202 protein-coding genes (1 of these 202 running past the window's edge) are annotated in these 230,686 nt (G+C 50.0%); 94 read left to right on the top strand and 108 right to left on the bottom strand.

All coding sequences use genetic code 11. From position 1 onward, the window contains the following. Positions 1–1,326: a cytochrome P450 gene (locus AC2YIT_RS13220; protein ID WP_487279462.1), complete on the top strand. Its 1,326-nt coding sequence runs from the start codon at positions 1–3 to the stop codon at positions 1,324–1,326. Between the two features lie 20 nt (positions 1,327–1,346). Then, positions 1,347–2,960 carry a Na+/H+ antiporter gene (locus AC2YIT_RS13225; protein WP_487279463.1) on the top strand — a complete coding sequence of 538 codons (1,614 nt, stop codon included), beginning with the start codon at positions 1,347–1,349 and terminating at the stop codon, positions 2,958–2,960. A 197-nt stretch (positions 2,961–3,157) separates the two neighbouring features. Here the strand turns inward: AC2YIT_RS13225 and AC2YIT_RS13230 are convergent, their stop codons facing one another. Genes AC2YIT_RS13230 through AC2YIT_RS13245 form a run of 4 tightly spaced genes read right to left on the bottom strand, consistent with a single transcriptional unit; the run spans position 3,158 to position 10,015 of the window. Next, positions 3,158–4,102 (bottom strand): bifunctional metallophosphatase/5'-nucleotidase, encoded by a 945-nt coding sequence (locus AC2YIT_RS13230; RefSeq protein WP_487279464.1) that lies wholly within the window; start codon positions 4,100–4,102, stop codon positions 3,158–3,160. Then, the gene (locus tag AC2YIT_RS13235) at positions 4,077–4,829 is read right to left on the bottom strand and encodes a 5'-nucleotidase C-terminal domain-containing protein (protein ID WP_487279465.1); all 753 of its coding nucleotides are present in this window, start codon (positions 4,827–4,829) and stop codon (positions 4,077–4,079) included. Before AC2YIT_RS13235 ends, AC2YIT_RS13230 begins: the two co-directional genes overlap by 26 nt. Positions 4,830–4,877: 48 nt before the next feature. After that, positions 4,878–6,467, bottom strand: a complete 1,590-nt coding sequence (locus AC2YIT_RS13240) for a RagB/SusD family nutrient uptake outer membrane protein (RefSeq protein WP_430845922.1) — start codon at positions 6,465–6,467, stop codon at positions 4,878–4,880. 23 nt (positions 6,468–6,490) lie between these two features. Next, positions 6,491–10,015: a SusC/RagA family TonB-linked outer membrane protein gene (locus AC2YIT_RS13245; RefSeq protein WP_487279466.1), complete on the bottom strand. Its 3,525-nt coding sequence runs from the start codon at positions 10,013–10,015 to the stop codon at positions 6,491–6,493. 364 nt (positions 10,016–10,379) lie between these two features. Here AC2YIT_RS13245 and AC2YIT_RS13250 point away from each other — a divergent pair, with 364 nt between their 5' ends. Continuing rightward, complete coding sequence (locus AC2YIT_RS13250; RefSeq protein WP_291202302.1) at positions 10,380–10,775, top strand: hypothetical protein; 396 nt, start codon at positions 10,380–10,382, stop codon at positions 10,773–10,775. An 84-nt stretch (positions 10,776–10,859) separates the two neighbouring features. Here AC2YIT_RS13250 and AC2YIT_RS13255 read toward each other — a convergent pair whose 3' ends face one another. Beyond that, a complete protein-coding gene (locus AC2YIT_RS13255) occupies positions 10,860–12,965 on the bottom strand; it encodes a M43 family zinc metalloprotease (RefSeq protein WP_487279467.1) in 2,106 nt (701 codons plus the stop codon). Positions 12,966–13,167: 202 nt separating this feature from the next. Between AC2YIT_RS13255 and dinB the strand changes: the two genes are divergently transcribed. Then, positions 13,168–14,286, top strand: coding sequence for a DNA polymerase IV (dinB, locus tag AC2YIT_RS13260; RefSeq protein ID WP_487279468.1), 1,119 nt, complete (start codon positions 13,168–13,170; stop codon positions 14,284–14,286). Here dinB and AC2YIT_RS13265 read toward each other — a convergent pair. Further along, entirely contained in the window at positions 14,281–15,465 is a 1,185-nt protein-coding gene (locus AC2YIT_RS13265; protein ID WP_430845918.1) for a putative sensor domain DACNV-containing protein, read from the bottom strand. The two genes, dinB and AC2YIT_RS13265, sit on opposite strands and share 6 nt — an antisense overlap. A gap of 252 nt (positions 15,466–15,717) precedes the next feature. On the opposite strand from AC2YIT_RS13265, the gene AC2YIT_RS13270 reads away from it, so the two are divergent. From AC2YIT_RS13270 to AC2YIT_RS13280, 3 genes are read left to right on the top strand one after another with little or no spacing between them, the layout of a single operon-like run. Beyond that, complete coding sequence (locus AC2YIT_RS13270; protein ID WP_487279469.1) at positions 15,718–17,541, top strand: ABC transporter ATP-binding protein; 1,824 nt, start codon at positions 15,718–15,720, stop codon at positions 17,539–17,541. Next, positions 17,542–18,468, top strand: coding sequence for a glycosyltransferase family 2 protein (locus tag AC2YIT_RS13275; protein WP_487279470.1), 927 nt, complete (start codon positions 17,542–17,544; stop codon positions 18,466–18,468). A 7-nt stretch (positions 18,469–18,475) separates the two neighbouring features. After that, on the top strand, positions 18,476–19,522 hold the full coding sequence (locus tag AC2YIT_RS13280) for a glycosyltransferase family 2 protein (RefSeq protein WP_430845914.1): 1,047 nt from the start codon (positions 18,476–18,478) through the stop codon (positions 19,520–19,522). Here AC2YIT_RS13280 and AC2YIT_RS13285 read toward each other — a convergent pair. Further along, positions 19,437–20,366, bottom strand: coding sequence for a glycosyltransferase (locus AC2YIT_RS13285; protein WP_487279471.1), 930 nt, complete (start codon positions 20,364–20,366; stop codon positions 19,437–19,439). The genes AC2YIT_RS13280 and AC2YIT_RS13285 overlap by 86 nt on opposite strands. A gap of 128 nt (positions 20,367–20,494) precedes the next feature. On the opposite strand from AC2YIT_RS13285, the gene AC2YIT_RS13290 reads away from it, so the two are divergent. Continuing rightward, positions 20,495–22,450 carry a sialate O-acetylesterase gene (locus AC2YIT_RS13290; RefSeq protein ID WP_430845912.1) on the top strand — a complete coding sequence of 652 codons (1,956 nt, stop codon included), beginning with the start codon at positions 20,495–20,497 and terminating at the stop codon, positions 22,448–22,450. Between the two features lie 32 nt (positions 22,451–22,482). Further along, the gene (locus AC2YIT_RS13295; protein ID WP_487279472.1) at positions 22,483–24,612 is read left to right on the top strand and encodes an outer membrane protein assembly factor BamB family protein; all 2,130 of its coding nucleotides are present in this window, start codon (positions 22,483–22,485) and stop codon (positions 24,610–24,612) included. On the opposite strand, the gene AC2YIT_RS13300 is transcribed toward AC2YIT_RS13295, so the two are convergent. Next, a complete protein-coding gene (locus AC2YIT_RS13300; protein WP_487279473.1) occupies positions 24,613–25,545 on the bottom strand; it encodes an aldo/keto reductase in 933 nt (310 codons plus the stop codon). 136 nt (positions 25,546–25,681) lie between these two features. Further along, positions 25,682–26,104: a hypothetical protein gene (locus AC2YIT_RS13305; RefSeq protein WP_487279474.1), complete on the bottom strand. Its 423-nt coding sequence runs from the start codon at positions 26,102–26,104 to the stop codon at positions 25,682–25,684. 222 nt (positions 26,105–26,326) lie between these two features. Here AC2YIT_RS13305 and AC2YIT_RS13310 point away from each other — a divergent pair, with 222 nt between their 5' ends. Together AC2YIT_RS13310 and AC2YIT_RS13315 are read left to right on the top strand one after the other, a co-directional pair. Next, positions 26,327–26,944 carry a GDSL-type esterase/lipase family protein gene (locus tag AC2YIT_RS13310; protein ID WP_487279475.1) on the top strand — a complete coding sequence of 206 codons (618 nt, stop codon included), beginning with the start codon at positions 26,327–26,329 and terminating at the stop codon, positions 26,942–26,944. A gap of 15 nt (positions 26,945–26,959) precedes the next feature. After that, positions 26,960–27,685, top strand: coding sequence for an esterase family protein (locus tag AC2YIT_RS13315; protein ID WP_487279476.1), 726 nt, complete (start codon positions 26,960–26,962; stop codon positions 27,683–27,685). A 6-nt stretch (positions 27,686–27,691) separates the two neighbouring features. On the opposite strand, the gene AC2YIT_RS13320 is transcribed toward AC2YIT_RS13315, so the two are convergent. The 10 genes from AC2YIT_RS13320 to AC2YIT_RS13365 form a co-directional block, all read right to left on the bottom strand. Further along, positions 27,692–28,594 (bottom strand): hypothetical protein, encoded by a 903-nt coding sequence (locus tag AC2YIT_RS13320; protein ID WP_487279477.1) that lies wholly within the window; start codon positions 28,592–28,594, stop codon positions 27,692–27,694. Between the two features lie 13 nt (positions 28,595–28,607). Further along, a complete protein-coding gene (locus tag AC2YIT_RS13325; protein WP_430845905.1) occupies positions 28,608–29,312 on the bottom strand; it encodes a hypothetical protein in 705 nt (234 codons plus the stop codon). Positions 29,313–29,347: 35 nt separating this feature from the next. Beyond that, positions 29,348–29,710, bottom strand: a complete 363-nt coding sequence (locus AC2YIT_RS13330) for a hypothetical protein (RefSeq protein WP_487279478.1) — start codon at positions 29,708–29,710, stop codon at positions 29,348–29,350. 107 nt (positions 29,711–29,817) lie between these two features. Next, positions 29,818–31,536 carry a PQQ-dependent sugar dehydrogenase gene (locus AC2YIT_RS13335; RefSeq protein WP_487279479.1) on the bottom strand — a complete coding sequence of 573 codons (1,719 nt, stop codon included), beginning with the start codon at positions 31,534–31,536 and terminating at the stop codon, positions 29,818–29,820. 113 nt (positions 31,537–31,649) lie between these two features. After that, complete coding sequence (locus AC2YIT_RS13340) at positions 31,650–31,994, bottom strand: hypothetical protein (RefSeq protein ID WP_430845902.1); 345 nt, start codon at positions 31,992–31,994, stop codon at positions 31,650–31,652. A gap of 250 nt (positions 31,995–32,244) precedes the next feature. Beyond that, positions 32,245–34,125: a RagB/SusD family nutrient uptake outer membrane protein gene (locus tag AC2YIT_RS13345; protein WP_487279480.1), complete on the bottom strand. Its 1,881-nt coding sequence runs from the start codon at positions 34,123–34,125 to the stop codon at positions 32,245–32,247. A gap of 10 nt (positions 34,126–34,135) precedes the next feature. Further along, a complete protein-coding gene (locus tag AC2YIT_RS13350; protein WP_430845900.1) occupies positions 34,136–37,366 on the bottom strand; it encodes a SusC/RagA family TonB-linked outer membrane protein in 3,231 nt (1,076 codons plus the stop codon). A 568-nt stretch (positions 37,367–37,934) separates the two neighbouring features. Beyond that, a complete protein-coding gene (locus tag AC2YIT_RS13355; RefSeq protein WP_487279481.1) occupies positions 37,935–38,720 on the bottom strand; it encodes an SDR family NAD(P)-dependent oxidoreductase in 786 nt (261 codons plus the stop codon). 5 nt (positions 38,721–38,725) lie between these two features. Next, entirely contained in the window at positions 38,726–39,586 is an 861-nt protein-coding gene (locus AC2YIT_RS13360) for an alpha/beta hydrolase (RefSeq protein ID WP_487279482.1), read from the bottom strand. A 76-nt stretch (positions 39,587–39,662) separates the two neighbouring features. Next, entirely contained in the window at positions 39,663–41,042 is a 1,380-nt protein-coding gene (locus AC2YIT_RS13365; protein ID WP_487279483.1) for a Gfo/Idh/MocA family protein, read from the bottom strand. A gap of 127 nt (positions 41,043–41,169) precedes the next feature. On the opposite strand from AC2YIT_RS13365, the gene AC2YIT_RS13370 reads away from it, so the two are divergent. Then, positions 41,170–41,652 carry a DinB family protein gene (locus tag AC2YIT_RS13370; RefSeq protein WP_430845896.1) on the top strand — a complete coding sequence of 161 codons (483 nt, stop codon included), beginning with the start codon at positions 41,170–41,172 and terminating at the stop codon, positions 41,650–41,652. A gap of 45 nt (positions 41,653–41,697) precedes the next feature. On the opposite strand, the gene AC2YIT_RS13375 is transcribed toward AC2YIT_RS13370, so the two are convergent. Further along, on the bottom strand, positions 41,698–42,339 hold the full coding sequence (locus tag AC2YIT_RS13375; RefSeq protein ID WP_487279484.1) for a 3-keto-disaccharide hydrolase: 642 nt from the start codon (positions 42,337–42,339) through the stop codon (positions 41,698–41,700). A 181-nt stretch (positions 42,340–42,520) separates the two neighbouring features. Between AC2YIT_RS13375 and AC2YIT_RS13380 the strand changes: the two genes are divergently transcribed. After that, positions 42,521–44,923: a PAS domain-containing sensor histidine kinase gene (locus tag AC2YIT_RS13380; RefSeq protein ID WP_487279485.1), complete on the top strand. Its 2,403-nt coding sequence runs from the start codon at positions 42,521–42,523 to the stop codon at positions 44,921–44,923. Between the two features lie 11 nt (positions 44,924–44,934). Here the strand turns inward: AC2YIT_RS13380 and AC2YIT_RS13385 are convergent, their stop codons facing one another. Then, complete coding sequence (locus AC2YIT_RS13385; protein WP_487279486.1) at positions 44,935–45,228, bottom strand: GNAT family N-acetyltransferase; 294 nt, start codon at positions 45,226–45,228, stop codon at positions 44,935–44,937. Positions 45,229–45,301: 73 nt separating this feature from the next. Between AC2YIT_RS13385 and AC2YIT_RS13390 the strand changes: the two genes are divergently transcribed. Continuing rightward, positions 45,302–46,303: a phosphotransferase gene (locus AC2YIT_RS13390; RefSeq protein ID WP_487279487.1), complete on the top strand. Its 1,002-nt coding sequence runs from the start codon at positions 45,302–45,304 to the stop codon at positions 46,301–46,303. 29 nt (positions 46,304–46,332) lie between these two features. On the opposite strand, the gene AC2YIT_RS13395 is transcribed toward AC2YIT_RS13390, so the two are convergent. After that, positions 46,333–47,250: a sugar phosphate isomerase/epimerase family protein gene (locus AC2YIT_RS13395; RefSeq protein ID WP_487279488.1), complete on the bottom strand. Its 918-nt coding sequence runs from the start codon at positions 47,248–47,250 to the stop codon at positions 46,333–46,335. Positions 47,251–47,357: 107 nt separating this feature from the next. Between AC2YIT_RS13395 and AC2YIT_RS13400 the strand changes: the two genes are divergently transcribed. Next, entirely contained in the window at positions 47,358–47,855 is a 498-nt protein-coding gene (locus AC2YIT_RS13400; RefSeq protein WP_487279489.1) for a VOC family protein, read from the top strand. Between the two features lie 4 nt (positions 47,856–47,859). Here the strand turns inward: AC2YIT_RS13400 and AC2YIT_RS13405 are convergent, their stop codons facing one another. The 5 genes from AC2YIT_RS13405 to AC2YIT_RS13425 form a co-directional block, all read right to left on the bottom strand. Next, on the bottom strand, positions 47,860–48,195 hold the full coding sequence (locus tag AC2YIT_RS13405) for a type II toxin-antitoxin system PemK/MazF family toxin (RefSeq protein WP_487279490.1): 336 nt from the start codon (positions 48,193–48,195) through the stop codon (positions 47,860–47,862). Continuing rightward, complete coding sequence (locus AC2YIT_RS13410; protein WP_430845888.1) at positions 48,195–48,416, bottom strand: hypothetical protein; 222 nt, start codon at positions 48,414–48,416, stop codon at positions 48,195–48,197. Before AC2YIT_RS13410 ends, AC2YIT_RS13405 begins: the two co-directional genes overlap by 1 nt. A gap of 63 nt (positions 48,417–48,479) precedes the next feature. Next, positions 48,480–49,661, bottom strand: coding sequence for a glycoside hydrolase family 5 protein (locus tag AC2YIT_RS13415; RefSeq protein WP_487279491.1), 1,182 nt, complete (start codon positions 49,659–49,661; stop codon positions 48,480–48,482). A gap of 79 nt (positions 49,662–49,740) precedes the next feature. Beyond that, entirely contained in the window at positions 49,741–51,810 is a 2,070-nt protein-coding gene (locus tag AC2YIT_RS13420) for a M56 family metallopeptidase (RefSeq protein ID WP_487279492.1), read from the bottom strand. A 26-nt stretch (positions 51,811–51,836) separates the two neighbouring features. Continuing rightward, the gene (locus tag AC2YIT_RS13425; RefSeq protein ID WP_291202201.1) at positions 51,837–52,202 is read right to left on the bottom strand and encodes a BlaI/MecI/CopY family transcriptional regulator; all 366 of its coding nucleotides are present in this window, start codon (positions 52,200–52,202) and stop codon (positions 51,837–51,839) included. A gap of 100 nt (positions 52,203–52,302) precedes the next feature. Between AC2YIT_RS13425 and AC2YIT_RS13430 the strand changes: the two genes are divergently transcribed. The 4 genes from AC2YIT_RS13430 to AC2YIT_RS13445 all read left to right on the top strand — a co-directional run bounded on the left by AC2YIT_RS13430 (position 52,303) and on the right by AC2YIT_RS13445 (position 54,916). Next, complete coding sequence (locus AC2YIT_RS13430; RefSeq protein WP_487279493.1) at positions 52,303–52,524, top strand: hypothetical protein; 222 nt, start codon at positions 52,303–52,305, stop codon at positions 52,522–52,524. Then, a complete protein-coding gene (locus AC2YIT_RS13435; protein ID WP_487279494.1) occupies positions 52,511–52,849 on the top strand; it encodes a PIN domain-containing protein in 339 nt (112 codons plus the stop codon). Before AC2YIT_RS13430 ends, AC2YIT_RS13435 begins: the two co-directional genes overlap by 14 nt. Before the next feature lie 179 nt (positions 52,850–53,028). Next, positions 53,029–53,895, top strand: a complete 867-nt coding sequence (locus tag AC2YIT_RS13440; RefSeq protein ID WP_487279495.1) for an oxidoreductase — start codon at positions 53,029–53,031, stop codon at positions 53,893–53,895. 79 nt (positions 53,896–53,974) lie between these two features. Then, entirely contained in the window at positions 53,975–54,916 is a 942-nt protein-coding gene (locus AC2YIT_RS13445; protein ID WP_487279496.1) for an AraC family transcriptional regulator, read from the top strand. 52 nt (positions 54,917–54,968) lie between these two features. Here the strand turns inward: AC2YIT_RS13445 and AC2YIT_RS13450 are convergent, their stop codons facing one another. Together AC2YIT_RS13450 and AC2YIT_RS13455 are read right to left on the bottom strand one after the other, a co-directional pair. Next, a complete protein-coding gene (locus tag AC2YIT_RS13450; RefSeq protein ID WP_430845881.1) occupies positions 54,969–55,976 on the bottom strand; it encodes a sugar phosphate isomerase/epimerase family protein in 1,008 nt (335 codons plus the stop codon). A gap of 28 nt (positions 55,977–56,004) precedes the next feature. Further along, the gene (locus AC2YIT_RS13455) at positions 56,005–57,129 is read right to left on the bottom strand and encodes a redoxin domain-containing protein (protein ID WP_487279497.1); all 1,125 of its coding nucleotides are present in this window, start codon (positions 57,127–57,129) and stop codon (positions 56,005–56,007) included. A 285-nt stretch (positions 57,130–57,414) separates the two neighbouring features. On the opposite strand from AC2YIT_RS13455, the gene AC2YIT_RS13460 reads away from it, so the two are divergent. The 3 genes from AC2YIT_RS13460 to AC2YIT_RS13470 all read left to right on the top strand — a co-directional run bounded on the left by AC2YIT_RS13460 (position 57,415) and on the right by AC2YIT_RS13470 (position 58,726). After that, a complete protein-coding gene (locus tag AC2YIT_RS13460; protein WP_487279498.1) occupies positions 57,415–57,852 on the top strand; it encodes a VOC family protein in 438 nt (145 codons plus the stop codon). Next, complete coding sequence (locus tag AC2YIT_RS13465) at positions 57,842–58,426, top strand: YdeI/OmpD-associated family protein (protein ID WP_487279499.1); 585 nt, start codon at positions 57,842–57,844, stop codon at positions 58,424–58,426. Before AC2YIT_RS13460 ends, AC2YIT_RS13465 begins: the two co-directional genes overlap by 11 nt. 72 nt (positions 58,427–58,498) lie before the next feature. Beyond that, the gene (locus AC2YIT_RS13470; RefSeq protein ID WP_487279500.1) at positions 58,499–58,726 is read left to right on the top strand and encodes a hypothetical protein; all 228 of its coding nucleotides are present in this window, start codon (positions 58,499–58,501) and stop codon (positions 58,724–58,726) included. A gap of 241 nt (positions 58,727–58,967) precedes the next feature. Here the strand turns inward: AC2YIT_RS13470 and AC2YIT_RS13475 are convergent, their stop codons facing one another. Continuing rightward, positions 58,968–62,825, bottom strand: a complete 3,858-nt coding sequence (locus AC2YIT_RS13475; RefSeq protein WP_487279501.1) for a PVC-type heme-binding CxxCH protein — start codon at positions 62,823–62,825, stop codon at positions 58,968–58,970. Between the two features lie 180 nt (positions 62,826–63,005). Here AC2YIT_RS13475 and AC2YIT_RS13480 point away from each other — a divergent pair, with 180 nt between their 5' ends. Further along, on the top strand, positions 63,006–63,893 hold the full coding sequence (locus tag AC2YIT_RS13480) for a hypothetical protein (RefSeq protein ID WP_487279502.1): 888 nt from the start codon (positions 63,006–63,008) through the stop codon (positions 63,891–63,893). 49 nt (positions 63,894–63,942) lie between these two features. Here AC2YIT_RS13480 and AC2YIT_RS13485 read toward each other — a convergent pair whose 3' ends face one another. The 4 genes from AC2YIT_RS13485 to AC2YIT_RS13500 all read right to left on the bottom strand — a co-directional run bounded on the left by AC2YIT_RS13485 (position 63,943) and on the right by AC2YIT_RS13500 (position 67,553). Further along, positions 63,943–64,851: a bestrophin family protein gene (locus tag AC2YIT_RS13485; protein ID WP_430845874.1), complete on the bottom strand. Its 909-nt coding sequence runs from the start codon at positions 64,849–64,851 to the stop codon at positions 63,943–63,945. 53 nt (positions 64,852–64,904) lie between these two features. After that, positions 64,905–65,357 carry a hypothetical protein gene (locus tag AC2YIT_RS13490; protein ID WP_487279503.1) on the bottom strand — a complete coding sequence of 151 codons (453 nt, stop codon included), beginning with the start codon at positions 65,355–65,357 and terminating at the stop codon, positions 64,905–64,907. A 152-nt stretch (positions 65,358–65,509) separates the two neighbouring features. Further along, positions 65,510–66,871, bottom strand: a complete 1,362-nt coding sequence (locus tag AC2YIT_RS13495) for a HAMP domain-containing sensor histidine kinase (protein ID WP_430845872.1) — start codon at positions 66,869–66,871, stop codon at positions 65,510–65,512. After that, positions 66,855–67,553 (bottom strand): response regulator transcription factor, encoded by a 699-nt coding sequence (locus tag AC2YIT_RS13500; RefSeq protein ID WP_430846412.1) that lies wholly within the window; start codon positions 67,551–67,553, stop codon positions 66,855–66,857. Before AC2YIT_RS13500 ends, AC2YIT_RS13495 begins: the two co-directional genes overlap by 17 nt. Before the next feature lie 162 nt (positions 67,554–67,715). On the opposite strand from AC2YIT_RS13500, the gene AC2YIT_RS13505 reads away from it, so the two are divergent. Then, on the top strand, positions 67,716–71,399 hold the full coding sequence (locus tag AC2YIT_RS13505) for a BamA/TamA family outer membrane protein (RefSeq protein WP_487279504.1): 3,684 nt from the start codon (positions 67,716–67,718) through the stop codon (positions 71,397–71,399). A 98-nt stretch (positions 71,400–71,497) separates the two neighbouring features. On the opposite strand, the gene AC2YIT_RS13510 is transcribed toward AC2YIT_RS13505, so the two are convergent. Both AC2YIT_RS13510 and AC2YIT_RS13515 read right to left on the bottom strand, forming a co-directional pair. Continuing rightward, complete coding sequence (locus AC2YIT_RS13510) at positions 71,498–72,451, bottom strand: Fic family protein (RefSeq protein WP_487279505.1); 954 nt, start codon at positions 72,449–72,451, stop codon at positions 71,498–71,500. 130 nt (positions 72,452–72,581) lie between these two features. Continuing rightward, positions 72,582–72,836, bottom strand: a complete 255-nt coding sequence (locus AC2YIT_RS13515; protein WP_430845869.1) for a hypothetical protein — start codon at positions 72,834–72,836, stop codon at positions 72,582–72,584. Between the two features lie 589 nt (positions 72,837–73,425). On the opposite strand from AC2YIT_RS13515, the gene AC2YIT_RS13520 reads away from it, so the two are divergent. Further along, entirely contained in the window at positions 73,426–75,552 is a 2,127-nt protein-coding gene (locus AC2YIT_RS13520; RefSeq protein ID WP_487279506.1) for a type IA DNA topoisomerase, read from the top strand. Positions 75,553–75,554: 2 nt separating this feature from the next. Here AC2YIT_RS13520 and AC2YIT_RS13525 read toward each other — a convergent pair whose 3' ends face one another. Continuing rightward, complete coding sequence (locus tag AC2YIT_RS13525; protein ID WP_430845867.1) at positions 75,555–75,797, bottom strand: transcriptional regulator; 243 nt, start codon at positions 75,795–75,797, stop codon at positions 75,555–75,557. A gap of 190 nt (positions 75,798–75,987) precedes the next feature. Here AC2YIT_RS13525 and AC2YIT_RS13530 point away from each other — a divergent pair, with 190 nt between their 5' ends. Then, positions 75,988–76,833 carry an aldo/keto reductase gene (locus AC2YIT_RS13530; RefSeq protein ID WP_430845866.1) on the top strand — a complete coding sequence of 282 codons (846 nt, stop codon included), beginning with the start codon at positions 75,988–75,990 and terminating at the stop codon, positions 76,831–76,833. A 2-nt stretch (positions 76,834–76,835) separates the two neighbouring features. Then, complete coding sequence (locus tag AC2YIT_RS13535) at positions 76,836–77,585, top strand: SDR family NAD(P)-dependent oxidoreductase (RefSeq protein ID WP_487279507.1); 750 nt, start codon at positions 76,836–76,838, stop codon at positions 77,583–77,585. A 3-nt stretch (positions 77,586–77,588) separates the two neighbouring features. Here the strand turns inward: AC2YIT_RS13535 and AC2YIT_RS13540 are convergent, their stop codons facing one another. From AC2YIT_RS13540 to AC2YIT_RS13550, 3 genes are all read right to left on the bottom strand, one after another. Beyond that, positions 77,589–78,944, bottom strand: coding sequence for an amidohydrolase family protein (locus tag AC2YIT_RS13540; protein ID WP_487279508.1), 1,356 nt, complete (start codon positions 78,942–78,944; stop codon positions 77,589–77,591). 44 nt (positions 78,945–78,988) lie between these two features. After that, positions 78,989–80,152 (bottom strand): Gfo/Idh/MocA family protein, encoded by a 1,164-nt coding sequence (locus AC2YIT_RS13545; RefSeq protein ID WP_487279509.1) that lies wholly within the window; start codon positions 80,150–80,152, stop codon positions 78,989–78,991. A gap of 118 nt (positions 80,153–80,270) precedes the next feature. Continuing rightward, complete coding sequence (locus AC2YIT_RS13550) at positions 80,271–81,098, bottom strand: DUF481 domain-containing protein (protein WP_430845862.1); 828 nt, start codon at positions 81,096–81,098, stop codon at positions 80,271–80,273. 58 nt (positions 81,099–81,156) lie between these two features. Between AC2YIT_RS13550 and AC2YIT_RS13555 the strand changes: the two genes are divergently transcribed. Then, complete coding sequence (locus AC2YIT_RS13555; protein WP_487279510.1) at positions 81,157–84,558, top strand: DEAD/DEAH box helicase; 3,402 nt, start codon at positions 81,157–81,159, stop codon at positions 84,556–84,558. Here the strand turns inward: AC2YIT_RS13555 and AC2YIT_RS13560 are convergent. From AC2YIT_RS13560 to AC2YIT_RS13575, 4 genes are read right to left on the bottom strand one after another with little or no spacing between them, the layout of a single operon-like run. Continuing rightward, positions 84,555–85,697: a glycoside hydrolase family 18 protein gene (locus tag AC2YIT_RS13560; RefSeq protein WP_487279511.1), complete on the bottom strand. Its 1,143-nt coding sequence runs from the start codon at positions 85,695–85,697 to the stop codon at positions 84,555–84,557. The genes AC2YIT_RS13555 and AC2YIT_RS13560 overlap by 4 nt on opposite strands. 30 nt (positions 85,698–85,727) lie before the next feature. Then, a complete protein-coding gene (locus AC2YIT_RS13565; RefSeq protein ID WP_487279512.1) occupies positions 85,728–87,185 on the bottom strand; it encodes a fibronectin type III domain-containing protein in 1,458 nt (485 codons plus the stop codon). Between the two features lie 55 nt (positions 87,186–87,240). Next, positions 87,241–88,143 (bottom strand): magnesium transporter CorA family protein, encoded by a 903-nt coding sequence (locus AC2YIT_RS13570; protein ID WP_487279513.1) that lies wholly within the window; start codon positions 88,141–88,143, stop codon positions 87,241–87,243. 45 nt (positions 88,144–88,188) lie between these two features. After that, the gene (locus tag AC2YIT_RS13575; protein ID WP_487279514.1) at positions 88,189–89,460 is read right to left on the bottom strand and encodes an NAD(P)/FAD-dependent oxidoreductase; all 1,272 of its coding nucleotides are present in this window, start codon (positions 89,458–89,460) and stop codon (positions 88,189–88,191) included. A 231-nt stretch (positions 89,461–89,691) separates the two neighbouring features. Here AC2YIT_RS13575 and AC2YIT_RS13580 point away from each other — a divergent pair, with 231 nt between their 5' ends. Further along, a complete protein-coding gene (locus AC2YIT_RS13580) occupies positions 89,692–90,549 on the top strand; it encodes an SDR family oxidoreductase (protein WP_487279515.1) in 858 nt (285 codons plus the stop codon). On the opposite strand, the gene AC2YIT_RS13585 is transcribed toward AC2YIT_RS13580, so the two are convergent. Together AC2YIT_RS13585 and AC2YIT_RS13590 are read right to left on the bottom strand one after the other, a co-directional pair. After that, entirely contained in the window at positions 90,546–94,424 is a 3,879-nt protein-coding gene (locus AC2YIT_RS13585) for a PAS domain S-box protein (RefSeq protein WP_487279516.1), read from the bottom strand. The two genes, AC2YIT_RS13580 and AC2YIT_RS13585, sit on opposite strands and share 4 nt — an antisense overlap. Before the next feature lie 205 nt (positions 94,425–94,629). Beyond that, on the bottom strand, positions 94,630–94,806 hold the full coding sequence (locus AC2YIT_RS13590; protein ID WP_012779878.1) for a DUF6496 domain-containing protein: 177 nt from the start codon (positions 94,804–94,806) through the stop codon (positions 94,630–94,632). A 119-nt stretch (positions 94,807–94,925) separates the two neighbouring features. Between AC2YIT_RS13590 and AC2YIT_RS13595 the strand changes: the two genes are divergently transcribed. From AC2YIT_RS13595 to AC2YIT_RS13610, 4 genes are all read left to right on the top strand, one after another. Further along, positions 94,926–96,266 carry an amidohydrolase family protein gene (locus AC2YIT_RS13595; protein ID WP_487279517.1) on the top strand — a complete coding sequence of 447 codons (1,341 nt, stop codon included), beginning with the start codon at positions 94,926–94,928 and terminating at the stop codon, positions 96,264–96,266. A 7-nt stretch (positions 96,267–96,273) separates the two neighbouring features. Beyond that, positions 96,274–96,582, top strand: coding sequence for a DUF6922 domain-containing protein (locus tag AC2YIT_RS13600; RefSeq protein WP_487279518.1), 309 nt, complete (start codon positions 96,274–96,276; stop codon positions 96,580–96,582). A 148-nt stretch (positions 96,583–96,730) separates the two neighbouring features. Further along, a complete protein-coding gene (locus AC2YIT_RS13605) occupies positions 96,731–97,240 on the top strand; it encodes a cupin (protein ID WP_487279519.1) in 510 nt (169 codons plus the stop codon). Positions 97,241–97,266: 26 nt separating this feature from the next. Next, complete coding sequence (locus tag AC2YIT_RS13610; RefSeq protein ID WP_487279520.1) at positions 97,267–97,635, top strand: VOC family protein; 369 nt, start codon at positions 97,267–97,269, stop codon at positions 97,633–97,635. 54 nt (positions 97,636–97,689) lie between these two features. Here AC2YIT_RS13610 and AC2YIT_RS13615 read toward each other — a convergent pair whose 3' ends face one another. Further along, on the bottom strand, positions 97,690–98,568 hold the full coding sequence (locus tag AC2YIT_RS13615; protein WP_487279521.1) for an alpha/beta fold hydrolase: 879 nt from the start codon (positions 98,566–98,568) through the stop codon (positions 97,690–97,692). A 283-nt stretch (positions 98,569–98,851) separates the two neighbouring features. On the opposite strand from AC2YIT_RS13615, the gene AC2YIT_RS13620 reads away from it, so the two are divergent. The 8 genes from AC2YIT_RS13620 (at position 98,852) to AC2YIT_RS13655 (ending at position 108,224) form a co-directional block, all read left to right on the top strand. After that, positions 98,852–99,895 (top strand): SGNH/GDSL hydrolase family protein, encoded by a 1,044-nt coding sequence (locus tag AC2YIT_RS13620; protein ID WP_487279522.1) that lies wholly within the window; start codon positions 98,852–98,854, stop codon positions 99,893–99,895. Next, positions 99,892–101,058 (top strand): glycosyltransferase, encoded by a 1,167-nt coding sequence (locus tag AC2YIT_RS13625; RefSeq protein WP_487279523.1) that lies wholly within the window; start codon positions 99,892–99,894, stop codon positions 101,056–101,058. Before AC2YIT_RS13620 ends, AC2YIT_RS13625 begins: the two co-directional genes overlap by 4 nt. A gap of 29 nt (positions 101,059–101,087) precedes the next feature. Further along, positions 101,088–102,242 carry a glycosyltransferase gene (locus tag AC2YIT_RS13630; protein WP_487279524.1) on the top strand — a complete coding sequence of 385 codons (1,155 nt, stop codon included), beginning with the start codon at positions 101,088–101,090 and terminating at the stop codon, positions 102,240–102,242. A gap of 64 nt (positions 102,243–102,306) precedes the next feature. Then, the gene (locus AC2YIT_RS13635; RefSeq protein ID WP_430845846.1) at positions 102,307–103,233 is read left to right on the top strand and encodes a glycosyltransferase family 2 protein; all 927 of its coding nucleotides are present in this window, start codon (positions 102,307–102,309) and stop codon (positions 103,231–103,233) included. After that, a complete protein-coding gene (locus AC2YIT_RS13640) occupies positions 103,190–103,756 on the top strand; it encodes a putative colanic acid biosynthesis acetyltransferase (protein WP_430845845.1) in 567 nt (188 codons plus the stop codon). The genes AC2YIT_RS13635 and AC2YIT_RS13640 overlap by 44 nt, the downstream gene beginning before the upstream one ends. After that, complete coding sequence (locus AC2YIT_RS13645) at positions 103,753–104,496, top strand: glycosyltransferase family 2 protein (protein WP_430845844.1); 744 nt, start codon at positions 103,753–103,755, stop codon at positions 104,494–104,496. The genes AC2YIT_RS13640 and AC2YIT_RS13645 overlap by 4 nt, the downstream gene beginning before the upstream one ends. 148 nt (positions 104,497–104,644) lie before the next feature. Further along, positions 104,645–105,835 (top strand): MraY family glycosyltransferase, encoded by a 1,191-nt coding sequence (locus AC2YIT_RS13650; protein WP_430845843.1) that lies wholly within the window; start codon positions 104,645–104,647, stop codon positions 105,833–105,835. Between the two features lie 115 nt (positions 105,836–105,950). Beyond that, entirely contained in the window at positions 105,951–108,224 is a 2,274-nt protein-coding gene (locus AC2YIT_RS13655; RefSeq protein WP_487279525.1) for an NADP-dependent malic enzyme, read from the top strand. Between the two features lie 74 nt (positions 108,225–108,298). On the opposite strand, the gene AC2YIT_RS13660 is transcribed toward AC2YIT_RS13655, so the two are convergent. After that, positions 108,299–110,161 (bottom strand): glycoside hydrolase family 2 protein, encoded by a 1,863-nt coding sequence (locus tag AC2YIT_RS13660; protein ID WP_487279526.1) that lies wholly within the window; start codon positions 110,159–110,161, stop codon positions 108,299–108,301. A 179-nt stretch (positions 110,162–110,340) separates the two neighbouring features. Here AC2YIT_RS13660 and AC2YIT_RS13665 point away from each other — a divergent pair, with 179 nt between their 5' ends. Both AC2YIT_RS13665 and AC2YIT_RS13670 read left to right on the top strand, forming a co-directional pair. Beyond that, on the top strand, positions 110,341–111,423 hold the full coding sequence (locus AC2YIT_RS13665) for an isoaspartyl peptidase/L-asparaginase family protein (protein WP_487279527.1): 1,083 nt from the start codon (positions 110,341–110,343) through the stop codon (positions 111,421–111,423). Between the two features lie 89 nt (positions 111,424–111,512). Next, positions 111,513–112,619 carry a T9SS type A sorting domain-containing protein gene (locus AC2YIT_RS13670; RefSeq protein ID WP_487279528.1) on the top strand — a complete coding sequence of 369 codons (1,107 nt, stop codon included), beginning with the start codon at positions 111,513–111,515 and terminating at the stop codon, positions 112,617–112,619. 160 nt (positions 112,620–112,779) lie between these two features. Here AC2YIT_RS13670 and AC2YIT_RS13675 read toward each other — a convergent pair whose 3' ends face one another. After that, positions 112,780–113,691, bottom strand: coding sequence for an alpha/beta fold hydrolase (locus AC2YIT_RS13675; protein ID WP_430845838.1), 912 nt, complete (start codon positions 113,689–113,691; stop codon positions 112,780–112,782). Between the two features lie 196 nt (positions 113,692–113,887). On the opposite strand from AC2YIT_RS13675, the gene epsC reads away from it, so the two are divergent. Continuing rightward, positions 113,888–114,721 carry a serine O-acetyltransferase EpsC gene (gene epsC / locus AC2YIT_RS13680; protein ID WP_487279529.1) on the top strand — a complete coding sequence of 278 codons (834 nt, stop codon included), beginning with the start codon at positions 113,888–113,890 and terminating at the stop codon, positions 114,719–114,721. On the opposite strand, the gene AC2YIT_RS13685 is transcribed toward epsC, so the two are convergent. Together AC2YIT_RS13685 and ppk1 are read right to left on the bottom strand one after the other, a co-directional pair. After that, complete coding sequence (locus tag AC2YIT_RS13685) at positions 114,714–115,307, bottom strand: TetR/AcrR family transcriptional regulator (RefSeq protein WP_430845836.1); 594 nt, start codon at positions 115,305–115,307, stop codon at positions 114,714–114,716. The genes epsC and AC2YIT_RS13685 overlap by 8 nt on opposite strands. Positions 115,308–115,513: 206 nt before the next feature. Beyond that, positions 115,514–117,613: a polyphosphate kinase 1 gene (gene ppk1, locus AC2YIT_RS13690; RefSeq protein ID WP_487279530.1), complete on the bottom strand. Its 2,100-nt coding sequence runs from the start codon at positions 117,611–117,613 to the stop codon at positions 115,514–115,516. Positions 117,614–117,755: 142 nt separating this feature from the next. Between ppk1 and AC2YIT_RS13695 the strand changes: the two genes are divergently transcribed. Next, complete coding sequence (locus AC2YIT_RS13695) at positions 117,756–118,778, top strand: aldo/keto reductase (protein WP_487279531.1); 1,023 nt, start codon at positions 117,756–117,758, stop codon at positions 118,776–118,778. A 71-nt stretch (positions 118,779–118,849) separates the two neighbouring features. Here AC2YIT_RS13695 and pyrE read toward each other — a convergent pair whose 3' ends face one another. Both pyrE and AC2YIT_RS13705 read right to left on the bottom strand, forming a co-directional pair. After that, positions 118,850–119,491, bottom strand: a complete 642-nt coding sequence (gene pyrE / locus AC2YIT_RS13700) for an orotate phosphoribosyltransferase (RefSeq protein ID WP_487279532.1) — start codon at positions 119,489–119,491, stop codon at positions 118,850–118,852. 2 nt (positions 119,492–119,493) lie between these two features. Continuing rightward, positions 119,494–120,798 (bottom strand): hemolysin family protein, encoded by a 1,305-nt coding sequence (locus tag AC2YIT_RS13705; protein ID WP_487279533.1) that lies wholly within the window; start codon positions 120,796–120,798, stop codon positions 119,494–119,496. A gap of 101 nt (positions 120,799–120,899) precedes the next feature. On the opposite strand from AC2YIT_RS13705, the gene AC2YIT_RS13710 reads away from it, so the two are divergent. Next, a complete protein-coding gene (locus AC2YIT_RS13710; protein WP_430845831.1) occupies positions 120,900–121,589 on the top strand; it encodes an NUDIX hydrolase in 690 nt (229 codons plus the stop codon). A gap of 19 nt (positions 121,590–121,608) precedes the next feature. Here AC2YIT_RS13710 and coaD read toward each other — a convergent pair whose 3' ends face one another. From coaD to AC2YIT_RS13730, 4 genes are all read right to left on the bottom strand, one after another. Next, the gene (gene coaD, locus AC2YIT_RS13715) at positions 121,609–122,091 is read right to left on the bottom strand and encodes a pantetheine-phosphate adenylyltransferase (RefSeq protein WP_430845830.1); all 483 of its coding nucleotides are present in this window, start codon (positions 122,089–122,091) and stop codon (positions 121,609–121,611) included. Between the two features lie 10 nt (positions 122,092–122,101). Continuing rightward, on the bottom strand, positions 122,102–123,007 hold the full coding sequence (locus AC2YIT_RS13720) for a DUF3822 family protein (RefSeq protein ID WP_430845829.1): 906 nt from the start codon (positions 123,005–123,007) through the stop codon (positions 122,102–122,104). 36 nt (positions 123,008–123,043) lie between these two features. After that, positions 123,044–123,589 (bottom strand): NUDIX domain-containing protein, encoded by a 546-nt coding sequence (locus AC2YIT_RS13725; RefSeq protein ID WP_487279534.1) that lies wholly within the window; start codon positions 123,587–123,589, stop codon positions 123,044–123,046. Between the two features lie 75 nt (positions 123,590–123,664). Next, entirely contained in the window at positions 123,665–124,087 is a 423-nt protein-coding gene (locus tag AC2YIT_RS13730; RefSeq protein WP_409012754.1) for a CBS domain-containing protein, read from the bottom strand. A gap of 155 nt (positions 124,088–124,242) precedes the next feature. Between AC2YIT_RS13730 and AC2YIT_RS13735 the strand changes: the two genes are divergently transcribed. Further along, complete coding sequence (locus tag AC2YIT_RS13735; protein ID WP_487279535.1) at positions 124,243–125,670, top strand: ATP-dependent DNA helicase; 1,428 nt, start codon at positions 124,243–124,245, stop codon at positions 125,668–125,670. A 6-nt stretch (positions 125,671–125,676) separates the two neighbouring features. Here AC2YIT_RS13735 and AC2YIT_RS13740 read toward each other — a convergent pair whose 3' ends face one another. Then, positions 125,677–126,630, bottom strand: coding sequence for an L-threonylcarbamoyladenylate synthase (locus AC2YIT_RS13740; RefSeq protein WP_430845826.1), 954 nt, complete (start codon positions 126,628–126,630; stop codon positions 125,677–125,679). A gap of 170 nt (positions 126,631–126,800) precedes the next feature. On the opposite strand from AC2YIT_RS13740, the gene AC2YIT_RS13745 reads away from it, so the two are divergent. From AC2YIT_RS13745 to AC2YIT_RS13760, 4 genes are all read left to right on the top strand, one after another. Continuing rightward, the gene (locus AC2YIT_RS13745; protein WP_430845825.1) at positions 126,801–128,540 is read left to right on the top strand and encodes a GMC family oxidoreductase; all 1,740 of its coding nucleotides are present in this window, start codon (positions 126,801–126,803) and stop codon (positions 128,538–128,540) included. 29 nt (positions 128,541–128,569) lie between these two features. After that, positions 128,570–129,205: a gluconate 2-dehydrogenase subunit 3 family protein gene (locus tag AC2YIT_RS13750; RefSeq protein WP_430845824.1), complete on the top strand. Its 636-nt coding sequence runs from the start codon at positions 128,570–128,572 to the stop codon at positions 129,203–129,205. A gap of 167 nt (positions 129,206–129,372) precedes the next feature. Further along, the gene (locus AC2YIT_RS13755) at positions 129,373–130,815 is read left to right on the top strand and encodes a T9SS type A sorting domain-containing protein (protein WP_487279536.1); all 1,443 of its coding nucleotides are present in this window, start codon (positions 129,373–129,375) and stop codon (positions 130,813–130,815) included. A gap of 61 nt (positions 130,816–130,876) precedes the next feature. Continuing rightward, positions 130,877–131,608 carry a class I SAM-dependent methyltransferase gene (locus tag AC2YIT_RS13760; RefSeq protein ID WP_487279537.1) on the top strand — a complete coding sequence of 244 codons (732 nt, stop codon included), beginning with the start codon at positions 130,877–130,879 and terminating at the stop codon, positions 131,606–131,608. Positions 131,609–131,689: 81 nt separating this feature from the next. Here the strand turns inward: AC2YIT_RS13760 and AC2YIT_RS13765 are convergent, their stop codons facing one another. From AC2YIT_RS13765 to folP, 5 genes are all read right to left on the bottom strand, one after another. Next, a complete protein-coding gene (locus tag AC2YIT_RS13765; protein ID WP_430845821.1) occupies positions 131,690–133,303 on the bottom strand; it encodes an ABC-F family ATP-binding cassette domain-containing protein in 1,614 nt (537 codons plus the stop codon). A gap of 138 nt (positions 133,304–133,441) precedes the next feature. Then, positions 133,442–134,716, bottom strand: coding sequence for a lactonase family protein (locus tag AC2YIT_RS13770; protein WP_430845820.1), 1,275 nt, complete (start codon positions 134,714–134,716; stop codon positions 133,442–133,444). Between the two features lie 169 nt (positions 134,717–134,885). Next, on the bottom strand, positions 134,886–135,149 hold the full coding sequence (gene rpsT / locus AC2YIT_RS13775) for a 30S ribosomal protein S20 (RefSeq protein WP_019944067.1): 264 nt from the start codon (positions 135,147–135,149) through the stop codon (positions 134,886–134,888). Between the two features lie 103 nt (positions 135,150–135,252). After that, positions 135,253–136,056 (bottom strand): diadenylate cyclase CdaA, encoded by an 804-nt coding sequence (gene cdaA, locus AC2YIT_RS13780; RefSeq protein ID WP_430845819.1) that lies wholly within the window; start codon positions 136,054–136,056, stop codon positions 135,253–135,255. Positions 136,057–136,093: 37 nt separating this feature from the next. Beyond that, positions 136,094–136,945: a dihydropteroate synthase gene (gene folP, locus AC2YIT_RS13785; protein ID WP_430845818.1), complete on the bottom strand. Its 852-nt coding sequence runs from the start codon at positions 136,943–136,945 to the stop codon at positions 136,094–136,096. 27 nt (positions 136,946–136,972) lie between these two features. Here folP and AC2YIT_RS13790 point away from each other — a divergent pair, with 27 nt between their 5' ends. From AC2YIT_RS13790 to AC2YIT_RS13800, 3 genes are read left to right on the top strand one after another with little or no spacing between them, the layout of a single operon-like run. Next, positions 136,973–137,575 carry a DUF1599 domain-containing protein gene (locus tag AC2YIT_RS13790; protein WP_487279538.1) on the top strand — a complete coding sequence of 201 codons (603 nt, stop codon included), beginning with the start codon at positions 136,973–136,975 and terminating at the stop codon, positions 137,573–137,575. A gap of 33 nt (positions 137,576–137,608) precedes the next feature. Further along, the gene (locus tag AC2YIT_RS13795) at positions 137,609–138,700 is read left to right on the top strand and encodes a BT_3928 family protein (RefSeq protein WP_487279539.1); all 1,092 of its coding nucleotides are present in this window, start codon (positions 137,609–137,611) and stop codon (positions 138,698–138,700) included. Positions 138,701–138,711: 11 nt separating this feature from the next. Next, a complete protein-coding gene (locus tag AC2YIT_RS13800) occupies positions 138,712–139,215 on the top strand; it encodes a shikimate kinase (protein WP_487279540.1) in 504 nt (167 codons plus the stop codon). Between the two features lie 55 nt (positions 139,216–139,270). Here the strand turns inward: AC2YIT_RS13800 and AC2YIT_RS13805 are convergent, their stop codons facing one another. Both AC2YIT_RS13805 and AC2YIT_RS13810 read right to left on the bottom strand, forming a co-directional pair. After that, positions 139,271–140,824, bottom strand: coding sequence for an OmpP1/FadL family transporter (locus AC2YIT_RS13805; RefSeq protein WP_487279541.1), 1,554 nt, complete (start codon positions 140,822–140,824; stop codon positions 139,271–139,273). A 103-nt stretch (positions 140,825–140,927) separates the two neighbouring features. Further along, the gene (locus tag AC2YIT_RS13810) at positions 140,928–142,205 is read right to left on the bottom strand and encodes a hypothetical protein (RefSeq protein ID WP_430845813.1); all 1,278 of its coding nucleotides are present in this window, start codon (positions 142,203–142,205) and stop codon (positions 140,928–140,930) included. A 189-nt stretch (positions 142,206–142,394) separates the two neighbouring features. Between AC2YIT_RS13810 and proS the strand changes: the two genes are divergently transcribed. Together proS and AC2YIT_RS13820 are read left to right on the top strand one after the other, a co-directional pair. Then, positions 142,395–143,870, top strand: a complete 1,476-nt coding sequence (gene proS / locus AC2YIT_RS13815) for a proline--tRNA ligase (protein ID WP_487279542.1) — start codon at positions 142,395–142,397, stop codon at positions 143,868–143,870. 69 nt (positions 143,871–143,939) lie between these two features. Beyond that, positions 143,940–144,368, top strand: a complete 429-nt coding sequence (locus AC2YIT_RS13820) for an FKBP-type peptidyl-prolyl cis-trans isomerase (RefSeq protein WP_430845811.1) — start codon at positions 143,940–143,942, stop codon at positions 144,366–144,368. A 57-nt stretch (positions 144,369–144,425) separates the two neighbouring features. Here the strand turns inward: AC2YIT_RS13820 and AC2YIT_RS13825 are convergent, their stop codons facing one another. Together AC2YIT_RS13825 and dprA are read right to left on the bottom strand one after the other, a co-directional pair. Continuing rightward, on the bottom strand, positions 144,426–145,055 hold the full coding sequence (locus AC2YIT_RS13825) for an AlbA family DNA-binding domain-containing protein (RefSeq protein ID WP_487279543.1): 630 nt from the start codon (positions 145,053–145,055) through the stop codon (positions 144,426–144,428). Positions 145,056–145,059: 4 nt separating this feature from the next. After that, positions 145,060–146,187, bottom strand: a complete 1,128-nt coding sequence (gene dprA, locus AC2YIT_RS13830; protein WP_487279544.1) for a DNA-processing protein DprA — start codon at positions 146,185–146,187, stop codon at positions 145,060–145,062. Between the two features lie 107 nt (positions 146,188–146,294). Between dprA and AC2YIT_RS13835 the strand changes: the two genes are divergently transcribed. After that, a complete protein-coding gene (locus AC2YIT_RS13835; RefSeq protein WP_487279545.1) occupies positions 146,295–148,118 on the top strand; it encodes an alpha-amylase family glycosyl hydrolase in 1,824 nt (607 codons plus the stop codon). A gap of 125 nt (positions 148,119–148,243) precedes the next feature. Here AC2YIT_RS13835 and lepB (AC2YIT_RS13840) read toward each other — a convergent pair whose 3' ends face one another. The 8 genes from lepB (AC2YIT_RS13840) to AC2YIT_RS13875 form a co-directional block, all read right to left on the bottom strand. After that, positions 148,244–149,422 (bottom strand): signal peptidase I, encoded by a 1,179-nt coding sequence (gene lepB / locus AC2YIT_RS13840; protein WP_487279546.1) that lies wholly within the window; start codon positions 149,420–149,422, stop codon positions 148,244–148,246. A 152-nt stretch (positions 149,423–149,574) separates the two neighbouring features. Next, positions 149,575–150,711 (bottom strand): signal peptidase I, encoded by a 1,137-nt coding sequence (lepB, locus tag AC2YIT_RS13845; protein WP_487279547.1) that lies wholly within the window; start codon positions 150,709–150,711, stop codon positions 149,575–149,577. Positions 150,712–150,735: 24 nt separating this feature from the next. Next, a complete protein-coding gene (dapB, locus tag AC2YIT_RS13850) occupies positions 150,736–151,449 on the bottom strand; it encodes a 4-hydroxy-tetrahydrodipicolinate reductase (protein ID WP_430845805.1) in 714 nt (237 codons plus the stop codon). A gap of 33 nt (positions 151,450–151,482) precedes the next feature. After that, positions 151,483–152,178: a DUF5683 domain-containing protein gene (locus AC2YIT_RS13855; RefSeq protein WP_487279548.1), complete on the bottom strand. Its 696-nt coding sequence runs from the start codon at positions 152,176–152,178 to the stop codon at positions 151,483–151,485. A gap of 3 nt (positions 152,179–152,181) precedes the next feature. Further along, entirely contained in the window at positions 152,182–153,099 is a 918-nt protein-coding gene (locus AC2YIT_RS13860) for a ParB/RepB/Spo0J family partition protein (protein WP_430845803.1), read from the bottom strand. Positions 153,100–153,120: 21 nt separating this feature from the next. Then, the gene (locus AC2YIT_RS13865) at positions 153,121–153,906 is read right to left on the bottom strand and encodes a ParA family protein (protein WP_430845802.1); all 786 of its coding nucleotides are present in this window, start codon (positions 153,904–153,906) and stop codon (positions 153,121–153,123) included. A 165-nt stretch (positions 153,907–154,071) separates the two neighbouring features. Beyond that, positions 154,072–155,094 carry an SPASM domain-containing protein gene (locus AC2YIT_RS13870; protein ID WP_430845801.1) on the bottom strand — a complete coding sequence of 341 codons (1,023 nt, stop codon included), beginning with the start codon at positions 155,092–155,094 and terminating at the stop codon, positions 154,072–154,074. Positions 155,095–155,160: 66 nt separating this feature from the next. After that, the gene (locus tag AC2YIT_RS13875) at positions 155,161–155,622 is read right to left on the bottom strand and encodes an Lrp/AsnC family transcriptional regulator (protein ID WP_430845800.1); all 462 of its coding nucleotides are present in this window, start codon (positions 155,620–155,622) and stop codon (positions 155,161–155,163) included. Positions 155,623–155,795: 173 nt separating this feature from the next. Between AC2YIT_RS13875 and ald the strand changes: the two genes are divergently transcribed. From ald to AC2YIT_RS13890, 3 genes are all read left to right on the top strand, one after another. Further along, complete coding sequence (ald, locus tag AC2YIT_RS13880) at positions 155,796–156,908, top strand: alanine dehydrogenase (protein ID WP_487279549.1); 1,113 nt, start codon at positions 155,796–155,798, stop codon at positions 156,906–156,908. 440 nt (positions 156,909–157,348) lie between these two features. Beyond that, positions 157,349–159,109 carry a DEAD/DEAH box helicase gene (locus AC2YIT_RS13885; RefSeq protein WP_430845798.1) on the top strand — a complete coding sequence of 587 codons (1,761 nt, stop codon included), beginning with the start codon at positions 157,349–157,351 and terminating at the stop codon, positions 159,107–159,109. A gap of 69 nt (positions 159,110–159,178) precedes the next feature. Beyond that, positions 159,179–159,703 carry a DinB family protein gene (locus AC2YIT_RS13890; RefSeq protein WP_487279550.1) on the top strand — a complete coding sequence of 175 codons (525 nt, stop codon included), beginning with the start codon at positions 159,179–159,181 and terminating at the stop codon, positions 159,701–159,703. A gap of 35 nt (positions 159,704–159,738) precedes the next feature. Here AC2YIT_RS13890 and AC2YIT_RS13895 read toward each other — a convergent pair whose 3' ends face one another. Further along, positions 159,739–160,587, bottom strand: a complete 849-nt coding sequence (locus AC2YIT_RS13895) for a zinc dependent phospholipase C family protein (RefSeq protein WP_487279551.1) — start codon at positions 160,585–160,587, stop codon at positions 159,739–159,741. A 527-nt stretch (positions 160,588–161,114) separates the two neighbouring features. On the opposite strand from AC2YIT_RS13895, the gene AC2YIT_RS13900 reads away from it, so the two are divergent. Next, the gene (locus AC2YIT_RS13900) at positions 161,115–161,519 is read left to right on the top strand and encodes a Dabb family protein (protein WP_430845795.1); all 405 of its coding nucleotides are present in this window, start codon (positions 161,115–161,117) and stop codon (positions 161,517–161,519) included. Between the two features lie 70 nt (positions 161,520–161,589). Here AC2YIT_RS13900 and ung read toward each other — a convergent pair whose 3' ends face one another. Next, positions 161,590–162,255: a uracil-DNA glycosylase gene (gene ung / locus AC2YIT_RS13905; protein WP_487279552.1), complete on the bottom strand. Its 666-nt coding sequence runs from the start codon at positions 162,253–162,255 to the stop codon at positions 161,590–161,592. 105 nt (positions 162,256–162,360) lie between these two features. Between ung and apaG the strand changes: the two genes are divergently transcribed. From apaG to AC2YIT_RS13960, 11 genes are all read left to right on the top strand, one after another. Then, positions 162,361–162,747, top strand: a complete 387-nt coding sequence (gene apaG, locus AC2YIT_RS13910; RefSeq protein ID WP_090386807.1) for a Co2+/Mg2+ efflux protein ApaG — start codon at positions 162,361–162,363, stop codon at positions 162,745–162,747. A 41-nt stretch (positions 162,748–162,788) separates the two neighbouring features. After that, positions 162,789–163,565, top strand: coding sequence for an O-methyltransferase (locus AC2YIT_RS13915; RefSeq protein WP_487279553.1), 777 nt, complete (start codon positions 162,789–162,791; stop codon positions 163,563–163,565). Between the two features lie 108 nt (positions 163,566–163,673). Next, complete coding sequence (locus AC2YIT_RS13920; protein WP_487279554.1) at positions 163,674–164,654, top strand: DUF2157 domain-containing protein; 981 nt, start codon at positions 163,674–163,676, stop codon at positions 164,652–164,654. After that, positions 164,651–165,793: a hypothetical protein gene (locus AC2YIT_RS13925; RefSeq protein WP_430845791.1), complete on the top strand. Its 1,143-nt coding sequence runs from the start codon at positions 164,651–164,653 to the stop codon at positions 165,791–165,793. The genes AC2YIT_RS13920 and AC2YIT_RS13925 overlap by 4 nt, the downstream gene beginning before the upstream one ends. A gap of 57 nt (positions 165,794–165,850) precedes the next feature. Continuing rightward, on the top strand, positions 165,851–166,846 hold the full coding sequence (locus AC2YIT_RS13930; RefSeq protein WP_487279555.1) for a glycoside hydrolase family 43 protein: 996 nt from the start codon (positions 165,851–165,853) through the stop codon (positions 166,844–166,846). Between the two features lie 99 nt (positions 166,847–166,945). Further along, positions 166,946–168,898 (top strand): sialate O-acetylesterase, encoded by a 1,953-nt coding sequence (locus AC2YIT_RS13935; RefSeq protein WP_487279556.1) that lies wholly within the window; start codon positions 166,946–166,948, stop codon positions 168,896–168,898. A 190-nt stretch (positions 168,899–169,088) separates the two neighbouring features. Further along, positions 169,089–169,868 carry an EcsC family protein gene (locus AC2YIT_RS13940; protein ID WP_487279557.1) on the top strand — a complete coding sequence of 260 codons (780 nt, stop codon included), beginning with the start codon at positions 169,089–169,091 and terminating at the stop codon, positions 169,866–169,868. An 18-nt stretch (positions 169,869–169,886) separates the two neighbouring features. After that, a complete protein-coding gene (locus tag AC2YIT_RS13945; RefSeq protein ID WP_430845787.1) occupies positions 169,887–170,675 on the top strand; it encodes an MlaE family ABC transporter permease in 789 nt (262 codons plus the stop codon). 1 nt (position 170,676) lies between these two features. After that, a complete protein-coding gene (locus AC2YIT_RS13950) occupies positions 170,677–171,441 on the top strand; it encodes an ABC transporter ATP-binding protein (protein WP_430845786.1) in 765 nt (254 codons plus the stop codon). Positions 171,442–171,443: 2 nt separating this feature from the next. Beyond that, positions 171,444–172,493, top strand: coding sequence for an MlaD family protein (locus AC2YIT_RS13955; protein WP_430845785.1), 1,050 nt, complete (start codon positions 171,444–171,446; stop codon positions 172,491–172,493). A 104-nt stretch (positions 172,494–172,597) separates the two neighbouring features. Next, a complete protein-coding gene (locus AC2YIT_RS13960; protein ID WP_430845784.1) occupies positions 172,598–172,966 on the top strand; it encodes an Hpt domain-containing protein in 369 nt (122 codons plus the stop codon). A 36-nt stretch (positions 172,967–173,002) separates the two neighbouring features. On the opposite strand, the gene AC2YIT_RS13965 is transcribed toward AC2YIT_RS13960, so the two are convergent. Continuing rightward, positions 173,003–174,175: a glycosyltransferase family 2 protein gene (locus tag AC2YIT_RS13965; RefSeq protein WP_487279558.1), complete on the bottom strand. Its 1,173-nt coding sequence runs from the start codon at positions 174,173–174,175 to the stop codon at positions 173,003–173,005. A 2-nt stretch (positions 174,176–174,177) separates the two neighbouring features. Beyond that, on the bottom strand, positions 174,178–175,128 hold the full coding sequence (locus AC2YIT_RS13970; protein ID WP_487279559.1) for a glycosyltransferase family 2 protein: 951 nt from the start codon (positions 175,126–175,128) through the stop codon (positions 174,178–174,180). Positions 175,129–175,277: 149 nt separating this feature from the next. Here AC2YIT_RS13970 and AC2YIT_RS13975 point away from each other — a divergent pair, with 149 nt between their 5' ends. Genes AC2YIT_RS13975 through AC2YIT_RS13995 form a run of 5 tightly spaced genes read left to right on the top strand, consistent with a single transcriptional unit; the run spans position 175,278 to position 179,007 of the window. After that, positions 175,278–175,817: a hypothetical protein gene (locus AC2YIT_RS13975; RefSeq protein ID WP_487279560.1), complete on the top strand. Its 540-nt coding sequence runs from the start codon at positions 175,278–175,280 to the stop codon at positions 175,815–175,817. Continuing rightward, a complete protein-coding gene (locus AC2YIT_RS13980) occupies positions 175,814–176,971 on the top strand; it encodes a SpoIIE family protein phosphatase (protein ID WP_430845780.1) in 1,158 nt (385 codons plus the stop codon). The genes AC2YIT_RS13975 and AC2YIT_RS13980 overlap by 4 nt, the downstream gene beginning before the upstream one ends. A 6-nt stretch (positions 176,972–176,977) precedes the next feature. After that, complete coding sequence (locus AC2YIT_RS13985) at positions 176,978–177,316, top strand: STAS domain-containing protein (protein WP_430845779.1); 339 nt, start codon at positions 176,978–176,980, stop codon at positions 177,314–177,316. A gap of 3 nt (positions 177,317–177,319) precedes the next feature. Next, entirely contained in the window at positions 177,320–177,895 is a 576-nt protein-coding gene (locus tag AC2YIT_RS13990; protein ID WP_430845778.1) for an ATP-binding protein, read from the top strand. Next, positions 177,892–179,007 carry an acyltransferase family protein gene (locus tag AC2YIT_RS13995; protein WP_487279561.1) on the top strand — a complete coding sequence of 372 codons (1,116 nt, stop codon included), beginning with the start codon at positions 177,892–177,894 and terminating at the stop codon, positions 179,005–179,007. The genes AC2YIT_RS13990 and AC2YIT_RS13995 overlap by 4 nt, the downstream gene beginning before the upstream one ends. A 29-nt stretch (positions 179,008–179,036) precedes the next feature. Here the strand turns inward: AC2YIT_RS13995 and AC2YIT_RS14000 are convergent, their stop codons facing one another. Both AC2YIT_RS14000 and AC2YIT_RS14005 read right to left on the bottom strand, forming a co-directional pair. Further along, entirely contained in the window at positions 179,037–180,251 is a 1,215-nt protein-coding gene (locus AC2YIT_RS14000; RefSeq protein ID WP_487279562.1) for a glycosyltransferase, read from the bottom strand. A gap of 86 nt (positions 180,252–180,337) precedes the next feature. Next, entirely contained in the window at positions 180,338–181,687 is a 1,350-nt protein-coding gene (locus tag AC2YIT_RS14005) for a lipopolysaccharide biosynthesis protein (RefSeq protein WP_430845775.1), read from the bottom strand. Positions 181,688–181,845: 158 nt separating this feature from the next. Here AC2YIT_RS14005 and AC2YIT_RS14010 point away from each other — a divergent pair, with 158 nt between their 5' ends. The 4 genes from AC2YIT_RS14010 (at position 181,846) to AC2YIT_RS14025 (ending at position 186,941) form a co-directional block, all read left to right on the top strand. Next, positions 181,846–182,712: a glycosyltransferase family 2 protein gene (locus AC2YIT_RS14010; protein ID WP_430845774.1), complete on the top strand. Its 867-nt coding sequence runs from the start codon at positions 181,846–181,848 to the stop codon at positions 182,710–182,712. A 1-nt stretch (position 182,713) separates the two neighbouring features. Continuing rightward, positions 182,714–183,493, top strand: coding sequence for a glycosyltransferase family 2 protein (locus AC2YIT_RS14015; RefSeq protein WP_487279563.1), 780 nt, complete (start codon positions 182,714–182,716; stop codon positions 183,491–183,493). A gap of 9 nt (positions 183,494–183,502) precedes the next feature. Continuing rightward, a complete protein-coding gene (locus AC2YIT_RS14020) occupies positions 183,503–184,270 on the top strand; it encodes a glycosyltransferase (RefSeq protein ID WP_487279564.1) in 768 nt (255 codons plus the stop codon). A 61-nt stretch (positions 184,271–184,331) separates the two neighbouring features. Then, a complete protein-coding gene (locus AC2YIT_RS14025) occupies positions 184,332–186,941 on the top strand; it encodes an ATP-binding protein (RefSeq protein WP_487279565.1) in 2,610 nt (869 codons plus the stop codon). Here the strand turns inward: AC2YIT_RS14025 and AC2YIT_RS14030 are convergent. Genes AC2YIT_RS14030 through AC2YIT_RS14060 form a run of 7 tightly spaced genes read right to left on the bottom strand, consistent with a single transcriptional unit; the run spans position 186,928 to position 194,677 of the window. Beyond that, on the bottom strand, positions 186,928–188,100 hold the full coding sequence (locus AC2YIT_RS14030; RefSeq protein ID WP_487279566.1) for a glycosyltransferase: 1,173 nt from the start codon (positions 188,098–188,100) through the stop codon (positions 186,928–186,930). The genes AC2YIT_RS14025 and AC2YIT_RS14030 overlap by 14 nt on opposite strands. Positions 188,101–188,153: 53 nt before the next feature. Further along, positions 188,154–189,011: a beta-1,6-N-acetylglucosaminyltransferase gene (locus AC2YIT_RS14035; protein ID WP_487279567.1), complete on the bottom strand. Its 858-nt coding sequence runs from the start codon at positions 189,009–189,011 to the stop codon at positions 188,154–188,156. After that, a complete protein-coding gene (locus AC2YIT_RS14040; protein ID WP_487279568.1) occupies positions 189,008–190,495 on the bottom strand; it encodes an O-antigen ligase family protein in 1,488 nt (495 codons plus the stop codon). The genes AC2YIT_RS14035 and AC2YIT_RS14040 overlap by 4 nt, the downstream gene beginning before the upstream one ends. Further along, positions 190,495–190,641 carry a hypothetical protein gene (locus AC2YIT_RS14045; RefSeq protein WP_430845767.1) on the bottom strand — a complete coding sequence of 49 codons (147 nt, stop codon included), beginning with the start codon at positions 190,639–190,641 and terminating at the stop codon, positions 190,495–190,497. The genes AC2YIT_RS14040 and AC2YIT_RS14045 overlap by 1 nt, the downstream gene beginning before the upstream one ends. Positions 190,642–190,653: 12 nt before the next feature. Next, positions 190,654–191,826, bottom strand: a complete 1,173-nt coding sequence (locus tag AC2YIT_RS14050) for a glycosyltransferase (protein WP_487279569.1) — start codon at positions 191,824–191,826, stop codon at positions 190,654–190,656. After that, on the bottom strand, positions 191,823–194,003 hold the full coding sequence (locus AC2YIT_RS14055) for an exopolysaccharide transport family protein (protein WP_430845765.1): 2,181 nt from the start codon (positions 194,001–194,003) through the stop codon (positions 191,823–191,825). The genes AC2YIT_RS14050 and AC2YIT_RS14055 overlap by 4 nt, the downstream gene beginning before the upstream one ends. Beyond that, positions 194,000–194,677, bottom strand: coding sequence for a TolC family protein (locus tag AC2YIT_RS14060; RefSeq protein WP_430845764.1), 678 nt, complete (start codon positions 194,675–194,677; stop codon positions 194,000–194,002). Before AC2YIT_RS14060 ends, AC2YIT_RS14055 begins: the two co-directional genes overlap by 4 nt. A 158-nt stretch (positions 194,678–194,835) precedes the next feature. Here AC2YIT_RS14060 and AC2YIT_RS14065 point away from each other — a divergent pair, with 158 nt between their 5' ends. Continuing rightward, positions 194,836–195,396 carry an acyltransferase gene (locus tag AC2YIT_RS14065; protein WP_487279570.1) on the top strand — a complete coding sequence of 187 codons (561 nt, stop codon included), beginning with the start codon at positions 194,836–194,838 and terminating at the stop codon, positions 195,394–195,396. A 16-nt stretch (positions 195,397–195,412) separates the two neighbouring features. Here the strand turns inward: AC2YIT_RS14065 and AC2YIT_RS14070 are convergent, their stop codons facing one another. The 4 genes from AC2YIT_RS14070 to AC2YIT_RS14085 form a co-directional block, all read right to left on the bottom strand. After that, the gene (locus AC2YIT_RS14070; protein ID WP_487279571.1) at positions 195,413–196,624 is read right to left on the bottom strand and encodes a sugar transferase; all 1,212 of its coding nucleotides are present in this window, start codon (positions 196,622–196,624) and stop codon (positions 195,413–195,415) included. A 14-nt stretch (positions 196,625–196,638) separates the two neighbouring features. Next, on the bottom strand, positions 196,639–197,028 hold the full coding sequence (locus AC2YIT_RS14075) for a response regulator transcription factor (protein ID WP_106595073.1): 390 nt from the start codon (positions 197,026–197,028) through the stop codon (positions 196,639–196,641). Positions 197,029–197,368: 340 nt separating this feature from the next. After that, entirely contained in the window at positions 197,369–198,505 is a 1,137-nt protein-coding gene (locus AC2YIT_RS14080) for a hypothetical protein (protein ID WP_487279572.1), read from the bottom strand. After that, positions 198,492–199,082, bottom strand: a complete 591-nt coding sequence (locus tag AC2YIT_RS14085; protein WP_487279573.1) for an RNA polymerase sigma factor — start codon at positions 199,080–199,082, stop codon at positions 198,492–198,494. The genes AC2YIT_RS14080 and AC2YIT_RS14085 overlap by 14 nt, the downstream gene beginning before the upstream one ends. A 137-nt stretch (positions 199,083–199,219) precedes the next feature. Between AC2YIT_RS14085 and AC2YIT_RS14090 the strand changes: the two genes are divergently transcribed. Further along, positions 199,220–201,064, top strand: a complete 1,845-nt coding sequence (locus AC2YIT_RS14090) for a vWA domain-containing protein (protein ID WP_487279574.1) — start codon at positions 199,220–199,222, stop codon at positions 201,062–201,064. A gap of 88 nt (positions 201,065–201,152) precedes the next feature. On the opposite strand, the gene AC2YIT_RS14095 is transcribed toward AC2YIT_RS14090, so the two are convergent. The 7 genes from AC2YIT_RS14095 to AC2YIT_RS14125 form a co-directional block, all read right to left on the bottom strand. After that, complete coding sequence (locus AC2YIT_RS14095; RefSeq protein WP_430845758.1) at positions 201,153–201,737, bottom strand: DUF4202 domain-containing protein; 585 nt, start codon at positions 201,735–201,737, stop codon at positions 201,153–201,155. Between the two features lie 22 nt (positions 201,738–201,759). Next, entirely contained in the window at positions 201,760–202,230 is a 471-nt protein-coding gene (locus AC2YIT_RS14100) for a hypothetical protein (RefSeq protein ID WP_430845757.1), read from the bottom strand. Between the two features lie 174 nt (positions 202,231–202,404). Next, entirely contained in the window at positions 202,405–202,782 is a 378-nt protein-coding gene (locus tag AC2YIT_RS14105; RefSeq protein WP_430845756.1) for a response regulator, read from the bottom strand. 816 nt (positions 202,783–203,598) lie between these two features. Next, positions 203,599–203,976: a hypothetical protein gene (locus AC2YIT_RS14110; protein WP_487279575.1), complete on the bottom strand. Its 378-nt coding sequence runs from the start codon at positions 203,974–203,976 to the stop codon at positions 203,599–203,601. Between the two features lie 113 nt (positions 203,977–204,089). Next, positions 204,090–205,190, bottom strand: a complete 1,101-nt coding sequence (locus tag AC2YIT_RS14115; protein ID WP_487279576.1) for a T9SS type A sorting domain-containing protein — start codon at positions 205,188–205,190, stop codon at positions 204,090–204,092. Positions 205,191–205,201: 11 nt separating this feature from the next. Continuing rightward, positions 205,202–207,964: a hypothetical protein gene (locus AC2YIT_RS14120; RefSeq protein ID WP_487279577.1), complete on the bottom strand. Its 2,763-nt coding sequence runs from the start codon at positions 207,962–207,964 to the stop codon at positions 205,202–205,204. A 325-nt stretch (positions 207,965–208,289) separates the two neighbouring features. Continuing rightward, positions 208,290–208,574 (bottom strand): hypothetical protein, encoded by a 285-nt coding sequence (locus AC2YIT_RS14125; protein ID WP_430845752.1) that lies wholly within the window; start codon positions 208,572–208,574, stop codon positions 208,290–208,292. A gap of 274 nt (positions 208,575–208,848) precedes the next feature. Between AC2YIT_RS14125 and AC2YIT_RS14130 the strand changes: the two genes are divergently transcribed. Continuing rightward, on the top strand, positions 208,849–212,427 hold the full coding sequence (locus tag AC2YIT_RS14130; RefSeq protein WP_487279578.1) for a sensor histidine kinase: 3,579 nt from the start codon (positions 208,849–208,851) through the stop codon (positions 212,425–212,427). A 45-nt stretch (positions 212,428–212,472) separates the two neighbouring features. Continuing rightward, on the top strand, positions 212,473–213,228 hold the full coding sequence (locus AC2YIT_RS14135) for a LytR/AlgR family response regulator transcription factor (RefSeq protein ID WP_487279579.1): 756 nt from the start codon (positions 212,473–212,475) through the stop codon (positions 213,226–213,228). Positions 213,229–213,232: 4 nt separating this feature from the next. Here AC2YIT_RS14135 and AC2YIT_RS14140 read toward each other — a convergent pair whose 3' ends face one another. Further along, on the bottom strand, positions 213,233–213,619 hold the full coding sequence (locus AC2YIT_RS14140) for a DUF3037 domain-containing protein (RefSeq protein WP_487279580.1): 387 nt from the start codon (positions 213,617–213,619) through the stop codon (positions 213,233–213,235). Continuing rightward, positions 213,609–214,391: a HipA family kinase gene (locus AC2YIT_RS14145; RefSeq protein WP_487279581.1), complete on the bottom strand. Its 783-nt coding sequence runs from the start codon at positions 214,389–214,391 to the stop codon at positions 213,609–213,611. Before AC2YIT_RS14145 ends, AC2YIT_RS14140 begins: the two co-directional genes overlap by 11 nt. A 191-nt stretch (positions 214,392–214,582) precedes the next feature. Between AC2YIT_RS14145 and AC2YIT_RS14150 the strand changes: the two genes are divergently transcribed. Genes AC2YIT_RS14150 through AC2YIT_RS14160 form a run of 3 tightly spaced genes read left to right on the top strand, consistent with a single transcriptional unit; the run spans position 214,583 to position 217,857 of the window. Beyond that, a complete protein-coding gene (locus tag AC2YIT_RS14150; protein ID WP_487279582.1) occupies positions 214,583–216,001 on the top strand; it encodes an immunoglobulin domain-containing protein in 1,419 nt (472 codons plus the stop codon). Positions 216,002–216,053: 52 nt separating this feature from the next. Further along, positions 216,054–216,731 (top strand): hypothetical protein, encoded by a 678-nt coding sequence (locus AC2YIT_RS14155; protein ID WP_487279583.1) that lies wholly within the window; start codon positions 216,054–216,056, stop codon positions 216,729–216,731. A gap of 34 nt (positions 216,732–216,765) precedes the next feature. Further along, positions 216,766–217,857, top strand: a complete 1,092-nt coding sequence (locus AC2YIT_RS14160) for an Ig-like domain-containing protein (RefSeq protein WP_487279584.1) — start codon at positions 216,766–216,768, stop codon at positions 217,855–217,857. 33 nt (positions 217,858–217,890) lie between these two features. On the opposite strand, the gene AC2YIT_RS14165 is transcribed toward AC2YIT_RS14160, so the two are convergent. Then, entirely contained in the window at positions 217,891–219,156 is a 1,266-nt protein-coding gene (locus AC2YIT_RS14165) for a hypothetical protein (protein WP_430845744.1), read from the bottom strand. Positions 219,157–219,295: 139 nt separating this feature from the next. On the opposite strand from AC2YIT_RS14165, the gene AC2YIT_RS14170 reads away from it, so the two are divergent. After that, positions 219,296–220,312: a right-handed parallel beta-helix repeat-containing protein gene (locus AC2YIT_RS14170; RefSeq protein WP_487279585.1), complete on the top strand. Its 1,017-nt coding sequence runs from the start codon at positions 219,296–219,298 to the stop codon at positions 220,310–220,312. A gap of 30 nt (positions 220,313–220,342) precedes the next feature. Further along, the gene (locus AC2YIT_RS14175) at positions 220,343–221,476 is read left to right on the top strand and encodes a LamG domain-containing protein (RefSeq protein ID WP_487279586.1); all 1,134 of its coding nucleotides are present in this window, start codon (positions 220,343–220,345) and stop codon (positions 221,474–221,476) included. Positions 221,477–221,559: 83 nt separating this feature from the next. Here AC2YIT_RS14175 and AC2YIT_RS14180 read toward each other — a convergent pair whose 3' ends face one another. Continuing rightward, on the bottom strand, positions 221,560–222,561 hold the full coding sequence (locus AC2YIT_RS14180; RefSeq protein WP_487279587.1) for a quinone oxidoreductase family protein: 1,002 nt from the start codon (positions 222,559–222,561) through the stop codon (positions 221,560–221,562). A gap of 99 nt (positions 222,562–222,660) precedes the next feature. On the opposite strand from AC2YIT_RS14180, the gene AC2YIT_RS14185 reads away from it, so the two are divergent. Next, positions 222,661–223,527, top strand: a complete 867-nt coding sequence (locus AC2YIT_RS14185; RefSeq protein ID WP_487279588.1) for an AraC family transcriptional regulator — start codon at positions 222,661–222,663, stop codon at positions 223,525–223,527. A gap of 66 nt (positions 223,528–223,593) precedes the next feature. Continuing rightward, a complete protein-coding gene (locus tag AC2YIT_RS14190) occupies positions 223,594–223,929 on the top strand; it encodes a hypothetical protein (protein WP_430845739.1) in 336 nt (111 codons plus the stop codon). Positions 223,930–223,938: 9 nt separating this feature from the next. Here AC2YIT_RS14190 and AC2YIT_RS14195 read toward each other — a convergent pair whose 3' ends face one another. From AC2YIT_RS14195 to AC2YIT_RS14215, 5 genes are all read right to left on the bottom strand, one after another. Then, positions 223,939–224,295 (bottom strand): nuclear transport factor 2 family protein, encoded by a 357-nt coding sequence (locus tag AC2YIT_RS14195; RefSeq protein ID WP_430845738.1) that lies wholly within the window; start codon positions 224,293–224,295, stop codon positions 223,939–223,941. Positions 224,296–224,355: 60 nt separating this feature from the next. Then, on the bottom strand, positions 224,356–224,979 hold the full coding sequence (locus AC2YIT_RS14200; protein WP_430845737.1) for a HEAT repeat domain-containing protein: 624 nt from the start codon (positions 224,977–224,979) through the stop codon (positions 224,356–224,358). Positions 224,980–224,990: 11 nt separating this feature from the next. Then, entirely contained in the window at positions 224,991–225,782 is a 792-nt protein-coding gene (locus AC2YIT_RS14205) for a HEAT repeat domain-containing protein (RefSeq protein WP_487279589.1), read from the bottom strand. A 323-nt stretch (positions 225,783–226,105) separates the two neighbouring features. Further along, a complete protein-coding gene (locus AC2YIT_RS14210) occupies positions 226,106–228,748 on the bottom strand; it encodes a DUF7133 domain-containing protein (RefSeq protein WP_487279590.1) in 2,643 nt (880 codons plus the stop codon). Positions 228,749–228,864: 116 nt separating this feature from the next. Next, positions 228,865–229,758 (bottom strand): LysR substrate-binding domain-containing protein, encoded by an 894-nt coding sequence (locus AC2YIT_RS14215; RefSeq protein WP_487279591.1) that lies wholly within the window; start codon positions 229,756–229,758, stop codon positions 228,865–228,867. A 199-nt stretch (positions 229,759–229,957) separates the two neighbouring features. On the opposite strand from AC2YIT_RS14215, the gene AC2YIT_RS14220 reads away from it, so the two are divergent. Further along, positions 229,958–230,278, top strand: coding sequence for a PadR family transcriptional regulator (locus tag AC2YIT_RS14220; protein ID WP_430845733.1), 321 nt, complete (start codon positions 229,958–229,960; stop codon positions 230,276–230,278). A 3-nt stretch (positions 230,279–230,281) separates the two neighbouring features. Beyond that, positions 230,282–230,686, top strand: the beginning of a protein-coding gene (locus AC2YIT_RS14225) for an ABC transporter permease (protein ID WP_487279592.1). The gene runs 2,220 nt beyond the window's last position; 405 of the gene's 2,625 nt are visible here — the first part of the coding sequence; its start codon is at positions 230,282–230,284; its stop codon lies off the right edge, out of view.

Below are 230,686 nucleotides of genomic sequence, written 5' to 3' on the forward strand. Positions count from 1 at the left end.
ATGCGTCCCATTCCCGAATTCAAGATCGGCCCGTTTCCGTTGTTCTCCGCGATCCGCTTTGCGCGCGATCCGCTGCGTTTTTTACGACAAGGCTTCGACGAATGCGGGGATACTTTCAAGATCCGGTTGTTCAGGGAATTCATTGTTACCCGCGACCCTGCCTTTTTCCGGCACGTACTGCAACAGCACCATAAAAATTTCAGAAAGGGAAATTCGGTCAAAATGCTCAGGCCTGTACTCGGGAACGGCCTGGTGATCAGCGATGGGGACTTCTGGTTAAGGCAAAGGAGGCTCGTGCAGCCCGCATTCCACCGCGAGCGCTTGCAGGAACTGTTTCTCACCATGGGTGAACTGGCGGCTGCATTCATCGAAGAACTGGAACAATTCCGGGATAAAGAGGCCGTCGATATCGATGCCAAAATGATGGGCATTACCTCCGATATCGCGCTCAAAACCTTGTTCGGGAATATGAATACCGAAGACAAGGAGCAGATTTACAGGCAGGTAAGCCGCACGCAGACGTACCTGGTCACGCGTGTGCGCAAGCCTTACCGCCTGCCGTTGATGGCCATTAACGGTGAGGACCGGCGCTTCAAATCCGACCTGGCGTATTTCAACAGCCTGGTTTACGACTTTATCCGGAAACGACGCCTGTCCGGCGAGACGCCCAACGACCTGCTCCAACTGCTGCTCGACAGCACCGACGAAGAAACCGGCGAGCAAATGAACGACGAACAAATCCGCGACGAAGCTATTACCATGTTTGCAGCCGGCCACGAAACCTCGGCGACGGGACTCAGCTGGCTGCTTTGGGAGCTCTCGGCCCAGCCGGAGATTGTGGCGAGGATCCGGAAGGAAAGCGAAATTTTCGACAAGGTTCCCGGCTTCGAGCAGCTCATTCAAATGCCCTACACCCGACAAGTTGTAGAGGAAGGGCTTCGCCTATACCCGCCCGCGTGGACCATGACGCGCGAGAGCACGGTCGATCAGGAAATCGAAGGTTATGGTATTCCAAAGGGAAGTTCCGTATTCATGTCGATCTTCGAGCTGCACCGCAATCCTGATCTCTGGGAAAATCCAACTGCATTCAACCCGGAAAACTTTCAGGCCGAAACCGTCAAAAACCGGGCAAAATTCAACTACCTGCCATTTGGCGCCGGGCCACGGATTTGCATCGGACAGCAGTTTGCCCTGATGGAAATGCAGCTGGTACTGGCGGCCCTTATAAAACGCTTTGATTTTGTGCGCGAGCCGGGTTTCAGTGTAGGAATGCATCCGCAGATTGTTTTAAAATCGACCAACGGTATTAAATTGTACATCCGATAAGCCGACTCTGAACGAATTTTATGCACGAATCCATTATTCTCTACCTTTCGCTGGTGGTAGTGATCATGTTCCTGGTCATGCTGGCGCAAAGGATCAAAATCGCTTACCCGATTGTGCTCGTTCTCGGCGGGCTTGTGCTGAGCGTCATCCCTGGCCTGCCGTCGGTAGAGATCGATCCCCAACTGATATTTCTTATTTTCCTGCCACCGCTGCTCTACGAAGCAGCCTGGCAGACGTCCTGGAAGGATTTCTGGAAATGGCGGCGCGTGATCGGCTCGTTTGCTTTTATTATTGTGATACTCACCTCGTGCGTGATCGCGTACGTATCGCAGGCGGTCATACCCGGGTTCACGCTCGCGCTGGGCTTCCTGCTCGGCGGCATCATTTCGCCGCCCGACGCAGTAGCTACCACCTCTATTCTGCAGAACGTGAAAGTCCCCAAGCGCCTCATTACCATTGCCGAAGGCGAAAGTCTGCTGAATGACGCCTCTTCCCTGATCGTCTTCCGGTTCGCATTGGTAGCGGTCGCTTCGGGCAGTTTCGTCCTTACCGAAGCGATAGGCAGCTTTTTCCTGGTCATCGGAATGGGTTTTGCGATCGGTCTCGGCATTGCGCTCATCTTCTATGCCATCCTCCGCTGGCTCCCCACCACGCCGAGTATCGACACAATCCTGACATTCGTAGCACCTTATGCCATGTATATCGCTGCGGAGGAATTCCATTTTTCAGGCGTCATTGCCGTCGTCACCGGGGGGCTGTTTCTGTCCCGCAACCAGCACAGCATTCTGAGCCATTTGAGCCGCATTCAGGGCATAAATGTATGGTCGACCGTCGGCTTTGTGCTGAACGGCATCGTCTTCATGCTCATCGGGCTGGAACTGCCCGTGATTATCCAGGGCTTTGGCGAAGCGTCACTCGGCGAGGCGATCAAGTATGGGCTGATCATTTCCGCAGTTGTAATAGTTACCCGCATTGCGAGCACGCTGGGCGCATCCATTTTCACGGTGTTCATCAGTCGATTTATCAAAACCGCTGACAGTAGCCCGGGGTACAGGATGCCTATAATTTTTGGTTGGGCCGGTATGCGCGGGGTAGTTTCACTTGCTTCGGCATTGTCGATTCCACTACTGCTCGACAACGGTCAGCCATTTCCTCAACGGAACATGATTCTCTTTATCACTTTTGTGGTGATTTTGGTAACGCTGGTTTTTCAGGGGCTTACCTTACCGGCCGTAGCCCGGTGGATGCAGGCAGAAGACCGCGATTACGAAATCCCAGCGCAAGAACAGGATGTGATCATCCGCCGCAAACTCGCGAAAGCCTCGCTGGATTTGATCAACGAGAAATACGCCGATGAAATCGACAGCCACGAACTCCTGCGGGGACTAAAATTCAAACTGGAAAGCGACCTCGGTTTTTTAGATCACGTAAGGGAATTTGAAGAAGGAGAAGCCGGCCATGCGTATATCACACGCTACCAGGATATTAACAAGGAATTACTGGCATACAAAAGACAAATCCTGCACGAGTTCAACAAAAAAGAGACTTACGAAGAAGAAATCATCCGCCAGCACCTCGCCCAAATCGATTTGGAAGAAGAGAAGGTACGGCAGCAGTTTTTGCATATTGAATGAGTTGCGTTGGAAAGGGGAATGTTTGTCATTGATGGTCAGGAATAGTCAGGTGTGGTCAGGAATAGCCATGCGTGGTCAGGAATAGTCAGGTGTTGTTTTACCTATTGCAATTATGAGTGACTACGCGTGATAATACCTGACCATTAATGACTACTCCTGACGATACCCGCCAACACCTGACCATTCCTGACCATACATTACCCCAACACAAACTCGTGTACCGGCAGCACCCCCGATACCATCTTCTGCTCACCGCGTTCGCGATCAAAGAAATAATCCAGCCGCCCGAGGTTAATACCCGCAAAACCGACCTGATTGATGGTTGTTACCTTACCGTCCAGGTTAAGGATATTCTCTGGCTCTTTCATAAACGTATGCGTGTGGCCACCGATGATAAGATCGATATTACGTGTGGATTTGGCCAAAACCTGGTCTGATACTTTATTTTCTTTGTATTTGTATCCCAAGTGCGAGAGGCAGATCACGAAATCGCAACGCTGTTCATTTTTAAGCAGCAAAGCCATTTCGTTAGCCTTCGCGATCGGGTCGAGATAAATGGTTTCCAGGTAGTTCTTCTTGTTTACCAACCCTTCCAGCTCAATGCAAACCCCGAAAACGCCGATTTTCAGCCCCTGCTTTTTAAATACCTTGTAAGGCTGCGTCTTGCCTTTCAACTCAGTGTTATTGAAATCATAATTACTGACCAGGAAGGGAAAGTTCGCGTGTGGGAGCTGCTTTGCGAAGCCGGCAATGCTGTTGTCAAAATCGTGGTTACCCATTGTTGCAGCGTCGTAACCCATCTGGCTCATGATCGTCAGTTCCAGCTCTCCGCCATACAAATTGAAATACGGCGTTCCCTGAAAAACATCTCCTGCGTCCAGCAAAAGCACATTGGACTGTTCAGCACGGATTTGCTTCACCAGTGCAGCCCGCCTTGCCACGCCACCGAGTCCCTGGTTGCGCGAACCATCCATCGGGAACGGATCGATGCGGCTGTGTACATCGTTGGTATGGAGAATGGTAAGCTGCACGACCGAATCGCGCCTGGCGAAAGCCGGCACGGAACCCAAACCCAATGCAGCGGCAGCCAGGCCGCCCTTTTTGAGGAAATCCCTCCTATTTATCTGATACAATTCTTCCATCGAGTTGAGTGGTTATTTTCTTACCCTGACGCGTCAGGTCACTGATATTTTCAAACAATGCTTCTCTTACCTTCTGATTGATCTCCCGGCGTTCGAGCGGGTTGCGGAGGCATTCCAGGTCGTCGCCACCGTCAGCGAGGTAATCGTAGGTGAGCAGGTTGTAGGTCTTGTTAATGTCAAACGGTTCACCGCCGATGGTGACGTCATAGGCTTGGTTGTCCCTGATTTTCATCCGGATACCGGCCACGGGCTCACCATCTTTTTTAGCAATAAAATCAATCACCTGCTGTACATTCGGCCCTGACAGTTTGAGTACTACCATTTCATTTTCAAACGGCATCAGTTCGAAAACATGGGAAACGGTGATATTACCTTTCGGAAATGTGGTGCGCAGGCCGCCTTTGGTTGCGAGCGTGAACTGGATGGTGGGATCTTTCTTCAAACCTTCTTTAAGCATAGCGTCGGCGAAGAAATTGCCCATGAGCGTTTCGGGGTCCGAAGGTTTGGTGAGCGCCACGTCGGTCTGTCCGACGACCCGGTTCATTTCGGCCTGCATTTTGGCCTTATAGGGCTGATAGTACCGGATTATAGCAGAATCGGCACCGACCTGCTGGTCGATGCCGTACTGTTTGTATTCGGTTTTGGAAACGGAGAGACGCTTCTGGCAGGAAGCCATCAGGCAGAGGCCAGCGAGCAATACTACACCCTGTTTGAAAGGAGTTTTCATAGTGTAATTTAAAAACCTGAAATTACATCTGAAACTCCGTATTTCCTTCTACCAGCCGTCGTTCTGCCGCAGATTCGGGTTAGCGTCGATCTGCGATTGTGGTATAGGATAAAGTTCGAGGCGCGGCGAATAAGGTACGAGCACATTGTCGACGATCTGGTCGTCGGTCATCGCTGCGATCTCGTCCTTCAATGTTCCCCAGCGCCGGATATCGAACACGGTATTAAACTCGCCGCTTAGTTCCAGCCTGCGTTCGGTGCGGATCGCGGCACGCAATGCTGGTACGCCGGCCGCCTTGGAAGGTGCCGCCTTCGCACGGGCACGGACGCGGTTGAGCAGGGGAAGCGCTTCGGCGGGTTTGCCCGTTTCCACCAACGCTTCGGCGAGCATCAGCAGCACATCCGAAAACCGCATTTCGATCAGGTCCGCGCTATACCCCTGCACAGGAGCCCCCGCCGGGCGAGCTTCCCGCGCAAGTTTGCCGAAGGCTATACCGTATTTGAAATCATCGTGTGAAAACGGCTCTTTGGTCCGCTGGTTCAGGTAATGCGAGGTCGTCGGGTCGTAGATGATGCTGTCGCCGGGCTCGGCCCCCGCACGCGCGCCGCCTGTGAACGCATAACGTGAAACGAGCGTGTAGTCACGGCGCGTGTCGGTTTTATCGAACAGTTTGTAATAATCATAAGTCAAACCGTAGTTGGTTTGCTCATCTCCGTTCACCAGACCTGACGGGAACAGGTGGAATGGCAATATATTCCCGTTCTGGTTCGAAGGATTGACAAAATAACCGAACGACAGCACGATTTCACGGTTGCGCTCGTTGGCCAGCGCAAATACATCGGCGAAGTTGGGCAGCAGTTCCATATCGTATTTTTCCTCGTTTACAGGCCCCACCAACTCACTCAGTTTTTCAATAGCCTTCTGATAGTTTTCCGTCCTGTTCAAAGGCTTACCTGCCATGGTCAGGTACACTTTACCCATCAACGCTTTCACTGTACCTGCTGAAACGCGCCCCAGCTCCGCTCCGCCGCGCGAATCCGGAAGGATGGTTTCGGCAAATGCGAGATCGGCCAGGATAGCTTCATATACTTCTGCGTCGGTCGCACGGGGTGCGAAAATGAGGTCCTTTTCTTCAAATGACCCGATCTCCTTCAATATCAGCGGCACGCCTCCAAACAGCCTTACCAGGTTGAAGTAGGCGTAAGCTCTCAGCACGCGTGCCTCGGCAATGTAAGGGTCCGCTTCCTCTTCTTCACCGGGAACGGCCAGCTTCGCATTGTCGATCACGGTATTGGCACGGTAAATAATCTTGTAAAACCGCGCCCAAACCGATTCGAATGCACCCGATACCGGAGTATGTGCAAAACGGTAGTAAGGATCGGAACCTGGACCGAGAATGCCCGCCGTCGCATACCGGTGGCCGGATTCGGTCAGAACAAAGCGATTGAAAATGTCGGAATGATCGGTCGTAGTCCAGGCCTGGTATACGCCGATCGTCGCCTGATTCAGACCGTCCTCGTCCTTGAATGCCACATCCTTGCCCAGCGACGAATAGGGCGACTCTTCGAGGTTATCTTTACAGGCCGCAATGCCCAGCAGAGCCAGCAGCATCACGGATATCTTGATATGTATTTTCATTTTTTCAGATACATTGGTCAACACTAGAAATTGCACGAGAAGCCTATGGTGTATGAGCGCTGCGCAGGGTATGCACCGTAGTCAATTCCCTGTTGCAGCAGTGACTGCGCGTAGGAGCTCACTTCAGGATCGAAGCCGGAATAATTGGTCAGGGTCCATAGGTTGGTGCCTGTCACAAAAAGCCGTGGGTTCTGGATCGGGCCGAGTCTCGGGAATGTGTAGGAAACCGTGAGCATTTTCAGTCGGGCAAAACTGCCGTCTTCCAGCATTACCGAGTTGATATCCCCTGAGGCGATCCCGCGCTGCACACCTGGATATTTCGGGTTGTTATGCGGCTTGGCTTCCGTGTAGCGGTGCTGGAACCATTCTTCCGACTGGTTGAACCCTACCCCGCCGTAATCGACTACCCCATTGCTGATGTAGAACCGTGTGAGGTTGAGCACGTCATTTCCAACGGAACCCGTAAACAATGCATTCACCGCGAAGTTCTTCCAGGTGAAGTCGTGGCTCCATCCGAATGTGAAATCCGGCGTCGATTTGCCTAGCACCACGCGGTCGTCGGCGGTAATGATGCCGTCGCCATTGATATCCGAGTATTTCCATGCACCGTAAAGCGGGCTGCCTTTTGATCCGGCAGGCGCGGGCCCTTCGAACGTCGCAAATTTCGGGTTACCGTTAGCGTCGAAATCGTCTTTTTGACTCAGCCCGTCGACCCGGTATCCAAAAAACTGCCCTACTTCCTGCCCTGGAATCAGGATGCCCGAAACACCACCCAGCAGGTTACCGTTGATATTCACGTAATCGGGCTGGGTGCGGTCGCCCAAGTCGACCAGCGTATTTACGTTTCTTGAGATGTTGACGCGCGTCGAATAGGTCACATTTTTCTTCTGAATAATATTTCCCTGGACACTCAGCTCCACACCGCGGTTGCGCATGGTTCCGTAGTTGTCGATGATGGTTCCCACGCCCGCTTGAGTTGGCACTTTGCGCGGTTGCAGCAGATCGGAAGTGACTTTGTTGTAATAATCGAAACTTAGAACGATCCGGTCCTTGACCGCATTGAAATCCACCCCGACGTTGAACTGCTTCGTCCTTTCCCATGAAAGATTCGGATTGGCGATCGTATTCGGAAACACGCCGGTATTAATTACAGCGCCATCGCCTCCGGGCCCCATTTCATAGAAACCGGCACTGTACAATGACAGCGACGAGTAGGGCGAAATGGCCTGGCTGCCAGTTTCACCATAAGACGCGCGGAATTTGGTATTCGCGACAAAGGTAACGCCCTTCATAAACTCCTCCTGGTCGAGATTCCAGGCCACCGCTACTGCCGGGAATATACCGTACTTTTTGTTCTCCGCGAAGGCGGAAGCACCATCCGCACGGACCGAGGCATTGAGCACGTATCTTCCTTTGAAAGTATAGTTGGCCCGCAGGAACCCTGATTGCAAAATGCGTTTCTCCTTGTACGAGGCGATCACCTGCGAGGATGCGGTACCGATATTATCGACACCGAAAAACGGCACATCGAAGCCCGACGAGTTGGTGTTGAGGAATTCAACAGTCTGGTCGTTATATTCCACACCCAGGGTAGTATTGAGGTAGTGGTTCTTCCGGAAGGTCTTTTCGTATTGGAGGTACGAATTGAAGTTGTAGCTATATGTATTGGCCGTATTATTGCTCCCTTTCCCCTTTACTTGATTTCCTTCGGCCGTTGATGGCGGCAGGAATACCTTGCGGCGTGTGAGGTTCTGGTTACCCGCTAGGCTCACGACCAGTTGCAGCCCGTTAGCGATCTTGAAATAATTCTCGATGTTCAGGATGGAATAATCACTCTGCGTCACATCGGTTTTCGCCATCAGCTCATTATAAGGATTGGAGAAATAGTAACCCTGATAGTTAGGGATACCCAAACTATTGTTGCCCAGGTAGTCCAGTTCCAGCGTGGGTGCCGCCCGCAAGCCGTCCATGAGCCCGCCCGAAGTCGGCCACGCACGTGAGGCAGTCACGGCGCGGTTATTTTTTTGCCGGGAGAATGAAAGCTGGCCTTTGACGGTGTACCAGTCATTGATCTCATTGTTCACATTGACCCGCAAACTTGCCCGGTCGTTATTCGAATTGATAATGGTACCCTTGTCTTTGAGATAGTTACCAGAAATATAATACGACGACTTAGGGCTGCCGCCTGAAAGACTCAGCGTAATATCCTGCCGGAAACTCGGCTGTGTGATGGCATCCACCCAATCCGTATTCGTCATGCTGCTGTCCAGGTTTTCGAATGGCGGATTGCGATTAGTAACGCGGAAACTTTCGTTGATCACTTCGGCATACTGCCGCGAGTTCATCATCCGGATCGGATTGGCAACCTGGCCGAACGAAGTCTTGTTGACGAGCTCCACGCGGCCCTCGCCCCGCTTACCCGATTTCGTCGTGATCAGGATCACCCCATTTGCTCCGCGGGAGCCATAAATAGCTGTGGCAGAAGCATCTTTCAGGATCTCCATACTTTCAATATCGTTCGGGTTGATGCCGTACAAACCGTTTTGCGTGTAGGATCCATAGAAATTAGTCCCCGCCTCCCGATAAGGGGGCATCGGGAAGCCATCGATGACATACAGCGGCTCATTATTCCCGCTCAGCGAGTTATTACCGCGTATCCTCACTACCGCCGAAGCACCCGGCTCACCTGAACTTTCCACGACTTGAACACCCGTAGCCCGGCCTTGAATCGCCTGGTCGATGGTATTGATCACCGCCGATTTATATTCCTGAGAAGCCACCCGCGAGGTCGAACTCGCCAGGTCGCGCTTGCTCTGGGCTCCATACCCTACCACCACCACTTCCTTCAATGCCTTGGCTTCGGGAACGAGTTGCGCATCGTAGGTACTAAGGCCGGTGATCGGCACTTCCTTCGTGGTAAAACCGACGAAACTGTACACCAATATGCCGCCCTTGGCAGGAACTTTCATCTGGAAAGAACCATCCGGCTCAGTAATGGCCTGGATCTGGGTCCCTTTCACCAAAACCGCCACACCGGGCATTCCTGCACCCTTTTCATCTTTTACCACACCTTTGATCTCGCGTGCATTGGGACCTGGGTCGGTAGCTCCCGCGGGTCTCTGTGCCGCGGCGGAGTCGGGCACCACATTCTGTGCCGGTCGGGTCGCGTTTGCATTGCCGGTCTGGGCGGGCTTGGCAGTGCTGTCGGGTTTATTCAGTGAATCTTTCTGAGGGGCTGGTTTGGTCAGCGGATCGAAGTTCTGCGAGGGTTTCACCAGCGGTGAAGAGGAGGATTTGGATGCAGAATCGGTGGTATTTCGAGGCTTGGGGAGGGTATCGGAGGCCGGTCGGGTTGATGCAGGATCGGGTTTCGGGACCGGGGTGGTGAGCGTATCGGGCTTGGCCTTTCGGGTTGAATCCGGCCCTACCTGCTGTGCGCTACTTCGGGATATCGGGCCGGAAAACAGTAACAGGAAGAAACCGATCCTCAGGAAAATGAGCGGGACCGAACATGGTACAGGCTCATTGGCTCGTTGAGTTTTTCTCATATCAATCTTGGCTAAGTGACGGGCCAGTGCCCGGAAAATTATGTTGAATAGCCAGTGCCCGACAAAAACCATACCGCTATGTTCCCCCGGGTGATAAAACGGTCACTCCTGAGCTCCAAAAAACTTCTATAACATAATTAAGAATTACATCTACACAACTAACCTATGCAACTATATGAAAGTCGCCCTTCCAACAGCTTACTCCACTGCAAATCTCCACTTGGTGGTAATTTTTCAAATATCTATGAAACGCGTCCTATTATTTTTGGAAACATCCTGCTTACGATTACATTTGTCAAAACGCCCACAAGGGGCGGGTTTGAATTTTGCCTAGTTTAAAGGAGTGTAAAAACCAACTTCGACCATGCGCCAGGAACAACTGCTAACTGCCGACTATATTGAGTCTCAGATCGGAAACGTAATCGAATACTACATCCGTTGGGAATTTGAAGAAGATCCTTTTTACGGCAAAGCCCGGATTAAAGGTCTGGTAGACGACGAGGCAGGCGGGTTGAAGATCATCTGTGATGTGATCGAGGGAAGCGACCTCGAATTAGCTTACGAACAGGAGGAAGTGTTCATGTACTCCGACCATCACCCGATCTACACCGGCCAGCTCCCGGAGATTTATTCGGCCAACTGGGTAAACACCGACGGCAAGAAGAAAAAGCAGATTTTTATCGCACCACCCAATGAGAACGCCAAAGAGTTTGCCATTTCGCAAACGAATAGCAAGGTGGTGGTCAAGCGAATATATTAATGACTGAATGATTGAATGACTGAATGACCGAATATTCGAATTATTCGAATTATTCAGTCATTCGGTCATTCAAAATTCCTTCTCTTAATTCTTCACAATCTTCTTCGTCAGCACACGGTCTTCAAACTCTGCTTTGACAACATACAGCCCTGATGGGTAGGTGGTCAGATCGAAATTGTAAACATTGGAAGCCACTTCTCCGGTAATGACGGTCTCCCTTATTTTCTGCCCCGCAACGTTGTAAATCGAGACGGATTTCAGCTTCTCAGGATGCGGGTAGAACTGCACCGACACCTGTCCGCTCGTCGGGTTGGGCGTCACCAGGAAGCCTGCTTCTTTCAGGTTCGGATTCACCGTCACAGTCCGGATATTGATGTCGTCGAGGTAAATATCATTTTCGTTGCCGTTGGTATTCAGGAATGCGACGAGGATTTCTCCCTGACCGATGAAGCTGCCGATATTGATCTCTTCTCGCCGCCATTCGTTCACGCCCGGCGTAAATGCGGTACGCGTGGCCGCACTGCGGGTAATGAGGCTCGATCCCCATTTTTTGTAGATACTTGTGTAAGTCTGTCCGCAATCTGTACTGATAAGTACTTGCAAGGTATCCCACACATTACCCTGAGCTGACGCATTCGTGTAGGTCGCGGCTGCTACCTGAAACGACACAAATGCAGAGTCGACCCCGGCGATCCGTACCGTCGGCGAGCGCAGGTAATCGCGCTGTCCTACTACCTGGTTGTCAAAGTTCCCTATTTTCACCGAAGCGCTGCCGGTTTTGGATGCGGAGGTCGTCTTTTCCCAGGTTGAGCCGCCGTCTTCATTCACAATATCCCAACCCTGTGGCGCAAAGAGCCCCTCAAAGCCTTCTTTCACCGGAGCGGCAAACGGCTCGTAATAGACGAAATCGAGACTCAAAGCATCATTGGAAGTATCCTCATCGGCCGCGCCGTTTGGATTGGACGTAGTAATACTCAGCACATGGTTACCTTCCACTGTGGTAAGAGCAGGTAAAGTCACGTTTGTTTGGGCGTAAGTGACCAGCGAACCGGTCCAGTTGTAGCTCTGCGCGGTTCCATTATCGATTGCCACGTGGATCTTCACCGACGTAAGCGTTTCACTTCCCTTGTTCACCAGCGTGATTTGCGGCGTGAGCGAGTTGCTGCAAATGCGCTGCGCAGGCTGGCGGATCGCTTTCAGGGAGGCGTCTTTTTTCTTGACGTCCACCGGCGTACAGCCGTTGGAAAGCGCCAGCAGTGAACGATAAGTACTGAACGCCGTTTCCATTCTCGCCACCTGCATTTTAGTAAACATAAACAAACAGGCATCGGGCGTGTAATCCATGTAATTCTGGTACATGATGCCCGGTGAAGTGGTCGTGCAACGGTCGGTGACGATGCCCGTTTGGCAGGTGGTCGTGCTGTTGCTTTGGTTGGGGGTATCATCTACCTCGTCGGTACCCGTACAAGCGCCATTATCGTCACCCCAAATGTGGTACAGATTAAAATAATGGCCGATTTCATGGGTCAATGTTTTTCCCTGGTTGAAACCCGCAGCACTTCCACCCGGCAGTGACGCGTAGTCGATGGCCACACCCTGTTCGTCTTTTACACCGTCATCCGGAAAAGTGGCATAGCCCAGCGTGGAACCTGACAGGTCGCAAATCCAGATATTGAGGTATTTATCGGTATCCCAGGCATCGGCGCCCCCCGATTCGGCGTGCTTTACCTGATTGGTGGTATAGTCAAATGAATTGCGTGAGGTCGTGTAACGCACAATCCCGGTCGAGGGCGCGTCGTTGGGCGTACGCTGCGCGAGGCAGAACTGAATGCCCGACTGCCCGAAAAGCGATTTGAAATAGGAAGGAACCTTGGCGGCCCCTGCATTCGTCCCGGCGTAATCCTTATTGATCGTATCAAGCTGGGCCATGATCTGCGCGTCGGTCACCATCGACTGGCGGCTAAGCACTACATGGAACACGACGGGAATCGTGACCAGGCCGGTTGTCCGCATCGACCTCCCGGAAGCAACCCTTTCCCTGATGAGCTGTTTTAAACGTAGCTCCCGCTGGTCGAACATCAGTTTGAGCGCGGGTTTGTCGGTAAACCGTTTTTGGAGGAGCTCCATCGACGCGCAACGGTCTTGCGCTTGCACAGCGCCGGCATTCACGCGGAGAAGAAAGAGGAGCACAAAAAGGGATTTGAACAGGAGTATAGTATGTCGCATTGAATTTCCGGGGAACTGAGTAAATGAATCGGCCCGCTAGTTACAGACTGACTGCGGATTTATTCACCTACTACGAAAAAAAAGTCCCTCCTGATGCGAATGCAATATTATTTAATTTGTTTTTAATAGGAGGATACACTTATAACCTGAAAAATTGCCATTTCCTATGCAGGAGGTGCCAGCCAGAAAACCCATTCGCAAGATCATTCATATCGACATGGATGCATTCTACGCATCGGTGGAGCAGCGCGATTTCCCTGAATACCGAGGCAAGCCGCTGGCCGTCGGCGGCTCTCCTACCGGCCGCGGCGTGGTGGCCACGGCGAGCTACGAGGCCCGTAAGTTCGGGGTGCGGTCGGCGATGCCGTCGCGGCAGGCCATTCAATTATGCCCTCACATTATCTTCGTGCACCCGAGATTTGAGGTATATAAATCCGTTTCCAGAAGTATTCGTGAGATTTTCTCCCGCTATACAGACCTGATCGAGCCGCTTTCGCTGGACGAGGCTTACCTGGACGTAACCGAGGACAAAATGGGCATCGGATCAGCGGTGGAAATCGCAAAGCAGATCAAGAAATCTATTAAAGAAGAGCTGAATCTCACCGCGTCCGCAGGTGTGTCGATCAATAAATTCGTAGCTAAAATCGCGTCCGATATCAACAAACCTGATGGATTAAAATTCATTGGCCCGTCTAAAATTGAGAGCTTCATGGACCAGCTGCCGGTAGAGAAGTTTCATGGTGTAGGAAAGGTTACGGCCGACAAAATGAAGGGAATGCATTTATATACCGGTGCGGATCTCAAAAAGCTGTCGGAGGATGAACTCGTCAATCATTTTGGAAAGACAGGCCATTTCTTCTACAAAATCGTGCGCGGGATCGACGACCGTCAGGTACAAACGCACCGCGAAACCAAATCGCTCGGCGCCGAAGATACCTTTACCTACGACCTCACTACGTTGGATGAAATGAACAGGGAGCTCGACCGCATCGGCATTACCGTCACTAACCGACTCGAAAAAAACCAGTTGAAAGGCCGGACGGTAACGTTGAAGGTCAAATTCAGTGATTTTACCCAAATAACCCGCAACCATTCCTTCGCCCACCCCGTCGGTGACCTCGATACCATTACCGACACCGCAAAGCAATTGCTCGAAAAGCTAGACCTGGAAGAAAAAGCCGTGCGGCTGCTCGGGATCTCGCTATCCAACTTTCATGAACCTGAGATCAAGTCGCGGAAATACAAAGATCCCGAGCAGCTGGAACTCTTCCCGTTTGGGTCATAGCAGCAGTGCATCGACCCGGTGCGCCTGTACCATGTTCTCGCATTTCGACCAGGAGAATATGGTGAAGCGGCCATCTTGTGAGGCCACGAGTGCGATCGAATCGCGCTGGTCGTACACAAACTGCGCCGCCGACAAATGCCGCGTGCCTCCGTTCTGCACCGGATGCACCACCATGGCCGTATTACCAATAATCGGTTCGGTAATCAGGATTTCCTCCACCGGCTTTGCATCCTGCGCCCGGCCGATTTTGGCACCAAATGCGAGTAGTTCGTATCGGTCGTTGATGATCGTAGCACCATCCACTGCCGTAAGCCCGGCCATATTATGCACTGCCGAACTGAACTGGTTCTGCCAGGTAATGGGGTTAGGATCTTCGACGTATTTGCGGTGCAGGTCGGCCAGCTCGGAGAATGGCGGCTGCACGTCATAGGTAATCGGGTGGATGATCGATTCACGCCAGCGGTCCTTGCCTTTGGGAACCACCAGCAGTATACCGCCGCGCTCATGGCTGCGCATGGATGCGGCCAATTGCACGAGCAGGTTAGGATAGTCACTCCATAATGTCGTTGACGAAAATCCCATCAGCGAATTGATCAGCGAAGGGCAATCTTTCACTTTACGGCTCTCCTCATTGACAATCTTCACCTGGTCGCCTTTGAGCACCGCCACGTTCACGAATTTACCAAAGCCCTCTACCCTGCGGTGTTTCACCACCAGCATCCCCGGCTCGATCACTTCCAGCACGAAGCACAATCCGGGAATCACGCGTGTGGTACCCCAAATGCGCAGCTCGCCGTCTTCGAGCCACACGCCCAGGTGTATGCCAGAGCGCTCGACGGCGGGCGCGAGCTTGGTGAGCACGTTGGCGGTCAGCGCGAGTTTTTCCGCGAAAACCAGCGGGTGTTCGGCGGCTTGTGGCGGCAGGTAGGCGATAGACACTTTCGGCGAACGCCCTTCCTCGCGGCGCAGGCTCGCCCAGAATGTCGTATCGATAATTGTTTCAATAATGCGGGCATCGGGACGGGGCGCAAGCTCCTGTTCGTAGTATTTGGATACCGCCTCGTGATGCCGCTCGAAATGGCTCGCAACAAGCCCGGCAACCGAGCGGGCTGCCTTATAGGTAGTTACAGGTACGCGATCACCTGCTTCAATCGAAAATATATCGGAATTCGTAATCATTGTCTGGCGGTTTACTTTTGAACAACGACTTGTTTTAAAAAGTTGGGTCAGGCGTCGATTGTCGGCTTTTTTCCTGCGGTTTCCAACCTTTCCCCTAACCGTGGCATCGTATTAACCGGCGGTCTGCCGGGAATTAATTGAAGTTACGGACAGTTGTTTCGCCAGATAAGCGTTAATTTGCGCGTTAATCCGAAAAACCCGGTTTCGGTTTTTTTTACTTCCGGCGTACGGCGAGTATGCCATTATCTAAGAATGAAAACGTACCTCAGATTATTATCTTTTGCACAACCGATTGCCCGTTTTGCTGTCCCTTATATTATTTGTACCCTGCTGGGAGTAGTATTCAATACATTGAACCTGGCCCTGCTGGCGCCGCTCCTGAATACACTTTTTCTTAACCAGGGCGGGCAAGCGGATCCCAGACCGGAAAACGGCTGGCTCGACCCCACGGGCATGCTCAACTATTATGCGCAGCAGGCCAATCTGACTTTCGGGCCGCACGGCGCGTTACAGGTCGTATGTGCGGTAATCGTCGGCTCTGTGCTGCTTTCGAATATCTTCAAATACTTCTCACAGCGGATCATGGAAAACCTCCGGATCCACACCCTGCTGAACTTGCGCAAACAAGTATTTGACAATGTAATGGACCTGCATGTGGGCTATTTCAGCAACCAGCGCAAAGGGGATATTATCTCAAAAATCGCATCCGACGTGGGAGTCGTACAATTTTCGGTTACAAGTACTTTACAGGTAGTGTTTAAGGAACCGATGCAGTTGCTTGCATATGTGTTTATGCTTTTCGCTACGTCGGCCAAACTGACGTTTTTTGCCATCCTGGTGATCCCTGTTTCCGCTTTCCTCATTTCAAAAATCGTGAAAAGGCTGAAACAGCAGGCCGCACTGGCCCAACATTACTTCGGGCTCATGATTAGCTACCTCGACGAAGCGCTCACCGGGATCAAGATCATCAAGGCGTTCAATGCGACCGAGGCTATCAAAGACAAATTCAACAAGGAGAACATCCGCTATTCCGACCTCGGGCGCAAAATGGCCAAACGCCAGCAGCTCAGCTCGCCGGTGTCCGAATTTTTGGGTGTTACCATGGTCGCGATTATCGTACTGTACGGCGGCTCGCTTATCATTGACAATAATTCTGACCTCGACGTGTCCAAATTCGTCGCTTACATCGGCATTTTCTCGCAGGTAATGCGCCCTGCGAAAGCATTGACCGATTCTTTCAGCACTATTCACGCAGGGATCGCCGCCGGCGAGCGCGTACTCGAACTGATCGACGAGAAGCCGGAGATCCGTGACGCGCCGGATGCGGTGGATATGCGGGATTTTAAAGAGTCCATCCGGCTGGAAAACGTTTCGTTCTCCTACCCTTCGCGGCCGGTCCTTCAATCCATTAATGTGACCATTCCAAAAGGCAAGACGGTTGCATTGGTAGGGCCTTCCGGCGGCGGAAAATCGACCCTGATGGACCTGCTTCCCCGGTTTATCGATACCGATGAAGGCCATGTGCTGATAGACGGCGTCGATGTGCGACAAATTAAACAGGAATCGCTGTGGTCGATGTTCGGGCTGGTGAACCAGGAGTCGATGCTGTTCAACGATACGATCTTTCAGAATATCGCCTTCGGAAGCCCGGACGCTACCATGGAGCAAGTGGAGGCAGCAGCCCGGATTGCCAATGCACATGAATTTATAATGGGAACCGAGGACGGCTATTACAGCAATATTGGAGACCGGGGGATGAAGCTTTCGGGCGGACAGAAACAGCGCATCTGCATCGCCCGGGCCGTATTGAAGAACCCGCCGATCATGCTTCTCGATGAGGCGACCTCGGCCCTGGATACCGAGTCGGAAAAACTGGTGCAGGAAGCATTGAACAACCTGATGAAAAACCGGACTTCTCTTGTAATCGCACACCGCCTGAGTACCATCCAGAGCGCGGATACGATCCTGGTGCTGGAAGAAGGCAAGATCATCGAACAAGGCAGCCACGCCGAGCTCATTGCGAAAGACGGGCTGTACAAGCGCCTGATCGATATGCAGCAATTCACCGATGTGTAAATGGAAAACCTGCCGCTGATATCCATTGCCTTGTGTACCTACAATGGCAGCGCATTTCTCCGCGAGCAGCTGGATTCGGTAATTGCACAACGATACACCCGCTGGGAGCTGCTGGTAGTGGATGATTGCTCTACCGACGCCACGCCTTCCATTTTGGAAGAATATGCGGAAAAGGATGCACGCATCAGGCTGCATTACAACGAGCAAAACCTCGGTTACAATAAGAACTTCGAAAAGGCACTGGGCCTCTGCCAGAGCGAGCTGATCGCGATTTGCGACCAGGACGACATCTGGCATCAGGAAAAACTGGAAAAGCAGGTACGCCTCATCGGCGACCATACCCTGGTTTACCACGATTCGGAGTTTATAGACGCCGGGGGCCGGTCCATGGACCGGCGCATTTCAGATAAGCTGAACTTCTACCGCGGCAATGCGCCCGAAGTGTTCCTGTTTTTGAACTGCGTCTCGGGCCATAGTATTTTGATGAAAAAACAGGTATTGCGAAAATCATTGCCATTTCCGGAGCGCTTTCATTACGACCAATGGCTGGCATTCAATGCAGCCTGCCTGGGCAGCATCGATTTTGCAGAGGAGGCACTCGTGCAATACCGCCAGCATTCGGGCAACAACACCGATATACTCGCATTGAAAACGGTAGCCCGGAGTACCGATCAAAAGGTGCTGGAACTGGAAAGGGAAAGTCAGTGGCTCCGGCTTTGCGCACGGCAGTGTACGGGCAAGGCACACGAGCTGATCAATGCATTGTACAATCAGAGTCTCAGGCGTAACGATGGCTTTTTCAATGCAAAATTTGGAATGCTCGTCTGGAAACACCGCGACACACTGCTCCGGATTTTGAAGAAACCGGACACCAGCAAGTTTTTTTATGCGCTCAGAAAAGCATGGGGCGTAAAGGCAAAAAAATAACAGTAAAGTGAACAACCAACCCGATTTCGATATTCCCGGCACACCCTACCCACTCGTTTCGATTGCATTGTGTGTTTACAACGGCGAAAAGTACCTCGAAGAGCAGCTCGATTCGCTCGTAAACCAGACCTATCCGAACATCGAGATAGTTGTCGTGGACGACGGCAGCAAGGATCGCTCCCGCGAGATCGTGCGTGCCTACGCGGAGCGATACCCGGTTTTCAGGATCTTCGATAACGAGATGAACCTGGGTTATGTAAAAAATTTCGAAAAAGCGATTAGCCTGTGTGAAGGCGAATACATTGCGTTATGCGACCAGGATGATATCTGGGACCTGGAAAAAATCAGCAAACAGGTAGCGGGTATCGGAGAGCATTTGCTGATTTACCACGATTCTGCCTTTATGGACGAGCAAGGCCGGCAAATGACCTGGAAACGGAAAATGTCGGACATTATCCACCTCTATCGGGGTGATGATCCCAAGGTTTTTCTGTATTTCAACTGCGTGTCGGGACACAGCATTCTCTTCAAACGTGACCTGCGCGATGAGTTTTTGCCATTCAATCCGGACCATTTTCACGACCACTGGATTGCCTATGTGGCCGCTAACCTGGGCAGCATTGAGGTGATCCCGGAAACGCTGGTCAGATACCGTCAGCATACCACCACTTCCACCGACATTCTCAACAAGCGGAAGAAGATCCGGAAGAATTACCACGAAAACCGCGACATCAAAAAGTTACGTCGGGACCTGAAATGGGTGCAGCAATGCGCTACGTTCAAAAAGAACCGCGACCAGCCGTTCCTCGACCGGCTTCGTACTTTGTTCGAGGAACGGCTTGAATCGTTCTTTTCGTTTGAATACGCCGGCATTATCCGCGATAATTACGAGCAACTGTATTACATTCCGGTTTATAAAAAATCGAAGAAAGCTGCTTTCGTATACCGACAGATCTGGGGTTTGCGTGCTAAACTGCTGTGGGCCCGCTTTTTTGCCCGTCCGGAAGTGGAAGAATATGTAGATGTAACTTCAAAAGGTGACGAAAAGCTTTGAAAACCACGCGGCGGGGCATCTGCTTCGTTTTGGTGCTGTGCCAGAGCATCGTCTGAATTTGACAGTAGCTGTACTTCCAACGTATCATTTGCTCTATGAGCTTCTCGAATGACCTTTTTTCGATATCATACATTTCATTGCCCCGCATGACGGACGTCGTCAGCGGCAAGGCATAACTCCATTTTTTGTGCAGTTTCAGGATGTGGTCCAACCATTGCCGGTTAAAATTCCCTTCTGAGGCATGCTTCATCAACACTTCATAGGTCACCATGACCTTGTAATGCGGAAATACGCTCAGGCAGAAATCGAGGTCATACCCATGAAAGCCGGTAAGCACTTTGCCGTCAAATGGAAATCGAAGGGCTATATCGCGTCGGGTACAAAACCAAAGGCCATCCACGCAGACCACCCGGCTAAGCCGCTCATTGCGCGGGTTATGATAGGCATGAATTTCCTGCTTGTCATCAAACTTGTAGCCTTGAAGAACATTCTGATACGACCTTTCTTCCGAATGGAATTCCAGTTGATACCAGCCTGCCGGCGCGAGGGACTTGTAACCACCGCCAGCTACACCCACAATGCCGATTTCCGGATCGCGCTTAAAGATTTGCTCAACGACGCTTCCCCAATTTTCAGTCCTGATTTCAATATCCTCGTGCATGAAACACACCAGATCGAACCTGGCTTTCTTTGCTCCTTCATTGTAAACGTCGCAAATCCCACGCCTTGCTTCGCGGTTGTCGATGGCGATTATTTCGTGAGTAATGCCAACGGTATCGCGGATATTTTCAGAAACTTTGGACAACTCGGTCTGATCGGCCGAGCAAATAACGATGGAGATCATGGCTTATACTTGAATTGCAGCCAAAAATAAGGCCAAATTCAATAATCCGGACGTAGCGACCCATTATTCCAGTAGAATATGACCACTTCCGGCATTTATAGGTAATCAAAAATCAACTTTGCCTTTCAATGAAACGAATACTTATAGTGCTGCTCCTCGCCTGCGCGACATCGTCGTTTGCCCAGGTCAAGTTTGCCCGCCTCTTTTCCGATCACGTAGTTCTTCAGCGCCAAAAGCCGATTCCCGTGTGGGGATGGGCCAAACCCGGCGAAAAAGTGAAAGTGACATTGGCGGGACAATCTATGGATACAAAAGCGGATGCATCCGGCAAGTGGCGGGTGAATTTCAAAGCCCTGGAAGCCGGCGGGCCGCATTCGTTGCAGGTAAGCGCCAAATCGGGTAATGCCACCGTGAACGACGTCCTGATCGGAGAGGTCTGGCTTTGCTCGGGGCAATCGAATATGGAGTGGCCGGTTTCGGCGGCCAAAAATTATGAGGAGGAGCGCAAAAACGCCGAGTTTCCGCAGATCCGCCATTTCCGCGTCGACCACCTGGTGACGCTTCAACCCGAACAGGACCTTTCAGCCGGGGAATGGAAGGTAGCTAGTGCGGAGACCGTCGGCGGCTTCACTGCCGTGGGCTTCTTTTTTGCCCGCGAGCTCTATCAAAAACTGCACGTACCGATCGGCCTCCTGCATTCGTCGTGGGGAGGCTCTCAAATAGAGGGCTGGATCAGCAAGGAAGCCATGCTGAGCAATGAAGAACTGCGCTCTTATGCTCAAAACCTGCCCAAAACGTGGCAGGAAGCGGATGCAATTATGGATAAGAAGCTAAAAAAGCAGCTTTTCAAGAATGCATCTTACGAGCCGACCTGGGAGGATGAAAAGAAATACATTTCGCCGGACGTAGATTTTACCAGCTGGCAAAAAACCGCCGACGGTGTGGGGCAATGGGATTGGAAAGGCCTTATGGGTTTCCGCGGCAAAGGTTACATGGCCAAAGAGGTATCAATCCCTTCCGACTGGGCGGGGAAACAAACGACCCTTTCGCTGGCAGAAAACGACGGACCTGTTGAAGTGTATATTAACGGCAAACCCGTCCATGAAAGCGCTGCGAAAGGCGCGCGGAAAATACAGCTACCCGCCGGCACATGGAAGGAAGGTAGAAATATCCTGACCCTCAAAACCGGCAATATGGTAGGTGCCTCGTGGTTTGGTCCCGGGCTGATGGGTTCGGCTAATGACCTCTACGTGGAAGACGGAAGCCGCAAAACGAGCCTCGCCAAAGACTGGTACCTGATGCCCGCGTTCGCCGAAAAGCACGAGTACGCCCACCTGATGAACAATGTGGGTACCACTATTTACAATGCCATGATCGTGCCGTTGCTCCCGTTTGGAATACGCGGTGCGCTTTGGTACCAGGGTGAAAGTAATGCAGGTCGCGCTTACCAGTACCGCCAATCGTTTCCGCTCATGATCAACGACTGGCGCAAGCTTTGGAACGATGATTTCTCGTTTTACTGGGTACAATTATCCAGCTTCGGTACCGATCGCGACAGCAACAAGGGAAGCAACTGGGCTGAGCTCCGCGAGGCTCAAAACATGACGTTGAGCCTCCCTAAAACCGGTATGGCCGTCACTACCGACGTAGGTAATCCCTTCGACATTCACCCGACCAACAAACAAGACGTAGCCCACCGCCTGGCAACCCACGCTTTGAAACAGGATTACGGCCAGAACATCCCTTACGCTTCCCCGCTTTACGATCAAATGCAGGTGGACGGAAATAAGGCCATTGTTTCATTTAAAAATGCGGAAAACGGTCTCACGATCAAGGACCGTTACGGATATTTGAAAGGCTTTGAAATAGCAGGTGACGATAAGGTTTTTCACTACGCGAAAGCGGAGATCCAGGGTAACAAGGTGATCGTTTCGAGCCCGAAAGTGGGCAAGCCCGTCGCCGTCCGCTACGCATGGTCGGATGCACCGGAAGATGCCAACCTGTACAATACCGATGGCTTCCCGGCCAGCGCATTCCGTACCGACTCCTGGCCGGGTATTACCGTGAACGCCCGCTTTGAGTAACCTTCTTTCTATATCTGACTCTTGAAGTTTGTATGTTAAAACCCTTATCGTGGTGTATCGGCGGCCTTGCCTTGATACTCGCCGGCGCACGGACAGTTTCTGACCAAAAAGACGACAAACGCGAGTGGCGTGAGTACCTCGGCGGCCCCGACCGCAATCATTTCTCTTCATTGACGCAGATCAATAAGGATAATGTCAAAAACCTGAAAGTGGCCTGGACCTGGTCCATGCCTGACTCGGGACAAACCCAGGTAAACCCGATCGTGGTAAACGGCGTGCTATACGGGGTTACGGCCACCGTGCAGGCTTTCGCCCTCGATGCGGCCACAGGCAAACAGCTCTGGCTATTCGGTGATAAATCCAAAAACGGCTCCAATACCAGCCGTGGTCTGACTTATTGGGAAGATGGGGACGATAAACGCATCCTGCATGCAATGGGCTCCTATCTGTACGCCCTCGACGCGCGCACGGGGAAATTAATCGAGCGCTTTGGCGACAAGGGGCGCATTGACCTCCACACCGGGCTTCCCGAAAGCGCTAAAAACAAATACATGGTTTCCAACACGCCGGGGACAATCTTCGAGGATCTGATCATCATGCCGTTGAGGCTTTCGGAAGAGTCAGACGCGGCTCCGGGCGACCTGAGGGCATTCAATGTGCGTACAGGTAAGCTCGCCTGGACGTTTCATACCATCCCATATCCCGGCGAGTTTGGCTACGAAACGTTTCCGCCCGACGCGTACAAAAACACATTCACCGGTGCCGCCAATAACTGGGCGGGCACGGCCATCGATCGCGAGCGCGGCATTCTGTATGTACCCACCGGATCGGCGGGTTATGATTTTTACGGTAGCAAACGCAAGGGGGCCAACTTGTTTGCCAACTGTCTGCTCGCGCTCGACGCGCGCACCGGCAAGCGCCTCTGGCACTACCAGACCATGCACCACGACCTCTGGGACCGCGACCTTCCCGCTCCGCCTAACCTGATTACCATCACGCAAACCGGAGCTGACGGTAAACCCCGCAAGATCGACGCGGTGGCGCAGGTCAGCAAGCAGGGTTACGTATTCCTGTTCGATAGGCTGACAGGTAAGCCGTTGTTTCCGATCAAGGAAGTTGCCGCGCCAAAAGACGCTTTGCCCGGTGAATATCCCTGGCCGACCCAGCCCGTACCAACGAAACCAGCCCCCTACGCACGGCAGGCTTATACCCTGACCGAGAATGACATCAGCGTCCACGCGCCCGACCGCGATTCGTTGAAAATCAAATTCAAAGGCTACAAAAAAGCCCTTTTTGCAGCGCCAAGCAAAGAAGGTACGGTAATCCTGCCCGGCTTCGACGGCGGCGCTGAATGGGGTGGCGCAGCTGCTGATCCGGACGAGGGAATCCTGTATGTGAACAGCAATGAAATGGCGTGGATCCTGACGATGAAAGACACGCCGAAAGAAAGCGAGCTATCCAATCTGAGCCCCGGCGAGAAGGTTTACACCACCTATTGCGTAACATGCCATGGGCCTCAGAGGAAAGGTAATGCCAAAAGCGGCTATCCATCTCTTGTCGACATTGGCACACGCCGCGATAAGGCGTTTGTAAACCAGCTGGTAAGCTCAGGGAAAGGCATGATGCCCGGCTTCACGATGCTGACGACCGATGAAAAGCAGGCATTGGTGTCATTCCTGTTTGGAGATGAAAAAGTGGAGGCTGTTTCTGAAACGCCTGTTTCGAAGAAGATCTATCTGCCCTATCAAAGTACCGGTTACAACAAATTCCTCGACGCCAACGGCCTGCCTGCGATTTCGCCGCCGTGGGGCACACTCAGCGCGATCGACTTGAACACCGGCAAGTTCCTTTGGAAAATACCATTTGGTGAGGTGGAATCGCTTAAAGCGAAAGGCGTCCCGACCACCGGTACCGAAAACTATGGCGGACCGGTGGTAACGGCCAGCGGGTTGCTTTTTATCGCTGCCACGAAAGACGGAAAGTTCAGGGCGTTTGATAAAAAAACCGGCGAATTGCTTTGGGAAACACAATTGCCGGCTGCGGGGTTTGCTACACCCGCCACGTATGAAGTCAATGGAAAGCAATATGTGGTGATAGCCTGCGGCGGTACAAAGCTCGGTACTAAAAAGGGGAACCAATATGTAGCATTCGCATTGGAATAGTCAAATTCCGGCCATCCACTCGCGCATTTTCTTCCTGCCCGCTTCGTCGGGCAACCGTCCTTCTCCGGCGCCGAGATTGTCTACCAGGTGCTTCACATCAGAAGTACCTGGTATCACGCAAGTGACCGCATCATTGCTGATGATATATTTCAGAAAAAATTGCGCCCAACTTCTGATATCGTAATCGCCGGCCCAGGCGGGCAGCTCCTTTCCTTTCACCGCCCGGAACAAAGCGCCCTGCTCGAATGGCTCGTTGATGATCACCGCCACGCCTTTGTCTTTGGCAGCTTTCAGCAGGCTTTTTTCCGCATTCCGCGAACGTATCGAATAGTTGAACTGTACAAAATCGATGTTTTCCGATTTTACAATCTGTTCCAGGCGCGTGTGAGAAGCATCGGTATAGTGGGTAATCCCAATGTAACGGACCTTCCCGGCGGCTTTCCAATCCCTAAGTGTTTTCAGGTGGGTCTCCCAGTCCTGTAAGTTGTGCACTTGTATCAGGTCAATCTTTTTCCGCCGCATTTTCCGCAACGACGCATTCATCTGATCGATCCCCTCCTGCTTGCCGGTCGTCCATACTTTTGTGGCAAAGAAAAACTGTTCGTTCAGCTTCAAATCCGTAGTCAGGTCGCCGATTACCTGCTCCGCTCGCCCGTACATGGGTGAAGCATCGACGACTTTCCCGCCCATTTCCTGCATTTTTTGCAAAACCTCCTTCAACGGTGCGCGCTCGGAAACACCGGCTCCGACATCGAACTGCTGCCAGGAGCCCAGGCCAACTACCGGCAGGCGTTCGCCGGTCGACGGGATCTTTCTTTCCAAAATCATTTTGAGGTCGTTATGGGCTGAGGAAGAAAACGGGCTCAATGCCAGTCCGGCACCGGCGGCAGCCAGTCCGGCCAGCGCCTCCCGTCTTGAAAAAATAGGCTTCATTGGCTGGTTTATGGGTTCTAGAAGTGTTCAAGTTACGAACAAATCGCATTGGGCGCACCTGAAACGCCAAAAATGAGAAAAGGAGCCAGGATACACCTGACTCCTTTTGCTGCATTTCACACCAAATCTGAATCTATTACTTTTTTTCGATAGATACTCCGATCTTGTAATCTTCCAGCTTGGGTGACTTGGGAAGTTCGGGGTAAGGAAGTACCTCCGAGACAGTCAGTACATACTCTGTTCCTCCCAGCTTGAAACCCTGTTGGTTCTTGGAATCACCCTTGAATTCGAAATTCACACTCACCTGATTCGAAGCGTCAGAGATCGCGAGCACTAATTTTGCACTCCCCATCGAAACGCAGTTGGCGTTTACCGGGCAGCGACTGTCGGTCACCTCTTTGAGCTCCACTTTCAGATCGCTGCCGGAAGTACGGACCGTTGCTGCTTTCTGGTAGGTCAGGCTGGTTGGATTCAGGTCAGCCTGAGGTGCGGCGTCGTCCTTCTTGTCGCAGGAAATAGCTGCAAAACAGATCAATGCGAGTAAAATCGTTCTTTTCATGCCAATAGTAGTTTGAATTATAATGCAGAGAACCCGAACAGCGACCGATGGTTGTAACCGATTTATAAAAAATTACATTTCTTGTAGTATACCGACGACGATTGGCTCGATTATTTTGATAATTCTCGTTCCCATGACCATTATTTAACCATCTGTTAATTTCCCGTATTTATTTTTACGGTTAGACACCCAAAATCAGCGAGATACCTAAAATCAGGAAATATGGTCTGGTACGAAGAAGAAGTACAAAGAGTCGAAAAAGAACGGTCCGCGTTAAATTATGAACCCGATACGATCTTCTACGGAAGTTCGAGCTTCACACTGTGGACGGGATTGTACCAGGAGTTTGCGGAACTCAAACCGATTAACCTGGGATTCGGCGGCTCCACGCTGGCGGCTTGTGTATGGTTCTTCGAACGTATTATGACCACCGTGACGGCCCCGGCCCGCATGGTCATTTACGCAGGCGACAACGACCTGGGCGACGGCCGTCACCCCACGGAGGTACTGCTGTTCTACCGCCAGCTGATCGCATTGATTCGGGGGCGTTTCGGGGAGACTCCCTGTTTTTTTGTATCGATAAAACCCAGCTTGCAACGATGGGATATCATCACCTCGATCAGGGCTGCCAATGAGCTGATCCGCGAAGAAACCGAAAAGGACCCCCATCAGCACTATATCGATATATTCCCGCTGATGGTGAACTACCAGGGTTATCCACGAAAGTCGCTTTTTGAGGCGGACGGGCTGCATTTGAGTGCAGATGGTTATGCAATTTGGAAGAAAGCGATCAGCGAAAACATATATGCCGTTAACGGGGCACTTCAAAAAACTTCTTAAACAAACCTCTTCGCCATGGAAAGAGCGTACCACAAGTGGTTTAGTCCGATTTTGAATAAGTCGATGGAAATGCTTGTATTCGGTCACTCGGGAACTCCCGTCATATTTTTCCCGACACGCTCAGCCCATTTTTACGATTTCGAAAACTGGCGGGTTATCGATGCGATGAAAGAAAAAATCGACGCCGGTTATATACAGGTCTACTGCGTCGACAGCATCGATAGCGAAAGTTTTTATTCCGACGCCCCTCCTCCGCTGCGCATTGCCCGCCACATACAATACGAAAAATACATTCTGGAAGAAGTAATCCCGTTTATTCGCATACAGAACAAAAAACGCGAGCTCATAGCAGCAGGTTGCAGTCTTGGAGGATACCACGCCGTCAATATCGCATTCAAGCATCCCAACATTTTCACAAAAGTCGTAGGCATGAGCGCGCGCTACGATCTTACACAGGCGCTACCCTATTTCGCCGACCTCTTCGACGGGTATTTTGATGAAAACGTCTACTACAACATGCCCAATCACTTTGTTCCGGGCATTTCGGATCCCGAGCTGCTTCAACAATTGAGGGAAATGGAAATCACGCTCGTGATCGGACGCGAAGATATTTTTCTGGACAATAATCGCCATTTAAGCGACTCGCTTCACCAGCTCAACGTACCCCACCAGTTTTACATTTGGGACGATGAAGCACACCGCCCGAGGTACTGGCGGGAGATGGTGAAGATTTACTTGTAGTTCCGCCTACCAGTTGAGTAACGCCCATTCGTTCGTGGATCCGGAGGTCAGCAAAAAAGTCTTTTGCGAAGCGAGATAGAACATTTTATCGATCGAAAACGGCAAGTCCATTGAATTGACCCTTTGCAGTTTATCCGTTACTTTGACAACATCGATGCCGTGCATTCCTTTGTTAAGCACCAGATAATCCTCCGCGAGTTCGAACGACCGGAGCGCCGAGGAGATAGAAGCCATTTCGGTAAAACTTTTGCTGTCATATTCAAACATTTTGATGTAACCAAAGCCTCCAACGAACAATCTTTTACCGTCGCCTGAAAAAGTTATTTGATAACATGTATTGGGAAGCTCACTGATTTTGATCGTTTTGCCAAACCCGTTCTGATCAAATGGCTGTGCGAAGAGTTCTCCGTGATTGGTTCCATAAGCAATCAGGTTTTGACGGGGGTGCAAAGCCCTGCAAATCGGGTCTTTACCTTTGGTCTTCGTCGCAGCATGTTCGCTGGCATGCCCTTCTTCGCACTTCACAATTGAGATTTTCTTTCCTGCAAAGGCGATCCACGTACCGTCGTGCGCCTCATAAAGCAGCGGTAGCGTGTCGGCTGTTTTGTAAAGACCGGAGCCCTCGACTCGCAGATAGTCCTCTTTTGAAAGCAACCGGAAACCATTTGTCTGTCGCCTGGTTTCATTGTAAACGGAATCGGTAAGCCTGTCGTCGAAAAAGCCTCTCCATTTGTAGGCGATATCCTCGTCGGAGGTTTGCCATATCAGATCCATGGCTCCATTCGGCCGAAGAAGCAGTATTTTCCAGCGGTCAGCCATTAAAAAAGCGCCGCTACTTTCCAGCGCATGCGCCAGCTGCAATTGCACGTCGAGCGGCGAGGGTATTACTTTCGACAAGATCAAATTCATAAGATTCTGATTTTCAAAATACACCGTTCGTGTAAAGACTGTCCGTTTTCAACCTCCTTACTTCCTCCTGAAACGCCTCTGAGTTCTTTTCCCCATCAACAGTGATCAGGTAATCTGTCACGCGGAAATCTTCGATCGGCACATCGTGATATTGCATGCATGGCTGCACTTCGCGGACATATGAGTAGCCGTTTCCGCTTTGCTGCAAGCATTCGAAGAATACCAGCCGTACAAATGCAGATTTCGATGAAAGTAGCTGCACATCATAATCTGCGAGTACATGCTGATCGACCGCGAACGGTTTTGAGGTAAATTCCAGGGTTTTGTAGAGGGTCTGCTGCACTTCGCTTTGCTTATCGAACCAGCATTCCAACTTCACATTGACGAGCGCCGGCGTGTTGTTGACAATGTGCAATGTGAGCGGGCCGTGCTTTTGGGTTGGAAACCAGGCATATAAATTCTGCGCTCCGCGCTGGATGGTCGGCAACAGGAAAAATAGCATTGGAATGCAAAGAATTGCCAGCCCAACGGTTTTGTTTTTCCAGAACAGGACTGCCAGTAGCACCACGCCAAGCAGCCCTGCCAGATAGAAGATTCCGAGCGCCCACCCCACCGAACTGTCGCCGGCCGGGGTAGGTTTCAACAGGTAGTAAACTACCGTAATCAAAAGAATAACGCAGAAAATACCCAGCAATGCGAGGTAAGTGAACTTGATCATCTCAGGTATGTGTGTATGTGTGAGTGATATTCCTGTCAGACTTCAAAAGGGAGGTCGTACTCCTTCGTATTAGGCTTCGAACTACGCGTTTTAACGATAATGCGCGCTTTGAGCGGACTTCCCAGCACCAGGAAATATTTCACGTACTGATCTTCGTGATAAGTCCAGGATTTGTCTTCCAGTAAATATTCCGAAATGCCTTGCTTGCCGGCTTTGTAAGCCCATTGCTCTACGATATTGGGTTCGTAGGTGACGTAATGTCCCATGCATATGATCTGCACACCAGGCTGCGCGTTGTTGCCGAGTTCCGTGCAGCTTTCTACGAGTACATTAATGCTGGAATTGTCTTCGAGGTCTTTTACCGACCATTGGTCGAGTACGGTTTTAACATTGGCCATAATAAATGTCCTGATTTTCGTTTTAATGAGGGCTGTAAAGAAACAGCGCCGGTTGAAAATCAGGACAATTCAATTATTTATCGGCCACTATAAACTACTTAGCGCCATCAGGGCTGATTTAACGTATATGCCTTGCTAACCCGCCGGATCTTGCCGTCACTTTTGGTCATGATGTATAACTCCCCGGTAAAGCGGTTATATTCAATGCGGATATCGACGCGTTTCGAACCGGACATTTCGACCAGGTTCGTGTCCTTTCCGTCGCGCACGATCATCATCTCATATACCGACTGGTCGCTCAACCGGGCATCGATGTTAGCATAAAAAATACGCCCATTCACAATATCCCCGAAGATGTATTTGTTCCTTAGGGCCGCTATCGGGCCTTCATACATGTAACCGCCGCTGATTGCATTCCCGTCGATATGATCGTATTGTAAAAAGGGCCTTTCAAACTTACCGGTTTCTGCTGCGGGTACGGGGTACACATTTTTGAGGTCTTTGGAAGAAATGCCAAAGTTTCCTTCGCGCACATTCCAGCCGTAATCGCCGCCTTTTACGATCACATTCACCTCTTCAAAATTCGACTCGCCCACTTCCGCGCTGAACAGCCTTCCACCATGCCATGCCAAACGGTGCGGGTTGCGGAAACCGTAGGCATATATCTCTTTATAAATGTCACCGGGCTCATTCACGAACGGATTATCCACCGGAATACCGTAATGCCCGTTCTTGCTATTGCTCCCAAGAGGATCGATACGGATGATCGTGCCGAGCAGCGAATGCAAGCTATGGCAAAGCTGGGGATATTTGCTGATCGTAGAACCGCCGTCGCCAGTACCTATATATAGTAAGCCATAATCCTTGTCCCCTTTCCCCGCATCGGGATTGAAGCCAATGTCCTGCGTGCCGTGTACCACATTAGGTACATTAATGCGGAGCAGCTCCCTTCTTTTCCCTTTGAAAACCGGACTTTTAACATCATCGGTTTTCCATTCCGAAACCACCCATTGTAATGCTACTTTAATGGAGTCGTTGTACGAATAATCGGCAGGCTTTCCTTTCGGAGCCTCCGTGTGGGTGATATAAATCAACCCGTTTTGAAGGTAATCCGGATGGAATGCGAAGCTGCCCAGACCTGTACCCAGGCCGGGTTCGTTGACAAAATCTTCGATATTCTTTCTCAGATCGACGAAAGTCGTTACCTCCTTTCCGCTGATCCGGTAAATCAGCCCGCGCTGGTCGCTCACGTACAACGTACCGTCTTGCGAAGGGTGCGGGCGCATGTTGGCGATACGCGTGCGGGGCATTTTGTCGCTCGATGGCGGGATCGTTACGAAGTCTTCCAGTTCTATCCTCAGCCCTGTTTTAATCACAGGCTGCGCCAGACGCGCATTCGAAGCCGTATCGATTTTCACTTCGAGCTGCGAAATATTGTGCGCTTTAGTCTCCGAAGCGATATAGCCGAGGATCGACCGGATTTCTTCGTCCTTCAAAAAATCAAACGGCGGCATAATCATCTTGTACCGCTTTGAAAGGCTCACAGCCCGTGCATTACCTGACTCGATCGCATGGTTCGGGTTCTTAATAAATGCGATCAGTTCCTTTTCCGAGAGCACATTTGTAACACCGCCCAGGCGTGGCCCGATCTCCTCCTGCTCCATGGCGTGGCAGGAAACGCAATGCGTGGTAAAGAGCTCCTTGCCTTGTGAATCGGTGCTGGCAAGCTGGCTGCCGACAGGCGTGGATTGTTTTCTGGCGGCGCAGTTAAAGAGAAGGAACGAAGCTGCGGCAATGCAGCAAACAGAACGTAGAACTAAGGTCATCCAGTGATGGGTTAGGCTTTTTTAAATACGACGTTAAAGTTAGCAACCGACCCGGAAACAAAAAAAGCCGGATCGCTCCGGCTCAGTCACTGACTCATGAAGGAATACTATGGTTATCCTACATTTCTTCCATCTTTATCGAGTTTCACGAGGGCATTTTCCTTGCCGTTCGCTACTTGCAATTCATAATATTGAGCTTTGTCTGGCTCGGTTACCAGAAATGCTTTCTTAACCGTCCATCCTTTAAAGTCATCGCTTTTGATTGTCTTCTGAACCCCTTCCGGCAGGTCCTCGGTTTTTACGGCTACCTTCTCCTTTTGGTCTGCCTTCGTTGTTTTCTGAGCAACCGCTTCCTTATGTGCTGAATGATCAGCCGTCGCCTGATTGGCCGTTTGAGCCCGAACCGAAGTAAACGAGATGAGCGCCAGGGCAAATGCCGATACTACTAGCTTTTTCATAATCCTTGTTTTTTAGACAACTATTAATGTTTTTGACCTCGTGCATTCGCACTGTGCTTATCTAGTTAAACAGGATTATGCCAAAATTTACAAAAATCTGATTATGAATTAATTACAAATATCCTACAAGTTTAATAGTGTTTACCTAAATCCACGTTTTGTGGGAATTTGTCTTCAAAAAACCTCAAAAACGAAAACTGCCCGTACTGTAACAGCACGGGCAGTGACCAGATAGTCTGCTCAAAATCTGTTACTTGTCGTAACCAGGGTTCTGAACCAGTTTCGCATTCCGGTTGATCTCGTCGCGGCTGAATGGACGGAAATACATCTTATCCACCCACGTACGGTTTTCGTGCGATTTGTCCTCGGTTGGTGTGTAGGTATAGTCGTAAACGGTCGGATCGTAATGATACGGCTCTCTCATCGACTTGCCCGGCTTGAACTTACCAATCACGGTAATGAACTGCAATGAACGGCCCAGCGTAGTTGGAGCGATCATCCAGCGACGTGCATCGTGGTAGCGTTGCTCCTCGTAAGCCATTTCAATGCGTTTTTCATGACGGTAAGCTTCTTTCAATGCAGCACCTGAGACTTTCAACGCTGGCATACCTGCGCGGAAACGGATCTTATTCAGCCATTCCAATGCAACGGCATCCTGTCCCAACTCAATGCTCGCCTCGATGTAATTGAACACCACCTCGGTTACGCGGAAGAACGGCCACGGGATATTCTGACGATCGGTATTGTCGTACAATGCAGGGTTCGGGTCGATGAACTTGCGCATGTAGTAACCCGTGCGGCTTCCGTTCCAGTCTTCGATCGTGCTGCTGCGGGTATCAAGCCCCTTACGGTTGAACAATACGCCTTTCTCGTCGAGCAAATCATAGGAACCGGTCTGGATCTGATTAGCAGGGTCTTTGGCATCGGAAGGACGTGGCTTCCACGGAGCGCCGTCATACATTACCGTTGCATAGAAACGCGGATCCCGGTTTACGTAAGGATTAGCCTTGTGAGTAGGGTTAGTCCACGAGAACGGCGTACCGTCCATCATTTCATAGTCATCCACCAGCAAACCGATTGGCGTGTTACCCGCCCAGTTGTGATAACCGTTTGGACCGTTGTTCAAACCGGTCTGACGCGCTCCATCCGACGTCTGGCTGGCAGTGAAATAACGGCCAAAGATAATGTCGTCACCACCGGAAGCATCCAGTGTTTTATCGGCGCTGTATCCGGCCATAGCCATTGAAATGTAGTTGGTCTTACCTTGCGCCGCGGTAACGGGAGCTGTCAGGTTAAGTTTGTAGCCTGCTTTCAGATCCAACGCCGCTTTCGCAGCAGCCTGAGCGGCTGTCCAGCGCGCCTTGCGATCGCCGGTGGTATAACCCAGGAACTCAGGATTTGGATAGGCAGCTATCAATGCAGATTTTGCTTTGGCAGTAGGAACGTCATGCAGGTCGCTCGCAGCATACAGCAAAATCCGGGATTTCAACGCCAATGCGGAAACTTCCGAAGCACGTCCCTTCTGCTCTGGCTTGCCTTTCAGCAATGCGGCAGCACTGTCGCAATCCGCTACGATGAACTTCACGCATTCCTCGAAAGTATTCCGCGCTACGGAGTAATCTTCGTTCAATGCATACACTTTCGTGATCAAGGGCACCGATCCGTAGTAGCGTACCAGCTGTTGGTAGTAATAGGCGCGTAGGAAGTGTGCCTCACCCTTCAGACGGTCTTTCAAAGTCTGGTCAGTGAAAGTAGAAGTCGGCAGCGACTGGATCGCCTGGTTGGCGGCGCGGATACGGGTGTACATAGGTCCCCATCCGTAAGTATCATCTACCCAACCCAGGTTGGAAGGGCTTAAACTCCCCTCGTTCACTGTGTTGATGTTACGACCTGTGTGGGTGAATACAGCTTCATCTGTGAGCGATGCCAGCATTTGCTCGCTGAAACCACCTTGCTGCAAGCCCTGATAAATACCTGTCACAAATCCTTCGGCCAAAGCGCCGTCTTTCCAGACCTCATCGGTAGGAATTTCGGTGGGCGGTGTTACATCCAGGAAGTCAGTGTCGCACGACACCAGCCCGGATGTGGCCAGAGCCGCCAGAAAAATCCAATTTTTATAACTCAGTTTCATTTTTTTAATCTTAGAAAGTTACACGTACACCTGCATTAAGAACTCGCGACTGCGGATAGTATTGCCCGTTGGTAGAAGTCGCTTCCGGGTCCCAGATCTTGATCTTGTCGATCGTAAACAGGTTCAATGCGTTTACATACACGCGCAGGTTACTCACACCGATCTTCGAACCAAGCTCCGAAGGCAGGTTATAACCCAGCTCGATGTTTTTCAGACGCAGGTAGTTATTGCTTTTCAGGTAATAGGTGTTTGCACCTGCATTATCGAAGTTGGTATAATAAGTGTTGTTACGGTTAGCCAGACGAGGATCGGTCGAGCTTGGGTTGTCGATCGTCCAGCGGTGATCGTAGGCGTATTTCAGGTAGTTACCAATGTCACCCGACTCGGTTTGTCCGATGTACTGCAAGCCGCCCATTGTTCCCTGGAAAAGGATAGACAGGTCGAAAGACTTGTAGCCAAGGTTGATATTCACACCGCCGGTGAATTGCGGACGGTTGGTTTTTTCAGAACGCACTTTGTCATCAGCGGTAATTTTGCCGTCGCCGTTGATGTCCTTGAACTTCATATCGCCCGGGCGGAGTGTTCCGGTAATGCCGCTGTAATCCAATGTATTTGCATCGATGGCAGCCTGGTCCGCGAAAACACCGTCGTATTGGTAAGCAAGGAATGCCTGGTAAGGCTTTCCGGTTGTGCGCTGGTATGAAGGAGCGCCCGGTGTTTCATCCCAATACTTGATCGTGTTTTTAGCATAACCCCCATTCACACCCACCGAGTAGGTAAAGTTATCGATCGCGCCGTCGTAGCTCACTTTGAATTCCCATCCTTTGTTTTGCAGCTTACCCAGGTTTTGAGGCGGAAGCTTGCCATCGATACCCGCGCTGGAAGGCGTAGAGCCCGTTTTCGGGATCAGGATCTTCGAACGGTTATTGATAAAGTAGTCGATTTCAAATGCAATGCGGTCTTTCCACAAAGTACCTTCGATACCGAAATTGGAGTTGTTGGCAACCTCCCAGGTAAATGTGTTGTTCGCAACACGGCTTTCGAGCAAAGTCTTAGCTACCTGGTCGTTGATAATGTACGTACCAAAGCCCATAGTATTCAGGTATTGATATTCAGCCAACGTTTCTGTTCCGAGCAAGTAAGGCTCGGCACCCATTTGTCCCCATGAAGCACGCAGTTTCACGTTGTTCACGAAGCGGATATTGTTTTTCCAGAAACCTTCTTCGGAAATACGCCAGCCTGCCGATACCCCCGGAAAGAAACCGAAACGACCGTCTTTCGGGAACACGTAGGAGCCATCCGCGCGCCACAGGAACTCGGCCAGGTATTTCTCTTTGAAATTGTAACCCACGCGACCGAAGTAGCTCAAACGTGCACGTTTGTACAGGTCACCATTGTTGGTACCTGAGTTGCCAATGTTCTGCTCTGGTGTACCACCCGCGAAAAGCTGATCAACCACCGGCGAAATGAAGTAACGGCGGTAAGCGAAGAAACCGTCCGCATCCACAGTCTCGCGCTGGATGCCCACCATAGCGTTGAAGTTGTGCGAGCCGATGGTCTTCTCGTAAGAAGCCTGGCCGGTCAGCTGAATGGAAAGCTCCTGTGAAGAAGTTTCTGTCAAACGCGGATCGCTGAATGTCGACCGCACGGTTCCTGTCAGGAACGGGGTTACGCCATCTTCTTCATAGGTCTTTTTATCCCAATAATAAAGCGTCCATGGCTTCTGGAACGATTTCTGGCGACGCATTTGCTTATCTATCGCGGCCATTGCCGTCACTTTCAGGCCCGGTACGCCGGGAACGTCGATGTCCAGCTGGCCGTTGGTCTGGATGTAATCGCGCTTGTCGTTGTTGTAACCCGTTGTATTGGTTGTAATCACCGCAGGGTTCTGACCGTTTTCGATATCCGGACCAGGACGCCCGTCCGGCCAGATCGCGATTTCGGTAGGCTTGCCACGCATCAGCATACGGAAAATATCGCCCGCGCCACCGCCATTCGGGAAGCGACGGAACTCTTCCCGCATTACCACACCGAGCTTTGCGGTTACGTATTTGTTGATCTTCGTGTCGAGGTTCACACGCATGTCGTACTGCTTGTAACCTGTTGCCGAATTCACGTAGTTACCTTCCTGATTGATATAGCCCAATGAAGCGAGGTATTTGATGTTCTCGCTACCACCGGTCAATTGCAGGTTATGGCGTTGCTGTGGTGACCAATTGCGGATCACCGAGCCGTACCAGTCGGTATTCGGATGGATCAGCGGGTCGGAGCCGTCGCGGAACTTCTGGAGGTCGGTCGGGGTGAATACCGCGCTCAGTACATTACCATTATCGGTACGGGTGTAAGCACCGTTGGCATTGAAGCCTTGCAATGCACCTTGCCATTGGTTCACAGGCAGGTTGTCGTATATCTGCAATTCGTTACGGATGGTCGCATATTCCGCAGCATTCGACATTTTAGGCGTGCGCGTAGGCTGGCCTATACCCAGGTTCAAGTCATAGGAAAGTTGCGGCTTGCCACTCTTTCCGCGCTTCGTCGTGATCAGGATAACCCCGTTACCTGCACGTGAACCGTAGATCGCCGCAGCCGCATCTTTCAGCACCGAAATACTCTCGATGTCGGCAGGGTTCAGGCGATCGAGACCGCCTGAACGGTTGGGAACACCGTCCACCACGATCAGCGCATTGCTGTTACCCAATGAGTTGGTACCGCGGATCCGGATTGCCGAGCCGTCGTAACCTGGCTCACCGCTCGATTGTACCGCTGAAACACCCGGCAAGCGGCCGCCCAATGTGTTTGAGAGGTTGGTCGAAGGTGCTTTTTGAAGCTCAGCCCCTTTCACGGCCGTTACCGAACCGGTCAGGGTTGCTTTCTTAGCTGTACCATAACCCACGACCACGACTTCGTCAAGTGCCTTGGTATCCGTTGCCATTTTCACGTCCAGGCTGGTTTTGTTACCCAGCGGGATCTCCTGTGTAATGTACCCGATGAAAGAAAACACGAGCGTAGCCGTACCTGGCGCATTCACAGTATAGTTCCCCTCGATGTCCGTTACCGTACCTGTCGATGTCCCTTTGACCAGGACGCTCACGCCGGGCAACCCCTGCCCCTGCTCATCATTCACTTTTCCCTTCACCGTTACGTCCTGAGCGTACGCACCAGTCATGACCAGCAAGGTCAGCAGAAGGGAGTAAAAGTACCGCGTTAGGCTACGGTACTTTTCCCGTTCAGAAATCATCATAGATTAAGTATAGATAGATAGTAGATAGTTAAAAAAATTATAAAAAAAAGAAAAGATATTACAACTGGGTTTCATGCATAAGCCCTTGTTTTTCAACAAGTCAGATAAGTGTCTACCATACACAATTTGTCTTACTTAAAATTCCTATAATCCTATTCTTAAAATCTCACTCGTAACCGGAGGGCGATTTATTTAAACTTGACAGGGGAGATAAACTCGAAAATGTTATATTTCTTAATCCGGCAATACCGAGATGGATTATATGAGTAACCGGATGTACAAAAAGATATGAAATTATTTACATAAACAAGCATTCCTGCTTTCTGAATATGTTTTCTTGAAAAATAACCACTAGTTACTTGACGTATACCGTTAACCGGTCTCTATACGCAGCAACTAGTTCGATATGCAACAAAAAACCGCTTCCATTGCGCGGAAACGGCATTTTATGAAGATAGTAATACCAATTTTGCAGAAACTTACGTGATTTTTGCAGACGTAAAAGCCGCCATGCGCTGCTAAACGGTTGAATCTTTTAAAAATTATATTTTACAAGATAAAAACACGATTAGCGGGCTGTCCAACCGCCATCGACTGTCAGAATGGAACCTACCATGTAGCTGGCCGCATCACTGGCTAAAAAGATGGCGGCACCCTGGATTTCGTGCAAATGCCCCCAGCGGCGTAGCGCCGTAGCACCCAGGATAATATCGCGTGCATCATCGCTTTCGGCAATGGGGATATTCATCTCGGTAAGGAACGGACCGGGGCATATGGCATTCACCATAATATCGTAAGGAGCAAGCTCCAATGCCAGCGCACGTGTCATTTGCACGATGGCCCCTTTACTAGCAGTATAAGGTGTACGGTTGGCGAGCCCTACCAGCCCCAGCGTACTCGCCAGGTTGATTATCCGGCCACTGTGCCGTGCTTTCATATGCGGCGCGACAGCCCGGCATACCAGCCAGGTACCGGTTACATTCACATCCATAACGTGTTTAAAATCTGCCGGGGACAGCTCGTCGATCGGCCCGCGGATGTTGATCCCCGCACTGTTGATCAGAATATCGATCTTCCCGAAACTTTCCAGGGCAAAAGCCACCATGGCAAGCACCTGCTGTTCGCTGGTAATATCGGCGGCGTAAGAAAGCACACGTGTCCCGAATGAAATACACAGTTCGGCGGCGCTGCGCTCACCGTCGACAGCACTCCGGTTGACCAACAAGATAGCACAGCCCGCGGAAGCCAAACCGGCCGCCATAGCCAGGCCAAGGCCTTTGGAACCTCCCGTGACAATGGCGACCTTTCCGGTAAGATCAAATTGTTTGATGCCTGGCAAAACGTCCTGTACCATGGCGATCAATACTGATGGAATGCTTTGGAAACAAATGCCAGTACTTCCGGCAACGACTCGCGCCAGTAAGTCCATGTGTGCCCGCCGTCGCGTACACGGAACTCGTGCGGCACTTCTTTTTTGCGTAACGCAATGTGAACGAGACTATTCCCTTCATACAGAAAATCATCGTCACCGCAATCGATATACCAGCGTACGGCCTTTTTCTGATCTTCGGCGATGTTGTTGATCAGTGCCAGCGCGCTGTGCCGGTTGTAATATCGTTCGACCGTCGAATCGGCGATATTCGGATTAATCCGGATCAGGTTCTTTTTAGCATCTTCCACGGTGATCGGGCCGGTGGATGCGCTGAGCGGGCAGGCCGATGAAAACAGCTCGGGATGGTGTAGTGCGTACATAAAGCTTCCGCCACCTCCCATCGAAAGCCCGGCAATGGCGCGATAGCGCTTTTCACTTTTAATGCGGAATTTCTTCTCAACATACGGCATGAGCTCAGTGAAGAAGAAGTCCTCGTAGTTCCAGTCGCCCTTCACGTCATTGAAATACCCTCTCCTACCCGTGTTCGCATCCGGCATGATGATGATCATCGGTGTGGCAGTCCCTTCACTGATTGCTTTATCGGCAATATGCAGCACTTCACCGAACTGTACCCAACCGGTATGGTCGTCGCCAGCGCCGTGCAACAGGTACATCACGGGATAACTCCGCTCGGAGGACGCGTAATCTGGCGGCAGATAAACGGCAAACTTCCTTTCGGATTTAAGCACCTTGGAGGGCAACGACAGATTATCGAGCACCTTCCCCGTCTGGGCAAGCGCCGGGACAGTCAGCATTGCTGCTAACGCGATCGCAGAAATGATCTTCATACCAGGAATAGTTGGATTTGGGTTGAAACAACAAAAGCGGGAGATGTTCTGCATCTCCCGCCCGGTACGAAGGTTTTTATTTCTTCCTTATTTTCATTGCGACAGGGTCCCAATGAACGATCTTTTTGCTGAAATAACTTTCATTACACGCCAGCACTGGAGCCGCCGCACGGAAGCCGAATACCGGGTCTTCAACGGTTCCAACACTACCTTTTTTCACATTTTCGAAGAAGTCCCTGAAATGGTTAGCGTGCGCGTCATCCTCTTTCGGTGCTTCAAACCGCACTTCTTTTACGGGTTCCGCTTTCCGGGTATCTTCCGGATATTGAGCATCATATTGCTTCTTAAACTCTTTCTGCTGCGCTTCTGAGAAGGTATTGAAGCTATCGTAACCGCCCATACCAGGCGCTTTGGGCAGTTTCTTTTTCGTGAGTACCAGGTTGTTTTCGGTAAATTCAATCTGCCCTTCAGTGCCGATGATCCGGGTATTGTTCGCTATGGCGCCCGCATTCGCAAAGTTTACGCGGAGTACCATCTGGAAATGGGCATGAATATCGGTTTTGGGGTAATCGAGGATCGAGACGAGCACATCTGGCACATCGCGGCCGTCTTTCCAGTAGCTAAGTTCCCCGGACGACATCACGCGCTCGGGGCCGAGCGAGTTGGTCACAAAATGCACGCCGGTAATGAGGTGCACAAAGAGGTCTCCACCCACGCCGGTACCATAATCCTGGTAGTTTCTCCAACGGAAAAAGCGTTTTGCATCGAATGCACGCTTGGGCGCATCGCCCAGGTAGGTATCCCAATCCACTGTACTCGGCGAAGCGTCGGTCGGAATGGAGTAGTTCCATGCGCCGATGGCATTGAAACGGTCGTTATTGGATTCCACATAGTTGATCTCACCGATCTCACCCGCCTGAAACAAGCGTTTCGCCTCCTTAAACGAAGCCGAGCTGATCCGCTGGCTACCAACCTGCATCGTTTTGCCGGATTTCTTCCAGGCATCAATCACGGACAGGCCTTCATTAATGTGGTGCACCATCGGCTTTTCACAGTATACATTCTTACCGGCCTGCAGTGCAGCTTTGGTGATGTGGTCGTGCCAGTGGTCGGGCGTCACGACTAGGACTGCGTCGATATCCTTTCTTTCGAGTATCTGGCGATAGTCGCGCGTTGTAAAAATATCCTTTCCATAAAGCTCCTTCACCCGGGTGAGACGACCGTCGTACAAATCGGCGGCAGCGACGAACTCCACGTCCTGGGAGCTACGCAGCGCCGCTTTAGTGTCGCTGTGCCCCTGGATACCCATTCCTATCGTCGCGAAACGGATCTTGTCATTGGGACTGATTTTTTTGAAGTCCCTGATAATGTGAAAAGGCTTGGCAATGCTTTCCGTGGCTAACAGTGCAGACGCGGCTGTTACATTTTTGAGAAAACTACGGCGATTAGGCTTCATTTGAAGAATTTCAAAGGTTTAAGAAGATGATTTCCCAATTTAATCAATTCGCGATTCGATGCACAGGTAATTCAAAAATATGTACATTTTGCAGACGAATTCCCCACCCACTAATAACTAATGTTCCATGCACGCCGACCAGCGAAAAAAACTGACTAATGAACTGATTGATCTCATCAGGGGCGGAAACGCTCACGTTACCCTCGATGAGGCGCTTGCCGGTATCCCGGCCAACCTGCGCACCGTAATTCCCGATAACCTGCCGTACAGTATCTGGCAACTCATGGAGCACATCCGGATCGCCCAGAAGGATATTGTAGACTTTTCCATTTCAAAGGATTATAAAACGCTCATCTGGCCCGACGAATACTGGCCCGAGCCAACGGACAGTGTGAGTGATCAGCAATGGGAAGAAAGTCTCAGGGAGATTAACGACGACCAGCGACGATTTTTCCAGCTGTTACAAAATGAGAAAAAGGACCTTTTCAGTCCCCTGCCATGGGGCAGCGGGCAGAATATCGTCCGCGAAGCGATGCTGATTGCCGACCACAACTCCTACCACCTGGCTGAGATCATCGTAGCCCGCCGCTTGCTCGGCATCTGGAAGTAATGCTAAAGGGAAGCGGGCGACATTTGAAATGCCGCCCGCTTCCTTTCAGAGTTCTTCAATCATAATATCCTTGTAAAATACTTTGGCTTTCCCTCCTCCGTGGATTTGCAGGCCTATCAATCCTTTTTGCGGAATGGATTTATCGGGTTCCGTATAATCGACCGTTTTTGTGCCGTTCAGGAAAAGCTGAATGTGACCGTTCCGGCTATGCACTTCGTAGTTGTTCCAATCGTTCCGTTTTACGATTTTCTCGACCAATGCAGAGTCGGGAGCAATCAATGTTTTGTTCCGCCTCGATTCATCATAAAGACTCGCCCAGTATTTATCGCCCAGATCGGCCTGATAGCCCGTCATTTCATAAGGCGGATTTTGCAGCCGTGCGCTATGGAACTGAACGCCCGTGTTGATAAAGCCTTCGTGGCCGGTCAGTTTAAATTTAACCTTCAATATAAAGTTGGAATACTCCTTACGCGTACACAGGAATTCGTTGTGAGGCACGTTCTCTTCCAGTGAGCCGCCGGCAATACTGCCGTTTTCAATTTTCCAGGTTTTAATCGTGTCTCCCTCCCACCCCTGGAAAGTTCTCCCGTCGAAAAGCGAAACCGGCTTCCCAGTCGGCTGGATCATGATACACCCGGCGAACGCCAGGGCAGCAGCGCAGGCAAAGTAGAATGGTTGTTTCCTCATGACACAATCGGTTTGGGGCTAGTATGCTTTTTTCTAATGATGATTAAAGCGATTTCGGCGAGGTTTTTACTTGAAGGGGCGTCACAAGTAACCACCATTGCTTTTAACCTAATATCCGTACTTTTATAACGTGTGACTGCCTCTAAATGCCGAGATACGTAAACCTGAGCAAGTTTTTACAATGACAAATAGTACCCTGAATGAGCCTGAGAACGATTTGCTGCTGGCAATCGAACGGTTTAAACTTGTGGCAAAAGCTACCCATGACGTGGTCTGGGACTGGGACCTGGCGAGGGGATCGGTCTGGTGGAACGAGGGGATGCAGGAGATTTTCGGCTACCGCCCGGAAGATATCGAAAGCGGGCCCAATTCCTGGTTCGACCGTATCCACCCCGACGACCAGGAGCAGGTGGTGAAGAAGATTTACCAGGTTATCGAAAAGGGAGAAAGCAACTGGTCGAATTTCTATCGGTTCCGCCGGGCTGACGGCTCATATGCGCACGTCCACGACCGCGGGTACACGATCCAGGGCCGAGGCAAACCCGTACGCATAGTGGGCTCGATGATGGATATTTCGCAGCAGCTTCGATCGGATAAAGCCAGGGAAGAAAGCGAGGAGAACCTCCGGTTCGCGATGCAGGCAGCCCAGCTTGGCACCTGGAACCTTAATCCCATCGATAAAACAGCGTTGTTCAACGACCGTTGTAAAGAACTATACGGCTACCCGGCCGATACAGAGATGCATTATGAGGGCCTGGTCCAACTTATACATCCCGATGACCGCACGAGAGTGATCGAGGCCGTCGAACGTGCGCTCGACCCGTCAGTGAGGGCTATTTATGACGTCCGCTACCGGGTTATCGGCGCCAGCGACCGCAAACTTCGCTGGCTGCATTGCACGGGGCAGGCGTATTTCGATCAGACCGGTACTCCCTACCGTTTCTCAGGCATCTCCCGCGAAATCACAGCCGAGGTTACAAGTCAGGAGAAAATAGCCTGGGCCGACCAGCAGGCGGCCATGACCATCGAAGGCTCGGGAGCGGGGTCGTTTATGGTGACGCTGGCCACTAACGAGATTATTTACTCACCTACCATGGCGCGGATTATTACCGGCAGCGAGGCGGCCAATATGACCCGGGATATTCTGCTCGCAAGCCTTCATCCCGATGACATCGGCATCCGCGATCGTGCCTATACAGAAGCAGAAGACAGCGGAGAACTGCGCTACGAAGCCCGATTTATCTGGAATGACTCTTCTGTACATTGGGTAAGAGTACTGGGACGGTACTTGTATGATAGCATGGGCAAAGCTATTTCACTGTCCGGCATTGTGATGGACATTACCGACCGCATTGAATCGGAACAGCGGCTGAAAGTGAATGAAGAGCATTTACGGACCCTGATTGAACAGGCACCTGTGGCTACCGCATTGTTTGTAGGGAAAGATATGGTCATTGATATCCCGAACGAAGCGATGCTCAAAGTGTGGGGAAAAGGACGCTCGGTAATAGGCAAGCCGCTTCGGGAAGCATTGCCAGAGCTCGAAGGGCAGCCGTTTCTCGGTATTCTCGACCGCATTTACAAAACCGGTGAAGCGCATTCGGAGCAAGGGGCGAGAGCCGACCTGGTGGTCGATGGCCGGCTGCAAACATTTTATTACGACTACACTTATAAACCCCTGAAAAATTCGAGAGGCGAGGTATATGCCATCCTGGACATGGCTGTGGACGTGACCGAGCAGGTAATGTCCCGGCAGGAGCTCGAACAGAGTGAAGAACGGTACCGGCAACTGGCCAGCGAGCTGGAACGGCGGGTGGGCCAGCGCACCGATGAATTGCACCAGGCCAATATTGAGTTGGTCAATTCCAATAACAACCTTCAACAGTTTGCCTACGCCGCCAGCCACGACATGCAGGAGCCGCTACGGAAAATCCAGTCGTTCGGTTCACGTCTGCTTTCGACCTATTCCGACAAGCTCGATGACAACGGCAAATACATGCTGAACCGCATTCAGGATGCTTCAAAAAGAATGTCGGCGATGATCGACGACCTGCTCGCCTATTCCCGCCTCACCACGCGCGAAGGCGAATTTGGCGAAATAAGGCTGGATGAAATCGTACATTCGGTGTTGGCCGACCTGGAAATATCGATTCAGGAGCAAAAGACCGATATCATTGTCAACGACCTGCCCGTTGTCTGGGGCAATGGCCCGCAGCTTGCACAGCTTATGCAAAACCTGATCAGCAATGCGATCAAATACCGGCTACCCGACCAACAATCGGTGATCAGGCTCTCGTACCGGGCTGTGAGTGAAGCGGAAAAGGCAACGTTACCAAAACTTTTGCCTGATCATCCCTACATTCGCCTCGAAGTGACCGATAACGGCATCGGCTTCGACGAGATTTACCTCGATCGCATTTTCCAGATGTTCCAACGGCTGCACGGACGGAGCGAGTTCTCGGGCTCGGGCATTGGCCTGGCTTTATGCAAAAAGGTTGTCCAGAACCACCATGGCTATATCACCGCCCAAAGCCAGCCGGGGAAGGGCTCCACGTTCATCGTATACCTCCCGCAGCCGCGCTGAGCCAGCCTGGGTTATCGCTTTTGCCAGATATCTGCAAATTCTTCGGGATGGCGGCGGAACTGTCCGTGCACGTACTCGCACAGGGGCAGTACCTGCAACCCGTGTTCACGGGCGTAAGCCACCATGGCGTCGAGCATCTTGCGCGCCAGCCCGCGGCCTTCCATCGCCGGGTCCACCTCGGTATGGTACACGGTCAATGTGGTTTCACTTAATCCTATCACCATTTCCCCCACCTGCTTGCCATCCTCCTCTGCGTAAAAAGCTCCCCGGCGGCGGCTATCGAGCTTGAATTTGATCTCTGCCATAAATTTTTGTTTAAAGTGCGTCACGTTCAGGGCAAATATATCCATAATTTTGCCGCCCCAATCGCCTTACGCCATGAACCTCTTCCCCGTCTCGAATTCCAACCTTTCGCCCGTTCATCTGGGTCATTTTGTTCAAAGGCATTATTTTCCTGAGCAACAGGTCGAATGCCGGATATTGAAAACCGGGATCAGCGATACCTACCTGATCCTAACGCCCGGCAGACGCCACATTTTTCGTGTTTACAGTTTTCAATGGAGGACGTTGACGGAAATTTCGGAGGAATTGCGCCTGCTGGAGCATTTGCACCAAAATGGCGTGGCCGTTTCCTATCCGGTCGCCGATCTCTCCAAATCATTCATACATACCTTCCAGGCACCGGAAGGTGAACGTTTCGGTGTGATGTTCTCCTTTGCCGAAGGCGAAAAGGTGCTCAATTTCGATCCGGAAACGCATTATCGTGTGGGAAAACTCATGGCCGAAATGCACTTGCTGACCAAAGACTTCCCTTTACAGCGCGTAACCTACACCGCAAAAGAGCTGCTGATCGACTCGCTTGCACGATTGAGCAGGTTTCTGCCTGCCGACACTGAGGAAATGCAGTACATGAAGACGGTACAGGGATACCTGATCGATGAATTACAGAACGCGGATCAATCCCAGGTACGAAAAGGGGCCGTCCATCTCGACCTGTGGTTCGACAATATGAATGTTACGACCAACGGCGACATTACCTTCTTCGATTTCGACTTTTGCGGAAATGGCTGGCTCTGCCTGGATATGGCCTATTATATGCTCCAAATTCATTCCACGGAAAAGGACGATGCTGAACGTGAACTGAAAACGGCGCAATTCATGAAAGGCTACGAGTCGGTTACACCGGTGAGTGATGAAGAAAAACGGCTGATCCCGATGCTGGGAATCTGCCTGTATTTCTTCTACCTGGGTATACAGTCGCAGCGCTACGACAACTGGTCGAATGTATTTTTGAATGAAATTTACCTGAAAAGGTTCATCAACCTTTTACTCAAAAAATACTTTGACTATCACCAGCTCGGACAGAAGCTGGCCTCATAAAAAGGCCGGCAAATGCCGGCCCATGCTTTCTATACTGCCGTTTCGACAATCTTCTTCATCTTCGCAAGGCTCGTTTTGGCTACCTCCAATGCATCCTGGGCCCAGTAGTCCTTATTGAACACTTCAAAAGACAGAATGACAGGCTTGTCCGGATCTTTAAGGCTTTGAATCACATTTTTCCAAGGTGCAATACCATCGCCTACATACACGCGGTCCGCGTCTGTGATCTGCTCGCGCGGCGGTGTTTTGGGGTAATCGTTTACGTGGAAGATCTCTATCAACGGCTTGCCTACATCCTTAATGGCATCCATTCCAGAGCCACCTTTGTGCAAATGGTAAACATCCATGAGCAACCGCGCCGAGGGATGCCCCGATTCGACCGCTACATATAATATCTCTCCTACCCGGCTGAGGTTTTTAGAAAAGCCCCATAGTTCCAGGTGCGGCACAACGCCGGTCTTGTCACCTAATTCAAGGATAGTACGGTAACGCTCCGCTACGCGTGCAAGATCGAGCGAAGCGCCGGTGGTAGCACCCATGGGTGGGGCCGCTACGCGCGGGCAGCCAATGGCAGCAAGTTGCTCCATTTCTCCTTTCAGCTGGTCCAATGCTTTGGCACGTGCTGTTTCGTCGTCCACGATCCAGGTCGCAAAACCGATCGCGTCCTCCACTTTCAATCCGAGGTCACCGATCATACGTTTGGCTTCCTGCAACGTACCGCCGCCTTTGAGATACTCCTGCAATGTGCTGATCCATATCTCGACAGAACCGTAACCTGCTTTCGCCGCTACTTCCAGCTCCTTGCGAAACCCGAGCTTCTGGCCGCGCAGCGTACTCATATTAAGGGAATAGATAAATGGTTGGGCTTTGGTTTTCGCAGCTTCGGCGGGAACGATGCCCGCTGCGCTCACGGCAGCGATCGAGGATAGTGCTTCTCGGCGATTCATTAAATATGTGCTGAATGGTTAACTGATTTAACTGTAAAGTGGTTTTCCGGAATTTTTTACCGCAAATGAATGTAAATTGATTGCTTACATATCGCATTCAACCTCCTATGGAACCAGATCATTATATTATTCCTGCCCAGACAAAAATCGGTCACGTCCATCTCAAAGTTGCCGACCTCGACCGTGCCATCGACTTCTATTGCGGCTTACTCGGCTTCGAAATAACCACCCGCTATGGTACGCAGGCAGTTTTCATTTCCGCTGGCGGTTATCACCATCACATCGGCCTGAATACCTGGTACAGCAAGGGCGCACCGCCCGCGTCGACCCACGGCGTAGGCTTGTTCCACACCGCGATTCTTTACCCTACCCGGAAAGACCTGGCCATTGCATTGAACCGTCTTTTGAAAGCCAACTATCCGCTCACCGGCGCCAGCGACCACGGCGTTTCGGAAGCATTATACCTGAACGACCCCGACGGCAACGGCGTGGAGCTCTACTGGGACCGGCCTCAGGACCAGTGGGAATACCTGCCCGACGGCTCGATTGAAATGTATACGCGGAGTTTGAATATTCCGGGATTACTGGCAGAACTAAATAAATAGGCAGCTATAAAATATCCAGATGGATCAATATGGCCAGTTCAACAGCCTTCATTTTCGCACTGTTTAACTGGCCTATCCTATTCCCTAACCTGGTTTTGTCAATAGTCCGAATCTGGTTCGCCTTTACCTTTGACTCATTACGTAAGCCACCTTCATTTACATCCAGCAAAACTTCGAACGGATAAACTTTAGCGGTACTCGAAGTCACCGGCAGCACCGTAACGGTGGCACCATACTGATTATTAACATCATTCGAAACAATGAGAACGGGGCGCGTTTTGGCTGTCTCGCTACCTACCACAGGATCGAGTTTAGCCCAGAAGATATCTCCCTTTTGCATTACAAATTTTCAAAATCCGCGTGTTGAAAATCATTTGTAATGGAAAGATCCTCTTCCCGCGTGGCTTGGTAACCCTCTTTCAATATTTCTTCAAGGGGATGGCGACGCTCACGGGCAATTTTCTCTTCAATTGCCTCTTTGGTGAATCCATTCTCTTCCCGTTGAAGCGAATGAATGAAGTTGACGTCGGAGTCGGAAAGTTCTATTTTTACCGTTTTCATGTGTGTCATTTTTTCAAATATAACACTTATAGCTGCTCAATCCAATAAACTCCCCTCTCCCTTCTAGTACTTCATCAACAACGTCAGCAACTTACGGTCCAGCTTATGCCCGTGCCAGTCTTCGTAAGCCACATCCTCGCGCCGTGAATCGAGTACACCAAAATCTCCGGCGAATTCCCAAAGCGAGAAACCGATTCCATTCGACGAAAGGATATCGAGCACGTCGTTGAACCAGGCCAGGAAAACTTTATGCGGTGTTTTGTTCCAGCAGCCGCATTCTCCGCAGTGTACACCCACACCCTTGCCGACGAGTTCTATCCAGGGCTTATAGAACTTTTCGAGCATTGCACGGCTCAGATATTGATCCCCGACCTGCCCCGGCCATTTGGGTTCCGGCAGGTTGTCGGGGTCTTTCATGGCCCAGGGCGCTTTGTAGTGCGAGATAATGCCCGGATGGTACCCGCGGCAGCTCTGAGCGATGTCGAGATCGGCCAGCTCTGGGATTACCGTGGTCCCGATATCATTGCCGTCGGCGATGACCAAATGCCCCGGATTTTCCTTTCTGATCGCCTCCGACGCCGCGATAGCCACTTTCCGGTAAATATCGCCAGGCACCGATGACCGTTTGGAATGCTGGTCGTTCATATCGGCGCGCATGCTCGGCTCATTAAGCAAGTCAAAGCTAATGCGTTTCCGGGACGTATTCTTGTACCTTTTGGCCCACATATTCCAATGAAAACAGAATGCGTCGAGTGCTTTCTGGTCGGTCCAGAGATTGTAGGGTTCATTAAAACCCGCGTTAACACAGTACCCCGGTGCACGGTGCAGGTTCAGGCTTACATGTATATTATGCTTGTGCGCGGCGGCCACGAGCTTATCGATGCGCTCCACGGCTTGCTCGTCGATCTGGTAAACTTCTTCCGGCGTAATACTGCGACTCCGATCGAATTTCAGGTAGGCCGGGTAAGCCATCGGGATACGCACAAAGTCGAAACCCCAGTCGGCCATCCATTTGAGCTGCTCTTCGGTGGTTGCCTTACGGCCTTTTGCCGGGTCGGGCGCAAAGAAATCGAGCAGGTTAAAGCCTTTCCATTTGGGCAGCTTATTCTGCGCGAACTGGCCGGACTCGGCTCCGCCCAGGGTGGCGTGATCCGTCGAGGCCGGGCCTGACACAGCAAAACCGGGCGCAAATGCGGCCCCGGCTACTGCAATGGATGTATTTTTAACAAATTTCCTGCGATGCATGCCGTTCGAAAGTTATTCGTGGTAACTTCCTACTAAACACATCCCGGCAACGGTTATACTGATAATACCCGACGCTGGTCTAACGCGCTCTGGTCGAATAACCGGATCTACCGTTATAGTTGTAATACATAGTCGATTTCTTGTCGCCGCCGTCGTTCAAGTATTTGGCTTTCAGTTTCTGATGCAGTTCTGCGGGTTGCTTTTCACCGTTGACGACCAACTCCTCGTCGCTGAGCTTGAAAGACAGATCGTCCTTATCCTTCACCAACCCCGCACCCGTCAGTTCTTCAATCACCGCTTCTTGCCGTTTCAAATAAACTTCGCGCTGTTTTTCAGCCTCGCGCCGCATTTCCTCGGCTTGTTTGCGTTGTCCTTCGGCTTGCACGCGTTGTTCGGCAGCGTGTTCGCGTTGCTTCTCAGCTTCACGGCGCATCAGGTCGGCCTGCTTGCGCATATCTTCCGCTTCTTCGCGTTGCTTTTCAGCTTCCAGTCGCATTTTTGCCGCTTCATCGCGATTCGCATTGGTATTCAACCGCATTTGGTCTGCGTAGTCGCGCTGCTTCTTGGCATCCAGACGCATCTGGTTGGCATATTCCCGTTGCTTCTCCGCTTCCAGGCGCATTACATGTGCCTCTTCGCGTTGCTTCTCGGCTACCCGACGCTGTCCCTCGGCGATCTTACGCATTTCCTGTGCCTCTTCCCGCTGTTTTTCAGCAAGCTCATGCTGTGCTTTCACCTCTGCCATGATCTTGTCGATCTCCGGCTGGTACTTCGCGTAGTCGCTCGCTGCTATTTCCTGATCGTCTACAAAGAGCGAGATAATCTTGTCGTTACGCTTTACGATCTCGTACTGTTTATTGTTACGTGTAACATTATACGTACTGATTCCCTGCTGCGGCGTATACACATTTGCGGCATGTATTTCCGTTCCTTCCGACCGCCGTTTCTTTTTCGGCAGTGTATCCGGTTTCTCAATGAAGGGATTTTGCGCTTCAGGCGAGGGCAGAATCTTGATCTTCCCTGGCAAAAGCTCCTTCCCATTAGGCCGGACTTCTCTCACGAAAGGTACTTTCCGGGCTGGTGCCGGTTTCTTCGGCGCAGTGGCAGCCGACAGCGCAATCGCCGCCGCCAGGCTGAATGTTACAAACAGTTTTTCCATGGCATTTAGTGATTTATTATTGTTATTGATAATACGTTTGATCCTGTCCAGCAAATGATTGCGTTTTTTGGAAAAAGCCATTTCAAAGGCCGGCCGCGACTGGTTATATTCCTGGAACGAGACAAGCGCATGAATGAACGATGTCTTGTTCTGCATGACGCCGATCGCCAGATCGTCGCAGCAATGTTCACGTTCCTCCCGGATCAGCCTGGAAATCCACCAGACAGCCGGATTAAAGAAGAAGATGTTTTCACAGAATATCTGCACAAGGTTGATCAGGTAATCGCGGCGGCGGATGTGCGCCAGTTCGTGCAGCAAAATAGCTTCTACCTGCGCAGCCGGTAAGTTAGCCAGCATACCCAGCGGTACAAGCACCACTGGTTTCAAAAAACCGATGACCATCGGTACAGCCACCTGCACCGACTCGCGCAGCTCCACTTCCTGTCCGATCCGCATCCTTTCGGCCAATTCATAAAACCGCACGATCCATTTCATTTCCGGTGTTGAAACCTGCTGTGCGACCTTTCTCAGGTACAACAAGCCGCTCGCGGCCAGTATCGATTTCAACGCAAAAATCAGGAACCAGACAGTTACGATCAGTTTTGCGTTCGAAGAAAAAAAGTTGACAGCATCCTGTACCCAGCCGTTCTCCGTCACTGCTGTTGCCGCTATAATGGTAACGGCATTGGCGTCGTCTGAAAACACGGTATCCGTTCTCCAGGGCATTGACTGAGCTACCACCGACGCTGTTTCAATGCCCGTATTTTTCAATGTAAAGACAAACGTCGCAGCGGTTGCCACAACGAAAAGCAGCATCACCAGCGACAGCATATTGTACCGCAATGCAGGCTTGCTCTTACGTGTGCAAAGCAGAATGCCGCCGGCTACGATCGCGGCAATGAGCGCCTGCCAGAGCGAATGCATTAGTGTCAGGCAAAGCGCGCGAACCCATTCGTGGGCAGTCGGCTGATCAATGATATTCCAATTCATGGCTAACGGATTGAAATGGTTGGTGATTACTGATCCAGTTTTTTCAGGAAATCTTTTATTTCACTGAGTTCCTCGGCAGAGGTGTTCTTATTACCAAAAAGCTGCATAACGAGGCTCGAAGCCGATCCTCGGTACATGGAGTCCACGAAACGCTCCAGCAATGCAGATTTCGTTTTGTCCTCCGGCTCGGCGGGACTGTAAATATGCTTCATACTGCTCTCGTCGCGGATCACGATGCCCTTTTCGGCCATGATCTGCATCAGCTTCAAAGTAGAAGAATACTGCACCGCCCGTTTCTCCTCATTGAGTTTGTCGTTCACAAACCGTACTGTCGACGGGCCGTATTCCCAAAGCACTTGCAGTATTTCCAATTCTGATTTTGTAGGTTCCATCCTTTGATTTTTCATTCAACTACCCAAAGGTAGGAAAAATTTCGTACGAAAAAATTTTTAATAGAAAATTTCTAGATTTGTTAAACAAAATCACACTATCATGTTCACGAAAAACATCACTCCTGAGACCACTTCGGTGACGATCGAGCTTCCTGAAAGCTTCGTAGGAAAACATGTCAAAGTTACCGTGGTTATTGAAAAAGAAGAGAAGCCTCGCAAAGTCACGACTTTGGAGGACATAGAAAGACGATACTCAAAGTTTCCTCGAATAGATATGTCAAAATTTAAATTTGATAGAAACGAGGCTAATGACTTTGACTAACGTATTTCTGGATTCCAATGTTATTCTTTACCTCTTCGATACACACCGCGAAAAACGCGAAATAGCGAAAAGGCTAATTCGTCAAAATCCTCATATCAACGCGCAGGTGTTGGTAGAGGTCGGTAATGTCTGTTGGAAAAAGTTAAGATTGACCAAACACGAAGTGACGGAATTCTGGTATGAGATGATGTCCGATTGCAAAATGTCCGGCATTTCCGAATATAATTTGGCCGAGGCTATCTACCTGACTCAAAAATACGATTTCCAACTCTTCGACGCCATTATCGTTTCCGGTGCCCTTGAAGCGGGCTGTAATGTACTCTAGTCTGAAGACATGCATCATCTGCTGGTTGTGGAAGAGCAGCTTACCATCATCAATCCGTTTTTTGATTGCTAGCCGGCATTCTTTGAAATTCATAATTACCCCTTTGCAACTGCAAAGCGCCCTCCGGAGCTGTCCTGTCATATTTGTATCATCAATCACGAACAAAAATGACAAGCAAAATGAAAACTCCTAAAACATGGTTCATCACCGGAGCATCGAGAGGTTTTGGACTAGAAATTACAAAGGCAGTACTTGCAGCCGGCGACCAGGTGGTGGCCACTGTTAGAAGCAAAGCGAGCGAACTGACCGCACAGTTTGATAATAATCCGGATTTGCTGGTAGTAACCCTGGACGTTACCCAGGAAGAACAAGCCAAAAGAGCGGCTCAGGCAGCTATCGATCGTTTTGGCAAGATAGATATCCTTCTCAATAATGCAGGTTACGGCTTGCTCAGCGCGGTGGAGGAAGCAACGGCGCAGGAAGTAAGGAACAACTACGAAGCGAATGTGTTTGGTACGCTGAATGTAACCCGGGCAGTGCTGCCTTTCATGCGCAAGCGACGTTCCGGTCATGTGATCAATGTTTCATCCGTCGGCGGACTGAGCGGTTATGTTGGCTGGGGCATTTATGGCTCGACCAAATTCGCCATCGAGGGCACTACCGAAGCGCTCGCTTTGGAACTGGCCCCGCTGGGCATTCACGCAACAGTGGTAGCACCCGGATTTTTCCGTACCGATTTCCTCGATCACTCGTCCCTCACCCGCACCTCCAACGTGATTGCCGATTATGACGATACCGTCGGAGCTATGCGGACTTTCGCGACGGAAGTGAATAAAAAACAGCCGGGAGATCCCAAAAAACTTGCGCAGGCGCTCATCAGGCTCGGTTACGCCGAGAACCCTCCGGTGCATTTGCCATTAGGTACCGACACGCTTGAACGCTTCCGCGCCAAAACGGCCGCATTCGAGAAGGAGATCGCAGCATGGCACGACGTCATCACCGGAACAGACCACGACGATGTTGCAGCGCAAAGAGAACTCGTTTAGCCATAACCGGCGTTATGGAAATGCTTTGCTGCTGCAAGGCATTTCCCTTTTCCTAAAAAGTCATTCTTCTCCGAAACCTATGCCCGATAAAACACTCGATGCGAAAACAATCGATCTGCTCCGCGACTTACCCGAACTCATCCCTGTCATGCGCGATAGTTTTGAAGAATGGACAATCCGCACTTTCAACCGCGAGCAGCATGAATGCCGCAATTACCTCTCGCCAAACCGGCGGGATTTTTATAAAGTACTGCTGGTCACCGGTGGTGCGGGCATTTTTACGATGGGTCTGAATACCTATTATATTGATGAGCCCACAATCCTGTTCATCCATCCCAACGACATTATTTCCTGGAAAAACCTCTCATCGGAACGGGAGAATAATCTGTCGGCAGGATATTATAGTCTTTTTAAAAAGTCATTTATCCAGAACCATCCTCAGCTGAAAGCGACAATCGATAAGTTCGGGCTGTTTTCGGAGAAAGCTAAAAGCGTGATCCGCCTCGCTGGCGCGGATGTGGCTGTGCTCACGCGCTTCTTCGCGCGTATGCAGGAGGAGGAGCTATTAGGCGATGCGTTCAACGAAGAAGCAATGAGCGCTTATTTACAATTGCTCATGGTGGAAAGCGCGCGAATCGCCCACTACCCCAAACCAGACAACGTCTCCGAAGAATATGGTCATATTCACCGCTTTTTCGATCTTCTGGAAAATGAAACGGCGCATATCAACATCGAGACACCCATTCGCATTAAGACAGCCAAAGAATTTGCCGAAAGTCTGAGCATTCATCCCAACCATCTGAATGCCCTTTTGAAAAAGCACACGGGACAGAACGTAAGCACGCACATACGCAACCGGTTGTTGGAAGAAACAAAGGTGTTGCTCATACAGACCGACTGGGCATTACAGGATATCGGTTATAGTGTCGGTTTTGCCGAGCAACCCAATTTCAACTTGTTTTTCAAAAAGAACACCGGGCTGACGCCGGCAGAGTTCCGCCGCAACTATCGTGCCTTCTGAAAACAAAACAGGTCGCGAAGCGCATTGCCCACGACCCGTTTTCAAAATTAACTTATGCACCCAGCGCTTTGCGCGCGAATTCAACGCATTTAGCGGTTTCCTTCAATGCATCCGAACCCGCCGGAATCTCATATTCGAGCTCGATCGTCGCAGGAAACTTGTATTTTTTCGCACGCATCATTTCGAGAACTGCGACGATCGGCGTGTCGCCCTGGCCCCACACCACGTTGGCACCGCCGTGTTCTTTGTTTTTGCGGTCCTTAACATGCATACTCACAATGTGATCGTGCTTCGCTTCGAGCAACGGGAACGGATCATAGCCCGCAGCCACATAATGCCCCATATCAAAGTTCATCGCATTGTATTTCGACTGGCTCAAAGCAGTGTCCCACCAGGTCGGGGTTTGCTGGGTGTGGCCATGGTAGCCGCAATAGACCTTGTTTTTAGCGGCAATGTCACCAAGACGTTTCGTCTGCGCGGGATCGTTCGGCAGCTCTACATTCGCCTGGTTAGCACCCAGGGCTTTCGCCGCACGGAACGCGTAATCCACTTCGGCATCGGTGCTGGTCGCATTCAATGCATTGGGTTTGAAACCGTAAATGCTCACGCCCGCGTTGTTATACATTTTGCGAAGCTGTACGAACTTATCCATGGAGACCTTTGCACGCCATTCGGCCATTTTGGTTGCATACTCCTTTTGGATGGCTTTTTGCTCGTCCGTCATTTCAGGCCGTTTGCCATCAGGGCCGGGTGCCAGGTTCGGGCGCGGCGGGGCTTCCGGCGCTCCTGCGAACGACTCGCCGGTAGGGCCCATCAGCTCAATAGCGCTGATATTGGTTTCAATACAGTATTTCAAAATATCCTCGGCGCTGCCAGGCAGGCTCCGCCACGAATAGGTAATGGCCCCTACCTGCACGCCGTTGAACAGCGAATTGGGTTTGCCGAGCTTTTTAATGTAAGCTGGCGCGCCGAAAATAGGCGTACGCGCCATTACGAAACCCGCCGCCGCAAGGGCCGACGTGCCCAGAAAACGGCGTCTTGAAATGTCCAGGTCTTCCATAAAGTCAGGTTGGTTGTTTAAATATGGTTTAGTAGTACCGTCCGACATACTTGTTCTCCACGATCAGCTTCTTCATTTTCGCGGGGTCGATCGGCCCTTGCTGCGAATAGACAATCTTGCCGCCTGGTTCTACAAGTATGGTATACGGTAAAGCGCCCTGCCATTTCGAATCTACCGCTTCGATGAGCTTGTATTTGTCCTCGATATTGAAAATATAATTTTTGTTGGAAGCAAACTTGCCTTGCAGGAATTTCAGCGCCTTGTCTTTTTTATCGGGGTTATCCGCGCTGATCGAGATAAATTCGAAATCCCGGCGGCGGTACATATGGTGCATGGCCATAAAATCCGGGAACTCGGTCACACACGGGCCACACCAGGTTGCCCACACATTAATGAGTCGCAGTTTGTCCGATTTGTTCTGGATCAGCTCTTTCAAACCTGCTTCGTCGATGGTTTCCAGCGTCACCGGCTCTTTCGCCCAGGCCATTTGCTCTTTCTTCACGTTATCCTCCTTGGACGCCCATTTCATCGAGCAGCCGAACGTCTTGGTAGTAGGTACAGGCACCGGTTTTCCGGCCAGCAATGCCTCAATGGCATTTTTCGCGTCCAGGTTTTTCGGCGTGCCCGTAGGCTTCTCCACGTCGTCGATCCGGCCGTTGTATTGTAGCTTTCTGGCTTTATCGAAAATGAAAATATGCGGTGTAGCGACGGGACCGTATGCCAATGCGGTCTTCTGGTCGTCGCCGTCGTAGAGATAAGGGAAGTTGTAAGCCATATCCTTCGCCCGGAGCTTCATTTCGTCAAAGGAGTCGCTCAGGTCGGTGTAGCCCAACTCGTCAAGCAGGATCGCCTTCGGGTCATTGGAGGAAATGGCTATTACCGCAACCTTTTTTGCCTTATAATCGGAAGTAAGTTTCTTGATGCGTTCCTCATATGCCTGGGCCGTTGGACAATGGTTGCAGGTAAACACGATTGCCAGAATATCCGCACCTGCAAAGCTTTTGAGTGAATATCGCTTGCCGTCGACGCCTAGTAGGTTAAAATCCGGAGCCTGGGCCCCTATTTTCAAAGTCTCGGGCTGGTCGGCCGCAAACGCCGCCACCGCATTGACGCACAATACAATAACAAAAATCAGTTTCTGAAACGCGCGCATAGTTCTGGTTTTTGGTTGAGTTATGAATTTAAACCAAAAGCGGGCGCGTTACAATAAAATACTGGTTTTGTACTATTGAAATTCAGCTCATTAAAAAGGGAGAAACTGAAGAGTGGGGGAATTTTGGATACGCCTACTTCCATCTATAATCCGCTTAAAAATCCAATTTTCAAACGGTTGAGGTAATCGCAAGTTTTTTGAGACAACTGAAAACCTGCTGACACAGGGCTGTCACAATGGTTACTTAGCTTTGCATCAACTCCAAACCAAAACCCAAAACCAGACATGGCCACAACAACGTCACTCAGAGGATTCGCAACTGTCAATTTCTACGCAGCCGACCTCGATGCCGCGAAAAAATGGTATTCAGAAGTATTTGAAATCCAGCCTTACTTCGAAAAGCCAGGTTATATCGAGTTTCGTGTGGGCGATTACGAACATGAAATGGGCATTATCGATGCCAAATGGGCACCTCCTAGTGCCGCAGGGACGCCTGCCGCAGGGACGCCTGCCGCAGGGACGCCTGGCGGAGCGATCATTTACTGGCATGTCGATGATGTAGAAGCAGCTTATAACAGATTGCTGGATTTGGGGGCCACTACTTATCAGCCGGTTATTACGCGAGGCGAAGGATTTGTGACGGCTTCCGTAGTCGATCCGTTCGGCAACATTCTAGGCGTGATGTACAACAAGCATTATCTGTCAATTGCAAATGGAAACTAAAAACGGAATTGAGGCCATCGCCGCGCCAAGTAGCGAAGAATGGCGCGCCTGGCTGGCAAAAAATGGCACGAAAAAGGACGCTGTATTTCTGATCATTTACCATAAAGACAGCCCGACGCCCAGTATCGGCTATAAAGAGTCCATCGAGCACGCATTGTGCTACGGCTGGATTGACAGCAAGGCCATCAAGCGCGACGCGGAAAGCTTCTATCTCACATTCACGAAACGTAACCCGAAAAGCAAGTGGAGCATCGTGAACAAAGAACGCGCCGCCCGGATGACCAATGCGGGCCTGATGCGCCCCGAAGGCCAGGCGATGATCGACCTTGCAAAGGAAACGGGTGCCTGGGACGCCCTCGAAACCGCTGGCAATGCGGTGATCCCCGACGACTTGCAGCAGGCTCTCGACGCTAATCAGAAGGCATTCGAAAACTTCGCCAGATTCGCCCCTTCTTCCAAAAGGCTGATCCTGGAATGGATATTGAATGCAAAAAGGCCTGAAACACGCGAAAAACGCATTACGCAGTCGGTGGAAATGGCTGCACGCAACGAACGCGCGAATCACCCGCGCTGAAACTTTTTTCGCCTTTGATACCTTTGCTAGCATGAATGTCCGCATTCATTGACCATGCAAATTGATATCAACATGTCCGCCCCACAACTAACCGGCCTGCAAAAACGCGCTTCGAAATACCTCAATAAAGCAATCTCCTACCAACTCCGGCCGGGCGAAGTGATTGAAGGCTATTTCTCGGGCTTTGATCCTAATTCCATAGACCGGGCGGTGATTCAGATGTCGAACGCAGCGGATAAAACCACGTTGCCGCTGATGACGGTGCTGAATTATTTTGAGGGTATTGAGGATGAGGAATAGACCGCAAAATTTGCAAACCGAAAGCAAATCATGAAAAAGGTGCAGCGCACCGCAAGACTTGTAGACCGAATGCAAATCACGACAATGCAAAGGTGCAGCGCACCGTAACAAAAGCGTTATAAGCTAACAAAAATTCGCCATCGCATTTCTGACCGGCCGGAAGCCTGCGAATAGGCGGCACGAAGCCAGAGCTTCGCGCCATTGTTACCTTGAATAATTTCTATTGATGCCTACGTCCACCCTACTTTCCTCCATTGCTCTTGCTCGATGGCACTTGCGCCGTACTTCGCAAATACGCGATCAACTCGGTCACCTCTTTATCGGAAAGGTTATCCAGCAGCCCGGTCGGCATCATCGATGATGGCGTTACCTCGCGGGTTTGAATGTCGGATTTGTTGATTAAAACAGCGTCCTGTCCTACGATGCGCAGTGTGAGCTGCCGATCGGTTTCTTTGGCAACGTTACCTACGTATGTACGCCCGTCGCGGGTAGTGATGACGACCATTTTGTAGTCGTCCTGGATTTCGCCGCTGGGGTCAAGGATGTTGCCCAGGAGGTAGTCGAGGTTCGCACGGTTGGAGCCCGTAAGCTCGGGACCGATGATGCCGCCTTCGCCATAAAGTTTGTGGCAAGGAGCACAGGTGCGTTGAAATACCAGGCGGCCCTGGGTTTTGCTGGCTTCGGCTACTGCCTTGTCGGTAAGAAGCGTACGATATTTTTTATAGGTCTTTTCATCGAATGCGACGTGGTCGATAGGCCCCCATACTTCCACAAAACCGCTTCCGACCACTCGCCGGAGCTGGCGGGCGACATAGGTCGGCACGTCCTTTTTAGGAACTACATTCTTTGAAATGGCCTGCGTAAGGAGCCAGCCTGATTTCGGGCGGGAAGCCAGGGTTTGTACCGCTTCTGATTTTTCCTGCGTATTGAATTTCGGATAGGCGTCGATGAGCTGCCTGGCCAATGGCTCGCTATCGTAACCGGCCACCGCACGGATCGCTTCGAGGCGCAATGCATTGTCGTTCAACAGTGCGGGAAGTTCAGCTGCGAGCTCGGGGCGCTGGCGCGCGGCGAGGGATTGGAGGGCCTTTTTGCGCTCTGCCAATGCGGCGGATTTATTTTTTAATGTCGCTAACGCAGTTTTCGCAGATTCGGTGTCGCCAAAATGACGGCCGAGGTCTGCGGCAAGCCGGGCAGTGGGTTTGTCTGCCTGCTTCAATTTGGCGTAAACGGCATTCCAGTTTTCAGGCGTTTTAATGTCGGTCCGGCCTTCGAGACCGTCCCGCATACCCGTCAGGATATCCACCCTGTTCGACGTCGATTTACCGGCGGTTGCCACCAGCGTATTGATTTGATCAGCATCTACCAATCTCCTGGCTATAAATTGGGTCACCATCGGAACCTTACTCCCCGCGGCCAGTTCCAACGCTTTGGCGGCATTGTCCTTTACCAACGGCTCGATCCCAAACCAGACCATCTTCGGGAGATTATGGTCCTGCGCATCCTCTGCGTGCGTAAGCAAGCCTTTGGCAATAGCCCATTTTGCATTAGAATCCAGTCGTTGCAGGGCCGAGGCCAGGTAGAGCCTCACCACAGGCGACGGATCACTTACCGCCATTTGCGCAAACTGGCCGGTAACGTCCGTTCCCGGCTGCGCATCTTCGCACAGGAACTGGATTGCCCAGGCCCGCACGTGGATATCCGCATCAGACAGCGCCTGTTTCAATACTGCACTACTCAGGTTATCAGTCACTTTCAACGCCCACATGGCACGAAGGCGGTTGTCGGCGTTGTCTTTGGATTGATATAATGCATTCAGTTTTGCCACCGCATCTTGCGAAATCTTGCCTGTCGCGGCCCGACTTTGCAAAATCACGCGGGCGCGGCGGGCATGCCACTCACTTTTGCTTGTTTGCAATGCGGCGAGCTCTGCATCTGAAAGTTTGTTGAGATCGTCGTAGCGCCCTTTCCAGTTTTCGGCGAGGGAGTTTTTGGGCATAACCCTGTAAATCCGTCCGGTTTCGGAGTTGAGCACATCCGAACCGCAAATGTCGGCGTCATGCCAGTCGAGGATGTACATGCCTCCCTCGGGCCCTATTTCCATGCTGAAACCGACCCATTGCGCATTGTTGGCCATCAGGAAATCGTCGCTATGCTTGCCCGAAAAGCCCGAACCTTTGGGCACGAGTTCGTCCGAAAGAATACCGTGTTCGTGGATGTTAGCCATGAATATCCTGCCGCGCTCCGAAGACGGGAATGCATCGGAAAGGTAAATACGCGCCCCGCCATGCGCCGACCGGTGGCTATGATCGGCGATAGTCTTGATATCGTTATACACGTAAGGATTGAAATGCTGCCCGCCCTGCCGGTGGTAAATGCCGCCCGGCACCACGTGCCACAAATGCGGGATCACACAGGCGGTGATAAATAGCTGGCCTTTTGCATCATAGTCAATGCCCCAGGGATTACTGAAACCGTGGGCGACCACTTCAAACTTGCGCTTCGTAGGATGGTACCGCCACACGCCGCCATTGATATCGACACCGTCCTCCACCTCGATATTCTCGGGAAAGGCATCGTTATGCCGGTACAATTTACCTTTTCCAACCGGCTTGCCCACTTTGGAAGGTGTCGCAAAGCCTTGCAAACCGTAAAGCCAGCCATCCGGCCCCCAATGGAAGCTATTGAGCGTTTCGTGGCGATCACGAATACCCCAGCCGGTCAGGCGGACTTCGATACCATCCACATCTGCCTTGTCGTCTCCGTTTTTATCGGGTACAAAAAGCAGGTTGGGCGGCGCTCCGACGAACACCCCGCCAAAACCGACCGCCAGTGCAGCCGGAAACGCAATGCCTTCCATAAATACCTTCCTGCTATCGGCCACGCCATCGTGATCAGTGTCTTCCAGGATCAGAATGCGGCTGGTACCGGCGTTGGAAAAGCCTTTGCCGCGCGATTCGTAGTCTTTGTTCTCGGCAATCCACATCCGGCCGCGGTCGTCCCAGCAGAATGCCATCGGCTGGGTCATCATCGGCTCGGAAGCAAATGCATTGACCTGATAACCGTCCTTGACTGTCATGGCGGCCACTGCTTCCTGTGCGCTTAGAAATTTAGCCTCCCTTCCCTCCTTCTGCGCCAATGCCCAAAGCGCCGTGGTATTATATTGGCCTGTGTTACCAATGAACTCGCCGAAAGTTTTATTCAGCTCAACATCCTTAAAATCACCCGTGTAAACGACCAGTTCATGCTTGATGATCTCGGTTTCTCCTTTTTTAATATGCCAATCACCCTTACGCGCGCGTGCAGGTCCTGCGCCCAGCTGCCCGTCCACACGCCAGGTGTTCGGATAGCCTTTGTTAGATGGATGGTCCAGAATAGCAATGTGCGCCAAATCACTACGGCCTTCTACCTGCATACCGATATCCACCCACATGGCGGCCTGTCCTTCTGCTTTTTCGTTCTTTTGGCGGGCCGCATTTATCACCGCACCTTTGATGCCCTCTTTCCACGGCATACGCACAAAAAGGCCGCCGTAGTCATATTTGCCGATCGTTACGTCGGTTTTGGCCTCGCCGCTCCATTCCAGGTCCAGAAGATACTTCCCGTCTTTCACCCGCATCGACCAGTTTTGTGTCTCGGTCAACACGGCTGTGCCGGTGGAATCGAGCAGGTCGTAGACGGTTTGCCATTTCACTTCCGTACCTTTTGCTTCGATCACGCGGGCCGACACTTTTTTCCAATAACCATCGCTTGGGTGGTGGAAATAGTCACGACCATTCACGCGGGTGTAACCCCAGTAAATGCCTGTCTGATGCTTATGGTGCCCCGGACTATACTCAGTTAGAACGCCTTTACCGTCGGGAGCAACGAGTGGGTGCAGGTAAGGCCGAAAATCGGGTTTTGCATTCTGTGTTAATATTGGTTTGGTGTCGTTGCCCCTGAAAATACTGATTGTTTCGCCCTTGGCATCCTGTACAGCACGCAGTGGCGTGTCGGCAGAATGAGGCGCCACATATTCCATTGCGGGCCGGTTAAAATCATCTTCAAATGCAAATAATACAAAAGCAAATAACAGCGGTAGCAACCTGAGCAAGTTCATGAGCAGAAGTCCTGGGTTTAGGATTAAATACGGATGCAGTATGACCATCCCGATATGCCGACATAAGTAAAAAGCCCCCCGGAATTACTCAATATTTCATGTTCCTGCTTGTTTACTTCAATTTGATTCAAAGAAAATGCCTAACTTGAGGGTAACACAACCCCCATCAACAGCCGCGCCATGACATCCTTGAAACTCTTCATCCTCTTCATTACGATCACCATGATGCATAATCACGGGATCATTTACCGCACCAGTTCGAAACGTTCGACACTGCGGCCGCGGGAGACAATGGAAGATCGCATTAAACCCAAACCCGCAAACATGCTCGGCACCTGGCGCATTTCCGGCGTGAGTATCACCGAGCGTGGAATCGTTCAGCCCGACGGGCAACCGTTGAGACAATTCGAGGCGGGTGATAAACACAGTATGTTGATCTCGTTCTTCCCAGACAGTACTTTCACCAGAGTGGGAACGGCAGGCGAATACACCGCCGGGAGATGGGATTTTGATACGACTGCCCACACCATTTTCCTTACCTTTAACCGTAAGACGGAGGAAATAGGCGTATTCTTTTCCTACACCGGCAATGGAATGCGATTGATCAACTTCGAATATTCGCCCAACGAAAGCGTTTCGCTGATCGAATACGGTCACAAGCTGCTGCGCTTCCAGGATGATCCTTATTTTGAAAAAAACAACTGGTGGCGTGTCAAACCCGCGAAATCGGAAAGTGACGTTCAAATCCGCGCCAGACTGCTCAACTATCTGGCCCATACGGCATCGATCCTCAGCAGCGCGCAGGTCCGCGAGCAGGATTATATTTCCATGGAGTTTTCCCAGGGCATTGTGAAGCTTTATAATGTGGGAGTCGGAATAGTAAAAAAAGACAAAATCCCGGCTACTTGGCTGGGCTCATTCTACTCGGTCGAAGAGGCGCACAAGGCCTATGATATGTTTGAGGATTATCTCTTTACAGCCAAACACAAGAAATACCAGAGTGGCAACTGGGTGCGCGATGATCATCACATCCTTGTCGACATTCACAATGGCATGAAACAAAAATAGCAGCGGCGCCGAGGCGCCGCTGGCACGAAGCCTGAGCTTCGCACCATCCTTACAAAATATAGAACTTCTCGGGCTGGAATGCCTGCGGCACGTGCTTGTCCCGCATCATCTGCTTCAAATCACGCTCGATATTCCGCGAGATAGACAGCACAGGCGTATCGGTCGGCTTGTTCTCGAACGGATCCTGCAAATGGATCGCCATTTTTTCGATCAGGAAGAAACACGCGGTAATCACTACCAGAACCGGTACCATGAGGAAACCGAACAGCTGCACGAGCCCGAACGGCAACAGAAGGATGAAGAAGTGTAATGCCAAATGAATGTAAAGGCTGTAAGTCGACGGAAACACCGTGTTCTTGATCCGCTCCGACTTACCCATATGGTCGCACAAGCGCGTAAGCGTCTGATCGAGCTCTACTTGTTGATACGGATTCAACCAGCCTTGTTTCAATGCATTATTCAAATCACGTGCGTGCAACTGCACGAGCCCGACGTGCTTGTTATCGAAGTCTTTGAGGTATTCCAATTCTTCCTCCGACACAAACTTGCTGATCATCGGCATCGGGTCGTCGCGCCGAAGCCCCTTGCCCAAAGCATAACACCAGGCGATCTGGCGTTTGATCATCCGTTTTTTGAAACCATCGATCCTATCCGGATCCAACGGGTCCTCCATCAATGAAAGGATCTGGCGCGCAAACGTACGGGAGTCGTTCACGATAGCTCCCCATACGATCCGGGCCTCCCACCAGCGGTCATAAGCCTGGTTGGAGCGAAATGCAAGCAGCAGCGAAATAATCGTCCCGAGCACACTGTGCACCGTCATCGGGATCGAAATATTGGTAATATGGAAATTCTGGTAAATGATCTCGATCGCAATACCGTAGATCGTCACGAACAGGATTTCGTATTTGATTTTACCAAAAATATAGCCTATGGGAATATTCTTTTTGAGAAGCATAATTCACTGATATTTACCTTTTTCACAATCTCAATAATCAAAACAAGAGTACTTTACCGGTAGCTGTCGGCGAGCGACGTAGCCCGCACCATATCGGCGTTGATCATCGTGTAGCCCGTCTTTTTCAGCACCGGCAGTGCGTCCAGACTGCTCCGGGTCAGCTTGGGAATGCCATACTGCCCGGAATAAGCGATGTAATCCGTTTCGTAGTATTCGAGAAAATTTTTCAGGAGCGCCAGCTTGTTGCCGTAGAAGAAATCGATCTTAATGCTGGTCAATTCCGGATAGGTATCTTTGAGCATTCTGCATTCCTGCCAGAACTCCTCCGGAACGAGTTCATATTCCTTTTCGCGGTATGTGGAAAAGAGCAGGTCCTGGATGTCGTCGGCCACGTGGAAAAGGTGCGTGAAGACTACTCGCACCTCGTCGCGGATATCTCTCACAATGGCTTCAGCGATTTGAATGCCTTCATTTGTAAAGTCCGTTGGTATCACCACTGTTCTCATATAAATGCCGTCTGTTAAGTTAACAATGCGTTGATAATCAATCAACAATGCAATGTTACAGCGGAGACATTAGCCCTGTTTAAGAGCTGCATTATAATATAGTGAGAGACTTATTAGAATGAAGTAAGAATATTAAAATGAGATAAGAACACTCAAAAGTACTTGAAAGGCAGGTAGGTGGTGAAGCGTGTCCCTTCTCCCACCCTGCTCTGTACGTCGGCCTTACCCTGGTGCATCCGTATGATATTGTGGGTCAGCGGCAAACCAATCCCGTAACCTTTGTACCGGGCCGTGTTGGAGGCCCTGAAAAACGGTACGAATATCTGCCCTATCTCTCGGTCGGGAATACCAATGCCCTGATCGGTGATCTCGACGATCACATATTTAGCGTCAGCGCTGATCTTAATCGTCACCGGCTTGTTGTCGGAATATTTGCAGCTGTTGAGCACAATATTGGAAAAAGCAGCTTTCAGTAATGCCAGGTTTCCGTTCACAGTAAGCTTTCGCTCATCGTCGGGCAAGTTATCGAAATCAATGGACACCTGGTTTTCCGGGATAATGCGATCGGCAGCTTCTTTCACCGAAAGGATCAGTTCGTCGATCCGCACCTCTTCCCATTGCTCTTTCTTTCCGTCAAAACCGGTTTGAGCGAGACTGAGCATGCTGTTGGTCAGGTGTTCGAGCTTTTCGACTTCTTTATAAATATTCAAAAACGATTCCTTTGCCGCATCGGGCAGGCCCGGCATCGACATACCCAGCTCGGCCTCCCCGCTCACGACTGTCAACGGCGTCCGGAACTCGTGGGACGCATTGCTGACGAAGTTGTTCTGCATTTCAAAAGTTACTTCCAGCCTGTCGAGCATATCGTTGAAAGTCCTCGAAAGCGCCTCCACATCGTCGTCGGTAGGCTCCACCACGAGCCGTTGATGCAGGTTATGGGCATTAATACCCTTCACATTACGGATAATGCGGCGGATCGGCTTGAAGATTTCGTTGGAAAACAGCTTCCCGAATGTGAACACAAAAACCATCGCAATGAAAAAACCGATCAGCAGCAGGTTTTTCAGGTTATTCATTTCCTGCATGCCGTAAGTGTCGAGCGCCGACGACACCACCATTATATCCCGATTATCCCGCGCAACACGAAGCACCACATAAGAAGTGTCGTGGTTGAAAAACCTGACCGGAATATCGTGTTGAGCAGGTTCATAAAACGACGACGGCAAGGCAAGCCGTTTTTTGGTCGCTTCGTCGGGCTGCCCAGGCAAGATGCGGTGTTTTTCGTAGGGCAGACTACCCAGATGCCGCTCCTTTATATCGTAATAGATGGATGAGAGAGATTTGTTATCCTGCAAAGCCGCATGCCCCACGATATCCGACCGCACTTCGAGACGGTGGAAAAAGCTTGTAGCAATATTTTCAGAAGCAAAAAAATAGACAAATACGCTCAACGCCAGGATAATACCGGCAGATAATGCGGTAAAGATCAGTGCGATCTTATTTTGAATCTTCATACGACTGACGAATCACATATCCCATCCCAAACACAGTGTGTATCAGCTTAATATCATGATTTTTATCTATTTTTTTCCGGAGATAATTGATATACACATCCACGACATTCGTCCCCAGATTGAAATTGATATCCCACACATTTTCCAGGATTTCCATTCTATTCAGTACACGGTTGGTATTTGAAAGGAGGTATTCCAGAAGACGGAATTCCGTGGCTGTCAGTTCGATCGGCTGCCCTCCGCGTTTAACCGTCTTCGTTACTTTGTCGAGCACGAGGTCGCCCAACGTTAATATTTTGTCGTTTTTCTCCTTTTCCGGTTCCTTACCGCGGCGAATAAGCGTCCGAAGCCGCGCTTCCAGTTCAGCTAATTTGAAAGGCTTGGTCATGTAGTCGTCTGCTCCCGCGTCGAGGCCCGATACGATGTTTTCAGTCGTACCAAGCGCAGTCAGCATCAGGATCGGCGTGGTAACCTGTGCCTGGCGCGCACGGCGGCAGACCTCCATGCCGTTAATGATCGGGATCATCAGATCTAGAATAATCACGTCGAACTGGTGCTGTAACGCCATTTGCAGCCCCGATTGCCCGTCCATAGCGATTGTGATCTCATGGCCGTTGGCGGTAAGGCTGCGCTGGATCAGGGATATCACGTTAGGCTCATCTTCAATGAGCAAAAGCTTCATGGGTAACTTGGAAAACGGCATTGCAATTGAGGTTTTAAAGTGTAAGGTATAAAAAAACCGCTTGGCAATACATTTTTCCAACATTTCCGTGCTTGCTACCATTTCAATCCGCGGGGATTACTGTTAAATTGTCAATCTTTTCACACGCAACGCTCCCATACCTTGGCTACACTTCTACCATGCACTCCTAACGGACTCAAAAACTGTGCGAAATGCCTCGCCGCGTCCGTCTTGTCTATCCTTTTGGCCGCCTGCAGTCTGTACGCTGCCGATTTCAAAGTGATACTCACAGGCAACACAGCCGACTTTGAAAATCCCGCCGACATTTTTCCGATCATCGAAAACTACCTCGCTACCAAACCGGGTCCAGTGCTCTGGGTATTCAACGGAGATTCCTTTCCCGAGCAGATGACCATCGAACAGGTCACTGAATGGAAAAGGAAGGCCAATGCCCTACTCGACCGCAACCCGGAACTGCATATGCTCCTCAATCAGGGCGACCGCGAGTGGCTCAACTCCGGCAAGGATGGCTGGCAGCGCATCACGGCATTGGAAAAAGCGCTCGACCGCGAAAAACATCAGCGTTTTCAGCTATTTCTAGGCCATGGCTGCCCCGGCCCGTGGACGGTTTCTTTCCCCATGCTCGAAGTAGTGGTGATCAACTCCCAATGGTGGAACCACCCGCATGATAAACCCAAACCCTCCTCCGACGCTTGCACCATCGCCGACACCGACAATTTCGTAGAAGAACTGGAAGGTATTCTTGATGAGACGACCGATAAAAACGTGCTTGTGCTCTCCCACTTCCCCATTGAGTCGCTGGGAAATTATGGCGGGCGATTTTCGGCAGCATCCTATTTCTCCCCTCCGCTGATAGGCAACGCATTGGTAGGCTTCCGGCAGAACATCGGTACCAGCCGCGACATTTCGAATGCCAACCTGGGCCTGTATCGTTACAAAGTGAATGGCGTATTGCAGGATTACAGCTCGGTGATCCTTGCCTCCGGACACGAACGAAACCAGTCGGTTGTGCAAAAGGATAAGAATTTCCTTATTAATAGCGGCGGAATCGCCGGAGGCTCATTCATCGCGCATAGCAGCAAGGCCGCGTTAGCGTCATCATCAGCCGGTTTTATAGAAATAACCTATTCTTCAAATGGCTATGTGAGCTATCAGCACTGGTCGGTGAGCGGAACTCAGGTGTCGAAAAAGGAAACTGGTCCGATATTCGCATCGGCATGCGAAAATGCTGCCAAAGGCATTACCAACACGCTTTTCCAACCCTGTAACCCGGTAATCAAGCCTTCCGACAAAATGGACACGCCGCGACCCGAGCCAACCACCGTGGCGGCGGGCAGTGAATACGCCAGCAGGCGTTTCAAGGAAAAATGGTTTGGGAAACATTACCGCGACTCCTGGACCGTGCCTGTTAAAGTCCCGTATCTCGACATGGACACGACCTTCGGTGGGCTGGTCATAGCCGGAAAAGGCGGCGGCCGACAAACGACCTCCCTTAAACTCGTGGCGGGTAATGGAAAGGAATACGTCTTCCGCTCAGTAGACAAAGATCCTTTCCGCGCGCTCGCCTACGAGCTGCGCGGGACGGTCGTCTCGCAGGTACTCAAAGACCAGACCTCCACCCAGCAGCCCTATGGCGCCATGGCTGTGGCGCCGCTGCTCGACAAGATCGGAATCCTGCATGCTAGTCCCGAACTGTTTGTTCTGCCGAAAGACAACAAATTGGGTGCATTCAAAGAGCAGTACGGCAACCTTTTCGGAATGCTGGAAGAGCGGCCGACCGACAAAATCTCTAAATCGAAGGTTTTTGGAGGAGCCAAAGACATTGAAAAGAGCTTCAAGCTATTCAACAAGCTCTACCATGATCATGACAACCGTGTCGACAAGGCCGAGTTTGCCCGGGCACGCATGTTCGACCTTTGGATCGGCGATTGGAGCAAGCACGAAGACAACTGGAAATGGGCGGGTTACAAAACCGCCGACGGCGAGCTCTACCGCCCGATCCCCCGCGACCGCGACCATGCATTCTCCCGCTGGGACGGCATCATCCCCTGGCTGGCCGACCGCGAATGGGGCATGCCTAACGGCGAGAACTTCGCCGAACGCATTCACGGCCTCCGCAGCCTTATGTGGCAGGCCCGGCACCTCGACCGCTTCCTGGGCAGCGAGCTGACCAAATCGGATTGGATAAAAGCTGCCGGAGAAATCCGGAATGCCATTCAAGAGCAGGACATCGCCGCCGCTGTGCACAACATGCCCTCCGAGATTTATGAAAAAGACGGACGCGAAATCGAGCGAAAACTGAAAGTACGCATCGGCGACCTGCAAAAGTATGCCGCCGAATATTACGCATTACTGGCAAGGGAAGTGGACGTGGTTGGCTCCAATAAAGCAGAATATTTCAAGGTAATGCGTGAAAAGAACGGGCAGGTAACGGTAACTGTCTACGATGTTTTCAAACAAAGCCGACAAGCCGATACTTCCAAAACCTACTATCATCGCGTTTTCGATCCGGCAGAAACCCGCGAAATCAGGTTGAACGGGCTGGGTGGCGATGATGTTTTCGATATTCAGGGAAAATCCGATCGATCGATTCTCGTGCGCATTATCAGCGGGAGCGGCGAGGACTACATTGCGGACAGGTCCGATGTAAGCAAAGGGCCCCAACAAACCCTCATTTATGAAAAAGATCCCAATCCGCTCCATGAGCTCGGCACGGAAGCACGTGAAGTGAAGCCAGTCGACGAGCGCTACTACGAATACGACCGCAATGCATTCAAATACAACACTTATCTGCCCATTGCATTGCTTACCTACAACCCGTTCGTGGGTTTCGCCGTCCACGGGGGCGTCACATTCACCCGCCAACGTTTCGGCAAGCCCGACTTCGCCGTGAAACACTCGCTCAGCGCGTCGGTGAGTGTAAAAGGAAATTATGAGTTTAGTTACAACAATCAGTTCCGGCAGTTGGTGGGCCAATGGGACGGCATTTCGCAAATGACGCTCTCCAGGCCGCTCAATTACAACTTTTTCTTCGGAGTGGGTAACGATACGCCCAAAAACAACGAGCTGCCTTCCAACTACTACCGCACCCAGTACAACTCGTTCGCCGTATCGGCCGGTTTGCTCCGCCAATTCTGGAAACAGAGCAAAATCGAAGTTACCGGAAGCTATGAGCTCGCCGAGGGTATTCTAAGAAACAACAGCTACCTCGCCGACCACCCGGATATTTTCGGTGTAGAGCAATTGCATTTGATCTTTGCCAAAGGTATTCTCAACCTCGACTTCCGAGACCGTGCCGCATTACCCGAACGCGGCTTCCGCTTACAGCTGACCCAGCAGGCCGGCCATGTTTCGCAATCCCGCAACGACCTGGCCTCGATATCGGAACTTGAAATCGAGCAATATCTGTCCAACCACAGCAAAAACCCGCTCACCCTGGGCCTCCGCCTGGGCGGCGGCATCGCGAAAGGCCAGCTGCCATTTTACAAACTATTCTCGCTGGGCCAGCTTAACGACCTCCGCGGTTTCAAACGCAACCGCTTCACCGGGGAATCGAAGGGTTTCCTCAACACCGAACTGCGCTGGCAGCTTACCGAAACCCGGAACACCTTTGTCCCACTAAAAATGGGTGTGCGGGCATTTTATGATGTGGGAAGAGTCTGGGCAAAAAACGACCCCGGCGGCGCCAACTACTGGCACCAGGGCTACGGCGGCGGATTTTACATCACGCCCTTCCGCGAGCAATTTGCGTTCAATATCAGCGCGGGAACGTCCAAAGAAGAATCGCTCTTGCTGATGATCTCCATCGGAAGCTTTTTCAGGTAGGACAAAGCGCAGCACCAGCCTATGCAGCAAAAGAATATCGATACACAAGCTGGGTCGAACCTCCCGGTTCGGCCCCACCATTTCAAGGCCTCTGGCCGCTAACGTTTCCGCTTTCTATTCTCGACATAATCCTTTACCGCCTCTCGCGTAGTATACCAAACATTTCCCTCCTTGTAAGCGTCGATCTTCCCCTGGCGCGCCAGCAGGCTCACATACTCCTGCCCATAAGGCACTTCCGGCTCCTCCACAATGCGTACGATCGGCTCATATTCATACTCATACCCCGGCAAAGCACTCAAGTAGATATTCAGACTACGCTCCAATGCCTGCGTCATCAAAACGCACAGCTTCTGGTACGACCCCTTGTTGGCCTGATTCAGGGCCTCATAGTATTTCTTCCTGTCATTTTTAAGAATAATCGCCGGGGGAAACCCAGCGCGCATCAGCAAGAGGTTCATCGCCAGCCGCACCGTCCGCCCGTTTCCGTCGAAAAACGGATGTATCCAAACCAGCCGATGATGGAAAACCGTCGCCAGCAAAATATCATTCAGGCCCATCGGGTTCTCATTCGTAAACCCAATCAACTGATCGAGCAGATCCGGCACCTTCCGCGCATTAGGCGGCGTAAAGTTCGCCCCCACGATGCGCACGCCTCCATCGCGTATGCGCCCGGCAAAATCATCCTCGACGGACCGCATCACCAGCTCATGCAGCGAAAGGATATCGATACCCCGCATAGCATAATCCGGGCTCACCAGGCTATACAGGTATTGGATCGCCTTTTCATGGTTATGCACTTCAAAATGCTCCCGAAGTGACTTTCCTTTAATGGTAATACCCTCTTGCAACACCAGTTGTGTTTCTCTTAAACTAAGCGTATTGCCTTCAATGCTGTTACTATTATAAGTCCATTCCAAGGCCAATCCTTCCCGGATTTTCGCCAAAGCGGAAGAAGGAATAGGACGACTGCTTTTAATCCGGTCGCGTTTCTCGTACAACCTGTCAAACACGGGCTGTATGTCGAGTATATCGGTGAGTTCTGGCTCAAACATAGCGCTAATATCGGAATTTTTCTTTTTTTATCCTATCCGATATTAAGTACCCCACAAAAAAAGGGAGAAAAGCTTCTCCCTTTTTAAAACCATCAATCAATCTTAACCGAACCCCATGAGGTTCAATCACTTACTTCGTAGTTACACTTTTCAATTGGAGGCCTACGATAGCGGCTTTCTGAGCAGCGCTATAATTGGTGTCAGGCGTATTTTTCACTTTTTGCGGTGCAGGGCTATCCAGAACTGGTGCCGCAGCAGGCAATGTGTTGTTAACAACTGCTACTTTGGTTTTTTCTTCAATTGTATATGTAGAATTGTTGTTGGCATAAGCTGCGCTAGTGATTGCCACCAAAGCAACGGCTAGCATATTTTTTGCATTTTTCATTGTTAATAGTGTTTTATGTTTTCCTTGTGTTCTCAATCGTATTTCGAGTACAAATATAATACAATATTCTGAAAACAAACGTTCAATGCACTTGACAACAGAATAGTACAACACCTGCTACATGCAAAAATGCCCGTTAGCAAAACAAAAATTATATAACTATTCAAAGATTCGAAATCTGAAAGTTATCAAATTGTCACTTTTTGACCCTTATAAGATTTTGCACCGCCGAACGCCTATGTTACCTTATTGTTAAGCGCCATTAAACACTTCCATTTTATTCTAAATCAACCTTCCAAAACCAAATTATATTTGGAGTGGATTCTACCAATACCCAAAATCACCGAAGAATTACCGCACAGAAACCTAAAACCGCGAATTTTTTTTGAAAAATTTTTGAAAAATTTTTCTCCGGATTGATTATTCGGTAAAAATTGGCCCTTTACAAGCCTTTTGACAGGTCGGCAGGGAGGTAAATCGAGCCGGCGGCGGCGGGAAGTCTGGACAAAAATGACCATCTTTGCACCCCCTCAACGGGAACGACAACAGACACGCCGGTCATACAGAAAGCGACCGTGGAAAGGAACCTATGAAAGTTTGCATTGCGGAAAAACCCAGCGTAGCCAAAGATATTGCAGCAGTGATCGGCGCCAGCCAGCGCCGCGACGGCTATTACGAGGGTAACGGCTATCAGGTAACCTGGACTTTCGGCCATTTCTGTACATTAAAAGAACCGCACGACTACACCGAACGCTGGAAATCATGGCGGCTGGAAGACCTGCCGATGATCCCTTCCAGTTTCGGGATCAAGCTGATAGACAATGAAGGCGCTATGCGGCAGTTCGGCGTGATCGAAAACCTCGTTCGCAATTGCGAAGAGGTGATCAACTGTGGTGATGCCGGCCAGGAAGGCGAGCTGATCCAGCGCTGGGTGCTGCTGAAAGCGAAATGTACCGCACCTGTCAAGCGGCTGTGGATTTCATCGCTCACCGAACAGGCCATCCGCGAGGGTTTCGAGAAACTCCGTGAAGGCAGCCAGTATGACAACTTGTACGCAGCTGGCAGCGCACGCGCAATCGGCGACTGGCTGCTCGGCATGAATGCAACCCGGCTTTTTACCAAGAAATTCGGCGGCGGAAAGGCAGTACTGTCCATCGGACGCGTACAGACGCCTACCCTCGCGCTGATCGTCCAGCGACAAAAGGAAATCGATGCATTTGTTTCGGAAGAATACTGGGAGCTAAAAACCGTCTACCGCGAAACGGAGTTTACCGCGACCATCGACCGCATTAAGAACGTCGAAAAAGCCAACAAAGGCCTTGCATACCTCCAACAGCACGATTTTGAAGTAACCGCATTTGAAAAAAAGGAAGGCAAGGAGGGTAACCCGAGGCTTTTCGACCTCACTTCGTTACAAGTTGAGGCTAATAAAAAATACGGCTATTCGGCGGAGGATACTTTAAAACACATTCAAAACCTCTACGAAAAGAAGTTCGTTACATACCCCCGGGTTGATACCACTTATCTTTCCGAAGATCTGCACCCGAAAGTCGAAGGCATCCTGCGCGAGCTGACTTATTACAGCCAGTACACAGCGCCGCTGCTAGCGAATTTGCCGATCCCCAAATCGAAGAACGTTTTCGACGACAAGAAGGTAACCGATCACCACGCGATTATCCCAACCGGCGTGCTGCCCGTGCATATCGGCCAGGATGAAAAGCGCATTTATGACCTGATCACCAGACGTTTTATCGCTGTTTTCTACCCCGAATGTAAGGTATCCAACACCACCGTGCTGGGAATGGTCGGGCAGGTAGAATTTAAAGCCACGGGCAAGCAAATCCTCGAACTGGGCTGGCGGGAATTGTACGTGAACGACAATGCCGTTAAAAAAGAGACCGAAGAGGAAAAAGTAATGCCGATTTTCGAAGTAGGCGAGCGCGGCCCGCACGAACCGCGCGTGCACCAGGGCAAAACTTCCCCGCCCAAAGCCTACACTGAGGCAACGTTGCTACGCGCCATGGAAACCGCAGGAAAACAGGTCGAAGACGAGGAAATGCGGGAATTGATGAAGGACAACGGCATAGGTCGCCCGTCGACACGCGCCAATATCATCGAGACGCTTTTCAAGCGTAAATACATCGAGAAAAAAAAGAAGAATGTATATGCCACGCAAACCGGTATTGACCTGATCGATACCATCCAAAACGAACTGCTCAAAAGCGCCGAGCTCACCGGACATTGGGAACGTAAACTCCGCCTGATCGAAAAAGGCGAATACGCGATGGACACTTTCAAACAGGAGCTGATTGAAATGGTGGTGAAGCTTACGCACGAAGTCAAAAATGAGCGTGCGCGGTCCATTACCATCATTGAGGAAACGCCGCTGGTCGCCGAGAAAGAGGAGAAACCCAAAAAGGAGCGCAAGCCGCGCGAACCCAAAGAAGAGGTTTCGATTGAAACCCTGCATTGCCCCAAATGCAAGGAACACCTTTTAAAGAAGGGCAAAACAGCCTACGGGTGCAGCAATTTCCAGGCTTGCGGCTTTAAGATACCTTTTGAGTTTTTGGGCAAGAAACTGACCGATAAGCACATTTTCGAGCTGCTCAGCAAAGGCAAAACCGCCAAAATCAAAGGCCTCCAGATTCCCGGCAGTGCCGAACCAATCGACGCACGGCTGGTAATGAATGGCGACTTCAATTTTGAAGTCGGGTAGCGCTACATGGGGCTATTGGTTGTTTCTACATAGGGTAAGTGAAAAGTAATACCCGAAATCTGGCATAGCGCCAGAAATTCCGATAATGTGGGCATTGACCCCTTATTCAGTATCCGGTCCGACGATTTTCGTGGGATACCTGCCTCTTCAAGCGCGTCGGTCAGGTTGATCCCTTTCACTTTGACAATTTCCTTGATATCGTCGACCAATTCCCTGGCACGGGCTTCAAATACTGTCGTTTCCATTTGTTGATGATGTTTGGTTTTAGTCTGAAAAGAACAAAACCGTGCCAAAGTTTTCGGGCCGATGGCCTCCTACTAGTCCTGGCGTGACATTTGCTTTCTGAAAAATGAGTATGCGACATCCCCCTCCTTCCTTGAATGAAAAGCAACTTTCGACAGTTTCCTATGAAGTGACTTTTAACTGCAAATCAATATGAATAATGATCGTCAACATGCCGCTACTTTCAGAATCGGCGGAGAAATAGAGATTAACCGTCTGGGATATGGCGGAATGCAGCTTACCGGCCAGGGAGTTTGGGGAGACGCGCCCGACCGGGAGAATGCAAAGAAGGTGCTCCGCGCCGCGGTTGAAGCAGGCGTCAATTTCATCGATACTGCGGATTCCTACGGGCCATATACCAATGAAACACTCATTGCCGATGCGCTTTCTCCCTATCCCAAAGACCTGCTCATTGCCACCAAAGGCGGCTTTGAGCGCACCGGCCCGAACCAGTGGCGTGTGAATGGCCATCCTGAGCACATCCGCCAGGCCATTGACGGAAGCCTCAAAAGATTGAAAAAAGATGTGATAGACCTGTGGCAGCTGCACCGCATCGACTCGCGCTTCCCGGTCGAGGAAACCCTTGGCCCGGTAGTAGATGCTGTGAAAGCGGGCAAAATACGGCACGTCGGATTATCGGAAGTGGATGTGGATCAAGTCAAACAGGCGGAGAAAACAATACCGATCGTCTCGGTTCAAAACCTGTACAACCTGGGCAACCGGCGATGGGAAGACGTACTGGATTACACCCTGGCGCGTGGAATGGCCTTTATCCCGTGGTACCCACTTGCGTCGGGACCTGAAAAGTTGAAACACAAAATTTCAGGGATTGCCGAGAAACACCACGCCACTACCGCGCAGATCGCGTTGGCCTGGCTGCTCCAACGCGCCCCGAATATCCTGCTGATCCCGGGCACCAGCTCGTTGAAACATTTGGAAGAAAATCTGCAGGGAGGAAACATCCGGTTATCCGAAGCAGACTTCAAAGCATTATCCTGATCATGAACGACTATCAAAACAGAGTAGTAATCGTAACCGGTGCCGGAAACGGCATCGGCAGCGTGATAGCTACCCATTACGCCCGAAAAGGGGCAAGCGTAGCATTATGGGACCGCGACCCGAAGGGGCTTCGGATTGTTCAGGAAGCATTGGAAAAGGAAGGCTTCGTATCCAGTTCCCTGGTCATCGATTTAACCAATCCAGACGAAATCGTGACGGGTGTCGAGCAGGTAAAGACATCGTTCGGAAGAATAGACGTGCTGATTAACAATGCCGGTTTGGGCCGTACCCAATCCCCCTATGACCTTGCAGTGGATGACTGGGACTATGTATTGAACACCAACTTGCGGGGCAGTTTTCTTTGCGCACGTGAGGCCGCGCGGGTGATGCGTACGCAAGGCAGGGGGGCGATCGTGAACATCGCGTCCACACGGGCACTCATGTCCGAGCCCAACACGGAGGCATATGCGGCTTCGAAAGGCGGGATACTGGCATTAACACACGCATTGGCGATCTCGCTCGGCCCCGATCACATTAATGTGAATGCGATCAGCCCCGGATGGATCGAAACCGGCGATTACAGTCAGCTTAAATCCTCTGATCATGCCCAGCACCCGGCCGGACGCGTGGGCAAGCCCGACGACATTGCAAGAGCGTGCCTCTATCTGACCAACCCGGAAAATGATTTCATCACCGGCGCCAATCTGATCATCGACGGCGGCATGACCCGCAAAATGATTTACGAAGAATAGCGGCTATTTTTCAATCTTTTTCAGCTCGCTGTCCAGGAAGCTTTTCGGGAGCCATTTCGTACCGATCATCACACCTTCGATGGTTTTGGTGTTGCCGATGTTCTCCAGCGGATTGGCGGCAAGCAACACCAGGTCGGACACATTACCGGCCTTGATCGAGCCTGAATTGGGTTTGTTCAGGTAGCTTGCCACATTCACAGTACCCGTTTTCAATGCCTCGTAGGGCGTCAGTCCGGCGTCTACGAGGTATTTCAATTCATGGTGGGTAGCAAAGCCGGGCACATTCAGTACCTGTGGTGCATCACAGCCGAGCATGAGCTGCACGCCGCCCCTCTGGCAAGCCAAAATCAGTTTGCGGCGGATATTCACAAATGCCTCGGCTCGCTCCTTGTTGAATTTGGGATTATTGACATAACTGCTTTTCGCATTCAACCAGTTCTTCTTTTCTTCGGCGGTCATATATTTCCATTCCGGATCATTTTCATAAGCAGAAGCAGGCAGCGGCGAAAGCCAGCGTTCGGCAATGGCCTGCGTGGGCACTACACGAATGTTTTTATCCTTCAGACCCTTGATCAGCTTCGGAATACGTGTGGTATCGGCGGCATAGGCGATCCAGGTCCCGAAAAGGCCGGTCTCCTGCTCGGCCAGCGTGTCAGTACCGGGCACGATGGCTTCCACGAATCCGTCGAGATGATCGATCGAAGAATAACCCGCATCGATCGCAGCCCAGACACCGACGGCAAACGAAACGTGGCCAACCATGCCGATACCAAGCTCTTTGGAGGTTTTGGCAATGCCGGGGAAGGTTTCCTTCGTAAGCCCGGGCAGCAGTTTCAGGTAATCGTACCCTGCCGCCTTTTCTTCCTTCACCATTTCAATGCCCCGGGCGGCTGTTTTCACAGTTTGTCCGCTGAATGCCGGGCCGGTGGTATAGAAATTCGGTCCCAGCACTTCCCCGCTCCGCACTTTCTCGCGCAGTTCGAGATGTTTGGCATTGCCGAGCATTCCGCGGATAGTCGTAATGCCATTGGCCAGGTAGAGCGTCAGAACATCCTTCATCGGCCCGAAATCGTCGATCGCGGGCACGTGGGCATGCATTTCCGACCAACCTGGCACCAGGTATTTACCTTTGGCATCCACCACCAATGCATTTACGGCAGGCTTCGCGTTACTGCCAATGGAAATAATTTTTCCGTTCCTGACCACTACTGTCTGATCCTTCAAAACCGTCTCGCGGTCCATCGGGATCACATTCACCGATTTGAAGACAATATCACGGTCGACGTTACTGACGGGCCCTTGCGCCGAAGCGGCATGGGCACCCATTAATCCGAAAATGAAAATCAGTCTGCGTATCATAGTTTGTGAAGTGTTTAAAAGTGATCAGGAACGGGATTGTTGCACTAGCTCACCATCGAAACATTCTGCGCGTTCTTCTGCGCTTTCAGGCACAGTTCCGTCGCCAGGAAGCAATGCTCCTGCGACATGGCCGTTTCGGTGCGGTTGAGCACGTCATCCACCAGTTGGCGGCCATAAGGCAGCTCCACCTGGCTGCAATCGACGTAGATTGTTTCTTTATTATTTACCACAAAAAGATGATTCCCGCCTTCGCGGCCGCCGATATCGATATTCTTGCGGATCTCGATAAAGCCTTCGGTACCGAGCACGGTAAGGCGTCCGTCGCCCCAGGTTTTCAGACCGTCGGGCGAGAACCAGTCTACACGGATATAACCCGCGCCCCCGTTTCCGCGCAACATGGCATCGCCGAAGTCTTCAAATTTGGGATACTGCGGGTGATTGACGTTACCTACTTGCGAGGCTACTACCTGCGCTTTGGTGGAGTTGGTAAAAAACAAATACTGGTCAAACTGATGTGAAGCAATATCGCATATGATACCGCCGAAGCGCTTTTTGTCAAAAAACCACTCGGGGCGCGTGTTCGCATTCATCCGGTGCGGCCCCAGGCCGATCGTCTGCACCACTTTACCTATAATACCTTCTTTAATGAGCTCTCCGGCCTTCACGGTAGCGCGGTTTTCGAGGCGCTCGCTGTACATGATCGAATAAATGCGCTTGGTTTCTTTCTGCACTTTGCGCACCTCTGCGAGCTGTTCAAGGGTGGTAAGGCCCGGTTTGTCTACCATATAATCCTTGCCAGCCTTCATCACGCGTACGCCCAGGGGCCCGCGCTCGTCAGGTATGCCCGAGCTGAGCACGAGTTGAATCGATTTGTCGTCGAGGATTTCCGCCTCCGATTTAGCTTGCTTTGCATTCGGATAGCGTTTGGCAAATGCGGCGGCGAGGTCCGCTTCTTTGGCAAAAAACGAAACCAGCTCCCCACCGCCACGCGTTACCGCCTCCACTTGTCCGTAAATATGGCCGTGGTTCATTCCGATCACCGCAAACTTGATTCGGGACGGTGCTACCGGTATAAAGGGCTGCTCGGCCACGACGGTCTTGATGGACCCGTATGCATTGGGGGTCAGTTGCGGAAACATCGCCAGGCCGGCGGCTGAATAAAGCGAATTGCGCAGGAAGTCACGGCGATTGTCCTGTTGGTCTCTCATTGCTCGATTGGGAATGTAGTGAATACTTAATAAAGCACATTTTGGACAGATATAATGTGCTGGTGATATGGACAATATTCTACGCCTCTCTCCCTGACAACCGCGGTACCGGAATCGTCTATTTATTTCCTACCGAAATCCCAAAAGTAATGCGCGAATCGGTCCGCTTGCGGCCAACCTCCACCACGCTCTCGTAGGAGTTTTCAAAACTTGTCCGCAGCGTGACCCATTTGTTGAGCGGCATTTCAGCCGAAAGGATCGTATTCCAACGCATATTCGACAGGTCGTTCAAAGCCGGTTGAATGAATGTGAGGTGATTGAACCGGAATTTATCCGATAAAAATGAATGCTTCCCTTTGATGCGGAACGAGTTCCGGACGGTTGTTACAGTTGCTTTTTCAAAAAAGTTGGTCGATTCGTAGAGCAGCGCGTCGGTAAGGCTCAGGTCGTGCGACTTGGTTCTGATCACCCGGTAGCCTATCCCCGCACCGGCCATTTGCCGCAGATCGATCCGGCGCAGATTGCTGGTTTCCAATGCGGCCAGGCCGAAAACATAGGTTTTGCGTTTTTTAAAAACATCCACAAAAAGATCCACATAGCTGTCGCGCTCGGCAAGGACGCCATTCTGCTTTCCGTAGGTAAACCGGGGATTGGTGGCAATGTTGATCACCGGCCCGCTGAAAATCAATTCGGCGCGCAGGACCATCAGGCTCCGGTTGACATTCCCCCTCGTAAAATTGCCGTCGCCGATGAGCCGGTATCGAATCGTGTCGATGAGCACGCGGGGCGGTAATACAGCAGTGTCGGGTTTCGGAGCGGCGACCGAATCGGCTGGAAGAACTTTCAAAGTATCGGTTTTAACATCCTGTGCCCATGCAGGGGCAGTTATCAGCAGCATAACAAGAACGGCAAGCGGGAAGAAACGGAAGCAGATCAGATTTTTCATTAACGCAAATTTTGCAAAATAATGGTGCCAAACGTAACCGCAGTTGTTAATTTGCCTTATGAAAAAGAATGAACCAGCCGTGGCGGCCGCACCGAGCCAGCATAACTATATTTTCCTGGATTTTAACCTCGCAGAGCTCTCCACGACGCACATTCTCAACCACAGCGCCGACATGCCCGCTACCGAGCGCCGGGGCTATTTCGAAATCCAGCCCGACGATATGGTGGTGGATTATGCCGCATTCCGGATTCAATGGGGCGGCGAGGCTTTCAAGGTGGTGGTGAAGCAGAACGACCGCATGGTGAACCTCTACTGCGAATGCACCCGTCCCAAACGCAAGCTTTGCGAACACCAGGTGCAGGTGCTGTATAATATCATGAACCGCAGGGATTTCCGCGCGTTTTTCGACAAAAACATCCGCAACGACCGCCTCCGCGCCCTCGCCGCCGACTACGGCATGGAAGCCGAACCCGATCTCAACCAATACTTTACGATCGAATATGTCAACCGCGAGTTGCGCGTGCTGCCGCTCATCAAGGAGCTTATCCCGATCAACCAGGCCGCTGTTTCGGCTATGCAGGACCAGCTTTTTTCGGATCCTGCGCGGCATTTACCCGAGGCCAAACCCACCGACGCCAATACCCGTACCATCGTCGCGATCGGCCTTAACAAGTATTACGACCACTTTTATCTGGAAATGTACGACGCGCCGGTAACACGGGAAGGCAAGCTGAAAAACCCGTTCGTGCAGCTCAATCCATTGGAGCAGCTCTGGAAAACCCAGGACCACGACCTGTCGCGGTTTTACACGGCCATTGCGTCGTTCAGCAATAATTTCAGGAAGAAAAACCCGGAAACCGACCTCGCCGGCCTGCGTGCCGTGCTCAAAAATCCCGACAAACTGGATTTTTACTACCATAGCCAGCTGATATCCGACAATATAAATGCAGGCTCGCTGGTGCCCGTGAAACTCGCTCAGTCGGATGTGGATGTGCATTTGACGATCGATAAAAAGGACCCGTTTTTCCGCATTTCCGGGCAGTTGATCATTGATAGTGTTCACCTCGATCTTGAAAATGTAGAGATCCGCTACGATTATTTCGTATTATACAAAGATTCGCTGCACCTGATTGAAAGCGAAGACATTCTGAAAGTGCTGTATTTTTTCAGGCAGCACAACCAGCGCATTTACATCCATGAAACCAAATTCGAGGATTTCCGCCAGAACCTGCTCGCCAAACTTCCCCCGCGCATACGCATATCCTACACGTACGTAAAGCCCGCTACGCCTGCGCAACGCGAGGAACAGGGCTTTGATGGACGCGTGGAAAAGATCATTTATCTGGAAGATTTTGGCAATTACGTGCTCATCACGCCGGTCGTAAAGTATGGCAACGTGGAAGTGCCGCTGTACACGAAAAACGACATTTATTCTGTCGACGGACATGGCAACCCGTTCATTGTGAAGCGTGACCAGGAAGAGGAGCTCCGCTACATGGCCGCCATGATGCGCCAGCACCCGGATTTCGAGTACCAGCTTACAGAAGGCATCGAGGATAAGCATTTCTTTTACCTGCACCGAGCCCGATTCCTGGACGAAAACTGGTTTCCCGACGCATTCGACGAATGGAAAAACCAGGGCATTACGATCCTCGGCTTCAACCAGCTCACCAAAAACCGGTTGAATGTAAACAAGGCAAAGGTTTCGATCCACGTTAACAGCGGCATCAACTGGTTCAATACCACGGCTACCGTGCAGTTCGGGTCGCAGAAAGTGACACTTAAAAACCTGCATAAGGCTGCTAAAAACCGCAACAAGTACGTAGAGCTGAGCGACGGAACATTGGGTATTTTACCGGAACAGTGGCTTGAAAAATTTGCCAGGTACTTCGAAGTCGGCGAGATTGTGGGGGAGGAAATCCATACGCCGAAAATCAGCTTCGCGGCGGTGCATGATATGTACGACGCCGAAATGCTCGACCGCGAGGCGCGGGAGCAGATCGCGTTTTACGAATCCAAATTCACGGATTTCGACTCGATCAAGCCGGTGCCGGTGCCCAAAAAGCTGAAAGCGAGCCTGCGGGGCTACCAGAAACAGGGCCTCAACTGGCTCAATTTTCTCGACGATTTCAATTTCGGCGGATGCCTGGCGGACGACATGGGTTTGGGTAAAACTTTGCAGATCATCGCATTCATTTTGTTGCAAAGAAAAAAACAGATACGGAACACAAACCTGATCATCGTGCCTACTTCACTGGTTTTCAACTGGCAGGCCGAGGTCGCCAAGTTCGCACCGGACATTCGGATGCTTACCATTTACGGTGCCGACCGCGTGAAGGATATTACCGATTTCGACAATTATGAAATAATACTAACCTCTTACGGTACGCTGCTTTCGGACGTGAATTTTTTAAAGAAATACCATTTCAACTACATCATCCTCGACGAATCGCAGGCCATCAAAAACCCTGAATCACAGCGCTACAAAGCTGTGAGGCTGCTGAATGCCCGCAACCGCATTGTGATGACCGGTACGCCGGTGGAGAATAATACCTTTGACTTGTACGGGCAGCTTTCGTTCGCCTGTCCCGGCCTGTTGGGCAACAAAACGCAGTTTCGTAACCATTTCTCGGCGCCGATTGACCGTTTCAAGGATGCCGAGCGGGCCGCGGAGCTCCAAAAGCGGGTGAATCCGTTTATCCTGCGGCGCACCAAGCAGCAGGTGGCGTCGGAACTTCCGGAAAAAACGGAAATGGTGATCTACTGTGAAATGGGCGAAGAACAGCGGCGCGTATATAATGCCTACGAACTGGAATTCTACACTTACCTCAATACCACCAGCGAAGGCGATATCAAGCGCTCCCAATTACATGTGCTGCAAGGGCTTACCAAGCTGCGCCAGATATGCGATTCGCCCGCATTGCTTCGCGACGAAAAGTTTTACGGCAATGCATCGGCCAAAATCGACACGCTTGTGGAGCAGATCGAAAACAAAGCACCCGAGCATAAGATCCTGATTTTCTCACAGTTCGTCTCCATGCTCGACCTTATCCGGCCCGAACTGGAAAATCGCGGTATCGGGTACGAGTACCTTACCGGCCAGTCGCGGGACAGGGCAGCGAGGGTGGAAAGCTTCCAAACCAACCCCGACGTACGCGTTTTCCTGATTTCGCTGAAAGCCGGCGGTACCGGCCTCAACCTCACCGAAGCCGATTACGTGTACCTGATCGATCCATGGTGGAACCCGGCCGTTGAAAACCAGGCCATCGACCGTTCACACCGCATCGGGCAGGACAAGCATGTGATCGCCGTGCGGCTCATCTGCCCCGACACGATCGAAGAAAAAATCATGGAATTGCAGGAGACGAAGAAGGACCTGGCCAATGATCTGATCAAAACAGATTCCGATATTCTGAAGTCACTGACCAGGGACGATCTGCTGCAGCTGGTAGCGCGCTAGTCGAGGTTTTTGTCGATTTCGTTGATCAGGTATTCTTTCGGGTCATTGAAATACTCCCAGAAGAATATGCCCGCGAGCTTGTTCTTTTTCACATACTTGCATTTCCCTTTGACCGACTTTTCATCTTCGTAGGTGATAAGCACTTTAGTGGAATCGTTGAACAGGTACGGCGCTTTGGCCTTCTTGTCATAGTATTTTTTGTAACCATTCTGGTCGATAATGGTGTCTTTCAGCTTGGTATAACCGCCTCCTTGCACGGATTTCACGCGTTTTGCGCCTAATCCATGATTATCAACTGTTTCGGCTTCCCAACCTTTGCCGTAGAAGGCCGCTCCGAGCCCGATCTTGCCCGCAGGTACACCCGCTGCAATAAAATTCTTCACCGAGCGATCGGCGGATGAGCCTTCGCCGGACGAATCATAGTCATACAAGTTGGTATGGTGCCCCACCGTGCCATTCCGGCCGCCATAATCGTAGGTCATGATCAGCACATAGTCGAGGTACACCTGTGCGAGGGCCATTTCAGTGTGTTCGATAAATGATTTCGAGCCGCCCACGGCCGTGGTCAACAAGTATTTTTTACCCTTTTCTTTTTCCAGCAAATTCAGTTCATCGCGCAGTGCTTTGAACATCAGTGTAAAGTTCTGCTTGTCCTCGGGGCGGAAAATATTACCTTCCTCGCCGCGCATACCGGGATATTCCCAGTCGATGTCCACGCCGTCGAGGTCGTACCGGCGCACGATGTCGACACTGGATTTTGCAAATTTCAAACGGGAAGATTCGGTCAGCACGGCATCGGAAAAGTTCTCGCTCCAAGCCCAGCCGCCGATCGATATGATAATTTTCAGGTCCGGGTTTTTCTTTTTAAGTCCATTCAGCTTCCTGAAATTGGTGGAATCGGTAGCGAGGTTGGTAAGGACGGCCATGCTATCCTGCACATTGACAAATGCATAGTTGATGTGCGTCAGCTTCTCAGCATCTATTTCCTCCACATTCACGAGCCCGCGGAACCCGCCTACGTAGGCGTTCACAATATATTTTTTCTTTTTTTGCGCCGAAACAGCGCCGGAAATGAGCAGGCACAGGGCAAGGGCTATGCAAGAGAAGCCCGAAAACGGCTTCAAAGAACAGCATTTCATAGAGGTCAGTAAATTTAGGTTCAGGATATATCAATAAAGGAATATTCGCTTCGATATTACTTCCTTGCCCATATCGGTTACAACCACATAAATGCCCGCCGGAAGCCGACTAAGGTCAACGCGTCCCTCCTGCCTGACTTTCTTCACATTATGAACCTGCCCCGCAAGATCATAAACAGATACCTTCGCCTCTGCGGCCCCGTTAAGATCGACAACAAGCGTCCGACCTGTCATATAAATCAATAACCGCGCTTGCGGGGTCTCCACCGCCGTGATGATCGAAGCGGCGCGCACGATCGCCAGCAAGCTGTAAGGCGATTCTCCCCCTGCATTCACGGCCTTAATGCGGTAAAAATAGTCGGCAGCTTCGAGCTCTGTCCGGTCCTCGTATTGCAGCACGGTCGCAGCTACTTTGCCTATCGGGACAAAGTTACCCTCACCTTTCGCACGTTCGATGACGATTTCGGTTGCATTGGCGGACGGTTTCGCCCAGCGCAGCTGGATCAGGTCCGGCGCAGTAGGAACCGCTGTCAGATTTGCAGGCGCATCAGGCACCGGAATATTCTGCGTTGTGGCTGAACTGGTGTTGCTATATGCCGAAGGCCCGACCGCATTGACGGCCCGTACCCGGAAGGAATAACCAGTCGCAGCCAACAGACCAGAGCTCTGGTAGCTGGTCACATTAGCGGCCAGGTCGGCGATTTTGGTAAAAGTAGTCCCGTTCTGCGAGCGCTCTACCTGGTAACCACTCTCATTGCTGGCATTATCGGTCCATTTCAAATTTATTTGCGAAGCCGAAATTGCTGTGGCCGTCAGGCCCGAAGGCGCGTTGGGCACTACGTCACGTGTGGTCGCATTCGCAATATTGGAATAGCCCGATTTCCCGGCGGTGTTCTTCGCAAGTACGCGGTACCAGTAGCGTGTTGCCGGTGCCAGACCCGTGTGCTGGTAGGTCGTTACGTTAGCCCCTAGGTCGGCGATTTTGGTAAATGACAATGCGTCCGTTGAGCGTTCGAGCTCAAACCCGGTTTCATCGTTCGCATTATCCGTCCAGCTCACATTAATTTGTGTGGAAGAGGCGCTATTGGCCACGAGAGCCGTCGGCGCTTTGGGAATCGTGATGACTACCAGTGTTGTAGCGTTGGCGACATTAGAATAGGCCGACGCCCCGGAAGCATTCCTGGCGCGCACGCGGTACCAGTATTTGGTGGCCGGTTTCAGCGACTTATCCTGATATGTAATGGTATTGGCAGCCAGATCGGCGACTTTTACAAACTTCGTCCCATCCGTGGATTGCTCTACCTCAAACCCCGTTTCGTCCGTGGCAAGGTCCAGCCACCCGAGGTTGATCTGGCTTGCGGAACCAGCTACCGCTACAAGCGTGGTGGGCGCCTTGGGAATGGCCGCAAGGGCACCGAATGGGCGTAAAAAGACAATGAAAACTAATGCTAACGACGAAAATGCGTGTCTGGTAAAGGTTCGGTTCATAGATTCGGGACAATAGGGAGGCAAAAATAGAGGTTAAATGCAATTATGCCACTTCTTACAACCATCCACGCCGTTTAAACCACACATAAATCCCGAAAGTGATCCCGCCCATCAGGATCATTACTGCCGGATAACCCCATTTCAGCCGCAATTCAGGCATAAAATCGAAGTTCATTCCGTAAATACCCACAATAAATGTGAGCGGCATAAAAAAGACCGAAAACACGGTGAGCACGCGCACGATCTCATTGGTTCGCTGGGAGGAAATCGAGAAGTAGACCATCACCAGGTGGTTCATGTTCTCAAATAGCGTGTCATAAATATTGTGCAGTTTCACGTACAAATCCCGTGTGTCGCGTGTATAGGTATTGGAATGGCCCGGCACATCTATCTTGTCTACAATTTCGTGGGAGAGCATCAGAATACGCCGCGTGACCTCCACTCTTCGTCTGAGGTAATACAAACCTTTCAAAAGCGACGCTTTACGTCTTTTGAGAAACATGTTTTCTTCATAGTACTCGATATCCTTCGTCAGTTTCAGCGACGGAGCCTCGTAGGTGGCAATGCAGCTTTTAATGATCTCGTTCACCAGGTGTACCGTATCCTCGCACGAATGCTGGTCAACCTGCTGCTTACGAATGACTTCCGGCGCGCCCCAATCCTTTTTGTGCATGGTAATGACCCTGTCCTTAGTCATGAAAATCGCCAGCTTGTTGGTCAACTCGGCGACGGTATCCGCCTCAGTCCCGACTTCCTCGCTGTGCATCCTGAAAATAATGAATACATAAGTGCCTACATCCTCGTATTTTGGCAAATGGTCGGGTTGCAGCCAGTCTTTGATCGATGAGGCGTGTAGCCCGTATTTTCCCCTGAGCAGCTTTAACTCCTCCTCATCGGGGGCCGTTACGTCGAGCCATTCGAAGGGGTATCGGGAGGGATCAGCAATTGTCTGGATCATAGAGAACTAAGACTGAAATTAACGACATTCAATTGAGGGTTGCGGTCAATGTACCGGCTTTTCCGGTTTCGAATCGAGGATGAAGCGCAGGGACTGGTCCCGCGTGAAGAATGCGACCATCCAGTTGTAAAGGGTTTTCACCTGGTTCCGGTAGCGGATCAGCGAAAACAAATGTACCACGAGCCACAGAAAATAAGCGATAAAGCCCTTGAAATGCAAGCCCGGCAAGTCGGCCACCGCCTTGTTGACGCCGATGATCGCCATCGTGCCTTTATCTTTGTATTCAAATGCCTTCGGCGAACGCCCCTCCTGCCATTGGGACAGGTTATATGCCAGGTTCCTCCCCTGTTGAATGGCTACCTGGGCGAGTTGGGGATGCCCATTCGGAAATTTTGCGTCGGCGGTCATCAGACACACATCCCCGATGGCAAAAATATCCTCAAAACCTTTCACTCGATTATAAGCGTCCACCAGTACACGCCGGCCCTTGCCGAAAACTTCCTCGGGCAAGCCGGGCAATGCGGTAGCGGTCACACCCGAGGTCCAGATCAACGTTTCGGTTTCGATGGTGTTGCCGTTGGCAAATGTGACGATTCCGTTGTTATAATCCTTTACCGCGTGATCCAGCAGCACCTGTATTCCCAGCCCACGAAGTTCCGCAAGCGTTTCCTCCTGCGATTTTTTGCTCATTGGATTCAATACCACGGGCAGCGCATCTACGAGGTAGATTTGCACTTCTTCCCTTTTCAATTCGGGATAATCCTTTTTGAAAATACTCTTATGCATTTCCGCCAGCATTCCCGATACTTCCACGCCGGTCGGGCCTGCACCGGCCACCACAATAGAAAGCAGCTTTCTGCGGACAGCAGCGTCGGTCTCTTTGGTGGCTTGTTCTTTCAATCTGAGAATATGATTCCGCAATGCGAGCGCGTCCTGCACGGTTTTCATGGGTACCGCATTTTTCCGCACATTCTCCATGCCAAAATAGTTGCTTTCGGTACCAGTCGCGAATACGAGGTAGTCGTAGTAGATATCGCCGCTTTCGGTCGCTATTTTCTTTTCTTCCGGAAAAACCTTTTCAAAGCCTCCCAGACTGAACCGGAGATTGGGCTTGTCCTGAAAAAACTTGCGGAACGGATAGCTGATGTTGGAAGCTTCCAGAAAACCGGTCGCCACCTGGTACAGCAATGGCGGGAAGAAATTGTAGTTGTTCTTATCCACCAGCACAATTTGAAACGATTTATTCCGGGATAGCTTCTGGGCAAGGTTGATACCTCCGAAACCTCCGCCTACGATCACCACCTTTTTAGAATCCATAGCACGATACGTTTGCCGGCCGGCATTTGCGGCCACATCGCGTGGCTTGCATTAATAACCATGCCGACCACCTTTCGAAGCATCAAAACAGACCTTTGCGGCCCAAACGCATACACTCCACTGTGAAAATCTTTACTCATTTGCCAACATCAGGTCGTGCTTTCCGCCCGCGCCAGCCATTGGCATATCCTTTTTGACAATGCGCCGCATCCACAAAAACAATTAAGCATTATGAGCTTCGAGATAGACACCCGCGGGCAGACGCAAAGCGCGCAGCCCGGCATAGAAGAGGTTATGGATCCGGCACCGGTCGTGATTCGCGAAAACTACCGCGGCAGCGGCAAACTGAAAGGTAAAACAGCCCTCATTACAGGAGGCGACAGTGGCATAGGCCGCTCGGTAGCGGTGCATTTCGCGCGCGAAGGCGCGGACATCGCCATTGTGTACCTCGATGAAAATCAGGACGCTGCCGATACCAGGGCTATGGTGGAGGCCGAAGGAAGAAGCTGCCTGCTCATACAGGGAGACATCCGCAGCGAGGCGTTTTGTAGAGAGGCGGTAAGCCGTACGGTCAATGAATTCGGGAAACTGAATATCCTGGTCAACAATGCTGCAGAGCAGCATCCGCAGGAAAGCGTCGACCAGATTTCGCCAGATCAGTTGAGCGATACCTTTGCGACTAACATCTTCTCCTTTTTCTACTTCACGCAAGCCGCATTGCCGCATTTGCAGCAGGGGGACACAGTTATCAATACTACTTCCGTTACGGCCTATCACGGCAGTCCGTCGTTGCTGGATTATTCATCCACCAAAGGCGCGATCGTCGCTTACACGCGGTCGCTGGCGGGAAATCTGGCCGAAAAGGGCATCCGGGTGAATGCGGTGGCGCCGGGGCCGATCTGGACACCGCTCATCCCCTCTACTTTTGATTCGGAGCGGGTGAAAAAATTCGGTAAAGACACCCCGTTCAAGCGCCCGGGGCAGCCTTGCGAGGTAGCCACTTGTTACGTGTTCCTGGCCAGTGAAGACGCCTCGTACATGAGCGGGCAGGTATTACACCCCAACGGCGGACAGGTGGTGAACGGTTAATCCGGCTTGTGAAGCCATTTGCGGACCGCCGCCTCGAGCGTGTCTTTCAAAACGGGTTTAGTGAGGTAATCGTCCATACCGGCCTCGATGCATTTCTCGCGCTCGCCTACTACGGTACCCGCTGTAAGCGCGATGATCGGCACGTGCGGGCTTCCCGCCTGCCTGATCTCGCGCGTGGCTTCATACCCGTTCATTTCCGGCATTTGAATGTCCATAAAAACGATGTCGGGGCTGGTTCTCAGGAATGCCTCGATCGCTTCCCGTCCGTTTGCCGCCTCGATCAACTCGCTGCCGGGCAATATTTTACCCAGCATCGATTTAACTAGCAGCATGTTGATCTTGTGGTCTTCCGCTATGAGTATTTTCACCTCTCCTGTTTCGTAAGGTTCTTGGGATAGTTTTTCCTGCGATACTGTTTTGGCGGGCTTTTCCGGAATTTTTGTTTTGAGTCCCAGATCGGACAGCGCATGAAAAAGCTGTTGTATTTTAACTGGTTTTACCAAAAAATGCCGGATATCCAACTCGTTCCCAAAAGCACTCAGCGCTTCCTCATCAAACGAATCGTTCAGCAATATGACGGGCTGCCGGCCGGCCTTGCCTTCCAGCTTTCGTAGCATCCGGATCGTCTCGATCCCGTCCCGCCCCGGCATCTGACAATCCATGAGTATCACATCATATCCTTTACCCGTAACCAGCAGGTCATATGCCTCTTCTCCGCTGCGGACGTAATCCGCAGCGATCCGCTTGTTCGCCAGCATATCTTTCAAAATCTGCCCGTTGTGGATATTATCGTCGACCACCAGCACATTTTCGATCTGCTCCACATTCTCCCATTCAAACCGGTCTTCCCCTTCGATGGCGCGGAATGTAACGTCGAAAAAGAAGGTGCTGCCATGTTCGAGCTTGCTCATTAATTGCAGGCGGCTGTCCATCAGCCCGAGGAGACTATTGGAAATGGTGAGGCCAAGCCCTGTACCTCCAAACCGCTTGGTGGTGGAGGAATCTTCCTGTGAAAATGCCTCGAAAATGCGACGCTGATTTTGAGGATCGATACCGATGCCCGTATCGCGGACCGAGAACCGGAATGTATAGTCAAGGCCGCTTACCTTTTGCAGAAGTTCTATTTTCAGCTCGATTTCCCCGCTGCTCGTGAATTTGACTGCATTGCTGAGCAAATTCACAAGGATTTGCCGCAGCCGCACGGAATCACACCAGACGAACTGCGGAATGTCGGCCGGGATGTTCAGCAGCATTTCCAGGTGTTTCTGCTGCGCCTGGTAAGTCACCATATCAGCTACTTGTCCGCAAACTTCCAGCAGATCGGTCTTCTCTGGAGTCAGTTCCAGTTTGCCGGCTTCAATTTTGGAAAAGTCGAGGATGTCGTTGATAATGTCCATCAGCGAATTGGCCGACTGAAAAACCATCGACATGTATTGCTGCTGGGTTTCGTCCAGATTGGTTTTCATCAGCAGATCGGTAAATCCGACCACACCGTTCAGCGGTGTGCGGATTTCGTGGCTCATATTGGCCAGAAACTCTGATTTCAGTTTGCTGGCCGCTTCCGCATGTTCCCGGGCTTCGAGCAGTTCGAGTTCCGCGCGCTTCCGGAGGGTAATATCGCGGATCACCGCCTGGATAATCTCGGAGTCGTTGACCTTCATCAGGTTAAGCAAAACCTCGGCAATAAACGACTCCTTCGATTCGCCGAAACGCCTGTATTTCCATTCGAAACTGTGTGTGCCCTTTTCATAAACCATCTGCACATGCCTGTGACCCTCGCTTTTGTAGTCTTCCATGCCGATCTCGTTCAATCCCGACAAATCGCCCATCGGCATTTCCCTAAACATCTCGACGGAATCGATTCCAAACATTTTCAATGCGGCTTCATTACAGTCCAGGTAGCCCGTATGGTCAAAAAGGATTACCGCATCACTCGTGGAATCATACAAGGTCCGGAATTTGACTTCCGAATTCTTGATATCCATCTCGGCCTGTTTGCGGTGCGTGATATCCTGAAACGCCCCGTAAACACGAACGCACACGCCGTCTACCATTTCGGCCTTCCCGATCGACCTGACCCACAACTCGTTCCCTTTTGCCGTTACCAACTGCAACTCGCTGTCCCAGGGCGTTCCATAGGCCAGCCCCTCGGCCACAGCCCTGGTGATAACCTCCCTGCTATGTCCTTCTTTATAAAAATGAATCGCGGTATCGGTATTCGGAACATAATCCGGTGGCACTTCATGGATTTCCTTGGTGGTAGGCGACCAGTAGAGCTCTCCCGTGCGTGCGTACAGCTCCCACCCTCCTACACGCGCAACACTGTTGGTCTGCTCCTGAATGTCCTTGATCCGCCTCAGCTCCTGGTCTGCCGCTTTACGGGCAGTAATATCCCTTTCGACGGCTATGAAATGGGTGCAGTTACCATAATCATCGAAAACAGGTGTCACTTTAAGGTCAACCCAGTAGCTCACCCCGGTTTTGGTATAGCAAAGCACTTCCTCCCGCACAACCTTCTTCTCTTTGCAATGCAGCAAAATCCGGTCGAGAGTATCGGGGTCGGTTTCAGGGCCGCGCAATAAAACCAGCGGGCTCATTCCTTTTATCTCCTTCCGCTCGTAACCGGTGTGCGTTTCATAGGCTTTATTAACCCATGTTATATACCCCTTACTGTCGGTTATAACAATATAGTCTGTCGTGTTGGAAGCGACGATAGCCAGCTCTTTAAGGCGCTCACGGGAGTTTCGCAGTTCGGTAATGTCGTGGCTTGTCAGAATGATTTCCTTGCTTACCGGATCGATATTGGCGCTGGTATTGCTCCACGACCACGATCCATCCTTGTGCCTGATCCGGTGCTCTACACCGCCCGGCACCGGTACACCGGTTTCGGCGGTAATGCGCAAGGCCTCGAAACAGATGTGGAAATCGTCGGGATGAATGAATTCGGTGAACGGCCTTCCGACAGTTTCTTCAATTGTATGTCCATACATCGACGTCCAGCTCGGCGATACATAACTGAAAATGCCAGCCGGGGAGATTGTGAACAGCACATCCTGCATATTGGATACGAGCACCGACAGATCTTCCTGTACTTTGAGCTGCTGGGTAATATCGTACCCGATGCATAATATCTCCTCAACTACCCCATTTTCGTCGGCGATGCCTGTGAATTCCCATTGCGTCGTTTTGACCCCGTCCAGCGACGAGTACTTCCTAAGGATTATCGGTTGCGGTATTCCCGGGTTGATAAAGCATTGCTCCCCCGCTTGCAGGCACTTTTCGATATCCTCCGGCACAATGTCGCCAAGAGATGATTTGCCAATGATCGCGTTTCTTTCCAGCCCGTAAAACTCACAGAAATGGTCGTTGACATATTTGTAGTTTCCTTCCAGATCAATACTCGTCACATAAATCGCATTGCTATTCAGGAAAGACTGATAGAGCTCAGTGCTGGTAACTAAACCTGGCAGTTCGGGCAACAGGTTATCGCGTCGGAAACCCGACAAAACGAGCCAACCATATGGTTCTGCATGTGCATAAATGGAGGTAACTGCCAACCGCAATGCCTGTGCGTTATCACGAGAAAGTCTGACAACGCCATGGCGCGGCTCCTCGCTTTCGGGAAAACCCGCTAGAACATTCTTTATATGGAATGAAAAAGAAGCATTTTCAAAAAGTGAAGCAGGCACGTCGTTGCCCTGTTGAAAACCCGGGCCTGGCGCGATCGTTTGCTGCAATTTCTTGTCAGCCCAGTAATCGTCCGGCTTTGAATGCCTCCATATTAATAATCCGTCTGTGGCCGAGTCCTGGATAAAGTCAAAAATGCGCTCATCCTTTTGCAGCAGCTTCAATAGCTCCTTCCTCAGGTCATTCATTTTAAAAGAACTTACAATTAGAAACGTCAGTAGTGTCCGTACAATATAGCAGTTATTCGACTATTTTAAGGATTATAAGCCCACGTTAGAATTAATTTTATCGAATGCGAATGTCAATTCCCCACCCGCATCTTTCACTTTACATTATTTACAAAAAAGCCCCCTTTCCAGACTATGGAAAAAGGGCTTTATGCTTAATACACTGCTAGTCTTTCTTTTTAGGGACTTTCGCACCTTCCTTGCGGGCTTCGGATAAACCGATGGCGATGGCTTGTTTTTTAGAAGTCACCTTTTTTCCTGAACCGGATTTCAGCTTTCCTTCTTTTTGCTCATGCAAGGCTTCCTCCACCTTCTCACCAGCTTTTTTCGAATATTTAGCCATGATATTATTCTTTAGGTGTTGATGTTTTTTAATTTTCGCACCTGCCCGGCGCGACTTTTTACTTCATCAAAATATGTACCAATGCACCTGATCCTATTCAAATCCCAGATCTATTAATCATGAAGAAATTATTATTTCTATTTCAAATAATCGGCATCCTGCTCCCGGCCGGGTTATCCGCCCAAAATACCGGTTCGATCCTGCTCAAAAACGCCACGGTGATTGACGGCACGGGTTCCGTACCGCAGTCCCAAACCGATATCCTGATCACCGCCGGGCAGATCGCCGCCATTCAAAAAGGGATTAGAACCAATGGTGCCCACGAAATCGATTTGAACGGCAAAACCGTCATGCCCTCGCTCATCTGCGCCCACGCGCACGTGGGAACGCTTAAAGGCACGACGTCGTCTGCCGACAACTACACCCGCGAAAACCTGCTGCGGCACCTGAAAAAATACGAAGATTACGGCGTCAGCGCCGTGTTGGCCATGGGTACCGACCGTCCCCTGATATTCAACGGCTTTATCGACTCCACCCAGGCTGGGCTGCTCCCGGGAGCAAGGCTGTATTCGGCAGGCTACGGCTTCAACACGCCCGATCCGAATCCCGGCTCATGGATGAACCTGTTGCTGCGCCCCACCACGCCCGAAGATGTCCCGGCGATGATGGAAAAGCTGGCTGCGGTAAAGCCCACAGTCGTGAAGATCTGGGTCGACGATCACGGCGGCCATGCACAAAAAATGAAACCTGAGATCTACCAGGCCATTATCCGCGAGGCACACAAACGCAACATCCGCGTAGCTGCCCACCTCTTCTACCTCGAAGACGCTCGCAAACTCACCGAAGCGGGAATAGACATCATCGCCCACAGCATCCGCGACAAGGAAGTAGACCAGAGCCTGCTGACCAAAATGAGGCAGAAAAACGTGACTTACGTACCTACGTTGTCCCTGGACGAGTATCAGTTTGCCTACGCCGGCAATCCCGAATGGATCAACGACCCATTTTTCAAAGCCTCGCTCGAACCGGGTGTTTTCGAAATGATCACCGACAAGGCTTATGCCGAGAAAATCAGGAATTCGCCGGATTACCAGCGCAATATGTCGGCATTCAAAACGGCGATGATCAATTTGAAGAAAATCCACGACGCAGGCATCAATGTAGCTCTCGGCACCGATTCCGGCGCGTTCCCTGTTCGCACGCAGGGCTTTACGGAGCATTTGGAAATGGAGCTGATGGTAAAAGCCGGCCTCACACCTGCGCAAGCCATCACGATCAGCACCCGCAATGCGGCCGCCGCGTTGCACATCGACCAGGAAAAAGGCACCCTCGAAAAAGGCAAAAAAGCCGACCTGCTCATCCTCTCCGCCAATCCTCTCGACGACATCCGGAACACAAGAAAGATCGAATCCGTTTGGAAGGAAGGAAAAGAGGTGAGTAAAGGGCCTGTGAAAAACTGACAGCAAAATGGAAAACTCTTTGATGGTTAAGCCTACAATATCCAGAACCGCATTCTGGGATGTCGATTTCGATCAAATCGACTTTCAGGAAAAGGACTTATTTGTAATGGAAAAAGTCGCCAACTACGGAACTTGGGACGATTTTATTAATGTAATCCGGTTTTATGGGGTCAATCGGTTCAAGGAACGGATCATTTTTGCTGCGTATCTCAAAAAGGATGTTCTCAATTTCATTTGTGTCGCATTCGACCTCCATATAAACGATTTCAAAAGTTACACAAGGAGACAGTCGCAGAATCAACCCTGGAACTTTTGAGACTTGTGTACTTCGAGGACGCCGATCCTCAAGAGGATCCCATTGATTTGTTAAACGTCACCTGGTTGGAAGTAAAAGCAAGCCTCCGGGACCATGTCAGGAATTATACACGTAGCATTTTGGAGTAACCATAACACACCACGTAACCATGAACATCACACAACCGCACACATACCAGTTCCAGGACGACGGCAGCATTCCCAACAGCAAATATCCGCTGCTGGTTTACCATGGCGCTTTCACGGGCAGTGGTGAGGAGGGCGCGGCCTGGCTTGAAAGGCGCTTTGCTGAGAACAATTGGACGAATTCATGGCGAAATGGCGTATTTCCCTATCATCATTACCATAGCATCACCCACGAAGTCCTGGGCGTGTACCAGGGCAGCGCATTGCTGCACATGGGCGGGGAGCGTGGCGAAAAGCTGCAAGTGACAGCCGGCGATGTGCTGATAATACCCGCCGGGGTCGGGCACAAGAAACTGGAAGCATCGGCGGATTTCGCAGTAGTAGGAGCTTATCCGGATGGTCGAGATTATGACATTCTCCGCGGTGAACCCGGCGACCGGCCGCGCGCATTGGAAAACATCAGCAAAGTCCCCATTCCACTTTTTGACCCGATTTGGGGCACACAGAAAGGTTTATCCAAAATATGGCGCTAGCTTTGATGCCCAAAACACTCCTTACTATGAACATTAAATTCAAAAGACTGGATCACATTATGCTCTGCATCCCGCCGGGCACCGAGCAGCAGGCACGGGAATTCTATGGCGGAGTATTGGGCCTTGAGGAACTGACTGACCTGGGCTACCCGCTACCCCACGGTGCGATATGGTTCCAGATGGGCGATATCCAGCTGCATATCCGGGCCGAAGATGTACACGGTGTGTCGCAACGTCACCCGGCATTTGAAGTGGACAATCTGGAAGAAGCCCGTGCGCTGCTTGAAAAGCACGGCATTGCCATTAAAAACGATAGCAAAATCCCCGACCGTAACCGCTTCTCTTTCCGCGACCCATTCGGGAACCGCATCGAACTGATTGAAATGATCGCATAAAAGCGGGGCGCCCACTGGTACCGCCCCGCATACTTATGATCTGAGTTTTTGATGCTAGGTTGAAATGTCGGTATACGGATTGCTGATCGTCACCACTTCCTGATTGATAAACTGGATCAGGTTCTCGTTCAGCCGCTCCTTGTGCGTCACGAACAGACCGTGCGGCGCACTTTCGTAAACAATATACTCGGCACCTGGCAGCATTTGAGAGGTACGCTCGCTGCTCACGTTAATGGGTACCGTCTTATCATCTTCTCCATGAATAATGAGCACCGGGACATCGAGCAACGATATTTCATTGCGAAAATCGGTGGCGCTGAAACTGCGGATGCATTGCGTAGTAGCGCGCCCTGAACCTTGCAGGGCCAGCATGCTGTGCCATTGCAGCAGTTCATCACTTACCGCATTGTTCAGAAACGTATTTCCATAAAAATCCCTGGCGAAACCTGCCAGAAACTTCGGCCGGTCGCCCTCTATCTCTTTCACAAATCCATCGAACACGCCCTGGGGCACGCCCTCTGGGTTGTCGTCGGTTTTAAGCATATAAGGAAGCACAGTACTGATCAGGACAGCTTTCGAAACCTTGCTGCTGCCATATTTGCTCAGATACCGCACTACTTCGCCTCCACCCATCGAGAACCCGACGAGTGTCACGTCGTCCAGACCCAGCGTGTCGATCACCGATTTAAGGTCGGCGGCAAGCGTGTCGTAGTCGTAGCCATTCCACGGCTTGTCAGACTTTCCGAAGCCACGGCGGTCGTAGCCAATGCAGCGTATCCCGTGTTTAGGTAAAACATTAAACTGATACTCCCACATTTCATGGCTGAGCGGCCAGCCCGAAACGAATATGGCGGGTTTGCCCTGCCCTACCTCGTGTACAAAGAGCTTCACCGACTCCGCGTTAATCCCCGTTTTTGATTCTATAAATCTCATGACGCTTCGTTTTTAGGTTTTGACTAATACAAAACTGAAACGCCCCACAATAAAGACTTATGCCAGGTGATTGATCAGCGAACCATCCACCCGGCGTATTCCGGTATTGTCACTATTTTACCGGTGGTTGGGGAGCAATAGGAACACCGGGGAAGAAGGTCGGCAGCAGCGACCATGCCGGATTAAATACCGACTTATTTAGTTAACGAAAACCGAAAAAGCAGTAAATGGAAAAAGTAATCCTAAATTTGCAGTCACTTTCGACGCAGAAGACGTTCACTTGATGTTAAAGTTTGTTTACGGTTTTTTAATAGCTATTGTCATTCTCGCAGGGATTACCGAGGTTGTATTAAGGGTAAAATATGGCTTTTGTAATTCGCCTCTTTATGTATCTGATCCTGATTTTGAATATATATATGCACCTAACCAGGACGTCAAAAGGTTCGGTCAGGTGCTGCGTACCAATAGCCTCTCCATGCGGAATGAGGAGGTACTGCCCACCGATAGCCTCGTGATTCTGCTGATCGGCGATTCGGTCGTCAACGGCGGAAGTCTTACCGATCAGGACAGCATTGCTTCCACCCTGCTCGAAAAACGCTTTTTAAAGGATTTCAACAAGCGGGTGCGCGTGCTGAACATCTCCGCCGGCTCCTGGGGGCCGGATAATATCGCCGCTTACCTCAAAAAATACGGTACTTTCAAGGCCAAACTGATTTGCCTCGTAACGAGCAGCCATGATGCACACGACATCATGTCCCACCAGAGCCCGGTAGGGATCGATCCCGGATGGCCCGATAAACAATATAAGGTAGCGCTCTATGAACTTTGGGATCGGTACCGCTGGATGTTCTTCTATTTCCTGGATACCCTTTTCCTGACGCCCGAACCGGAGAAAAAGGAAGAGAATATTGCAATTGTGAAGCCCGACGTGACCGACAGTGCGCACGTCGCGGCCGACGCTAAAGCGGTTGAGGATACGATTAAAGCCGAAAAGCTCAACGAAGCGGGTATCCGCAAGCCGGGTCTGATATTCAACCCGGGTTATGAGCAGCTCTATGAAATCGCCCGGCAGCAGAATATCCCGATGTTCATTTACCTGCATCCGGAAATTTCCGAGATCGACCTCGGCCATTTCAATGACCAGGGGCAGGAGATCATTGCATTTGCCAAAGAAAAGAATATCAGGCTGATAGATGAATTCCAGTTCGGTGTATCGAAGGAACGTTACCGGAAAATGGATGTCGTACATTTCAACAGCAGCGGGCAGGCCTTCCTGGCTGATAACCTGTACCCATTGTTTCAGGAATACCTTAACCTTCGGAAATGATGCGCGTACTGATTGTTCACAACCAATTATGGGCGCATTACAAATCGAAGCTTTTCAGTGAGATCGACCGCGCTATGAAGCGGGCCGATCCGGCCGACGAATTGCTTGTCGCCCAGATCGCATTGTACGAGGCGAGCCGGAAAGTCATGCAAAATGACGATACGATCGTCTACGATTATCCTTACAAGGTCCTTTTCGAGCGAAGCCTCGACCAGGTAGGCTTCGGCGCACGGCGCGAAGCGCTTTTCAGGATCTTCAACGAGTACCGGCCCGATGTACTCAATATCACCGGCTATTTCGACTGGGCGCAGGTACTGCTCATGTTTTATGCGCGCGCAAAAGGTGTGAAAGTGGTGATTTCATCGGAATCTTCCTCCGCGGATCATAACCGTTCCGGTTGGAAAGAGGCGATCAAGAAAGTAATTGTGAGCCGTGCCAATGCATTTTTTTGCTTTGGCAAAACATCGGCGGAATACCTGGAAAGTCTGGGCGTTGCGAAAAGCGCTATCAAAGTGCGCAATGCGGCGGTGATCGATGAGCAGGTAATCCGCCAACGGTACGACGAAGCCCAAAAAGAGCTTCATGCGACTGCGAAGCCTGTTTCAAAGAAATTCGTCTACGTGGGCAGGCTCGCGCCGGAAAAGAACCTGGATACATTAATCCGCGCATTTGACCATACTGTGAGGCAAACCGGCGCCGACTGGCAGCTGCTTTTTGTAGGTGACGGACCTGAAAAGGAGAATCTGGAAAAGCTGGTGGCCGGTTCCGGTGTTGCCGGTAAGGTCATTTTCGCCGGGGGATTCCCGTGGTACCAGGTGCCAGGCTGGCTGGCACAGAGCGATGTGCTGGTGTTACCCAGCAAATCGGAGCCGTGGGGGCTGGTGGTGAATGAAGCGATGGTATGCGGAATGCCCGTGATCGTGTCCGATACCTGCGGATGCGTCGGTGATCTGGTGCGGGATGGTGTAAACGGATTTACATTTAATCACACACAGCAAGCCGCTTTGGAAAAGCATTTAACGTTTTTCATCCAAAATCCCGACCGCATCGCCGCAATGGGCCAAGAATCTTTGAAATTGATTGCTCCATTCGCATCCGGACCGGTGGCTGTGCAAATGTCCGAAACGTACCACGACCTGGCCGCCCAAAGACAGGAAGCATAACGAACACAACTATACATTAAAACCTAAGCATGCGAATACTCAATATTTGTGCATATACATGGGCGATCGGAGGCCCGGCCCGCATTATCTATGACCACACTACCGAGGTCGTAAAGCAGGGCCACCAGGTCGATATTCTGAGCCCAATGACACCCGGTGAGAAAATGTACCCCGTGCCCGAGGGCGCGCGACTGATCGCAGTTGCACGTACGACGCCGGTAAGCAACTTTTACCGGGAATTTTCCGTCGAATTGTACAAATACCTGAAAAAGCACATCCACGAGTACGACGTGGTACATATGCACGGGATCTGGCATTTTGGTAGCCTGGCACCGTTCCTGATTCCCTCCAAGGCGGTTAAAGTCGTCACCATCCACGGCCTGCTCGACAAATGGGCGGTCGCGCATAGTAAATGGAAGAAGGACCTGGTGACTTTGTTATACCAAAAAAGGCTGCTTGGTAAAGCCGATCTGGTCCAAATCAACAACACGGACGAAGAAGCGGACGTGATCCGTTACCTGGGTTACCGTCCGAAAAACATGGTGATCGTGCCTAATGGCATGAAGCTCGACGAGTATAACCGCGCCAACTTGCCCGCTAAGGGTATTTTCAGGGCTAAACATGGCATTTCACCCGACCAGCAAATGGTACTGTTCCTGGCCAGGCTGAACATTAAGAAAGGCCTTGACCTGCTTTTACCTGCATTTCAGAAAATTCACGAGCAAATACCGGACGCCCAGCTGATATTAGCGGGGCCCGACGACGGTTACCAGGCAGAAACCGAAGATTTTATCCGAAAGCATAACCTCGGAGGCCGCATTAAGCTCGTAGGAATGCTGACCGACACCATCAAAAAAGAGGCATTGGCCGATGCGGATCTATTCGTTTCACCCTCCTATTCCGAAGGATTTTCGATTGCGGTGCTTGAAGCTATGACCTCAGGCGTGCCTGCACTCGTGTCCGACCGCGTAGGTTTCGGCGACTACATTGCGCGCTACGATGCGGCTTACCTGACCCCGCTGACCAGCGATGGCGTGGCGGATGGCCTTCTTAAAATATTACAAGACAAGCCTTATGCGGAAGGTATCGCAAATCGAGCTTACAAGATGGTAACTGAAAATTTTGACATCCGCGTGGTTGCCAACCAGCTATTGGAAGAATACAAGAGAGTTCAAAAAAAGTAACTACATTTGCTATCGAATGTAACCGCTGACCGGCGCCGGGATACAGGTCTGTTTTAATTCAAATATGGTCGATTTATCAGTCATCATTTTAACGCACAACGAATCCAAGCACATCGGCCGGTGCATTCAAAGCCTGTTACAGGTTACCGACAAGATTTTCATCGTCGATTCGTATTCCACCGATGATACGGTGGCAATCGCCGAAAGCCTCGGCGCTATCGTGGTACAAAATCCCTGGGTTTCCTACGCTTTCCAGTTCAATTTCGGCATCCGGAATAACCCGTTCCAGACGGAATGGCTCATGCGCATGGACGCAGACGAGTACATCACGCCTGAGCTCGCGCAGGAGCTGAATCTTTCGATGCGCAACATTCAGCAAGACGTATCAGGCCTCTACGTGAAACGCCGGGTCATTTTTATGGAAAAATGGATCCGACGGGGCGGGTACTACCCGATCTGGCTGCTGCGCGTGTGGCGGCGCGGGCTAGGCGTTTGCGAGGAACTGTGGATGGACGAACATATCAAACTCAGCAGTGGCACCACCGCTCAATTGCAGTACGATATCGTCGATCATAACCTTAATAACCTCACCTGGTGGACCCAAAAGCATAACAATTATGCAATCCGCGAGGTCATCGACCTGTTGAACATTAAATATAACTTTGATAGCAAAGAGACTGTGGAGCCCAGTTTCTGGGGAAGCCAGGAGCAGCGTACACGTTTCCTGAAAATCAAATATGCCAATATGCCGCTGTTTACGAGGCCGTTTATCTACTTTACATACAGGTACTTCGTTAAATTGGGCTTCCTGGATGGAACGAAGGGGCTCATATGGCACGTTTTACAGGGGTTTTGGTACCGTTTTCTGGTGGATGCCAAGATTTACGAAGTGTATCACCGTGTAGGACGCGACAAGGAAGCTATTATATCACATTTCAGGACGGAATATGGAAAAGACCTCAGAAACCCAAACCAATCTGTCCGTTTATAACAACGACTGGTATAATCCGGGCGGTTATCCGAAGCTGGTGATATGGTATTTGCTGAACCGTTTGTTCATCCACACACATATTCCCTACCCTTCGGCATTCAAGGTGGCACTGCTCCGTTTGTTCGGCGCGAAGATCGGCAAGGGGGTGGTAATCAAGCCTAAAGTGAATGTGAAATACCCCTGGTTCCTGCAAATAGGCGACCACGTATGGATCGGCGAGAATGTGTGGATCGACAACCTCACATTGGTGACTATTGAATCAAACGCATGCCTGTCGCAGGGAGCGATGCTTCTGACGGGTAACCATAATTATAGAAAAAGCACTTTTGACCTGATAGTGAAGCCCATAACGCTTGGCGCAGGCTCCTGGATCGGTGCGCAGGCGACAGTTTGCCCGGGCGTCCAAGTAGGCTCCCATGCGTTGCTGACCGTCGGATCGGTGGCTACAAGCCATATGGAGCCTTATGGAATTTACCAGGGAAATCCTGCGAAATACATCAAAACAAGAACTATAACCAATTGAAAGTAAGCATACTTACTGTTGTATATAATGGCGCGGCCACGATCCGCTACTGCATTGAATCCGTGCTCGGACAGGATTATCCGGATATCGAGTACATCGTCGTGGACGGAAACTCCAAGGACGGGACCCAGGAAATCGTGCGGTCATACGGTGAAAAAATCGCCCGTTTTTTGAGTGAACCCGACGCCGGAATTTACGATGCCATGAACAAAGGCATACAATTAGCAACCGGTGACATCATAGGAATCCTGAATGCCGACGATTTTTACGCGTATCCGTCGGTAATCAGTGAAGTGGCCGGAGTGCTGGCATCCAGCAACGCCGACGCTTCCTATGGCGATTTGGAATATATTGACGCGAACGATGCAACGGTGGTGCGCAGAAAGTGGGTCTCTGGTGCTTATAAAGTGGGTGCGTTTCTGAACGGATGGATGCCGCCACACCCCACCTTTTTCGTCAGGAAAGAGGTCTACAACACACACGGGCACTTTCGCCTTGATCTGGGAAGCGCAGCAGATTACGAACTGATGCTGCGGTTTGTACATCGTGAAAACATCAAGCTTGCTTACCTGCCCAAGGTCCTGGTGAAAATGCGGGCGGGCGGAGTCAGCAACAGCACACTAAAGAACCGTATCGCGGCCAACCGCAACGACCGGCTGGCCTGGAAAGTCAACAATCTGAAACCGCGGTTTTATACTTTGTGGTTAAAACCTTTAAGAAAAATTATACAATTTATTTAGGGCCGGAAAGTCAACGCAAGTACCTTAAACCAGATAGTAAATATTTTGATATTCAGGCATTTGCATATTTCAATTATTGATTTATATTTCGACATTTGATTTGGATTTTTCGATCCGTCCTCAACGCACTTCCTAATTTGACAGGCACATGGAACTACAACTACCTCTGCAAATATTGACTGAAGGAAACGTCAATACGCTTGTCCATCACGACATTTATCAATGCCTTCTTTCCTTTTTGATCGGATGCTTTCTTTCGATCATTTCGATACCGATTATCATTAACCTCTCCAACCTGCTGCATTTGACTGCAAAGCCGGGTTTCAGGAGCTCACATGAGACGGAAACGCCCACTTTAGGGGGCATTGCCATATTTGCAGCCACGCTGATTGCCTACTTCCTGTGGCCGCATTCGGAGAATATCCTCGATTCCAACCTGATCAGCCTGGCCATGACAGGTGTGATCATTCTGTTCTTCCTTGGGATTAAGGACGATATCCTGGCAGTGGACCCGACCAAGAAGCTCATTATCCAGATTTTTGCGTCGCTGATCCTTGTTGCGATGGGTAACTTCAAGGTCGATAATTTTTACGGTATCTTCGGCATTCACGGCGTTTCGGACTTTATCAGCATCCCGCTTACCGTTTTCATATTCATCGCGATTATCAATGCGATCAACCTCATCGACGGGATCGACGGTCTGGCAGGTGGTATCAGCCTCATCGCCGGCCTCGGGTTCGGGATCTGGTTTATCGCAAACGATCATTTCTCGTTCGGCTGCCTCGCATTTGCGATGTCGGGTTCGCTACTTGGTTTCCTTCGTTTCAATTTTTCCAAAACCAGCAAGATTTTCATGGGCGACACCGGTTCGCTGATCGTCGGCTACCTGCTTTCGATCTTCGCAGTGGAATTCCTCTCGCTCAATGTCGGTTACCTGCACGATCCTAATGCTTATTTCAATGCGCCGATTATCGTTATGGTACTGCTCATCGTACCGATTTTCGATACGCTGCGGGTCTTTATTGTCCGTATTTTCAAAGGCGGCTCGCCATTTGTCGCCGACCGTAACCACATGCACCATATTCTGATCGACAACGGCCTGAACCACTTCTGGGCATCGTTCACCCTCTGGATGGTGACTATCGTGAATACGGCATTGTTTTTCACATTCCATGGCGACATTACCAATACGGCTTCGCTGTACATTTACATCGGCATGTTCGGATTGTACATGGTATTTGCCTATTTTCTCAAAAAACGCATTGCTTCTGTCAAAGAGCGTAAAAAATTGGTCAAAAGCCCATCATTGGCCGACGACGACCTCTCCACTTTCCAATAAATGATGTAACCGCGTGTCTCAAAAAACCGCAATGAAATTCTCGCGAATACCTTTCGAGAATTCATTGCGGTGAACCGATTGTTTGTACCTTGCACGAAACATCGTCAACTTAAGTATGAAGAAAAAGATTAGAAAAGAAGACGCGCTGTACTACCATTCCAAGGGTAGGCCAGGAAAAATACAGGTTATCCCCACCAAAGAAACGAGTACCCAACGCGACCTTTCGCTTGCCTATTCGCCCGGCGTGGCAGAGCCTTGTCTGGAAATCGCGGATAATGTAGAAAACGCTTATCAATACACCGCCAAGGGCAATCTGGTAGCTGTTATCAGCAACGGTACCGCTGTACTTGGCTTAGGTGATATCGGTCCGGAAGCTTCCAAACCTGTGATGGAAGGAAAAGGGCTGCTCTTCAAAATATATGCGGATATCGACGTTTTCGACATAGAACTCAACACCAAAGACGTCGACGAGTTTGTCAGAACGGTCAAGATACTCGAACCTACTTTCGGCGGTGTCAACCTCGAAGATATCAAGGCCCCCGAATGTTTTGATATTGAAGCACGGCTCAAAAAAGAACTCAATATCCCCGTCATGCACGACGACCAACACGGAACGGCGATTATCAGCGCCGCAGCCATGCTGAATGCATTAGTGCTCGTCGACAAAAAGATCGAAGATATCCGCGTGGTCGTCTCAGGCGCGGGTGCCTCCGCGGTATCGTGTACGAAGCTTTACCTCGCATTGGGCGCCAGTCCGAAGAACATCGCCATGTTCGATACCAAAGGCCACATCCACAACGGCCGGACCGATTTGAGCGATATGAAAAAGCAATTCGCGACAGATAAGGCATACGGTTCACTGGAAGAAGCTATGGTAGGCGCCGACCTGTTCCTGGGGCTTTCCACCGCCAATATCGTTTCGAAGGAAATGGTAAAATCCATGGCGAAAGATCCGATCGTGCTCGCAATGGCTAACCCCAACCCTGAAATTCCTTATCCCGACGCGGTGGAAGCACGTGAAGACGTGATCATGGCTACCGGCCGCTCCGATTATCCGAACCAGGTGAACAACGTGCTGGGCTTCCCGTACATATTCAGGGGCGCGCTCGACGTACGCGCGACGGAAATCAACGAGGAAATGAAGCTCGCAGCCGTGCACGCCCTGGCCGATCTGGCTAAAAAGCCGGTTCCGGACATCGTAAATCTGGCTTACAATGAAACCAATATCGTTTTTGGTAAAAACTATATTATTCCCAAACCGGTAGACCCCCGCTTGCTGACGACCGTAGCCCCTGCTGTGGCGAAAGCCGCGATTGAAACCGGCGTGGCGCGCAGGGTAATCACCGACTGGGATGCTTACGAACAGGAACTTTCGAGCCGTTTGGGACGCAACGAGCAGATTTCGCGCGTGATCCTCAACAAGGCGAAGCTCGCGCCTAAAAAGGTGGTTTTTGCAGATGCGGAAAACATCCAGGTATTGCGCGCCGCTCAGCAGGTACGCGACGAAGGTATCGCAACCCCTATTCTGCTCGGCAATAAAGAAACCATCCAGCATTTAATCCGCGAAAGCAAGCTTGACCTGGCCGACGTGTCGATCATCGACCCTCGCGCGCCGGAGAGCGAGCCGATGATCGAAAAATATGCTGCGAAACTGTTCGAAAAGCGCCAACGAAAAGGCCTCACGCCGATCGAAGCGCGCCGTACGATGTATTTCAAAAGCTATTTCGGCTCGATGATGGTCGAAAACGGCGAAGCGGACGCGTTCATTTCGGGTCTCACAAGGACCTACCCCGACACGATCCGCCCCGCGCTGCAAGTGATCGGTAAGCAGGAAGGCGTCAACAAAGTGGCCGGTATGTATATTTTGCTCACACCGAAAGGCCCCTTGTTCTTCTCCGACACGACCGTGAACCTCGATCCGACGGTCGATGATATCGTGGAAATCACCGAACTGACTGCGAAGGCCGTAGAGCGTTTCAACATCCAGCCGCGCATTGCATTGGTAACCTATGCCAATTACGGCAGTGCCAAAGGCGCCGACGCCGAAAAAATGCGGGATGCGACCGCGATCCTGAAAAAACGTAACCCGTCGATGATTGTGGAAGGGGAATTGCAGGCGCACCTTGCATTCAATACCGCCTTGTTAAAGGAAAATCACCCGTTCAGCGATTTGGTGGACGGCGGCGCGAATACCTTGATTTTCCCGAATCTTTCGGCCAGTAACATTGCTTACAACCTTTTGAAAGAAGCTGCGGAACTCGAAACGATCGGACCAATCCTGCTGGGCCTGAAAAAGCCGGTACACGTGCTGCAATTGGGCAGCTCGGTGCGGGAAATCGTGAACATGGTGGCGATTGCCGTCGTGGAAGCGCAGATGAAAGGCAAGTAACGTTTTTTTGATATTGTTAAAATTAAAATAGCCCGGATCGCTCCGGGCTATTTTGCTTGAATGCGTTACCTGATTTACGGTTTCAACTTCACAAATGAAGGATCGTAAAGTTTAGAATGGATCTGCTTCAACTTCGTCTCAGGGAATTTAACCACCTTGCGATCGTAAGTCATCAAACCATTGGTCTCCACTTCCACATCGGTCGTCTGCGTGTAAACCGCCGCTGAAAGCCCCTTTTTAATCAAAGGTTCGAAACGGTCGATAAACGTCGCATAACGGTTATAGAGCTCCTCCTGATTTTTAAAACTCTGATAACCCCAGTTATCTTTTTGCTGCCAAACGTGCTGATCCACTGGCAAGCCGAGGCCACCAAATTCTCCCAAAACAATAATTTGCTTCTGACCAAACAAATCGGGGCGCGGCATGACCGGCGCGGGATAGTTGTGCAAATCGATAATGTGCCCTACCGGCTCGAAGTTTCCGCCGCTGGCGCTGTTTACCAGGCGCGAGGGGTCGTACTGCATGGTCCAGTTAGTGATCTCAGCCGTTTTAAATTGTCCCCACGCCTCGTTGAACGGCACCCAAACGACGATTGACGGGAAGAAACGGTTGGCATCCATAATGGCCTTCCATTCTGTTTTGTAAATATTTTCAGATTCCGGCGTACGTTTTTTGTCGGTTTCGTTGCCTGTAATTCCCGGACGCATTTCCCAGTTATTACCCAGGTCACCGCTCGGCATATCCTGCCATACGAGCATTCCAAGCTCATCACAATAGCGGTACCATCTCGCGGGCTCCACTTTCACGTGTTTGCGGATCATGTTGAAGCCCATTTCCTTGGTTTTCAGAATATCGAACTTCAATGCCTCGTCGGTAGGCGCGGTGTAGAGGCCATCCGGCCACCAGCCCTGGTCGAGCGGGCCATATTGGAAAAGGAACTTGTTGTTCAGCGTCATGCGCTGAACGCCGTTCTCATCCACCTGAACCCCTATTTTACGCATAGCGGCGTAGCTTTTCACCTCGTCCACCGGCTTTCCATTACGGGTAAGCGTCACCGTCAGATTGTAGAGGTTCGGAGAGTCCGGCGACCAGAGTTTCGCATCGCTGATGTTCAGCGTAGCAGACTGGTTGGCCGCTACCTCCTGTTCAGCTACTTTATTTACGCCGTCCCAGGCGGTAATTTTCACTTTATCAGCCGCTCCTGCGCTTGCAACTTCTGTATTTACGGTTAAAGTTTGTTTATCAATGTCGGCCACCGGTGTGACTTTCGTAATATGGCTTGTTGCAACCGTTTCCAGCCAAACCGTCTGCCAGATACCGGTAACCGGCGTGTACCAGATTCCATGCGGATTCTTGATCTGCTTGCCGCGCGGCTGCGGGCCATCGCTGCTCGGATCCCACACTTTCACGGCGATTTCCTGCTGCTTTTTCTTCACAAGCAGGTCGGTAATATCAAAGCTGAACGGATCGTAACCGCCCTGATGGCTTCCGGCAGGTTTGCCGTTCACGAATACTTCGGCTTTCCAGTCGACGGCTCCGAAATGGATCAACACGCGCTGGTCTTTCAGTTTCGGTGCAAAATCGATTAAGCGCTGGTACCAGAGAATACTATCTTTGCCCACCGTTCTGCCCACGCCCGACAATGCGGACTCAACGGCAAACGGGACTAATATCTTACCATCGAAGCTGGAAGGTTTGGTATCGCCGGCGCTTTGGGGAACGATCGCGTAGTTCCACAGACCATTGATATTCTGCCAATTCGGTCGTACCATTTGCGGACGGGGATATTCGGGAAGCGGGTTTGCTGCCACCACCTTTTCCGCCCATGGCGTTACGATCCTGCCTTGCACATACTTCCAATCAGCGGTTTGCTGCGCATGAGCCGGACCATACAGGCTGCCCAGAAGAACTCCCAGGCCGAGCACTACTTTTTTCATCAGTTTTCGGTTTTTTAATAAATTTTAATCAGAACTACCAAAAGTAGCGGTAGAATGGGCTCTACTGCTAAAAAAAAGCACTTTTCGCGCATTCTACGCTTACTCCACCGATTATCAGCCTGATAGGGATATAGGATTTTAGTTACTAGATTTGAAATTATCACTCAAATTACTATCCCATGAAAAGACTTTCCCTTACCCTGTTGATCACCTTCTCATGCATTTCTGCATTCGCGCAGGATTTTTCAGACAAGATCACGCTCGTCATACACGGGGGCGCCGGCACGATCACACGCGCGAACATGACACCCGAGCGTGAAAAAGCATATCGCGAAGCAATGAATACCGCGTTGGAAGAAGGTTATGAGGTGCTCAAAAAGGGCGGTACCAGTGTACAAGCTGTCGAAGCGGCCATTCACGTCATGGAGGATTCGCCGCTGTTCAATGCGGGTAAAGGCGCTGTGTTTACGAGCGAAGGCAAAAATGAGCTGGATGCAGCCATTATGGAAGGCAAAACACTGAAAGCAGGTGCGGTAGCCGGTGTTACGACCATTAGAAACCCGATTTCAGCGGCCATTGCGGTAATGGACCAATCGGTGCATGTGATGATGGCCGGCAAAGGTGCCGAGCAATTTGCGAAAGAGAAAGGGCTGGAAATCGTCGATCCGTCGTATTTCTACACCGAGGCCAGATACAAAGCATTGGAACGCGCCAAAGCACAGGAGAAGACGGAGCTGGATCATAATGCGAAAGAGGAGAATGGAGGAAGGGAGAAAAAGGAAGTTAAGAAAGCTCCCAAGACTGGCCATCATTCCGCGGAGGACCTCATTTTTACAGAAGGGAAAAAATTCGGAACGGTGGGCTGTGTGGCATTGGACAAATATGGTAACCTGGCGGCGGGAACTTCCACGGGCGGCATGACCAACAAGCGGTACGGCCGCGTCGGCGATGCACCGATCATCGGGGCCGGCACTTACGCCAACAATGCTACCTGTGCGGTTTCGGCAACGGGGAATGGCGAATATTTCATCCGTTCCGTCGTTGCCCACGACATTTCGGCGCTCATGGAATATAAAGGACTTTCCCTGACAGATGCCGCCAATGAAGTGGTGATGAAAAAGCTCGTCGAGAGAGGCGGCGAGGGCGGTGTTATCGCAGTCGACCGGAATGGTAACGTGGCGATGCCCTTCAATAGCGAAGGAATGTACCGCGGCTACATTAAAAGTGACGGCAAACGTGAAATATTGATTTATAAGGACTAGCAGTTTGTTTTCAGGAAGCCATACAAAAACGCGCCTTCCGCGCGTTTTGAACATATATACATGTAACCTCACGGCTTCTTTTCCTCTATATGAAATCAGTTTACAGCATTCTTTTACTGATCCTGCTTTCGGTGACGTTCGCTGAGGCCACCCACCTAAAAGGGGGCGAGATTATAGCGACGTATTTGTCCGGGCAAAGCTACAAAATCAAGGTAAGGCTATATGTCGATCAGCATTTCGGCGGCACGGGTGAAACGGCGAGTACGATCAGCGTATGTATGGGCGATGGAAATGTGGTTGATCTACCGCGCGTAGTAAGCGGTATTGAGCCACTTCCGGGAAATGTGATCGTCGCGGAATACGAGGGCAGCTACACCTATGGAAGTTCCGGCATTTATCAAATATCCTATGCGAACGACCAGCGGAGCGCTGAAATTCTTAACCTGCCCAATTCGCTTGGTACCAGCCAATTCATCTGGACTGTGATCAACACGCAACAACCAAATTCCACGCCAATATTGCCCTACCTTTCCTTCGAAGCAGGCGTGCGACAGGTTTTCTCTGTTGATTTAAAACCAACTGTTGCGGATAACGACAGCATTACCGTGCGAGCAGTTCGGCTAAGTAAACCTTCGCCGGGGACTTGCGGCGTGCGGATGCTCGACCACAGCTATCTATTTCCTAACGAAATCAGCGCTACCGGTACATTTAAAGTGGACGCAGCGCAGAAAAAGCTGGTTTGGACGGCACCCGAAGTGGTGGGCAATTATCTTTTTGCCATGGTTGTTACGGAATGGCGCGACGGCGTTAAAATTTCCGAAAGTTACCGGGAAGGCATGGTGACCGTGGTCGACAGACCAGGAGACACCGTTGAAATACCACCCTACGAATCATCGGAATATGGTGGTGTGATCACTTCTACGCCGGCCGTATCATCTTCGGAGGTGTCGATGGCTATCCAGGCATACCCCGTGCCTACCGAGAATTTTGTGACGGTAAAAGCATACAGCAAGCAACGGGCGATCATCCGTTTGCAGCTGATTGATATGAATGGCCGCATTTTGACTGAGATCGCCAGCAAGACACCCGAAATTTCCGTACAGGAAGTATTTGATATGCGTAACCTGACGCGAGGCATGTACCTGATCCGGGCAAGCAACGCGAAAGACTCGGTGACGCAGAAAGTACTGAGATAATGCCGACCGTTTGTAATGGTATCCGGTACGAATGTCGTCCTATGGAGTATAGTTGTTTTAGGTGAAATACAATTTCACGTATTACCATAGGTTAATTATTAACAGAAAAGCGGCAGGTCCTGTAATCTGCCGCTTTCTTCTTGAATGCAGGTTGGACAACCTATTCGTTTCCTATTTCTTCACCTTTCCGTCCCAACGCGGTGATCTTATCCTGGAACAATCTGCTTTTCAGCAACATTTCCTTGATCATCGCAGCATGTGAAAAGGTAATCATATGACCCGCGTTGTACAGGAAAATATATTGGGCGCGTTTGCTTTTGATATGTTTTTTGGCAAAATCGATGTTCGTCGGATCCGCTATCCAGTCGTTGCCGCCCTGGATCACAGTGGTGGGGACGCTGAGTTGTTCCCATACCGGCAGCATTTTACGGAGCTCATCGGCGTGGCTGTATTTTTCGGCCGTTGCCGCGTTGAATGCTCTTGGCAGGAAAAGCTGTATAAAACTCATCCTGCCCCATTTGGAAAACCAGAAGAAACGCTCGGTTTCAGGATCGATCACCGGCGAGACCATGATAAGCTCTTTCACCTGGTCGGGCGCCATGGCTGTCAGCCGGGCCGCAATAGGCGCCCCATAAGACCTCCCGAGTACGATTACCTTCTGATTACTTTTATTCAGCGAGAATACCGGAAGCAACGCATGAGCCTGCGTTTCGATTGACGTGACGTATCGCCGTTTTTTTAACCGTGATTTACCGTAACCTACTCTATCGACCGACACGATATGAAAATGCTTTTGCAGATCCTCGTCGTCCATCAGGTTCATATATCCCCACAGCGATCCGGGAGCACCGTGAATAAGCAGCAACATCGGGAGCGTATCAGGCCCTATGCTGGCCAGCGAAAGTGAAAGTGTGTCGTTCTTGATGAAGATTTCCTTCGGCCTGACCTTTTTATCTGCATAATGCCTCCGCACCTCCTTGGCTGAAATAATGTACCGCGAAAAGCAGGAGCTTAGTGAAACGGATAAAGAAAGGAACAGGACAACCGAACGAAGTAATTTAAAACTTAACATACGCCGTAAAGAATCTTGCCTTATTTCCTAAATTCACAGGATATTTCAATATACGATTTTATCGGGAGAAAAAACTGATCAATGGCCTTTTTTAAAAAGAAGATGCCACTCTCAAAATTTTTCGGTGCATTTCGTTGTTGGATACTCAAAAGCAATGCCAGCAATGGTTTAACGGTATTGGTTAACCTCTATTTTAATGACAGCCACCCAGCAAGCACTTTTCTTTGAGCGCCTGTCCGCGCAGAACGAAAAATACCGGTACAAGCTGCCTTCAAGGCAGGACGCGGGGAAATTTATCCAGAACCTGATCAATTTCCTCTTCCCGATCAGCAAGGATTGCCCAAGCTGCCCGGCCAAGGACTTGGCCATGAAATATGCCGATTTGCGCCACGACCTGAGCTGCATGCTGCAACCGCTCCTGCCTCAGCTTGAACGTAACACAGAGGAAATACTGGACGAAGTGTTTACGCAAATCCCCGGTGTTTACGAGGCGCTCCTCACCGACGCCAAGTCTATTACCGACAACGACCCTGCTTCCGTCAGCATCGAAGAAGTGATTTCGGTGTACCCTGGGTTTATGGCCATTGCCACCTATCGCTTTGCGCATTCCTTTGCCAAGAGCGGCATTCCGCTGCTTCCGCGCATGCTCACAGAGTTTGCCCATAGTCAAACGGGGATCGACATTCACCCGAATGCGACCATCGGCCATTCATTCTTTATCGACCACGGCACGGGAGTGGTGATCGGTGAAACGACCCACATCGGCAATAATGTGAAGCTCTACCAGGGCGTTACGCTCGGCGCGACGCACGTTTCGAAGTCGCTCGCATCACACAAGCGTCATCCGACAATTGAAGATAATGTAGTGGTATATGCCAATGCGACAATTCTGGGAGGAGAAACCGTGATCGGCCATGACTCGATCATCGGCGGAAATGCCTGGCTAACGAAAAGCGTACCTCCATATTCACTGGTTTATCACCAAAGCAAAATAGAGATACGCCAACATTCTTCGCCTTCTGTTACATAATGCTCCGGATGAATCTCCGGATGCCTTCCATATACACAGGTTCGGCCTGCGGGAATGCGTAACGAGGCTGGGTGGTCATGGTAATGCTGATAAACCCGAAGGTAAGGCACCACCATTCATAATACGTTTTGGTAACAAGCTCCCCCGATTTCGGGCGAAGGCCTGCGATCATTTCCCAGACCGGGTTGTCCTTGATGCTCATCGCATGTGAATACGCTTTCTTCGAATCACAATAGGCCCCTTCGAGATTGAACATTACTTGAAAAACTTCCGGGTTTTCGACCGCAAAATGCCAGATCGTCTGTGCCACTTCCACCAGTTGTTTCTGGGGGTTACTGAAATGCCCTTTTATCTTCACAAACTCCGTCTGTAAGTAGTCGAATCCTTCCATACGGATGGCTTCCAGGAGCTTGTCTTTACTTTCAAAATACTCGTAGAGAATAGGCGGGCTGTATTCAATCACATCAGCAATTTTGCGAATCGAAACAGCCGTCCATCCATCCTCGCGGGCTATGTCCTTGGCTGTCTTCACGATGTCTGAGCGTACCTGTATTCTAAGCCGCTCTCTTCGCTCTACTATTCCCATGCTTAAAAATGTCTTTTAGGATTGATTCAGAATGATATGTTTTCAAATATAAGGATATACCCCTTACACTTCAAGACCATGCAACCGGTGACCATGAAAAAAGTCCTTCGAAATTTCTTTACCTTTTCTACAAACGCCGTCCATTAAATCTGACAGCCGATTCAGAAATTTAATGCTGATAAAATTTTTTTAAGCCGTTGGAAAGCTTATATTTCTGAACGCCGCGAGAGCCCGTTCCGCTCAATTTTCTCCACTAACCGGTAATTTGCCTCTTGTGCGCGCAGCTTCCCGCGGGCATCGTCGGTAATGCGTAAATTATTCTGATAGAGATCCAGTCGCACCGATTTCTGGTTGTCATTCACATAGTTTCTCAGCACGGTGCGCATCTGGTTTTTCAGTGTTTCGTCCAGTACGGGGAAGCAAATGTCTATCCGCCTGTGCAAGTTCCGGTGCGTCCAGTCACAGGATGTGAGGTAAATTTCGTCGTTCCCGCGGTTACCAAAATGAAATATCCGCGTGTTTTCGATGTATCGGTCGACGTGCCTGCTCACCACGATATTGTCACTGATAGAAGGCAGGCCTGAGATCAATCCGCAACTCTCGCTCACGATCACATGTACGGGCACACCTGCCTGACCAGCCTGATACAACTTGTCGATCAGAATATGGTCCTGCAACTGATTGATTTTAATGGTAATGAACGATTTAAGCCCAGCATTACAGTTGGCGATCTCCCGGTCCATCAAATCGAGCAGCCGCTTTTGGAGATTAAACTGCGTAACCTGCAATGTATTGAATGGCAAATACTTGTACTTCTTAGGCTCGTCCTGGGTGGACAAATACCCGAAAAGCAGTTCCAGCTCATTGGTCAGTTCACGATGCGAGGTGAGCAATGCATGATCGACGATCTCACGGCTTGTCAGCCGATAAAAACCACCGGTGCCTAGAAATGCATAACGCTCCCACCCCTTTTGGACCTTGCGCTTTACCAGCGCCATTTTCGCATGCACTTTCAGTCCCGGTACACTCAGGAGGATCTTCACCCCCGCATCGCGCATTTTTTTAGACCACTGCAGGTTTTCCTGAATATCCAGTTTGGTATTTAGCTCCACATACGTTGTGACGCGCTTCCCGTTTTTGGAAGCACTGATCAATGAGTTCAGAATAAATGAATTGGGACTGATCTTATACAACGAAACATGGATCTCGCGCACGTGCGGATCCACAGCTGCCTCGTTGAAGAACCGTACAATCGGTTCATAAGACTGGTAAGGTAAATGCAGCATTTGGTCGGCCCGTTGAATGGCCTCGAAAACCGACTTCGTTTCCTCGAACTCGGGGTTCTGAACCGGCCGCTGGTATGGATAGTCGAGCCGCCTGGACAATACAGGAAACCTGGCCAGATCCTGCATGAACAGGTAATCACCGCGTTCATGGAAGTCGTTCATCGGAATCGCCACCTTTCCTACCAAGTATTCACGCACATACAGCGGCATTCCAGATTCATAGAAATACTGCGATGGCTGCACAAAATTCCGCTTTTCAAGCTGTTTCAGAATGCGTTGCGCAACCTGCATCGGATATTCGTCCTCGATCGTCAACTCGGTTTCCCGTTCGACACGCAATGCATAGCTTTCCAGGATATTATAACCCGGAAAAAGCACCGGCAAGTTTTCGCGGATCACATCCTCCAAAAATGCCACGTGGCGCCTCCCTTCCCATTCGGGCAAATCCAGAAACCGGCCGTAAGGCTCCGTAGGCACATTCACCGACGCATACCAGTCTTCCTCGGCGTCTTCCCGGTGCTGCATCCGCACGATCAGGTACAGCTGCTTGGATTCAAACGCGGGTGTTTTGAGCGTACGGCGGCTGTCCAGGAATACGGGCTGTAAATAACGAAACAGCTTATCGAGAAAAAAACGTCTCACAAATGCGGCATGTTCGGACACAAATGCTTCGCGGTAATACAAATGCACGCCTTGTTCGAGCAACGCGGGCAGGATTCCGGATATCAGAACGTCGTTAAACTCGCGGAGCTGGTTTTCAACCGTCTCGTAAACATGTTCGAGGAGCGACTCCGGGAAGATGTTCAGTTTGGAACGGATATCGTTGCTGACTTCCCCCATCGCGAGCAGGTTCGGGATACGTACCCGGTAGAATTCCTTCGTTTGATAGGCATAGATACCCAAAAACCGCAACCGCTCCCTTACCGGTACCGTTTCGTCATTTGCTTCCAGCAGCAACCTGTAATTGTTCGAAAGCCAGCTGAGATTGGTATCAAAGTAAGGATAGGCAACGTCGATCATTGAGTGTGGTGTAAAAGATCCAAAATTTGGTACAATATAAATACATTTGGCGGGTAAGGGTATAACTTTGCAATACAAAAAGCAACGTTGTCAGATAAGTTTACGAAGCTATATCCTCATTTAAAATTATCATCAGATCACTATGCGTTATCAATTATTAGGCCGCTCGGGTTTACGGGTATCGGAAGTTTGCCTTGGAGCCATGACGTTCGGAAAAGACTGGGGCTGGGGAGCGGACAAGCATGAAAGCTTCAAGATTTTCGAGGCCTTTGCCAACGCAGGCGGCAATTTCATCGACACCGCGAACCGGTATACCGAGGGTACCTCGGAAAAATATGTAGGCGAATTCATCGAAAGCGACCGCGACCATTGGGTACTGGCTACCAAGTTCACTCTAAAAGACCGTAACGACGATCTGAATTTCGCTGGCAACCACCGCAAAAATATGATGCGTTCGGTAACATCGAGCCTCAAACGCCTCAATACCGAATACATTGATCTTCTGTGGGTACACATGTGGGACAATACCACGCCTGCCGAAGAAGTGATGCGCGGCCTTGACGACCTCGTCACCCGCGGATTGGTGCATTACATCGGTATTTCCGACACACCGGCCTGGATTGTCTCGCAAGCCAACACCATTGCCGATTTCCGTGGCTGGAATGCATTTGCAGCCATTCAGTTCGAATACTCTCTCCTGCAACGTACGCCCGAACGCGACCTGCTACCCATGGCAAAAGCCCTGGACCTTGCCGTAACCCCCTGGGGAGCGATCGGCGGCGGCGCATTGACGGGCAAGTACCTGAGAGGCGAAACCGGCCGGGTACCCGACCATAGTACCCGCAGAAGCGAGCACAGCAGTCTGATTGCACAAACAGTTGTGGACGTGGCCGCCGAACTTGGCGTAACCCCTGCCCAAGTGGCGATCAACTGGACGCGCCACCGCGATCAGGTCATGATTCCGATCATAGGCGCTTCCAAAGAGAGCCAGCTCGTAGATTCACTAGGCTGTTTAAACTTCCGCCTCCCGGAGGAAGCCCTGCAAAAACTTCATGAAGTAAGTAAAATTGAACTAGGCTTCCCGCACGAATTCCTGAAATCCGACGGAGTGAAGGAGGAGGCGTTTGGCGGACTGTACGAAAGCCTTGATAATCATCGAGGGTAGAGTGTGTACTTCGGCAATCGGCCGTCGGCTTTAAACTATTCGAAAGCCGATAGCCGATTGCCGAAGTTTACTTATTTCCCCCACTGCTCCGGCGCTACTCTCCATTTAGCGAGGCTTTCAAGTTGGGAAGCGTCGATGTACTTGTGCTCCAACGCAACCTCGATCAATGCATTGTAATTGCTGATGGTGTCGAGCTGGACGTTTTTCGCGGTGAAATTGTCGGCCGCTACCTGGAAACCATAGGTGAATATCGCCACCATTCCTGCTACTTCGATACCGGCTTCGCGGAGTGCGTCAACCGTTTTAAGAGAGCTTCCGCCGGTCGAAATCAGATCTTCGATGATCACTACCGACTGCCCTTTTTCCAATCTGCCCTCTATCTGATTACCCATTCCATGCTTTTTCGGCTCGGGGCGTACATACGCAAAGGGCAGTTCGAGCAGGTCAGCTACCAATGCACCCTGCGCAATCCCGCCGGTCGCAACGCCTACTACCGCCTGGGCATTTGGATATTTCGCACGGATCAGCTCAGCCAGCGCCTTTTTGATGAAGGTGCGGGTATCAGGGTATGACAATGCCACGCGGTTGTCACAATAAATCGGTGAAAACCAGCCTGAGCTCCATTGGAACGGCTTTTCGGGACTGAGTTTGATGGCCTGCGCTTCCAAAAGCAGCTCGGCGATTCGTTTGGTAATATCCAGATCGTTCGACATTATTAATCTTCGGATTCTTCCTGTTTGTTATGGTTGGTTACTAAAAGCTTATCTATGCGGCTGCGGTCCATATCGATGACCTCGAATTCGAAATGCCTCCAATTGAACTTCTCGCCGGTTTGAGGAATGTTTTCCAGGATGTGCAGCACAAAACCGCCGAGCGTATTAAAGCCTACCAGCTCCCGGCGCTCATTTTCCTGGATATTGATATTGAAATATTGAATAAAATCATCGAAAGGCAACTGCGCGTCGATCAGGTAGCTGCCATCCTCGCGTTTTACAATTTCGGAGGCCTCTTCGATGTCCTCGGAAATATCACCCACCAATGCATCCATAATATCATGCATGGTCACCACGCCGAGCGTACCTCCGTATTCGTCCACGATAATGCCGTAATACACGCGCTGCTCCTTGAATTTTTCGAGTGCCTGATAGGCGCGGTTGCTTTCCGGCAGATATACCGGATCGCGCATGATGGTATTCAAATGCTCCATTTGCACTTCGAGGTCGGTAGCTATCAGATCCTTAACATACACCAGCCCTACTACGTCGTCGACATTACCGCGGCAAACCGGGTAAATGGAGTGCCGGGCGTCGAGTATCTTCGCCTTATTTTCCTCTACAGTATCTTCCAGGTCGAGCCAGACGATTTCCTGCCGGTTGGTCATCAATGAGGTTACCTTGCGGTCGCCGAGCTGGAATACATTATGCACGATTTCCTGCTCGATTTCTTCGAAAACGCCTCCCGAAGTACCTTCCTGGATCAGGCTTTTGATTTCCTCCTCCGTTACTGCATTCTCACTTTGTTTGATATTCAAAACCCGGATGATTAAATCACTCGAAAAACCCAGCAAAGCAATAAAAGGAGCCGTTACTTTTGAAAGCAGGTTCATGGGCGTAGCCATTACCTTCGAAATAGCTTCCGGATTGGACATCCCGATGCGTTTGGGAACTAGTTCTCCCAGCACGAGCGACAGGTAAGTAATCACTACCAGCACCGTACCTACCGCGAGCGAATGCGCATAAGGCACCAGTGCGGGCACACGAGAAATGATTTGCTCAAAATCGGCAGTAATATTGTCCCCACTGTACATACCGGTCAGCAAACCGATGAGCGTAATACCGATTTGAACGGTGGAAAGAAATTTGGTAGGTGAATTCGCGAGGTTTAATGCGGCTTTCGCGCTCGAATCGCCATTCTTGGCGGCCGCTTCCAGGCGCGATTTCCGGGAGGATACCAGTGCTATCTCAGACATGGAAAAAAGGCCATTGAGCAGCACCAGCAGTAGAATTATAAGGAGTTCCAAGAACTGTTTAGTTGTTACAAATACAAATTTATCAATAATAATCTCTGCCTAAACTAAACTCTTTACTTAATTTTGCGATCCATTCACGTACCCATTCCAAAATGATCATTTTTTTCGACGACCGTCCAGTCAGAATTGTACGGACCAATCAGTTGTCTGCCGCCGAAACATCGCGTTTTGAACATATCGTAGATCTCAGGCTTGAAAAGTTGCAGAGAAGCATGCTGACAGGTCACGTCCTGTTCCTGAATTCCACTACTACCAGTGCCATTCAGGTGATTCAGATGCTCGAAAAAGAGTTTCCGAAAGACATGCTTTCGATCACGATGGCTACGCGTGAAAAATCGGAGGTTGAGGACAAAATCAAAGCACAGTATAAGGTGATCAAGGCCGCAGGCGGCGTGGTGGTGAAAGATGGCAAATGGCTCTTCATGTACCGCCGCAAAATGTGGGACCTGCCCAAAGGCAAGCTCGATAAAGGCGAAAATTCCAAAGTAGCGGCTACACGCGAAATCGAGGAAGAAACTGGCGTGAAGGCGCTGATCCGCGACAAAATTTGCACCACCTGGCATACCTACACGCTGAACAACAGCCGCATCCTGAAACGCACTAAATGGTACTTGCTCGATTGCCTAGACGATTCTCAAATGGCCCCGCAGGCCGAAGAGCAGATCGAAAAGCTGGATTGGTACGAGCCGTCTGAAGTAAAACCGTTGCTGATACAATCATACAGCTCGATCCGCTACGTGGTCGACAGCCTCAATAAGATCCACAATCTGAAAGAATCCTGAAAAGCGGTTTCCGAGTAGTTTAAGTATTCTGTTCGGCCTTGTTTAGTTCGGATAATGAATAGGGAAGAAAATTGTCCACGGCCTGTCCGTAACGGTGCAGGTCGCGGATAATACTGGAACTAATCGGCGCCAGACTGGGCGATGTGATCAGAAAAACCGTCTCGATCTCCTCATACAAATACCGGTTCACCTGTGAGATGCCGTTCTCATATTCAAAATCGGTCGTATTCCGCAGCCCCCTCAACAGAAACCTCGCCCCCAGTTCCCGGGCCGTATGGGCCGTCAGGTCGTCGTAGGTAATGACTTTCACATTCGGCTCGGAGGAGAATGTCTTTTCAATCATATCCTTCATCACTTCCAGCGGGAAATAACGCTTCTTGGTAGCATTGTTACCGATCCCGATCACCACCTGATCAAACAGCCGCAGGCCACGCAGGACAATATCCTCGTGACCCTTGGTAAAAGGATCGAACGAGCCCGGAAATAATGCGATACGAGTCATAGGAGGAATTTTAGGAGGAAATGAGATAAGTATTGAACAATCCGAAATACCGGTGACCGGGCACTTCGGCACATTGCGGGCTATATTTCAGCGTTGTCGGCCGGGTACCCATATGCAAGTTCGGGAAAAACCTTGAAAGCTCCTGATATGATTCCGATGTCGGCGTGATTTCTCCGTAGCAGAGCACTTTGATCTCCTCCGGCAGGATATTGAGCTGGCTCAATGTGAACAGGACAATATAAGCAAGCTCCTGAACCTGAGCATATTTAAAGCGGTTGCAAAGCAGCAGTTGCTGGCTTTCGCTTACCACCAGCGTGAAATGATCTTTTTCGAAATACAACGACATCATCCGCATTTCCTGGTGCTCCACATGGTTCACCAGAGACCCGATGGCCAATGCGCTCGTAAGGTGATAGAATGTGACCGTCGACGAGCTGAAATGGTTCACAACCCAGTCGTACCAAAGTTCCTGAATGCTGAAAACATTCTGCGCGTGCACCAGCGGCAAATCGTGCCAAAGCACTTTTTCGTGCTTCGAAACTGGGTTGCCCAGGGCAAAACTAAGATATTCGTAAGCCGATTCAGCCCGGAACAGCACATTGGGCACGAGCGTGAACGCATGAGAGTTCACTGTTACGCGAACATTATTCCAGTTGTTGGACGACCACGACAAGTGTCCGCTGAAAATCCGTTTTAGCCGTTCGAAAATTTCCGTAGGTGTGAGTGCATTCTCAAAGAAATAGTCTTCCAGCCAGATGCATTCCATATTCTCATCCCTGACGATGCAAAAGCGGATACGCCGCTCATCCAGCTCGATACAGAGCGTACAAAGCGGGATACTGGCCGCATCGAAGGAATTATCTCCTACCAACAGCGTCGGAATAACTTCTATTAACTGGTTTTCAGAATTTGCCACGTGGTCGGGTGGTATTGTTTAATGTTTATGCCGGCGTTAGTTTCCGGAAATATACTTGTTGAGTTCAAAAATTCCTGCCAGCGAGCTGGCGATATTCAGGACGCGGTGCCGCTGTTCCGGCTGAAACGCGGTGATTTCTTCCCAGCTCAGGAAACGAACATCACGGATAATCTGCCCGTCGGCTGCCAGTTCCGGATCAAAGCCCGACATCAGATTTCCCTCAAAGGATTTAATTTCAAAAAACAGCTCTACTGCGTGCAGCGGATCCGCAACATGCTCATTGACAAACAGCAACTCTCCAATCACCACATCCAGGCCCGTCTCCTCCCGGAATTCGCGGACCAATGCGTGCTCAGCCGTTTCGCCGAAGTAAACACCACCGCCGGGAGGCGACCAGAATATGCCGTCGGGCCCATAAAGTGCCTGGTTCACAAGCAAAATACGGCCCTCATGCACGCAGATCCCGCACACGCGCACACGCACGGAGCCCCCGTAAATAGTCCCTATGTCGGCATTTAGCGCTTGCAAAACCTGTTTTTTGAACGGGCAAAGATAACCATCCGGCCAGAATAGGCAAGACATAATTCTACCTCTCCGTTTCCGGCAGGTCGGCTACGGGTGGTCAAATGGTAATTCCGCCGGAAAACGAAAGAAGGATCAGGAGTACGGGCTTCCGGAAATGTAGCTTTCGAGCGTATTAATATGCTCTTTCTGCTCATGTATGATCGCGGAAACGATGTCGTTGATCGAAATGATGCCCACCAGCTGGCCGTCGCGGTTCACCGGCAAGTGCCGAATGTGCTTGTCGGACATGATCTGCATACATTCTTCGATTTTCTCGTCCGTCTCCACGGTAATCACCTTGCTGGTCATTACGTCGCGGATCAGCGTGTCCCTCGAACCGCGGCCCTGCAAAATCACTTTGCGTGCATAGTCGCGCTCGGAAAAAATGCCGATCAATTCATTATCTTCAAGTACCAAAACTGCCCCAATGTTCTTCTCGGCCATGAGTTCCAGAGCCTCAAACACTGTGTTGTCCTGCGTAACCGACCAAATCGCATTGACAGGCTTGTTGCCCATTACATGTTGTACCAGCATAGATGTTTAGGTTTGGGATTTTCAGATAAGGGAGTCTAATATATGGATTTGACCTAATAAAGTCCAATAAAATATGAGTATTATTTTGTTAAAAAATCGGTTTTTGATAATCGAAATCCTTGCGTTAGATTCGTTCCATGGACACCGACAAACTTTTGCCTTCCCAGTTACTGCGCAGACAATTCCCTTTCAGGCCCACCGAGGGGCAACTTCGTTTCTTCGAGAAGACCAATGATTTTCTGATTGAAGAAAAGGGGCTTGAACGTTACAGGGACTGTTTTTTGCTCAAAGGTTACGCGGGGACGGGTAAAACCACGATCATCAGTACGCTCATTAAGGTGTTGAAAAACTTCGGCTATAAGTCGGTACTCCTCGCTCCCACAGGCCGGGCAGCAAAGGTGATGTCAGGCTACTCCGGAAAGATCGCACTCACGATCCATAAGAAGATTTACAAGCAGACAGCCGATGCGTTTTCAGGCACATTGACCTTCCAGCGGCAGAAAAATTACCACGACAATACCCTGTTCATCGTCGATGAAGCGTCCATGATCACCGACGATGCCGATTTCGGGAGCCGCAGCCTGCTGGCCGACCTGGTTGAATTTGTATTCGAAAACCCGGGCAACAAACTGATGCTCGTCGGCGATACCGCCCAGCTGCCGCCGGTCGGAAAGGAACTAAGCCCCGCATTGGACGGCGATTATCTGGAAAGGACATTCTATATGTCTGTTTTTCAGGAGGAATTAAAGGAGGTCATGCGCCAGGACGAGCAGTCCGGCATTCTTTTCAACGCCACCCAGCTGCGCAACCAACTAGGCTCCGAGGCGGCTGATATTCATATTACCACCCGCTCCTATCGCGATGTTTTCAAAATGACGGGCGAAAAACTGGAAGAAGGCCTCCGATATGCGTACGATAAATATGGTACTGAGAACTCGATTATTCTGACGCGTTCCAACAAGGCGGCCGTTCAGTACAATGAATACATCCGGCGGGTTATTAATTTTTCGGAAGACGAGCTCGATGCCGGTGACCGGTTGATGGTCGTTAGAAACAATTACAATATCCTTGATGAAGACTCCCCCGCCGGCTTCATCGCCAACGGTGACTTCGTGGAGCTGCTGAAAATCCGCAAAACCCAGGAAATGCACGGCTTCCGCTTCGCAGACGTGACATTAAGGCTGACTGACTACGAAAAACAGCCTGAATTCGACGCGAAGATTTTCCTCGACACGCTGCATTCACCCTCGGCATCGATGTCCACGGAAGACAATAAGAAACTCTACGAGAGCGTCCAGCAGGATTATTTTTATATCAAATCTAAAAAAGACCGCGTCGAAGCGTTACGAAAAGACCCGTATCTGAATGCATTACAGGTGAAGTTCGCCTACGCGCTCACGTGTCATAAGGCGCAGGGAGGACAGTGGAGCGCGGTGTTTATCGATCAGGGATATTTACCCGAAGAGCAAATTAATACCGAGTTTGTCAGGTGGCTTTACACGGCTATTACCCGTGCCACTGACGAGGTCTTCCTGATGAATTTCCACCAGCAATTTTTCAAATAGCCATTGTCAGGCAGGCACTGAAGCACGCTGCAATCGGTCATTGATAGCTAGTCCCAACCCGCTGGAAGGCACCAGCTCCGCTTTAATTTCCGAAACAGCCAATGCATCCAGCTCCCGCAGGTATGCGAAAAGATTATGCGCAGCTTCTTTCAAATCACGGTTTGGGCTGAGCAAACGCTGGTATTTCCGGTCGGCTCCTTCCAGGTACCGGTCGAACATCAAATAGCCGGTTTCCGCACCGCCGGGTACGATTTCATCCCTTCTGTACAAATGCAGCGGTTTTCGGGGGGCATAATGGCTTTTGAGCATTCCCGGCGCCTTGGGATCGGAGGTGGAATGCGGCATCAGCACCACCGGCCCAACCAACGATTCTATTTCATTGATATCCAAACCTCCGAGGCGGTACACAATGGTTTCATCATTTTCAAAACCTAAAATCGTCGACTCGATACCCACCTCGCATTCACCACCGTCGAGAATATAAGGAATGCGGTCGCCGAGCTGCTGCGCTACATGCTCAGGCTTGGTAGGGCTAATGTAGCCGAACGGATTCGCGCTTGGCGCTGCAAGCGGGAAGTTGAGTTGGCTAAGCAGTTCGAGCGTAAGCGGGTGATTGGGAATCCGCACCGCCACTGTATCGAGCCCCGATGTCACCAGGTCGGGCACAATGTCTTTTTTAGGCAACAACAAAGTCAGTGGTCCTGGCCAGAATCGGCTGGCCAGCACCCGGGCCTTTTCGGGGATGTCCGACACGTAGATAGCCGCTTTCTCGATGGAATCAGTATGGATAATGAGCGGGTCGAATGCGGGCCGGTTCTTTGCTTCGAAAATAGAAAGTACCGCTTTTTCGTTCAATGCATTGCCCGCCAGCCCGTAAACGGTTTCGGTAGGAATGGCTACTAATTCGCCTTTTATCAGAAATTCTTTTGCGACGTGGAGATCGCTGCCTGTAACTGCCAAAATATAATTCTGTTTTTAAAATACAAAAATACGGCGGCGCGGAAGAAATCCGAATATCCGCATTTAGATTGTTTTTAAATAACTCTGGAATGTCGGAGACTTGGCACTGCGTTACCTGATACGTGTTTATATTTATTGGTTAAATAGTACTATCTAAACAACCCTTTACTATGTTTCAAATCAAAGAACAACCTACCGTTTTCGACGTCGCGATTATCGGCTCGGGCGCGGGAGGCGGAATGGCAGCTTATCAACTTGCCAAAGCGGGTGCCAAGGTGGCTCTTTTGGAAGCAGGTGGATATTTCGATCCTGCCGATCCAAAATACATTACTCAACTGAAATGGCCTTACGAATCCCCACGCCGCGGCGCAAGTACCCACCGCCCTTTCGGTGATTTCGATGCAGCCTGGGGTGGATGGGAAATCGAGGGAGAACCCTATACACACAAAAACGGAACGCAATTCGACTGGTTCAGATCCCGTATGCTCGGAGGCCGTACCAACCACTGGGGACGCATTTCCCTGCGTTTCGGCCCAAAAGACTTCAAACGAAAAAGCATCGACGGCCTTGGCGACGACTGGCCGATCAGCTACGACGATGTAAAACCTTATTACGATCAGGTAGACAAGCTTATCGGTGTTTTCGGGACCGTAGAAGGTCTGGACAACGAACCGGACGGCATCTTCCTTCCTCCGCCGAAGCCACGCCTGCACGAGCTTTTCCTTAAACAGGCAGGTAAAAAGGCAAATATTCCGGTAATCCCGTCACGTCTGTCGATCCTTACCAAACCGATCAACGATCAGCGTGGTGTTTGTTTTTATTGCAGCCAGTGCGCACGCGCGTGTCAGGCGTATGCGGATTTCTCGTCATCATCGGTATTGTGTATTCCAGCAATCAAAACCGGTAACGTAACCTTGATCAACAATGCGATGTGCCGCGAGGTGCTGACCGACCCTTCAACGGGACTGGCAACCGGCGTTTCGTACATTGACCGGGAAAAACTAACCGAGCACACTGTTAAGGCGAAAGTGGTGGTACTCGCCGCCTCGGCCGCAGAATCTGCACGCTTGCTGCTCAACTCGAAATCGGCCCGTCATCAAAACGGTCTGGCGAACTCCAGCGGCGTGGTAGGTCGTTACCTCCATGATTCGACCGGCGCATCACGCGGTGCATTCCTGCCCCACCTGATGGACCGTAAGCGCTATAATGAAGACGGCGTAGGCGGTATGCACGTGTACACCCCGTGGTGGCTTGATAACAAAAAACTCGACTTCCCCCGCGGTTACCACATCGAGTACGGCGGCGGTATGGGCATGCCTAGCTATGGATTCGGCTCCGGTATCGAGAACTTGAATGGTAAATATCCGACCAAAGCCGGTGTTATGAAAGAAGCGGGAGGTTACGGTGCGTCGCTGAAGGAGGATTACCGTCGTTTCTACGGTGCCAACATCGGCATGGCAGGTCGAGGCGAAGCGGTGCCTGACTATAATAACTACTGCGAAATCGACCCGAATGTAGTCGACAAATTCGGTATTCCGGTATTGCGCTTCCACTACAAATGGTCTGACTACGAGATTAAGCAGGCAAAGCACATGCACGATACTTTCGAGGAGATTATCCATGCATTGGGCGGCGTAGCAAACGGAACCAAGCCGGGCGCGGATACCAACTACGGTCTGGCAGCTCCTGGACGCATCATCCACGAGGTAGGAACTGTTCGAATGGGCGACGATCCGAAAACGTCCGCATTGAACAAGTTCTCGCAGGCACACGACGCTAAAAACGTATTTGTGGTAGATGGTGGTTCGTTCGTGTCTCAAGCCGACAAAAACCCAACCTGGACAATCCTGGCGCTCTCCATGCGTGCCTCAGAATACATTATCAATCAGGTTAAACAGAAAAATATCTAACATTTGAACCCTGTTCAAATCATAAGCATATGAAACGCAGAGATTCATTAAAGTCACTGACCCTAAGCTCGCTGGGGATAGCCGCATTGAGCCCTCAGGTGGCCCTTGCCGAACAGCGGGACCTCGAAACTCAAAACCCACCGGAAACCCCGCTTAAAATTCCGGGAGGACGCACAAAAGAAGAAGCGATCCGCGATGCTAAACTGGCCAAAGAGAAATTTTTGACCACGGCCGAACTGGCTACTATCAAAGTTTTGGTGGACATTATCATCCCAGCCGACGCAACTTCCGCCAGCGCATCCCAGGCGGGTGTAGTGGAGTTTATCGACTTCATTGTGAAGGACATGCCTCAACATCAGACGCCGATCCGTGGCGGCCTGCGCTGGCTCGAAAGAGAATCACTCAACCGCTTCGGCAAAGGATTTACATTGGCCACCAAAGCCCAGCAAATCCAAATCGTAGACGATATCGCATACCCTCAAAAAGCGAAGCCTATTCACAGCCAGGGTGTCGCATTCTTCAATTTGATGCGTAACCTTACGGCTTCCGGTTTCTACACATCTAAAATCGGTATAGCCGACCTGGGTTATAAAGGCAACACGCCGAATGTATGGGAAGGCGTTCCGGAAGATGTGTTGAAGCAATATGGTTTGAGCTACGATTGAGCTTCCTGTTTTCATACGAAAAACAACAGCCCCGCCTCTGCCTGAGGTGGGGCTTTTTGTAAACAGGTCGGCACAAAATGCTTTGAACACTGGAAATGAGATGATACCTTTGAAACAGTTAGCATAGCTAATAAAAGAATTCACTCAACGTTTAAACACTTTCAAATATGAAGAAGATTTACCTGTTAATCTCAATTTGCCTTTTTTCTCAATTCCTAAATGCGCAGAGCTGCAACGCACCTGAATTCACAAGCCAGCAGCAACTTGATAACTTCAAAATTCAAAATCCCGGGTGCAAGACAATCTCGGGAAGTGTGTTCGTCTCGGGGGCCGACATTACAAATCTGAATGGCCTCTCCAATATAACCCATGTTATGGGCGATGTGACGATCATTAATAACCCAACACTTCCAAACATGAGTGGATTAGGCGCGTTGACGGACATAAACGGCCGTCTAACGATCAATAACAACCCCGCCTTATTAAATGTAGACGGACTCGGTGCTCTCACCAACATTTACAATGGGATTAATGTAGAAGGAAATCAGTCGCTTACAGATCTTTCGGGCTTGCAATCCCTTTCCTATGTAAATAGTTACCTGAGAGTCGTTTACAATCCGGTTTTAACCAGTGTTGAAGTATTTAATAAAATTACTTCTGTCACCGACTTCCTGTCGGTAGGTGCCAATCCTATGCTGGAAAGCCTGTCCGGTCTTCGCAATATTACCACTGCCAATTCAGTTTCCATAGCCCTGAATGACAAACTATTGAACCTCGATGGCCTGAAATCACTGACAAGTACCACAGGTTATCTTTACATCGGATACAATCCCTTACTTACCAACCTGCAAGGCCTCGGCAATTTGAAAAATATCGGCTACTATTTAAATATCACCAACAACAATGCCCTTACTTCGCTAACCGGACTGGATAGCCTTGAATTGGCCAGCCAAATCCAGATTCAGAACAACCCAAACTTATCTGAATGCGCAATCCGCTCCATCTGCGCGATCCTGAATGCTAATGCAGCATCTTTCTTTGTGACTTCCAATGCCACGGGATGCAATACCGGGCAAGAATTGGCAACCCAATGCGCCAAGTTGCCAATAGACCTGGTCAGTTTTTCAGGTGAAAGTAAAATGGAGGGAAATGTGCTCAAATGGGTAACAGCCTCTGAAATAAATAACAAGGGCTTTGAGGTAGAAAAGAGTTCTAATGGCAAGTCATTCCAAAAAATCGGCTTTGTGAAGGGCAGTACAGATAGCTGGCGAGCGCTGAATTATTCATTTACCGACCCAACTCCCCATTCATTAACTTACTATCGCCTGAAACAGATCGATTGGGACGGAAGTTCCACCTATTCAAAAATGGTCGTTGTACAGAGTAAAGAACCAGCCGTCGCAGTTTACCCGAATCCTTCACGCGGCCGCCTGAGTATTCGCGCGAAAAATCAGAACCAGCCGTACTATATCAAGGACGGGCAGGGCATTATCGTTAAGGAATCCCCGGTCCTTCCCGATAAGGAAATTTCAACAGAGTCATTGCAGGACGGCATCTACTTTCTGACCGTCGGTTCCGAAGTATTTAAGATTTTAGTAGTTAATGACTAGAAAACTTCTGGGTTCGATTCACTTATTTTGCACACTCTAAAACAAATTCGCATTCGGCCACATGCAGATATCCGACAATATAAAAGATTCATATTCAAGTCAATATGACGAAAACTCCGTAAAGTGGCGTAACACCGGCGCTCGCTACAAGGCGCTTAACATCGTTGAGCTTTCCAAATCGATCCAATTCAAAAATGTATTGGAGGTAGGTGCCGGAGAAGGAAGCATTCTGAATTGGCTGTCGCAATGGAATTTTTGCGATGATTTGAACTGCATTGAAATTTCCGAAAGCGGTATCGAGTTGATCAAATCCAAGAATATCAGCAACCTCAAAAGTGTCCTCCTGTTCGACGGGTACAAAATCCCCTATCCCGACAACCATTTCGACCTGGTCATTTGCTCTCACGTATTGGAGCATGTCGAGCATGAGCGGGTTTTGCTGAGGGAAATCAAACGAGTGTCGAAATACCAGATATTTGAAGTACCGATAGATTTTTCATTCTATGTGGATCGGAAATTGGAGCACTTTCTTTCCTACGGCCACATCAACATTTACACACCGTCATTATTCCGGTTTTTGTTGAAATCTGAAAATTTTGAAGTCATAAAGGATATTACCTACCTGTATGACGACGAAGTCTTACAGCTCATGTTTAAAAAGAAGAATTCCGCTTATTATATCACAAAAATCAAATTTGCGATCCTCTCCATGGTACCTTATTTGCGAGGTATAAAGCCCAGTTCCTATGCAGTGTTAACAAAAAAAACAGAGAAACAGCTCTCGATTTTTTAACCTACTAAGTAGCATATATAAAAGCACAGCCCCGTTTCGGTTTTGAAACGGGGCTGTGCTTTTATATGATTTAACCTGAAATCAATACAGTTTCTGACGCTGCTGTTTCACGGTTTCATCCGTCAGGAACTCATCGTAAGTCATCAGCTTGTCGAGAATTCCTTTTGGTCCGATCTCGATAATGCGGTTCGCGACAGTTTCCACGAACTGGTGGTCGTGCGAATAGAATAGCAGGCATCCGGTGAAGTCGATCAGGCCGTTGTTCAATGCAGTGATCGATTCGAGGTCGAGGTGGTTGGTAGGGTCGTCGAGTACGAGTGCATTCGCCCCGGAGAGCATCGTGCGCGAGAGCATACAACGTACTTTTTCACCTCCGGAAAGTACTTTCGCCTTCTTCAACGACTCTTCGCCGGAGAAAAGCATCCGGCCCAGGAAACCGCGAATAAAGCTTTCATCCTTCTCGTCGGAATACTGGCGCAGCCAGTCAACCAGATTCAAATCCACATCGAAGAACTGTCCCGGATCTTTCGGGAAGTAGGATTTGGTGATGGTAACACCCCAGCTAAACTCGCCCTTATCGGCCTTATCCACTTCACTTACAATATCAAACAATGCACTGATCGCCAGTACATTTCGGCTCACAAACGCAATTTTATCTCCTTTATTGACGGTAAAGCTGATATTGTCGAACAGCTTGGTTCCGTCCTCGGCGGTTTTGGAAAGCCCCTCCACGCGCAAAATCTGGTCACCCACCTCACGCTCGGATTTGAATGCGATGTAGGGATACTTGCGGGAAGATGGCTTAATATCATCAACAGTCAGTTTTTCCAGCAATTTGGCGCGGGAAGTTGCCTGCTTCGATTTCGAAGCATTCGCGCTGAACCGGCGGATAAAATCCTCCAATTCCTTACGCTTGTCTTCCGCTTTCTTGTTGGCATCCTGGCGCTGTTTCAATGCCAGCTGGCTCGATTGGTACCAGAATGAATAGTTACCCGAGAACAGCTGCACTTTGCTGAAATCGATATCCACCACATGCGTACAAACTTCATCGAGGAAGTGACGGTCATGGGAAACCACAATGACCGTGTTCTTGAAATCTGCGAGGAAGTTTTCGAGCCACAATACCGTTTCAACGTCAAGGTTGTTGGTAGGCTCATCAAGTAAAAGCACATCTGGATTACCGAAAAGCGCTTGTGCGAGCAGGACACGCACTTTATCGTTCGCGTTCAGATCGCCCATTAATGAATGGTGCAGGTCTTCGCCCAAACCAAGACCGCTCAAAAGCTGGGCGGCTTCTGTTTCGGCTTCCCATCCATTCAAATCAGCGAACTCTGCTTCGAGGTCGGCGGCTTTTTCACCATCCTCATCCGTGAAATCCTCTTTCGCGTAAATGGCTTCACGCTCTTTCATTACTTTATATAGACGTTCGTGACCGAGAATCACAGTATCCATGACGGTGTACGCATCGAACTCGAACTGGTCCTGTTTCAGGAACGTCATACGCTCGCCGGGGTTCATGCTTACGCTACCGGTCTGCGGCTCGATTTCGCCCGAAAGAATCTTCAAAAAGGTGGATTTCCCGGCTCCGTTAGCGCCGATCACGCCATAGCAGTTACCAGGGACAAACTTTATATTTACTTCGTCGAACAATACCCTTTTACCGTATCGCAGCGATACGTTCTGAACCGTAATCATCTGTAAATTGATTATTTATGAATGAGACCGCAAAATTACAAAAATCGGGCTGATTTAGCATCCTTGGGCGAACTAAATGCAAACAAAACAGGCCGGTAACAAACCGGCCTGCCTATTAAAATCCAAGATTTCCTTTAATCAGGGGATCACGCGCAAGGTATGCGCACCCTTGGCGACACTCACTTTCGCGCCCTGCTTTTTTAATGCCGGGGTATCGCCCTTGGTCACCGACCAGAACTCCACACCGCCATTGCCGCTGCCGTATTCCAGATATTCAAACACGGAAACCGCGAGGTTAGAGCCATCTTTATCAAAAGCGACGCTCTGAGGGTAAATGCCGTCGAACGGATAATCCGCTACTTTGGTCAGCGCGCCGGTGTTGGCCACCTTATATAATGATAGCGACGCTCCGGTACCTGCACCTGCTTCTGCCCATGGCGAGCCGCTCTTGCCTGCATTAGCCGTTACGAGCAGAGTACCATCGGGGCTCAATGCAAATGAACCGGTATTTAACCCAACCGGAGCCTGGCCCGCCACTTTGTGCTCAACCGCGCCATCCATTGAGAAGTCGATCACGAAAACTTCACCTTCACCAGCGCCCTTACCCTGCGGCCCTTTCGCGTCGAGAACGAGGTAATGCTTGCCATCGGCCGTAAACCTTCCGAAAGAAGGGTCAACACCTACTTTTACCGGCTTGCCTACCATTTCCACATTTTTCAGTTTTCCTGCTTCGCGAATCACTTTATATAGACCCACTTCATTGGAATTATCGAGAGTGAACGCGATGAAATCACCGGATGGATGCCATGAAATGTCTATGATACGGTTGGTGGTATCCAATGCGGCAGGCAGGTTCAGGAACCGTGCGGGTTTGCCGTCCGGACCAGCCTCGATGAACACGAGCTCTTTGCCGGTATCATTAGTCGCCAGAATCAGTTCATTTTTGTTGACGTCGATAGAAGTCGGCTTTTTACCGACCGGAAAACCGAATTTTGCCTTCGGCGCCGCCAGGTTGCTGATATCGACCACAAACAGCTTCTCTCCAACCGGAAACTCCTTTGAAATGTCTTTGTATTCCCCTATACCATCCTCCGGTCTGATCCGGTTTTCGAGCACGAATGCGAGCGTTCCGGTCGGTGATACTGCCAGCGTTTTGGAGTAGCCCAGCGCTGAATTTGATACCAGCGCACTTCCCAGGCCTTTACTCCCCCTTTCGATCGGGAATTTAATGGTAGTAAGCTGGTCTTTCGATGTGTTGTCTCTTAATAGCTTACCATCAACCAATGCGGAAGCTGCCAGATCGGCATCAGACGCTACAACCAGACCACGGGCATTGAATGTGATGGGTGATTGGGCTACCGCCGGGATGCTTCCCAACGCAGCCAAACCAGCAAATAATGCTACTTTCTTCATGGAAAAGAATTTAAGTTTTAGGTGGTTTGAACAATTTGAGCTTACATCAAAAAGAACCTTGCAGGGGCGTTTATACCTGTGCAAGGTTCTTTTCAGAACGCGCAATATACAATAAAAAGAAAAACCCCGGCAAGCATTTGCCGGGGTTTCGGGTCACAGGAAGTAAAAATTACGCTGCAACAGCAAGTCCGTTGACGAATTTCGCCAGTTTAGACTTCTGGTTAGAAGCTTTCTTCTTGTGGATGATATTTTTCTTTGCCAAACGATCCAACATTGAAGATACAGTTTTGTAAACTTCAACAGCTACTGCCTTATCAGTCGTTTCACGCAATTTTTTGATGTATGAACGGGTAGTCTTGTGCTGGTAACGATTACGCAAACGCTTAGTTTCGTTAGCGCGGATTCTTTTTAAAGCTGATTTATGATTTGCCATTTGTAATGAATATTTTTCTATTTCTCATTTCGGTCTGCAAAAATAGAAATTGCTTCCCAAAACGCCAAATTTCCTTCCAAAATATATTTTAATTAAAATAAACCTACTTCGGCATGCGCTGCACATCCGAGGCCAGGTACTCCTCGATCCGCGATTCCAGCTCACTATAAGGGATATTGCTGTGCAGCTCTCCCTCCACTGCCAATGAGATTTTACCGGTTTGCTCCGAAATCACAATAACGATCGCGTCCGTAGCCTCGCTCATCCCCATCGCAGCACGGTGGCGGAAACCCAGCGACGACGGCACATCCACGCCATCGGCCACCGGCAGCACGCAGCGTGCCGCTTTCAGAACTCCATCCACAATGATTACCGCGCCATCGTGCAGCTCGCTGTATTGATTGAAGAGCGATACAAGCAGCGGCTTGGAAACACGTGCATCCAGCATCTCACCGGTTTCAACATATTTACCCAAATCGTCGCGCTTGTTGAGCACTATCAATGCACCGGTAAAGTTTGCGGCGATGGTCTTGCTCGCGTCGATCACCTCTTTCAGGTTTTTCACCTTAAAGTCACGCATGGAATTGCCGATGATCTTTTTGAGAAAACCATTATTGGTATAAATGGTCGACTTGCCGATAATGAGCAAAAAACGCCGGATCTCCTGCTGGAAAATCACGATCAATGCTACGGCACCAACCCCCATGAAGTATTGCAGGATGGCTGTCAGCAGCCCCAAACCGAGCCCTTTGACTACCAGATAGAAGACGTAAACGAACAAATACCCGAGAAAAACCCTGCTTGCAATACTTCCCCGAACAAGGGTATATACCTGATAAAGAAGAATGGACACTAAAAAAACATCCAGGATATCAGCCCAATTGATGTTCAGAAAACCCACACGCATACGAAAGGTGATATTTTACAGCGACTAAATTACTATTTTAATTCGGATAGTTACCTGCGGCCATCCACAGTTTTACCGCTTCCACGGCAGGTTTCACGTCATGCACACGGAGGATCGACGCTCCCCGCTCCAATGCCAGCGTGTTGAGCACCGTTGTACCATTTAACGCTTCTTCGGGCGAAATATGCAAGGTTTTGTAGATTGTCGTCTTACGCGAAATGCCCACCAGTACCGGGTATCCCAGTAATTGGAACTGTTTGAGCTCCCGCATCAGCTCGAAATTCTGTGCGATGGTTTTCGCAAATCCGAAACCCGGATCGATGATCAGGTCCGCGACTCCCTTACTTTGCAACAATGCAACTTTCTGCCTTAAATCCCTGAGGATATCCGGCACTAAACGTTCGTAGTCCGTCAGATTGTTCATCGTTTGCGGCGTTCCACGCATATGCATTAATATGTACGGTACACGCAGGCGGGCAACGGTTTCGAACATGGCGTCATCGAGCGTTCCGCCGGCGACATCATTAATCATATGCGCGCCTTTGCGAATGCCTCTTTCGGCTACTTCGGCCCGAAAGGTATCAACAGAAATGATGAGGTCGGGAAAAAATTTAGCAAGTGGCTCCACGGCGGATTCGATGCGGTCGCCCTCCTCCTCCGCGCTCACCTCCCGAGCGCCGGGGCGTGTGGAATAACCGCCGATGTCGATCATACCGGCACCTTCGGAAAGCATCTGTCCGGCCTTTTCGACAATCTCGTCCGTCGCACCAACCCGGCTCCCGGAGTAGAATGAGTCGGGCGTGATATTTATAATGCCCATTACCGCGGGTGCCGACAGATCGAGCAGCGTGCCCCGGATATTGAGCGTTTTTTTACTAACTTGCAACATAAATTCTTTTCAAAAACAGGCAAAGGAATGAATATCAAAGCATTTTCTTCCTACCGTCTGAAAGTCTCTAACTCATTTGAAACAGTGAAATCCACAGAATCGGAATATCAGGAAATCATTCAGTATTGCCAAGATCTTTTTACAAAAAAAAACAAGGACTACGGGACATCCTGGCGTATCCTTCGGCTTCCCTCGATTACCGATCAGATCTTCATCAAGGCCCAACGCATCCGCACTATCCAGGACAAGGGTGTACAGAAAGTGAATGAGGATGTGTCATCCGAATTTATCGGGATCATCAATTATTGCGTCATGGCGCTGATCCAGATCGCGGCCACAGAGCAAAACCAGGATATCGACGATTCAGCATTAACAAATCTTTACAATTCTCAGGTGAACGAAGTGAAGGAATTGTTGTTTAATAAAAACCATGACTATGGCGAGGCGTGGCGCGACATGCGTGTGAGCTCCATGACCGACATCATTCTCATGAAACTGCTAAGGATCAAACAAATCGAAGACAATCAGGGCCTTACACTCGTTTCCGAGGGCGTAAAAGCCGGTTACCAGGATATTATCAACTATTCGGTATTCTGCCTGATTAAATCGAACGCCTTACAGACCAACTAACAAAGACACACCCAAACCGCCGTCCAGTTTGCAATGAAAATCTTTGCCCAGATCTCACGAGTCTTAGTAGGATTACTTTTCATTTTCTCCGGAATCATCAAGCTGAACGACCCGATCGGGACACAGTACAAGCTGGAAGAATATTTCGAGGTTTTCGCGACCGACCTCCCCGCGCTACATGATTTCTTCATGGCGCTCGTGCCGCTGGCACTGTACTTCTCGGTATTTCTTTGCACGGCGGAGGTTGTCCTGGGTATTGCATTACTCGTCGCTTACAAACCCAAAACCACCTCCTGGCTGCTGCTGGCGATCATAGTTTTTTTTACATTCCTGACATTCTATTCGGCTTATTTCAATAAAGTGACCGATTGTGGTTGCTTCGGCGCGGCAATCAAGCTTACACCATGGACGTCGTTTGGCAAGGATATATTCTTGTTGATCCTGATTCTGGTGATCGTATACTACCGAAAGAAGTTCAAATCCTACCCTACCGGCATTATCGTCGTTATCTCGACGCTGGTTTCACTCGGCGTTGCCATTTACTCGTTGCGCCACTTACCGATCGTCGATTTGCTGCCTTACCGTGTGGGCGCGAGCATTCCCGCGCAAATGAAGCCTTCCGAGCCGCTTCGGTATTTATATGTTTTTGAAAAAGATGGCAAAACACTGGAATATGAGCAATATCCGAGTGACACTACACTGAAATTCAAGGAAATGGTCGTGCTGAATGACGATGCGAAACCGAAAATCACGGATTACAAGGTCTGGAATGACGCAGGCGATTTTACGGAACGCACCTTTCAGGGCAAAAAACTTTTCCTGATTATCAAAAGCCTCACCGACATTAATACCGCCGCATTACCGGATATCAACAAGCTGATCAATGCTGTAAAAAGCAAAGGTGTGGAACCGATCATCCTTACTTCGGGAAACAGCGCCGACATCGAGAATTTTCTCTCGCAACACCAGCTTACCGCCCCTTACTATTATGTGGATGCGACGGTTTTGAAAACCATTTCACGCTCCAACCCGGGCCTGTGGCTTTTGAAAGACGGTATTGTGAAAGGCAAATGGCACTACAACGACACCCCGACTGCCGATGAGGTAGTGAGCCTTGTCAAATAATGTGACTTTAAATGAAGAATATAATACTCGTCGGGATGATGTCTTCCGGCAAAACTACGCTCGGCAAAAAGCTCGCACGGGCATTGAATTACCAGTTCGTAGACCTTGACAAGCTAATCGAGAAAGACCAGGGAATGGAGATTTCCGCTATTTTCTCGCAGCAAGGGGAAGCCTATTTCCGGGAAGTCGAAAGCCGGATTTTGAAGGAAACGGCCACACAAAAAGGTATTGTGCTCGCTTCGGGCGGAGGCACACCCTGCTTTTTTGATAATATGAAGGTAATCAAAGGAATGGGCGTCAGCATTTTCCTGGATGTTCCGGCCGAAGATCTTGCAAGAAGGATCCAAAACCATGGCAAGGACGACCGCCCTATTCTTTCTGGCGCGACGTCGCTCGTCGACACGCTGCAAAACCGCATTACAGACCGGCTCCCGTACTACACACAGGCAGACTTTACATTGAAGGGCGAGATAGATGTCAGTCATCTATTGGAAGTGCTTACACCCTTGTTATAACTGAAAAAACCTGCGCTGAGCAGGTTTTTTCAGTTATAATCGCCCCAAGAACGTATCAGAAAAACACCCCGCCCGTCAGCATCACGTTAACCGGCCGATTGGTAATCTCCACGGATGCGTAGTTATTGGGATTGTTCAGATAATAAGGCGTATATGCGGATTTATAGGTGGTAAAGGTTCCCGCCAAATCCACAAAGAAGCGGTCGGTACGTACGCCTACACCCGCCGAAAACAGTAGCTTACTTCGGTCGATCCCGTCTGTACGGTCCAGGTAAGGATCTGCAATATAGGCTCCGCCGATACGCGCGCGGAAGATATTGGCCCTAACCTCTCCTCCCAACCGGAAATTAACAGTGTTACGGAAAGTGTCTTTAATTTCCGCCTTTGTGTCGTTCTTGAAGTCGCGGTTACCGTCGGCATCCAGAAAACTCGTCTTCGCCCGCATGCCGCTGTAACCAACATACTCAATGGTCCCAGTTATAAATCCTTTATTCTGGAAGAACACGGTCCCCCCCAGGTTGCCACGCATCGGCCCTATCAATGTGTATTCAAAATCATTTGCCGCAATGGGAAGTGAGCTGTACGGCGGTGTAATCAGGTTTCCATCCGCATCTTTCACTTTTCCGCCGACGAAGCCCGCAGCTACGCTTTGGCTAAATGTTTCTTTAAGCGCACTTATCGTCGGGCTGATCAGCGTTCCACCGATCTGGAACATCGGATTGAACTTGTACATGGCTCCCAATGAGGCATTGAACCCGTTACCGCGAACTGTAAAATCCTCAAATTGATCGATGTAGGTCAACGAGGGACTGTTTATATAGTCATCGCTAAACCGGGAAGAATAATCATATTTGATCCTGCTGAACCCGATATTTCCGCCCAGGTAAAATTTATCATCCAGGTTGCCCGCGTAAGCAAATGTCCATTGAGAAGTAGCACCTTTGGATGTGAAGTCGCCTGATTGATCCACAACGCTTTTGTCCTCGATCGCAGCGTATGGTCTTTTAGGATCGTCGGTTGGATTAATCAAATACATCTGATAGTAAGCTCCCCGGATGGAGTATGCCAGGGGGCCGCCGGTGGCACCACTATTAAATTCCTTTTCGAGGTCACTTGGCGAAGGTTTTTTATCATTCACTCCCTCGACAACACTGGTCAAGTAGTCGCTGTTGTTGTTGCGGCCGCCATACAGGTAACCGTTTTGGAATGATTGCTGGCGGGAAAAAGAAACCCCGAATGACGACCGCTTCCACTTCCGTTGAAATCCCGGCTGGCTCGCGAACACGAGCGACGCCTGCGGAATGTTGAACAGACTGCTGTTTTGCTTATCCTCGTTTCCGAGGTAGTTGGCTTTGGTGCCAGCAATCGTCACAGCCGGGCTCAAAGTAAATTCATTCCGGTTATAAAATCCCAGACCCGCCGGGTTTCCGTAAATAGAACTGGCGTCGCCGCCGATGGCTGCATGGTTTCCGCCCAGCGCCTGGAAGCGTGCAGATCCGTTCTGGTTAATTTCTGAATAGCGAAGTGCGTCGGTAGCATATTGTGCGAATGCCGCTGATGAAGTGAGCAGCGAAAAGAGGAGCGCAATTCCTGAGGATGTTTTTGACATGGCGGTTAATACTTAATTCAATACAATTTAAACGAAAACCCTGCAAAATTATGACATCTTGCAGGGTTTGACACGACTATCTCTTTTTCAGGATAGTTGTAAATTATCTTGGACCTCTCGAAGAACGGCTTGAACTACCGCCACCGCCACCTCCGCCACCGGATGGTGCGCTGTAACTTCTTGAAGGAGCACTGTACGACGGCTGACTGTAAGTCCGCGTCGGTGCACTGTATGATTCGCTTCTCTGGTTCGAATAGCTTCTGCTAGGCGTTCCGTAATCCTGGGTTCTTGCTGGTGTACTGTACGATGGTGCACTGTACGAAGATGAGGAAGAGCCTCTCGAAGAACGCGGGGACGAATAATAGCTGGCGCCATTGGTGTTTCCGCTTTCGGAAGAGTAGTTACTGGCATTGGCCGAACGAGGACGTGAATAATATACATTACCGCCACTGGCATCTACTACACGCGAACCATAGGACTCCGCGTTTGTTCTTCCGCCATTCGCCACTGCACTACCACGGCTTGAGCGTTCCGATCTTGGCGAAGAATAATATGTATCGCCTGAGATCACACGGCCACCATCGCGGCTTCCCCTTGTAGCGGTTTCTGAACGTGTCCGCGACGAGTTTACAAAATTAGAGTTGTAACGTTCACTGCTGCGGTTTCTGCTCGCGTCGACCACACGCGGCCCGTAAGTTCTCGTATAGCCTCGGTCGGAATTGTTGATCACGATCACCGGACGGCTGTAAGCCCATGGCGAATAACCGTAACCGCCGTAGAAGCCATCGTAGTAACCTCCACCCCAGCCGTACATGCTGTTATAACCCCACGGGCTGTATCCCCACGGACTGTAAAACGGATCATAGCCATAGCTTAACATGCTGCCATAGCCCCATGGTGAATAACCCCATGGAGAATACCCAATCATCGATCCGAAGCCGAATCCGAAGTAAGGACGCATTCTAAACCCGCTGTAACCGAAGTTGAGTGACAGACCTGCGTAGCTGCCGGGCCAATAGGAGCCCAAACCGCCGTAATAAGGACTATTAAAATTCGCTGCATTATAGCCGTCGACAAAACCTGCATTATAGCCCACGTCTGTCGATACCTGACGTTTTACTGCTCTGGACGAAAGGTAATTTTCGTCGTAATAGTCCGCTGTACCGTTTTCGGAATAGTTGCCTGTATAGGTATAATCCGGATTGTCCGAACGGGATACTTCCTGATCACTTCCCCGGTCAGCCAACACAAGTCCTCCGCCGGAGTTTCCCCCGTAGAGATCATCATATCCGCCGCCCGAGCGCGATGCATACTGATTTGAAGTACATCCCCAAGCTCCCAACAGCACCAGCAAAGACAAATATTTTGCTTTATTGAACATACTCATGGCTTTTAAGGATTAAAAGTTTGTTGCTAATATAGATATAAAAACGCATTCTCCCTGTGAAGTAAACGTCCGTAACTATACATTAATTCCAAAGTTAACATAAAAAACTATCTTTGCAACTCCCTTGAAAAAAGGCCTGAATTAACGTAATACTCCATTTCAATTCCAAAATAATACAAAGTAATGAGTAAAGCCTTGCCCACACGAAGTGAAAACTACTCCGAATGGTACAATGAATTAGTGAAACGCGCCGACCTGGCCGAAAACTCACCGGTAAGAGGTTGTATGGTGATCAAACCGTATGGGTACTCGATCTGGGAAAAAATGCAGCGCGCGCTGGATGACATGTTCAAAGAAACAGGCCATACCAATGCCTATTTCCCGCTTTTCATCCCGAAATCGTACCTCAGTAAGGAGGCTTCACACGTGGAAGGGTTTGCCAAGGAGTGCGCCGTAGTGACGCATTACCGCCTCAAAAACGATCCGAACGGCAAAGGTGTTATCGTTGACCCGGAAGCGAAACTGGAAGAAGAACTGATCGTTCGCCCGACTTCGGAGACGGTCATTTGGAGTACTTATAAAAACTGGATCCAGTCGTACCGCGACCTGCCGCTGCTGATCAACCAATGGGCGAACGTGGTGCGTTGGGAAATGCGTACGCGCCTGTTCCTGCGCACGGCCGAGTTCCTGTGGCAGGAAGGCCACACCGCGCACGCTACCGCACAGGAAGCAATTGCGGAAACAAAGCAAATGCTGGAAGTATACGCACAGTTTGCCGAAGAATGGATGGCTGTACCCGTTGTCAAAGGAGTGAAAACTGCTAACGAACGTTTTGCAGGTGCGGAAGACACTTACTGTATCGAAGCGATGATGCAGGACGGAAAAGCATTGCAGGCCGGAACTTCCCACTTCCTGGGCCAGAACTTCGCAAACGCATTCGACGTGAAATTCCAGGACAAGGAAGGTAAGCTGGATTATGTTTGGGGAACTTCATGGGGCGTTAGTACACGTCTGATGGGCGCGCTCATCATGGCGCATTCCGACGACGCCGGCCTCGTATTGCCTCCAAAACTGGCACCTATCCAGGTGGTGATCGTTCCTATTTACCGGAACGACGAGCAACTGACGCAGATTTCCGAGAAAGTAGCGGAAATCACCAAAGATTTGAAGAAACTGGGCATCAGCGTTAAATACGACAGCAGTGACAATGCGAAGCCAGGTTTCAAATTTGCTGAATATGAATTGAAAGGTGTTCCTGTGCGATTGGCTATGGGCGGCCGTGACCTCGAAAACGGTACGGTGGAAGTAGCACGCCGCGATACCAAAACCAAGGAGACGGTTTCGGTGGAAGGCATTGCAATTTATGTACAGAACCTGCTCAACGACATTCAGGAGTCTATTTACAAGAAAGCGCTTACATTCCGCGAGGAGAATACCCATAAAGTAGATTCTTTCGAAGAATTCAACCATATTCTCGATACCAAAGGCGGGTTTATCCTAGCGCATTGGGACGGCACTTCCGAGACCGAAGAGAAGATCAAGGAAGAAACGAAGGCAACCATCCGGTGCATTCCTTTGAACCAGGAGGCAGAGGAGGGCGTTTGCATTTACTCGGGCAAACCGTCGAAAGGACGTGTCGTATTTGCCCGGGCATACTAATTTTCATTCTCAATGTATTCGTGAAAAAAGATTCGCGAATGCTTTTTCAAACCATCTAAATATAGAATTATGAGTCAGGCAAAGGCTGGTGACAAAGTGCAGGTCCATTATAAAGGTACCCTGCCGGACGGACAACTTTTTGATTCCTCCGAAGGACGTGAGCCTTTGAGCTTTACGCTGGGAAGCGGACAGGTCATCAAAGGATTTGACGATGGTGTAACGGGCATGGAAATCGGCGACAAAAAGACAATCAACATTCCTAATGCCGAAGCTTATGGCCCGGTGAACGACGAAATGGTCATCCAATTCGACCGCGCGCAAATCCCTGCCGACATTCCATTAGAGGTTGGCGGTACATTGAACATGCATCAGGACGGCGGCCAGGTCATCCCGGTTGTTGTAAGGGAGGTTACTGAAACTTACGTGGTACTGGACGCTAACCACCCGTTGGCAGGTCAGGATCTTATTTTTGAACTGGAGTTGGTAGGTATCAACTAATCAACGTAATCTATGAAACGCGGTCGGCACCCGGAATTCCGGGGTTGACCGCGTTTTTTATTCAGCCCATTTGAGACTGAAACTTTCAGGTTTTCCTCTGGAGAGTTTGAGTAAAATCTGACGCGCAGCCAAATCCTGCAACATCCGTTCCGCCCTTTTTTCGGAGATATTGATGATTTTTGAGAATGCTTTGGCCGTTACGGAATCTGTTTCTTTGAGGTAAGTGATCAATGTCTTCACATGCCGTGTGGCCAATAACTTCTCCGTCTCCGGATCGGTTCCGTTGTAAAGCAGCAGCCTTGGAATAGGCATACTTTTGTCTTTCACACGAATGTAAATAATGCGTTCGCCTTTCTCGTTCAATGCGTGATGCGGCTTGTGTTCACTTTCATTGATAGCCACCCGCAACACCTTCTTGCCGTCCAGGTTCTCCGATTTGATCTGAACCACTAATTCCGGTTCAATGAGTTTCACGAGCGCCTTTTCAAGCTTTTGTAACTCCCGCAATTCCGATTGCACGCCCATAATAGCTCCGTGATCCGCCACACCGATTAGCAGGTTTCCGCCGGAGGTGTTGGCAAAGGAAACAATGGTTTTGGCAATTTTGAAAGGACTGTCAACCGTCCTCTTGAACTCAATCGTGAGTCCCTCCCCTTCTTTAATTAACTGAATGATACTTTTATCCATGCATTTAAATCAACCCGTATTTCTTGCCCGGCATCGACCGGACCATTCCCTGGAATTCGAGGTTCAACAGCAGCGTGGCCAGCCGGTTCAAATGAATGCCCGATTGCCACGCGAGCTCATCGATTTGCATCGCCCCCCGCTGCTTTAACAGCGAAAGTACCTGGCCCTCATCCTGTGTAAAACCTTCGAAAGTCATTACTGCCTGCTCGGAGGTATCTGCCTGCCTTGCATCGGGCATTCCCTCACCCCAACCCAGGGCAGCGGCCATATCCGCCACCGACGTGAAAATCGAAGCCTTATGATCACGGATCAGAAAATTACAACCTTCGGATTGCGGTTCATAGATAGCGCCCGGCACCGCGAACACCTCCCGGTGGTAGTTCTGCGCAAACTCAACGGTGATCAGGCTGCCGCCTGTCCGCCCCGATTCCACTACTATGGTAACATCACTGAGCCCCGCAATAATTCGGTTCCGCGCCGGAAATCTCATAAAATCCGGCTTCGTTCCCAATGCGCTTTCCGTAACGATCCCCCCGTTGTTCTGCATTTCGAAAGCGGTTCGCTGATGGACGGCCGGGTAGATCACATCCAACCCGCTGGCCATGACTCCCAGCGTGGCCAGGTTGTTGCGCAGGCAATGCCGGTGGGCAGTGATATCCACACCATAGGCCAGGCCGCTGACGACAAGCGGCTGATAGGGCACCAGATCCCGGATGATATTTTCCGTCACCGACTTCCCGTACTCGCTGATATTCCTCGTGCCTACGATTCCTACCGTACGCGGCCAGTTAAAATCGGTGTTGCCTTTGGCATAAAGGGCAATGGGTGCGTCGTAAAGCGGCCGGAGGCGTGCCGGGTATTCCGGCTCATGAAAGAAAAGTAATTGGGTTCCGGTTTTGCGGCATTGAGCAAGTTCCCTTTCAGCCAGTTCCAGCGTGTTTTTACCCAAAACAGCCTTTACGATTTTATCGCCGATACCGGGGATTTTGATGAGCTTTTTATAATCCGCATGGAAAACCTGGGAAGCACTGCCACAGTAGCTGATGAGTTGGCGGATCGTCACAGCCCCGATTCCGGGCATATGCACAAGCGCGAGGATGCAGATTTTCTCTGCGTCGGAGGATGATTGCATAGTATAGTGTGTAGGTTGAGTTCGTGGGTACCGACGCCTGGCATGCATTTTGCGAGTATACGTCAGCAGTTCATTTTCAAAAATAAACAATAATCTGAAAACCATATATGGAAAACCTCGAAACCGAAGTAGCCGAAACCGAGCAGCATTATGAAGGTATGGGCGCCACCTGCCATCCTGAAGGAGTTTATTACCGCGTATGGGCGCCGCATGCCGAAAGCGTTTCGGTCATGGGAAGTTTCAACGACTGGGATGCCTCTGCTACTCCGCTCCAACCGGAAGAAAACGGCATGTGGGGTGCGCTGGTCGGAAATTCGAAAGAAGGGGATGAATACAAATATGTCCTTAAAACGCCCGCCGGGGAGCTGCTCCGCAACGATCCCTATGCTTTAAAAATGACCAATTCAGCCGGCAATTGCATCGTCTACAACCACGAATCTTTCGATTGGGGCGATGTTACTTTTCAAATGCCCGGCTGGCAGGAACTGGTTATTTATGAGCTTCATGTAGGTACTTTTCATGTGAAAGAAAAAGGGCAGGTCGGCACGTTTTATACGGCTATCGAACGGATTCCTTACTTAAAAGACATGGGTTTCAATGCCGTGGAGCTGATGCCCTGCTCGGAGTTTCCCGGTTCAAGGTCATGGGGCTATAACCCGGCCAATCCGTTTGCGATTGAATCCGACTATGGCGGCCCGGATGGCTTGAAAGCTTTTGTAAAAGCCGCGCACGAGGCAGGAATTGCGGTAATCCTCGATGTCGTGTACAACCACTTCGGCCCGTCGGATCTTGATCTCTGGCAGTTCGACGGCTGGCAGGAGAACGATGGCGGAGGAATTTACTTTTACAACGACTGGCGCTCCGAGACGCCCTGGGGCAATACCCGCCCCGATTACGGCCGTGGCGAGGTGCGGCAATACATTCACGACAATGCCCTGATGTGGCTCCGCGATTACCGTGTCGACGGTCTGCGCATGGACATGGTTCCCTACATACGAAATGTAAAAGCCAATGGTAATCCCGGCGACGATATCGCCGAAGGCATTTCGCTCATGCAATGGATTAACAAAGACATCCGCGATAGCTGCGGCAATTGCATTACCATCGCCGAAGACATGCATTCGCTGGATTTCATCACCAATTCGGTCGAAAACGGCGGCCTGGGGTACGGGTCACAATGGGATGCGGAATTTGTGCATTCGATCCGCGACGCCATTATCACCGCCAACGACCAGGACCGGAATATGGACAGCGTCGCAGCAGCTATTACCAACCGTTATAATGACGACGCTTTTCAGCGCATTATCTATACCGAGTCGCACGACGAAGTGGCGAACGGCAAGGCGCGCGTGGCCGAGGAAATCGCCGATGGCGACGTGAATAATTGGTACTCTAAAAAGCGGGCTGCATTGGGCGTCGCGTTGGTGCTTACCTCACCGGGCATCCCGATGATATTCCAGGGACAGCCATTGCTGGAAGACAAATGGTTTTCCGACAGCGATCCGATCGACTGGTCGAGGCTCGAAAAATTCAGCGGCTTCGCGGCATTGCACCGCGACATGATCCACATCCGCAGAAACTGGTTTGGCGTAACCAAAGGTCTCCAGGGACAGAATGTTCATATTGTTCGTCAAGACAACGAGAAAAAGGTGATCGTGATGCACCGCTGGGACGAAGGCGGCCCGAAGGACAGCGTTATGGTCGCATTCAACTTTTCGACCGAGACATTTTCCGACTACAAAGTAGGTTTCCCGAGGGCTGGCAAATGGCACTTAAGGTTCAACAGCGACAACGAATATTACGACGCCGACTTCTCGAATACGGGCGTTTTCGACGTCGATACCATGGACGGTGAAATGGACGACTGCGGGCAGTTCGCATCGCTGCAAATCCCGCCTTACTCGGCTTTGATCTTTTCGCAAGAGGAATAAAAGGGAGAAAGGGGAGGAAGGAGGAAAGAGACTAAGGATTTTCTCAGTTCCCCTTCCTTCTTCCTCCCTTCCTCCCTTTCCTCCATTCTCCCTTTCCTTCCCTTCCTTCATCCTCCCCTTCCTCCCTACTTAATTGTCCTGAAAATACGGTCCCAGCGAATCTTTTTGAGGAAACTGGTTGGATTGGGATCGATGGACATCCACACAAAAACGGCCTTTCCTACAATGTGATCTTTCGGCACAAACCCCCAGTACCGGGAGTCGGCGGAATCGTGGCGATTATCTCCCATCATGAAATAATAATCCTGCTTGAATGTATAGCTGGTGATCTGCTTACCGCCGATCATGATTTTGTCCTTTTCCACCACCACATTTTCATTGCCGTCGAAATTGCGGATGATATCGCCATAAAGCGCAATATTGACCTCGGTCAGCGGAACCGTCATTCCCGCCTTCGGCACTGCAACCGGTCCGTAATTATCCTTATTCCAGTCGATTGCATCACTTGCCGGAAACAGATAGGGCTCTTTCATGCCTTTCTCCATCCACACGGGTTGTACCCGCTTCACAAAGTCATAGGTTTTCAGCTTTTCCGCTAATGCGGCGGTCGTCTTCACGACATAACCCGGCTCATCGTTACCGGGAATGCTGTCTCCGAAGGTTTCTGTAAACTGGGCGTAATCTACGATCCCATTTTTGCGAAACACATTCTCTTCATTCACAGCCGTTTTTACTGAAACAAAATATTCATTTTGCATCCGCACGGGCGATGCCTGGGCGCGTCCGTTCACATACACCTGCCCGAGGCGTACTTCCAGTTTATCGCCCGGAATACCCACGCATCGCTTGATATAATTGGAACGCAGGTCAGTCGGATGCGGGTGCAGGTCTGGCAGCACCCGGCTATATTTCTGGTACATGTCCGGATGCTCAGCCGGCAGGTAGAATACTACCACATCGCCATTCTTAATATCCGTAAAGCCAGGCAAGCGGTATTGTGGGAGCCGGATCCAGTCGAGGTAGGAAGGAATGTCTGTGCCCCATATTGTCTGGTGCGTGAGCGGCACCTGCAATGGGGTAATGGGCGTCGTTGTGCCGTAATGCAACCTGCTCACAAACAGGTAATCACCCACGAGAAGACTGTTCTCCATGGAAGGCGTGGGAATCACAAATGCACTGAAAAACAGCCAGCGGATCAATGTGGCAGCAATGACGGCAAATAATACCGAGTCGAACCATTCCCGGAAGGCCGACTTCTTTTTCGGAGTGCTTGTGGGCTTTGAAAGTATTTCTGCAACGGACATGAAAGGTATCGTTTAGCGAAGCATATGCTATGCAATATACCTTTTATCTCCATAAGTCTATAATAATTATATAATATTAATTTATATATAATATCAAAAAGAAAGGGAAAGATCACGCGATCCTTCCCTCCCATGTTGGCTATTTCAAAACGCTAGTTGATAACTCTGAAAATACGGCTCCAGCGGATTTTGTTAAAGAAGCTGGTCGGGTTCGGGTCGATAGACATCCATACAAACACTGCCTTACCCACGATGTGATCCATCGGAACGAAGCCCCAATAGCGTGAATCGGCAGAGTTATGGCGGTTATCACCCATCATAAAGTAATAATCCTGCTTGAAGGTGTAGCTGGTAATGACCTTGCCACCGACTTTCACTGATTTTTCATCTACTACCACATCTTCATTGTTCTCGTAGTTTTTAATAACCGGGCCATACATCGCCACATTTTCAGGTGTCAGCTGTACCGTCATACCTTCTTTTGGAACGGTAATCGGTCCGTAGTTGTCGCGGTTCCATTTGAAAAGCGACGAATTGGGGTATAACATCGGCTCGGTGATGCCATTATCCGTTTTCACTAGCGTGATACTCTTAACGAAGTCGTAGGTTTTGAGCTTGGCGGCGATCTCCGTGGTAGTGAAAACCAGGTAGCCCATTTGCTCGTTTCCTTTGATCGTATCGTTCTCGCCATCAGTAAAGGAGTTGAATTCCGAAATACCATTGTCGCGGAACACCTTTTCTTCATTCACTGCGGTGGTAGTAGCCACAAAGTACTCATTCTCCATTCTGGGAGGGTTTTCCATCGCTTGGCCGTTGGCATATACCTGCAAATCACGCACCTCTACCTTATCGCCCGGAATACCGACGCAGCGTTTGATATAGTTGGTTTTCAAATCAACCGGGTGCTGCAATTCGGGTGGATAGTTGAATACCACCACGTCGCCTCTTTTCACCTCGCTAAAACCCGGCAAACGGTATTGCGGCAATTGGATCAGGCTTGTGTAGGAAGGGATATTGGTTCCCCAGATTGTCTGGTGCGTGAGCGGTACTTGCAAAGGCGTTTTCGGCGTGCGGGTACCATAATGCAGCTTGCTCACGAAAAGGAAGTCACCCACCAGGAGGCTATTCTCCATCGACGGCGTCGGAATGGTAAATGCTTCAAAAAACAGCCAGCGGATCAGCGTCGCGGCGACTACCGCGAATAAAATGGAGTCAAACCATTCCCTTGCCGGTGACTTCTTTTTTTTGGATTCAACTGAACTGGAAGTCAACTCTCTATTAACAGCCATGCGATGATTGATAGTTAGAATACTTTAAATTTTGAGAAGGTCATTCATCCCGAACACCCCGAATTTGCCCGGAAGCCATTCGGCAGCAACCACAGCGCCGAGCGCAAACCCCTGGCGGTTGTGGGCTGTGTGGGATATTTCGATGGTATCCACTTCGGATTCGTAGCGGACGATGTGGGTACCGGGCACTTCGCCGCGGCGTTCGGCCAGAATTTGCAGGTAACCTTCCTCATTTTCAGGAGCCAGCTTCCATCCTTCGACGTTCTCCATTTCCTCGATAATGCCTTCCGCAAGGGTAATGGCTGTGCCACTTGGCGCGTCGAGTTTGTGAATGTGGTGAACTTCCGTCATTGAGCTCTGGTATTCGTGCCCGTTCATGAGGCGCGCCAGCATCCGGTTGAGCCGAAAGAACAGATTAACACCAATACTGTAATTGGAAGCGTAGAAAAACGATCCCGACTGGGCCTTGCAAAGCGCCTCCACTTCTGCACGGCGGTCGAGCCAGCCTGTGGTGCCGCATACGATGGGCCAGCCTTTTTTGAGGCAATAAATGATATTTTCAAATGCGGATTCCGGTGAACTGAACTCGATGGCCACATCTACATCGGCAGTTTGCAGCTTGTCCATATCCGCACGATTTTGCACATCAATTTTCCCCACGATCGAATGTCCTCTTTCAACGGCAATTTGTTCGATCGTCTTTCCCATCTTTCCGTACCCCAGTAATAGTATTCTCATCAATCTGTTATTTGAAAATCAGTACTCTTTAAATCACTTAAAATTAAAAACCACACGCAAACCCGGCGTGGGGGTCTGCATTGCAGGCTGGTTCAGTTTCGGACTCACATTCAAAGTGAGATCGTCCGAAAGGTCGAATGTCTTCAAATGCGCTGCCACATTAGCTTCAATGATCGACAAAGTGTAAATCAGGCCGGTTACGATGATGGCAAAGCCGCGGTTCCGCCGCCAGTAATTCTTTTGCCTGACAATCTGGCTATGGGTCGCATCACGGTACTCGCTGCTGGTGTTCAACAGGTTTCTGACCCTTACATTCACAGTGGCGTCGTCGCCCGCCAGTTCTTTTTTCCGGTTTCCGTACTCCGGATCGTTCTTATCCAACACGTAAAACGACTTATACGCATCGAGGAAATCGTGGTATTTGATCGTATTCAGGTAATAGGTATAAAGCCCTCCGCCGAATGCCAGGTACACGATAGGCGCTTTCCAGTAATCACGGTTGTAAATCTGCCCGGCACCTGGTATCAAAGCCAGCTTGGTAGCCGTTTTCGGTACCGGCATCCATTTCTTTTTAACGTTTTTTAACGAATCTGTCTGGGCCAGAGTAGTGCTGTCCAATGCGACAGCCGGCAATTTTTCGGTTTTCAGACTATCCTTTTTACCCTCCGTCTGTGCTGCAATCCGATTTGAAACCAGCAAAATCAACCCTAACAATACCCAGTTTTTCAACGTTTATTTGAATTTCAGTGTTTCTAAAATCTTCTTCAGTTCATCCTGAGAGCCAAAAGGGATTTTAATCTCACCTTTATGCTGCTCATTGCTCTTGACAGACACTTTTGCCCCGAAAAAGGACGAAAGCTGGAACTGTAACGACTTTATTTCCTGATTAATTGTCGGCTGTTTTTTCGACTCGATGGGGATATTACTCACCATTCCAAGCTTCCGAACCTCATCCTCCACCTTCCTTACCGACCATCCTTCTTCGATAATCTGATTGAAAATTTTCAACTGGCTCTGGTCGCTGTTGATCGTAATCAGCGCCCGGGCGTGGCCCATGCTGATCTTGTCGTCTCGCAACGCGGCCTGGATAACAGGGGGCAGTTTGAGCAGGCGGATATAGTTGTTCACCGTCGTCCGGTTCTTGCCCACGCGCGCGCCCAATTCCTCCTGTTTCAGACTACATTCGAGAATCAGCCGCTGGTAGCTTAATGCAATCTCAATCGCATTCAGATTCTCACGCTGAATATTCTCGATCAGCGCCATTTCCAGCATTTGCTGGTCGTTGGCCGTGCGGATATAAGCCGGAATGGTGGTAAGCCCCAGCGAACGCGATGCCTGTAAACGGCGCTCACCCGAAATCAACTGATAGGAATCTTCCGAAAGCTGCCGTACGGTAATCGGCTGGATAATCCCCTGGACGCGGATAGAGTCGGCGAGTTCTTCCAGCGACTCCTGGTCAAATTTCGTCCGGGGCTGGTAAGGGTTGGCCTCGATCTGGCTCACATCGATCTCATTCATCGAACCGATGATCTCGGCCGGTGAAATGCGTGTGTTGGTTCTGGGCGTATTGATCTTCTCGGAGTCCTGCAGAAGAGCCCCTAGTCCTCTTCCCAGTCCGGTCATTTTTTTCGTCTTGCTGCTATTCTCCATTGCCTGTTCGTACTATCGTGATCAGTTCACCCTGTCGGAGAGCAAACCGTTTTTACTGAGAATCTCTCTTGCAAGGTTCAGGTAGCTAACAGCCCCTTTGCTATCCGAATCCTGCGCCATGACAGGAATCCCGAAGCTCGGCGCTTCACTGATACGTACGTTACGAGGTATGATGGTGTTGAAAACAAGAGATTCGAAGTGGTTGGTAACCTCGGTCACCACCTGGTTGGACAGACGCAGGCGGAGGTCGTACATCGTGAGCAGGATGCCCTCGATGATCAGGTTGGTATTCAGTCGCGACTGAATGATCGTGATGGTGTTCAACAGCTTGCCCAATCCTTCCAAGGCAAAATACTCGCATTGCACAGGAATGATCACCGAATCGGCTGCGGTCAGGCTATTGATCGTGATTAGGCCTAGTGAAGGAGAGCAGTCTATAATGATAAAGTCATAATCATCGCGCACTTCAGCGATGGCGTCTTTCATGCGGTGCTCCCGGTTTTTAAGATTGATCATCTCGATCTCCGCCCCTACCAGGTCGATATGCGACGGCAGCAGGTTCAGGTTAGGAAAATCGGTTTGCAGGATAATTTCCGAAGTCTTCGCCTGCTCTACCATGCATTCATAAATGCTGTTTTCCATCTCCTGCGGATTGAAACCGAGCCCGGACGTAGAGTTCGCCTGCGGGTCAGCATCGATAATGAGTGTGCGGAATTCTAGCGCAGCCAAACTGGCCGCAAGGTTAATAGCTGTGGTGGTTTTCCCTACGCCTCCCTTTTGGTTTGCAATTGCAATTACTTTGCCCATGTATTCATTTGAGTTACCAATGTCAAATTTCTATTATTCGGGCCAATCTACCAAAAAATGTTCCACGGAGTTTTCAAGAAAACACCAAACTAGTTAATAATGAGACATTTAAATGATATTATTATTTAATTAAAAATAATTAGGACTGTAAAAAGGGTGAATGTTTCACGCCCACACCTGCGTACCTTCCGTACAGTTCTTGCACATCTCTATCTCTGAACGAGATCGGATCAACGAGGCCCGGAAATCACGGTACTTCTTCCCTTTCCAGAGCTGGCGGAAAGTCGACGTTTTCATATCGCCCAATTTATATTCGGCATCTTTGTCGAAGCAGCAGGGCACTACTGCGCCGTCCCAGGTGATCACGCATGAGTGCCACATTTTCCAGCAGTGGTCTACGAATTTGTTTTTAATGGAATACTTGCCGTCGGCCTGCACCTGGTAGCGAGAGTATTTTTCAATGGTGGGTATCAGATCGGAGCCTTCCTCGTAGTCGTAAATCTGAGCCGTTTTCAAACCTACTTCATCCACACCCATTTCCTCGGCCAGCGTCTTCACGTCCTCGATCTGGTGCTCGTTGGGCTTTACGACCAGGAACTGGAATATCACATGCGGCGTCGCAGATTTCAATTCTTTCTTCCATTTGATGATGTTACGCGTTCCTTCCAGTACTTTTTCCAGGTTTCCACCGACACGGTATTGCTGGTACACGTCCTGCGTAGTCCCGTCAATGGAAATGATCAGGCGGTCCAGCCCCGATTCCACAGTTTTACGCGCTTTCTCGTCGGTGAGGTAATGCGCATTGGTGGAAGTGGCCGTGTAAATGCCTTTATTATGTGCGTACTGGACCAGTTCGAAGAATTTCGGATGCAGATACGGCTCACCCTGGAAGTAGAATATCAGGTATAATAAGGTATCTGCAAGCTCGTCGATGGTTCTTTTGTACAGCTTTTCCTCCATCATACCCGTCGGCCGGGTGAATGAGCGAAGGCCGCTGGGGCATTCCGGGCAGCGCAGGTTGCAGGAGGTAGTAGGTTCGAAAGAGATCGCGATCGGCATTCCCCAATGCACGGGATTTCCCGTCATCTTGGAATAAAAATAGCTCCCCAATATCTGCATCGCATTCCAGGCGCGCTTCGGCGTCACTTTCGACATCAGGTTCAGGCCATCCTTCAAATTCTTGTTCATATGCTGTGCATTCAGCGATCAGCGTGCGCCTACCGGCCTGATGATCAGTTTAAATAGCGTTGATAATTACAATACAGCGATTCCGGTGGTGTACTTGATCTCGGAAATTACGAAATAACTGCTGATGTGTAACACGCTGGACAGGGCAGAAAGTTTATGCTGATAAAACTGATTGTAAGCCTCGCCGTCCTCGACGACCACTTTCAGCATGTAATCGAAGTTCCCGGAAACGACCGAGCATTCCAGCACTTCCGGCATTTTTACAATGGCCTGGTTGAAATCTTCGAAGCTCTCCTTCCGCTGTTTATCCAGCGTCACATTACAATACACCACCAGACTTTTCCCCAGTTTCCGACGGTTGAGCAGGCACACATATTTATCGATAAACCCCTCTTTTTCAAGCTTTCGTATGCGCTCGTGCACCGGCGTTACCGACAAATTGATCTTGCTGGCGATCTCTTTGATCGTCATCTGGGCATTATTTTGTAGTAAATCCAGAATCTTGCGGTCGGTCGGGTCTGGTTGCATAAAGTATTTTTTGTGGCTGCGGGCAGGCTGTGCGCGTTACCGGCAGAAATTTTTCATACAGTTGAGGTCAAAAATAGTTTTCTTTTCTGTCTTTCCGAGCCGTTATAGTATGTTTTTCTGCCGGAAATTAATTTTGAACTCATTAATCTAAACTATAAACACTGCACATACCGATGATCATTGGTGTCCCCAAAGAAATCAAAAACAACGAGAACCGGGTAGCTTTAACGCCCGCAGGAGTCACAGAGCTACGTAAGCACGGACACACAGTGTACGTGCAGGCAGAAGCGGGCAAAGGCAGCGGTTTCACCGACGAACAATACACACATGCAGGCGCCAGCATTCTCCCAACCATCGAAGAAGTTTACGGCATCGCCGAGATGATTATAAAGGTAAAAGAGCCCATTGCCAGTGAATACCCACTTATTAAAGAAAACCAGCTCCTCTTCACCTACTTCCACTTCGCTTCCTCCGAGCCCCTCACCCACGCGATGATCGAGCGTAAAGCTGTTTGCCTTGCTTACGAAACTGTCGAAAAAACAGACAGAAGCCTTCCGCTACTCGTTCCGATGAGCGAAGTAGCCGGTCGTATGGCGATCCAGGAAGGCGCCAAATACCTCGAAAAACCGATGGGCGGATTCGGTATTCTCCTCGGCGGCGTGGCGGGCGTGAAACCGGCGAATGTACTCGTACTAGGCGGCGGAATCGTAGGAACGCAATCGGCAAAGATGGCGGCAGGATTGGGCGCAAATGTCACGATCATGGATATCAGCCTCGCAAGGCTGCGCTACCTGGAAGACATTATGCCTGCGAATGTGGACACGGTTATGTCCAATGAATACAACATCCGCGAGCTCATCCAGGGCGCCAACCTGATCATCGGTGGCGTGCTGATCCCAGGAGCCAAGGCGCCATCGCTCATTACCCGCGATATGCTCAAACTGATGAAGCCTGGTACCGTAATGGTGGACGTGGCGATCGACCAGGGCGGCTGCTTCGAAACATCCAAAGCCACCACACATGAGGATCCGATCTATGAAGTGGACGGAGTCGTACACTATTGCGTTGCCAACATGCCGGGCGCAGTACCTTACACCTCTACATTGGCACTCACCAACGCGACCCTCCCTTATGCAATACAATTGGCCAACCAGGGCTGGAAACAGGCTTGCTCAACCAACGAGGAGCTTCGCAAAGGATTGAACGTCGTTCACGGAAAAGTAGTATTTAAAGGTGTTGCCGAAGCATGGCATTTGCCTTATACGGACGTCAAAGAATTATTCTGAATCAGCAAACCTGACTAGATAAACCCGGCCATTTTTAATGCGCCGGGTTTTTGTTTTCTAAAAATATTACAATTACTTTCTTCAAACCGTTGCGATTTCGAAATATTGTTCTTACTTTTGCGTCACGATTTGAAGGAACATCCGTTCGCTTCTCTGCTCATAAACGGTCTAGTACATTTTAGATCACCTGCCAGCCTCAAAATTTGTCCCGGCTGGACCTACCGTTCACACGCAGAGCCCCACGGATGGTTAGTGGTGGGCTTTGTGCAATCCCTTTCAATTTTTTTACGAGTAAGCCGGAATGCCGGTATTGTGGTCCGATTTTATCGGGACTGATGCATATGTTGGGCTTGCCCCGCAGAATCGTTGTGTTGTTTGCCCTCATTTCCCTCAGATCGGACCAACCGTTCAATTCAAGAATTAATACTAAAAGCAATAGAATGACTACTGAAACTTTTCAAACTTTCGAAGAGCTGGGACTCAACGAAAACATCCTGAAAGCCTTGCAAGAAATGGGTTTTGAAAAACCCTCACCGATACAGGCACAGGGAATTCCGGCAGTTTTGCAGGGCTCTGACGTAATTGGTCAGGCTCAGACCGGTACCGGTAAAACTGCGGCATTCGGTATTCCCGTGCTGGAAAGAATAGATCCATCTGTCAATGCAGTTCAGGCCCTGATCCTTTGCCCTACACGCGAACTGGCGGTGCAGGTATCTGAGGAATTGGGCCGTCTGTCCAAATTTATGCGTGGCGTACGCATCGAAGCCATCTACGGTGGCGACTCGATCGACCGTCAAATCCGCTCCCTGAAAAAAGGGGTGCATATCGTAGTAGGAACTCCGGGCCGTGTCATGGACCACATGGAACGCCGTACCCTGAAATTCGACGAAGTTCGCATGATGGTGCTCGATGAGGCTGACGAAATGCTAGATATGGGCTTCCGTGAGGACATCGAGAGCATTCTGGCCGATATGCCGGAGGAGCGCCAGACGATCCTATTCTCGGCAACCATGTCGAAGCCGATCATGTCGATCACCAAACGCTTCCTCAACGACCCTACCTTGATCAAAGTCGTTCGCAATGAGTTGACTAACCAGAATATCGAGCAGGTTTATTTCGAAGTGAAACCACAGGCGAAAGTCGAAGTAATGACCCGTCTGATCGATATGTACCACATCAAGTCCCTGCTGGTGTTCTGTAATACCAAACGCAAGGTGGACGAAATCGTAGAAGACCTGCAATTGCGCGGTTATGCTTCGGAAGGTATCCACGGTGACCTCCGCCAGCAGCAGCGCAGCAATGTAATGAGCAAGTTCAAGGCGGGTGTTACTACTATCCTTGTCGCCACAGACGTTGCGGCACGCGGTATCGACGTAAGCGGCCTGGATGGCGTGATCAACTACGACATTCCGATGGATGAAGAATATTACGTACACCGTATTGGCCGTACAGGCCGCGCGGGTATGTCGGGTAAGGCATTCTCACTGGTCGCCCGCGATGAAAAATACCGTCTGAAATCCATTGAAGGTTATACCAAAGTAAAAATCGAAAAAGGGGTAATTCCTTCGTTCGAAGATATCGTGGGCGTTCGTAAAGCTCGCTTTGTAGAGAATATTTCAAACTCTATCAAAGAAAGCGACGATCAGGATCTTTACAACGATGTACTCGAAATGCTGCACCATAGCGGTTTCACTACCGAGCAAATCGTCGGCGCTATGGCGAAGCAGATCATGGGCGTGCAGAAAAACGAATACTCCGACAGCAACCTCGCATGGGAAGAGCGTCGCAGCGACCGTCGTGAAGGCGGCAACGACCGTTTTGGACGCGGCGACCGTCGCGAAGGCGGCCGCTTTGGTGACCGTCGCGAAGGTGGCCGTTTTGGCGACCGTGGAGGTGACCGTTTCGCACGCGGCGAGCGTGGCGAAAGAGGCGAACGCGGCGAACGTCGCCAGTCGACTCCTGAGCCAGGTATGACCCGCTTGTTCCTGAGCCTTGGCCGCAAAGACCACATCATGCCGAAAGACATCGTGGGCGCTATTGCCGGCGAAGCTAACATCCCGGGCAAAACCATCGGTGCGATTGATATTTATGATAAATTTACGTTCGTAGACGTGCCTGAGCGCGATGCACGTGCGGTATTGCGTGCGATGGATGGCAACACCATCAAAGGCAAGCCGGTGCAGATCGACATTGCAAAATAAATTCTGACAACAATTGATTAGTGCGGAAAGGGACTTGTAAAAAGGTCCCTTTTTCGTTTATTTTCGACCATGCAAAACAACGATCAACTTGAAGTATGGCTCCGCGGGCCGCTTCCCGAAATACCCGATTTACTCCAACCGGTTGCACATGCATTGTTGCAGGGGCGCGAGGAGCTGGGCATATTTGCCCATATTTTCCCTTCCAAACTACTCTGGGAAAAACCGGCCAATGTGGCCTCTGTAGGCTTCCATTTGCAGCACCTTGCGGGCGTGCTCGACCGCCTGTTCACATATGCGCGCGAGGAATCGCTGAGCGAAAGCCAAATGGCGTTTTTGAAAAGTGAGGGGCAGAAGCCGTTTGAGGATTGCACCTACAATCACTTGTTGGATCAGTTCAGCATCCAGCTTGAAAGCGCGTTGAAACAGCTCCGGGAAACCAATCCGGATACACTGACCGAGATACGCTATGTCGGCCGCGCAATGGTCCCCTCCACACATTTGGGACTGCTTTTCCATGCCGCTGAGCACACACAGCGGCACGTAGGCCAGTTGCTGGTTACAGCCCGGGTATTGATCACCGATCATGCTGATTAATAGTGACGAACTCACGGGTCAGGACAAATGGGCCATTAATCGGACTCGGGTCGCACATTCAAAAGCCGCTGTAACCAGGTTTCTGGTTCGACCCTTTCCGCATTTGGATCCGTGTTATCAGGCTTGGCGTTCGCCAGGTGTCCCAAGTCCGGCTGCCCGGCATTGATCCAGCACGTATACCAGATATCACCCACCATTTGCACCGAAGCACGCATCCTTTTCTCCACTTGCCCGGCAAGCATCCGATGGTACTTTTCAGAAAATTCGCGCGACTGCATTCGGGTAAGCACATTGTTCCGCAGCTCGAAACTGTACTTTTTATCGGCTTTGAAGCCTTCCGTCAGCTGTTTTTCGAACAACAGTACGGAATCCATAGCCGCATGCGAGTCCGCGACAGCCTTCCAGATATCTTGCGCAATATCCTTCCGGTAAACCGCCGGGCCGAGCCACATATCATAATCTTCCGCAAAAAGCTCCGGCAGCCGCGATTCCCAAAAACCGTGAATGCCGTCCTGGCCCGTAAGCTGGCCATTGTAATTGCGCGTAGTGTGCAGCGGCACGTGAGCGTCGGCAATGTAGTGCCCCAGGTCGGCCGAAATGCGGAGAATGCGGCTGGCATTTCTTTCTCTGAATGCGGCCGTCAATTGCAAAGCTGCCAGCTGAACATGCCAGGGCACGATCCCATGTTTGCGAAGACTGTCCTCTCCTATTTTCTGCACCGCAGCCTGCCAATATTTCGGTAAGACGGTCAACGCGCTGTCACCGTACACATCGAGGTCAATAAAATGCCGCTCGGCTTCCCCCACCACGGCATAGCGCCGCCTGTCGGGATTGACGGCATTCTCCGAGAGGTAATCAATGTACTTTTTAAAGAAACACTGCATTTCGACCGGAAGCCTGAAAACCGCCAGCCGGTTGATCCGCTTGTGCGCCCAGAAACCCCAATTGCTTTTTAGATCGCAAAAAAGCGCCGTGAAGGCGACAAGAAGGCTGTATTTCAGGACATTTTTGAAAAAAAACCGATTTTTTTCAGATTTTTTTTGCTGTGAAAGAACAAATGGCGCCATACAATATTCGGAAGGTGTTTTTACTAGTTTTTACACCTATTGAGACGTCATTTGCAAAAAAAGTAACAGAAACCGGCTTTTTCAAAACTGGTTTTTCTCAAACGGGGACTTTTTGCTACCAAGCGGCCCTGTTAGCTAGCTGAGAGACAGCATTGTTAGAAAATTTTACAAAAATTATACTCAGAAGAATATTTCGGAAAGTAGATTTTGGGGGGATGTTTCTTTTCTTAATTATTAAATTTTCAAAATTATTTATATTTAATATCCAAATAATACAATAATCGATTTAAGTTTTACCTTTGTAGCAAGAGAAATAGATAATTGCATTTATTGAATTTGCTATAATGAAAACTAGAAATAAAACATTAGGATATTTAGTCCCTATTTTCGCGCTTTGCGTATTCATGCTGGTTATTTACGGTGCTTACGTACCGCACAAACCGGCCGAAATCCAGCGAGTGGTTTGTATCAAGTTTAAACCGGGTACCACCTCTCAGGAAGTTGAAAAACACCTGCGCGATTTTGCGACAATGAAAAAAGCAGTAAAAGATGTCGTAGCCTACTCGGCCGGACATGTGCAGAAATCGGATAACAACGGTGAGCAATTTGATGTGATTCACTACCTGACTTTCCGCACCAACGAAGCTGCCCAGGAATACACGCTGAATGCCGACAGACTGGCATTTGTGAAGGCCAACGAAAGTCACTGGGACAAAGTGTTGGAGATGAATTCCAACATCGAGAAGTAATTAATAATAGTAATAGGAGTGAAAATCTTAAAGAGAGCCGGGCATCCCGGCTCTCTTTTTATTGGCACGATTACCAGTTGATCGGGTCAAGCCCCTTGCTTTCCAGGTATTGGTTGGCCTTGCTGAAATGCTTCGTGCCAAACCAGCCCCCGCCATTGGCCGACATCGGTGACGGATGCTTGGCTTTCAATACATAATGCTTCGAAGCGTCGATCACCGCTCCCTTCTCCTGCGCATACCTGCCCCAGAGCATGAAAACGACATTGCTTTTTTCGTCTGAAATGCATTTAATAACGGCATCGGTGAAACGCTCCCAGCCCTTTCCCTGGTGGGAACCCGCGGCAGCCGCCTGTACGGTTAATGTTGCATTCAAAAGCAGCACACCTTGCTTCGCCCAACGCTCGAGGTTGCCGGTTTGCGGAAACGGCTTACCCAGGTCCTGCTGGATCTCCTTGAAGATATTGATCAGCGAAGGCGGCATCCGTACGCCGTCGTTCACCGAGAAGCAGAGACCATTTGCCTGACCTGCCCCGTGATAGGGATCCTGCCCGAGGATCACGACCTTGCACTCGTCGAAGCTGCAATAATTGAATGCGTTGAATATCTGCTTGGCAGGTGGAAATATCTGTTTGGTCTGGTATTCTTCCCTTACAAAAGCCGTCAGCGCGGCGAAATAGGGCTTCTCAAATTCGGGCGCGAGCCGCTCTTTCCACGACTGCTCAATTTTTACATCCATGCTGTTGAATTTGTTTTGAAAACCAAATATGTGTTTTTTGATTTGGTTTTATCAGCATTTGATCACTATTTTCGTTCTTAATACTTTCCAACACCCTCGATCTATATGGTTTCCAAAGTTACAGATGGTGTCAAAGTCACCGTTTTGACGGAATATCAACCCGATTACTCCAATCCGGGTCAGGATCATTTTGTGTTTACCTACAAGATTCTGATTGAAAATCATAGTGAGCACACTGTCAAACTGTTAAGGCGGCATTGGCTGATCTACGATGCCAATGGAACGGTGCGCGAAGTGGAAGGAGCCGGTATTGTGGGGCTGCAACCGGTGCTGGAACCGGGCGATGTACACGACTATGTTTCGGGCTGCAACCTGCGCACCGATATGGGTAAAATGGCCGGCACCTACCTGATGGAACGTGTGCTCGACGGACGCCAGTTCCGCGTCGTTATCCCCGCATTCTCGCTCGTTGCGCCGTATCGCCTCAACTGAATCACCGGCCGCACAACGGCCTATTTTAAAATTCGACTGCATTGATTGCTGCTTATATCAAGTACCTTTTGCGCTCCGGAAACGAGCATTCCATTCATTCCCCATTCCTGTTCGAGCTTTATAACAATGTGATCGCCGTCCGAAAGGACGACAATCCGGAATATGAAGCCATCCGTTCGTTGCGCAAGGAATTGCTGCGCTCCAACGAGCAAATCGAAATACTCGACCTGGGCGCTGGCTCGCGTGTGAACAAATCCAATCTGCGGCAGCTCAAAACCATCGCAAAAAACGCAGAAAAACCCGCCAAATTCGGTCGGCTTTTTTACCGGTTAATCCGGCGTTTTCAACCGGCGACCATTCTCGAACTCGGCACTTCGCTTGGACTTACTACATTATATATGTCGAAAGCCAAACCCGATGCGAAACTGATCACCTTCGAAGGCTGTCCACAAACTGCCGCGAAGGCTCAACAGCATTTCGGGCGCCAGCAAGCGGATAACATCGAAGTCGTATTGGGCAATATCGACGAAACGCTTCCCCAGCGCCTGGAAACACTCAACCAGCCGATCGACTTCGCATATTTTGACGCCAACCATCGCTATGAGCCGACGGTACGTTATTTCGAACAATGTCTTCCGCATGCTCAAAACGGTTCGTTGTTCATTTTTGACGATATATACTGGTCGGAGGAAATGACAAAAGCCTGGGAATACATCAAAGCGCATCCCCGGGTAACAGTCACAGTCGACTTGTTCTGGATCGGCCTGGTATTCTTCCGAAGCGAGCAGGCGAAGGAGGATTTCACCCTGCGCTTTTAATATTGTACCGTTAAGTATTCCAGTACACCTTTAAATAATTCAGAGAGTGGAGCAAAGCGCGGTTCATAGCAAAGTTTGTTAACTTTACCTTCCCTCGTCTCAGCTTCCATGACAACAAAATCCATCCTTAATTCCCTGGCAGGCAAGGGAATTATACCCGACCAGCAGGCCGACGCCATCGCATCTTTTGAAGGCAAAAAGGCCTTTTCCATTCACTGGGAATTACGATCTGTGCTCTATCTTGGTATCCTGTTTTTCAGCTCCGGCACCGGGATCCTTATCTACGAAAACATCGACACAATCGGTCATCAGGCTATCATAGCAGTCATAGCGCTCATTACCGCCGGTTGTTTTTACTACACTTATAAAAACAGCCTTCCCTATTCACATGAAAAAGTTTCGAACCCCAACAAGCTGATCGATTACGTGCTGCTATTGGGGTGTTCGACATTTTTGGGGCTGGAAGGTTACCTGCAATACCAGTACAACCTTTTCGGCACCCGGTACGGGCTGGCGGTCATTATCCCAACCATCGTGTTTTTCCTCTGCGCCTATCGTTTCGACCACCGCGGTGCATTGTCGATGGCTATTACCGGTCTGGCTTCATGGCTCGGGCTTACAATTGCCCCACTTTCAGTGATGGCCGATAACGACTTTTCGGACGGCAAACTGATCATGCCCGCCATCGCGCTCGGGTGCGTGCTCGCGGCTGTGGGCTGGGTTTCCGAAGAGCGAAATATTAAAAAGCATTTTGCATTCACCTACATGCTGATGGGAGGTAACCTGGCCTGCATCGCGGCCCAGATCGGGCTGTTTAGCCATAACCCCAAAATCCTCTATTTTCTTATCGGCATCGGGCTTTGCTACTTCTTTATCCATCGCGCACGGCATGCACAATCGCTGCTGTTCCTGCTAATGGGCACCGTTTATGGTTACAGCATCATCACCTACACCATTTTCGACAACCTCGGGCCCGATGCCGCATTTGGATTGGGCATATTCTACTTTTTCTTTTCAAGCATTGGCGTGATCTATTTCCTGTTGAACTTTAAGAAATTCCTTGGGATTAAATCCAGGATCAAAAAATGAAAAAGGCATACAACGAAACCTGGGTCGAAAACCTGTACGTTCAACGCCAGGCAGCAGCATGGAAATCGAAAAACCTCCTTACCGGCCAACAGGAGGAAGAGGTAAAAACGCAATTTGTCGAAAAGTTTTACCGCCCCGGCATATTTGTCAAGATTGGGCTCTTCCTTTTCGGGGTAGTTGCATGCTCGTTTTTTGTCGGATTTCTGTCGCTCTTCACTTTTGATACCCGCTCCGAAATTGGGTTTTCGACACTCAGCCTGATTTGCTGCGCGTGTTTCGTTTTCACTTTGGAATATTTGATTAAGACCAAAAACCTCTTCCATTCCGGCGTCGACAATGCATTGCTGTACGCGGCGATAATAGCGGCAATGGTGCCTGTATTCCTGCTTTTTGAACACGCGCCGGTGTGGGCCTATTGCCTGATTGCGCTGGCCATCATCGTCCCTGCCACCCTGCGCTATGCCGACCTGCTGGGTCCGGTCGCGATTTTTGGGTTAATATTCACGGTCATGGCCGAATTGATGATGAAGTTCCCCCTGGGCAAGGCCCTGTTGCCTTTTGCAGTAATGATACTATCGGGAGCGATCTATGCAATGGCCCGCAAAAACGAGAACATTTATTATCGCGAATGCCGCCAGATCTTCCAAGTACTGGCATTGGTGACCTTCTACCTTGGCGGTAATTATCTGGTGGTAAGAGAATTGAACGCGCTCATCGGTGGCCTGAACGTGTCGGTGGCTCCGCAAATCGCATTCGCCCCATTGTTTTACTTTTTCACGCTCATTATACCGGTCTCTTATGTATTTTTTGGGTTAAAAAAGGCAGACCGTATTCTGTTCGTTATTGGATTGATGGCCTTCGCATTCTCTGTTTATACCTACAAACATTATTTCTGGATCCTGACAGCCTCGCAAGGGCTTGTGCTCGCGGGCGCGCTCATGATTGCGGTAGCGATAGCGCTGATCAAATATTTCCATACAATCAAACACGGTATCTCCGACGAGCAAAACCGTAAAAACAGCCTTGAAAACCTGCAAGCGGTCATTGCAGCCCAGCAACTTGGTGTTACACCTGCCGATCAGGGCCTTGAATTCGGCGGTGGTACATTCGGCGGAGGAGGCGCAGGCGAGGCTTATTAATTGAACAAAAATTTAGATCTTGCAGCGGTTACATTACCTATCACCGAAACTTTGATCATGAAAAAATTGCTTGCCCTAACACTCCTAACCCTTTGCTACTACCACACTCTCGCCCAAACCACCGCGCGGCAGACCTCCGCTCCGCGGACAAGCGGTAATCCCGTCTTCCCGGGCTGGTACGCCGATCCCGAAGGTATCATTTTTAACAAGACATACTGGATTTACCCCACCTACTCGGCGCCCTATCATAAGCAGGTGCATATGGACGCATTTTCGTCCAAAGACCTGGTAACCTGGAACAAGCATTCCAACATTATCGATACCTCGGCCGTAAAATGGGCCAAGCGCGCGATGTGGGCACCGTCGATCATCGAAAAAGACAAGAAATACTACCTCTTTTTCGGCGCCAACGATATTCAGAACGACCATGAAAAAGGAGGAATCGGTGTAGCAGTGGCCGACCGCCCCGAAGGCCCGTTCAAGGATTACCTCGGCAAGCCGCTGATCGACAAGTTCCATAACGGCGCACAACCGATCGACCAGTTTGTTTTCAAAGACAAAGATGGCCAGTATTACCTGTTTTACGGTGGCTGGAAACATTGCAATGTCGCCAAACTGAAAAGCGATTTTACCGGTTTCATTCCATTTGAAGATGGCACAACGTTCCGCGAAATCACGCCGGAAGGATATGTGGAAGGCCCGTTCATGTTTATCCGAAATGGTAAATACTACTTCATGTGGTCGGAAGGCGGTTGGACAGGCCCTAACTATTCTGTGGCCTACGCCATTGCCGATTCGCCCTTCGGGCCGTTTGAGCGTGTAGGCAAAATCCTGCAACAGGATCCGGCCGTAGCAACCGGCGCCGGTCACCACTCAGTAATCCAGATTCCGGGCAAGGATGAATGGTATATAGTTTATCACCGCCGCCCATTGACCGAGACGGACGGCAACCACCGCGAAACTTGTATAGACGTCATGTCTTTCGATGAAAAAGGAATGATCGACCCAGTGAAAATCACACGGGAAGGGGTCAAACCTGTGCGATTAAAATAAAAACAACTAAACCCTGTGCTGAAAACTCTCCTCCCGGGCAGGCTCTCCCAAAGGGCCGCCATACACTTCCTGTTATTATTTATTACAACGCTACTGTCAGTGACTTATAGCAGTGCGCAGCGTTTCAATCCAGTATTGTTCAGCAAGCTGCCGCAGGACTACCAGCTCTACCCTCGCGACGCTGCAAGCGAAGCGCAGGTCCCCATAGTCGGCGTCGTAGAAGCGCCGGGTTGGAAATACGTCTCGGTTCAGGTGTTGCGCAATGGCCAGCCCTATCAACACAAGCGGTCGGGCATTCAGTACAGCGCCGATGCAAAAGGCACTTTCAGCATTGAAGTGAAGATCAAAGCCGAACGGGCGAACTACGATTTCAAAGTTTTCCTTTGCAGGGATGCCGACTCGACGCTGCTCGTCACCCGCACCAGGGTGGTGAGCGGCGATGTCTATATATTGTCGGGGCAGTCCAATTCGACCGGCTTTTTCGGCGAAGGCGATACGAGCATGTTTTGCAGGACGTTCGGTAAGATCACAGGCACGCTCAATACGGAGGCTTATAAAGAAGCAGACACGCTATGGACACTTTCCAACATGCATTCCTACAACAATGGCGTGGGAACAATGGGTTTTGAAATCCAGAAGCAGCTAGTGGAAAAGACGGGCATCCCCAATTGCCTTATCAATGCTGGCTACCACTGGTCTTCGGCCTATTCGCATTCCATACGCACGGAAAACAACCCAACCGATTTTACCAATGGCTACGGCAGAATGTTGTATCGCGCCCGGAAAGCGGGCGTCGCAGGTGCTGTGAAAGCGTATATTTTCAGACAGGGTGAGAGCGAAGCCTACGGCGAGGGAGGTAATTGGGAAGGACATTTCGATGTTTTGTACAAGAACTTGAAAATGGATTTTCCAAGCCTGCAAAAGTTGTACGTTTGTCAGATCGACATTATTTACCACCCTTCGCTCATAGGCGTTCTGATACGGGATTACCAGCGACGGCTTCCGGCTATTTATCCGGATATTACCAGTATCGCGACCGTAGGCACCACCGGTTTCGATGGCCTACACTACAGCCGGGAAGGCAACAAGCAAAGCGGCGTTGAGCTTTCGCGGCTCATGCTCCGCGACTTTTACGCATCCGCCGATACCGTTAATATCACCTCTCCCAATCTCAAAAAGGCATTTTACAGTTCCCCGGAAAAGAAGGGTCTGACGCTCGTATTCGATGAAGGACAGGAATTGAAATACCCCGACCCCTACAAACACCCGGGCGGCCAGGTACTGGATCTGAAAGATTTTTTCTATCTCGATCACCAGACCGGCGCGGTGGCAAGCGGCAAAGCGGAAGGAAACCGAATCATCCTCGACCTGAAAACCGCGCAAAGCGCTTCAACACTCAACTATCTGCCTCCTTATATTGAAAAAGAAAGCCCTTATCACCCGTTCACCGGTCCGTATATTACCAATGCGAAGGGTATGCGTGCATTTACCTTCTATGATGTCCCTATTGCAACTGCGTTGCCGCCCACCGCTCTCACCGCGCTTGGCGGGGAAAAAGGTAATATCAGGCTTTCGTGGCAACCGGTCTCCGGCGCGAAAGGCTATATCCTGGAACGCAAAATGGGCGATGCCGCAGGTTACTCGCCTGTGGCCCGGATAAGCGGCAGCACTGCGGAATGGCTTGATCAACCGGGTGAATCTGCGGTTCCTATCCTGTACAGGCTGATAGCCGTCAGCGACCTGGCCGAATCCACGCCCGCATACGCGGAGGTAGCGCCTACTTTGATATTAGGCGCGGAACAAGACCAGGACGCACTTTTTGACATATTTCCCAACCCTGTTCTTCGCGGGGAAGTGGTGAGCGTCAATTTTAACAGGCCGCAAACAGGCATTATGAGTCTGATTGGCTTGAATGGCCAACTTTTAACGGAGCGAAAAATTTCGGGTAGTACGAAGGCCTCCTTCCTGATTCCAAAGCAGGTTTCAGGATTGCATTTGATCCGATTTGAATCGAATGGAAGATTTTTTACTAAAAAACTATGGATCAGATAATTTGGACATATAATAATAAGCGTTGTTATCGGGCTCCCTGAATGGAATTCCATTCAGGGAACTCCATCCGGGAACTCCATCCGGGAATTCTTGCAGCTATTTTTGACTTTATACGATAATGGAATGATTTTTGCTGCCCGGTAGCAAGGCCAACGTTTCTCTATCCTGTCCGACATTAGCCCTGAACGATATGTACATCAACAGTTATGAAGAGCAGATAAAACCTGAATTGACCAAGTGGCAGCTGAAAATGCAGAAGCGGCCCAATTTTATCGACAGGACTTCCAAGAAATTTCAGGATAAAATCAACGACATTATCCCCGACAAAGTACATGACATCATCACGGGTACCATCAAACAAATGGTGCGCGGCGTGCTCACGGGGGCCGAATATACCACCACCCAATCCATCCCCGGAGCGTCGCTGGAAGAAATGGAAACAGCCGTTCGCAAGAAAATCGAGTTTTACAAAAAAGCCGGCGCTGCGGAAGGCGGCATTACCGGCGCAGGCGGTTTCTGGCTTGCACTGGCAGAATTTCCTATCCTGATAGGCATTAAAATCAAACTACTTTTCGAGATTGCAGCATTGTACGGAAGGCCGATCAATGATTACAGGGAACGGCTTTTTATACTCCATATTTTTCAACTGACGTTTTCGAGCCAGAAAGGCCGGCAAGAGGTCTTTTCGCAAATGATCCATTGGGATTTGCGCAGCAAGGATCTGCCGACCGATATTCACGAATTCAACTGGAAAACATTCCAGCAGGAGTACCGCGATTACATTGACCTGGCAAAAATGGCGCAGCTGATTCCGGGAATAGGAGCTGCTGTCGGCGTGATCGTCAACTACCGGCTGCTCGACCAGCTCGGCAAAAACGCGATGAATGCCTACCGTATGCGATGGTTTGAGGAGCGCATGCTGGGAGCCTACGGTAGCGCCGACCATGACCGCCTGATAAATAAAGTTTAATACAATTGTACCGATTGAATGAGCGCTAAAAAGAAGCAATTTGTATACGGCAAGAATCTGGATAATGCCTTACTGGCGGTTTATAATGCGTACGTTTTCTTTATCCGTTTTTTCCGCGAGGTTTTCAGAGGCCGGATGGAATTCCAGGAGATTGTCCGGCAATGCTATGCGATCGGAAACCGCTCGCTGGTGCTGATCAGCCTTACGGGTTTCATTACCGGGATGGTATTCACCAAACAATCGCGTCCGTCGTTGTCCGAATTCGGGGCTACTTCCTGGCTTCCCTCGCTGGTAGCGATCGCGATTGTCCGTGCGCTGGCGCCGCTGGTTACCGCGCTCATCAGTGCGGGTAAAATCGGATCGAGCATTGGCGCCGAGCTGGGCTCCATGCGCGTAACGGAGCAGATCGACGCGATGGAGGTTTCGGCCGTTAACCCATTCAAATTTCTGGTGGTAACCCGCGTGCTGGCCTGCACAATTGCCATTCCCGTACTGATGTTCTACTGTGCACTGGTCAGTTTGCTGGGCGCATTTCTGAATGTGACATTGAACGAAGGAACGAGTTTTATCGCCTTTTTCGAAAGCGCGTTCGAGCAGATTACATTCCTGGACATCTGGACCTCCGTCGCAAAGGCGATCGCTTACGGGTTCACGATCGGGATCGTAGGCAGCTACCAGGGTTATAATGCCAGCAAAGGTACGGAAGGTGTCGGTAAGGCGGCCAACTCGGCTGTGGTGACCTCCATGTTCCTCATTTTCATCGAGGAAGTGATCATCGTACAGGTATCCAATTATTTCAGAATTTAAAATGGAAGAAGATTTCAAACCCGGCGAACCGGTGATCGAAGTACGCGACCTGTATAAGTCATTCGGCGATCTGCACGTGTTGCAGGGTGTAAACCTTACAGTGAACAAAGGTGAAAATATGGTCGTGCTCGGCCGGTCGGGTACCGGGAAATCGGTACTGATCAAGATTATGGTGGGCTTGCTCAAACAAGACCGCGGTGATTGTATTGTTCTTGGCAAAGAAGTCTCCCAGCTGGAAGGCAACGATCTGCGCGATTTACGTCTTAAAATCGGGTTTTCATTTCAAAACAGCGCATTGTACGATAGTATGACCGTGCGCGAGAACCTTGAATTCCCGCTTGTACGAAACATTCCCAACCTTACGCGCGCGGAAATCGACGAACAGGTCGAATATGTGCTGGATGCGGTGGGTCTGCTGCAAACGATCAATCAGGTACCGGCAGAGCTTTCCGGTGGCCAGCGCAAGCGGATCGGCATCGCCCGGACGCTCATCCTGAAACCGGAAATTATGCTCTATGACGAGCCCACAGCCGGGCTGGATCCCATTACCTGTCTTGAAATCAACGAGCTGATCAACGAAGTGAAGGAAAAATACCAGACGACTTCGATCATCATCACACACGACCTCACGTGCGCACGGGAAACGGGCGACCGCATTGCGATGCTCCTTGACGGCAAGTTTTTGAAAACAGGCACTTTTGAAGAAGTATTTGATACCGACGAAGAGCGGATCAAGAGTTTTTACGACTATAATTTTATTCAGTAATAATGGCAACATCAACCAAACGCTCCATTAACGTAGGCCTTTTCGTCATCATCGGCATTCTCATTTTCGTGGTGGGGATACTCACAATCGGGAGTATGAAAAAGGTTTTTTCTTCGGCCATTACCGTCAAATCCATTTTTGACGATGTGAACGGTCTGAAAGTCGGTAACAACATCTGGTACTCCGGGGTGAAGATCGGGACGGTGAAAAGCATCCGTTTTCTGGCCAACTCCAAAGTGGAGGTAATGCTGAATATCGAGGAAAAATCGCAGGAGTTCGTCCGTAAAAATGCCAAGGCAAAAGTCAGCACCGACGGTCTGATCGGCAATAAAATCATCGTTATCTACGGCGGCACGCAAAAGGTGCCTTCTATCGAGGATGGCGATGAAATAGCGGTCGAAAAAATTGAAAGTACGGAAGAAATGCTGGCGGTGCTTTCGGAAAACAACAAGAATTTACTCGGTATTACCAGCGCATTCAAAACGATCAGCAAGAATATCCTGGCCGGAAAGGGTACCGTAGGGATGCTGCTGAACGACGAGCGGCTTTACAACGACCTCGACCAAACCCTGGGTGCGATGAAAAAAGCATCTGTAAATGCGCAGGCATTAACCGCCTCGCTGGCCGGGTATACGTCGAAACTGAACGAGAAAGGTGGCCTCGCCAACGATTTCGCGACCGACACCGTGATCATGAAAGACCTCCGCGGGACAATCGCACGTCTCAACGAGACCGTATCCTCCGCCAATGTAATGGTAAACAACCTCAAAACGGCTAGCGCCGACCTTAACTCAAACAAAACCAGCCCATTGGGCGTATTGCTGCATGACGAAGCCACGGCAGCAAACCTGAAAGAAACACTGAAAAACCTGGAAAGTACTACCGAAAAGCTCGACGAGAACATGACAGCGCTTCGCTCCAACTTCCTTTTCCGCAGGTATTTCCGTAAAAAAGCCCGGCAGGATGCCCGGCAGGATGCCCCGCAAGATGCCAAAGAGGGCGCTCAGCAACCGGCCAAAGAAGAGGTAAAAGAGCAGGAGAACCAACAATAATGTGATAGTTTTGCAGAAAGCGGTTATATTGTCGAAGTATTTCTTGGAATTATACCTTACCAATCCCACTAATTGAGCTTCTGCAAAAACTTTAACACAAACCGATGGCCTTACAACTCAACCCCGCCCTGGACCTTGCCTACATTGACCAGGCCTACGGAGAAGATCCTGTAATCCTGTACATGATTTTTGATGCATTTCTGAGCGATTCGGTTCCGCGCTGGCGGTCCTTACAAGGGGCTCTGGAGTCGGGCGACCTCAAAGAATCGGCCAGTATCGTGCATGGATTAAAACCTTCGTTTACCATGACCGGCCTCACGCACGTGCGCCCGAAGGTAGAAGTGCTTGAAAAAGCCATCAAGGACGACGAGCCGATTGAACAACTGCTGGAAATGTACCGCAATATTTCAGCGGAGATCGAAGAACTGATCCCTGTTCTTGAAACGGAATCCGAACGGCTGAAACAGTTGTAAATTAATGGAATGCATGGATGAGCGCATAGTCTGAGGCTATGCGCTTTTTCTTTTAGATTTCTCCCAGGCTGCACTTTGCGAACCTTTGAAATACCGCCGGATACCGGCCAGCACGGCGTAGTTCATCATGCAAAAATAATAGGGCACAAAAAGCGCCTTTACCTTGATCTTTCTGGTTTCAAGTATCCACCCTGCCAGCGCAAGCCCGTAAAAACCGATCTGCCCTGCAAGCAGAAGATCGTAAATCACGCCCCCGGATTGGATCACAATTAAAATATTGAGTACGAATGCCAGGATCATCAGAAACGGCGTCACCGTCCAGCGGAGTACGCGGTGGCTGATATACTGGAAGGAAAGCAGGGGGTCGTGAAACGGGTTTAGCAATTTTTGCAATCGCAGGATCGACTGGATCCCGCCGGCAGCAATGCGCACCTTCCTTTTCAGTTCCTCTTTAATGTTCTCCGAGGATAGCTCGGAAGCATACGCATCAGGCTCATACACAATGCGATAGCCTTGCTCGGCTATTTGCATTGAAATCATAAAATCGTCCAGGATCGTATCGGGCTCCACCGAGCGGTATAGCGACCGCCGTACGCTGAACAACTCCCCTGCCGCCCCTACCACCGAGTACAGCTCGGAATCCCACTTTTTGAGTGTCGACTCATACTTCCAGTAAAAGCCTTCACCCGCCGTCGCATCCGACAATGCGTCCTGCATTACCCGCTTCTCACCCGACACCGCCCCCACTCTGGCGTCGGCATAATGCCTTGCAATGAGCAGCAATGCGTCCTTATTCAGGAAGGTGTTGGCGTCGGTAAAAACGACTACTTCCGTATTTACTTCCTTCATCGCCCGGTGCATGGCCAGGATTTTCCCGCTGCGCACAGGCGTATGCATGAGTTTGATTTGCGGGTAACGGGCCACCAGATCGGGCGTGCGGTCGGAGGAGCCGTCGGTAACGAAAATCAGGCTCAACTTACCCGCCGGATAGGACAGTTGCAACGTATTCGCGATCTTTTCCTCGATAATACTTTCCTCATTATAGGCCGCGATCACCAAAGTCAGCGTCGGGAATTCCTGATCCAGTCCCGGAGCCAGCCTCTGGCCCTTGAATGCCCTGCGAATGCGGACGAAAATGTACAGCACGATGCCGTAACCGAGGAATGTGTAGAAAACAATAAACAGACTGAGCCAGAAAAGTATCTTCATAATCAGCGGGTCAACGGGAAACCCAGGTTTTTGCTATCGGGATCGTTTTTGAAATGCCAGGTAATGGCGCGCCAAAAAACGGGAATGAAACTGTATTCTTTGTTCTTGATATACTGAATGATATTTCGCGGGACTACCGCCAGCATAAAATAGCAGCAGAACACAAAAAACCTGAAACCCGGCGCGTTTTTCCGGATGAATAAAATGCGGTTGCGGTTCATGAAAAATTCTTTCAGGGCAGTCCGCTTGCCTACCGATACCGATTCCTTGTGATAAATTAATGCATCGAGGTTCACATGGACTTCGTAACCTGATCTTTTAATGCGTTCACACCAGTCAAGCTCTTCGTAATAAAGAAAATAGTTCTCGGCCATCCCACCTACTTTCTGCCAGGCTTCGCGGCTGATCATCATCGCTGCTCCGTGCGCATAGCCTGTCGGGCCGGAGAGAAAATCGTATTGTCCCCGGTCCTGCTCGAACTGCCCGATGCACGCATTGCGGCAGGTGTAGTAGTTCATCGGGGTGTAACCCGTGTATTGCAGCATTCCCGGCTGGTCGAAATAATGGATCTTGGGAGAAATCATCCCGATTTTGGGGTTGGCTTCCATGGTATCAACCAGCTTGCCGATCAGGTCTGCGGTGACCTCGGTGTCATTGTTGATCAGGAAAAGATAATCACCCGTGGCGTGGGCAAGGCCTATGTTGTTCCCTCCGGCAAACCCGGTGTTAAGGTCCGAGCGGACGAACAGGATACCCGGATACCGCTCCTGCCATTCAGGCACAGGGTTTGCTTTACTTCCGTTGTCGACGACGACGATTTCCAGATCCGGATAGGTATTGACCTCCGCCAGCGATTTCAACAAATCTTCGGTAACCTTCGGCTGATTGAAATTCACCGTTACGATGGACACTTTTTTCATGCGCAAAACCAGGTCGTCGGTATTACCGGACACGAAGGAATATTTTTATTGATTTGTAGAACTATTTCAAATTTAACAATAAAAATATAGCTTTAACCAAAATCCGGGAATGATCGCGGTTTTTTGCAAAAAACATCCTGAATGCATCCTGACAGCCTTTCTTACGAATAAACCATCCCAGCGTGCAACTCGACCATAAGCTCAACGACCAAGACTCCAACCCAAACTCATCCGGTTCTCAGGGGCAGGATATTGTTCGGGTAGAAAAGAAGGTTGCCGAGCTGATCGAAGCGATCGAGCAGGCCGATATCGACACGCATCTCTCAAAGCATTATCAGAAAGAAATCGCGGATGCATTTCACCGTTCGGCGGCTACCCAGAAAAAACTGGCGCCGTTCAGGGAGCTCGACCAGGACAACAACCTCTCACGGGAGGAGCTACTCGAAGGCCTTGAAAAGCTCCTGGCCGAAAATCAGTTCGATAGCCGGATCAATGCGCCCAAACAGACCAGCATGGTTCAGAAAGGTGTGATGTTCATTCTGGCGACCCTGCTGATCATCGTCGGTTTTGCGATGATTATCATGCCCGCGCCGCCTAGTTTCGAGCTTTTTACAGTGTATTACTTCAATATCAATGACGGCGTGACGATCATGGACCTTGTCTCGCTCCTGATTATTTTTGGTGGAGTACTTTTGTTTGTATTAAACTTCAACAAAAAATGATCAGCTTCGCCGAGCCGCAAACCACCGTCAAAAAGATTCTGCTCGTGGAGGATAACCTGCTTTTCCGCAAGGTTATCGAACATGCCCTATTGAAAGCAGGATACAACTGCGTGCTGTGCGAATCGGCGACGGAAGCTTTGAATATGCTGCTCGTGGAAACGCCGGACCTGATCCTCTCCGACTACGACATGCCTGAAATGAACGGTTTCGATTTCCGGCAGGCCGTATTGCTCAACCCGAATGTCAGCGATATCCCGTTCGTTTTCCTGACCTCATTCACCGACAACAACCTGGTACTCGAAGGCCTGAATATGTCGGCGTTGGACTTCATCAACAAGGAAACGCCGATCCCGGTGATCATTACCAAGCTCAACAACATCATCAAAACTCTTGAAAATGAGCACCTAAGGTCGGTAAGGGAATTAAAAGTGGCTGCCGAAACGCTCAATGTCAAATCGATCCCGACGCACGCGCCGACCGTGAGCGGTTACCGGATCTTTTACTGGCACAAGGGTTACCGCGGCTATCCCGGCGGCGATTTCATCGATTTTGTGCAGGTCGACAGCCGTTTCTGCTTCGTATTTCTGGGCGATATTATGGGTAAGAAATGGAAAGCCTGGTTTTTCACATTCGGTTTTCTCAGCTACATCCGCGCCGCGATCCGCTTCTGCGTGCTCGATCAGGATTTCGAGCTGGTAACTATCGTACAAAAGATCAACAAGCTGATTTGCCTCGACGAAAGTTTGCAGAATATCCTTTCCAGTCTGTCGCTGCTCCTGCTCGACACCCGCACGGGTGAGGTGCATTACACAGGCGCGGGAGACCTTCCGCTTGTCAGCTATGCTTCCGGAACCGGGAACATTTCGACCATCCAGTCCACCGGGCTGCTGCTGGGTTTGCTGGAAGACGGCCTTTACGACAAACAGACAGTAACCATGAAGCCGGGCGATCAGCTGGCCATCTTTACCGACGGCATGATCGACATTCCCTCGAATGGCTCAAAGAGAAGCGACTACCCGTTTTTTGTAGAAAAAATATCCCCATACCTGGGAAAGCCCGATAGTTTCGGGCTCATCAGGAAGCATGTGCTTGACCTGATTGACGATACTAACCAAATGGATGATGCGAGCATCATTTTTATAGAAAAACAATAGCCCTTTATGATACTGAAAGTTCAGGAATTAAACCGCGTGGTACAGGCCACGATTTTACCGGAAGAGGCCAGTCTTTCGAATGCGGAGGCATTCAAGGAGGAAATGATCACGATTATCGGCAACGGCGTGCGGCTGGTGATTGTCAGTTTCGAAAACGTGAATTACATCGACAGCTCGTTTCTGGGAAGTCTGGTGGTGGCGTTGAAATACGCCATGCCTCGCAACGTCGATATTTACCTGGTTTCGCTCAAACCGGATGTTAAGAACCTGCTCACGCTCATCCGGATGGACAAGGTGTTCAGGATATTTAACAATTATGAAGAGGCGCTGAGAACACTTAGCTAGTTTATGAGGGAGGATTCGGATCAGATCACGATTGTTTTCAAAAGTAGCCGGGAGGGCATTCCCGGTACACTGAACCTGTGCCTTGACCATATCCGTCAGAAAACGGGTACTTCCCCACTCCATGAAGACTTGTTAGCCAAAATCAAATGGGTACTTATGGAGCTGCTTACCAATGCGGTGAAGCATTCGGGCGAGCGGGAATCGGTACTCAAAATCGGCCTGACAATGGACGCTGTGATCCTCGAAAAAGAAGATTACGGCAAGCCGCTGGTTCTTACCGGCCAGGACAAGAAAAAAATCATGTGGCCGCTGGAAGAAATGGTCCGGCCGTTGGATTTCCCCATTTACCACAATGGTATGGATTCGCTCTGCGTACGCACCGACGAATCGGGCCGGGCGATATTCTTCATCGAACAGCTCGCCGAACTGGAAATGCCCGCATTGCTGTCGGACACCAGCGAGCATTTCGGATTACTTATCATGACCAAGGCTTCCGACGAATTCGCGTACGAACACGAGCCTGAAACGGGGCTGAACCGTTTTATCAGTACATTCTATTTCACCCAGCCACTCCCATGAAACACCGCTTCGAAGTTCTGGACATTTTTCGGGGCCTGTTTGCTTCACTGGTGTTCCTGTTCCACCTCGGGCCATTTGCCAATACACCCATTCTGAACAACCGTTTCGTTGAGAATTCGGACATGTTTGTCGATTTCTTCTTTGTGCTCAGCGGGTTTGTGATCGCGTACAGCTACCAGTCGCTGGCCGACTGGAGCCAGTTCAGGTTGTTTCTCAAAAAACGGGTCTACCGCATTTATCCGTTGCATTTCGTCATGCTGCTCGCATTTGTGGGTATGGAAGTGGCCAAAAACATGCTGAGCCCATACGTTAAGGTTAACAACCTGGTAAACCCGGCCAACAATATCTATACCTTTTTCACTTCGCTTTTCCTGATCAACTCTACTCCGGTGCCGGGCGTGAAGGATGTGAGCTGGAATATCCCGAGCTGGTCGATCAGCGCGGAAATGATGGCTTACCTGGTTTTCGGCAGTCTGGTCGTTTACATTCACCGCAGCAACCAGTTCCGCAGCCGCAATGCCTGGTATGGCCTGATGATCGTCGTCTCGCTCACCGCGCTCTGGTCGGTATCCAACAGCTTCCAGATTAATTACAGCTTCGATTACGGCTTTTTGAGAGGTATTCTGGGCTTTTTTTCCGGCGTACTTTGCTTTAATCTTTTCAGCAACACACACGCACAGGTACGCGAGTGGTCGCCGGCATTATTTTCCATCACTGAAATAATCGCGCTAAGCCTGATCGGCCTCAGCATTTATAATGGCGAGGTTATGAAACCATGGGGCGCCGTTTTTGAAATACTGTTTTTCATCTGCATTTACACTTTTGCTTATGAGAAAGGCATTATTTCAAAAGCGTTCAAAAGCGTGAAGCTGCTGCACAAGCTAGGACAATACTCCTACTCGATTTACATGACGCACGCCTTACTGATCAGCCTTTTCAACGTGCTGTTCATCCGCATACTGAAGTTTCCACCCGAAGCCTATTCTTACCTGTTCATTTTCAACTTCATACTGATCTATTTCGTTTCGGCATGGACTTACAAGCATATTGAAATGCGCTTTCAATACAAATCGCCGAAAAAAGTGCAGGAAGGAGAAATGGCCCGCAAGTAAATTGCTTGCCGGCGGCCGTCAACCCTCATTCACGGCTGGATCACCTGTTCGAGGTGGTAATGGATAATGTCGGCAATATCGTCGATGCGGTTCTCCCAGGTATTCTCTGCCGCGATCGTCACCCGCGTCTTGCGTTGCCCGGCGTCGTCGGTTCGCAGCGCGGTACAGATAGCCTCCGAAAAGCTCCCGGCATTTTCACAAAACGTTACCGTACCTTTGGTAAATTCCTTTAAATCAGGGTTAAAATCAGTGGCCACCACAGGCTTGCCGGCACCCATGTATTCGAAGAGCTTCAATGGAAAAATACTGCTGCTTACCTCGTCCTTCTTGAAAGGAATCAACGCCACATCGAAACCCTTGATCACCGCCGGCACACTGTCATAGTCGATCGGGCCGGGGAAATGCACATTTCCGGCGGTAAAGAACCACTCGGGTACAAGTTCCCTGGAAACCGGGCCTGCCAAAACGAAGCTCTTCCCGGGGTTAGCCAATATTACCTTTTGCAGCAAATCATAATCTATCCTTTGGTCAATAGCGCCCAGATAACCGATTACCGGCTTTTTCAATGCGTCAATGGCTGGGTGTACCGGTAAATCGGGGCTCAGTGCCTTGCTGCTACGGCCCAGGTCGGCCGCATTTGCCGCAAAATAGCAGTACGGGTTCTGCTTTTTCTTTTCCTCGTACAACCGCTTGCTGTTGCAAATCACGACATCGCTCTGTTTCAACAGAATACCCTCGGAAACAACCTCGTGGCGTCGGTGAGACGGCAGCGCCACCGGACCGAGGCAATGGTATACTTTCAGCTTCGGCGTGAGGCCGTCGGCGAGCGAAGGATAATGGAAGTTGAAGGAATTGATAAAGATATAATCCCTGATCTTATACGTGTTGAGAATGCTTTTAAGCTTGATACGAACCAGGAACTCATTGAATTTCAATGCAGCACGAAATAACCCAGTCTCCGGCAGGAAGTTGACCGACAACAACACCGGCGGGATGATCACTTTCAGGTTGGGGATACCGGTTTCGATCAGCGAATGCCCGGTGAGCGAAAAATGCGCCTTACGCAACTGGTAACCGGTCGTTTTGCGCAGCCTGATAAAGTCCCTCACCGTAAATGGATTCTCGATATAGTACACCTCATTTTCCCGCGCGAGCAGCCTGGCCATCGTGTAGTTAGCGGATTCCATGGGTGCGTCAAACCGGGCTAGGCCAAAGATGATGATCTGATGTCCTTTCAGTTTCATTGGCAAGGCGTATTGGTAGATTTACGTCAGAGCGTCCGCCCGGAACCGGGCGTTGTCGTAATTTAAAAATTTTTACAATACATCCTTTATTGAGCCTTGTGAACCATCAGCTTTCCCCACCACACCCTGACCAGGTTGACCGCCTCAGAATAACCAGTCGTGAATACACTTAAAAGGCTGAAAGGCTGAAAACGGTTAAGTCCCCAGTAGCCGATGCCCACCCCAATGAGCGTCGGTACCACGCCGGCAATCGCGACCCCATAAATGCTGCCCGTCAGGTAAATACCTGTTACAGAGGCGATGACGCTTCCTGCAAGCATGATCAGGACCTTGATAAAATTGATTTTGGGCTGATGGATAACATCGAGCGTCAGGGCAAAAAAGCGGTCGAGCGGGTACAGGAGCGCGAACGTCATGTACAGGCGCATGATATTGGCCGCCTCGGAATTAATGTATTTCTCCCCTCCTATGATATGAATCGCGACATCGGCGAGGATCACCGCGCCGATACAGGCAGGTAACAACGCCATGGTAATCAGGCCCGCGTAACGCTTCATTGTTTCGATCACCTTCGGGCGGTTACCTTCATTGTATGCAGCAGAAAGCTCGGGCATACCCGTTGCCGCAAAGCTGCGGAGCGGTATTTCGATGATTTCCATCAAACGTTGTCCGAGGTTGAACACCGCCAGTGCAGCCGGACCAAGCATGAAGTTGATGATCATGGTATTGGAGGTCCCGAAAAGATTGGAACTCAATGTAGTACCTACCGAAAATTTACCAAAATGAAAGATTTCCTTAATGCATTCGCTGGTGCGGTCCTTGAAATTGGCAAGCCTGGACCAGCCCATGACAATCGTGAAAATGCTCGTCAGCGCTGCGCCGCCTAAATAGGCGTAGATGATATTTTGCAGATTGGCGGTTTTGGTGAACGCCATCACCACTACAAAAAGGATGAAAAAGCCCTGGCTCAGAAAGCGGATGCAAAGCAGCTGATCGAACCGCTGCTCGGCCTGCACCACACATGAGGCGATGAAATACGGCAGCGACGCAATGTAAATAATGCCGAACCACTCGACAAACAGCACCACAGAAGGGTTTTTGAACCAATCCGAAAACAGGAAAGCCGGGATATTGATCAGCGCCAGAATACCCGTAATGGCACCACCAATAAACCAGGCTGAACCCACCACCTCGCGCTTCCGCGCTTCGCCTGCACCCGCGTAGAATTTGATGAAAGCCGTGGTGAGGAATCCTGACCTGAATGTGTCGACCAGAAGCAGTATCGACAAAAAGAACACCCACATCCCGATGCTGGCAACGGGCAATGCGCGGTAGAGGATGATCATATTGAGCATCCCCAGCACGGACATAATGCCGTTTCCGGCCAACGAGAGAAAATGTTTGTTCCTTAATTTCTGTAAAAGCTGAAAGGCCATCCGGTCGTGCACAAGATTTGGAACCAGACGCAATATGCGAAGTAATTTTACAATATTTTTGCACAAAGCACGAATAATGTTTTAACTTTCATCCCAACTGCCCGCCGCATGGGCCAGCTTGATTGTGAAGATGTACAAAACCTACTGATTGCCAGAATATGAGCTTATTGGGCTTACCTAAATGGATTTTACCGCACCTTTTTACAAACAAGCGTTTCGAAGATCTTACCGAAGGCGAAATTCAGGCTTTGCGGGAACGGATCAGCCGGTTCAGGGAGGAAAACCCTGAGGTCTCGGTGGTTATCCCAGCCTGGAACGAGGAAAACAATATCTATCGGACATTATCGTCGCTTTCAGCAAGCAATACGCGATATAAAGTCGAAATCATCGTCGTCAACAACAACTCCACCGACGGCACTCAAAAGGTGCTCGATACGCTGGGCGTGCGGAATTACCTCCAAACCATCCAGGGGACACCATTTGCCCGGCAAATGGGTCTCGACCACGCGCGCGGCAAGTTCCATCTCTGCGCCGATTCCGATACTTTCTATCCGCCCGACTGGATCGACCTGATGGTGGAACCGATGGCAAAAAACATGGATATTACAGGTGTTTACGGCAATTATGCATTCATACCACCAGCCGGACAGGGACGAATGGGGCTCTGGATTTATGAAAAGTTTGCCGGCCTGATGATCCGGATCCGTAAGAAAAACCGCGAGTACCTGAATGTCTACGGCTTCAACATGGGGTTTGTGACGGAGGTAGGCCGCAGAACGGGCGGTTTCAAGGTCAGCGGCTCGCGGGTTTATGCCAATATCGTAGGAAGTGATTTCCAGAACGAAGCCGAAGATGGCCGCATGGCCCTGAACCTGAAAAAAGAAGGAAATCTGAAACAGGTTACCAGCTCCAAAGCGACGGTTTTCACCTCACCACGTCGTCTGCTCGACGACGGCAGTATTTCCAAAGCATTCTTTAATCGGGCCAAGCGACAGTTGCAAGGCATGCGCGACTATCTCTCGTAATATGACTCAGTACCATTTCCCCGATACCACCTTACTGATCACCCACTACAACCGTAGCGGCTCGCTCGAACGGTTGCTGGCCACATTCGAGTCGTTTGGCTGCAAGTTTGCCGATATTGTCGTGTCCGACGACGGAAGCAAGCCCGAACACCTCGAAAAAGTGCGGGCGCTTACCGACCGTTTCCGGTTCCGGCTCATTACCACACCGAAAAACCGCGGCCTGGGCAACAACATCAACAAAGGCCAGGATGCGGTGCAGTCCGAATATACGCTATATGTACAGGAGGATTTCCAGCCTTCCGATATTTTCCCGTCGCATTTCCAGGACGCGCTCACGTTCATGCGCGAGGATCCGAAATGGGACATTGTGCGGTTTTACGCCTACTTTGCCTACCCGACTCTGAAACCCTTTAAGAAAGGTTATTCGGAAATGGTGTACCGCTTCTGGGACATGAATCATTTGAAATTTTATTATTACAGCGACCATCCGCATTTGCGCAGGAGCACATTCCTGCAAAAGTTCGGCCGCTATCCCGAAGGCATTAAAGGCGACCTGACGGAATACAAAATGGCTGTCAGCTTTTTACAGAAAAAAGGCAAAGGGCTATTTTACAACGACTTTACCCAATTATTTTACCAAAAAAACTCCTCCGACGAACCCAGTACCATGGAGCGCGCCAACTGGAAACTAAGCGAAAACCCATTGGTGAAGCTTGCCCGGCTGGGATACCTGCGCTACCGCTGGCTGAAAAATACGCTGGACCTGGTTTTCATGAAATAGACTGCCCACATGAACAAGGAATATTTCTTCGGGGACGTGACATTGCTCATCACCCACTACAACCGGAGCCAGTCGCTGGAACAGTTGCTTCTCTCTTTTGAAGCGCTGGGCTGCCGGTTCGGCGACATTGTCGTGTCGGACGATGGCAGCAAGCCGGAGCACGTCGATTACCTGCTTCAATTGCAGAAAAAGTATGGATTCAGGCTTATTACCACGCCACAGAACAGAGGTTTGGGCAATAATATCAACAAGGGCCAGGACGCCGTTCAAACGCCACTGACCTTGTACGTGCAGGAAGATTTCACGCCGGCTGCCATTTTCCCCGAAAGCTTTACCCACGCGCTGGACATTATGCACGAAAAGCCAGAAAACGATGTGGTGCGGTTCTATGCCTATTTCGAATATCCTTATTTGAAAAACCCGCGAAACGGCTACTACGAAATGGATTTCAAAATATGGAAACCGGGCTACCGCAAATTTTACGCGTACAGCGACCACCCGCACCTGCGCAGGAGCAATTTTTTTGAGAGGTTTGGAAGGTATGTGGAGGGACAGAAAGGAGACGTCACCGAATACCGGATGATGATGTCTTTTCTCAAAAATCACGGCAAGGCCTATTTTTACAAGGATTATACCGGATTGTTTGTACAAAAAAACTCCGAGTCCGAACCCAGTACCATGTCGCGCGAGAACTGGCGGCAGACAGACCGGTTTCCGGTGAAACAAATCCGGGACCTTTACCGGCATCTGAAGTTTAATTTTGATTACCTGACCTGAATATAGTCTAGGTTTATTCCGATCTTGACGCCATATAACCCAACGTTCCTACTTCTGAGATATGCCGACCCGTATAACAAATGACTCATTCAGATGGTATTACGCGAGCATTTACCTCGGACTGGTGCTGATCTTCGGTTCCCAGTATTTTACCTACAAAAATGTCCGCGACCTCTCGCTGAACAACGAGCGGCTGAATGTGACCATCGGCGTGCTGAACCAGACAGCCAATTTCGGGCTCGTAACGAAGGATTTTCAGTCGAACATGCGCGGGTACCTGATCACACGCAACGACGACCTTCTGACCGACAACTACAACAAAAAAATCCAGCTTGTTGGTATTACCGACACGCTGTTCAACCTTGTCAAAGACGACGGTGTGCAGACCAGGCGCGTGAAGGAGCTGCTTGGGATATCGAGCCAGATCGTTGCCTATTCGCAGAATGTGATCAGCATTTACCGAACCCAGGGAACCGAACAGGCTTTTTCCAAAATACAGGAAGGCGAAGGTATCCGGCTTAACAATTTATTGACCCGGAAGATCAATGAGATCGACGATTACGAGAACCGTAACCTGGACCAGCGGCGGAAGCTGGTTTCCGATACCCAGCAGAATTCGATCCTTTTCATTTTACTGACCGGCGCCGTGGGGTTTGTTCTTACCATACTTTCCATTGTGTTTCTGAATCTCGACAAACGCAAGCAACGCCAGTTCCAGAAAGAAATCAAAGAAAGGGAACGTACAATGAGCCAGTACCTGGAGGCTATCCCTGACGGTGTGATGGTCATCAATAATGAAAGGAAGATCGAGCTTTTGAACGAATCGGGACGGGAAATTCTGGGAGTGGCTGGCGAAAGGCCCGAGACGCTCGAAGAACAGGTCACGCGTATCAAACTGCTCGATCCTACCCGGTATCACGTCCGTTTTTCGGCCGATACCTTGCCGGTAGCGCGTGCATTACAAGGCGAAAAACTCGCGGGTAATAAGATTGATCTTGTCAAGAACGATAAAATATACCACCTTGAAACAAGCGTACAGCCGGTAATCGGCCTCGATGGGCAGATCAAGAGTGCGATTACGGTTTTCAGGGATATTACCGAGCGCGCCAACTACGAAGCGACGCTTGAAAAAGCCCGGATCCTGGCCGAGAAGTCGGTGCGTGTGAAGGACATATTCCTTTCCAATGTCAGCCACGAGATCAGGACGCCGCTGAATGCGATTATCGGGTTTACGAACCTGCTCCTGGGCGAGGTTACCGATCAGAAGAGCCTCGAATATGTGGGCTACATTCAGTATGCAGGTAAAAACCTGCTGGAACTGATCAACGATATCCTGGATTTCTCCAAGATCGAAGCCGGGCAGATCCATCTGGAAAAAACGCCTGTTTCCATCCACGAACTGACCGACTCGGTTTCGGCCATTATGCACCACCGCGCGGTGGAGAAAGGTATTACTTACGAAGCGGTGCTGTATGACGGACTGCCGGAGTTTGTTGAGACCGATAAATTGAGGCTTACCCAGATATTGCTTAATGTTTGCGGCAACGCGGTTAAATTCACCGAGCGCGGCAGCGTGAAGCTCCATGTACAACCGATCGGCGAACCAGTGAATGATATGCAGAATATCCGTTTCAGAGTGGTGGATACGGGCGTCGGCATTCCGAAGGATAAACTCAAAGAAGTGTTCAATCGCTTCGTGCAAGCCACCGAAAGCACTACCAGGGTATTTGGAGGTACCGGACTGGGATTGAGCATCGTAAAATCGCTGGTACAACTTTTTGAAGGAACGCTGAACCTCGAAAGCGAGCTGGGCAAGGGCACTGTTTTTACCATGGATTTTCCATTCAGGATCGTGAAGGAGGCCGAACGGGAAGAAGAACAGGAAAAAGAGATCGATGTCACCACATCCGTGACGGCACTGCACATTCTGGCAGCGGAAGATAATTTACTCAACCAGAAGCTGCTGAAAGCGATTTTCGAACGCCTGAATATCCCTTTGACGATCGTAAACAATGGCCAGGAAGCGCTCGATAAATTGCGGGAAGAGCCTTTCGATATGGTACTAATGGATATCCAGATGCCGGTGATGGACGGCTACACGGCCATTAAAGAAATCCGGCGGACGATTTCCACTACCATCCCGATTATCACCATGACCGCCCACGCGATGGTCGGTGAGAAAGAAGAATGCCTCAGTATCGGCGCCAACAGCTATATTTCGAAACCCTTCAAGGAAAGTGAACTTTTATATACCATTGCACATCTTGGAAACAAAGAGCATTACGAGACACCACAATCCCCAAATTTTACTCAGCAACCTCCGCAAACTAAAATGACAGACTCCATTCTAAATCTTGACTATCTCGCTGAAATCACCGGAGGTGATCAGGAGCTGCGCGACGAGTTGATCGCGATGTTCGAAAAAGACAGCCAGGTGCAGCTTACAAACATCGCCGAAGCATCACAAGCCGACGACCTGGAACGGCTTCGCCAGGCGATCCATAAATTCCGGTCCTCGCTATTTTCGGTAGGATTGCTTAATACCGCCAACCAGTACAAAGAACTTGAAGCAACGCTGAAACAAGGAAAATGGACCGACGATCTGAAACAGAAGTTGGTCGATTTGAAAGCAGAAGCGGAAGCTGGTTTGGCGCAGCTTAAACTGCTTTAATAGCTTTGTAGATTTCTCCGACGCTGTTTTCCCACGTATGCGAGCTGGCAAATGTACGCCGGGCCACGGTACGTGCTTCCGAATTTTCGGTTAACGCAAGGTCGATAAGCCGTACGTAGTCTTCCTTTCCTTTTCCGAGGTAAACATGATCGGCGAATACGCTCATGGCATCTGTGGCGGTAGCGACCACCGGCCTGCCGACAGCGAGATATTCGTCGATTTTACGGGGATAATTACCGATTGTGACCTCATTAAGCAGTTGCGGGTTCACGCACACGTCAAATGCATTGATGTAGGCCGGCAAGTCTGCTATATTGCGCGAGCCGGTGAAGGTCACGTTCGGAAGCTTGTGCAGGCTACTTTGTAAGAATTCATTGTCTTCGGGCCCTACAAGTACGATATTCCAGTCGGGGCGCTGCTGCGCGATATATTCAAGCAGCTCCATGTCCAGCCGGATACTTTGCAGCGCTCCTACGTACCCGATGCGCGGGCGCGGGATCCTGCCTATATCCGCGGGCTCGGGCGCCTGGTTACCGGCCATAAAAATATCCAGGTCGCAGCCCTGCCCCACGTAAAATGAATGCGGATTGTATTGGGCGCAATAATTGGCCAGGTACGTCGAATTGGCCACGCACAGGTCGCTTTTGGCAATCAGCTGCGGTTCCAGCCGGGCACCATGTTTGCGCCAGTAATCCACTGCCAGCATGTAATCACGGGAGTAATAGACAGACAGTCGCGGTTTGAGCAGGTCTTTCAGGAAAAAGCTGCGGAACATATCATTGTCATTGAAATGAATATAGTCCATGAAGCCGAGCCGCTTCACAGCACGGGCAATCGATCCCGCGAAGAGCTGGTTATTCCTTTTATTTAAAATATCAAACATCATTTCCGGCAGCCAATTGATCGACTCGATCATTTTATCGGGATACAGCACCCAAAGGTTTGGCTGCACCTCTTCAAGACCGTCGGCTTTGCCGTAAACCACTTTCTTTCGCTTCACGATCTTAGGATCCTCGCCATTTTTGAGCAGGGTGATACGGTCAAGCGGGGAATTGACATACAGTACCCTGTGATTTTTGCTGAATTCCAGGGCAATGTTCTTGCAGTTACTTCCTATTTCTACATCCCAGGCCTGTTGTCCCGTAATGACAATATCCATATGGCAATAGTTAGCGCGTGGGATCAAATAGCCCCACCCTCGTTGAGATTTGATTACTTGTAATAGCGGTCCTGAATTTTCGTATCGAGCTTCCCGAACACTGCCGGAAACCGGGCAAGATCGAGCTTGCGGGCAAACAGTTTTCCCGATGCTCCCATACGTTCCAGGTCATCTTCGGTGAGCACTTTCGGGCTCGCCTGCCCTTCCGACCAATCAATATACCTCAAATTATCATTCACGAGTGACGATCGGAATGGAGAATTGTACAAAATAGTTTGAAATATAATCTCATCAGGAGCCCAGGTCAGTTTGAAAAACTTCACAACCCCGGGGTGTCCGTTCAGATATTCCAATATGTAGCGCACCGCATCCAGCGTAAGGCTCATCCACTGCGACCGCCCTACCGGTTCGAGGCCGGCGGGCATCCTGCGCGCCGGAAGCAGTCTGTTCATCCATTTCTGCACCAGGTATTTCCCGGGAAAATTGTAGTTGGTCAGGTGGTATTTTGTCAACCGCGGAAGCGCTTCAGTCCATTCGTTGCGGACGGAATAGTATTCCATAAAATTCTTCCCGGTGTTCCGCGCAAAGAAATCGTGGATTTCCGACGGCGGTTGCAGTGGATAATCTGCGCCGCTGAGCAGGTTTACATAATCAAAATCAATACCTGAATCCACGATTGCCTGAAACCCGTGGATCGTCGCTTCCACGATGCTGTACGCTCCCCAGCCGACATCCACGCGGTCGGGCACAAGCATTGTCCGCTCGCGGTCCCGCAAGAAGGAAAATGCCCGAATGTCCGCCTTCCGGTCCAGATGAACAAAACACCACGCATTCCGATGTTCAAGTGCGTCGATGAGTTTCAACAGTTGGGCCGGTGCCGCATGTGCGAGTATCAGGTGGGCGATTTTCATACGGTATGGCTCGCTTTCTGCTCCCGCTCGTCGAGAATGCGGGTAATGTTGATGATTGCCGCCGCCAGGTAGAAATAGATATTGGACGGAAACTGTACCAGTGCTTCCTGCGGATAATTGCCGACATTATAGGCAAACACGACCAGCAGCATCGCCAGGCAATACGTTTTCAGTTCCGGGTTCCTGATCAGGAAATAGTTGTTGATACCCTCCCGTAAAATAAAAAACATCAGCAAACAGAACAGGAACAGCCCCACCCAGCCCAGTTCCACGGCAATGCGGACGTACCCGCTGTCCGGTGGAAAGTTGGCCAGGTACGATTGCGGCGCGAAACGCTGTCCCCACGCGCCCGTAGCGCCCAGCCCGCCCCCGATCGGGTGCGTGAGGATGTAGGGCTGAATGCGTTTCTGGTTGTTCTTTCGGGCCTGGAACGAGATATCGTCGTTCGGCTTGAACGCCGTCTGAAACCGGACAATGTTGGAATTGGTAGTGGGCACAAAAATCAGGAAAACAAAAAACAGGCCCGCTATGCCCGAAAAAATGAGTACCTGCCGGTTGATCCTCAAAATCACGAAAAGCACCATCGCCGCGGGTATCAGCACATATGCGCCCCGCGTACCCGAGAAAAGCATCGACGAGAAAAACAGCGCGATCATCAGCGCAAGCACTATCCGCTGCCAGTTTTTCTTTACGAAGGTGAGCAATGCAATGCAGATAATGCTGCTGACCACCATGTTGTAGGAGAATGCAACCGGATCGGAAAAGATCGAGAACTTACGCCAATGGCCGGAAATGAAAAGCAGGTCGGCAACGCCTTCCGAATCAAGCCAGGCTTGCTCTGCGTCGGAGAAACCGATGTATTCCTGCTTGTAGGCATACAATGCGGCAAACAGCGCCAGTCCGAGCCAGAGTTTGAGCAAAAATCGCAGGAACTGAATGGTGCGGATCTGGTACATGAACACGAAGTAGGTCAGCATCACGATCGCCACTGCGCGAATGGTGTATACCCACGCCAGACGCGACTCCGCCGAAGGATTAGCGACCTGGATCAGGTTGTAAACAATCCAGATCAGGATCATCACGCTGATAGGCCCTTTGAAAACCTTCCAGTTGGGCCTGCGTTTCTGGTGAATGAAAAAACCCAGGATAAGCAATCCCTGGATACCGTCCATGACAGTTCCAAGCGGAAAATTCACACCGAGCCGTCCGATGAAAAACAATAAATAGGCCAGCAGAAGCAGCACGGTAATACCAAATTCGGGGAACGCAACAATGCCGTACACCACGGGAGGGCCGAACATCAGCGCTAAAATGCCCACGCCGGCAACAATGCCCTGGTAAGCGATCAACGTCCCGAATGCAACCGATATCAAAAGCAAAATGACCAGCCCCGTAAGTTTGCGATCGAAGAGCGCCCGCAGTCTTTCCATGCGGCTCAGCCCCTGGCTTCTTTTCCCGGGAATATGTATCTGAATGTTTTCCACTAAAAGAACAGAATTTTGAAAAACCAGATAAATACGCTCACCAACGCCAGCAACAATGCCGCCTGACGTATTTTTTGCTGCATTGGCGTGAGCTCGTTAAAGCCCCGCTTCCGCCCGCTGACCTTTTTATCCGGATAAATTTTCATAACAACCGAGCATTAACCCTGAGTCTTATCCTCTTGTCGCGTAGCCACTGAAATCTTGTTCGCGCGGCGCGCATTAACCAGTGCGGTAAGCTGATAGAACATGAATTTCGGGATATTCACAAGCGATTGGTAAATCTTCGGATCGGTAGGCGAGCTTTTCAGCGCAATGTAAAAACCGAGCACAAAGACGACCAGTCCGATCAGCCATACCAGCGATAACACCGGCGCGATCAGCAGATTGAGCAGCATAAAAAACACCGACAGCAGCAGGAAAATAAACAAAGGCGGCCGCAGCAATACCAGCCCGAAAAGTACCTGGTTGAGACTGAAACGGGTAATGCCTTTGAACAGAATCTTGAACCCGTAAGCAAAATATTTGAACCAGGTGTTGATCCAACGCGCCCTTTGCTTGACCAATTGGTCGGAGCCCGTCGTCTTTTCGTCATAAACAATGGCTTTCCCGGCGAATGCAATGCGGTAACCCCGGCTCACAATTCCCTCTTGAAGGACTTTGTCGAAACCGGCACCGGTTACGTCCAGATGCCCCAGTACCTTCTCATATAACCCCGTGCTGAACGCCATTCCCGACCCTGCCAGGGTAGCCGAAGAGCCGGCCCCGAACAGCACTTTCCCATCGTAGAAGTGATAGTAAATATCGCGCGCAGCATCCAGACAAGCTAAGGTGGTATCCAGGTTTTTAGCCTCTCTCACCCCCTGCACCGCCTCATAACCCTGGTTAAAATAGGCATTCAGCTCGTTCAGATATTCGGGATCGGTGAGATTGTCGCTGTCGATGATCGTCAGATGCGTGTGCGGGCGGATAAACCGCCGGATCGCATAGAAATGCGAGCGGGTATTGCTCCCCAGAACTTGCTCCGGGCGCAGCAGGAGCACTTTGTCGGTCGGAAAATGCAGATTACTGATGTCGCATTTATCGGCCACTACATAAACATGATAACGATCGTAATTCAATTGCAGCAGCGAACCTACCACGGCAGGCAATTGCGCGGTATACTCGTAGGCCGTCACGATAATACCGTAATCGGGGAGCGTACTGTCAACGGCAGGCCTGCGGAATATTACAGCCTTTCTCAGGCCATAAATCAACAGCAAAAACACCGGAAATACGAGGTTATACCCGATCCCCACCTGAATCACCAGTCCTATCCATTCCAGGATTTTCATGCTTCTACCGGTTTAGCCACTTTTCCGGCTTGTTCGGGAATGCTCTCGGTATTGGTAAGCACCCAGCCCGCAAATTTCCCGTTCAAGCTATCGAGGTACTGTATTTTGGATTGATCATCCGAGCCAATGGAACGACCTGCGGCGAACACGGAAACGACCAGATCCGAGAACGATACCCATTCCTTGGCCCTGTTCATGGCCCGCAGTGAATCCGTTTCAATCAGGATAATGTCGAAACGGGCTTTCAATGCTTGCAAACGCTCTCCAATTACTTTTTCATCGGCCAGTTCGAGTACGGAAATGTCACCGGTTTTAGCGCCCAGAATGGTTATCTGCCCCGGCGTCGCTTCCGGCAGGTTGTTTGATCTGACAAAATTCTCAAACAGTGTACTGTCCGGGTTTAATTTGGAAATATCCGGCTGGGCGAAGTTTCCGTCTATAATAAGTACCGTCTTATTGATCTTGGAAAATGCCCACGCCAATGCGATCACAAATGGGGTTTTACCTACGCCATAGCCCAGGCTGGTAATGGCAATGATCTTCGGGTCGCTCATTTCATTGTCGAGCTCGTACCGAATCGATCGCACCAGGTTTTTGTAAAGCCGAACAGCCTTGTCATCGGACGCATTCATGCCGGAAAGGCTCAGGTTCGAATCCTTATCAAGCACATTCAGATAACCGAGTACGGGCTTGCCCGTTTCGTTGGCAAGTTGCAGCGGGTACCGGATTGATTTATCGAGGTAGAAAAGGATAAAGAACACAAACACGCAGAATGTGAAGCTGATCACACCCGATAGGATCACCAGCACCATTTTCTTCGAAGCCTGCACCTCGCCCGGCATGGCGCGCTCGATCAGGCGCAGATACACAGGAAAGCTGAATTCGAGGCTGGCCTCATTGTACCGCTGCAATGCTTCGATGTATTCTTTACTCGCAATGTCGATGGACGTTTCATATTCCTGGATCTTGGCTTCGTTCGGTACCAAACCGTCGAATTTACGGTTCAGGCGGTCGAGCTCGCCCTGGATCGATGCCACGCTGTTCTTCGCCAGTTCCAGCGATATTTCCATGCCCAGTTTCTGTGTTACCAGATCCTGCTTGACCACCATCGGATTGTAGGCATACTTATCCGTGGCTTCATTGATTTCCTCCGAAAGCCGGCTTCGCAGCGAATCGAGACTGAATTTGATCCGGTTGTCGAAATTGCTCAGAATGTAGCGTTCGTTCATCGCTTTCAGGTTGCTTTTCGTAGCGATGATCTTTTGATTAATGTCCGTCAAAGCGCTCTCGAAATACTTCCGCTCAGTCGGGTTGAAGCGGCTGTCGATATTGCCGATAGCGGCGGTGTAGGCGATAATGTCCTTCTGAGCGATCTGGCGGCGGGTTTCAAAATCGGCCATTTGCCCGTAAATGCTTTTGGCCTGCTCGTTCAGGTTCAGTACCCGGTTTTGTATTTTGAAATTCTTCAACATATTCATCCGGTCATTCAACGCCTGCAACTTTTGCTGCATAAAGTTGGCCAGAAAGTCGATCGTCTTCTTGTTGTTACCCACCACGCGGGAAGAATTATCGGAAATAAACTCCTGCGCGAGCGTGTTGATCACATATGCGGCGAGATCGGGATGCTCTGCTTCATATTGGATGTCGATGTAATCTCCTACTCCGGTGCGATAAATGATCAGCTTTTCGCGCAGGGAATTTGCACCATAGCCCATTTCGGTGATGATGTCATTCAGCTTTTTTTCGTCGGGTTTCCACAAAAAGAGCTCCTCGCGCTTCTGGTATTTCTGGCTGATGAGCGCTATGGCTTTCGCTTTATCGGCCTTGCTCATTTCTTCCAGTTCGGGCACGGGTTCGCGCCAGGTGGAGTCCTTCAACCCCTTCAAATCGTTCAGGATTAATCGGTACGACACCTGATCGAGCGTTCTTTTCAGGCGCATGACCTGAATCAGGCTTTCGAACTTGCGTGCAATCTGGTGGTCCTGCTCATCCCTGGCGCGGGTTACAACCTGGTCGGTTTTGTCGACCAACCCGGTCGCAATACGCGCATGCGACTCATAGGTATCGGGCAACCGCCGGACGAGAAAATAGCAGACAATAACGGTGATCAGCGGAACCAGGATCAGTGTGATCTTATTCCTCTGCAGTAATCTCAGAAACTGTACAATCTCCGTCATTTGATATCTTCTAATTTTTGTCCTAACAATTCTTCCAGACTGCTTTTTGCAATCAGAACCTCGCTTTCGGTATTGAGCAGGTTCTGCGCATGGTCCGTTTGCATCACCAGCACCTGGTTATATTTTTCCAGCGTCTCCTGCCCCATCTCGAAGCGCTTCTTCACACTTTCGAGCATACTTTCGACATCGAGGGCCGCATTCGAGCGCACCCGGTATACCGCCTTTTTCTGGATATAAGTGAAATATCTTTTCTTGACCTCAGCCTCCATGTTCAGGTCAAATGACTGCTTATCGTATTCGGCCGAGGCCAGTTCGCTCTTTGCCTGTTTCACCATCGCCGGCTTTTGGAGAATAGCCCCGATATTCACAAAAAAACCGAACTGATAAGTAAAAGGAAATGAAGCCGATACCGGCGTCGCACGGTCGTTTTTAGGAACGTACAAATAGGAGAAGTTAAAAATATCGAAATACGAAAGTTTCGCCTTTTTGACGCCCGTTTCGGCGGCATTGACGTGCGCCTGGTACATCTTGATTTTGGGATAGTTGGCTTTGCAAACCGCAATCAACTTATCTAGGTATGCGTAGTCCACGTCTTTGCTCAAAGATTCCTGGGCATGGGCGCTTTGGATCGTTAATAAAAGCAGGAGCCCAAAAGCGGCATGTTTTATCGGCATATAAGGCTAGAATATTTATTTAAAATCGGTTTCGCTTGACTTTGCGACGATACAAAATACTTTTGGTAAAAATATTACTACATCTTACTAATCTAGGCAAAATGTCGTTATCCGCCCAAATCCGGAATAGTCCGGGGCTAAAAAAAATTGTTCACTGGATGCTGATCCCAACCAATCAGGCTCGTCCAAGGCTTTGGGTCCGCGTATTTTTGAACCGTTTCTTTCATAAAAGGGGCAAAAACGTCATCATCCGCCGTTGGGTAAGGATGGACGTGCTGCCTTTCAACCCTTTTTCCATCGGCGACAATTCGATGATCGAGGATTTCAGTACAATCAATAATGGTGTGGGGGCTGTAAGTATTGGTGCCAACTCGCTTGTGGGCCTGGGAAATGTCATTATCGGCCCGGTTACCATCGGCAACGATGTGATCCTTGCCCAGCATATTGTCGCCAGCGGCCTGAACCACAACTATCAGGATATCCAGCAACCAATCCACAAACAGGGCGTCAGCGTAGCACCCATTGTTATCGAAGACGAATGTTGGATCGGCGCCAATGCCGTGGTCACAGCAGGTGTTACCATCGGCCGGCATTCGGTCATCGCCGCCGGCGCCGTCGTCACCAAAGATGTTCCGCCTTATTCGGTTGCCGTAGGAAATCCCGCACGTATTATCAAAAAATACGATCCCGAATACAAAGACTGGGTGAAAGCGTCGTGACATACGTTTTGACCCGTCACACATTCTCTGACTGCAACAGCGCGGGGAATGTTTTCAGGATGATTTTCATATCCATTTTAAACGAAAATTCCCGGGCATAGGTAATGTCAAGCTGCGTACGCTCCTCTTCGGTCATGTCTGACTTTCCCTTGCCTCGTTTGGTTACCTGCCATAAGCCGGTAAGGCCGGCGGGCCCAGCAAAGCGCAGGATTTTATCGTCGGTGGTCATTTTCTCTGCTTCATACAAAGGCAGCGGGCGGTTACCTACCAGCGACATATCCCCTTTGAGAATGTTGAACAGCTGAGGAAGTTCATCAATGCTAGAGTTTCTCAGAAAACTTCCCAGGCGCGTGATACGCGGGTCATTCTGAAATTTCATGAATGCAGCTTTCTGGTCTTTCTGAAATTGGTATAGCTTCTCGCAAATCTCCTTTCCGTCATGGAACAGCAAGCTTTTGCATTGATTTCCCGCAAGGCACTCATCACAAAGCCCCTGCGTTTCGATCTGGGCTGCGGGCTCGGCTTTGGAATACATATTCAATGCCGCCATTTTCCGGATCAACTGGTCAGCGTCGGTCCGCATGGTCCTGAATTTATACAGATCGAAAATCTTGTAGCCGCTCCCGACCCTTTTGGATTTATAAAAAACCGGCCCCTTCGAATCCAGCTTGATCAGGATCGCCACGATAATGAATACAGGCAACAGGAGAATAACCGCCGTACCGGTCGTGGCAATGTCGATTACCCGTTTCCAAAGCGGCGTCTTGTGCCCCTGCGACCCGATTTTCTGAGACGCTTTATTGGCAACGTACCACTGCCGCTTTTTGAAGTATTTGATACGGGTAATAAGGTCCCCGTCGTCGAAATTCACGGAAAAAACATCGTCGGCATGCCTGGCCCGCGCCAAATCGATCGCCTGGCGCGAAAGTCGGTCTACCAGCAGCACGAAAGGGATATTACCGAAGCCGGCGCTGCTCCGGATCGTGTCGAGCAGCTCTACACCGCCGCTCGCGTCGTGCGCTACGATCACATCCGCGGGATAGTTTTCTTTTAGTGCTTCCAGTGCACCGGCAGGGGTATCAAAATACTCCACCTGAAGGTATTCCTCAAATCGCTCGGTAAAACGGAGGTATTCCTGAAAATTGTGATGGACAAAAATAACTCTGAACTGGGCAACGTAGGTTTTGCCTGCCGTTACCGTTTCTGTCGTTGCGCCGGCCAGTTCCATGATATCGTCGTCTTTTATGAGAAGCGTTTACTGCGCCGCAATACGGCGTTGATCTTCGCATGCACCTCCATCGGATTGAATGGCTTTACCATAAAATCGTCGGCGCCGAGGTTAAGGCATTGAATGCGCTCACTGCTTTCGTCGGAGCCGGAAAGTATGATAATGGGTATTTCAGAATACAAATTACTGGCTTTCGCCACTTTCAGGAACTCTTTGCCGCTCAGATTGGGCATATGAAGGTCAGCGATGATCAGATCGGCCTGGTTGCCTTCTTCCAGCCACAGCATCCCTTCGGAGCCATCGCTTTTGATCACCACATCAAAATCTTTCTTGAGGAAATGTTCCAGTATCTTGGTAATGCTGGGTTCATCGTCTATAATCAACAGATTCTTTCTATTGTCCATAGGTTGAGTATAAGTGGGCAAATATTCGATATCTCACAGTGAAAAACAACAGGCAATTATTTCGTAGAATTAGTCATAATACTTGCCATAACAAAATTTAGACCAGAAAATTGCATCACTCGCCAACGCATCGCATCGAATCAGGTCTAAAAATAGCATCAAGCGACTATGGGGAGAAATTACAAGTTCAGATTTAGTAAAAAATCAAGAGATGAGTAGTTAAGAGCTTGTAGTAAAATTAAATACTGCGGCGTAGATCGCAAAAAATAACCGTCCAATTTTGGGAAAATTTTAAAATTACTTCTACAAGTCTAAGAATAACCGTCTGATTTGAACCGGATTATTGGGACTGCCTAAATTGTAGTTGTATTTCAGCAAGGGAAGTTACAGGAAATCCCTTGGTGCGGGCGGGCGCCCAGGCGGGGCCATTACTGATGATATGGATTGCTTCCTTGCGAAGCTCTTCGGGTCCATTGGCTACAAAACCCGACAATGCACCTGCGGAACTGACGATAAATGTCACCACTACCTGCCCGGTTGTGGCAGCAGAGCCTGTGCTTTTTTCGAGATAAGTGCGGTACGCAGGCCAGCCCTGTGCCGGTATTGGGGTGGGTTGATCAGGCTCTGCAACCAGTGTGATAGGTGATTTTTTACTGCTAATCGACGATCCGGTGACAACCACTTCATTCAGTATTTCTCCTGGATTCTCCGGAACGGTGTCAGCTGTCTTGTGAGATACAAGCAAGGGTTTCGAAGGCTCAGTCTGTGAGCGGGCAGCTGCCGATTTACCCAGGGCGCGTAACGTTCCGGACGCAGGAAGGGCCTTCGCAGGATCCTGTGCGGGCTGCGCAGGCGTAGGTTGATTCAAATCCGAATGCGTCGGCGGAACGACAATTTGCTCTCGCTGCACCTCCGCATCAGCGAGAGCATCCGGTACAAATGCGTGGGGTTTCAATAAAGATTCAGGATTGTGCACTGGTTTGCTTGCAACAGCTTGGCCCCTCGTTTTACTAGCGGCAGGTTTGGACGGTATTTTCGGAGGCGGAACGACTACCGGCTCGGGAGCTTTTGTAAATTTATCATCCGCCTGAACAGGTTTCCTGGCCTCTGTCGCCGTCTCATCCCCGTATGTAGTCGAATCTTTTTGCACTACAACTTGATTATCGCCTAAAAAAGACGTCCAGTAAGCAAACAGCACCAGCAGAACCGAGGCTGCCGAGATATAAACCCACAACGGCAAACCGGATTTTCTTTCGCGCGCTACGCGCTCATGCAGGCGCTCACGCAGATCCGCGCGCATACCCGCAATGTCCGAATGTGTAACGCGCCATGCGAGGTAGCCTTCGTAAGCCTCGGCTACCAGCGGTTCATCGAGCATACGTCCCTCGAGAGCACGTTGTTCTTCTACCCGCATCGTCCCGCTGTAATAGCGCTCAAAATCATCGAAATCGGGAATGAGGTCGTTAGTTACTGCCATGGCCTTCAATGCAAATTTTCAGGTTCCGCTTTCCGTTCTGGATATAACTTTTCACTTTGCCCATGTCAAAACCGGTTTCCCCGGCAATATCGCGGTAGCATTTGTCCTGCATGTAAAAAAGCTCGATGGTAATCCGCTGCTCGTGACTGAGTTTTTGAATGCATTCATCCAGTGCGTCGAGCTGTCCGTCGAGGAGTAGTGCAGCATCCTCTGTCTGCGTAATCCAATGCAATTCGTGTTCGGCTTCTTCGGTATGCTCGAAACCCGACAGAACGCGTACCGAGCGGAGTTTCATTAAGCAATGGTTTCTCGCCACGCTATGCAGCCAGCTTTTGAAGTTGGAGACTTCGTGCTGCCTTAAATCGATAACAAGTTTTTCAAAAATCTGCATGACCGCGTCCTTGCTATCCTCTTCACTGCGCAGGTACTGAAAACAAACACCAAATACCATTTCCATGTAGGGCTCATACAGTGCGCCTAACACGGTAACATCGCCATAGCGCCGGTAATCCGCCAGTCGCTCGACCTCGGCTACCGGTTCATTGCCCTTCAAACGAAACAGTTTTAAAAACTTCACGTGCGCATTTGGAAAAGTTTTCCAGCTTTCTGAGTACTGGATGCGGTTCAATCAAAATTCCATAAAAAAAATTTAAAAACTTTTATGGAATGAGTAGAAGGCGCGCATCCAGCGGGTAAATAAAAAATCAGGAAACCATGAAAACCAGAGTAACCATTCTATTAGCCGTGATTTTGAGTGCATTTGCATTCCTGCCCGAGCGGCAAATACGGGGTACCGTTACCGACGCCGCTAACGTGCCGCTCGCCGGCGTAACCGTTTCCCTGCAAGGCGGCGACGCCGCGACCGTCACCGACCGCTCTGGGTATTTTTCGCTCAACGTACCGAAACTTGCACAGGCCTTAGTGTTCAAAAAAGCCGGTTACCAAAATCTGACGGCCCCTATCATCTCTGATTCGGTTTTGAAGATTATCCTTATTCAAAAGGCAGAAACGTTGCGTGAGGCAGTGATCGCCGGCCAGCCAATGCTCATGAAAAAGACTAGCTCTCACTCGGTTGCCGCCGCTCCGGCGACTTTCCACGGCAGTGTCAGGCAAATACCCGTTGAGACGGAAAGCTACAAGCGCATCAACGAAAACGGCTTTTTGTCTGTCGGCCAACAACCTGTTACCACATTCTCCATCGACGTCGACCGTGCCGCTTATAGTAATGTGCGCCGCTTTTTGAACAACGGTCAAATGCCGCCCGAAGACGCCGTCAGGATTGAAGAAATGATCAATTACTTTGATTATAACTATCCGCAACCTGCCGGCGAACACCCGTTGGCCATTACCACGGAAACTACCGATTCGCCCTGGAATCCGGGATTGAAACTGGTACACATTGGCTTGCAGGCCAAAACGGTTTCTACCGAAAATTTACCTGCGTCCAACCTGGTTTTCCTCATCGACGTTTCTGGTTCGATGAGCGACCTGAATAAACTTCCGCTACTCAAACAAGCCTTCAAGCTGCTCGTCGACCAGCTACGTGCCGAAGACAAAATCTCCCTGGTCACTTACGCTGGCTCCGCTGGCCTGGTGTTGCCGCCAACTGCCGGAAACGAAAAAAAGGTAATTAAAGACGCGCTTGACAAACTGGAAGCTGGCGGCTCAACGGCGGGTGGTGAGGGTATCGAGCTAGCTTATGATCTGGCCAAAAAGCATTTTCTTCCAAAAGGCAATAACCGGGTAATCCTCGCCACCGATGGCGATTTTAATGTGGGCATTTCTAACGAATCAGAGTTACAGAAACTAATTGAAGAAAAACGCAAAGCCGGCATTTTCCTCAGTGTGATGGGCTTTGGAATGGGGAATTACAAAGACAGCCATGTAGAAACCCTGGCCGACAAAGGCAACGGCAATTATGCTTACATCGATAACATTCAGGAGGCGCGGAAGGAATTTGTACAGGAATTCGGTGGCACACTGTTTACGATCGCCAAAGATGTCAAAATACAGATCGAGTTCAATCCTGCGCAGGTACAGGCATACCGCCTTATCGGCTACGAAAACCGCGCATTGCGGAACGACGAATTCAACGATGACAAGAAAGATGCCGGCGATATGGGCTCGGGACATAGCGTTACATCCATCTACGAAATTGTGCCCAAGGGTACTCACAGTTCGTATATCGGCACAACCGACGCATTGAAATACCAACAAAATAATGCTGATGCGGCCGGCAATAGCAATGAAATGATGACCGTCAAAGTCCGGTACAAAAAGCCTGACAGCGATAAAAGTGTCCTTTTCGATCTCCCGATAAAAGCCACGTCAGTTGCTTTTGAAAAATGCTCTGAAAACCTGCGATTTGCCAGCGCCGTGGCGGAGTTTGGTCTACTGCTGCGTGATTCCGAATATAAAGGAAAAGCCACGTACACAGATGTGATCCAGTGCGCGCGAGGCGCATTTGGGAAGGATGAGGAAGGTTATCGGGCTGAATTTGTGCAATTGGTCAAAGTCGCGCAGAGCCTGGACGGCGCGCAGGAGACGACGCGGAAGTGACGGGCAATTAAGCCAAAACAGTGAGGTAGCGCTTCTACCTGGCTGTTTTGGTTAACATTTGTGGCGAGCTGATGTGCGGAACTCGGCATCACTCTTCTTTCAGCGCCTTCAAAATCAAATCCCTTCCGATGTCGCTGTACTGCAGCGACAACGCTGCTTCGCGGCCGGGATCGCTCATTTTACCCCAGGTTTTACGGAGAATGTCGATCATTTTTTCTTCGGTCATTTTGGCGATCAGATCGTCGTATTGGTATTGGAGAAAAACGAGGCAGAGGGCATTTTCCATTGTCTGTACGTCGGTATCACTTTTGAGGCGCTGTTTAAGGACAATCTGCTTTACCCGGTTGATCGTCTCCTGGTCGTAACCAACGCTTACAAGAATTTCAGCAGCGATCCCGGCGTGGTACTTCGACAGGTCGCTTCGCCATTTGAGGTAGCCTACGCGGCCGTCGGGATAACTTTTGCGCGCAATCTCCCAGCGCCCGATATGCTGGCATCGCGATGCCAGGAGCAGGCTTTCGTCGGCCTGCGGGTCCAGCTTCGTGACCCATTCATAGAGTTTCAGGGCATAGAAGTATTCAACCGGGTATTCTACATTTTCCCACACGAGGTGCTCAGGAGAACGTTTGTTGTAATCGTCAAAAAGTTCAAAAGCCTTGTCGAGCTTGCTCATAGTGATTTAGTATAGATAAATGTTATTGTACCGCCTTAAATTTCAGCGCAATGGTAGTCATCCTCGGATAGTCGTAGGCAGTACTTTGTGTTTTCATGACGAATGAGTTTTTTCGGACATCATCGGGCCGCACCGTCCATTCTCCTTTGCCTCCTCCCTCCGGCGCGCCAATCGTGATATTGTCATCGTTAACCTGCCATTTAAGCAAAAAAGGTGTGGACTCTCCTTTGAAAACGCCTGAGAAGACGCCATCCTTTTTCACCTGGACGGTTTCCATGTACCGCTGAAAGTCGATTCCTCCGAATTGCTGCGTCATCTTTCCATCCTTGAAGGTAACTGCGTCGTTGACAACAATTTCCTCGATTTTCCACTGCGGCACGGCAGTGAGCAATTCAGCAGCTTCATGAGGTGTCCCCGCCGGTCGATCACAAGATATTGCAAAGATTACTGCAAAAACAAGGAATGTAATAACGAAGGAGCTGCGAAAAGGCATGATAATCTCTGGTTAATGCGCTAGACGCAAATATAACCACAACGGCTCCTGACTTTCGATTTAAATTGAGGGAATTTATCACGTACCACAATCATAGAATTTATGAAAATTGCGTGGAAAACGTTCGAAGTCCTGAAATGAAATGCGGGATGGAATGGGCGGCGAAAGGAAGTACTATGATTTGAGAAGCTCTCTTAGCAGCGGTATTTCCAGGGGTTTTGGCAAAAGCTGGATAATGTGGGGGTTGGCTTCGGCCTGCTCAATATCGGAGGCATCTACGGTAGACGAAATCATAAACAGGCGTATCCGCTTTCGTACCGCCTTGGGTAACAGCCCGTACTGTTCGGTAAATTCGAAACCATTGAGCCCCGGCATTTGCAAGTCGAGCAGAATCACGGTTTCAGGCATGTCGGCGCCCTGGGCACGGAGATGGTCTATCGCCTGCTGCGCTGAGCTAAACGTCCTTACCGTTTCGGTCAAACCACTTTTCAACAGCAGCTTTTCCTGGGTAAACTGATCGAAAACACTGTCGTCTACGATAATAAATTCCATTTTTCTAGCAAGAGAAGGGTACAGATATCACATTACAACCCACGACAACTGGATGCTTCCTATCTCCACATATTCCTATTTTGTAGAAATAGTTGTCATAAATAAGCTACAAAGGTTCTAAATCTAACTGAAAAATCGGCAAATATGACGTAATACTTTCGTCGGGCCATGATTTTAGTACAAATTCGGTCACTTATGCCGGAAGTACCTCTGTTAACCCGCGAGCGGCCGCTGACTTAGTTCTTCATTGGCCTAATGCACGGCCATCGTTGAGTGGTGAGAGCTGACGGAGGTGGGCTATTGGACGTAAAAGTTACAGAATAGTTTCCTGACTCCCAAGACAATATCCCGATTTCGATTCAACGTGTCTCGCCCTCTATATGTTGCCTCCTTTCATCAGGCAACGGTGAGGGGAGACCACCATTTCCAGACTTGCCCTTTTCGGAAACAAGACGCGCGCCAGACGTATTACAGCTTTCAGATCGTAATCGATAAAACAACAAAATTCCGAACGCACAAATATGGCGTTCGGAATAAGCACTAACACACACTTTTGATGTACAGATCTCCATCAAGTCATTAAAAGTATTTAATTTTATTCTTTAAAATAACCAGATAGAACAACCCGAGCCAACGCTGAATTAGACGTTTCATCTTTATGCACAAATTGAGTAAAAATATAATGAACCGAAGCGCTGGTTTTTCTTCAATAAATAGGCTTGGGTTTTGATGAATACAAATTCACCACAACAATAGAGGTAACCGCTGTTATTACTAAACCTATTAATAATATTTTTTTCATATTGACACCTATATTTATTTTCTAATTAATTTCATTTCATCAACACCTTCCAAATCAAATATTATTTCATTGCAAGTTTGACTAATTAAATTAAAACCGTATTTTACCTTCGTTCCATTGGAAAGCGAACCTTCCACGAAAAGTGAGTCGTTTTCGACTCTCCAATTATCTTCCGATTTGAAATAAGTTCCAAATAACAATCCTTTACTTTCTTTGTAATTTCCATTACTTTCAAATACTATTTCCTGTGGGCCGCTGTGCTCCGAAACGAGCTCCGCATTCCAGGTCCCTTTAATATTATCTTTTAATGAGGATGGGACACATTCCTTATCATTTCCGCAAGCGGCGATCAGTATTGAGGCAAAAGTAACGCTGAACAATCTTGCTATCATCGATTGAGAAGTTAGAGATTTTACTTAGACAACTCAGTGACGGCGTGGCGACAAGGGAAGGAAGCAAAAGGCGCTCACGCCATCATCCTGAGTAACTCACTGTCATAATGTGGTTAACGTGCAATGACGATTCTATAACCACTGGACTGCCCATTTTTACGAGACAGTTTCACTACATAGGTCCCGGAGGGCAGATTTTTGACGTTGACCTCCTTCGCCGGCACTGACGGTGATGTATATACCTCAACCCCCTGTGCATTGTATATTTTGATACTTGATACGCTGTTCCAGTCCTCTGTTGATTTGAAATTCAGCTTGTCGCTTACGGGATTGGGGAACAGTGTATACCCAGTCTTCAAATCATTAAACTCCACGCTCTTGATCTTACTAAGAGCAAATGTTCCGTCCTTGTCTACCATTTTGAGACGGTAGAAGTTAGTACCACCCATCGGATTCTCATCAACCGCGGAGTAGCTTACCTTTACTGAGCTTTCTCCCCTGGCGGCCACCGACTTCAACTTTTCCCAAGTTTTGCCGTTCCCGCTACGTTGCACCTCGAAATAGTCGCTGTTGGATTCCTCCGAGGTTGACCAGACAAGTGTGGTCGTGTTACCTTCACGTGCTGCAGAGAAATCGATCAATGAAACAGGCAATGCTAAATTAGCCGTGCCGACGATTCGCTTACGTGCATTAATCGGCTCCAAATTAGTCCAAAAAGCGGCAAAGGTGGTCCCATTGTACGGTCGAATTGTAACTTTATTGCTACTCATTACCGGTCCCGAAAAATTCAAGGTACCTGTCCCTAATACAATTCCTGGGCCACTTGGGATCTCGCTTTGCATAGTCCTCGTTAAATTTATACTAAACTCTGCCCATGAGCCTCCATCATTCGGAGGACTGCCAGGTGTGTTGTTCGAAATAGCGCCACCACTCGAATAAGCCGGGTTAAACGTGTAGTTGGTACTTTGAATTGTAACCCCAGCCGGCACCTGGACATCTGACCTAAGATTCATAAATTGCCAATTACTGCTATCTGGGTTAGCCACATCGTAATTCGTTCCCCGAATCGCCCTTACATCAAAAGTGTAACTTGTCTTGTTTGCATTCAGCACTCCATTCTCATATGCGATTTCTATCGTCTGAGCATTCACCAAACTCTGAAAACCAAAGACAGTTAAAATGAGCGCAATCCACCTTTTAGAAGTTCTGATCATAGTGTAAGTGTTTAATAATTAATCAATGTTGAAAAAATATCCAAGTAAAAATTGATGTTAAACAGTGTTCCGTCAACTCCATCCACAACCCCATCCATATTAATATCACTACTATCATAGGAATCAAACACGTCTGCTCTGAATTGGTTATTAAAAACAGTTCCGTCTTTACCATCGATTACAAAGTCCTGAGTAGAATTCAAATCCGCGGACAGCATACACCACATCCCGCTCTTCTGAACCATCTGCGGAGGATCACCAAACTCATTGGAAGCTTGCGAAAGTGCGGTGGTAAAATCATAACTAACAACCCCTGTGCTAAAATCTTGAATCGGATTACTCATAACCGCCAAGTGATTCCGATGCTTGACTACAATTCTAACCGGCTTTGACTGGCTTGTGAAAGTGGGCTGTGATGTACCGTCCAGGTTACCAACAAACCCTGATCCCCAAAGAATTAAGCTTTTCGATTCCAGCAAAATAGAAGGATCTACTGCATCCCGAATTTCTACTTTTACCCAGTCTACTACCGTTGCCATTTTTGAACCATCGCCTATTTCAGGGCACGTTGCGCCGTCCCCATAAGGGCTGGTTGTTGGCAGGAGTCCGGAGTTTCCAAAATAGTTTTGCAGATCGGTTCGCATGATGTCGTCACTTGGAACCGTTTGCATTGCTCCTTGAAGCGCAACTCGAATTACTAGTTGCGGGCCAGCGCAAGGTTGAGTAACAACTGTAACCTTTTTATTTGATAAGTCATCCAGCCCATTTGCCAGCGTGCCCGACTTGTTGTAGCATTGCTTAGCAAGATTGTAATAAAATGCATAGTAGTTACCTGCATCTGTTACATTATCGGGCGTTGCTACCTGGGATCCCGTGTGCTTGCTATTGTTAAACCATCTGAGTTCCCAACCATTTGGTATTGCACCAGTATGCAAGGCATTTAAATTTACGCTACCCGAAGAACAGGTTGAAAGCTGACAGCCATCCTCGTAGGGGCAGTTTATCGGTACGTGCGTGCTTTTTAGGTTAAGTGGTAGTGAAGGAGGTGAAAAGCATTGATTGGCATTGTCGTAAAAAAATGCATAATACACAGGTAGGTAATCCATTGGAGCTGGCATTGAAACGGGGTTTCCATTGTGTTCATCATTTGTGTACCATACCACACCCAAGCCTGCCGGTACCCCCCCTACCACAAAATCATTCAAGTTCATGGGAGATTCACCTACCAGGCAATAGAAACCAAGCGTGTTTTTCAAGGCAACCGGCGTAGTTCCCGCATTGCAAGCCTTAGCAACATTAACAGCAGATTTGGAAAGAGGAACGTTGAAGCAACCATTAACGAGGTCGTGAGCAAATACATAGTACTTTCCGGGCCCGGCATGCTGCGGATCAGAAACTGGTGATCCAGAGTGATTTTCAGAGGTATACCACTCGATAACCGTATTAGGCGGTAATGAAATGTTTGATGGAACCAACTTTGTTAAATCGTACGTCTGAGCAGGTGCTACAATTTTAACATCGGTGCTAAGTAGCGGTATCTGGTTAGATGGGTCATTAGGGTCGTTACAGCACATCGTCGAGCCTGTTACGGAAAATTTTGCGCTGACGGCGGCTTTATCTACTGAGTAGCAATTATTTTTCGAATCAAAATAGAATGCATAGTAGTCACCCACAGGCGCTGACTGAGGGTTGGCAATTGGGGCTCCCAGATGCGTGTCATTAGTAAACCAATGAACCTTATAGCTGGTAGGTGTCACCTGGGCATTAAGATCGACACTGGTTTGATTGATGCAATTAATTGCTCTCTGATTAGCTATTAGTGATACCTGTGTAGGTGTTGCATTGAAAGAAGCTTTTGCAGTCGAAACATACGTATTATAGCAACCACCAGGCGTCTTGTAGAATGCATAGTAGTATTGACCTGACGCTTTGGTTCCAGCAGCCTTCGCTTGCTCTTCGGTAAGTTGAGGATAGCTACTGTTGGGATTAATACCCCACACTGGAACAACGCCCGCAGGAGAAACCGGAGTACTGCTAGCGATAAGATTGAACAAGTTGGTGGTCTCGCAAGGGAAAGGGGTACTTGGGACAGCGCCACCGTGGAAAAGCGCTACTTGCCCGCCAGGGATGACACAATCAAAAGGTTTCGAATAGATATCAAAATTAACTAACGAGGTTTGCTGGGCATTAGACGCGCCGGATAAATGGAACGTCAAATTTGTTGCTGGGGCCGTGAAAGTGATCGTTTCCTCAATCCATGTCTTTACATTGGCCCCAGTAAAAGTCGTTGTTTTACTAGTAATACCACTGGAATTTACTGTTTTGACCTCCATAGTAGCGGAAGTAGCATAGTCGGTCTGAGAAACTCCTGGTCCCGCATCTAAGTCAGCCCGGGCCGTCATAACATAATAGTGTAAAGTATATTGGGCACCAATCTCAAATCCACTCGCTTCCGCTTTCACTTTGTCTTTTCTAGTATCGGAATTGGTTAGCGTTAAAAAAACGGCTGCACTATTTTTATCAATCGCTTTACCATATGAAGGGGGCTGCGAAAAATTATCCACCCAAGGCTTGAACAAGTACCCACCTACTTGATTAATATCGGAAACTGAAACGGGGCCACCAGTAACAATTGTATATCCAGCAGGTGTGCAGTATAAGCATGGGGCGTCCGTGTAGGTCTTAGGAAAATTAATCAATAGATTAATATCCTGCGCAAGAGAAACATTTAAAAACGTCAGTGCGATTAATGTGTGTAAAATAAACTTCTTCATATTCCATGTACGTTTGAGTGAAAATCAGTTTCCAACTGAATCGAGGAGGGCTTTACGTTCTTATCTTCTTTCATTCTTTCAGCTGAATTGAATTTTGATATTCAAACTTAAACTCGCCATTCCACCCAAAAAGAATCCGATGATCATAAGGTAGCGATTAAAAAACCATCGGTATTTCTTGTAAAATGTGTAATTCTAAGGCCGTAATTATCAATAAGAACTCACTATTATTGTCATTTTGAAAAAAGAACGCCGCGGCAAAATTGCCACGGCGTTGCTTAACTTATACCCTATAGTAATATGATGCGAAGCCGATCGTGTACGCCTAGTTCCAGTTGGGGCGGAATATGATGATGAGCACGATGAAGATAGCTGTGATTACCACCGGCACAGCCATTACCCAGGCAAGGATTGACGCCGTCGTGAGATCTCCCGTATATAGATAGTATATGGAAGCCATGATCACCGCACCGATCGAAATCATAACGATCCAGAAATAATGCCGGGGTTCGTCGGGCTCTCTCTTCATGACTATGTAGTACAAGTAGTAGCTGCCCACCGCCAGTACCGCGGTGCAATCGATTAAAAGGCCTGTCAGATAGAGTCCCATTGCAATAGTCAGTTTTTGATGAATAGTTAGGTTACCACTGGTGTCTTAAACAAATGTTGTCCAGACGGCCAGGTAATAAAAATAGGATGTGTGAACGGCGAGCTATCAGTGATTAAATGGTCAAATTAGTTGGGTTGTGTTGAAAAGTGTTTGACGACTAGCGTCGGGCTCCATATTTCCGTTAGTCAATTCACAACTGCCTTTTATTCATCAATATTTACTTTGATTTTCCTTATGGCTACCTTACGTGATCAGTGGAAAATCTACTCCTTACATGCGTCATTATCAGCTCATTTGGCTCGTTTGTTTTCTTTGGTCTTTTACGTCCCAAGCGCAGTTCGTTTTCCAGAATCTCAGGGAAGAGGACGGGCTCAGCGCGAAGGATGTACGGTGTTTATATAAGGATCCGGACGGATTTCTGTGGATCGGCACAGCCAACGGGCTTAACCGCTTCGATGGAAACACCATCAAGTGTTACGATGATCTGCGGGCGGACCATCATGTGGAGGTGAAATGCATTCTCCCAATCGACGGCAACGACAATTTGCTCGTCGCTACTTCCCGCGGCCTGAAACTCTTCAATAAGGCAACCGGCAAGTATCGGGCCGACCAACGCTGGAAATCACTTGCAGGCAAGCCCATCCTGTCTGTCAAGGAAGACGGCGAACACAGGCTTTGGTTTATCTGTCGCTCCGAAATCTTCATCTACGACGGCACAAAAATGTGGGAACTGACAGATTTACTTCCGTGGACCGGACGCATGGCCCGTCAAGACCTTGCTTTTGCCGCTGAAAGCGCTTTTTGCTGGGACGCCAGGAGAAAGGGGTTCTGGGTGGGCGGACACCAATGTTTTTTTATCGATTTCAAAAACAAAGCCGTATATGACAGCACGCATAACCCTCACCGCTGGCCTATTTTAAAGCATAAGTGGGTAACAGCCATTGCACTCGACAGAGATGCCAACTTGTGGTATAGCACAAGTGCCGGATTTTCCCTTCATTTCTCCAAGCCCGACGTTGCCAGTGACACATCTTACCTCTATCTGGATAATGTCCGCTCAACGGATGGCGCCAACTATCTATTTGTCGATAGCCAAAACAGACTGTGGATTTCAACCTGGATGTATGCAGCGTATATGAAAGAGCCCGGGAAACCTATCCGTAAGCTATTTTACAGCCAGGATGATGCCTTCTCCATCGGTTATGGTTTCTTTTATCATATTATAGAGGACGATGAAAACGATCTCTGGTTCGCTACATTAAACGGGCTTAGTAAATTGACTTATAACAACCCGTTTGAGACAGTTTACAGATTACCGAGCAGACCATTCTTTCTCCAGGTCAACTTTGCGAGCAATAATACACTCGCTGCCAGAAGCGATACCATTCTGGCCATGAAGGAAGACGGCATTGTGCTTTTTACGGAAAGGGAAAAGACCTTTAAACAATACATTGCTTCAAAGGAAGTACTGTTAAGGAATAGGTTTTCGGGCTGCGCCTATTCAGCCGGGACGTGGTGGTTTGGCGGCGACGGCGGTTTATACAGCCTTCGTAACGGCGATAAAGAACTCCGCAGGTTTACGCATAGCAAACTTCCAAAGCCTTTTTCCCCCGGCAATTTCGTGGTCATTGATAATCGGGGAAGAGTGTGGTTTCAAGTCTTTAAGGAGGGGCTGTACAGATTTGACCCAAGGACGAATAGCTGCGACCGGTTCGATGGTACAGATGACCGGTTCGGCAACTTCAATTACAAGTTTTGCCGGAGTGCGTTAAAATTGCGCAATGGCGATATCCTCTTCGCTATGAAAGGCGAGGGCATTCTCCGCTATTCTGAGCAAACGCAACGATTTTCCGTTATTCCCGTTCCTGACAAGGACAACTTTCATGCCATGCAACTTCTTGAAGACCGGGCAGGCAACTGGTGGGCCGCGGTTTGGGAGCGTGGATTATTCAAACTCAATGACCAGGGCCAGTATTTGGACAGTCTGACGCCGCGAAACGGATTTGTCACAACCCAAATCAATAGCATTGCACTTGATAAGCGCGGTGCCATTTGGGCTGCCGGCCCGAGCGGGTTACTCTTCTTTTCCCCCAACACCAAGAAAGTAACGCGCGTCCGTATCAACCTGGGAAAGACTTTACAGGATTACTGGAATTACGTGCTTGCTACTCCCGATCACATCTACGCAGCCATGCTGGATCACATTGTGGTGATAGATCCCATGAAGTTTGCCCGCATACCTGTCAAAAAGCCACCCCATATTACCTCTGTGAAAGTTTTTGGAGAGGAAATTGCCGACTTCCTTCCAACATCGTTCGTCCTTGCACCGGAGAGAGGTTTTATTACGTTTCAATATGCCTCTTTAAAACATCGGGATATTCCGTCGCTGCAGTACAGTTACCAGTTGACAGGCATCGACCAGAACTGGGTGAATGCGGGGCGCAATATGAGCGTCAGTTATAATAGCCTCACACCGGGAGACTACATATTCAAAGTCCGCAGTACAGACGAGCACGAACGATGGATGAAAAAATCGGCCATTGTAAAGATCAAAATATTGCCCTACTGGTATCAAAGCTGGTGGTTCTTTATTCTTGTTGGCTGTGTCTCAGGCGCTTTTTTCTTCCTGACATACAACAGTTATATAAACCGGAGGCAGAAACGCAACTTCTCAAAGGCGATCGAATACTTTGTCAATTCGGTTTACGGCGAAAATTCTGTTAATGAGATATGCTGGGACATCGTACGGAGTTGTTGCTCGCAATTACGCTTCGAAGACTGCACAGTTTTTCTTTGGGACCAGGATAAAAAGAAACTAGTACAAAAAGCCACCTATGGTTCAAAAAATCCAGGTGAGTTTGAAATCGTAGATCCCCTTGAGCTAAACCTGGGAGAAGGGATTGTGGGCGTTGCGGCTGAAAACAAAAAGGTAATAAACATATCAGATACGTCACGTGACGCCCGATACATCGCTCAGGATGCGAACAAGTTCTCCGAAATAGCCGTCCCCATTCTCCACGAGGGGAAGCTCATTGGCGTGTTGGATTCAGAGCACACGAAAAAGAACTTCTTCACAGAAGAGCAGGCGCGTACGTTGGTGACGATCGCTTCTATTAACGCGAACAAAATCGCCGAAGCGCAGGCGGAAGAGGAAGCAGCGAAAAAGGAAACCATGCTCCTGGAAATCAATCGTATGCTGGCAGAAAGCCAACTAATGGCCTTGCGGGCGCAGATGAACCCGCATTTCGTGTTCAACTGCCTCAATAGTATCCAGGAATGCATTGTCACACAGAAATACGGGGAGGCAAGCAAGTATCTCAACAAATTTTCGAAGCTCTTTCGGATGGTGCTCAATAATTCGGATCGAAACCTGGTGTCAATCGAGGAGGAGAAGAACGTGCTTCAATTATATCTGGAACTTGAACAAATGCGGTTCGAACAAAGCTTTGTCTACCACATTGACATAGACGAGGACCTGGAAGCTGACGATATCCTTCTGCCTTCGATGCTGCTGCAACCGTACGTCGAAAATGCTATATGGCATGGACTGATGCATAAAAATGGCTACCGCGAATTGAAAATCTCCTTTGAGCGCATTGACGAGGAAATATTCCGATGCACAATTGATGATAATGGAATCGGACGGAAAAAATCCTTCGAAATCAGAGAGCGGAATGCTACTACCAAACGACACAAATCCAAGGGCCTTCAGATTGCCAAAGACCGTCTCACGCTGATAGACCGGCAGGGCCAGCATGCTTCGGTAGAAATCGTTGACAAGTATGCCCCTAACGATGTTGCGACCGGCACCATGATTGTGATCGAGCTCTCGACGTCCCTGGATCACACCTGATTAGCACTTAAAACACCCATCTTACACTATAAATACCCCCGAGCTATGCTTAAAACACTAATCATTGATGACGAGCAGAAAGCACGCAATGTTCTGAATCATTACCTCAGCAATTTCATTGCTCAGGAAGTCGACGTCCGGCATGCGGAATCGGTTGAAGCAGCGCTGAAAGTGCTGGAAGGTTTCCAGCCCGACATTGTTTTCCTGGATGTGGAAATGCCACACCAGAATGGCTTTGAATTTCTCATGGCCCGCAAAAACCCGCCTTATGACATCGTGTTTACTACCGCCTTCAATCAATATGCCATTCAGGCCATCCGGTTCAGCGCATTGGACTACCTGCTGAAACCGGTCGACCCGGAAGAGCTGCAAACGGCCATCGATCGACATATCGAAAAAGTGAAGAGTAAACCGAAACAGGAAACACAGCAGCTATACGACAACCTGGTCCATAACATAGAGAAAAAGAACATCAGGGAATTCCGGCTTGCGGTACCATCCAGTGAGGGTGTATTCTTCTTTACGTTAGATGAAATACTGAGATTGGAAGCTGATAAAAACTACACAGCCATTCATCTGATCGGAAAACGGCCATTTCTTGCGAGCAAAACCTTGAAACACTTCGATGAGATGCTGGGAGAGTTCAATTTCATCCGCACACATAAATCGCACCTGGTGAACCCGAAGTATATCAAGCAGGTAACACATAATAATCAGTTCCTGCTATTGTCAGATGGTTCGCGGATAGAGATTTCACGCCGCAAAAAGGAGCTCGTCCAGCAATATCTGAAACTGAAATAAGAGCTTACTTTACCTGCTGCGTAAAAAGCCGTTTCAATGTTTCCTCGGGGTCCGTACAAAAGCCCGGGTGAACTTTGGACGTCTGCAAAACGGTGCTGCGCGTGGCAGTAAGCCAACGAAACCGCGAGGCCGCGGGTAACGCGGCAATAGGACTCCCGCATTGCCGGTTACCCTCGCAGATTTGTCTGAATGCATTGAGATAATCCTCCACCTCGGCTAAATCCGTATCGGGTGCAAAAGCGCTCAGGCGATCTCCATTAATTTCCGAAATGCAAGCAAGAAAACCACGCGAAGGACAATAAAGCACCACGCCCACGTTCATGAACTCCTCCCGTTCCACACGCGGCACGATGCGCAAAACTGCATATTCGTATAAAAATCTATCTGGCATCCCGGGCTCCTTTCACAAAGATTTCAGATGCTGACAGGCGGGCCTGCAAATAAGAAATGTAGGCCTGCCGATGCTCGTCGGCAGACTCAAATGGTGAATCTCTCAACCAATCGTCGGGAATAAGAGATACCACCGCCGGGATAACACCGTCGGCCAATCGTTCGCTGAACTCAGCGTTCACTTCTTCCAGCATTGACGCACTTCGCAGCAGTACGTGGTCCTTTATTTGTGTAAATGGCCTTTTCGCCTGCTCTTCCCAGTTTTGCCACGAATGATGAAAGTAAAGCGCGGCACCATGATCGATCAACCACAGTTCCTTATGCCACATCAGCATATTGGTATTGCGGGCGGTACGGTCGACGTTGGTCAAAAAGCTGTCAAGCCATACAATCTCGGACGCCAGCCGCGGCTCCACCTTTGTCACAACCGGGTCGAATGTAATGGCGCCCGACAGGTAATGCATCGCCAGATTGAGGCCGGTGCTCGCTTTGAGCAAATCCTGGATTTCTTCGTCGGGTTCCGTCCTTCCGAATCCTTCATCCAGATTTGCAAACACGATTTCGGGAACTTTAAGTCCCAGGAAACGGGCGAGTTCCCCTCCTATCAACTCTGAAATCAATGCCTTTGTACCCTGCCCCGCACCTCTGAATTTCAATACATACAGAAAGTCGTCATCAGCCTCCGCAATGGCAGGGAGCGAACCACCCTCGCGAAGCGGGATAAGATAGCGAAGTACATTCACGGTTCGCAAGCTGGAAGTATTGTTGTTCACTTGAAGCAGGTAAGTCTGTTGAAAGCGCCGAAGTTAGTCATTTTGCGCTCTTTTTGCAGGATTAAACGTCGGGCGTAGGTTAAAAAAGATTTATTGTAATTCAATGCATTCATTTTGTAGAAATAATTTGGATATATCATCTCCGATCCTATATTTGTAGAACTAGTTACAAAACAAACCTTCCTCATCATTTGATAAAATACTACCTGAAACTTCTGCTGGTTCTGGCCTGCTGTGGAAAAGTTGTACCATTTTGCGTAGCTCAGCCCTCGAATGCAGTCTATCCCGACAAGCAAACCAATGGAGGCACTGCCGCAGGCGGAGGCCTCACCGGGAGCTTTTCGGTTGCCAATCCAGACAATGCCAGAAACACTGCCGGAAATACCAAACCTAACAATAATTATGCGCTGCTCACGGCCACGAGTACGCTGGGAACTTCCTCTGCATGGATTCAGCTCGAATTCCCTTCGGAAGTAATCGCCAGTACCGGTGCTCCTGTGACCGTATATGTACGTACCAACAACAACAGCAGCGCATTGCTCGGTGGGGGTGTGGAGCTTACTGTACATGACAAAAATGGAGTCCAGATAAGCACTCAGTCTGCCGATTACAAAACTTATTACACCCCTGATGGCTCAGTATTTCTGGCGGTTACTCCTACCGCCACATTTAAGTACGTGAGAACGAAGCTTTCGTCGCCCGCCGCGCTAGGCACCAACACCTTGCAGGTATATTATGCCTTCTACGGGCCAGGAGCTACCAATACATCCAACCCCTACCCTTTTAATGTCGCCGATTGTGGTAGTCCGAATGTGTCCACCAAAGACTATTCCGGCATCACGTTGGGGAGCTTCGACGTCCTGAATGCCGGAAATGCGATCGATAATGACCTGAATTCCAAATCCTCGTTTGTCTCGACGGGTGTGGCTCTGCTCAGCGGACATATCAAACAGACGTTCTTTTTCAATGGTGTTTCCAACAATGCAGACGCCGTACGGGTTATTCTGTCGCAAAGTGGGTCGTTCCTGGCGGTAAACCTTGCTTCCGCCGTTACACTACAGGCCTACAACGGCGGCACGCCGGTAGGAACTTCTACGTTGGTCAGCGCGCTGCTGGATGCTGACTTGCTGGGGCTTTTGGGCGGAAATAACAACCAGGTCGCTTTTTATTTTGCCCCCAGGAATACAGCAGGCTCGTCGGTGATATTCGACAGGGTAGAGCTTGATCTCAACATCGGTGCGCTCGGCGTCGGGCTTGGCAGCAATGGCCTTAATATTCACGATGTACGGCGTTCACCGGACGCTCCCACGGCAGCAAGTCCAAAAGCCTGCAGCAATATCGGCACGGCGGCGTTGTCGGCCCTGGCACCGCAGTTGGGCATTTCGGGGATCGGCAGTTTTTCGTACACGTGGTATACTACGGCGCACGGCACCGGCTCGGTCTCAACTGCACAAAACTGGACAGCCAGCGGCCTCAGTACGCCCGGTACCGCGTCCTATTACGTGGACATAACCAAGTCGGGTTCCGGCTGTATTGCTTCGCCCCGGAAAAAAGTGGATATCCTCGTGTCGAGTCCGCCAGTTCCGCCAGGCGTAGCGCTCACCCCCTGATCACTCCAAATTCAAACCATCTTTTATAATTGTTCATTTTATCATTACAATCATGAAAAAACTGTTTACCACCCTCCTTGCAGTTGTGTTCTTCTCTTGCGTGGCACAAATTTCCAAAGCCGGCACCTATTATGTGGTGAACGGGCAATCGTTCTCGCTCTCGCCCGCGGCCGGATCCAATTTCTACCAATATCTCTGGACGCTCGATCCCGGTGCAGGTCAGGTGATCGAAACGCTCGACCAGGCAAGCGGCGGAGTGCTCACCCACACTTTCTCGGATGCCGTTACCTCGCCCAGCATTCACAAAATCACGCTGGGTGTTATCGAAGTGCTCGATGGCTGTTTATCCAATGTCGTGGAGCACACCATCATTGTGCTTCCCACTCTTACTGTAAGCATTACGGCTGATAAAGAGAATTTCTGTACGGATAAATCAGTGGCGGCTTCCTTGTCGGCGACCGTTTCTGCCACAACTGGCCTGGATACCTACGGCGTAACGATTTCCCCGTTTGCATGGAGCAAGGGCGGATCGGTAATCAGCGGACAGACGGCCTCAACCCTGAACGTAACCGAAGCCGGTATATACAGCGCCATCGTTAGTTACGTACTCCCTACAACAGGCGACTTTATTCCTACGGCTTCGAAACTGACCGGCTCGGTAACCGGCGGAACAAAAGAAATCCTGCATAACCTGCCTGTACCGACTGTCCCTGCCATCACACTTAACTAATTTGATTGATCTGAAAAAACAGAAAGCGGCAGTCATGCGCTACTCCTTTTTCATATGGATGCTTCTCGTGTCCGGCTGGGCCTCTGCGCAAAGCCAGGTCAGGGAAGTATTCATGTGCAAGGATGCTACTTTACGGATCAGAGCCGAATCTACCGGGGCGGTACGGTACGAATGGTTTCTGGACAATCAGGTGATCACGGGGGCATCCTCGGCCGAGTTGCGCGTGAAAAATGAAGGCACTTATAAAGCAGTAGGCGTCAATGCCGACGGCTGCGAATCCGGGGAGTCGGTTTATATCGTGGTCAAGCATCACAAACCTTCGGCAGTCGATGATATTGCGATGGGGAAAGTAAATACGCCGGTAGTAATCGACGTGCTGAAAAACGACCTTTCCGAATGCGCGGCATTTAATCCGGCCTCGCTCACAGTCGTGGAGAGCCCGGCATCGGGCACGGTAACAAGCGCGAACGGATTGATAACGTATACCCCTGATCGTGATTTCAAAGGCCGCATAACGATCGGATACACGGTGAGCGACCAGTCCGGACAGCTTTCGAATATTGCGCAAGTCGAAGTCGATATCGTTTCCGACCCATTGCCGGTAACACTGGCCTATTTCGACGTCCAGAAAAAAGAGACCGCGGCATGGCTCGAATGGCGAACCACTGAAGAGACCAACAGTGCCTATTTCGACGTGCAGAGAAGCACAGATACCCGCGACTGGCGCGTAATGGGCACGGTGAATGCGGCATTTGAAAGCAACACAGCCAGAAACTACACTTTCACCGACAGCATTCCCGAACCGGGATTGAATTACTACCGGCTGAAAATGGTCGACGCCGACGGCAGCGTTGCATTCAGCGGTATCCGCTCGCTAAGCTTTCCCGAGTTTTCGTGGGCAGAAGTTTATCCCAACCCGGTCGACGATCTGTTACGTATTGTAATCCGCAACCGCAAAGTGAACAACGTCAGGGTGATCAGCCATTCAGGAGTTGTAAGGCTTTCCCGGCCGGTCACATCACCCACTTTTACAATCAGTATGAAACCGTATCCGATCGGCATGTATTACATTCATTTCGAGCAAGCCGACGGAGCTGTCAGGATATTCAAGTTGATGCATAATTAAATCAGGCCCTGGCCGATGCCGGGGCTTTGATTTTCACAATGCTTCAAAAACCGGCTTACCTCCCGATTGCAAGCTGATATTCCGGACGGAGCCCGTGCCACGGAAGCCAAATGCCAGGCCCAGAATCTTGATCGGGCGATTTGGAACCGGAAACTCAAAGGCCTGCCGGTCGTTAATTGAATAGCGGATTTTGCCGCCGGAAGCCGCGCAGGAGACCCGCACCCAATCCGAAAAGTCAACTCCCAATGCCGACAGGTCTGCTTTTTTACCGGATAGGTAGTCATCCACACTCATCAGGTAGAGGTCCGAAACACATCCTTTTACAGACAACGGTATCACAATCGGTGCATCATCGGTAAGCAAAGAAATATAGGTCAGCTGGCAGGCCGCCGCGCCTTCATTGTATTCATTTTTTATTTCGGTTAAAAAAGAAAAGTCACTAAGCGCCACCGGTTCGAAATTACCTACATTGAAATACTTGATTAAAGGCGGCTCCGGTTGTAGCGCGATATTCTTCTGCTCAATGGTTTTCGTACTCGTTCCAATGCCGTCGGCACGCAGGAATTCTTCTTTTTTCAGGTAAACCGGCATTTTGCGCTGGTCAATCAACCCTGACCAGCCGTCGGTTCCAACCAGCAGCTTATGTTCCTGAACGATCTGATCTCCGATCACCAACTTGGCTTTATAGCTACCGGGCTCGTAATACACCGAAGTGTGCTTATGAAGGTTTTTGTCGACAAGGACACGCCGGGTATCGTCCCAGGATTGCTGGATAAATACTGAATCCGTCGGTGAAGCTGTTGCGTCATAGGTAAATATGACAGAATTGGGGATACCGCGTGTTACCGGGCGGCTGTCGAAAGTGTAAGCACTTTTTTCCAGCTGCGGCTCTCCTTTATCGAATGCAACCATACTGACCAGAATAACCGTCACCACCGCAGAGGCGATCCACGCCACCTTCTTCCAACTTCGTATATTCTTCGAGGTGACCACCAGGGGAAGCTCCTCGTCAGGCTCCGTAACAACAACCCTATTTTGTTTTACAAAAGCACGCCAGTCGCCCGCCCCCGCAAAGCGCGCCAGCGTGTTCAACGTAGTTCCGCTGGGCAGGTGGTGATATTCTGTCCTGCCCCATATACGCCGGAGTGTGCTCGTGCTGAGCGACACACCGGTTTCGTTGAGAATTAGTTCGCTCAGGTTCTCAAAATCGGCCGTCTGCCAGCTGTCCGCCGGGCCCCAGCCCAGCTTGTCTTCAATGACAGCTTTGCAACGCTGCAGTTCATTTATTTCAGAAACCATTGTAGATGAGCATGATAAAACTTGACAAAACTTGAACAGAACTTGAAAACGACGTTACCGGCGGGCTCATTATGTTTGAACCATCAAAGCAACCGGCCAGCCGGCCGTGTACGCTAAGCGACCAACAAATATTTAAAAGATGCACAAATTAAGCTATTTATTGTCCATTACATTATTGCTTGTTACAGGCACGCTTCAAGCACAGACGGTTTATGTCAATGCGGCTACGGGTAGCGATGCAGCTGATGGCAAAGTCGCAACACCAGTAGCGACGTTGCAGCGTGCCGTTGAACTGGCAAAGACATTCAAGCCGGGTGAAAGCGTTACTATCAAAGTTGCGCCAGGACTTTACACACTGCGCGACCAGGTAGTAATTGACAAGCGCAATACGGAGGAAGCATGGCTCACCATTGAAGCGGCGTCCTTGCCCGATGATGCGGATTGGAAGCCCGCGCAAATGCCGGTAATCCAATCGATATCGGCGAACAACAGCAAAACCCAGTTCGAGCATGCCGTCGGGTTTCTTGTCGCAGCTGATCACGTGCGCATCCGCGGGCTGAAGTTTATCGGCAACAGCAACCCGGAAGTGCAGTACTATTACCCGGTAAACCGCAAAGATTCCACATTAACCGGACTGGACATTTCGCAGTGCTATTTCATCGGAGAGCGCAATTCCGCGCCCATTCAGGGAAGCATTTGGGCGCACGGCGCTGGCATTCACATCGACCATTGCATTTTTTATGGCACTAAGAATGCGCTGCTCCTTTTTATGGCCATCAGGGATTTTTCTCTTAAAAACTCCATTATAGTCGGCGCTTATGAGTCGGCAATATGGTTTGGTGCATTCCACGGGCCATTCATATTCGAAAATAATATTGTTGCCAACTCCGAATATCTGTGGCTCCGTGCGGAGAAAACGTACCCGAAATATCACTTCAAAAATTGCCTTTTTACCGGAATGCAGCACGAAATGGGTTACTACGGCCAAAACAGCGCAACACCGGCGGACAGTAACGCACATTCTGAAGAACACGTCTCGCGCACAGGCAAGCTGCTGCTCAGCGAAGTCGCGACGAAAGGTTTACCCCACGACTACCTTCATCCCTTACCCAATTCTGCCGGAAAAGAGCTTAACGCCGGTATTTTCAAAAAGTAGGTTCATTCTAACACGTTTGCATTATTAGCCATGAAAAAATTAATTCTAGTTGCTCTCTCCGCCATTACCTTCGCTGCATTGGGTCAAAAGAAAGCCAGAACCACCGAAAAAGACTCCGGCAACTGGATAGCCCTCACTGCCGAACATTGGGATGCACCTGGCGCCAACGCCGAATTTACGACGTATGATGGCCGGCCGGCGCTGAAAGTACTCCCCAAACCAGGCCAGGTCGTCTTGAAGAATACCGTATTTTCGAACGGCACCATCGAGTTCGACTACATTCCCACCGATCAGCGGTTTGCGTCATTCTATTTCAGATACAAGGATAGCAAGGAAACCGAGCTTTTTTATTTCCGTACCCATCGCGCGGGCGACTCTACGGGCATTGAAGCTGTACAGTATACACCCGCTATTGATGGCGTGAACCTCTGGGACTTGCTGCCGCACTACCAGGGAAAAGCCAATTTTCAGAACAAAACCTGGAACCATGTAAAGCTGATTGCATCGGGTTATCAGCTGCGGGTGTTTGTGAACGATATGCAGCGACCTACCATGGAAGTGCCACGGATGGAAGGCAATATTTCGGAAGGAACGCTCGCATTCGAAGGCGAGGGCATTGTTTCAAACCTGGTAATCAAGCCCGGACAGACCGAGGGGCTTCCCGCGTACGAGGGCACCGATCCGGTTGCGCATGATCCGCGTTACCTGCGCAAGTGGCAGGTGTCCCAACCTGCCGCATTGCCGAAAAATGTGGATTTCAGCATTGATTACGCACCCAAAGCAGAAACAATGTGGGAAACGATATGGGCCGAAAGAAGAGGAATGATGAACCTGACGCGTAAGTTCGGCATGAGCAAGGAGCGTCGCCTCGTTTGGATGAAGGTCAATATCAATTCCAAAACAGACCAGAAAAAAAAGATCGCGATGGGATTCAGCGACGACGTATGGGTGTTCCTGAACGGCCGCTACCTGTATGTCGATAAAAACACTTTTGGCGCGCCCATCATGAAAGAACCTGCGGGCAGGTGTTCCATTGAAAACACCGCATTTATAATACCCTTCAAAGCCGGGAAAAACGAACTGACGGTGGCCCTCGCCAACGATTTTTACGGATGGGCATTGATAGCACGCCTGGAAGATATGGATGGGCTTACCTTTGAATAATCTATGAAGGAAGGAGGAAGGGGAGGAAGGATGAAAGGAAGGAAGTTTTCATAGTCTTCCACCCTCCCTTTCATCCCTTTCCTCTACTGATTTGTCAGCACGATTTTACCAAACTGCCTGCCTTCGTGCATGTAATCGAAAGCTAGCTGCGCGTCCGATAACGACGGATATATTTTGTCTACGACAGGTTTGATCTGATGCTTCGCCGTAAATGCGAGCATATCCCGAAACTCCTGTAACGTCCCCATCGTCGTGCCGAGGATCGACAGGTTTCGCCAATACACTTTATTGGGGATAATGTTGCCGATTGGGCCGTCGGTGCCGCCGAAAAACACGATCCTGCCGCCCGGCTTTGCGATGTCGATCAGGGTATCGAAGCCTTTGCCCGAAGCGCTATCCAGTACGACGTCGAATCCGCCTGTTAACTCTTTCGCTTTCAGGAACCAGTTTTCTTCTTTGTAGTTAAACCCATCGACCGCGCCGAGCGCTTTGGCCTTTTCGATCTTCTCCTGCGAGCTGGAAGTAACGTACGCTTTAGCACCTGCTGCGATCGCATATTGTAAAGCCAGCAAAGCGGTACCCGCACCAATACCGGTGATCAATATCTGCTCGCCAGGTTTCAGCGCCGCCCGTGTAAACAAGGCACGGTAGGTGGTAATGCCTGCCAGCGGGAGCGCTGCCGCTTCCGCATCGGTAAGGTGCGCCGGCTTCTCATGGATATATTGGGCATCCACGGCAATGTATTCGGCAAAGGTGCCGGGTTCCGGGTTACCCAGGATTTTGAACTGGTCGCCGAATGCGGCCGGATTATCGCCCCAATCGTGGCTGGGGTTGATGATCACCACCTTCCCAATCCAGGCCGGGTCCGCATTCGCACCGGCTTCAACCACTGTGCCCAGGCCGTCAGAACCCAGGATAAGCCCTCCTTTCGGACCGGCGTATTGGCCTTTCTGAATCCACACGTCGCGGTGGTTCAAGGAGGAATAGGCCAGCTTGACAAGCACCTGGTTTTCACCAGGCACAGGCGTTTCCACTTCTTTGATAATGAGTGGGGCATTGGTATCGGTCAAAAATACTGCTTTCATAAATTAAAACGATTTTGTGTTTGACAATGCAAATTTGTACCGATTTTTAAGCATATTTACAGTACAATTTTTCCAAAATCCGGTATATTTTTCGCAGCCATGAAAGAAAACCTGCACGAACCCTTCGAAATTATTTACAAGGAGCTCGACGAATGTCCCAAACCGACACATCAGCACAACTTTTTTGAATTGATCTACATTCTGGAAGGTACCGGCGTGCAGGAGATCAACCATCATACTTTCCGGTACAATGCCGGCCATATGTTTTTGCTCACCCCCGAAGACACGCATTCTTTCGACATCGAGACGACTACCAAGTTTGTTTTCATCCGCTTCAATGATGTGTATATCAAGCGGAATACGTCCTTGGTGAGCGCCTCACATAGGGAGGACCTCTTGCAAAGACTGGAATTTATCTTGCAGAATGCCAGCCACCAACCCGGGTGCATTCTCAAAAACCAGACAGACAAGCGCATTGTCAAGCCGCTCGTAGAGGCGATAATCCGCGAGTACGTCAACCGCGATATGTACAACCAGGAGCTTATCAGGCAATATGTTAACACGATGATTATCCTGGTAGCGCGCAATATTGCCATGTATCTGCCCGAAAAGATCACTGAATGCAGCGAAGAAAAGGCCATTGACATCCTTCAATATATTCAGGCCAACCTATATCACCCCGAAAAGATCAAGGCCGCCCGCATCAGCAGCCGCTTCGGAATATCGGAATCCTATCTGGGAAGGTATTTCAAGAAACACACCAATGAAACAATGCAGGAATACATCGTCAATTCAAGGTTAAAACTGGTCGAAACCAGGTTGTTGCACAGCGACATGCGTATGAACGAAATTGCCTCCGAGCTTTCATTTACAGACGAAAGCCACCTCAACCGGTTTTTCAAAAAGAGCAAAGGAATGAGCCTGGGTGAATACCGTCGCAAGCACCGGGGAATGACAAGCACATAGATCCCCCGAAGTTCCTGGAACAGTATTTGAAGAAGGTTCAAATCACTAAACTAAAAGCCACCGCCCATGAAGCCGCTTAAAACGTTCGTACTTGCCCTGACATTAGTCATTCCCTCCTGCACATTTGCGCAATCCGGCGATGCTTCGACTCGATCATTGAGACAGGAGCAGAAATACCAGCGCAAGACGAAGAGGCATCAGGTCAAAACAGCCGATTCATCGGACCTGAATGCGATTTTGAAGGATTCGGCCAATGCGGAAACCGGCCCGATACTTAATGATAATGGGGCCATTAACTCGTCCGGCAGCATCGACGGCAACCGCAGCAGTACCGGTCGGCCGGGCGCCGATACCACGTCCTACACGGTGAAGCGGAAAAGGACTCTTATTAAAAAGCCGTAAATTGGATTTTTATGACAAAACAGGCCGCGGATCGAAAATCACACGGATGTGTGTGATTTTACCGTCATGCACTTCGTACCAGCCGGCAGTCAGTACATTCTTGCCGCCCATATCGATCTCATAAAGTACCGAAACCGAATCCTCATCGTAGAGCAGTTTCTTCACATGATAGCGCAGTTTCATCTTCGACATCTGCCTTACATATTCGTCCCTTCCCTCCACACTCCCGAGCACTCCTTCGAACCTCACATTCTCGTCCATGAGCTCCCCCGCTCCCTCAAAGTCACCATTGTTCAAAGCTTTGAGAAAAGCCGATACCGTGGCTGCACTCGCAGCCGCGCTTAAATACTTATTTACTTGCTCCATGGTTACATACGTTTGTTTTGAGCAACGCCAGCGAAAATGATGCCAGAAGATTGGGGGCTGCTACCCAAGCCGCTTCAAAACCTTCTCCATCCGCTTGCGTTTTGATTCTTTTTCAAAATCACCCAGGCGACTGGTAAGCGTCTTCACGAATATCGCCTTGTGCGCTGCGCTGATCACCGGTAATGCATTCTCGGCATACATCGGAAGCTGGTTAGACGGACAGCTCAGCATTTGTTCATTCAGTAAGGGGAGCGTCTGATCGGCATAGGCGGGAATGCCGCTGAGCTTGATGAGAATGGCGACAAAATTGTCACGGGTAATTACGGAGCCTTTGTCGGCAACTGCGGCAAGTTGGGGAACCGCCGCAAATACAACTTCCGGTTTTTCGCGCGCAATGGCGTTCAGGGCTGTCATGGCGCCCCACTGCATCCGGTTGTCCTTGCTTCCGAGCAACGCGGCGAACTGATCGGCGTAAGCTGCTATTAACGGAGGCATCCGTTCGCCAATTTCATAGAGTACTTTAATGCAGTCATGGCGGACGTCCTTACTTTTATGGCTCAGGTTTTCAATCAGATCAGCAATGGCACTACCATCGCCATTTGTGGCAATTTCGATGGCTAATTCCTGATTAGGCACTTCATCACGACGGCCCAGCGAGGTTGCAAGTCTGGATATTACGGTCATAGACATTTGAGTTAATACGCCTTTCCACTACTTTTCCGCTTACGATCAGGATAATGCGCATCGATCAGTTTGATTGCCTCCGCCTGTGTTAGCGCTGCGAAATTACGATAACGGTGATGTACATCAATAATTTCTTCTAGTGCTGCGTCGACGAGCGGGCGGTTCTCCCAGCCTTTCAGATCCGCGAGTACGATGGCAAGGCAACCTTTTTTGTAGGCGATCTGCCCGATCACATGCACGAGCGTATTGCGTACGCGTGCCGTGCGGTCGTGTTGAAGCTCGGCCAAAAGCGGCAGAATATCTTCGGGGTGCTTGCGCCCGCGCAGTTCGATACCATGGCAAATCTCTCTTCGGATTTCCTTGTCCTCATGGTGCAGATACTCCCTCGCCCATGCCAGGACCGGTGTAGGATTTACCTCGCCCATTTTTTTCACCGAGCCGATCACCGCATTTCTCGGCGAATGATGCGGATCTTTCAATCCTTCGTCGAAATAATATCGAACTCCTTCGAAGTCCCATTTACCGATTTCGCCCGCCGCATTGATCACCGTTTGTCTGACCTTGAAATCCGGATCGGACCTGAATTCGAAGAGCATAGCCAGGATCGCGGGGCGAAGGGTGACGTCCCCGGAGTATAACCGTCCCGTCACCAGGTAAGCCGACTTTCGAATGTAAGTATCGTCATCTGAATAGAGCAGACGTACTTTTTGAAGATTATAGCTTAGCAATGCATCCTTAATTACTCCTTTGATCGCAAGTACGCGATCGGCTCTTTCGGACTTTGATAAATCATAAAATGCCACGGGACTGGAAGAAGCTGGTCAAAAAAATTCCCCGGCGAAAGCGGGCCTGCCGGGGGATGCTGTATAAATAAACGTTGAGTAAGAGACGATGGGTGCAAATAATAAATAACTCAACAACTACAAATTACTTCTATCAGGCTACTAATTTATCGCAAAAATTGTAGATTCCGCAAAAAAATGGTCACAAACCCGCAAAAGTTCGTCAAAAAAGTACCGTTTTGCACTTTTAAGTACTGAAATCTCCGGAATCTCAACCTTGGTTTTAACATAAAAAGCCGGCCCACGAAATGAAGGACCGGCTTTCAGTAGTTAATGCTTGTAACCTATTTCTTCTGCTGTGACAGGAAGGTGATCAATGAAGCAAATTCCTCATAAGACAGCTCATTGGCCAGCCCCGGAGGCATCATCGAAGTTTCCAGTTCCTTGCGCGAGGTAATATTAGCTACTTTAATGGTGTTCACCTGGCCGGTAATGTCACGGATCACCAGTTTTTCAGCCGATTCTTCCGAAACAAAACCCATGTAGGTTTTATCACCTTTGGTAGTGATCATTACCGAAGCAAAGCCCTGGGAAATCGACGCATTCGGCTTCAAAATCGACTCCGCGATCTGCTCGCGGTTCATGATCGAGCCGATCTGCCCCATGAATGGCCCCTTCATCACCTCATTGCGGCTCAGGCTGTGGCAGGCTACGCACCCCTGTTTGGTGAACAGCTTCCGTCCCGTGGCCGGATCGCCCTGGATTTTCGCGATGGCCAGCATTACATCCTCAATCGATGACTCTCCTACTTGCCCTTTTTTATTACGGATCTTTTCAAGGTCGACTTTCACCTCCTCTTTCGCAGCGGCTACTTCTTCCCCACCGAACTCGGTAATACCCATGCGGTTCCGCGCATTCAGATCGGCGAAGAATTGTTTGTCGTTTGCAGCGTTAAATTCTCTCATCAAAAAGTCTTTCACCTTCGCAGACGACTCCCATTCAACGGCCTTATAATATGGACCATGCGTATCAGGGCGTGTGCTCCACCACCATGAACCGTCGTAATCAGCTTCCTTTTTATAGATTCTGCCCAATGTCATCAGGATCTGTTCTTTCAACCCCTTATCGCTGGTTTTGCCATAAGCGGCGATCAATCCGTCGACAGCCTTGGGATCGTGCATGTAGCGCAACGCCCACAATGCGATCGTAGAGTTTTCGGTACCGATTGCTTTCACACAAGCGTCTACCGCATTCAATGCCACAAGCGAGCGCACCGCGATGTGCGGAGTTACGATAGCCGAATTCGGCGTTGCGTGGGGACCTTCGGTTCCTTTGGCAGGTGCTACAAAAGAGCCTGGCACTTTCACTTTCAGCAATGCTTCTGCGCCTTCCGGTCTGCCCAAACGGCCTAACCCGATTGCCGCAGCCAGTTTCTCCCGCGCATTACCATTTTCGAGCGCTTGCAGGAATGGCTCTACGGGCACTTTGGCGATATAAGGCTTACGATCGGCCAGTGCACGCAATGCGTATTCGCGCATATCGCTTTCGGAAGCAAGTTTCGCAAGGTTATCAATACCTTCCGTTCCGGCTGCCTGCGCGTAAGTGTACATACCCGCCACGCGTACGTATAAAGGAGCCTTCTTGTCCCCGGCAACAGCCCATGCCGCCTTCGCAGCATCTTTTGAAGGGCGTTTCAGTAATTCCTGCTGCGCCGCCAGACGCTGCACAGCACTTTCCGACCGCAGCAATGCCGCCAGTTGCTTCACCGACGACTTGCTGATGTCTTTGAATGCCGTGTATTGCCAACCCTGCGGTACTGCACGGGAAATAAAACCTTTACCCGGGTTACCCGAATATCCGGCGCCATCCCAAGCTGCCAGGTAAACACGTCCCGAAGCATCGATGTCCAGGTCTGTAACCTGTGAAAGCTTGATAAACTCCTCCTCCTTCTGCTGGAACGTAGGACCATCCGGCGTCACCCGGTGCACGTACACCTGGCTGCGGCCCCAGTCGGCCATCATTGGTACACGGTTATATTTGGCCGGCCAGTTCGGGTCGTCCATAAAGAGCGAACCCGTTCCCGAACCTCCTCCGAGGTCGATCAGTGCAGGGATGATCTCTTCGGTAAAATTCTTGAACAACACCGGGTAACCATACTCCCCTGACTGGATCTGGTTGCTGAAACGGATGTTCCAGCCGCCACCATCGTTGGTGTTGTCGCGGGTGAAGATGTTCATATAAGGGTCAATCGCCACGTCGTAGATGTTACGCAACCCGTGAGTATATACCTCCATCTCGGTACCATCCGGGCGCACACGAACGATACCTCCGCCCAATTGGGTCATTTTCTTGCCCGAACGGTCGAGCGCGTCGTGGAAACCGAAGTCCCCCACGGCAATGTAGATCCATCCGTCGATACCCATGCGGATCCCATTAGTAGCGTGGTCTGTACCACGGCTTTGGAGAAATTTAGGAGAACATACATTTTCGACCAGCGGCCTGGCCGGTCCGTCGGCTACACCGTCATGGTTTTTGTCTTCCAGCACCACCAGGTCCATTCCCGAAGCCTTTCCGGTTTCCTTGGAAAAAGTAGTATGTAAAACAAACACCTGGTCACCCTGCGCAATGATCCCACGAGGGTTATCCAGCATGGCAAACGTGGTGTGCTGGTCTACTTTGCCGTCATTATTCGTATCGACAAGCCGCACAATGCTGCCTTTTCCGGGGGTTTTGCCCAGTGAGCCTATCATATCGACACCCACAAATACCTCACCGGTAGGCGCCACAGCCAGACAGGCGGGACTTGGCGTAAGATCATGACCTGCAAAATGCGTTACATTCAGTTCTGCCGGCCATGCGGCAGCGTTAGGAAGGGAGTCGGCTTTGGTCAGATTCCGGGGTTGGGATCTTTCCTCTTTTTGAAGGGTGCCCGTCGTCGACCATAGCATAAGCAGGAACGCCGAGACGCTTAATGTAATTTTTAACATAAATAGTTTAACAAAAATAATTTCAACCCTTTCATCAAGAGCTGATTGGTACAGTACACAGATTCTTAAAATAGGATGCAGGTCATAACTACTCTAAAAACCCGCAATATAGCCCTCTATTTTCTCTGATAAAGCGCGAAGCGCATGAAAAGCTCCGGTAAGGCCTCCTGCTGGCCATGCAGGGTGGTGAAATGAAAGTGGCGATCAATCGACAACCCTTCCACATCGACAATGCGGCATTCCTTGCTCTGCAATTCCTTCAGTACCGCATGTACCGAAATGAACGCCATACTGTCGGAATGCAGGATGTACAATTTCATACTTTCGCTGCTGCTCAGCTGCATTTCCACATTCAAATCGCCCAACCCAAGCCCGATTGACTTCAGCGCATGGGCAATTACTTCCAGCGTGCCCGAACCCGGCTCGCGCAGCAGCAGCGGAATGTCACGTAGTTGCTCGGCATTCACTATGCCCGTAGCTGCCAACGGATTTTTGCTGTTCGCCACAAGAACGATCTCGTCTTTCAGAAACTCGGTATACTTGATAGCCGCATTCTTGGAAAACCCCTCGATCACCCCCAGATCGATCTCCTTATGCTGCAATGCATGCTCGATCTCCTCGGTGTTTTTGGTGGTAAGCGTCACCTCGATGTTATGGAACTTTCGATGAAATGCAGCCAGAATCGGTGGTAGAATGTACTGGGCGGCTGTCGTACTCGCCCCCAGCCTCAACTTGCCGCTATTGCGCTGTGAAAGGCTGTTGATTTCAAATTCCAGATTTCTGTAAATATCGAAAATCTGCTCGGCATGATGCAGTAGTATTTCCCCGGCTGCTGTGAGACTGATCTTCGACCCATTCCGTTCAAACAATTTGGTTTTCAACTGGCTTTCCAACTCATGAATATGCTTCGTTACCGCTGGCTGGGTAATAAAAAGCTCAGCGGCGGCTTTGGTAAAGCTCAGGCGACGGGCGACGGTTTGGAAAACTTGTAAGCGGAAGTCGAAGACCATGAAGCAGCTGTTCTGTGAATATGCAAAAGCAAAGAAAACGCTTTCCCGACAAATGCCCGCACGCATTGTCCGGCATTGGCACCGGGTGTCCGCTTTCGGACAACACATTTTTCCAAAAAATGCATTCAAACAGCCTGTAAGCCATTTCTCAATAGCGGCACGCCATTTGTTATACATTTACAGAAATAATAAAACCCTTATGAAAGGAACCTATCTGGGAGAGTTTGAAGAGGTAGTGCTATTGGCAGTCGCGATACTGGCCGGGGATGCGTACGGGGCGTCGATTACCAACGAAATCGAACAACAAATGGGACGGTCGGTGAATCTTGGAGCCGTACATGCGGCCTTGCACCGCCTGGAAGAGAAAGGCCTGCTGTCGTCACGCCTGGGCGGGGCTACGGCTGAACGGGGCGGGCGGAGTAAACGCTTTTTCACTATCACGATGGCCGGTACCAAAGCACTGGACAATATTCGTGAGATCCGCAACCGTATGTGGAGTGCCATTCCTAAACCCGCCTAAACCATGAAAGCCCCTATTCAACCACCCAAATGGGCTACACGCCTGCTGCATGGATTCTGTGCGCCGCACCTGGTAAACGACCTGGAAGGTGACCTGCTGGAACTGTTCTCTCAGCGTGCACGCACCTACGGGCCACGCGAGGCGCGCAGGCGTTACGTACGCGACGTGTTCAGTCTGATACGTCCTTTTGCATGGAGAAAAGAGCCCGAAAAATATCCCAAACCTGCATTCACCCAGTCAGCCATGATCCGTAACTATTTCAAAATCGCATTCCGCAACCTGGCCAAACACAAAATGTTCTCCATTATTAATGTACTGGGGTTGTCGGCGGGTATGACCGCCTGTTTCCTCATCGCATTATACGTGCATTTCGAGCTGACCTACGATGCTTTCAACCAGAAAGCCGAC

Source organism: Dyadobacter sp. SRI_021 (assembly GCF_057586235.1).

What these genes read in the sequence shown, in the direction of transcription:
- AC2YIT_RS13220 (WP_487279462.1), top strand. Translation starts at nt 1, where the DNA reads ATGCGTCCCATTCCCGAATTCAAGATCGGCCCGTTTCCGTTGTTCTCC.
- AC2YIT_RS13225 (WP_487279463.1), top strand. Translation starts at nt 1,347, where the DNA reads ATGCACGAATCCATTATTCTCTACCTTTCGCTGGTGGTAGTGATCATG.
- AC2YIT_RS13230 (WP_487279464.1), bottom strand. Translation starts at nt 4,102, where the DNA reads ATGGAAGAATTGTATCAGATAAATAGGAGGGATTTCCTCAAAAAGGGC.
- AC2YIT_RS13235 (WP_487279465.1), bottom strand. Translation starts at nt 4,829, where the DNA reads ATGAAAACTCCTTTCAAACAGGGTGTAGTATTGCTCGCTGGCCTCTGC.
- AC2YIT_RS13240 (WP_430845922.1), bottom strand. Translation starts at nt 6,467, where the DNA reads ATGAAAATACATATCAAGATATCCGTGATGCTGCTGGCTCTGCTGGGC.
- AC2YIT_RS13245 (WP_487279466.1), bottom strand. Translation starts at nt 10,015, where the DNA reads ATGAGAAAAACTCAACGAGCCAATGAGCCTGTACCATGTTCGGTCCCG.
- AC2YIT_RS13250 (WP_291202302.1), top strand. Translation starts at nt 10,380, where the DNA reads ATGCGCCAGGAACAACTGCTAACTGCCGACTATATTGAGTCTCAGATC.
- dinB (WP_487279468.1), top strand. Translation starts at nt 13,168, where the DNA reads ATGCAGGAGGTGCCAGCCAGAAAACCCATTCGCAAGATCATTCATATC.
- AC2YIT_RS13265 (WP_430845918.1), bottom strand. Translation starts at nt 15,465, where the DNA reads ATGATTACGAATTCCGATATATTTTCGATTGAAGCAGGTGATCGCGTA.
- AC2YIT_RS13270 (WP_487279469.1), top strand. Translation starts at nt 15,718, where the DNA reads ATGAAAACGTACCTCAGATTATTATCTTTTGCACAACCGATTGCCCGT.
- AC2YIT_RS13275 (WP_487279470.1), top strand. Translation starts at nt 17,542, where the DNA reads ATGGAAAACCTGCCGCTGATATCCATTGCCTTGTGTACCTACAATGGC.
- AC2YIT_RS13285 (WP_487279471.1), bottom strand. Translation starts at nt 20,366, where the DNA reads ATGATCTCCATCGTTATTTGCTCGGCCGATCAGACCGAGTTGTCCAAA.
- AC2YIT_RS13290 (WP_430845912.1), top strand. Translation starts at nt 20,495, where the DNA reads ATGAAACGAATACTTATAGTGCTGCTCCTCGCCTGCGCGACATCGTCG.
- AC2YIT_RS13295 (WP_487279472.1), top strand. Translation starts at nt 22,483, where the DNA reads ATGTTAAAACCCTTATCGTGGTGTATCGGCGGCCTTGCCTTGATACTC.
- AC2YIT_RS13300 (WP_487279473.1), bottom strand. Translation starts at nt 25,545, where the DNA reads ATGAAGCCTATTTTTTCAAGACGGGAGGCGCTGGCCGGACTGGCTGCC.
- AC2YIT_RS13305 (WP_487279474.1), bottom strand. Translation starts at nt 26,104, where the DNA reads ATGAAAAGAACGATTTTACTCGCATTGATCTGTTTTGCAGCTATTTCC.
- AC2YIT_RS13310 (WP_487279475.1), top strand. Translation starts at nt 26,327, where the DNA reads ATGGTCTGGTACGAAGAAGAAGTACAAAGAGTCGAAAAAGAACGGTCC.
- AC2YIT_RS13315 (WP_487279476.1), top strand. Translation starts at nt 26,960, where the DNA reads ATGGAAAGAGCGTACCACAAGTGGTTTAGTCCGATTTTGAATAAGTCG.
- AC2YIT_RS13320 (WP_487279477.1), bottom strand. Translation starts at nt 28,594, where the DNA reads ATGAATTTGATCTTGTCGAAAGTAATACCCTCGCCGCTCGACGTGCAA.
- AC2YIT_RS13325 (WP_430845905.1), bottom strand. Translation starts at nt 29,312, where the DNA reads ATGATCAAGTTCACTTACCTCGCATTGCTGGGTATTTTCTGCGTTATT.
- AC2YIT_RS13330 (WP_487279478.1), bottom strand. Translation starts at nt 29,710, where the DNA reads ATGGCCAATGTTAAAACCGTACTCGACCAATGGTCGGTAAAAGACCTC.
- AC2YIT_RS13335 (WP_487279479.1), bottom strand. Translation starts at nt 31,536, where the DNA reads ATGACCTTAGTTCTACGTTCTGTTTGCTGCATTGCCGCAGCTTCGTTC.
- AC2YIT_RS13340 (WP_430845902.1), bottom strand. Translation starts at nt 31,994, where the DNA reads ATGAAAAAGCTAGTAGTATCGGCATTTGCCCTGGCGCTCATCTCGTTT.
- AC2YIT_RS13345 (WP_487279480.1), bottom strand. Translation starts at nt 34,125, where the DNA reads ATGAAACTGAGTTATAAAAATTGGATTTTTCTGGCGGCTCTGGCCACA.
- AC2YIT_RS13350 (WP_430845900.1), bottom strand. Translation starts at nt 37,366, where the DNA reads ATGATGATTTCTGAACGGGAAAAGTACCGTAGCCTAACGCGGTACTTT.
- AC2YIT_RS13355 (WP_487279481.1), bottom strand. Translation starts at nt 38,720, where the DNA reads ATGGTACAGGACGTTTTGCCAGGCATCAAACAATTTGATCTTACCGGA.
- AC2YIT_RS13360 (WP_487279482.1), bottom strand. Translation starts at nt 39,586, where the DNA reads ATGAAGATCATTTCTGCGATCGCGTTAGCAGCAATGCTGACTGTCCCG.
- AC2YIT_RS13365 (WP_487279483.1), bottom strand. Translation starts at nt 41,042, where the DNA reads ATGAAGCCTAATCGCCGTAGTTTTCTCAAAAATGTAACAGCCGCGTCT.
- AC2YIT_RS13370 (WP_430845896.1), top strand. Translation starts at nt 41,170, where the DNA reads ATGCACGCCGACCAGCGAAAAAAACTGACTAATGAACTGATTGATCTC.
- AC2YIT_RS13375 (WP_487279484.1), bottom strand. Translation starts at nt 42,339, where the DNA reads ATGAGGAAACAACCATTCTACTTTGCCTGCGCTGCTGCCCTGGCGTTC.
- AC2YIT_RS13380 (WP_487279485.1), top strand. Translation starts at nt 42,521, where the DNA reads ATGACAAATAGTACCCTGAATGAGCCTGAGAACGATTTGCTGCTGGCA.
- AC2YIT_RS13385 (WP_487279486.1), bottom strand. Translation starts at nt 45,228, where the DNA reads ATGGCAGAGATCAAATTCAAGCTCGATAGCCGCCGCCGGGGAGCTTTT.
- AC2YIT_RS13390 (WP_487279487.1), top strand. Translation starts at nt 45,302, where the DNA reads ATGAACCTCTTCCCCGTCTCGAATTCCAACCTTTCGCCCGTTCATCTG.
- AC2YIT_RS13395 (WP_487279488.1), bottom strand. Translation starts at nt 47,250, where the DNA reads ATGAATCGCCGAGAAGCACTATCCTCGATCGCTGCCGTGAGCGCAGCG.
- AC2YIT_RS13400 (WP_487279489.1), top strand. Translation starts at nt 47,358, where the DNA reads ATGGAACCAGATCATTATATTATTCCTGCCCAGACAAAAATCGGTCAC.
- AC2YIT_RS13405 (WP_487279490.1), bottom strand. Translation starts at nt 48,195, where the DNA reads ATGCAAAAGGGAGATATCTTCTGGGCTAAACTCGATCCTGTGGTAGGT.
- AC2YIT_RS13410 (WP_430845888.1), bottom strand. Translation starts at nt 48,416, where the DNA reads ATGAAAACGGTAAAAATAGAACTTTCCGACTCCGACGTCAACTTCATT.
- AC2YIT_RS13415 (WP_487279491.1), bottom strand. Translation starts at nt 49,661, where the DNA reads ATGCATCGCAGGAAATTTGTTAAAAATACATCCATTGCAGTAGCCGGG.
- AC2YIT_RS13420 (WP_487279492.1), bottom strand. Translation starts at nt 51,810, where the DNA reads ATGAATTGGAATATCATTGATCAGCCGACTGCCCACGAATGGGTTCGC.
- AC2YIT_RS13425 (WP_291202201.1), bottom strand. Translation starts at nt 52,202, where the DNA reads ATGGAACCTACAAAATCAGAATTGGAAATACTGCAAGTGCTTTGGGAA.
- AC2YIT_RS13430 (WP_487279493.1), top strand. Translation starts at nt 52,303, where the DNA reads ATGTTCACGAAAAACATCACTCCTGAGACCACTTCGGTGACGATCGAG.
- AC2YIT_RS13435 (WP_487279494.1), top strand. Translation starts at nt 52,511, where the DNA reads ATGACTTTGACTAACGTATTTCTGGATTCCAATGTTATTCTTTACCTC.
- AC2YIT_RS13440 (WP_487279495.1), top strand. Translation starts at nt 53,029, where the DNA reads ATGAAAACTCCTAAAACATGGTTCATCACCGGAGCATCGAGAGGTTTT.
- AC2YIT_RS13445 (WP_487279496.1), top strand. Translation starts at nt 53,975, where the DNA reads ATGCCCGATAAAACACTCGATGCGAAAACAATCGATCTGCTCCGCGAC.
- AC2YIT_RS13450 (WP_430845881.1), bottom strand. Translation starts at nt 55,976, where the DNA reads ATGGAAGACCTGGACATTTCAAGACGCCGTTTTCTGGGCACGTCGGCC.
- AC2YIT_RS13455 (WP_487279497.1), bottom strand. Translation starts at nt 57,129, where the DNA reads ATGCGCGCGTTTCAGAAACTGATTTTTGTTATTGTATTGTGCGTCAAT.
- AC2YIT_RS13460 (WP_487279498.1), top strand. Translation starts at nt 57,415, where the DNA reads ATGGCCACAACAACGTCACTCAGAGGATTCGCAACTGTCAATTTCTAC.
- AC2YIT_RS13465 (WP_487279499.1), top strand. Translation starts at nt 57,842, where the DNA reads ATGGAAACTAAAAACGGAATTGAGGCCATCGCCGCGCCAAGTAGCGAA.
- AC2YIT_RS13470 (WP_487279500.1), top strand. Translation starts at nt 58,499, where the DNA reads ATGTCCGCCCCACAACTAACCGGCCTGCAAAAACGCGCTTCGAAATAC.
- AC2YIT_RS13475 (WP_487279501.1), bottom strand. Translation starts at nt 62,825, where the DNA reads ATGAACTTGCTCAGGTTGCTACCGCTGTTATTTGCTTTTGTATTATTT.
- AC2YIT_RS13480 (WP_487279502.1), top strand. Translation starts at nt 63,006, where the DNA reads ATGACATCCTTGAAACTCTTCATCCTCTTCATTACGATCACCATGATG.
- AC2YIT_RS13485 (WP_430845874.1), bottom strand. Translation starts at nt 64,851, where the DNA reads ATGCTTCTCAAAAAGAATATTCCCATAGGCTATATTTTTGGTAAAATC.
- AC2YIT_RS13490 (WP_487279503.1), bottom strand. Translation starts at nt 65,357, where the DNA reads ATGAGAACAGTGGTGATACCAACGGACTTTACAAATGAAGGCATTCAA.
- AC2YIT_RS13495 (WP_430845872.1), bottom strand. Translation starts at nt 66,871, where the DNA reads ATGAAGATTCAAAATAAGATCGCACTGATCTTTACCGCATTATCTGCC.
- AC2YIT_RS13500 (WP_430846412.1), bottom strand. Translation starts at nt 67,553, where the DNA reads ATGAAGCTTTTGCTCATTGAAGATGAGCCTAACGTGATATCCCTGATC.
- AC2YIT_RS13510 (WP_487279505.1), bottom strand. Translation starts at nt 72,451, where the DNA reads ATGTTTGAGCCAGAACTCACCGATATACTCGACATACAGCCCGTGTTT.
- AC2YIT_RS13515 (WP_430845869.1), bottom strand. Translation starts at nt 72,836, where the DNA reads ATGAAAAATGCAAAAAATATGCTAGCCGTTGCTTTGGTGGCAATCACT.
- AC2YIT_RS13520 (WP_487279506.1), top strand. Translation starts at nt 73,426, where the DNA reads ATGAAAGTTTGCATTGCGGAAAAACCCAGCGTAGCCAAAGATATTGCA.
- AC2YIT_RS13525 (WP_430845867.1), bottom strand. Translation starts at nt 75,797, where the DNA reads ATGGAAACGACAGTATTTGAAGCCCGTGCCAGGGAATTGGTCGACGAT.
- AC2YIT_RS13530 (WP_430845866.1), top strand. Translation starts at nt 75,988, where the DNA reads ATGAATAATGATCGTCAACATGCCGCTACTTTCAGAATCGGCGGAGAA.
- AC2YIT_RS13535 (WP_487279507.1), top strand. Translation starts at nt 76,836, where the DNA reads ATGAACGACTATCAAAACAGAGTAGTAATCGTAACCGGTGCCGGAAAC.
- AC2YIT_RS13540 (WP_487279508.1), bottom strand. Translation starts at nt 78,944, where the DNA reads ATGATACGCAGACTGATTTTCATTTTCGGATTAATGGGTGCCCATGCC.
- AC2YIT_RS13545 (WP_487279509.1), bottom strand. Translation starts at nt 80,152, where the DNA reads ATGAGAGACCAACAGGACAATCGCCGTGACTTCCTGCGCAATTCGCTT.
- AC2YIT_RS13550 (WP_430845862.1), bottom strand. Translation starts at nt 81,098, where the DNA reads ATGAAAAATCTGATCTGCTTCCGTTTCTTCCCGCTTGCCGTTCTTGTT.
- AC2YIT_RS13555 (WP_487279510.1), top strand. Translation starts at nt 81,157, where the DNA reads ATGAAAAAGAATGAACCAGCCGTGGCGGCCGCACCGAGCCAGCATAAC.
- AC2YIT_RS13560 (WP_487279511.1), bottom strand. Translation starts at nt 85,697, where the DNA reads ATGAAATGCTGTTCTTTGAAGCCGTTTTCGGGCTTCTCTTGCATAGCC.
- AC2YIT_RS13565 (WP_487279512.1), bottom strand. Translation starts at nt 87,185, where the DNA reads ATGAACCGAACCTTTACCAGACACGCATTTTCGTCGTTAGCATTAGTT.
- AC2YIT_RS13570 (WP_487279513.1), bottom strand. Translation starts at nt 88,143, where the DNA reads ATGATCCAGACAATTGCTGATCCCTCCCGATACCCCTTCGAATGGCTC.
- AC2YIT_RS13575 (WP_487279514.1), bottom strand. Translation starts at nt 89,460, where the DNA reads ATGGATTCTAAAAAGGTGGTGATCGTAGGCGGAGGTTTCGGAGGTATC.
- AC2YIT_RS13580 (WP_487279515.1), top strand. Translation starts at nt 89,692, where the DNA reads ATGAGCTTCGAGATAGACACCCGCGGGCAGACGCAAAGCGCGCAGCCC.
- AC2YIT_RS13585 (WP_487279516.1), bottom strand. Translation starts at nt 94,424, where the DNA reads ATGAATGACCTGAGGAAGGAGCTATTGAAGCTGCTGCAAAAGGATGAG.
- AC2YIT_RS13590 (WP_012779878.1), bottom strand. Translation starts at nt 94,806, where the DNA reads ATGGCTAAATATTCGAAAAAAGCTGGTGAGAAGGTGGAGGAAGCCTTG.
- AC2YIT_RS13595 (WP_487279517.1), top strand. Translation starts at nt 94,926, where the DNA reads ATGAAGAAATTATTATTTCTATTTCAAATAATCGGCATCCTGCTCCCG.
- AC2YIT_RS13600 (WP_487279518.1), top strand. Translation starts at nt 96,274, where the DNA reads ATGGAAAACTCTTTGATGGTTAAGCCTACAATATCCAGAACCGCATTC.
- AC2YIT_RS13605 (WP_487279519.1), top strand. Translation starts at nt 96,731, where the DNA reads ATGAACATCACACAACCGCACACATACCAGTTCCAGGACGACGGCAGC.
- AC2YIT_RS13610 (WP_487279520.1), top strand. Translation starts at nt 97,267, where the DNA reads ATGAACATTAAATTCAAAAGACTGGATCACATTATGCTCTGCATCCCG.
- AC2YIT_RS13615 (WP_487279521.1), bottom strand. Translation starts at nt 98,568, where the DNA reads ATGAGATTTATAGAATCAAAAACGGGGATTAACGCGGAGTCGGTGAAG.
- AC2YIT_RS13620 (WP_487279522.1), top strand. Translation starts at nt 98,852, where the DNA reads ATGTTAAAGTTTGTTTACGGTTTTTTAATAGCTATTGTCATTCTCGCA.
- AC2YIT_RS13625 (WP_487279523.1), top strand. Translation starts at nt 99,892, where the DNA reads ATGATGCGCGTACTGATTGTTCACAACCAATTATGGGCGCATTACAAA.
- AC2YIT_RS13630 (WP_487279524.1), top strand. Translation starts at nt 101,088, where the DNA reads ATGCGAATACTCAATATTTGTGCATATACATGGGCGATCGGAGGCCCG.
- AC2YIT_RS13635 (WP_430845846.1), top strand. Translation starts at nt 102,307, where the DNA reads ATGGTCGATTTATCAGTCATCATTTTAACGCACAACGAATCCAAGCAC.
- AC2YIT_RS13640 (WP_430845845.1), top strand. Translation starts at nt 103,190, where the DNA reads ATGGAAAAGACCTCAGAAACCCAAACCAATCTGTCCGTTTATAACAAC.
- AC2YIT_RS13650 (WP_430845843.1), top strand. Translation starts at nt 104,645, where the DNA reads ATGGAACTACAACTACCTCTGCAAATATTGACTGAAGGAAACGTCAAT.
- AC2YIT_RS13655 (WP_487279525.1), top strand. Translation starts at nt 105,951, where the DNA reads ATGAAGAAAAAGATTAGAAAAGAAGACGCGCTGTACTACCATTCCAAG.
- AC2YIT_RS13660 (WP_487279526.1), bottom strand. Translation starts at nt 110,161, where the DNA reads ATGAAAAAAGTAGTGCTCGGCCTGGGAGTTCTTCTGGGCAGCCTGTAT.
- AC2YIT_RS13665 (WP_487279527.1), top strand. Translation starts at nt 110,341, where the DNA reads ATGAAAAGACTTTCCCTTACCCTGTTGATCACCTTCTCATGCATTTCT.
- AC2YIT_RS13670 (WP_487279528.1), top strand. Translation starts at nt 111,513, where the DNA reads ATGAAATCAGTTTACAGCATTCTTTTACTGATCCTGCTTTCGGTGACG.
- AC2YIT_RS13675 (WP_430845838.1), bottom strand. Translation starts at nt 113,691, where the DNA reads ATGTTAAGTTTTAAATTACTTCGTTCGGTTGTCCTGTTCCTTTCTTTA.
- epsC (WP_487279529.1), top strand. Translation starts at nt 113,888, where the DNA reads ATGACAGCCACCCAGCAAGCACTTTTCTTTGAGCGCCTGTCCGCGCAG.
- AC2YIT_RS13685 (WP_430845836.1), bottom strand. Translation starts at nt 115,307, where the DNA reads ATGGGAATAGTAGAGCGAAGAGAGCGGCTTAGAATACAGGTACGCTCA.
- ppk1 (WP_487279530.1), bottom strand. Translation starts at nt 117,613, where the DNA reads ATGATCGACGTTGCCTATCCTTACTTTGATACCAATCTCAGCTGGCTT.
- AC2YIT_RS13695 (WP_487279531.1), top strand. Translation starts at nt 117,756, where the DNA reads ATGCGTTATCAATTATTAGGCCGCTCGGGTTTACGGGTATCGGAAGTT.
- pyrE (WP_487279532.1), bottom strand. Translation starts at nt 119,491, where the DNA reads ATGTCGAACGATCTGGATATTACCAAACGAATCGCCGAGCTGCTTTTG.
- AC2YIT_RS13710 (WP_430845831.1), top strand. Translation starts at nt 120,900, where the DNA reads ATGATCATTTTTTTCGACGACCGTCCAGTCAGAATTGTACGGACCAAT.
- coaD (WP_430845830.1), bottom strand. Translation starts at nt 122,091, where the DNA reads ATGACTCGTATCGCATTATTTCCGGGCTCGTTCGATCCTTTTACCAAG.
- AC2YIT_RS13725 (WP_487279534.1), bottom strand. Translation starts at nt 123,589, where the DNA reads ATGTCTTGCCTATTCTGGCCGGATGGTTATCTTTGCCCGTTCAAAAAA.
- AC2YIT_RS13730 (WP_409012754.1), bottom strand. Translation starts at nt 124,087, where the DNA reads ATGGGCAACAAGCCTGTCAATGCGATTTGGTCGGTTACGCAGGACAAC.
- AC2YIT_RS13735 (WP_487279535.1), top strand. Translation starts at nt 124,243, where the DNA reads ATGGACACCGACAAACTTTTGCCTTCCCAGTTACTGCGCAGACAATTC.
- AC2YIT_RS13745 (WP_430845825.1), top strand. Translation starts at nt 126,801, where the DNA reads ATGTTTCAAATCAAAGAACAACCTACCGTTTTCGACGTCGCGATTATC.
- AC2YIT_RS13750 (WP_430845824.1), top strand. Translation starts at nt 128,570, where the DNA reads ATGAAACGCAGAGATTCATTAAAGTCACTGACCCTAAGCTCGCTGGGG.
- AC2YIT_RS13755 (WP_487279536.1), top strand. Translation starts at nt 129,373, where the DNA reads ATGAAGAAGATTTACCTGTTAATCTCAATTTGCCTTTTTTCTCAATTC.
- AC2YIT_RS13760 (WP_487279537.1), top strand. Translation starts at nt 130,877, where the DNA reads ATGCAGATATCCGACAATATAAAAGATTCATATTCAAGTCAATATGAC.
- AC2YIT_RS13765 (WP_430845821.1), bottom strand. Translation starts at nt 133,303, where the DNA reads ATGATTACGGTTCAGAACGTATCGCTGCGATACGGTAAAAGGGTATTG.
- AC2YIT_RS13770 (WP_430845820.1), bottom strand. Translation starts at nt 134,716, where the DNA reads ATGAAGAAAGTAGCATTATTTGCTGGTTTGGCTGCGTTGGGAAGCATC.
- rpsT (WP_019944067.1), bottom strand. Translation starts at nt 135,149, where the DNA reads ATGGCAAATCATAAATCAGCTTTAAAAAGAATCCGCGCTAACGAAACT.
- cdaA (WP_430845819.1), bottom strand. Translation starts at nt 136,056, where the DNA reads ATGCGTGTGGGTTTTCTGAACATCAATTGGGCTGATATCCTGGATGTT.
- folP (WP_430845818.1), bottom strand. Translation starts at nt 136,945, where the DNA reads ATGTTGCAAGTTAGTAAAAAAACGCTCAATATCCGGGGCACGCTGCTC.
- AC2YIT_RS13790 (WP_487279538.1), top strand. Translation starts at nt 136,973, where the DNA reads ATGAATATCAAAGCATTTTCTTCCTACCGTCTGAAAGTCTCTAACTCA.
- AC2YIT_RS13795 (WP_487279539.1), top strand. Translation starts at nt 137,609, where the DNA reads ATGAAAATCTTTGCCCAGATCTCACGAGTCTTAGTAGGATTACTTTTC.
- AC2YIT_RS13800 (WP_487279540.1), top strand. Translation starts at nt 138,712, where the DNA reads ATGAAGAATATAATACTCGTCGGGATGATGTCTTCCGGCAAAACTACG.
- AC2YIT_RS13805 (WP_487279541.1), bottom strand. Translation starts at nt 140,824, where the DNA reads ATGTCAAAAACATCCTCAGGAATTGCGCTCCTCTTTTCGCTGCTCACT.
- AC2YIT_RS13810 (WP_430845813.1), bottom strand. Translation starts at nt 142,205, where the DNA reads ATGTTCAATAAAGCAAAATATTTGTCTTTGCTGGTGCTGTTGGGAGCT.
- proS (WP_487279542.1), top strand. Translation starts at nt 142,395, where the DNA reads ATGAGTAAAGCCTTGCCCACACGAAGTGAAAACTACTCCGAATGGTAC.
- AC2YIT_RS13820 (WP_430845811.1), top strand. Translation starts at nt 143,940, where the DNA reads ATGAGTCAGGCAAAGGCTGGTGACAAAGTGCAGGTCCATTATAAAGGT.
- AC2YIT_RS13825 (WP_487279543.1), bottom strand. Translation starts at nt 145,055, where the DNA reads ATGGATAAAAGTATCATTCAGTTAATTAAAGAAGGGGAGGGACTCACG.
- dprA (WP_487279544.1), bottom strand. Translation starts at nt 146,187, where the DNA reads ATGCAATCATCCTCCGACGCAGAGAAAATCTGCATCCTCGCGCTTGTG.
- AC2YIT_RS13835 (WP_487279545.1), top strand. Translation starts at nt 146,295, where the DNA reads ATGGAAAACCTCGAAACCGAAGTAGCCGAAACCGAGCAGCATTATGAA.
- lepB (WP_487279546.1), bottom strand. Translation starts at nt 149,422, where the DNA reads ATGTCCGTTGCAGAAATACTTTCAAAGCCCACAAGCACTCCGAAAAAG.
- lepB (WP_487279547.1), bottom strand. Translation starts at nt 150,711, where the DNA reads ATGGCTGTTAATAGAGAGTTGACTTCCAGTTCAGTTGAATCCAAAAAA.
- dapB (WP_430845805.1), bottom strand. Translation starts at nt 151,449, where the DNA reads ATGAGAATACTATTACTGGGGTACGGAAAGATGGGAAAGACGATCGAA.
- AC2YIT_RS13860 (WP_430845803.1), bottom strand. Translation starts at nt 153,099, where the DNA reads ATGGAGAATAGCAGCAAGACGAAAAAAATGACCGGACTGGGAAGAGGA.
- AC2YIT_RS13865 (WP_430845802.1), bottom strand. Translation starts at nt 153,906, where the DNA reads ATGGGCAAAGTAATTGCAATTGCAAACCAAAAGGGAGGCGTAGGGAAA.
- AC2YIT_RS13870 (WP_430845801.1), bottom strand. Translation starts at nt 155,094, where the DNA reads ATGAACAAGAATTTGAAGGATGGCCTGAACCTGATGTCGAAAGTGACG.
- AC2YIT_RS13875 (WP_430845800.1), bottom strand. Translation starts at nt 155,622, where the DNA reads ATGCAACCAGACCCGACCGACCGCAAGATTCTGGATTTACTACAAAAT.
- ald (WP_487279549.1), top strand. Translation starts at nt 155,796, where the DNA reads ATGATCATTGGTGTCCCCAAAGAAATCAAAAACAACGAGAACCGGGTA.
- AC2YIT_RS13885 (WP_430845798.1), top strand. Translation starts at nt 157,349, where the DNA reads ATGACTACTGAAACTTTTCAAACTTTCGAAGAGCTGGGACTCAACGAA.
- AC2YIT_RS13890 (WP_487279550.1), top strand. Translation starts at nt 159,179, where the DNA reads ATGCAAAACAACGATCAACTTGAAGTATGGCTCCGCGGGCCGCTTCCC.
- AC2YIT_RS13895 (WP_487279551.1), bottom strand. Translation starts at nt 160,587, where the DNA reads ATGCAGTGTTTCTTTAAAAAGTACATTGATTACCTCTCGGAGAATGCC.
- AC2YIT_RS13900 (WP_430845795.1), top strand. Translation starts at nt 161,115, where the DNA reads ATGAAAACTAGAAATAAAACATTAGGATATTTAGTCCCTATTTTCGCG.
- ung (WP_487279552.1), bottom strand. Translation starts at nt 162,255, where the DNA reads ATGGATGTAAAAATTGAGCAGTCGTGGAAAGAGCGGCTCGCGCCCGAA.
- apaG (WP_090386807.1), top strand. Translation starts at nt 162,361, where the DNA reads ATGGTTTCCAAAGTTACAGATGGTGTCAAAGTCACCGTTTTGACGGAA.
- AC2YIT_RS13920 (WP_487279554.1), top strand. Translation starts at nt 163,674, where the DNA reads ATGACAACAAAATCCATCCTTAATTCCCTGGCAGGCAAGGGAATTATA.
- AC2YIT_RS13925 (WP_430845791.1), top strand. Translation starts at nt 164,651, where the DNA reads ATGAAAAAGGCATACAACGAAACCTGGGTCGAAAACCTGTACGTTCAA.
- AC2YIT_RS13930 (WP_487279555.1), top strand. Translation starts at nt 165,851, where the DNA reads ATGAAAAAATTGCTTGCCCTAACACTCCTAACCCTTTGCTACTACCAC.
- AC2YIT_RS13940 (WP_487279557.1), top strand. Translation starts at nt 169,089, where the DNA reads ATGTACATCAACAGTTATGAAGAGCAGATAAAACCTGAATTGACCAAG.
- AC2YIT_RS13945 (WP_430845787.1), top strand. Translation starts at nt 169,887, where the DNA reads ATGAGCGCTAAAAAGAAGCAATTTGTATACGGCAAGAATCTGGATAAT.
- AC2YIT_RS13950 (WP_430845786.1), top strand. Translation starts at nt 170,677, where the DNA reads ATGGAAGAAGATTTCAAACCCGGCGAACCGGTGATCGAAGTACGCGAC.
- AC2YIT_RS13955 (WP_430845785.1), top strand. Translation starts at nt 171,444, where the DNA reads ATGGCAACATCAACCAAACGCTCCATTAACGTAGGCCTTTTCGTCATC.
- AC2YIT_RS13960 (WP_430845784.1), top strand. Translation starts at nt 172,598, where the DNA reads ATGGCCTTACAACTCAACCCCGCCCTGGACCTTGCCTACATTGACCAG.
- AC2YIT_RS13965 (WP_487279558.1), bottom strand. Translation starts at nt 174,175, where the DNA reads ATGAAGATACTTTTCTGGCTCAGTCTGTTTATTGTTTTCTACACATTC.
- AC2YIT_RS13980 (WP_430845780.1), top strand. Translation starts at nt 175,814, where the DNA reads ATGATCAGCTTCGCCGAGCCGCAAACCACCGTCAAAAAGATTCTGCTC.
- AC2YIT_RS13985 (WP_430845779.1), top strand. Translation starts at nt 176,978, where the DNA reads ATGATACTGAAAGTTCAGGAATTAAACCGCGTGGTACAGGCCACGATT.
- AC2YIT_RS13990 (WP_430845778.1), top strand. Translation starts at nt 177,320, where the DNA reads ATGAGGGAGGATTCGGATCAGATCACGATTGTTTTCAAAAGTAGCCGG.
- AC2YIT_RS13995 (WP_487279561.1), top strand. Translation starts at nt 177,892, where the DNA reads ATGAAACACCGCTTCGAAGTTCTGGACATTTTTCGGGGCCTGTTTGCT.
- AC2YIT_RS14000 (WP_487279562.1), bottom strand. Translation starts at nt 180,251, where the DNA reads ATGAAACTGAAAGGACATCAGATCATCATCTTTGGCCTAGCCCGGTTT.
- AC2YIT_RS14005 (WP_430845775.1), bottom strand. Translation starts at nt 181,687, where the DNA reads ATGGCCTTTCAGCTTTTACAGAAATTAAGGAACAAACATTTTCTCTCG.
- AC2YIT_RS14010 (WP_430845774.1), top strand. Translation starts at nt 181,846, where the DNA reads ATGAGCTTATTGGGCTTACCTAAATGGATTTTACCGCACCTTTTTACA.
- AC2YIT_RS14015 (WP_487279563.1), top strand. Translation starts at nt 182,714, where the DNA reads ATGACTCAGTACCATTTCCCCGATACCACCTTACTGATCACCCACTAC.
- AC2YIT_RS14020 (WP_487279564.1), top strand. Translation starts at nt 183,503, where the DNA reads ATGAACAAGGAATATTTCTTCGGGGACGTGACATTGCTCATCACCCAC.
- AC2YIT_RS14025 (WP_487279565.1), top strand. Translation starts at nt 184,332, where the DNA reads ATGCCGACCCGTATAACAAATGACTCATTCAGATGGTATTACGCGAGC.
- AC2YIT_RS14030 (WP_487279566.1), bottom strand. Translation starts at nt 188,100, where the DNA reads ATGGATATTGTCATTACGGGACAACAGGCCTGGGATGTAGAAATAGGA.
- AC2YIT_RS14035 (WP_487279567.1), bottom strand. Translation starts at nt 189,011, where the DNA reads ATGAAAATCGCCCACCTGATACTCGCACATGCGGCACCGGCCCAACTG.
- AC2YIT_RS14045 (WP_430845767.1), bottom strand. Translation starts at nt 190,641, where the DNA reads ATGAAAATTTATCCGGATAAAAAGGTCAGCGGGCGGAAGCGGGGCTTT.
- AC2YIT_RS14050 (WP_487279569.1), bottom strand. Translation starts at nt 191,826, where the DNA reads ATGAAAATCCTGGAATGGATAGGACTGGTGATTCAGGTGGGGATCGGG.
- AC2YIT_RS14055 (WP_430845765.1), bottom strand. Translation starts at nt 194,003, where the DNA reads ATGACGGAGATTGTACAGTTTCTGAGATTACTGCAGAGGAATAAGATC.
- AC2YIT_RS14060 (WP_430845764.1), bottom strand. Translation starts at nt 194,677, where the DNA reads ATGCCGATAAAACATGCCGCTTTTGGGCTCCTGCTTTTATTAACGATC.
- AC2YIT_RS14065 (WP_487279570.1), top strand. Translation starts at nt 194,836, where the DNA reads ATGCTGATCCCAACCAATCAGGCTCGTCCAAGGCTTTGGGTCCGCGTA.
- AC2YIT_RS14070 (WP_487279571.1), bottom strand. Translation starts at nt 196,624, where the DNA reads ATGGAACTGGCCGGCGCAACGACAGAAACGGTAACGGCAGGCAAAACC.
- AC2YIT_RS14075 (WP_106595073.1), bottom strand. Translation starts at nt 197,028, where the DNA reads ATGGACAATAGAAAGAATCTGTTGATTATAGACGATGAACCCAGCATT.
- AC2YIT_RS14080 (WP_487279572.1), bottom strand. Translation starts at nt 198,505, where the DNA reads ATGGCAGTAACTAACGACCTCATTCCCGATTTCGATGATTTTGAGCGC.
- AC2YIT_RS14090 (WP_487279574.1), top strand. Translation starts at nt 199,220, where the DNA reads ATGAAAACCAGAGTAACCATTCTATTAGCCGTGATTTTGAGTGCATTT.
- AC2YIT_RS14095 (WP_430845758.1), bottom strand. Translation starts at nt 201,737, where the DNA reads ATGAGCAAGCTCGACAAGGCTTTTGAACTTTTTGACGATTACAACAAA.
- AC2YIT_RS14100 (WP_430845757.1), bottom strand. Translation starts at nt 202,230, where the DNA reads ATGCCTTTTCGCAGCTCCTTCGTTATTACATTCCTTGTTTTTGCAGTA.
- AC2YIT_RS14105 (WP_430845756.1), bottom strand. Translation starts at nt 202,782, where the DNA reads ATGGAATTTATTATCGTAGACGACAGTGTTTTCGATCAGTTTACCCAG.
- AC2YIT_RS14110 (WP_487279575.1), bottom strand. Translation starts at nt 203,976, where the DNA reads ATGATAGCAAGATTGTTCAGCGTTACTTTTGCCTCAATACTGATCGCC.
- AC2YIT_RS14115 (WP_487279576.1), bottom strand. Translation starts at nt 205,190, where the DNA reads ATGATCAGAACTTCTAAAAGGTGGATTGCGCTCATTTTAACTGTCTTT.
- AC2YIT_RS14120 (WP_487279577.1), bottom strand. Translation starts at nt 207,964, where the DNA reads ATGAAGAAGTTTATTTTACACACATTAATCGCACTGACGTTTTTAAAT.
- AC2YIT_RS14125 (WP_430845752.1), bottom strand. Translation starts at nt 208,574, where the DNA reads ATGGGACTCTATCTGACAGGCCTTTTAATCGATTGCACCGCGGTACTG.
- AC2YIT_RS14130 (WP_487279578.1), top strand. Translation starts at nt 208,849, where the DNA reads ATGCGTCATTATCAGCTCATTTGGCTCGTTTGTTTTCTTTGGTCTTTT.
- AC2YIT_RS14135 (WP_487279579.1), top strand. Translation starts at nt 212,473, where the DNA reads ATGCTTAAAACACTAATCATTGATGACGAGCAGAAAGCACGCAATGTT.
- AC2YIT_RS14140 (WP_487279580.1), bottom strand. Translation starts at nt 213,619, where the DNA reads ATGCCAGATAGATTTTTATACGAATATGCAGTTTTGCGCATCGTGCCG.
- AC2YIT_RS14155 (WP_487279583.1), top strand. Translation starts at nt 216,054, where the DNA reads ATGAAAAAACTGTTTACCACCCTCCTTGCAGTTGTGTTCTTCTCTTGC.
- AC2YIT_RS14160 (WP_487279584.1), top strand. Translation starts at nt 216,766, where the DNA reads ATGCGCTACTCCTTTTTCATATGGATGCTTCTCGTGTCCGGCTGGGCC.
- AC2YIT_RS14165 (WP_430845744.1), bottom strand. Translation starts at nt 219,156, where the DNA reads ATGGTTTCTGAAATAAATGAACTGCAGCGTTGCAAAGCTGTCATTGAA.
- AC2YIT_RS14170 (WP_487279585.1), top strand. Translation starts at nt 219,296, where the DNA reads ATGCACAAATTAAGCTATTTATTGTCCATTACATTATTGCTTGTTACA.
- AC2YIT_RS14175 (WP_487279586.1), top strand. Translation starts at nt 220,343, where the DNA reads ATGAAAAAATTAATTCTAGTTGCTCTCTCCGCCATTACCTTCGCTGCA.
- AC2YIT_RS14180 (WP_487279587.1), bottom strand. Translation starts at nt 222,561, where the DNA reads ATGAAAGCAGTATTTTTGACCGATACCAATGCCCCACTCATTATCAAA.
- AC2YIT_RS14185 (WP_487279588.1), top strand. Translation starts at nt 222,661, where the DNA reads ATGAAAGAAAACCTGCACGAACCCTTCGAAATTATTTACAAGGAGCTC.
- AC2YIT_RS14190 (WP_430845739.1), top strand. Translation starts at nt 223,594, where the DNA reads ATGAAGCCGCTTAAAACGTTCGTACTTGCCCTGACATTAGTCATTCCC.
- AC2YIT_RS14195 (WP_430845738.1), bottom strand. Translation starts at nt 224,295, where the DNA reads ATGGAGCAAGTAAATAAGTATTTAAGCGCGGCTGCGAGTGCAGCCACG.
- AC2YIT_RS14200 (WP_430845737.1), bottom strand. Translation starts at nt 224,979, where the DNA reads ATGACCGTAATATCCAGACTTGCAACCTCGCTGGGCCGTCGTGATGAA.
- AC2YIT_RS14210 (WP_487279590.1), bottom strand. Translation starts at nt 228,748, where the DNA reads ATGTTAAAAATTACATTAAGCGTCTCGGCGTTCCTGCTTATGCTATGG.
- AC2YIT_RS14215 (WP_487279591.1), bottom strand. Translation starts at nt 229,758, where the DNA reads ATGGTCTTCGACTTCCGCTTACAAGTTTTCCAAACCGTCGCCCGTCGC.
- AC2YIT_RS14220 (WP_430845733.1), top strand. Translation starts at nt 229,958, where the DNA reads ATGAAAGGAACCTATCTGGGAGAGTTTGAAGAGGTAGTGCTATTGGCA.